Origin of the sequence: Chryseobacterium sp. MA9, from assembly GCF_024399315.1 — a bacterium.
Lineage (GTDB): Bacteria > Bacteroidota > Bacteroidia > Flavobacteriales > Weeksellaceae > Chryseobacterium.
The window spans coordinates 1730147-1960832 of sequence record NZ_CP075170.1 but is presented as its reverse complement, the minus strand read 5'-3'; the positions used below and the strand labels follow the sequence as shown (position 1 = coordinate 1960832).

General features: G+C 36.5%; 200 protein-coding genes and 1 pseudogene (2 of these 201 cut by a window edge). 101 read left to right on the top strand and 100 right to left on the bottom strand.

What is annotated here, in order from left to right:
- Both KIK00_RS08850 and KIK00_RS08845 read left to right on the top strand, forming a co-directional pair.
- Nucleotides 1-704: the 3' portion of a DHA2 family efflux MFS transporter permease subunit gene (locus KIK00_RS08850; RefSeq protein WP_255816199.1), read on the top strand. Its footprint begins 874 nt before the window's first position; the window shows 704 of its 1578 coding nt (coding positions 875-1578); the start codon falls outside the window, past its left edge; its stop codon occupies nt 702-704.
- A 390-nt stretch (nt 705-1094) separates the two neighbouring features.
- Nucleotides 1095-1691 carry a hypothetical protein gene (locus KIK00_RS08845; protein ID WP_255816198.1) on the top strand — a complete coding sequence of 199 codons (597 nt, stop codon included), beginning with the start codon at nt 1095-1097 and terminating at the stop codon, nt 1689-1691.
- A gap of 177 nt (nt 1692-1868) precedes the next feature.
- Here the strand turns inward: KIK00_RS08845 and KIK00_RS08840 are convergent, their stop codons facing one another.
- The 3 genes from KIK00_RS08840 to KIK00_RS08830 are packed head-to-tail and all read right to left on the bottom strand — an operon-like array spanning nt 1869 to nt 4245.
- Nucleotides 1869-2882, bottom strand: a complete 1014-nt coding sequence (locus tag KIK00_RS08840; RefSeq protein ID WP_255816197.1) for a TQO small subunit DoxD — start codon at nt 2880-2882, stop codon at nt 1869-1871.
- A gap of 53 nt (nt 2883-2935) precedes the next feature.
- Nucleotides 2936-3292, bottom strand: coding sequence for a hypothetical protein (locus tag KIK00_RS08835; RefSeq protein WP_255816196.1), 357 nt, complete (start codon nt 3290-3292; stop codon nt 2936-2938).
- Nucleotides 3293-3330: 38 nt separating this feature from the next.
- Entirely contained in the window at nt 3331-4245 is a 915-nt protein-coding gene (locus tag KIK00_RS08830) for an alpha/beta hydrolase (protein WP_255816195.1), read from the bottom strand.
- 167 nt (nt 4246-4412) lie between these two features.
- Here KIK00_RS08830 and KIK00_RS08825 point away from each other — a divergent pair, with 167 nt between their 5' ends.
- Both KIK00_RS08825 and KIK00_RS08820 read left to right on the top strand, forming a co-directional pair.
- Nucleotides 4413-4730: a MazG-like protein gene (locus KIK00_RS08825; RefSeq protein ID WP_255816194.1), complete on the top strand. Its 318-nt coding sequence runs from the start codon at nt 4413-4415 to the stop codon at nt 4728-4730.
- Nucleotides 4730-5290, top strand: coding sequence for a DNA-3-methyladenine glycosylase I (locus tag KIK00_RS08820; protein ID WP_142718662.1), 561 nt, complete (start codon nt 4730-4732; stop codon nt 5288-5290). The genes KIK00_RS08825 and KIK00_RS08820 overlap by 1 nt, the downstream gene beginning before the upstream one ends.
- A 79-nt stretch (nt 5291-5369) precedes the next feature.
- Here KIK00_RS08820 and KIK00_RS08815 read toward each other — a convergent pair whose 3' ends face one another.
- A complete protein-coding gene (locus tag KIK00_RS08815; protein ID WP_255816193.1) occupies nt 5370-5747 on the bottom strand; it encodes a helix-turn-helix domain-containing protein in 378 nt (125 codons plus the stop codon).
- A gap of 91 nt (nt 5748-5838) precedes the next feature.
- On the opposite strand from KIK00_RS08815, the gene KIK00_RS08810 reads away from it, so the two are divergent.
- Nucleotides 5839-6369: an NAD(P)H-dependent oxidoreductase gene (locus KIK00_RS08810; RefSeq protein WP_255816192.1), complete on the top strand. Its 531-nt coding sequence runs from the start codon at nt 5839-5841 to the stop codon at nt 6367-6369.
- Between the two features lie 45 nt (nt 6370-6414).
- On the opposite strand, the gene KIK00_RS08805 is transcribed toward KIK00_RS08810, so the two are convergent.
- From KIK00_RS08805 to KIK00_RS08785, 5 genes are all read right to left on the bottom strand, one after another.
- Nucleotides 6415-6867, bottom strand: a complete 453-nt coding sequence (locus KIK00_RS08805) for a hypothetical protein (protein WP_255816190.1) — start codon at nt 6865-6867, stop codon at nt 6415-6417.
- 17 nt (nt 6868-6884) lie between these two features.
- On the bottom strand, nt 6885-7109 hold the full coding sequence (locus KIK00_RS08800) for a hypothetical protein (protein WP_255816189.1): 225 nt from the start codon (nt 7107-7109) through the stop codon (nt 6885-6887).
- A gap of 3 nt (nt 7110-7112) precedes the next feature.
- The gene (locus KIK00_RS08795) at nt 7113-7613 is read right to left on the bottom strand and encodes a DUF2199 domain-containing protein (protein WP_255816188.1); all 501 of its coding nucleotides are present in this window, start codon (nt 7611-7613) and stop codon (nt 7113-7115) included.
- 43 nt (nt 7614-7656) lie between these two features.
- Entirely contained in the window at nt 7657-9243 is a 1587-nt protein-coding gene (locus KIK00_RS08790; protein ID WP_255816186.1) for a patatin-like phospholipase family protein, read from the bottom strand.
- 162 nt (nt 9244-9405) lie between these two features.
- Nucleotides 9406-10305: a CorA family divalent cation transporter gene (locus KIK00_RS08785; protein WP_255816185.1), complete on the bottom strand. Its 900-nt coding sequence runs from the start codon at nt 10303-10305 to the stop codon at nt 9406-9408.
- Nucleotides 10306-10378: 73 nt separating this feature from the next.
- Here KIK00_RS08785 and KIK00_RS08780 point away from each other — a divergent pair, with 73 nt between their 5' ends.
- Complete coding sequence (locus KIK00_RS08780) at nt 10379-11401, top strand: 3-oxoacyl-ACP synthase III family protein (RefSeq protein WP_255816184.1); 1023 nt, start codon at nt 10379-10381, stop codon at nt 11399-11401.
- Between the two features lie 222 nt (nt 11402-11623).
- Here the strand turns inward: KIK00_RS08780 and KIK00_RS08775 are convergent, their stop codons facing one another.
- On the bottom strand, nt 11624-12784 hold the full coding sequence (locus tag KIK00_RS08775; RefSeq protein WP_255816183.1) for a thioredoxin family protein: 1161 nt from the start codon (nt 12782-12784) through the stop codon (nt 11624-11626).
- Between the two features lie 301 nt (nt 12785-13085).
- Here KIK00_RS08775 and KIK00_RS08770 point away from each other — a divergent pair, with 301 nt between their 5' ends.
- Nucleotides 13086-14714 (top strand): tetratricopeptide repeat protein, encoded by a 1629-nt coding sequence (locus KIK00_RS08770; RefSeq protein WP_255816182.1) that lies wholly within the window; start codon nt 13086-13088, stop codon nt 14712-14714.
- Between the two features lie 398 nt (nt 14715-15112).
- Here the strand turns inward: KIK00_RS08770 and KIK00_RS08765 are convergent, their stop codons facing one another.
- From KIK00_RS08765 to pruA, 3 genes are all read right to left on the bottom strand, one after another.
- Nucleotides 15113-15322, bottom strand: coding sequence for a hypothetical protein (locus KIK00_RS08765; protein ID WP_255816181.1), 210 nt, complete (start codon nt 15320-15322; stop codon nt 15113-15115).
- A gap of 185 nt (nt 15323-15507) precedes the next feature.
- The gene (locus tag KIK00_RS08760) at nt 15508-15729 is read right to left on the bottom strand and encodes a cytochrome C551 (protein WP_255816180.1); all 222 of its coding nucleotides are present in this window, start codon (nt 15727-15729) and stop codon (nt 15508-15510) included.
- Nucleotides 15730-16117: 388 nt separating this feature from the next.
- Nucleotides 16118-17743, bottom strand: a complete 1626-nt coding sequence (gene pruA / locus KIK00_RS08755) for an L-glutamate gamma-semialdehyde dehydrogenase (protein ID WP_149833061.1) — start codon at nt 17741-17743, stop codon at nt 16118-16120.
- A gap of 407 nt (nt 17744-18150) precedes the next feature.
- Between pruA and KIK00_RS08750 the strand changes: the two genes are divergently transcribed.
- The 13 genes from KIK00_RS08750 (at nt 18151) to KIK00_RS08690 (ending at nt 29927) form a co-directional block, all read left to right on the top strand.
- Nucleotides 18151-18516, top strand: a complete 366-nt coding sequence (locus KIK00_RS08750; protein ID WP_255816179.1) for a hypothetical protein — start codon at nt 18151-18153, stop codon at nt 18514-18516.
- A 158-nt stretch (nt 18517-18674) separates the two neighbouring features.
- Entirely contained in the window at nt 18675-18977 is a 303-nt protein-coding gene (gene ureA / locus KIK00_RS08745; protein WP_034697260.1) for an urease subunit gamma, read from the top strand.
- Between the two features lie 11 nt (nt 18978-18988).
- Nucleotides 18989-19357, top strand: a complete 369-nt coding sequence (gene ureB, locus KIK00_RS08740) for an urease subunit beta (RefSeq protein WP_047378418.1) — start codon at nt 18989-18991, stop codon at nt 19355-19357.
- A 1-nt stretch (nt 19358) separates the two neighbouring features.
- Nucleotides 19359-21080 carry an urease subunit alpha gene (gene ureC, locus KIK00_RS08735; RefSeq protein WP_255816178.1) on the top strand — a complete coding sequence of 574 codons (1722 nt, stop codon included), beginning with the start codon at nt 19359-19361 and terminating at the stop codon, nt 21078-21080.
- A 109-nt stretch (nt 21081-21189) separates the two neighbouring features.
- Nucleotides 21190-21837, top strand: coding sequence for a hypothetical protein (locus KIK00_RS08730; protein WP_255816177.1), 648 nt, complete (start codon nt 21190-21192; stop codon nt 21835-21837).
- Nucleotides 21827-22336: an urease accessory protein UreE gene (gene ureE, locus KIK00_RS08725; RefSeq protein ID WP_255816176.1), complete on the top strand. Its 510-nt coding sequence runs from the start codon at nt 21827-21829 to the stop codon at nt 22334-22336. The genes KIK00_RS08730 and ureE overlap by 11 nt, the downstream gene beginning before the upstream one ends.
- A 1-nt stretch (nt 22337) precedes the next feature.
- A complete protein-coding gene (locus KIK00_RS08720; RefSeq protein WP_255816175.1) occupies nt 22338-23027 on the top strand; it encodes an urease accessory protein UreF in 690 nt (229 codons plus the stop codon).
- A 200-nt stretch (nt 23028-23227) separates the two neighbouring features.
- Nucleotides 23228-23866: an urease accessory protein UreG gene (gene ureG / locus KIK00_RS08715; protein WP_047094673.1), complete on the top strand. Its 639-nt coding sequence runs from the start codon at nt 23228-23230 to the stop codon at nt 23864-23866.
- Nucleotides 23867-24655, top strand: coding sequence for an urease accessory protein UreD (locus tag KIK00_RS08710; RefSeq protein WP_255816172.1), 789 nt, complete (start codon nt 23867-23869; stop codon nt 24653-24655).
- A gap of 34 nt (nt 24656-24689) precedes the next feature.
- Entirely contained in the window at nt 24690-25391 is a 702-nt protein-coding gene (locus KIK00_RS08705) for a hypothetical protein (protein ID WP_255816171.1), read from the top strand.
- 153 nt (nt 25392-25544) lie between these two features.
- Nucleotides 25545-26432 carry an urea transporter gene (locus tag KIK00_RS08700; protein WP_255816170.1) on the top strand — a complete coding sequence of 296 codons (888 nt, stop codon included), beginning with the start codon at nt 25545-25547 and terminating at the stop codon, nt 26430-26432.
- A 191-nt stretch (nt 26433-26623) separates the two neighbouring features.
- Complete coding sequence (locus KIK00_RS08695; RefSeq protein ID WP_255816169.1) at nt 26624-28870, top strand: TonB-dependent receptor plug domain-containing protein; 2247 nt, start codon at nt 26624-26626, stop codon at nt 28868-28870.
- A gap of 166 nt (nt 28871-29036) precedes the next feature.
- The gene (locus tag KIK00_RS08690) at nt 29037-29927 is read left to right on the top strand and encodes an AraC family transcriptional regulator (RefSeq protein WP_255816168.1); all 891 of its coding nucleotides are present in this window, start codon (nt 29037-29039) and stop codon (nt 29925-29927) included.
- Between the two features lie 518 nt (nt 29928-30445).
- On the opposite strand, the gene KIK00_RS08685 is transcribed toward KIK00_RS08690, so the two are convergent.
- Both KIK00_RS08685 and KIK00_RS08680 read right to left on the bottom strand, forming a co-directional pair.
- On the bottom strand, nt 30446-31552 hold the full coding sequence (locus KIK00_RS08685; RefSeq protein WP_255816167.1) for a DNA topoisomerase IB: 1107 nt from the start codon (nt 31550-31552) through the stop codon (nt 30446-30448).
- Between the two features lie 198 nt (nt 31553-31750).
- The gene (locus KIK00_RS08680; RefSeq protein WP_255816166.1) at nt 31751-32188 is read right to left on the bottom strand and encodes a DUF6526 family protein; all 438 of its coding nucleotides are present in this window, start codon (nt 32186-32188) and stop codon (nt 31751-31753) included.
- Between the two features lie 323 nt (nt 32189-32511).
- Between KIK00_RS08680 and KIK00_RS08675 the strand changes: the two genes are divergently transcribed.
- The 4 genes from KIK00_RS08675 (at nt 32512) to KIK00_RS08660 (ending at nt 37121) form a co-directional block, all read left to right on the top strand.
- Entirely contained in the window at nt 32512-34281 is a 1770-nt protein-coding gene (locus tag KIK00_RS08675) for an aminopeptidase P family protein (protein ID WP_255816165.1), read from the top strand.
- Nucleotides 34282-34903: 622 nt separating this feature from the next.
- Nucleotides 34904-35470 carry a Crp/Fnr family transcriptional regulator gene (locus KIK00_RS08670; RefSeq protein ID WP_255816658.1) on the top strand — a complete coding sequence of 189 codons (567 nt, stop codon included), beginning with the start codon at nt 34904-34906 and terminating at the stop codon, nt 35468-35470.
- A gap of 53 nt (nt 35471-35523) precedes the next feature.
- Nucleotides 35524-36546, top strand: a complete 1023-nt coding sequence (locus tag KIK00_RS08665; RefSeq protein WP_255816164.1) for a saccharopine dehydrogenase — start codon at nt 35524-35526, stop codon at nt 36544-36546.
- On the top strand, nt 36543-37121 hold the full coding sequence (locus tag KIK00_RS08660; protein ID WP_255816163.1) for an NAD(P)H-dependent oxidoreductase: 579 nt from the start codon (nt 36543-36545) through the stop codon (nt 37119-37121). The genes KIK00_RS08665 and KIK00_RS08660 overlap by 4 nt, the downstream gene beginning before the upstream one ends.
- 76 nt (nt 37122-37197) lie before the next feature.
- Here KIK00_RS08660 and KIK00_RS08655 read toward each other — a convergent pair whose 3' ends face one another.
- The 3 genes from KIK00_RS08655 to KIK00_RS08645 all read right to left on the bottom strand — a co-directional run bounded on the left by KIK00_RS08655 (nt 37198) and on the right by KIK00_RS08645 (nt 39735).
- The gene (locus KIK00_RS08655) at nt 37198-37920 is read right to left on the bottom strand and encodes a siderophore-interacting protein (protein WP_255816162.1); all 723 of its coding nucleotides are present in this window, start codon (nt 37918-37920) and stop codon (nt 37198-37200) included.
- Nucleotides 37921-38001: 81 nt separating this feature from the next.
- Nucleotides 38002-38874 (bottom strand): AraC family transcriptional regulator, encoded by an 873-nt coding sequence (locus KIK00_RS08650; RefSeq protein WP_255816161.1) that lies wholly within the window; start codon nt 38872-38874, stop codon nt 38002-38004.
- A gap of 225 nt (nt 38875-39099) precedes the next feature.
- Nucleotides 39100-39735: a LysE family translocator gene (locus KIK00_RS08645; protein WP_255816160.1), complete on the bottom strand. Its 636-nt coding sequence runs from the start codon at nt 39733-39735 to the stop codon at nt 39100-39102.
- Nucleotides 39736-39940: 205 nt separating this feature from the next.
- Here KIK00_RS08645 and KIK00_RS08640 point away from each other — a divergent pair, with 205 nt between their 5' ends.
- Genes KIK00_RS08640 through KIK00_RS08625 form a run of 4 tightly spaced genes read left to right on the top strand, consistent with a single transcriptional unit; the run spans nt 39941 to nt 42690 of the window.
- Nucleotides 39941-40651 (top strand): hypothetical protein, encoded by a 711-nt coding sequence (locus tag KIK00_RS08640; RefSeq protein WP_255816159.1) that lies wholly within the window; start codon nt 39941-39943, stop codon nt 40649-40651.
- Complete coding sequence (locus tag KIK00_RS08635; RefSeq protein WP_255816158.1) at nt 40638-41282, top strand: hypothetical protein; 645 nt, start codon at nt 40638-40640, stop codon at nt 41280-41282. Before KIK00_RS08640 ends, KIK00_RS08635 begins: the two co-directional genes overlap by 14 nt.
- Nucleotides 41252-42001 (top strand): sensor histidine kinase, encoded by a 750-nt coding sequence (locus tag KIK00_RS08630; RefSeq protein WP_255816157.1) that lies wholly within the window; start codon nt 41252-41254, stop codon nt 41999-42001. The genes KIK00_RS08635 and KIK00_RS08630 overlap by 31 nt, the downstream gene beginning before the upstream one ends.
- A gap of 11 nt (nt 42002-42012) precedes the next feature.
- A complete protein-coding gene (locus KIK00_RS08625) occupies nt 42013-42690 on the top strand; it encodes a response regulator transcription factor (protein ID WP_255816156.1) in 678 nt (225 codons plus the stop codon).
- Nucleotides 42691-42757: 67 nt separating this feature from the next.
- Here the strand turns inward: KIK00_RS08625 and KIK00_RS08620 are convergent, their stop codons facing one another.
- The 11 genes from KIK00_RS08620 to KIK00_RS08570 all read right to left on the bottom strand — a co-directional run bounded on the left by KIK00_RS08620 (nt 42758) and on the right by KIK00_RS08570 (nt 47319).
- Nucleotides 42758-43021 carry a RebB family R body protein gene (locus tag KIK00_RS08620; RefSeq protein WP_047378387.1) on the bottom strand — a complete coding sequence of 88 codons (264 nt, stop codon included), beginning with the start codon at nt 43019-43021 and terminating at the stop codon, nt 42758-42760.
- Nucleotides 43022-43102: 81 nt separating this feature from the next.
- Nucleotides 43103-43360, bottom strand: a complete 258-nt coding sequence (locus KIK00_RS08615; RefSeq protein ID WP_255816155.1) for a RebB family R body protein — start codon at nt 43358-43360, stop codon at nt 43103-43105.
- An 84-nt stretch (nt 43361-43444) separates the two neighbouring features.
- A complete protein-coding gene (locus KIK00_RS08610; protein ID WP_255816154.1) occupies nt 43445-43702 on the bottom strand; it encodes a RebB family R body protein in 258 nt (85 codons plus the stop codon).
- A gap of 82 nt (nt 43703-43784) precedes the next feature.
- Nucleotides 43785-44042 (bottom strand): RebB family R body protein, encoded by a 258-nt coding sequence (locus tag KIK00_RS08605; RefSeq protein WP_255816153.1) that lies wholly within the window; start codon nt 44040-44042, stop codon nt 43785-43787.
- Nucleotides 44043-44121: 79 nt separating this feature from the next.
- Nucleotides 44122-44379 (bottom strand): RebB family R body protein, encoded by a 258-nt coding sequence (locus KIK00_RS08600; RefSeq protein WP_047378383.1) that lies wholly within the window; start codon nt 44377-44379, stop codon nt 44122-44124.
- A 460-nt stretch (nt 44380-44839) separates the two neighbouring features.
- Nucleotides 44840-45067: a RebB family R body protein gene (locus tag KIK00_RS08595; RefSeq protein WP_255816152.1), complete on the bottom strand. Its 228-nt coding sequence runs from the start codon at nt 45065-45067 to the stop codon at nt 44840-44842.
- Nucleotides 45068-45090: 23 nt separating this feature from the next.
- Nucleotides 45091-45474 carry a hypothetical protein gene (locus tag KIK00_RS08590; protein ID WP_255816151.1) on the bottom strand — a complete coding sequence of 128 codons (384 nt, stop codon included), beginning with the start codon at nt 45472-45474 and terminating at the stop codon, nt 45091-45093.
- 42 nt (nt 45475-45516) lie between these two features.
- Entirely contained in the window at nt 45517-46347 is an 831-nt protein-coding gene (locus KIK00_RS08585; protein WP_255816150.1) for a hypothetical protein, read from the bottom strand.
- Entirely contained in the window at nt 46344-46532 is a 189-nt protein-coding gene (locus KIK00_RS08580) for a hypothetical protein (RefSeq protein WP_255816149.1), read from the bottom strand. The genes KIK00_RS08585 and KIK00_RS08580 overlap by 4 nt, the downstream gene beginning before the upstream one ends.
- Before the next feature lie 38 nt (nt 46533-46570).
- A complete protein-coding gene (locus KIK00_RS08575; RefSeq protein WP_255816148.1) occupies nt 46571-47086 on the bottom strand; it encodes a hypothetical protein in 516 nt (171 codons plus the stop codon).
- Nucleotides 47087-47103: 17 nt separating this feature from the next.
- On the bottom strand, nt 47104-47319 hold the full coding sequence (locus KIK00_RS08570) for a RebB family R body protein (protein WP_034697211.1): 216 nt from the start codon (nt 47317-47319) through the stop codon (nt 47104-47106).
- A 424-nt stretch (nt 47320-47743) separates the two neighbouring features.
- Between KIK00_RS08570 and KIK00_RS08565 the strand changes: the two genes are divergently transcribed.
- Nucleotides 47744-49213: a hypothetical protein gene (locus tag KIK00_RS08565; RefSeq protein ID WP_255816147.1), complete on the top strand. Its 1470-nt coding sequence runs from the start codon at nt 47744-47746 to the stop codon at nt 49211-49213.
- 102 nt (nt 49214-49315) lie between these two features.
- On the opposite strand, the gene KIK00_RS08560 is transcribed toward KIK00_RS08565, so the two are convergent.
- Complete coding sequence (locus KIK00_RS08560; RefSeq protein WP_255816146.1) at nt 49316-50209, bottom strand: CPBP family intramembrane glutamic endopeptidase; 894 nt, start codon at nt 50207-50209, stop codon at nt 49316-49318.
- A 188-nt stretch (nt 50210-50397) separates the two neighbouring features.
- Between KIK00_RS08560 and KIK00_RS08555 the strand changes: the two genes are divergently transcribed.
- From KIK00_RS08555 to KIK00_RS08545, 3 genes are all read left to right on the top strand, one after another.
- Nucleotides 50398-50970, top strand: coding sequence for a helix-turn-helix domain-containing protein (locus KIK00_RS08555; RefSeq protein ID WP_255816145.1), 573 nt, complete (start codon nt 50398-50400; stop codon nt 50968-50970).
- A gap of 87 nt (nt 50971-51057) precedes the next feature.
- A complete protein-coding gene (locus KIK00_RS08550; RefSeq protein WP_255816143.1) occupies nt 51058-52545 on the top strand; it encodes a class A beta-lactamase-related serine hydrolase in 1488 nt (495 codons plus the stop codon).
- A gap of 90 nt (nt 52546-52635) precedes the next feature.
- The gene (locus tag KIK00_RS08545) at nt 52636-53064 is read left to right on the top strand and encodes a DUF3592 domain-containing protein (protein WP_255816141.1); all 429 of its coding nucleotides are present in this window, start codon (nt 52636-52638) and stop codon (nt 53062-53064) included.
- A 15-nt stretch (nt 53065-53079) separates the two neighbouring features.
- Here the strand turns inward: KIK00_RS08545 and KIK00_RS08540 are convergent, their stop codons facing one another.
- Nucleotides 53080-53625 carry a hypothetical protein gene (locus tag KIK00_RS08540; RefSeq protein ID WP_255816140.1) on the bottom strand — a complete coding sequence of 182 codons (546 nt, stop codon included), beginning with the start codon at nt 53623-53625 and terminating at the stop codon, nt 53080-53082.
- 227 nt (nt 53626-53852) lie between these two features.
- Between KIK00_RS08540 and KIK00_RS08535 the strand changes: the two genes are divergently transcribed.
- On the top strand, nt 53853-54902 hold the full coding sequence (locus KIK00_RS08535) for an alpha/beta fold hydrolase (RefSeq protein ID WP_255816138.1): 1050 nt from the start codon (nt 53853-53855) through the stop codon (nt 54900-54902).
- A 195-nt stretch (nt 54903-55097) separates the two neighbouring features.
- On the top strand, nt 55098-55376 hold the full coding sequence (locus KIK00_RS08530) for an NTF2 fold immunity protein (RefSeq protein WP_255816137.1): 279 nt from the start codon (nt 55098-55100) through the stop codon (nt 55374-55376).
- Nucleotides 55377-55442: 66 nt separating this feature from the next.
- Here KIK00_RS08530 and KIK00_RS08525 read toward each other — a convergent pair whose 3' ends face one another.
- The 18 genes from KIK00_RS08525 to KIK00_RS08440 form a co-directional block, all read right to left on the bottom strand.
- Nucleotides 55443-56579, bottom strand: a complete 1137-nt coding sequence (locus tag KIK00_RS08525; protein ID WP_255816136.1) for a 1-acyl-sn-glycerol-3-phosphate acyltransferase — start codon at nt 56577-56579, stop codon at nt 55443-55445.
- Between the two features lie 403 nt (nt 56580-56982).
- On the bottom strand, nt 56983-57519 hold the full coding sequence (locus KIK00_RS08520) for a hypothetical protein (RefSeq protein WP_255816135.1): 537 nt from the start codon (nt 57517-57519) through the stop codon (nt 56983-56985).
- Between the two features lie 344 nt (nt 57520-57863).
- Entirely contained in the window at nt 57864-58193 is a 330-nt protein-coding gene (locus KIK00_RS08515) for a hypothetical protein (protein ID WP_255816134.1), read from the bottom strand.
- A 98-nt stretch (nt 58194-58291) separates the two neighbouring features.
- The gene (locus tag KIK00_RS08510; RefSeq protein ID WP_255816133.1) at nt 58292-58642 is read right to left on the bottom strand and encodes a hypothetical protein; all 351 of its coding nucleotides are present in this window, start codon (nt 58640-58642) and stop codon (nt 58292-58294) included.
- A gap of 228 nt (nt 58643-58870) precedes the next feature.
- Nucleotides 58871-59302, bottom strand: a complete 432-nt coding sequence (locus KIK00_RS08505) for a hypothetical protein (RefSeq protein WP_255816132.1) — start codon at nt 59300-59302, stop codon at nt 58871-58873.
- Complete coding sequence (locus KIK00_RS08500) at nt 59215-59535, bottom strand: RHS repeat domain-containing protein (RefSeq protein ID WP_255816131.1); 321 nt, start codon at nt 59533-59535, stop codon at nt 59215-59217. The genes KIK00_RS08505 and KIK00_RS08500 overlap by 88 nt, the downstream gene beginning before the upstream one ends.
- Before the next feature lie 86 nt (nt 59536-59621).
- Nucleotides 59622-60176, bottom strand: coding sequence for a hypothetical protein (locus KIK00_RS08495; RefSeq protein WP_255816130.1), 555 nt, complete (start codon nt 60174-60176; stop codon nt 59622-59624).
- 3 nt (nt 60177-60179) lie between these two features.
- A complete protein-coding gene (locus tag KIK00_RS08490; RefSeq protein ID WP_255816129.1) occupies nt 60180-61190 on the bottom strand; it encodes an RHS repeat domain-containing protein in 1011 nt (336 codons plus the stop codon).
- A gap of 296 nt (nt 61191-61486) precedes the next feature.
- Entirely contained in the window at nt 61487-61972 is a 486-nt protein-coding gene (locus KIK00_RS08485; RefSeq protein ID WP_255816128.1) for an ankyrin repeat domain-containing protein, read from the bottom strand.
- 149 nt (nt 61973-62121) lie between these two features.
- Nucleotides 62122-62538, bottom strand: a complete 417-nt coding sequence (locus tag KIK00_RS08480) for a hypothetical protein (protein WP_255816127.1) — start codon at nt 62536-62538, stop codon at nt 62122-62124.
- 87 nt (nt 62539-62625) lie between these two features.
- Entirely contained in the window at nt 62626-62967 is a 342-nt protein-coding gene (locus KIK00_RS08475; RefSeq protein ID WP_255816126.1) for a hypothetical protein, read from the bottom strand.
- 1 nt (nt 62968) lies between these two features.
- The gene (locus tag KIK00_RS08470) at nt 62969-63439 is read right to left on the bottom strand and encodes a DUF4375 domain-containing protein (protein ID WP_255816125.1); all 471 of its coding nucleotides are present in this window, start codon (nt 63437-63439) and stop codon (nt 62969-62971) included.
- Between the two features lie 85 nt (nt 63440-63524).
- Nucleotides 63525-63851 (bottom strand): hypothetical protein, encoded by a 327-nt coding sequence (locus KIK00_RS08465; RefSeq protein ID WP_255816124.1) that lies wholly within the window; start codon nt 63849-63851, stop codon nt 63525-63527.
- A 19-nt stretch (nt 63852-63870) separates the two neighbouring features.
- Nucleotides 63871-67443, bottom strand: a complete 3573-nt coding sequence (locus KIK00_RS08460; RefSeq protein WP_255816123.1) for a DUF6443 domain-containing protein — start codon at nt 67441-67443, stop codon at nt 63871-63873.
- A gap of 3 nt (nt 67444-67446) precedes the next feature.
- Nucleotides 67447-70239, bottom strand: a complete 2793-nt coding sequence (locus tag KIK00_RS08455) for a hypothetical protein (RefSeq protein WP_255816122.1) — start codon at nt 70237-70239, stop codon at nt 67447-67449.
- A gap of 4 nt (nt 70240-70243) precedes the next feature.
- Nucleotides 70244-71848 carry a T9SS type A sorting domain-containing protein gene (locus KIK00_RS08450; RefSeq protein WP_255816121.1) on the bottom strand — a complete coding sequence of 535 codons (1605 nt, stop codon included), beginning with the start codon at nt 71846-71848 and terminating at the stop codon, nt 70244-70246.
- 864 nt (nt 71849-72712) lie between these two features.
- Nucleotides 72713-73210: a hypothetical protein gene (locus tag KIK00_RS08445; RefSeq protein WP_255816120.1), complete on the bottom strand. Its 498-nt coding sequence runs from the start codon at nt 73208-73210 to the stop codon at nt 72713-72715.
- Between the two features lie 340 nt (nt 73211-73550).
- Entirely contained in the window at nt 73551-74153 is a 603-nt protein-coding gene (locus tag KIK00_RS08440) for a master DNA invertase Mpi family serine-type recombinase (RefSeq protein ID WP_078677164.1), read from the bottom strand.
- A gap of 91 nt (nt 74154-74244) precedes the next feature.
- Between KIK00_RS08440 and KIK00_RS08435 the strand changes: the two genes are divergently transcribed.
- Entirely contained in the window at nt 74245-75147 is a 903-nt protein-coding gene (locus tag KIK00_RS08435; RefSeq protein ID WP_255816119.1) for a TaqI-like C-terminal specificity domain-containing protein, read from the top strand.
- Here the strand turns inward: KIK00_RS08435 and KIK00_RS08430 are convergent.
- The 10 genes from KIK00_RS08430 to glsA form a co-directional block, all read right to left on the bottom strand.
- Nucleotides 75144-78884 carry an Eco57I restriction-modification methylase domain-containing protein gene (locus KIK00_RS08430; RefSeq protein ID WP_255816118.1) on the bottom strand — a complete coding sequence of 1247 codons (3741 nt, stop codon included), beginning with the start codon at nt 78882-78884 and terminating at the stop codon, nt 75144-75146. The two genes, KIK00_RS08435 and KIK00_RS08430, sit on opposite strands and share 4 nt — an antisense overlap.
- 132 nt (nt 78885-79016) lie before the next feature.
- On the bottom strand, nt 79017-79568 hold the full coding sequence (locus KIK00_RS08425) for a hypothetical protein (protein WP_255816117.1): 552 nt from the start codon (nt 79566-79568) through the stop codon (nt 79017-79019).
- Nucleotides 79565-80818 (bottom strand): hypothetical protein, encoded by a 1254-nt coding sequence (locus KIK00_RS08420; protein ID WP_255816116.1) that lies wholly within the window; start codon nt 80816-80818, stop codon nt 79565-79567. Before KIK00_RS08420 ends, KIK00_RS08425 begins: the two co-directional genes overlap by 4 nt.
- Nucleotides 80815-82098: a condensation domain-containing protein gene (locus KIK00_RS08415; protein WP_255816115.1), complete on the bottom strand. Its 1284-nt coding sequence runs from the start codon at nt 82096-82098 to the stop codon at nt 80815-80817. Before KIK00_RS08415 ends, KIK00_RS08420 begins: the two co-directional genes overlap by 4 nt.
- Before the next feature lie 3 nt (nt 82099-82101).
- Complete coding sequence (locus tag KIK00_RS08410) at nt 82102-84504, bottom strand: glycosyltransferase (protein ID WP_255816114.1); 2403 nt, start codon at nt 84502-84504, stop codon at nt 82102-82104.
- On the bottom strand, nt 84497-85279 hold the full coding sequence (locus tag KIK00_RS08405; protein WP_255816113.1) for an alpha/beta fold hydrolase: 783 nt from the start codon (nt 85277-85279) through the stop codon (nt 84497-84499). The genes KIK00_RS08410 and KIK00_RS08405 overlap by 8 nt, the downstream gene beginning before the upstream one ends.
- Complete coding sequence (locus KIK00_RS08400; protein WP_255816112.1) at nt 85270-85569, bottom strand: acyl carrier protein; 300 nt, start codon at nt 85567-85569, stop codon at nt 85270-85272. Before KIK00_RS08400 ends, KIK00_RS08405 begins: the two co-directional genes overlap by 10 nt.
- The gene (locus tag KIK00_RS08395; protein ID WP_255816111.1) at nt 85557-89810 is read right to left on the bottom strand and encodes a type I polyketide synthase; all 4254 of its coding nucleotides are present in this window, start codon (nt 89808-89810) and stop codon (nt 85557-85559) included. Before KIK00_RS08395 ends, KIK00_RS08400 begins: the two co-directional genes overlap by 13 nt.
- 19 nt (nt 89811-89829) lie before the next feature.
- Nucleotides 89830-96858 carry a type I polyketide synthase gene (locus tag KIK00_RS08390; protein ID WP_255816110.1) on the bottom strand — a complete coding sequence of 2343 codons (7029 nt, stop codon included), beginning with the start codon at nt 96856-96858 and terminating at the stop codon, nt 89830-89832.
- Nucleotides 96859-97782: 924 nt separating this feature from the next.
- Nucleotides 97783-98796, bottom strand: coding sequence for a glutaminase A (gene glsA / locus KIK00_RS08385; RefSeq protein WP_255816109.1), 1014 nt, complete (start codon nt 98794-98796; stop codon nt 97783-97785).
- Nucleotides 98797-99294: 498 nt separating this feature from the next.
- On the opposite strand from glsA, the gene KIK00_RS08380 reads away from it, so the two are divergent.
- From KIK00_RS08380 to KIK00_RS08370, 3 genes are all read left to right on the top strand, one after another.
- On the top strand, nt 99295-104184 hold the full coding sequence (locus KIK00_RS08380; RefSeq protein ID WP_255816108.1) for a PKD domain-containing protein: 4890 nt from the start codon (nt 99295-99297) through the stop codon (nt 104182-104184).
- Nucleotides 104185-104255: 71 nt separating this feature from the next.
- On the top strand, nt 104256-106121 hold the full coding sequence (locus tag KIK00_RS08375; RefSeq protein ID WP_255816107.1) for a T9SS type A sorting domain-containing protein: 1866 nt from the start codon (nt 104256-104258) through the stop codon (nt 106119-106121).
- A gap of 161 nt (nt 106122-106282) precedes the next feature.
- On the top strand, nt 106283-106726 hold the full coding sequence (locus KIK00_RS08370) for a DUF4440 domain-containing protein (protein WP_255816106.1): 444 nt from the start codon (nt 106283-106285) through the stop codon (nt 106724-106726).
- A 2-nt stretch (nt 106727-106728) separates the two neighbouring features.
- On the opposite strand, the gene KIK00_RS08365 is transcribed toward KIK00_RS08370, so the two are convergent.
- Nucleotides 106729-107547: a helix-turn-helix transcriptional regulator gene (locus tag KIK00_RS08365; RefSeq protein WP_255816105.1), complete on the bottom strand. Its 819-nt coding sequence runs from the start codon at nt 107545-107547 to the stop codon at nt 106729-106731.
- Nucleotides 107548-107741: 194 nt separating this feature from the next.
- Here KIK00_RS08365 and KIK00_RS08360 point away from each other — a divergent pair, with 194 nt between their 5' ends.
- From KIK00_RS08360 to KIK00_RS08305, 12 genes and pseudogenes are all read left to right on the top strand, one after another.
- Complete coding sequence (locus KIK00_RS08360) at nt 107742-108440, top strand: DUF1826 domain-containing protein (protein ID WP_255816103.1); 699 nt, start codon at nt 107742-107744, stop codon at nt 108438-108440.
- A gap of 457 nt (nt 108441-108897) precedes the next feature.
- Nucleotides 108898-109968, top strand: a complete 1071-nt coding sequence (locus KIK00_RS08355) for an acetoacetate decarboxylase (ADC) (RefSeq protein ID WP_255816102.1) — start codon at nt 108898-108900, stop codon at nt 109966-109968.
- Between the two features lie 29 nt (nt 109969-109997).
- Nucleotides 109998-110942 carry an NAD-dependent epimerase/dehydratase family protein gene (locus KIK00_RS08350; RefSeq protein ID WP_255816100.1) on the top strand — a complete coding sequence of 315 codons (945 nt, stop codon included), beginning with the start codon at nt 109998-110000 and terminating at the stop codon, nt 110940-110942.
- Nucleotides 110943-110973: 31 nt separating this feature from the next.
- Entirely contained in the window at nt 110974-111885 is a 912-nt protein-coding gene (locus KIK00_RS08345; RefSeq protein WP_255816099.1) for an AraC family transcriptional regulator, read from the top strand.
- A 212-nt stretch (nt 111886-112097) separates the two neighbouring features.
- Nucleotides 112098-112829, top strand: a complete 732-nt coding sequence (locus KIK00_RS08340; RefSeq protein WP_255816098.1) for a type 1 glutamine amidotransferase domain-containing protein — start codon at nt 112098-112100, stop codon at nt 112827-112829.
- 13 nt (nt 112830-112842) lie between these two features.
- The gene (locus tag KIK00_RS08335; RefSeq protein WP_255816097.1) at nt 112843-113889 is read left to right on the top strand and encodes an acetoacetate decarboxylase (ADC); all 1047 of its coding nucleotides are present in this window, start codon (nt 112843-112845) and stop codon (nt 113887-113889) included.
- Nucleotides 113890-113915: 26 nt separating this feature from the next.
- Nucleotides 113916-115277, top strand: a complete 1362-nt coding sequence (locus tag KIK00_RS08330) for an aldehyde dehydrogenase family protein (protein ID WP_255816096.1) — start codon at nt 113916-113918, stop codon at nt 115275-115277.
- Nucleotides 115278-115367: 90 nt separating this feature from the next.
- Nucleotides 115368-116309: an NAD-dependent epimerase/dehydratase family protein gene (locus KIK00_RS08325; protein ID WP_045180182.1), complete on the top strand. Its 942-nt coding sequence runs from the start codon at nt 115368-115370 to the stop codon at nt 116307-116309.
- A gap of 46 nt (nt 116310-116355) precedes the next feature.
- On the top strand, nt 116356-117084 hold the full coding sequence (locus tag KIK00_RS08320) for a nitroreductase family protein (protein WP_255816095.1): 729 nt from the start codon (nt 116356-116358) through the stop codon (nt 117082-117084).
- Between the two features lie 124 nt (nt 117085-117208).
- Nucleotides 117209-117892, top strand: coding sequence for a type 1 glutamine amidotransferase domain-containing protein (locus KIK00_RS08315; protein ID WP_255816094.1), 684 nt, complete (start codon nt 117209-117211; stop codon nt 117890-117892).
- Nucleotides 117893-117951: 59 nt separating this feature from the next.
- Entirely contained in the window at nt 117952-118938 is a 987-nt protein-coding gene (locus tag KIK00_RS08310; protein WP_255816093.1) for an alpha/beta hydrolase, read from the top strand.
- A gap of 650 nt (nt 118939-119588) precedes the next feature.
- Nucleotides 119589-120559: pseudogene (locus tag KIK00_RS08305) on the top strand (IS481 family transposase).
- Nucleotides 120560-120583: 24 nt separating this feature from the next.
- Here KIK00_RS08305 and KIK00_RS08300 read toward each other — a convergent pair.
- From KIK00_RS08300 to mnmE, 11 genes are all read right to left on the bottom strand, one after another.
- On the bottom strand, nt 120584-121495 hold the full coding sequence (locus KIK00_RS08300; RefSeq protein ID WP_255816090.1) for a hypothetical protein: 912 nt from the start codon (nt 121493-121495) through the stop codon (nt 120584-120586).
- Nucleotides 121492-124653 (bottom strand): hypothetical protein, encoded by a 3162-nt coding sequence (locus KIK00_RS08295; RefSeq protein ID WP_255816089.1) that lies wholly within the window; start codon nt 124651-124653, stop codon nt 121492-121494. The genes KIK00_RS08300 and KIK00_RS08295 overlap by 4 nt, the downstream gene beginning before the upstream one ends.
- On the bottom strand, nt 124650-125321 hold the full coding sequence (locus KIK00_RS08290; protein ID WP_255816088.1) for a hypothetical protein: 672 nt from the start codon (nt 125319-125321) through the stop codon (nt 124650-124652). The genes KIK00_RS08295 and KIK00_RS08290 overlap by 4 nt, the downstream gene beginning before the upstream one ends.
- Nucleotides 125297-126655 (bottom strand): hypothetical protein, encoded by a 1359-nt coding sequence (locus tag KIK00_RS08285; protein WP_255816087.1) that lies wholly within the window; start codon nt 126653-126655, stop codon nt 125297-125299. The genes KIK00_RS08290 and KIK00_RS08285 overlap by 25 nt, the downstream gene beginning before the upstream one ends.
- A gap of 17 nt (nt 126656-126672) precedes the next feature.
- Nucleotides 126673-128556: a UvrD-helicase domain-containing protein gene (locus tag KIK00_RS08280; protein WP_255816086.1), complete on the bottom strand. Its 1884-nt coding sequence runs from the start codon at nt 128554-128556 to the stop codon at nt 126673-126675.
- A gap of 11 nt (nt 128557-128567) precedes the next feature.
- Nucleotides 128568-130721, bottom strand: a complete 2154-nt coding sequence (locus KIK00_RS08275) for an ATP-dependent endonuclease (RefSeq protein WP_255816085.1) — start codon at nt 130719-130721, stop codon at nt 128568-128570.
- A gap of 534 nt (nt 130722-131255) precedes the next feature.
- Nucleotides 131256-132362 (bottom strand): site-specific integrase, encoded by a 1107-nt coding sequence (locus KIK00_RS08270; RefSeq protein WP_255816084.1) that lies wholly within the window; start codon nt 132360-132362, stop codon nt 131256-131258.
- A gap of 74 nt (nt 132363-132436) precedes the next feature.
- Nucleotides 132437-132817, bottom strand: coding sequence for a helix-turn-helix domain-containing protein (locus KIK00_RS08265; RefSeq protein ID WP_255816083.1), 381 nt, complete (start codon nt 132815-132817; stop codon nt 132437-132439).
- A gap of 117 nt (nt 132818-132934) precedes the next feature.
- Entirely contained in the window at nt 132935-133216 is a 282-nt protein-coding gene (locus KIK00_RS08260; RefSeq protein WP_066694917.1) for a hypothetical protein, read from the bottom strand.
- Nucleotides 133217-133335: 119 nt separating this feature from the next.
- A complete protein-coding gene (locus tag KIK00_RS08255; protein ID WP_255816082.1) occupies nt 133336-133905 on the bottom strand; it encodes an AlpA family transcriptional regulator in 570 nt (189 codons plus the stop codon).
- 559 nt (nt 133906-134464) lie between these two features.
- Entirely contained in the window at nt 134465-135850 is a 1386-nt protein-coding gene (mnmE, locus tag KIK00_RS08250; protein WP_255816081.1) for a tRNA uridine-5-carboxymethylaminomethyl(34) synthesis GTPase MnmE, read from the bottom strand.
- 459 nt (nt 135851-136309) lie between these two features.
- Here mnmE and KIK00_RS08245 point away from each other — a divergent pair, with 459 nt between their 5' ends.
- A complete protein-coding gene (locus KIK00_RS08245) occupies nt 136310-137362 on the top strand; it encodes a hypothetical protein (protein WP_255816080.1) in 1053 nt (350 codons plus the stop codon).
- 16 nt (nt 137363-137378) lie between these two features.
- The gene (locus KIK00_RS08240) at nt 137379-137894 is read left to right on the top strand and encodes a hypothetical protein (protein ID WP_255816079.1); all 516 of its coding nucleotides are present in this window, start codon (nt 137379-137381) and stop codon (nt 137892-137894) included.
- A gap of 82 nt (nt 137895-137976) precedes the next feature.
- On the opposite strand, the gene KIK00_RS08235 is transcribed toward KIK00_RS08240, so the two are convergent.
- Nucleotides 137977-138447: an Lrp/AsnC family transcriptional regulator gene (locus KIK00_RS08235; RefSeq protein WP_255816078.1), complete on the bottom strand. Its 471-nt coding sequence runs from the start codon at nt 138445-138447 to the stop codon at nt 137977-137979.
- Between the two features lie 143 nt (nt 138448-138590).
- Here KIK00_RS08235 and KIK00_RS08230 point away from each other — a divergent pair, with 143 nt between their 5' ends.
- The 8 genes from KIK00_RS08230 to KIK00_RS08195 all read left to right on the top strand — a co-directional run bounded on the left by KIK00_RS08230 (nt 138591) and on the right by KIK00_RS08195 (nt 150950).
- Complete coding sequence (locus KIK00_RS08230) at nt 138591-139979, top strand: MFS transporter (RefSeq protein WP_255816077.1); 1389 nt, start codon at nt 138591-138593, stop codon at nt 139977-139979.
- Nucleotides 139980-140089: 110 nt separating this feature from the next.
- On the top strand, nt 140090-140836 hold the full coding sequence (locus tag KIK00_RS08225) for a metallophosphoesterase (protein ID WP_255816075.1): 747 nt from the start codon (nt 140090-140092) through the stop codon (nt 140834-140836).
- A 76-nt stretch (nt 140837-140912) separates the two neighbouring features.
- On the top strand, nt 140913-141827 hold the full coding sequence (locus KIK00_RS08220) for an AraC family transcriptional regulator (RefSeq protein WP_255816074.1): 915 nt from the start codon (nt 140913-140915) through the stop codon (nt 141825-141827).
- Between the two features lie 218 nt (nt 141828-142045).
- A complete protein-coding gene (locus KIK00_RS08215) occupies nt 142046-143191 on the top strand; it encodes an efflux RND transporter periplasmic adaptor subunit (RefSeq protein ID WP_255816073.1) in 1146 nt (381 codons plus the stop codon).
- Nucleotides 143192-143200: 9 nt separating this feature from the next.
- Complete coding sequence (locus tag KIK00_RS08210; RefSeq protein WP_255816072.1) at nt 143201-146341, top strand: efflux RND transporter permease subunit; 3141 nt, start codon at nt 143201-143203, stop codon at nt 146339-146341.
- 17 nt (nt 146342-146358) lie between these two features.
- Nucleotides 146359-147771 carry an efflux transporter outer membrane subunit gene (locus KIK00_RS08205; RefSeq protein WP_255816071.1) on the top strand — a complete coding sequence of 471 codons (1413 nt, stop codon included), beginning with the start codon at nt 146359-146361 and terminating at the stop codon, nt 147769-147771.
- A gap of 59 nt (nt 147772-147830) precedes the next feature.
- Entirely contained in the window at nt 147831-148382 is a 552-nt protein-coding gene (locus KIK00_RS08200; protein WP_255816070.1) for a DUF2652 domain-containing protein, read from the top strand.
- A 381-nt stretch (nt 148383-148763) separates the two neighbouring features.
- Complete coding sequence (locus tag KIK00_RS08195) at nt 148764-150950, top strand: TonB-dependent receptor domain-containing protein (RefSeq protein ID WP_255816069.1); 2187 nt, start codon at nt 148764-148766, stop codon at nt 150948-150950.
- Between the two features lie 429 nt (nt 150951-151379).
- On the opposite strand, the gene KIK00_RS08190 is transcribed toward KIK00_RS08195, so the two are convergent.
- From KIK00_RS08190 to KIK00_RS08170, 5 genes are all read right to left on the bottom strand, one after another.
- Entirely contained in the window at nt 151380-153590 is a 2211-nt protein-coding gene (locus KIK00_RS08190; RefSeq protein ID WP_370647750.1) for a glycoside hydrolase family 3 C-terminal domain-containing protein, read from the bottom strand.
- 316 nt (nt 153591-153906) lie between these two features.
- Entirely contained in the window at nt 153907-154716 is an 810-nt protein-coding gene (gene metQ, locus KIK00_RS08185) for a methionine ABC transporter substrate-binding lipoprotein MetQ (protein WP_255816066.1), read from the bottom strand.
- 108 nt (nt 154717-154824) lie between these two features.
- Nucleotides 154825-155481 carry a methionine ABC transporter permease MetI gene (gene metI, locus KIK00_RS08180; RefSeq protein WP_255816065.1) on the bottom strand — a complete coding sequence of 219 codons (657 nt, stop codon included), beginning with the start codon at nt 155479-155481 and terminating at the stop codon, nt 154825-154827.
- Nucleotides 155474-156502 carry a methionine ABC transporter ATP-binding protein gene (locus tag KIK00_RS08175; RefSeq protein ID WP_255816064.1) on the bottom strand — a complete coding sequence of 343 codons (1029 nt, stop codon included), beginning with the start codon at nt 156500-156502 and terminating at the stop codon, nt 155474-155476. The genes metI and KIK00_RS08175 overlap by 8 nt, the downstream gene beginning before the upstream one ends.
- Before the next feature lie 17 nt (nt 156503-156519).
- Complete coding sequence (locus tag KIK00_RS08170; RefSeq protein ID WP_255816063.1) at nt 156520-157518, bottom strand: EamA family transporter; 999 nt, start codon at nt 157516-157518, stop codon at nt 156520-156522.
- Between the two features lie 575 nt (nt 157519-158093).
- Here KIK00_RS08170 and KIK00_RS08165 point away from each other — a divergent pair.
- From KIK00_RS08165 to KIK00_RS08120, 10 genes are all read left to right on the top strand, one after another.
- On the top strand, nt 158094-159026 hold the full coding sequence (locus tag KIK00_RS08165; RefSeq protein ID WP_255816062.1) for a ring-cleaving dioxygenase: 933 nt from the start codon (nt 158094-158096) through the stop codon (nt 159024-159026).
- A 58-nt stretch (nt 159027-159084) separates the two neighbouring features.
- On the top strand, nt 159085-159381 hold the full coding sequence (locus KIK00_RS08160; RefSeq protein WP_255816061.1) for a GNAT family N-acetyltransferase: 297 nt from the start codon (nt 159085-159087) through the stop codon (nt 159379-159381).
- Nucleotides 159382-159559: 178 nt separating this feature from the next.
- Complete coding sequence (locus KIK00_RS08155; RefSeq protein WP_255816060.1) at nt 159560-160513, top strand: VOC family protein; 954 nt, start codon at nt 159560-159562, stop codon at nt 160511-160513.
- A gap of 5 nt (nt 160514-160518) precedes the next feature.
- A complete protein-coding gene (locus tag KIK00_RS08150) occupies nt 160519-161139 on the top strand; it encodes an alpha/beta hydrolase (RefSeq protein WP_255816059.1) in 621 nt (206 codons plus the stop codon).
- Nucleotides 161140-161388: 249 nt separating this feature from the next.
- Complete coding sequence (locus tag KIK00_RS08145; protein WP_255816058.1) at nt 161389-162999, top strand: Na+/H+ antiporter; 1611 nt, start codon at nt 161389-161391, stop codon at nt 162997-162999.
- Between the two features lie 152 nt (nt 163000-163151).
- Nucleotides 163152-163463 (top strand): hypothetical protein, encoded by a 312-nt coding sequence (locus KIK00_RS08140; RefSeq protein ID WP_255816057.1) that lies wholly within the window; start codon nt 163152-163154, stop codon nt 163461-163463.
- Nucleotides 163464-163473: 10 nt separating this feature from the next.
- Nucleotides 163474-164061, top strand: coding sequence for a Crp/Fnr family transcriptional regulator (locus KIK00_RS08135; RefSeq protein ID WP_255816056.1), 588 nt, complete (start codon nt 163474-163476; stop codon nt 164059-164061).
- Between the two features lie 430 nt (nt 164062-164491).
- Nucleotides 164492-165367 (top strand): pirin family protein, encoded by an 876-nt coding sequence (locus KIK00_RS08130; protein ID WP_255816055.1) that lies wholly within the window; start codon nt 164492-164494, stop codon nt 165365-165367.
- A gap of 45 nt (nt 165368-165412) precedes the next feature.
- Nucleotides 165413-166117, top strand: coding sequence for a M17 family peptidase N-terminal domain-containing protein (locus KIK00_RS08125; RefSeq protein WP_255816054.1), 705 nt, complete (start codon nt 165413-165415; stop codon nt 166115-166117).
- Between the two features lie 451 nt (nt 166118-166568).
- The gene (locus KIK00_RS08120; protein WP_255816053.1) at nt 166569-168695 is read left to right on the top strand and encodes a type IA DNA topoisomerase; all 2127 of its coding nucleotides are present in this window, start codon (nt 166569-166571) and stop codon (nt 168693-168695) included.
- A 481-nt stretch (nt 168696-169176) separates the two neighbouring features.
- Here the strand turns inward: KIK00_RS08120 and KIK00_RS08115 are convergent, their stop codons facing one another.
- The 3 genes from KIK00_RS08115 to KIK00_RS08105 all read right to left on the bottom strand — a co-directional run bounded on the left by KIK00_RS08115 (nt 169177) and on the right by KIK00_RS08105 (nt 171444).
- Entirely contained in the window at nt 169177-169671 is a 495-nt protein-coding gene (locus KIK00_RS08115) for a hypothetical protein (protein ID WP_255816052.1), read from the bottom strand.
- A 224-nt stretch (nt 169672-169895) separates the two neighbouring features.
- Nucleotides 169896-170750, bottom strand: a complete 855-nt coding sequence (locus KIK00_RS08110; protein ID WP_255816051.1) for an AraC family transcriptional regulator — start codon at nt 170748-170750, stop codon at nt 169896-169898.
- Between the two features lie 253 nt (nt 170751-171003).
- Nucleotides 171004-171444: a hypothetical protein gene (locus KIK00_RS08105; RefSeq protein ID WP_255816050.1), complete on the bottom strand. Its 441-nt coding sequence runs from the start codon at nt 171442-171444 to the stop codon at nt 171004-171006.
- 169 nt (nt 171445-171613) lie between these two features.
- On the opposite strand from KIK00_RS08105, the gene KIK00_RS08100 reads away from it, so the two are divergent.
- Together KIK00_RS08100 and KIK00_RS08095 are read left to right on the top strand one after the other, a co-directional pair.
- Complete coding sequence (locus KIK00_RS08100; RefSeq protein ID WP_047378218.1) at nt 171614-172036, top strand: PaaI family thioesterase; 423 nt, start codon at nt 171614-171616, stop codon at nt 172034-172036.
- A gap of 118 nt (nt 172037-172154) precedes the next feature.
- Nucleotides 172155-172499, top strand: coding sequence for a phage holin family protein (locus KIK00_RS08095; RefSeq protein WP_255816049.1), 345 nt, complete (start codon nt 172155-172157; stop codon nt 172497-172499).
- A gap of 50 nt (nt 172500-172549) precedes the next feature.
- Here the strand turns inward: KIK00_RS08095 and KIK00_RS08090 are convergent, their stop codons facing one another.
- Nucleotides 172550-173416: a chitobiase/beta-hexosaminidase C-terminal domain-containing protein gene (locus KIK00_RS08090; RefSeq protein WP_255816048.1), complete on the bottom strand. Its 867-nt coding sequence runs from the start codon at nt 173414-173416 to the stop codon at nt 172550-172552.
- Nucleotides 173417-173621: 205 nt separating this feature from the next.
- On the opposite strand from KIK00_RS08090, the gene KIK00_RS08085 reads away from it, so the two are divergent.
- The gene (locus tag KIK00_RS08085) at nt 173622-175616 is read left to right on the top strand and encodes a S9 family peptidase (protein WP_255816047.1); all 1995 of its coding nucleotides are present in this window, start codon (nt 173622-173624) and stop codon (nt 175614-175616) included.
- A 266-nt stretch (nt 175617-175882) separates the two neighbouring features.
- Nucleotides 175883-176383, top strand: coding sequence for a DNA-deoxyinosine glycosylase (locus tag KIK00_RS08080; protein WP_255816046.1), 501 nt, complete (start codon nt 175883-175885; stop codon nt 176381-176383).
- Between the two features lie 177 nt (nt 176384-176560).
- On the opposite strand, the gene KIK00_RS08075 is transcribed toward KIK00_RS08080, so the two are convergent.
- From KIK00_RS08075 to KIK00_RS08050, 6 genes are all read right to left on the bottom strand, one after another.
- A complete protein-coding gene (locus KIK00_RS08075) occupies nt 176561-177595 on the bottom strand; it encodes a phosphotransferase enzyme family protein (RefSeq protein WP_255816045.1) in 1035 nt (344 codons plus the stop codon).
- A complete protein-coding gene (locus KIK00_RS08070) occupies nt 177586-178500 on the bottom strand; it encodes a sugar phosphate nucleotidyltransferase (RefSeq protein WP_255816044.1) in 915 nt (304 codons plus the stop codon). The genes KIK00_RS08075 and KIK00_RS08070 overlap by 10 nt, the downstream gene beginning before the upstream one ends.
- Nucleotides 178490-179887: a Gfo/Idh/MocA family protein gene (locus KIK00_RS08065; RefSeq protein WP_255816043.1), complete on the bottom strand. Its 1398-nt coding sequence runs from the start codon at nt 179885-179887 to the stop codon at nt 178490-178492. The genes KIK00_RS08070 and KIK00_RS08065 overlap by 11 nt, the downstream gene beginning before the upstream one ends.
- Nucleotides 179888-180037: 150 nt before the next feature.
- The gene (locus tag KIK00_RS08060) at nt 180038-181573 is read right to left on the bottom strand and encodes a hypothetical protein (RefSeq protein ID WP_255816042.1); all 1536 of its coding nucleotides are present in this window, start codon (nt 181571-181573) and stop codon (nt 180038-180040) included.
- Nucleotides 181574-181629: 56 nt separating this feature from the next.
- On the bottom strand, nt 181630-182322 hold the full coding sequence (locus tag KIK00_RS08055; protein ID WP_047378211.1) for an AIM24 family protein: 693 nt from the start codon (nt 182320-182322) through the stop codon (nt 181630-181632).
- A gap of 27 nt (nt 182323-182349) precedes the next feature.
- Nucleotides 182350-183075: a hypothetical protein gene (locus KIK00_RS08050; protein WP_255816041.1), complete on the bottom strand. Its 726-nt coding sequence runs from the start codon at nt 183073-183075 to the stop codon at nt 182350-182352.
- A gap of 154 nt (nt 183076-183229) precedes the next feature.
- Here KIK00_RS08050 and queA point away from each other — a divergent pair, with 154 nt between their 5' ends.
- From queA to KIK00_RS08025, 5 genes are all read left to right on the top strand, one after another.
- On the top strand, nt 183230-184279 hold the full coding sequence (gene queA, locus KIK00_RS08045; protein WP_047378209.1) for a tRNA preQ1(34) S-adenosylmethionine ribosyltransferase-isomerase QueA: 1050 nt from the start codon (nt 183230-183232) through the stop codon (nt 184277-184279).
- 77 nt (nt 184280-184356) lie between these two features.
- Entirely contained in the window at nt 184357-185391 is a 1035-nt protein-coding gene (gene rlmN / locus KIK00_RS08040; RefSeq protein ID WP_255816657.1) for a 23S rRNA (adenine(2503)-C(2))-methyltransferase RlmN, read from the top strand.
- Nucleotides 185392-185463: 72 nt separating this feature from the next.
- Nucleotides 185464-186414, top strand: a complete 951-nt coding sequence (locus KIK00_RS08035) for a sterol desaturase family protein (RefSeq protein WP_255816040.1) — start codon at nt 185464-185466, stop codon at nt 186412-186414.
- A gap of 198 nt (nt 186415-186612) precedes the next feature.
- Nucleotides 186613-187521, top strand: a complete 909-nt coding sequence (locus KIK00_RS08030; RefSeq protein ID WP_255816039.1) for a hypothetical protein — start codon at nt 186613-186615, stop codon at nt 187519-187521.
- Nucleotides 187522-187592: 71 nt separating this feature from the next.
- Entirely contained in the window at nt 187593-188570 is a 978-nt protein-coding gene (locus KIK00_RS08025; RefSeq protein WP_255816037.1) for a polyprenyl synthetase family protein, read from the top strand.
- A 72-nt stretch (nt 188571-188642) separates the two neighbouring features.
- On the opposite strand, the gene KIK00_RS08020 is transcribed toward KIK00_RS08025, so the two are convergent.
- Complete coding sequence (locus KIK00_RS08020) at nt 188643-189452, bottom strand: hypothetical protein (RefSeq protein WP_255816036.1); 810 nt, start codon at nt 189450-189452, stop codon at nt 188643-188645.
- A gap of 132 nt (nt 189453-189584) precedes the next feature.
- The gene (locus tag KIK00_RS08015) at nt 189585-189878 is read right to left on the bottom strand and encodes a hypothetical protein (protein ID WP_255816034.1); all 294 of its coding nucleotides are present in this window, start codon (nt 189876-189878) and stop codon (nt 189585-189587) included.
- 137 nt (nt 189879-190015) lie between these two features.
- On the opposite strand from KIK00_RS08015, the gene KIK00_RS08010 reads away from it, so the two are divergent.
- Entirely contained in the window at nt 190016-192448 is a 2433-nt protein-coding gene (locus KIK00_RS08010) for a thiamine pyrophosphate-dependent enzyme (RefSeq protein ID WP_255816032.1), read from the top strand.
- A gap of 85 nt (nt 192449-192533) precedes the next feature.
- Nucleotides 192534-192878 (top strand): hypothetical protein, encoded by a 345-nt coding sequence (locus KIK00_RS08005; protein ID WP_255816031.1) that lies wholly within the window; start codon nt 192534-192536, stop codon nt 192876-192878.
- Between the two features lie 31 nt (nt 192879-192909).
- On the opposite strand, the gene KIK00_RS08000 is transcribed toward KIK00_RS08005, so the two are convergent.
- Entirely contained in the window at nt 192910-193326 is a 417-nt protein-coding gene (locus KIK00_RS08000; protein WP_255816030.1) for a carboxymuconolactone decarboxylase family protein, read from the bottom strand.
- 121 nt (nt 193327-193447) lie between these two features.
- Nucleotides 193448-193840 (bottom strand): helix-turn-helix domain-containing protein, encoded by a 393-nt coding sequence (locus tag KIK00_RS07995; RefSeq protein ID WP_255816029.1) that lies wholly within the window; start codon nt 193838-193840, stop codon nt 193448-193450.
- A gap of 166 nt (nt 193841-194006) precedes the next feature.
- On the opposite strand from KIK00_RS07995, the gene KIK00_RS07990 reads away from it, so the two are divergent.
- Entirely contained in the window at nt 194007-195068 is a 1062-nt protein-coding gene (locus KIK00_RS07990; RefSeq protein ID WP_255816028.1) for an NADH:flavin oxidoreductase, read from the top strand.
- A 226-nt stretch (nt 195069-195294) separates the two neighbouring features.
- On the opposite strand, the gene KIK00_RS07985 is transcribed toward KIK00_RS07990, so the two are convergent.
- Together KIK00_RS07985 and KIK00_RS07980 are read right to left on the bottom strand one after the other, a co-directional pair.
- Complete coding sequence (locus KIK00_RS07985) at nt 195295-195459, bottom strand: hypothetical protein (RefSeq protein ID WP_157885757.1); 165 nt, start codon at nt 195457-195459, stop codon at nt 195295-195297.
- 193 nt (nt 195460-195652) lie between these two features.
- Nucleotides 195653-196855: an aminopeptidase C gene (locus tag KIK00_RS07980; RefSeq protein ID WP_255816026.1), complete on the bottom strand. Its 1203-nt coding sequence runs from the start codon at nt 196853-196855 to the stop codon at nt 195653-195655.
- Nucleotides 196856-197052: 197 nt separating this feature from the next.
- On the opposite strand from KIK00_RS07980, the gene KIK00_RS07975 reads away from it, so the two are divergent.
- The 14 genes from KIK00_RS07975 to KIK00_RS07910 all read left to right on the top strand — a co-directional run bounded on the left by KIK00_RS07975 (nt 197053) and on the right by KIK00_RS07910 (nt 218397).
- The gene (locus tag KIK00_RS07975) at nt 197053-197571 is read left to right on the top strand and encodes an RNA polymerase sigma factor (RefSeq protein WP_255816025.1); all 519 of its coding nucleotides are present in this window, start codon (nt 197053-197055) and stop codon (nt 197569-197571) included.
- A gap of 12 nt (nt 197572-197583) precedes the next feature.
- A complete protein-coding gene (locus KIK00_RS07970; RefSeq protein ID WP_255816024.1) occupies nt 197584-199893 on the top strand; it encodes a T9SS type A sorting domain-containing protein in 2310 nt (769 codons plus the stop codon).
- A gap of 97 nt (nt 199894-199990) precedes the next feature.
- Entirely contained in the window at nt 199991-201910 is a 1920-nt protein-coding gene (locus tag KIK00_RS07965; protein ID WP_255816023.1) for a VWA domain-containing protein, read from the top strand.
- Nucleotides 201911-201975: 65 nt separating this feature from the next.
- Complete coding sequence (locus tag KIK00_RS07960; RefSeq protein WP_255816022.1) at nt 201976-204744, top strand: hypothetical protein; 2769 nt, start codon at nt 201976-201978, stop codon at nt 204742-204744.
- Nucleotides 204745-204747: 3 nt separating this feature from the next.
- A complete protein-coding gene (locus KIK00_RS07955; RefSeq protein ID WP_255816021.1) occupies nt 204748-209265 on the top strand; it encodes a TonB-dependent receptor plug domain-containing protein in 4518 nt (1505 codons plus the stop codon).
- A 131-nt stretch (nt 209266-209396) separates the two neighbouring features.
- Complete coding sequence (locus KIK00_RS07950) at nt 209397-209900, top strand: GbsR/MarR family transcriptional regulator (RefSeq protein WP_034696386.1); 504 nt, start codon at nt 209397-209399, stop codon at nt 209898-209900.
- A gap of 153 nt (nt 209901-210053) precedes the next feature.
- Nucleotides 210054-210407: a hypothetical protein gene (locus KIK00_RS07945; protein ID WP_255816020.1), complete on the top strand. Its 354-nt coding sequence runs from the start codon at nt 210054-210056 to the stop codon at nt 210405-210407.
- A gap of 5 nt (nt 210408-210412) precedes the next feature.
- Nucleotides 210413-211225 (top strand): DCC1-like thiol-disulfide oxidoreductase family protein, encoded by an 813-nt coding sequence (locus KIK00_RS07940; RefSeq protein ID WP_255816019.1) that lies wholly within the window; start codon nt 210413-210415, stop codon nt 211223-211225.
- 12 nt (nt 211226-211237) lie between these two features.
- A complete protein-coding gene (locus tag KIK00_RS07935; RefSeq protein WP_255816018.1) occupies nt 211238-212020 on the top strand; it encodes a fatty acid desaturase in 783 nt (260 codons plus the stop codon).
- Nucleotides 212021-212023: 3 nt separating this feature from the next.
- On the top strand, nt 212024-212500 hold the full coding sequence (locus KIK00_RS07930; RefSeq protein ID WP_255816017.1) for an SRPBCC family protein: 477 nt from the start codon (nt 212024-212026) through the stop codon (nt 212498-212500).
- A gap of 19 nt (nt 212501-212519) precedes the next feature.
- Complete coding sequence (locus tag KIK00_RS07925; protein WP_255816016.1) at nt 212520-213224, top strand: YqjF family protein; 705 nt, start codon at nt 212520-212522, stop codon at nt 213222-213224.
- Between the two features lie 114 nt (nt 213225-213338).
- On the top strand, nt 213339-214238 hold the full coding sequence (locus tag KIK00_RS07920; protein WP_255816015.1) for a TIGR01777 family oxidoreductase: 900 nt from the start codon (nt 213339-213341) through the stop codon (nt 214236-214238).
- 50 nt (nt 214239-214288) lie between these two features.
- On the top strand, nt 214289-215734 hold the full coding sequence (locus KIK00_RS07915) for an alpha-L-fucosidase (protein WP_255816014.1): 1446 nt from the start codon (nt 214289-214291) through the stop codon (nt 215732-215734).
- The gene (locus KIK00_RS07910) at nt 215734-218397 is read left to right on the top strand and encodes a beta-glucosidase (RefSeq protein WP_255816013.1); all 2664 of its coding nucleotides are present in this window, start codon (nt 215734-215736) and stop codon (nt 218395-218397) included. The genes KIK00_RS07915 and KIK00_RS07910 overlap by 1 nt, the downstream gene beginning before the upstream one ends.
- Before the next feature lie 65 nt (nt 218398-218462).
- Here the strand turns inward: KIK00_RS07910 and KIK00_RS07905 are convergent, their stop codons facing one another.
- The gene (locus tag KIK00_RS07905; protein ID WP_255816012.1) at nt 218463-219350 is read right to left on the bottom strand and encodes a hypothetical protein; all 888 of its coding nucleotides are present in this window, start codon (nt 219348-219350) and stop codon (nt 218463-218465) included.
- A gap of 122 nt (nt 219351-219472) precedes the next feature.
- On the bottom strand, nt 219473-219811 hold the full coding sequence (locus tag KIK00_RS07900; protein WP_370647749.1) for a hypothetical protein: 339 nt from the start codon (nt 219809-219811) through the stop codon (nt 219473-219475).
- Between the two features lie 245 nt (nt 219812-220056).
- On the opposite strand from KIK00_RS07900, the gene KIK00_RS07895 reads away from it, so the two are divergent.
- The 3 genes from KIK00_RS07895 (at nt 220057) to KIK00_RS07885 (ending at nt 222990) form a co-directional block, all read left to right on the top strand.
- Nucleotides 220057-220320 carry a hypothetical protein gene (locus KIK00_RS07895; protein ID WP_255816010.1) on the top strand — a complete coding sequence of 88 codons (264 nt, stop codon included), beginning with the start codon at nt 220057-220059 and terminating at the stop codon, nt 220318-220320.
- Between the two features lie 227 nt (nt 220321-220547).
- Entirely contained in the window at nt 220548-221936 is a 1389-nt protein-coding gene (gene lpdA, locus KIK00_RS07890) for a dihydrolipoyl dehydrogenase (RefSeq protein WP_219072974.1), read from the top strand.
- Nucleotides 221937-222189: 253 nt separating this feature from the next.
- Nucleotides 222190-222990 carry a patatin-like phospholipase family protein gene (locus tag KIK00_RS07885; RefSeq protein ID WP_255816009.1) on the top strand — a complete coding sequence of 267 codons (801 nt, stop codon included), beginning with the start codon at nt 222190-222192 and terminating at the stop codon, nt 222988-222990.
- A 71-nt stretch (nt 222991-223061) separates the two neighbouring features.
- Here KIK00_RS07885 and KIK00_RS07880 read toward each other — a convergent pair whose 3' ends face one another.
- Nucleotides 223062-223499 (bottom strand): hypothetical protein, encoded by a 438-nt coding sequence (locus tag KIK00_RS07880; RefSeq protein WP_255816008.1) that lies wholly within the window; start codon nt 223497-223499, stop codon nt 223062-223064.
- Between the two features lie 446 nt (nt 223500-223945).
- Here KIK00_RS07880 and KIK00_RS07875 point away from each other — a divergent pair, with 446 nt between their 5' ends.
- Nucleotides 223946-225883 carry an SPFH domain-containing protein gene (locus tag KIK00_RS07875; RefSeq protein ID WP_255816007.1) on the top strand — a complete coding sequence of 646 codons (1938 nt, stop codon included), beginning with the start codon at nt 223946-223948 and terminating at the stop codon, nt 225881-225883.
- A 68-nt stretch (nt 225884-225951) separates the two neighbouring features.
- Here KIK00_RS07875 and KIK00_RS07870 read toward each other — a convergent pair whose 3' ends face one another.
- The 4 genes from KIK00_RS07870 to KIK00_RS07855 form a co-directional block, all read right to left on the bottom strand.
- Nucleotides 225952-226647 carry an ABC transporter ATP-binding protein gene (locus tag KIK00_RS07870; RefSeq protein ID WP_255816006.1) on the bottom strand — a complete coding sequence of 232 codons (696 nt, stop codon included), beginning with the start codon at nt 226645-226647 and terminating at the stop codon, nt 225952-225954.
- 80 nt (nt 226648-226727) lie between these two features.
- Entirely contained in the window at nt 226728-227288 is a 561-nt protein-coding gene (locus KIK00_RS07865) for a hypothetical protein (RefSeq protein ID WP_255816005.1), read from the bottom strand.
- Between the two features lie 382 nt (nt 227289-227670).
- Nucleotides 227671-228366 (bottom strand): LytTR family DNA-binding domain-containing protein, encoded by a 696-nt coding sequence (locus KIK00_RS07860; RefSeq protein ID WP_255816004.1) that lies wholly within the window; start codon nt 228364-228366, stop codon nt 227671-227673.
- The gene (locus KIK00_RS07855) at nt 228359-229423 is read right to left on the bottom strand and encodes a sensor histidine kinase (RefSeq protein WP_255816003.1); all 1065 of its coding nucleotides are present in this window, start codon (nt 229421-229423) and stop codon (nt 228359-228361) included. Before KIK00_RS07855 ends, KIK00_RS07860 begins: the two co-directional genes overlap by 8 nt.
- A 181-nt stretch (nt 229424-229604) precedes the next feature.
- Between KIK00_RS07855 and KIK00_RS07850 the strand changes: the two genes are divergently transcribed.
- On the top strand, nt 229605-230686 hold the 5' portion of the coding sequence (locus tag KIK00_RS07850) for an acyltransferase (RefSeq protein WP_255816002.1). The gene runs 34 nt beyond the window's last position; the window shows 1082 of its 1116 coding nt (coding positions 1-1082); the start codon lies at nt 229605-229607; its stop codon lies beyond the right edge, outside the window.

The following is a 230686-nucleotide window of genomic DNA, read 5'->3' as shown; positions in this document are numbered from 1 at the left end:
TCGTTCCTTTGTATACCCAGAGTATTTTGGGATGGACGGCACTTCAGTCAGGAGCATTGATGATTCCTGCTGCATTGACAACGGCCTTCATGATGCCTATTATTGGTAGATTACTGGCAAAAGGTGCGAAACAGCAGATCCTGGTTTCTTTAGGGTTGTTCATCTTCTTTGTCTATAGTTTCTGGGGATATAAAATTCTGACACCGGATACCAGTAAAGATGCATTTTTCTGGATGCTGATTGTAAGAGGAGCAGGTTTAGGGCTACTGTTTATTCCAATCACCTCTTTGTCTTTAAGTACACTGAAAGGGCAGGAGATTGGTCAGGGAGCAGCCTTTACCGGGATGATGAGACAGCTTGGGGGATCTTTCGGGATTGCAGCGATTACAACTTTTATTGCTAATGCCGGTCAGAAATACAGGAATAATCTGATTTCTCATCTTGACGAAAACAGTTTTGATGTACAGCAAAGACTGGCTGCCCTTAAAGCAAATTTTATTGCCAAAGGAATGACACCTGATGCAGCAATGAATGCAGCTTATAAAATGCTTGATTTGTCAGTAACCAAGCAGGCCACTGTACTCTCTTATATGGATGTATTTCTTTATCTCGGAATCATATTCCTGATATGTATTCCGTTTATCTTACTCGTAAAAGAAAGAAAGAGCAAAGAAAAAATAGATTTGAGTGAAGCCATGCACTAAATTTTAATTAAAAACCTTCGATATTTCCGAAGGTTTTTTTTTGTTCATTTCTACTGTAAAATAATATCAGACAATAACTTTCAGTTTTAATTTTGTTAAACAAAAAATAATATCACTTATTGGAGAGTTTAATTATTTTTTCTAGCTTTACATGAACAAATGAAAAAATATGAATAGATTCCCTCACCCCCCAAACCTTTTTCAAAAAGGAATTTTTTTGATAGAGTACCGGATTTTTATCTGAATATCAATTAATCGAGCGCTATCTTTTACTTTGTTTTTATATCCAATAAAGACAATGTTCTTATTTCCGAAAGCTTTATAAAATACTGTCTTTCGTTTCATTATTTAACTAAACCATGATCTCAACATACTTACAAAATATTAAATATGAATCAAATGAACCTGCCGGAAACCTATCTGGCATTATCAGACTTCAGAAAGCATGATATCTTTCTTCCTGAAATGAATCAGGCTCAGATTATCTCAGATTTTTTTCCCGGAACCTTTACAGAACTTACCCAGCGCCTGTCTGATATTACAGGAGCTTTTTACGGAGGAATGCTCAAGCAGATTGGCAGACTTTACGGAGCTGAAGCTATCGAGCAGCTTTCCAGTACTTTCATGTATGATCTCGGATCCAGAATGACACTGCGAAATCTTGAAACCAAACCTAATCTGCAGCCCGGTATTCCGGCTGTAGCCAAAATATTGATAGGAGCAATTTTTACATCCAGTCCCGAATATAATTTTGAATTTAAAGAATTAAATGAACACAAATGTGAACTGCTGATCAAAGGAGTAGACCGCTACCATAAAATCACACAGAGCCTGCAAATCGCTGGCCTGTTGAAATGGCCTGTCATAAAACCTTTTTTACAGGGAGTTTGCGATACCATGGGGCTGGATGTTTTACTTGAAATAAAAGTGCTGAAACTTGATCCGGACAGTTCATGCAGCTATCATATCGTTGTCTCAGAAAAATAGGATTCTTATAAGTTGTCTTGCTGATTTCACAGATTCTACAGATCTTATTGTAATGAATTTTTATCTCAAAATATTGATAAAAGCGGACTAAAGTCCGCTTTTATCATTATAAATTAAGAATTGGCTTTAGCCAAAACATAAAACCCGCACCCCGAATTCCGGACCTTGAATTTTAATCTATTTAATACTCTCAATCCACTCAATCCCACTTACATCAATCAGTTTCAGTGCATGAATTTCACTTTTCTGAAGAATATCATTAATATTCAAAGTAACATCAGCCTTTGCTCCCAGAGGAATGACCAAGCTGTGCTTTCCGGGTTTTACTTTGGTAACATAATGATTCTGTATATTTTCTTTAGACAATTCGGAAAGTTCTTTATGATCCAGTGCTTTTAAAATATTTCCGTTTTTGTCCAGAATATGGATACCTATCAGGAAAGAGCCATAAACATCGGCTCCTTCCGTTCTGTACACTTCAAATTTTAAATCCGAATTATTATGGGAAATATTAGAGATTTCAAGTTTCGGTTTTACCGATTTATTATGTAGGGTTCCCCATACACCTCCATGAAAATACTGATTGGTAAAAAGAGTCAAACTTAATATGATGAGTGAGCCTGCCAATACAAGAACTTTTGATTGTGAGACAGGAAAACTTCCCGAACCAAGCCACTGGAACCATCTTTTTTGAGAAAAACTTTTGTTACTCTTCATGAAATAATAATCCACTGAATAAGGACCGCTTCCGGTAAGAAACAGTACAAATCCACCTGCAATTCCTAAAACTCCTATCTGCCATTCATCAAGACAAGTTGTTCCCAGCCAGCCGGAACCCAAAAGAATCCCGAGGGCAAGACTGAAGATACCGATACTCATAAGCCGCGTAAATAACCCGAGAATAATGAATAATCCCACAATAGCTTCAATAATTGTGAAAATCATCATGGATCGCTGTAAAGCATCAGGATGGGTAACGAGATACTCAATAATAGGTTTTATGCCAAGTGCATTTGGTAAAAAATGATTGAATTTTTCCCCGATATATCCCTGTTCATCAGGAATAAGTTTATTTTCGAGGATAAGTCTGCGCCAGAAGGCTGAAAAGTACGTCCATCCGATTACCATTCGGAGAGATAAAGTATATAATCCGGCCAGATCCGAAGACTGGCTGTTTAGGGTATGTTTCATTGAAAATTGATATTGTATTATAAAAAACTGATTTTTTAATTGGGTTAAAAAGATTAAACCAGATTAAGCTTCAGCCTTTTAAATAAAATATATCTCGGAGGGCTGTTTCCTGTAGAATGCCCCGAGTATTCATTAAAGAAAATCTTCTTTTCAGCAGAATTTTTTGCAATGGAATAAAAATTGGAAAAAGAATCTTTGTATTGCTCCTGAATTTTAGCTTTTGATACTGAAACTTCTGTGGAGACAGATACCGTATCACAGCTGGAAGAAAGTGACGAGGTTATCTTTACCTTATTCAGCCCGCTGATGTACTGAATGTCAAAAATATCAAGAACATTTCTTTTTACAGAACACGGTGATAATGAAAACACCAGTACAAGCATCATAATGACAGCTTTATAGGTTTTCATATGGAGTCCTGAATGGGGCATAATTACAAAACTACACTTTATTTCAATGTAAGCTTAATAAATTGTAAAAAATCGTCCTGCTGGTCTACAAATAAGTAATGAGAACAGTTGTCAATAAGCTTAAAATTTTTCTTCCCGACAATATTTTTAAGATCATTCAGCTGTTTTTCCGAAAATATTCCATCATTTTTACCATACACAGCAAAAATGGGAATTCCTTTTTTTCGGATATCTTTTAAAACAGGTGTGTTATCAAGATTGTTAAGAGGTTCATTTTTATAGAATTTAAGAGGTGAATCAGAATTTCTGATGTTGTTTTTATAAAATTCACCTGCTTTGTATTCGTTTCTCAGCATTTCACTTTCGGGAGTAGGATTGGGCATATCGAAGAAGTTGAGCTTACCGGCCATTTCATAACATCTTTTTCTATAGGCTGCAGAATTTTTATCCAGATTTTCTATTTCTGAAATCTCTTTGAGCTGGGCAGGATCAGTTTTAAAATGTTCTTTTGCCTGTTTTAAAATATGATCATAGGTTTCCTGCTGCGTAAATAAAGCTCCGACAAGAGTCAGCGAATTTACTTTTTCAGGAAACTGTGAAGTGAAGAGCGTCCCGATAATTCCACCGAAACTGTGAGCAAGAATATTTGCTTTTTTGATATGATAAGTGGTGTAAATTCCTTTTAAATCTTCAAAACTTTCTTTAAAAGTCATGGTGGCATTTTCATCTTTTGAACGGCCTTCACCGCGTCTGTCGTAGACAATTACGTAAAATCCTTTATCAGCAAGTTTTTGAGCTGTAGTTCCTTCAAATAAAGTCGCATTTCCGCTCGGTCCTCCATGAATAAAAATAACAGGAATATTTTTTGGATTTCCATAGGCTCTGGAATATAAACCTTGTGCCTTAAAGACCAGCGAACATAATACAAAAATGAAGGAAAATATTAATTTCATGATGATTATTTTGAGCCTTCTAAACTACGAAATATTCTCTGAGAGGAAGAAAATAAAGATATTTGAGTTAGTTTTAAATTTTAAAAAATAAAAATACTACTGACGGACTGTTGTCACAATCCAGACTTATCTTTATACCCTGAAATTTTTGCATAAAACAGTAAAATATGGAGCTAAACAGTTTTGATAAAATCATAAAACGTTCCCTGGACATCAGAGAAAAATATCATCAGCTGGAAATAAAAGGCAACGGAACCCAATGGACATTGGAAGAGGATGCTCTTGCTTATCTTACGGATGCAGGGCTAATTGGTAGAAATGTGATGTCTCATGAGAAAACATGGCTGAAAAAAGATTCAGCGGAAGAATTGGAACATAAATTAGCAGAAAATATCTGGTGGCTGATCATTCTGGCAGACCGTACAGGAATTGATATTAAAGAGGCCCTAGAAAAATTTTTAACGAAAACAGAAAATATATTCTAATGAGTTATTGTTTAGCAATAGAAGGCATGCAGCCGGAAAGCAGAAAAGAACTGCACAAAAATTACCATGACAACTATTATGGATTTCCCATTCATGATGATAATGAATTGTTTGGAAGGTTGATTCTGGAAATCAATCAGGCAGGCTTAAGCTGGGAAACCGTTCTGAAAAAAGAAGACAGTTTCAGAAAAGCATATGATCATTTTGATATTCAAAAGATAGCAGCTTATACAGAAGAAGACCGCGAAAGACTATTGAATGATCCGGGAATTATCAGAAATAAACTAAAGGTAAATGCTGCGATTGAAAATGCCAAAACGATTATAGAGCTTCAGAAAGAATTCGGATCCTTTGAAAAATGGCTGGAACATCATCATCCTAAAACTCTGCAGGAATGGATGAAGTTGTTTAAAAAAACATTCAAATTCACAGGCGGAGAAATCGTAAATGAATTTCTTATGAGCACAGGATATCTTAAGGGAGCCCATCATGAAACCTGTCCGATACACTCAAAAGTTTTGGCTCAAAAGCCTTTGTGGAAAGAAAATTTGAATAAATAATAAACTTAGATTCTTATGGAATGACACAATGCGTGCTTAATGTCAAACACTTCTTTTTGTCATTCCGTAGTAATCTAAATTAGTCATTCTTTGAAGTTTCTGCCATCAGTTCTTTATGCTCATTTCCCCATTTTTCAAACTCCAGGATAATAGGTTTTAGTTTATACCCGATTTCTGTAAGTTCATATTCTACCCGTGGCGGAACCTCGGCATATACTGTTCTGGTAATAATTTTATCTTCCTCTAATCTTCGGAGTTGTAGGGTGAGCATACGTTCTGTAATGTTATTTAATTTTTTCTTCAGTTCACCAAACCTCATTTTTCCATTAATCAGATAACAGCAGATTGCCAATGACCATTGCCCTCCGATAATGTTGGAGGCATAGATTTCCGGACACTCATCAGCAAGTGCTTTCTTGTTGGCAAAATTCGTTGAAGTTTCCTTTATTTTAGTCATTACTTACATTTTTTATAGTACCATACAATGGGTAGCTAATGTACGAAATGTAAGTTACGTGTAGTAATTTTGTCATAGAAATTTAAACATAATGAAGACCTTAGTGATTGTAACACACCCTGATATTGAAAAATCAGCGATTAATAAAAAATGGATTGATGAATTGAAAAAACACCCGGAGAAATATACGGTCCACCAATTATACGAAGCATATCCCGATGGGAAAATTAATGTGGCACAGGAACAAAAAATGATGGAGTCTTATGATAAGATTGTATTTCAGTTTCCTTTTTACTGGTTCAGCAGTCCGCCGCTTTTAAAACAGTGGTTGGATGAGGTGGTTTTGTATGGATGGGCCTATGGAAGCAACAGTGGATTTAAACTGGCCGGAAAGAAAATGTCATTGGCTGTTACCGCAGGAATTGATGAAGAGGGGTATAGCGCATCCGGAGAGTATAAATATACCATGAAGGAACTTTTCAGACCTTATGAACTGACTTTTGATTATATAAAAGCAGACTACAAAGAGCCTTTTGTTTATTACGGAATTGAAAGAGATTCTTCCGATGAATGGATCAACAGAAGTGTTCCGATGTATCTGGAGTTTTTGGATAATTTATAACAATATAAAAATGAAGTTGGACTCTTGAATTACGTGAGTTCAACTTTATTTCTGAATATATTCAAAGGGTTCTGGATTCCAGTCCTGCACATATTTCTTTATCGTATTACTGTCAATATTAAAAGGAACATCCTGATATTTCCAGCCTTTTGAAGGAACTTTTAAGTCTATAAGATAATTCTCAATAGAGTAGATGTCAAGTATGGCTGAATTATCAGGCTTTATAGAATCAAAAATAATCAGGAATTTATCTCCTTTCTGATAAGAGACATTAGCTGTTTTAGAATAGGTAATACCATTAACATCATATTTATAATCTATTCCTACGCCATTATTATTTTTGTGATGCCAGTCTGATATAGCTTCTCCAATGGTGTATTTTGGGCTCTTGAGAAGGTCATTAATACCCAGATTGGCACTAATTAAACAGAATATGATAAATCCTAAAGTGAGTACCAAAAGAATAATATGAAATTTTTCTGAAATCAATTTTTTCATATTCAGTTAATATATTTTTATTGATTTTTTTTCAGTCTACCAACTATTCCTACTATAGTTAAAAATATTCCAATGATTAAAAAAGGATGCCAGAGGAAAAAGGAAATTTCACCTAAATTTACAATGATTTCAGGATAATCTCCTCTTGCCGTAAATAATCCAACAGACATAAAAAACATTATAATGGATAGAACAAACATTAATAATCCGATAAAAAATAGGTACTTGTAAATTGATTTCATTTTCTATTTATTTAAAACCCGATTGATTCTTTTCTCTGCTTCTTCTTTTGCAATTCCATTATAAAAATCATGTACAAATGGATGATCATAACTTTGGTGAGGATAAACAAAAGGGCGGCCGATAGAATTATTTACCACCACAGTTGTAGGAACACTTTCCTCAAACTCATAATCCGGGAGATCGGTAGAAAGCCATCCGAAATATTCAGCTTCGAAATCTTTATTATCATAATTTTCAACATATTCACAGAAGCTTTTTTCACTCAGTGAAACCCAGATTCCATAATCCAGATCTCTGCAATCATCTGTGACTTCCTGTACAAGAACAGTACGGATAAATTTATAGGTATCTTCTTCCTCTTTTACAACGCAAAGGTCTGAACTGAGTTCAGCATTTTTGAGTTCTTCTTTAGATAGGTTATAATAGAAACAAGGAGCATTATAGGCTATTGCAGGCCAGTCTTCTTTTTCTTCTCCACAGCATTGACAGATGTATCTTGTCATCGTATATTATTTGTAATGTTGATTCTAATTTAAAGCAAAATCCTTATCCCACCGTAGGCGTATCCTCTTCTTTCAGTATTTTTTTCTCCTTCATCGTAAGCATCATTCTTTCATATTTGTACTTTTCCCAGTCGAATCCGTTGAGAAAATCTAGGGCAGCCTGGAAACCTCTGTTGAAAAGTTCTTCCTTTTCTTCTTTTTTCATAAAGAAATTCAGCCAGCTGCTCGTACCGCAGTTGACACTTTGTATACTGTATAAACGGTAAAAAGTATGTTTGGTAAGAAAAGTTTTGTCATTAAAACCTTTCAATGTACTGATGATATTTCCGGCATAGCTGAAAGGTGTTTTAAGGATTTCTGCACTGGTTTTTCCTCTTTCCGAAAGAATAGCAGAATCACTCGTCAGCTGCACTCCAAAAAGAGGCATTCTCGGATAAAAAACTTCATCGGCATGAAAGAGATCAATAGGAAAGTTGGAAATACTGCCTCCATCAATGAAAACCCCGGCAGGGTTGATATCTTCCGGTTTGGTATTCATCCAATATCTCCAGGCATACTTTACGGAGTTGTCGTTTTTATTGATTTGTTTCTGAAAAGGCTCAAAGAAAAAAGGAACAGCCATAGAAGCTCTTACAAACTCAGCTGGACTGATGTGCTTCAGCTCTTCTTCGGACCAGTAGAGGTTCGCCATCGTAGGAAGTTCTACCTTAATTTTAGCATTGATATCGGTGGTAATGACAACATATTCAGATTTGAGAAGGTAAAACGGATTGTTTTTATAATAATCATTATTGAGGGCACTTTCATAGAAAATTCTGTATCGGGTCTGATCAATATGTTCCTTATTTTTTATTTTAATTTTTTCGATACTTTGCAAGGTCATTGTATAATATTCCATACCGTTTCCATACCGATAATTGAGGTTAAGATCCCGCTCTTTCTGAATAAATTTTTCGTTGAGGTGGGCTACCGTTTTTATTCCAAATTGATCCAGGGCATTCTGCATGGTATTCTGAAAAACATTTCCGGGATTGAGCCCGCTGTTTTCTTTTCTGAAATTATTATACAGCTTTTGAATGCAGAAAAAGAGAATGACAGCCGGAATCAGAGGAATCAGAAACATCAGTTTGGCATTCAGTATAGTGGTTGAAGAAGCTAAAAAAGGAATACTGATCAGGATAATGAAGAGGATCACAGCAATAATGGCATTGATCTTAAAAAAATCCTTATTGTTAAGCATCGCATGAAGAGTGGTTTTTACATAGGTTTTCCCATCCATAAAATCGGAAAAATCCCAGCTGAAAAGGATATCTTTGATGAGTTCACTTTTGGATTCTTCTTTGGTTTTACAGGCTGCAATGAGCATGGTATTAATGGCACCGGCACTCGTTCCGGCCACTTTCAGAAAACGGATACCGAATATTTCCAGGCCGTAAAGATAACCTACCAATGCACTTCCCCAGACACCACCGCCTTCCTGTACAAACTCTACATACTGATTCCCAGACTGATCCAGGAGATCAGAGAATTCTTTGGTGGATATATTCTCATGCAAAGCAGCCAGTTTATCTTTGGAGGCCTGCGAAAGAGAAGAATCTTCCAGAAACTTATTAAGGTTTTCAGTAGTCATGGTATTTTGTTTTGATGATGGGTAGTCATTGTGATCTGAGGTGAAGCAATCTCTGATCTAAAATAGTCAACCAGGTTATATTGTATCTGAGATAAAATCTTTGCACCTTAAAACATGTATCATTTTGTATTCTTATGCACCTTTGCGTTCGTAAAAAATGAATTACCACTGTTTTCGTCTTACATAAATAAATGTACTGATCATAACTGTAGCCATAACTCCCAATGTTATAAAATATCCGTATTTATGATGCAGTTCAGGCATATTATCGAAGTTCATCCCATAAACCCCGGCAATAAAGGTGATGGGTAAGAAGTAAATAGAATAGATAGCCAGAACTTTCATGACCTGGTTAGCCTTTTGATCCGAAAGTGCCAGGAACATGGAAATAAGGTTGGTGATCTGAATATTCAAATGATCAAAATCCGCCACTACATCTTTATGTTTATCCTTTAAATCGACAATTTCAGAGTCCTGTAAATTCAATAATTTAAATTTATCAATGGCATCCGTAGAAATTACCAGTACCCGTGAATTTAATCCTGATTTTCGTTTCAGCTTATAAAGACGGCGGATCTGGCTTGTATGATTAGTGTTCTTAAGGAAAATCTCATTCTCTATATTGTCCATAGTCTCGAACAGGCTTAAAGATTCATCATCAAAACTTTTCATGATCAATATAGCAATCATCAACGTGATCTGGTGAGGATTAAAATCTTCCTGAATCAAAGAAACTTTCTTCTTGACCTCAGTGATACTTCTGGTTTTCATCCTGTGGATGGTGATAATGGTATTATCCACCAGAAAAATCCCGATCTTGGTGCTGATATCACTGATGGTATTCAGATTCTTTCTTTCCAGCTCTGTGCTTTCACGAAGAAGAAAGAATTTGACATTTCCGTCTTCTTCATATTTGGGAAGGTGGTTGGGATCCATGGTATCTTCCAGAAGAAGATTATTGATTTCATATCTTTCATGAAGGAATTTCAGGTCTTCTGCAGTAGGAGCCTCTACATCTACCCATTCGCACTGGGAGGTTCTGTATATCGTATCAATTGGCATAAAGTAAAAATACTAATATTTTGAAAAACTATGTGTTAAATAAGTTTTATCTTTGCCAAAATTAAAAAACTATATGATTAAAAGTACAATAAAAGGTGTGGGATTTTATGTTCCAGATAACGTTGTTACAAATGATGATTTAGCCGAACTAATGACTACCAATGATGAATGGATTACGGAAAGAACGGGTATTAAGGAACGAAGACACAGAAAAAATAGGAATGACGCTCAGGAAACTACTGCTTATTTAGCATTTAAGGCCTCAGAAAAAGCCATTCAGAATGCTGGTCTTACCTCAAAAGATATTGATTTTATTGTTTTTGCAACCCTTTCTCCGGATTACTATTTCCCGGGAAGCGGGGTATTGCTTCAGGATATGCTGGGATGTGACACCATTGGAGCATTGGACGTGAGAAATCAATGTTCAGGATTTGTATACTCTATGAGCGTTGCCAATGCATTTATTAAATCAGGTACTTATAAAAACATCCTTGTTGTTGGAGCAGAAGTTCACTCTTTCGGATTAGATTTTTCTGATGAAGGCAGAGGGGTTTCTGTTATTTTCGGAGATGGAGCAGGAGCTGTTGTACTTTCAGCTTCGGAAGATGAAAATTCAGGCGATATTTTAGCGGTGAATATGCATTCTGAAGGAAAATATGCAGACGAACTTTGTACTCAGTTCCCGGGTTCAAAATTTGGATGGAGTGACAGAATGAGAAAAGAACCTGAAAATGTAACCAACAAAGAGGTATATCCGATCATGAATGGTAACTTCGTGTTCAAGCATGCGGTAACAAGATTCCCGGAGACCATGATGGAAGCATTGAACAAAGCAGGAAAGACAGTTGAAGATCTTGATATGTTTATTCCACATCAGGCTAACCTTAGAATTGCTCAGTTTGTACAGGAAAAATTCGGATTACCGAATGAGAAAGTCTTTAACAATATCCAGAAATACGGAAACACAACTGCTGCTTCTATTCCTATTGCTTTAAGTGAAGCGATTGAGCAGGGGAAAATCAAAAGAGGAGATTTGGTACTTCTTTCAGCTTTCGGAAGCGGATTTACATGGGGAAGTGTGCTGTTTGAATACTAAGAGAAGAGAATAATAAATCGTTTATTTTATATTATAAAACAGTAAGAAAGCTTTATTTTCACTTATATCACAACTGAAGACGTGAAAATTCCCATCCTTTGGAGGGGTGGCAAAAATTCAAAGAATTTTTGACGGGGTGGTTTGCGCGATCCCTTCTTACAAAACACCATAAAAAAACCGCAGAACTGGAAGTTCTGCGGTTTTTGCTTTATATATTCCTAATTAAAGGCTTTTCAATAATTTTTCGGTGTCAGAAGAATCCTGTCCTGTGCTTTTTGCAAGTTCAATAGACTTTTCAGCCCAGCTTTTAGCATTTTTCTTATCCCCGATCTTATTGTAAAGATTTGCGAGAGTATCTGTATTGGCAAAGTTCTGATCTTTCTTTACAGATTCCTGTGCCCAAGCAATTGCTTTTTCAAGAGATGCTTTATTGCTTACATTTTCAAAGAAGTTCCACGCAAGAGAATTCAGTTCTTCAGAACCTGCTGCAGAATAATCTTTGTATAAATCAAGGATCAATTTTTCATATTCAGGAATATCTTTATTCTTTAAAGCTCTGTTAGCTTTCATTCTTTTTAAAATCTTGTCAGCCTCTTCTTTGCTTAGAAATTTTTGAGTTTCAGACATGAAGTAGTTGTCGTCCCATTTTTTTGTATCTGCGTTATATGCTTTTTTGGAAACCGTATTCAGCTTGATGTTTTTGTCAAACTTTTCGTACTTATCTTCCGGGAAGAATTTAATGATATCCGCTTTCTTATCCTGGAAAATCTTGTACAAAGGGCTGTCTGTAGTTTGAACTCCAGAAAGAAGCATTTGAATATCTTCCTGATCTAAACTTGGTTTCTGCTGGAAATAACGGTTAAGTACTTTACCGGCAAACTCAGCATCATTATACATCGTAAGCCCTGCAAGGTTCTTTAGAAACTCAGGATCTTTTTCTCCTTTCTCAAACTGCTGTTTTAGAGAAGTCAGTCTTTTGTTTGGATCTTCAGCATCTTTGGCAAACTGGATAAAGTCTTTTTCTTCAACATATCCTAATGTTCTGTGTACTGCTTCACCGTTTCCATCAATAAACAGGTAAGTAGGGAATGCTTTTACATTATATTTTTTAGCCAACTCTATTCCTTCTCCTTTTTCCATGTCAATTTTAGCATTGATGAAGTGAGAATTATAGTAGTCACCTACAGACTGAAGGGGGAAGATATTTTTTACCATCAGTTTACAAGGTCCACACCATGAAGCGTATGCATCTATAAAGACCAGTTTCTTTTCTTTTTTTGCTTTGGCAAGGATAGACGCAAAATTGCTGTCTTCAAATTTAATTCCCTGTGCCCATGCAAGAACTCCTATAAAGATTGAGGAAAGTATTGCTATTTTTTTCATAAAAACTTTTTATTCCCTGCAAATGTAATAAATATGATGACACATGAGCCGTTCATATTGAAAATAATTATAAAGGAACCTTAGTGTTAAAACAGACATCGGTTTATATGAAAGATAATCATGTATTGTTTTGGTCTAATTATTAAAATTAATGTAAATGGTTGTTTTGAGTTAAATAGTTAAATTTCAATATAATGTTTTAATAAAAAATAAAATATCACTAGTTTTGTAAAAAACAAAAAGACACCTAGTGAAAATAATGATGAATTATTATAAAATAAAAATAATAATTTGTTTCTGTATGTCTAAAAATCTCCTGAAATTTTTGTTTTTGCTGGTAACAGCAGTCCCCATATTTGCTCAGAAAAAAAACAGCTTTGACCTTATCTGTGAAAGAACTTCTTCTGTTACGGCGTATAAAGATTTACCCAAAGCAATCAAGACGGCAGATTCTCTTTATATGTTGGCACAGAAACCCTCTGAGAAAATACAGTGTCTTATTCTCTCTTCAGAACTTTATCATCATGCCGGTGAACTTAAAAAAGCCATTTGTTATAGTGAAAACGCCCACTCGGTGATCAATCAGATTAACGACCCGGAACGGATGGCTGTTGTAACCAGATTACTTGCCAGGCAATATAGACAGGTAGGGTTGTATGAACGGTCTAAAAAATATATTGTAAAAGGGCTGGAAGCTTCCGGCAGGATTACTGATTTTCATAAAAGCAATGAGGCGGCAGGGCTCTTGAATCAGGAAATGGCTTTCTATGAAATGGAGCTGGGTAATTACTCAAATGCAATACAATTTATAGAATCTTCCCTGAAATATTTTGAAAGAATCAATAGCCGTAATGAAGATAGGACAGCTGCTGCTTCCTATCAGTTGCTGGGTGATGTCTATTTCAAACTTAATGACTATCCTGTTTCTGAAAATTATTACAGGAAAGCTGAAGGCTTGCTTAAAGTTGGAAGCTGTACGCTCGGATTGGTTTATAATGGCCTGGGAGGAATCCGTCTGAAGCAGAAAAATTGGAAAGATGCCGAACTATACCTTAAAAAAGCAGAAAAAATAGCAGACACTTCCCGAAGCCTTATATTGAAAAAAGCAGTATACTCCAATATAAATGACTACTATGAAGGGATGGGGGATAATTTCAAAGCTTCTTTATATGCTGTGAAATATGTAAGGACATATGACAGTATTGCAGCCCGTAATCAAAGCTTCACAATGAAAGGTACGGAGATTTCAAAAGGGAAGATCAGCAAGAAGAGCGGACATATAAATCTGGTGAAAAATGCCACCATTATTGTCCTGTTTACTTTGTTGGTTGGTTTACTTGTTTTCTTCAGAATGAAGCAGAAAAAGCAACGTTCAAAGTTCAGGAATATCATAAGAACTCAATTGAAAATGATCAGCAGCAGGAGTAGTCATCCTTTAAAACAATCTGATGGTTCTGAGTTTTCCAATATATCTGTAGAAGAAATTGATGAAAAAGATTCTGAAACAGACCGAAGACGAAATGATTCTCTGATGACTTCAGAAACAGAATCAAAGCTGCTTGAACTTCTTGAAGATTTTGAGAAAGGTGAGCTCTATAACAATAAAGGAATGTCTCTGTCTTTTCTTGCAGGTGAATTAAATACCAATACAAAATATCTGTCTTATGTAATTAATCAGCATAAAAGTGCCGATTTTAAATCATATGTCAACCGTCTAAGAATCAAATATATTGTGGATAAACTGATCAACGATGAGAAGTACAGGCAATATAAAATAAGCATCCTTGCTGATGAATGCGGCTTCTCTTCACACAGTAAATTTGCTGCAGTTTTCAAAGCGGTCACAGACTATTCTCCATCATCCTATATCAAATATCTTGATGCTGAAAATCAATCAGATAAAAATATCCATTTTCCCGAAAATGATTAAAAAGAGATAGGTTTTTAAATTCTATCTTACTATTTTCACGAAAATGAACAACCTATTGTTTTACAGAAACCCTTTGCTATCCTATCTTTGCGCCAGTTCCAGGGACATGAACACAATCATACTACAGCTTATCTCCTTTATTTTTTGAAGGAATATCCTTTTTCGGAAATAATATATAGTAAGACAAATCCCTCAGCTTAAAATTAAACCATGAAAATTGATATATAGAACATGTGTATATTTCATCATTGAAATAGCCACGGTTCCCATTTTTATCTTTGAAGGAAATATTCTGTTCAGAATATCAACCATATCTCATAATCGGGGTTGATTGCCCGGTTTTTTTTCAGTCAAGTTTTTTTAAGTGCAAATCCACAGAAGTCTGTGGATTTGTGATTTTATTTAACTTTTGTACTGTCGGGTTTTGTTTTTGAAGTATCGGTAGCTGCCGGAGAGGGTATAGAATTAGCAACAGCAGAATCACCCATTTTGTTTCTTAAAGAATCCTTGTTGTGAGCATCTTTATATTCCTCTCTTTTTTCTTTATTCTGAGCACAACTTCCAAGGAAAAGAAGTCCAAGAACTGCTCCTATCCATAATTTTTTCATAGTGTATATTTTAATGTTTGGTGTTAATCAAATGTAAGAATTTAATTAAAAAGATGAAAGATGTTATTATTAAAATTTAATACGGTTCCAACATCTAATATTTAACCTCCAGCATCTCAAAAATAAAAAAATCTGCAGAGCTTTCATCTGCAGATTTTCCATTTTAAATTGAACGTATATCAATACTATTTGACAGGAGACATTACCGCAGAATCCTTTTTGATCTTGATACTGTCAGGATTCGTCATTTTTGTAGTCATAGTATCAGTGGTTGCAGGCGATACACTTTTTTGTGCATTGTCTACCTTCGCTGAATCACGGCTGCTCGATGACATTGTCGATTCTTTGGTTCCACAGCTCACTGCAAATATTCCTATTCCAATGACTGTTAGCAATAACTTTTTCATACTATTTTATTTTGGGGTGTATAGGTATTAAAAATCAATAATTATTCCTAAGAGGGTAGGGAAAATCGTAAAATATAGGTAAAGTTTGTTAAAAGATGTTAGGTAACGGGTAGCAGGTAACGGATTGTAGGGATTAGAAGTTAGAGTGTGGGAGAGTAGGAGGGTTAGAGTTTAGGGGAGAGTATTGAGTATCGAAGGAGTAAAAGTGTATTTATGGATACCAGTAACTTTAAACTTTAAACCTTAAACCTTAAACCTTGAACTCTGAATCTCCGAATCCCAAACCTCGCACCCCGCTTCTCACCACAAAAAAGCCCCGAAACCGAAATTCCGAGGCTGTATTTAAAGAACGGGCAACAATTACTTATTGCCTATTATTCATTATTTCTTATCCTAGATATGGATATTTGTAGTTTTTTGGAGAAACAAACGTTTCTTTTACGCTTCTTACAGAAACCCATCTTAGAAGATTCATTTTAGAACCTGCTTTATCATTTGTTCCTGAAGCTCTACCACCACCGAAAGGCTGTTGTCCTACTACAGCACCCGTTGGCTTATCATTGATGTAGAAGTTACCTGAAGCATTTTCTAACGCTTTGTAAGCCTCATTGATTGCGTAACGGTCTTGTGAGAATACAGAACCTGTTAATGAATAAGGAGAAGTAGAATCTACAAGCTTAAGAGTTTCTTTCCAGTCCTGATCTTCATATACGTAGATTGATAAGATTGGGCCGAAGATCTCTTCTACCATGCTTTCGTAGTGAGGATTTGTAGTTTCAATAACTGTTGGGTGTACGAACCATCCTTTAGAGTCATCATATTTTCCACCGATTGCAACAGTAGCTTCACCTGAAGCATTAGCTCTGTCAATATATCCTTTACATTTTTCGAAAGAATTTTTGTCAATTACTGCGTTTACAAAGTTTGAAGTATCTTCTGGAGAACCTACTTTGATAGAATTCATCTGAGTTTCCATTACTTTTTTCACGTCAGCCCAAAGAGACTTAGGTACATAAGCTCTTGAAGCAGCAGAACATTTTTGTCCCTGATATTCGAAGGCCCCTCTTACTAATGCAGTAGCTACAGCTTCTACGTTAGCAGATGGGTGAGCAATTACAAAATCTTTACCACCTGTTTCGCCAACGATTCTTGGATATGTTCTGTAGTTGTGGATGTTGTCACCAATCATTTTCCACATTCCCTGGAATACTTTCGTAGAACCTGTGAAGTGAAGACCAGCAAAATCACGGTGTGCCAATACTTTTTCAGCAGTTTCTTTTCCATCTGTAAAGATCATGTTGATAACACCTGCAGGAAGACCTGCTTCTGTTAATACATCCATGATTACTTTTGCAGAATATACCTGCTTGTCAGACGGCTTCCAAACCACTACGTTTCCTAACATTGCCATACAAGTAGGCAGGTTTCCGGAAATTGCTGTAAAGTTGAACGGAGTTACTGCAAAGCAGAATCCTTCTAATGGTCTGTACTCAACACGGTTCCAGATTCCATTGTCAGAAACAGGCTGCTCAGCATACATTTCTGTCATGAATTCTACGTTGAATCTTAAGAAGTCAATGAACTCACAAGCCGCATCAATTTCAGCCTGGTGTACGTTTTTAGACTGCCCGATCATTGTTGCAGCGTTGATCACATCTCTGTAAGGACCAGCCAAAAGATCAGCTGCCTTTAAGAAAATTGCTGCACGCTGTTCCCAGCCTAGTTCATTCCATTCCTGTTTAGCTGCCAATGCCGCGTTGATAGCGTCATCCACATGCTGCATACCACCCTGGTAGTAGAAACCGAAGTCATGAGCATGATCCTGTGGAGACTGAAGCTGTACTTTTGTATCAGTTTTCACTTCTTTTCCATTGATGATCATTGGAACTTCTACCTTTTCAGCCCACATTTTTTTATAAGTGTCGATAAGGCTTTTAACTTCTGGAGATCCTGGTTCATAAGAATTTACCGGCTCATTTACCGCTAATGGTACTTGCGAAATTGCTTTTGACATATTACGTTTTATTATTTTATTAAATTAAATAAGATGTGTATACAAATTTACGATAATTATAAGGAAAGAAAAAAATACCGTCTGTTTTTATGGAATAAAGCTTATTATTAAGTAATCGTTAATGAATAAAGGATTTTTAACATGTCGTATTGAGAATAGTAGATGTATTTATTCGATATTTTAAATAGAAGGAAAAGATAAAGCGAATAATCAGAATTATAGGAATAGGGACAATAAAATATTTGTCATAGTTCATAAGCAATACTTAAGTGTTATGAATAAGGGTTTTATCATCAAATGTTAAAATTATATAAAATTGTATTTGTTGCGATTTTGAACATTTTAAATAATTTTTTTGATAGCCAAGGTTTTAAGATTGTTCTAATTTTACACCATTATTAACAGGTATGAAAAAAAGAGTCCTATTTTTCTCTTTTGTCTTATTTTTCTCAGCATTGTGTGCAGGTCTTTTTGCACATAAAGGGAAAACTCAATCATACTCTGATATTATCTCAAAAATTAATCATCTTCAGCAGAAATCCGATCAGCAGACTCAGCCTGAGATCTACAGTTTTTCAGATGTGCAGGATGTACAGGATTCCAATGACTGGGAGAAAGTAAAATTTGATTATTCAATACTTGCACAGCAGTGGTTGCATTATTTCTTTGCAGGTTATTCTCAAAATACACCGGTTGCGGCCGTTCAAAACCGTACTTATATTACGGCACCAAGATACATTCTGTATCATTGCCTGCAGATAGCGGGCTGCTAATCCCTTTTTTAAATTTTTAGTGATCTGTTATGGTTTGTATTCACGTCAATACAGATCCGTAAGAATCATTTCCCATTTTACACTTTTTTGAACATTTCTATTTGCCTTTGCACAAAGGTGAACAGGATATTGTTTGTCCAATTTTAAATAAAAATACTATGCACTTAACACCGAGAGAAACGGAGAAGCTGATGCTATTTCTGGCAGGCGAACTCGCTCTAAAAAGAAAGGCAAGAGGCCTTAAATTAAACTATCCTGAATCAATAGCTCTGATCAGCCACTTTTTGCTTGAAGGAGCACGAGACGGTAAAAAAGTAGCTGAACTGATGCAGGAAGGCGCTAATCTTCTTACCAAAGAGGATGTAATGCCTGGCGTGTCAGAAATGATCCACGATGTCCAGATTGAAGCAACTTTCCCGGATGGAACTAAGTTGGTAACCGTCCACAACCCAATCCGCTAATACTACTGATTATGATACCAGGAGAAATTTTTGTAAAAGAAGGTACAATTATCTGCAATGAAGGCAGAGAAACTGTAAAAATAAAAGTAACAAACACGGGAGACCGTCCTATTCAGGTAGGTTCGCACTTCCACTTTTTCGAAGTCAATAAAGCCATGAGTTTTGATCGTGAAAAAGCTTTCGGAAAGAGATTGAATATTGTAGCAAGCACTGCCGTACGTTTTGAACCGGGAGAAGAAAAAGAAGTGGAGTTGGTAGAAATAGGAGGAACCAAAAAAGCAATGGGCTTCAACAACCTTGTTGATGGACAGGTAGATTCTGAAGAGCAGAAAAAAGCAAGCCTTGCCAAAGTTGAAGAATTAAACTTTAAAAATCACTAAGATGAGCTTACACGTAGACAGAAAACAATACGCCAATATATTAGGTCCTACAGCCGGAGATAAAATCAGACTGGGAGACACTGAAATTATCATTGAAATTGAAAAAGATTTTACTCACTACGGTGATGAAGCCGTTTTCGGAGGGGGAAAAACCGTACGTGACGGAATGGGGCAGAATGTTACTGCTAAAAGAGACGAAGGTGTTCTGGACCTTTGTATCACTGGTGCTGTAATTATAGACCATTGGGGAATTGTAAAAGGTGATATCGGGATCAAAGACGGAAAGATCGTAGGAATCGGAAAAGCAGGCAATCCTGATACGATGGATGGTGTATCTCCCAATATGATTATTGGGGCTTCAACTGAAGTTCATGGTGGAAAAGGATATATCGTAACAGCCGGAGGTATTGATACCCATATTCATTATATCTGCCCTCAGCAGATTGAAACATCACTTTACAGCGGAATCACTACAATGATCGGTGGTGGTACAGGTCCAAACGATGGAACGAATGCTACAACGGTTACTCCGGGAAGATTCAATATGCAGAAAATGCTTGAAGCCGCAGAAGAATATCCAATGAATCTTGGTTTCTTCGGAAAAGGAAACTGTTCGGCAGAAGAACCTATTGAAGAGCAGGTAGAAGCAGGGGCTTTAGGAGTAAAAATTCATGAAGACTGGGGAGCAACTCCTGCAACGATTGATGCTGCGCTAAAAGTAGCTGATAAATATGACGTTCAGGTTGCCATCCACACCGATACTCTGAATGAAGGAGGATTCCTTGAAGATACCATGAGAGCGATCAACGGAAGAGTAATCCACACCTTCCACACAGAAGGAGCAGGTGGAGGTCACGCACCGGATATCATTAAAGCTGCCATGTATCCAAACGTATTGCCCGCTTCTACAAACCCTACGCGTCCTTACACAGTCAATACGATTGATGAGCACTTAGATATGCTGATGGTTTGTCATCATTTGAGCAAAAATATCCCTGAAGATGTAGCGTTCGCAGATTCACGTATCCGCCCGGAAACCATTGCAGCAGAAGATATTCTTCATGATATGGGAGTTTTCAGCATCATGAGCTCTGATTCTCAGGCGATGGGAAGACCTGGAGAAGTAATCACAAGAACATGGCAGACGGCAAGCAAAATGAAGGAGCAGAGAGGAGCCTTGGAAGAAGATCAGAATACAGATAATGATAACTACCGTGCAAAAAGGTATGTAGCGAAGTATACCATCAATCCAGCTATTGCACACGGTATTTCAGAATATGTAGGATCACTTGAAGAAGGAAAATTAGCGGATTTAGTGATCTGGAAACCTGCATTATTTGGAGTAAAACCTGAAATGGTTGTAAAAGGAGGATTTGTGATTGCTGCAAAAATGGGAGATCCCAATGCATCCATTCCAACACCTCAGCCAATTATTTACAGAAATATGTTCGGAGCACACGGAAAAGCTAAGTTTGGTACTTGTGCCAACTTTGTTTCGCAGATTTCTATTGACAACGGAGCCATTGCTTCTTACAAACTGGAAAAAATGATTCTTCCGGTGAAAAACTGTAGAAATATTGGTAAAAAAGATCTTATTCACAATGATAAAACTCCTTTAATTGAAGTAAATCCTGAAAACTATAAAGTAACGGTAGATGGTGAATACATCACTTGTGAACCAGCGGAAACACTGCCTTTAACACAGCTTTATTACTTGTTCTAAGATAAACTTAAACAATAATGGATACCAACCTTATAGGTTTCAAAAACCTATAAGGTTTAATCAAAGTTTATCCAACACAATGTAAAACAATTATAGAACTAAGCTTAGAATGAAATATTTAAATAAAAGAGTTTTTTCTCTTGCTGTAGCCGGACTGTCCATGCTTTCAACGAATATAAGCGCTCAGTTTTTGGGCGGACACAGGTTGAAAGGCGATGAAGACGGACCAAAAGGACAGTTTATGGTCTATGGTTCCTTAGACTATTCTAAAATTACAACCCCGTCAAGCAGCAGCAGTACTGTTTCCAGCGCACCGCTTGGAGTAGGGTACTTCATCAATAACAATGATCTTATCGGGGTCAATTATGCTTACTCGCAGAATACAGCTGATCATAATGTAATATACAAACAAAATGAAGCTGGTATCTGGTATAGTCCATCACTAATGCTGGGAAAATACTTTGTATTGATTGGTCAGGTAGATGCCCATTATGTTTGGGGGCAACAGCTTTCAACAGCAGCTGATACAATGCAGAATTTTAATGGCTTCCGTCTTCGTGCCTATCCTTTGATTGGGATATTATTAGGAGGAGGCTGGGCACTGAAATTCAAATTTGCAGAGCTATCCATGCTTCAGACCAAAACAAAAGAAGAAGGCTGGACGAAGAGCTATGTAGCAGGAATCAGTGGTTCAACATTCGGAGTGGGGATTTCCAAAAACTTAGACTTCAGAAAAAAATCTAAAAATGATAATTAATCAAATCATAGGCAATCTCTCTGAAAATTCTACGGAGAAAACCATAGACTATCTTGATCTGGAATGGTTTGAAACGACCAAAAGAATCCAGCGTAAAAAAACCAGACAGGGAACTGATGTTGCAATCAAATTTCTCAGAGAAGGACAGCGTTTGCGCGAAGGAGATATTCTTTTTGAGGATGCAGAAAAAATAATCGCGGTAAATGTTCTGGAAACAGAAGCTATCGTGATGTCACCAACCTCACTGCTGGAAATGGGTACCGTGTGTTATGAGATTGGGAATAAACATATTCCTCTTTTCATTCAGAATGATAAGGTACTGCTCCCTTTCGAAATGCCGATGTTCAGATGGCTGGAGGCAAGTGGCTTCAAGCCGGAAAAACAATCTGTGAAACTGCTGAATATTCTTAAATCCAATGTAGAACCTCACGGACATGGAAGCCTGGGATCCACAATTTTTACAAAAATTCTAAAAATGGCTGCCCCAAAAGATGAATAACATGAATATAAACTTCCTGTCAGGGCTGCTTCATCTTGCAGATCCTACACTTCCCATTGGTGGTTATACCCATTCTAACGGGCTTGAAACCTATGTACAGGAAAGAATTGTACATAATCTGGCAACCGCAAAAGAATTTGTGCAGAATATGCTTCAGTACAACCTTAAATTCAATGATGGAGCTTTTGTAAAACTGGCTTATAAAGCAGCAGAAAAAGGAGACTTAGAGGCATTGATACTTCTTGATAATGAATGTAATGCGATAAAATGTCCGAAAGAAATCCGCCAGGCCAGCCAGAAATTGGGGCTCAGACTGATCAAAATCTTCAAAAGGAGAGATCGTTTTCCTTTTATGGAGGCTTTTGAAAAAGCAGTTCAGAATAAAGAAGCGAATTCCCATTACTGTATTGTGTTCGGAGTTTATGCTTATCTGATGAAAATTCCTTTATACGAAGCTCTTTTGGGATTCTATTATACTTCAGTGGCGGGAATGATTACCAATGCTGTAAAATTGGTTCCTCTTGGGCAGCTGGACGGGCAGGATATCCTGTTTTCCCTGTATCCTGTAATGGAAAAAACAGTATGGGAAACCATGGAACTGGACAGGGATATGGTGGGGCTTTGTAATACCGCTTTTGATATCAGGTGTATGCAGCATGAAAGGCTTTATTCAAGACTTTATATGTCGTAAAAAATAAAAATAAAAGACAAAAGGGAGGAAGGGCAAAATGATAAAAGAAGATTGGAAAAGCTAAGGAAGTGAAGAAGCGCAAGACTCAATGAATATGAATGCTTCTTAGCCGAATGAAATGCCTTTGCATCCCTTACATATGATCAATTCATAAAAAACAATGCCCATCGCGTTTAAAAAATCAATTAAAATTAAAAAAAATGGAAAATAGAAAGTATATAAAAGTAGGAGTGGCGGGACCTGTAGGTTCAGGAAAAACTGCATTATTGGAACGCTTAAGCAGAAAACTATTCGGGACTTATGACCTTGGAGTAATCACGAATGATATTTATACCAAAGAAGATGCTGAATTTATGGCGAAAAACAGCCTTCTTCCCCACGACAGAATTATTGGGGTAGAAACTGGAGGATGCCCACACACAGCCATTCGTGAAGATGCAAGTATGAATCTTGAAGCAGTAGATGAGCTTGCAGCCCGTTTTCCGGAGATAGAACTGGTTCTTATCGAAAGTGGAGGTGATAACCTTTCTGCAACATTCAGTCCGGATCTTGCAGATGTTACCATCTTCATCATCGACGTAGCAGAAGGAGAAAAAATCCCCAGAAAAGGAGGTCCAGGTATTACAAGATCAGACTTATTGATCATCAATAAAATTGACCTTGCCCCTTACGTTGGAGCCAGCCTTGAAGTGATGGAAAATGATGCCAGAAGAATGAGAAAAGGAAATCCTTTTGTGTTCACAAATCTTAAAACAGATGAGGGATTGGACAAAGTAATTGGTTGGATTAAAAAATATGCTCTTTTAGAGGAAATTGAAGAACCCAATCTGGTAAGATAAATGGATAGTCATTTAAAAATTATTGCAGGATTCAAGGGAGGAGAATCCTATGTGAAAGACCTTTATGTCTCACTCCCTTTCAGGGTAGTTTCTGTAGGACAGCGGAAAAGTGACAAAAAGCTCTATCAGATGGTGATGAGCTCCTCTCCGGGAATTCTGGATGGAGACCATTACCATTTGGATGTTGCCCTTGAAAAAGGAGCTGCTCTTCAGCTGCAGTCACAATCCTATCAGAGGCTGTTCAATATGAAGGACAAGGCACTTCAGGAGCTCAATGTTTCTATGGAAGATGAGACTTCTTTTGCCTATGTTCCTCATCCTATAGTTCCCCATGAAGATTCCAACTTTAAGAGCAAAGCGAATATTCATATCGGGAAAAACAGTCAGATCATCATCAGTGAGATCATTACCTGTGGGAGAAAACATTATGGTGAAGTTTTTAAACTGAAGCGTTTTCAGAATGTCATGGAAATTTATCATAACAATAAACTGGTGGTGAAAGATAACGTTTTGATCCAGCCTGAGATGATCCCGATCAGCAGCATCGGAAATCTGGAACAGTATACCCATCAGGGAACTCTGATCTTCTACAGCACAAAGGAAAATGTAGATAAAAACGGATTGATTGAAGAGATCGTTGAAGCAGCTGCACAACATCATGAAGAAATGGAAGTAGGAGTTTCCGCAATGGAAGACAACGGTTTTGTAGTAAGAGCTTTGGGACATGGAGGTGAAGTGATGTATAACTTCTTCCTGCATATTCAGGAAATCCTTTGGTCTTTAGAATAGAAAAGGCTCTCAGGTAAAAAAAATAAATTAAAAAATGGATAGTACAGTTTGGGCACTTCTTTTAAGCGCCGTTTCAATAAGTTTTATACATACAGCTTCAGGGCCGGATCATTACCTGCCATTCATTGTAATCTCAAAATCCAAAAAATGGAGCGGAATGAAAACAGCTATATTAACGGTTGTCTGTGGATTTGGACATGTGTTCAGTTCTCTGATCTTAGGCTTTATTGGGGTTTTCCTCGGATGGCAGCTCAATAAGATCTCCTGGTTTCAGGATATCAGAGGGAATTTTTCAGGATGGGCCCTGTTGATCTTTGGAGGAGTTTATCTGGTGTATGGCCTGATTCAGGCAATCAGAAACAAGCCGCATAAGCATTTTGATGTGATGGGTGATGATGTTTATGTATATGAACATAACCACAGCGAAATCGTAATGCCTCAAAAAAGAATAAAAGTAACTCCGCTTGTACTGTTCATGATTTTCGTGATGGGGCCAAGTGAACCTTTGATTCCTTTATTATTTTATTCAGGAGTAAAGCATTCCATGTCTGAAATTGCAGTACTGGTAACTTCTTTCACTATAACTACAGTGCTGACAATGCTCGGAATGGTACTTCTGGGACGTTACGGATATTCAACACTATTCAATACCGAAAAATTGGAAAGATATATGGGCGTGGTAAGCGGAGCGGTGGTAACCGTTTGCGGTGTCGGAATGGTCTTTCTTGGATGGTAAATGAGTTTCGGGGTTCTAGTGGTTGAGTTTGAGGGTAAGAGAGTTTGTAGGTAAAATCTCCTCTTTTCAGTTCTTCTTCCAGCTTCAAGTATCTAGCAACAAAAAACTAGCATCTAAAATCACTCTGAATTATAAATACAATTAAAAAAAACTATGAACGAATTTTTCAAAAAAACACCCTTTTTAGACAATATATTAAAAGGAATCGGGCAGATCATGCTTCAGGAAAACAGATGGACCGGGCTTTTGTTTCTTATAGGAATCTTTATGGGAAGCTGGCAATGTGGAGTTGCGGTATTGCTTTCAACAGCAGCCGGAACTTTTACTGCAATGAAGCTTAATTATGACAAATCTGAAATCAACGCTGGACTTTATGGTTTCAGTGCGGCTCTTGTGGGAGTGGCATTATCCTTCCTTTTTGAGACTACGGTTTTGATCTGGGTTTTAATCATGTTGGGCGGAGCGTTGGCCGCTGTTATTCAGCATTTTTTTATACAGAAGAAAATTCCGGTGTTTACTTTTCCTTTCATCATCATTACATGGGTATTGGTTTTTGCTTTGCATCATTTTACCCACATTCCGCCCTCTGCGATGTTGAGTAGTGAAGTTGTTCCTACAGAATATGATGACTTTCTTGCCTGTACCAACGGATTCGGTGAGGTGATATTTCAGGGTGGAGTTGTTTCAGGAATGATTTTTTTTCTTGCTGTTTTCATCAGTTCTCCGATAGCTGCCTTATACGGATTGGCCGCATCTATTCTTGGGGCGGGATTATCACAGTTGAATGGAGAACCTATTAAAGAAATTCACATGGGATTATTTGGTTTTAACGCAGTTCTTTCAGCAATTGTTTTTTCAGGAGTCAAAAAAACAGACGGTTTATGGGTGTTGATTGCCGTTCTTATCACCATTGCTATCGATGACCTTTTGATCGATAATCATTGTCTGGATATCGTTGGAGGAGTATTTACTTTCCCATTTGTAGCCGGAACGTGGATGACGCTTTTAATTCAGAAAGTATTCCTTAAAGTGAAAAGCTAAGGTTTTTAATAGGTTGGAGAGTCGGAGGATTTGAGAGCGAGAGGGTAAGGAAGTTGAAAGTTTAAGGTTTAAGATTTAAAGTTCTTTCCTGATAATTGACCATTCACTTGTGAAGCAAAATTCACTATTGGCATAGCTCCAGTTTCTACAATCAAAATACATATTAAATTAAAATATAACTAAACAAAAAAATGAAAATAACGAAAATAGCAGCTGTATTTCTGGTCATGGCATTCAGTGGAAGAATGATAGCGCAGGAAGCCGAAAAACAGTTGCTGATAAAAGATGCAGATGACAAATTTCCCATTGCTGATGCTTTGGTAAAATATGACCACGGAAACAGCCATACCCATACAGGAACAGACGGCACATTTGCCATTCCTGTAAAATCCCTTCCTGATACCCTTGTGATCAGTCGTCAGGGATATGATGAGGTAAAATGGGTGGTGACCAATGATGAAGATAAAAATAAAGTTATTTTTTTACAGCATAAGCCTTTTCAGATCTCAGAAGTGGCCATCAATCACAGCTCGTTTTTATCAGCCATTACAAAGGTTGACCTGAACAAATTTCCGGTAAACTCAGCACAGGATCTGTTGAGAAAAGTTCCGGGACTGTTTATTGCACAGCATGCTGGTGGAGGAAAGGCTGAACAGCTTTTTTTAAGAGGATTTGATGCTGATCACGGTACCGATGTAAGCGTGAACGTAGACGGAATGCCTGTGAATATCGTTTCTCATGCCCACGGTCAGGGATATTCTGACCTGCATTTTGTGATTCCTGAAACAGTAAACAATATAGATTTCGGAAAAGGAGCTTATTACATGGATCGTGGAGACTTTAACACTGCAGGATATGTAGATTTTCAGACATATAATGGGTTAAAAAACAGTATGATTAAGCTGGAAGGAGGTTCATTCAATTCAAAAAGAGTCTTAGGAATGTTCAATATTCTGCATGATGATCTGGGACGAAAAAATGCATATATAGCAGCAGAATACAACTATACAGACGGACCTTTTGATGTAAAACAGAATTTTAACAGAGTCAATATTTTTGGAAAATACAATCAATGGCTTACTGATAAAGACTATTTCAACATCCAGTTTTCTACATTCAATTCTTCATGGAATGCTTCCGGACAGATTCCGGAACGTGCCGTAGACGAAGGAATCATTGGCAGATGGGGAAGTATAGACCCTACAGAAGGCGGAAAAACTTCCAGAACAAATCTTCAGATGAACTTCAAGCATATTATTTCTCCTTCCGAGCAGATTGATGCCATGGCTTTCTATTCAAAGTATAATTTCAATCTGTATTCTGACTTCACCTTTAATTTAAAAGATAAAGATCATGGAGATGAAATTCAACAGACTGACGGACGAAATATCTATGGTGCCGAGGTAAAATATACCAAAACTTTTGCCCTGGCCAATAGCTCTTTAAACTGGACTTCTGGAATAGGGTTAAGAAATGATGATATCAACACTCTACAGCTTAACCACGTTTATCACAGAGATATGCTGCTTGACAGATTATCAGATGTGACAGGAACGGAAACCAATCTTCATGCATACTCAGGGTTGGTGTGGAAAACCGGAAAGTGGACTATTAACCCAGCTTTGAGAGTGGATCATTTTATTTTTAATATGCACAATCTGCTGGACGTAGAACAGCTTCCGTCCGGACAGTCAAAAGAAGCAACAAGACTGAGTCCAAAATTGAATTTTTCTTATGCTCAGAACGATAATGTGATGTGGTTCCTGAAAACAGGAATGGGCTTTCACTCCAATGACCTGAGAGTGGTAATTCCCAATAAGAACGAAAATACCCTTCCGTACTCTATTGGAGCAGATTTTGGAGTGAGGTTGCATCCATTCAAATCATTGATTATTACTCCGGCATTATGGTATATGGATCTTCAGCAGGAGTTTGTCTATGTAGGAGATGATGCAGTGGTAGAGCCTTCCGGAAAATCAAGACGCTTCGGGGCAGATCTTGGAGTTCGTTTCCAGCCTTTGGAAAACTTTTATCTGAATGCAGATATCAATTATTCCCATGCAAGATTTACCGAAGAACAGAAAGGACAGGACTATGTTCCACTGGCTCCGGTAGTAACCAGTACAGGATCGGTAAACTGGGATTTTCTGCATGGTTTTTCTTTGGGAGTCCAATATAGATATCTCGGGGCAAGACCGGCTGTAGAAGATAACAGCATCAGAACCAAAGCTTACTTTGTCAATGACCTTATGCTTTCCTATAACCGTCAGAAATGGGGAGCGAATGTTCAGCTGAACAACCTTTTCAATGTGAAATGGAACGAAGCCCAGTTTGCAACAGAAACTCAGCTAAAAGGAGAAGCAGAGCCTATTACAGATCTTACTTATACTCCGGGAAGCCCTTTTGGAGTGAGAGTAGGAGTGTATTATAAGTTCTAAATAGGAGAGTGAGAAGTTGAAAGAGTATAAGGGTTGGAGAGAGTAAATTTTTTTTCGGGTTACATGTTTCGGAGTTTTACTATTTACACTTTAGCTTTTTCACTCTTTCGCTTGCCTCCTTTGCTTTAAAATATTTTGTATAACTTTAAATAATCATAACAAGGATATGGAAGTACTATCCAATTTTCAATATAAAAAGCTTTTTCTTCCGAATATTGCGGACAAGATATTAGCCAATAATGCTGATATACAGCTCTATCGGATAGAAAACTATCTTAAAGGAATTCTGATGCCTGTGATTCCGTACCGTACAACGTTCAACTTTATTATCTTCGTTACCAATGGTCATATCAGACAATACCTTGAAAATAAAGAATATCATGCTGAAAAAGGAGGGGTTATCTTTATCAAACAAGGAACAATCACGGCAACTGTTGAGTTATCGGAGGATATTGAAGGTTTCTTCCTGGCTTACGAGAACAATATCCTGTCCGAACAGGAACTGCCTAAACATAAAAGCAGTATCTTTTTCATGACTCCCTTCCTGAATCTTGACAGTCTGACCTACGGAACTATTACACAGCTTCTTCCCATTATGGAGCAGGAATTGTGGCTAAATAATCTCAATATCAATGATGTAGTAGTAACGATGCTTCATCTTATATTAATCAAGATGCTGAGTACAGATTCTGATACCCATCACAAATCTGCGACACGCCCTATGGAGTTATCCCTTCAGTTCCGGGATCTTTTGTTTAAGTATCATGTGGGGGAAAAAAGAGTAGCATTCTATGCCGATAAACTGTCTGTAACAGAAAGTTATCTGAATAAATGTGTAAAAGGTGTTACCCAGAAATCCCCAAAACAGTGGATCAATGAGATTGATATCAATTACAGCAAAGCATTACTTCACTCGAGCAAAGACATTGCAGAGATTGCTTACGAACTGAATTTTCATACTGCCTCCCATTTTACCCAGCTTTTCAAAAAGATTGCGGGCTTAACACCGAAGGAATATCGAATTCAGTTTTTGAGCAATAACAGGATTTCAGTATAATAGGCTGGAAGCTGGAAGTCGGATGCTGGAAGTATTGTAGTAACTTAATCAAGATAAGTTGAGAATTCAAAAAGTTGTTTTTAGGAATATCAAAACTTCCACTTTTTGATTTTCCTAAAGAGATTGCAGGCTTAACACCGAAGGAATATCGAATTCAGTTTTTGAACAATAACAGGATTTCAGTATAATAGGCTGGAAGCTGGAAGTCGGATGCTGGAAGTATTGTAGTAACTTAATCAAGATAAGTTGAGAATTCAAAAAGTTGTTTTTTAGGAATATCAAAACTTCCACTTTTTGATTTTCCTAAAGAGATTGCAGGCTTAACACCGAAGGAATATCGAATTCAGTTTTTGAACAATAACAGGATTTCAGTATAATAGGCTGGAAGCTGGAAGTCGGATGCTGGAAGTATTGTAGTAACTTAATCAAGATAAGTTGAGAATTCAAAAAGTTGTTTTAGGAATTTGAGAACTTCCATCTCCCAGCTTCCATCTCCCAGCTTCCATTCTCCCATCTCCTTACATTTTCTCGTTTTCCAGAATTTTCAGAACCAGCCTTTCCTCTTTTGTCAGATCGGCCTTTCCGTCATTTTCTTCTATAATTTCCAGCTCGTCAAGATATTTTTTGATTGTATTGTTTTCGTAAAGGTTAATGACTAAAGGATGAACATAATATTTTCTGCAGACAGCTGATGTATTTCCCAGGTTCTCAGCGACAATATCCAAGGCTTCTTTTACTTTCTTTTTATATTGAGTATCATTTTCTGCATACCCGATTTCTTTAAAAGCAATTAGCGCGCTTACTGTTCCGGACCATGTTCTGAAATCCTTGGCCGTAAAATCTTCACCACTGATTTCTTTTATATACTCATTTACCATTCCGGAATCTACAGAATGGCGGTTTCCTTCATCATCAAAATACTGGAAAAGTTCCTTCCCCGGGATATCTTTACATTTCTGAATCAGTCGTGACAGTCTTTTACTTCGAAGATCAACATTGTGCATAATGCCTTTTTTCCCTTTAAAAGAAAAAGTAATCTTTTGTCCTTTTATTTGAACATGCTTACCTTTTAAGGTTGTCAGCCCAAAAGAACCGTATAGTTTTTCATATATATTATTTCCAATGCGGATATTGGTTCTTTGCATTAGGCTTACAATTAAAGCCAGGATTTTCCGTTTCTCAAAATTTCTCAGAGCAAGATCCTGTTCTACCTGAAGCCGGATGTCCGGTAACGCATATCCGAACTGAAGCATCCTGTAAAATTTTGTATGATTTCTTAAAGCGCTCCAAAGAGGATGGTAGCGGTATTGTTTTCTTTTCTTGACATCAAAACCTGTTGCCTGAAGATGCCCGTTTTCCAGTGCACAGATCCACACATTTTCCCAGGCAGGTGGAATCACCAGTTTATTGATCCTTGTAATTTCTTCTTTATCCTTTATCTTTTCACCGTCTTTATAATAGGAATATTTCTTTCCGTTTTTTTTACGGGTAATTCCGGCGGTTTCTGCATCGGTGGTATATATGAGATGTACCGCCTTTGCAGAAGCTTCCGGGTCCTTCATGATTTTAACAATTTTTGAAGGCTTAAGGTGAGAAATGATTTCCAGGTCTGTATTCTTCTCCATAAAGCATGGTTAAGAGTTTTTACCCCTCGAAAAAATCAGTAAAAGAATCCCTACTATCACACAGACTAAGAGAATTCCCCACCACATTCCTGCCTTAAAAATTGTTTCTACTGCTTCACAACTTGTTAGTGTCAACAAACTTAATATTGTAATACTGTAAAAGCTCCACTTTTTCATAAGTATATATTTGTTGAGGTGTTAGATTCTGAGTCGGTCAGCCCTCCATTTTTTTATAGACCTTTTAATTTCGTCTCCTGAGATGTTTTCATGAAGGGCTCTGTATAAAAGCTCCTTGAACTCATCATCATAGGTAAATCTCAGTGCAGCAATCTGGTCAAATCTTAATTTTTCAATAGTTTCATCTGATCTTTTATTGAAGATTTCAAAATACCGCTGCTGAAATTCCAGGATCACCATTCGGTTTTGAAGTCCCAATGCATAATGCTGCCGTGTCATAAATGCCAGATAGAAAAGCAGAAAAATAACGATAGAAAATAGAATCCAGGTCAGTTGATTTCCCGGGTCGTCCCAGATTTTATAAATTCCGAAAATCTCCAATAGAATGAGCAAAGGAAGATAAATAAAATGATGAGGCGGATAAAATTTCCTGTGGTTATTGTAGTTCTGCTGTTTCATGGAGTAGATTACAGCAATAATCTTTCCAAAAATTTATTATTTTGATAATGGGGAGGTTTTTTTTAGATGAAAATGATTTATTTTATCAAATATGTTTAACGTTTTTAAATTATAAATGTATCAGTCATTCCAAAACAGTTCATGTACATTCATTTAAAAGTTTAAGAAATCTTAAGTGTACTATTAAAACATAAAAAATCAAATCGCAGATATCTTCAAAAAGAATTCCTGCTAAAATAACAGCTTATTAAGCAAAATAGCCGGTAGATTTCAGCTTCCGACTTCAAATTTTTCGTAACTTTCGGTGTTTAAAAAAGAAAAGAATGACTTCAAAGGAAAAAGTTGCTGCGCTTCGTGAAGAAATGCAGAAAAATAATGTTGATGCATTTATAGTATATTCTGCAGACCCGCATATGAGCGAATATCTACCTGAAGAATGGCAGGAGAGAGCTTGGTTGTCAGGTTTCTTAGGTTCTGCTGGTTTTGTAGTAGTTACCAAAGACAAAGCCGGACTTTGGACAGACGGAAGATATTTTACACAAGCCGCTATCGAGCTGGACGGTTCAGGAATCGACCTTTTCAAAGATGGTATGGAAGGAACGCCTAATTATATTGACTGGATCATTTCAGAAATTCCTTCAGGCGGTAAAGTGGCCGTAAATGCTTTAGCAGCTTCTAATGCCAACTGGGAACTGCTTTCTCAAAAATTTAATTCAAAAAATATTACACTGGTAGATTTTCCGCTTTTAAAAGAAGTCTGGAAAGAAAGAGGAACTCCATCTGCCAATCCTATTTTTGTACATCCCGTAGAAAGAGCCGGTAAATCTGTTTCCGATAAAATTTCTGCCATCCGCCAGAAAATGGAGGATCAGGAAGCTACCGTACATATCATATCAAGTCTGGATGATGTAGCCTGGACAGCCAACCTGAGAGGAAGTGATGTAGAAAGCAATCCTGTATTTTTAGGATATATTGTGATCACTAAAAATGATGCAGTACTATTCACAGGATTAGAAAAAATGGAAGTAGGGGCAAGAAAACAAATGGATGATTCCTTTGTGAAAATGATGCCTTACGAAGAATTCTACAATTACCTGAAGACATTCAAAAATGAAAAAGTACTGGTTTCTCCAAACAGCAACCAGCAGATTTTCGAAACATTAAAAGCAGATAACCAGTTTATCAAAGCTCCGGTTCCGGGTAATCTGATGAAAGCTCAGAAAAACGAAGCTGAGCTGGAAGGTTTCAGAAAAGTAATGGTAAGAGACGGAGTGGCTATGGTGAAATTCCTTTATTGGTTAACTCACAATGCAGGAAAAGAAGCCATGAACGAATATTCTATCGGACAGAAACTGAGAGGATTCCGCGCAGAAGGTGAAAACTTTGTGGGAGAAAGCTTCGGTTCTATCGTTGGATATAAAGATAATGGTGCGATCATGCACTATTCAGCTAAAAAAGAAGGAAGCAAAGAAGTGACCAACGAGGAAACAATCCTGGTAGACTCAGGAGGCCAGTACCTTGAAGGAACTACAGATATTACAAGAACTTTTGCCTTAGGAACCCCTTCGGAAGAGTTTAAAAGAAACTCAACATTGGTATTACAGGGGCTGATCCGTTTATCAATGGTGAAATTCCCGAAAGGAACAAAAGGAGTACATCTTGATGCTATTGCAAGACTTCCTTTATGGATGGAAGGCAAAGACTTCAACCACGGAACAGGACACGGTGTAGGAAGCTTCATGAATGTACATGAAGGACCGCAAAACATCAGAAAAGACCTGAATCCTCAGGAACTTCTTCCGGGAATGGTATGCTCAAACGAACCTGGATATTATCTTGAAGGACATTATGGAATCCGTCACGAAAACCTGATCGCAGTAAAAGAAGCAGAAAAAACAATTCACGGAACGTTCTATGAATTTGAAACATTAACATTCTGCCCGTTCTTCAAAGATACTGTAGTGAAAGAAATTCTTTCAGAAAGTGAAATCGCATGGTTGAATGGTTACCATAAAACGTGTGAAGAAAAGCTTGCTCCTTATCTGGAAGGAGAAGTTAAAGAATGGTTCCTGCAACTGGTAAGTCCTCTTTAATACAATCAATGGGGTAAAGTAGATGTAAATCATATCTTTAAACCTCAGATTTAAACATTAAACAGAAGAATTGTTAGATAAACCAAAGTCCTGTAAGGTATTTCCTGCAGGGCTTTTCTTTTTATACAACCGTATTTTTACGGATATAATTCTAGGGATTCTACTGATTGATAAAAACCGGAGCTAAGTTATCTTTGTACCAACAAAACATCATTCATATCTTCATAAATAACTCAAGTAAATTCAAAACGGTAAATCATCTCGTCCTGAGATGATTTTTTTTGTAACTAATTGAAAATTGTTAAATATATTTATATCAATCTCAAAATTGAGTTGAGACAAAAGATAGATATTCAAATTTGCCATAATGATATAAAAACGCCAAGAACCTATTAGATTATCTTATTTTTAAGTTGGATAAGAAAGTGACGGAGTCGATGATGAAGCTATATGGCTATACGTCCGCTTAAAAAGGATCAATGAAATTGATCCCATCTTTGCCCTCTTGGGATAAAATTCTATAAAAATGAAAACTTTGCGTTGATAAAGAAGCTTACATTCATTTTTTATCCTGATTTTATCTATTTTCGTGATTCATTAAAACCCCTTATTTTTAAGAATGATAATACAGGATTATTTTCGAAGCTTTAATCTGTTTTCAGAAGATGAAATTGAAGAATTTCTAAAGTTTTCCGAACTCAGACTCATCAATAAAAATGATTATTTCATACAGGAAGGAGAACTTTGTAAGGAAGTTGGATTGGTGAAATCTGGTATTTTCCGTTCCTTTTATACCTCTGATGAAGGAAAAGATATGACCTATTGCTTCCGGTTCCCCAATCATATGATCGCTGCGTATTCATCATTTATTTCAGGGTGCCCGAGTAGAGAAAGCATGCAGGCCATTACCAATGCAGAGTTGATTATTCTTAAAAAAGATGCGGTAGATGAACTGGTGCAGAACAGCCTTAACTGGACAAAATTTTTAAAGATCATTGCAGAACAGGAATATCTTGAACTTGAAACACGTTTTTTTCAGCTTCAAAGAGATAGCGCAGCCCAGCGGTATGAAACATTATTAAAGAATCATCCTGATTATATTCAGAACATTCCATTGCAGTATCTGGCTTCCTATCTTGGAATTACACAACGTCACCTGAGCCGTATAAGAAAGGAAATTTCTTTTTAGACATTTGTCCTGCTTATTGAAACAGGAGCGCTCTACTTTTGTCAAAAAAAGTTATGGAGCAAAATATTCTGATTATTGGTGGAAATGGATTGGTAGGAAAGACAATTTCCCGCATTCTGAAATCAAGAAACCCTCATCTTACTGTTTTTATCGGAGGAAGAAAAGGTGGAAAAACAGACAAAGATCTAAAGATCGATGTCACAGATCCTTCCTCTTTTAAAGTGATCTCTGAGAAAAAAATACATCTCATCATTCTTTCCGTGAATGACAAAGAAGATCACGTACTTCGTTTTGCCATTGCCCATCATATAGATTATCTGGATATTACAAAACCTACTCCGGCTTTGGTTAAGGCCTATGATATTGCCGGAAAATCAGAAGTGAACAGCAGAATAGTCTTCAGTTCAGGCTGGATGGGCGGAATTGTACCGGGATTAGTCAATACCCTTTCCAATTCAGATGATATTAAGGAGGTAAAGGTTTTTGTGTATTACTCTGTGAAAGACCTGGCAGGAGAAAGTTCAGCACATTTTATGGCAGAAAACGTAGCTGTTCCTTTTGTGCATTATAAGAATGACAAACCTGTTTCTATCAGGCATTTTTTAGATACAGAATCTTTTAAATTCTCTTTTGGAATAGGAGAGAGAAAGGCTTATAATTTTGATGTACCAGATCTCTATATTCTTAATAAGGTAGAACGAATTCCCGGAGTAAGTGTAAAAATGACTTATAACTCGAAATTCATTACCTGGCTGCTGGGATCTTTTCAATACCTGAGAATATTCAATATTTTATCATTAAAAGAAAGAAAAATGATTTTTGGATCCAGTGGAAACGGAGATCAGTCTGTGTTTGAAATTGTGGTGAAAGATAAAGCAGGTCAGAAGAAACTAAGCTTACGAAGCATGAAAGGGCAGGCAGAACTTACTGCTTTATCTGCTGTTCTGCATACCGAAGAACTGCTGAGAAATCCCCATGAAAATAATGTGTATTTCAGTCATCAGCTGCATGACCCTTTATCATTAATGAGCCAGCTTCATACCTATGAAACCATCAATATCAATGTCACACAATGAAAAAAATAGCAATTATCAACGGGCATCCTAATAAAGATTCTTTCAACTTTGGGATTACAGAAGCTTATAAGGCTGGGGCCGTAGAAACAGGAGCTGAAGTAAAGGAAATTGTCATCAGAGATTTAAATTTCAATCTTAATCTACAGTTTGGATACCAGAAAAGAATGGAGCTTGAACCGGATTTGCTGAAATCCTGGGAAATAATCCAATGGGCAGATCATCTGGTTTGGGTGCATCCGGTTTGGTGGGGAGGATTTCCAGCCCTGATGAAAGGATTCATAGATCGTCTTTTTTTGCCCGGAATGGCTTATAAATTCAGGGAGAATTCTGTCTGGTGGGATAAATTGTTAAAAGGAAAAACAGCCCATATTCTTACGACATTGGATCAACCGGGCTGGTATTACCGTTTGTTTTTTGGAAGACCCAGCGTCAATCAGCTTAGAAAATCCATATTGGAATATTGTGGTGTAAAACCCGTTAAACTAACTTACATCGGCATCATCCGGAATTCTAAAGATGAGCAGCGGGCTCAGTGGTTAAGAAAAGTGAAAGAATTAGGAAAGAAACAAAAGTAATCTAACAACATATCATGATAACTTTATCTGACAATAATTGATTTCTATTGTCAGATAAAGTTTCAGTTCCCTGTTTTTACAATCCCTTTTTCCCCTCAATCCAGTAGGCTTGTGATTTTATACATTTGGGAGAAACTCCTCTGGCTTTAAGGAATTTTCTGATCAGAGACATTCTTCCTCCGTTTCCGGTGAGGTAGAAAACAGCATCATCATTGTAGATAGCCTCTTTTTCTTCCATCAAAAAGTCATTCAACGCTTCAATTATTCTCATTGTATTATTTTTAGGACTGTGATAGCCATATAAATTCAGTTTTTCAAGAGCAGAACATTCTTCCAGTTCATGGAGACAGACAAATAAAGAACCATTTTCCTCTACGGCCTTTTTGATCGAAAGAGAACTTCCCAGTGAAGTTTCGTCACCCACAGAAAAATGGATTTTTGCATTGGGAGCAAAGAATTGTTTTCCTCTTGGCATTAAAAGCTTTATAGAATCTCCGGCTGAAAGTTGGGTTACAAAATGACTTCCTGCGGCAGATGCATCATGCAGGTGAAATAAAACATCAAAAGTCCCTGCTTCCTGATTGAAGTTGAAGGGAGAATAATTCCGGAAATCGCGGCCGTTAATTCTTATTCCTATTGCATACGCAGGTTCGTAAGAAACATCCTGTAAATCTGTTTGAAAACGTATAAGACGAAGATCATTCGTGATTTTTTCTATATGGATAACCGTACAGTCTTTAAATTTTGAGGACCAGACATTTTCTACAGTGTCATTGATCCATTTTGGTAAGCTCGGCATAAATCATTTTTATTGCAAAGGACGTTGCAAAATCAGAAAATACCGATAGCTGTTTCATGGGAAAAATTGGACTATTCGTGGTTAGTGTTTGTTTTTATGCAGATCCCGGAATTCTGATGGTGATTGGTCTTCCAGTTTAGAAAATAAGCGGCTGAAATAAGTGTGGTCGCTATATCCTAATTCATAAGCGATTTCTTTTACGCTTAGGTTGGTAAAGACTAGCAATCTTTTGGCTTCAATTAAAATTTCCTGATGAATCCAGTGTTGTGCGGGCTTCCCGGTTGCTTCCCGGACTGCCTCCGTTAAATATCCTCTTGTAATATTTAAAACTTCTGCATATTCAAATGGACTTTTCGAGGTTTTAAAATCCTTCCGAACCAAAGTTCTAAATGTTCTTGACAGTTGTAAAGCCCGATTTTCGCTGGAAGCAGGAGATACATTCTTCTGAGAATAAATCATGGCAAACAATCCCAGGAATGCATTAAGCAATGATTGCACAACCAGAAATCCTTCTTTGCTGGAAAGCATCTCGTTCGTATAGGAGGCATGAAGCATGTCGGCTGTTGTATTTATTTTTTTGACAAGGCTTTTATCTATAGGCATTGGTTGTATTTCCCCCAGGGATTCATCAAAAAAAGAACGTACCATATCAGGTACAAGTTCTGCTTTAACAGCTACAAACCATCCGCAAACGTCTTTCATTAATAGGCCCTGATGTACCTGTCCCGGTAATACACAGAAAAGAGTGGAATCTTTTGCTTCAATCGTTTTAAAATCTACCATCATTCTTACATGACCGCTTTCCATGCAGGTGAAAATGTAATGACTATCCCGGTGTATTCCTTTGTCCAAAAGAATATCCTCAGCATTCTGAGTACGCTTATCCATTCTTTTGACATGGAATCTGTGGTGGGAAATACCGTTTAAATCATAAGTAGGAATAGTCTGTTTCATCTGTAAACCTGTTGTGATGAGGATAAATACGCAACCACAAAATTACGTATTTTCACGGTTTTACATCCGGAATATTAATCTCAAATTCGCGGTGAATAATGATGATGTTTTCTTTAGATCAGATTTTATATGAATATACAACGGAATTCGGAACAGAAAGAAACCTGTTCCGGATTTTATAGAATGCTGTTTTATTTTTAATATTGATATTGATCCTGTTGATTGTTATTTTGCTTTTGAAAAAGCCATTTTTATAGCCAGATAGGTCAATACACTGGCCATAAACCATTTCTGAACCTTTATCCAGGCCGGATTATTGGAAAAGAATAGGGCAACTCTTGCCGCTGTTAATACAATGATAAAGTTAATGCTGAAGCTGATCAGAACCTGAATAACTCCAAGTTCAAGACTCTGCGTGAATATGGAACCATACTCAGGTTTGATAAACTGAGGAAAGAAAGACAGGTAAAAGACGGCCACTTTTGGATTTAATACATTCGTTAAAAAACCAATGGTAAAAAGCTTTTTGGGACTGTCATGAGGAACATTTTTATCAACGTCAAAAATATTCCTGCTCTTTGGTTTTATAGCCTGATAGGCAAGATATAAAAGATAGACAGTTCCCATGGCCTTAAGAACGGTATAAGCCAATGGAACGGCCAGCAAAACTGCAGTCAGACCAAAAGATACCATGATGATGTGGAATAAAAAACCACACACCACTCCCGCCAGGGAAATAAACCCGGACTTTTTCCCTTGCGTTATAGATTTTGAAATCAGGTAAATCATATTAGGACCGGGACTGATCACTAAGATGAGTGCAGCCAGGATGAAAAAAATAAGTTCGTGAAATGGAATCATTGGTAGTCGTTATTTAATTGTGAGTATTCCCCGCACAAAGATACAGACTGTACCTAATCCGTCATTATAAAAAATTGAAGAAATATTAATTTTCACTCAATTAGGTTTTATTTTCCACTTGAATGTGATTTAAAATAAATACCAGTCTGTTTTTTTTGTAAATTTCAACACATAAAATAATTATCATTCACAAATAAATATTATCATGACTACTGAAAACATCTTTGAAGCCATCAGAAAATGGAAAAATCTTATTGATTCTTATAAAAATGGAATTAACATAAATGGGGCGGAAATTTTGATATTTTTAAAACAAGGAACTCATTTCAGTGTTTCGGGTGAAGAAATAGAACAATGGAAAAGAAACCTTGGAACAGAAGAACTGAAAAGTATTCATGCGTATGTAGGTATTCATGAGGAGCAGTTGAAATTTTTCCTGATTGATTCTAAAAGTGATAAGGATGCCGATTTTAGTAACATCATTATTAAAGAATTTTCAAGCAAGTTTCCTGAAGAGAAGATGGAGAGCAGTAATGACCAAGAAATGATCCCACCTCCAATTACATCTGAATCAGCCATTAACCGCAATTTCAGATGGAATATGTTTGGCACAGCATGGATACAGGCCCAGCAAACAGAAAATATCTTTCAGTTGATTTCCATTCCGTTTTCAGATTATGATAAAATGGGAATTACAGGAGGACAAACCTGTATCAGTTTCTTTGGACTTACTGATGATCTGGAGAAAAAAGATCCGGATTTTCCTTATCATATCGAAATTATTACAGTGAAAAGCCTTGCAATTAATCATATGAGTGAGACCGCAGAAAATTATTCTACTCCAAGACCTCCTTTTACCGTTGATACTCTTAATGATTATCAACTTTTGAAGCAAAGCACCAGTGTTTTCGTATAACAGTTTATCCCTGTATTTACAAATTATTATTAACCTGGTCTTATGTACCGGGCTGATTGTATTGGTAAAAGATGGGATAAAAACAAAACTTCCTGTGATTGTGCTTCTTTCAGGAGATTTTATGCTGGAACTGACGGACTTAACGGACCGGCTGATGAAATTAAATACACTCAATACGTACAATTATATACTGAGCCAGTTTTTTGGTTTGATGATCCTTACTGTCATCTATAACAATTATTATATCCAGCTTTCCCGTCAGTTAAGATGGATAATCTATGGCTATGCAATATTGACATTGATGACTAATATATTGTATGTGCAAAATGATACACAGGTTACTTTTTATTCCAATATTATCACCAGTATTATTATTTGTAGCTACGCCGTCTCTTATTTTATGAAGATTATCAGGGAAGGTAAGGCAGATAGGGATATGTTTATCGTGAACATCATTGTTTTCCTGTTTTTTTCTATTGAATGTATCATATCCACTACCTTTAATTTTTTAATCAGCAATCATCTGAGCTGGGTAGCTCCTGTCTGGCTTTTTAGAGGCATTTTGCTATTGTCTTTTTATATTGCTTTTATTAATCTGGGATGTGGCGTTGGGAAAATCAGGATCAGATAGTTCTATGGATATGGATCGGTATTGGGCTATTTTTTTTAACGACGTTATTCATTACGTTATTGGTCATTAATTATTTAAAAAGTATAAAAAAAAATAAGCAGAAAGTCTCTCAGCTGGTCCGGAATAACCAAAAAGAATATTGGGAGAATACACTTCTTTTACAGGAGCAGGACAGGGAACGTCTGGCAGAAGAACTTCATGATAATATTATCTCACAGTTGAATCTCATCCGTTTAAATCTTACGGATAAAAATCCGGAAGAGCTTAATCGTGATTTAAAAAAATCTATGCAGTTGATAAGAGAATTATCGCATAATCTTACACCACCGGATCTCGATGAGGTTGATCTGGCGGATTTAATTGCAGATTATCTTGCACAGATTAATAAAAATATAGAGGTCATTTTCCGCCATATTACAATAAAAACTCCGATCAGTAACCCTGTAAAACTAAATCTTTTCAGAATTGTTCAGGAACTGATCACCAATATTTTGAAACATGCTGAAGCAACCAGAGTGGATGTCTCTCTAAGAATCTCACTGAACTACCTGATATTAACAATAGAAGATAACGGTCGTGGTTTTATCGTAGAAACCCACTCCGGAGGTATTGGTCTTAGGAATATTCAGTCAAGAGCACAAAAGATTAAAGCAATCTATAAACTTAAAACACAACCTGAAAAAGGAACAAAATTTATAGCCTGTATGGCATTACAATAAAAAAAATAAACATGGAACACTCAAAAATTAAAATAGGCATTGTAGATGACGACCTGCTGTTTGTACAGCTTTTGAAAAATTATATCGATAATAATGGAGATTATCAGGTTACGCTGACCTCAACAGGCGGTTATCAGTTTCTCACTGAAGATTCTGGATCTTTAGATATTCTGATTCTGGATCTGAGAATGACGAACGGTGATGGCCTTGAAGTAATGTCTGAGTTGGCCAAAAGGGAAACTGAAACAAAAATTATTGTTCTTTCCAGTTTTTATCGCCGTTCGTTCATGGGACAGATGCTGAAAATGGGAGCCCATGCCTTTTTGCCCAAAGAAATTGAATTACAGGAATTATTAGCTGTTATCAAAACCGTTCACCATAGAGGACATTATTTTTCCAATGATCAGATTGATGTCATGAGAACCCAGCTTTCCAATAAGCTCCCGGAGTTTCATGCCTTTTCTAAGAATGAGCTTACCGATAGAGAAGTTGATGTTCTGCGATTGGTTTGCCAGCAGCTGAGCACTAAGGAAATTGCAGATTCTCTGTTTATTTCTCCCAAAACTGTAGAAACCCATAAAACCAACCTGATGATCAAAACAGGAGTGAAAAATATGGCTGGGCTTGTTATTTATGCAGTACAGAATCAGGTTATAGATCCGAATGAGATTGTATTATTTGATAAATAATTATTATCCAGAAAGAATCAGGGAGCACATGATTGTACTCCCTGATAACAAGAAATCTAAAAATACACTATAATTTAGGATTCAATACTTTAGCAATAGAAACCGCATCTGCTACAGTGTCCAGACTATAGATCTGAAGAATACCCTGAGTGGTAGCTGCCTGACCTAAAATGTTCTGTTGATTTTGTGCATTCACTGCATTTTCAAACATGATTCCTGTAGAATGGGCAGCGGATTGGTAGACGTTACTTAAAGCCATTGCAGGAGATTCTGCTACTACTTTTACGTTCGATTGTGTTACTGCGTCTGTGATTTGTTCGTTTACTGGCATAATGATTATTGTTTATTTGGGTTAAAAAACAACCGGCTTTTCCGGTTGCTCGGATGGTATTAAGCTTTTCGCAAAAATGGATTATGGGTTAAGGATTTTAGCCATAGAAACTGCATCTGCGATGGTATCAAGGCTGTAGATCTGTGCGATACCTTGCGTAGTAGCTGCTTGATTTACAATGTTCTGTTGGTTTTGTGTGCTCACTGCATTTTCAAACATGATCCCTGTAGAATGAGCTGCTGTCTGGTATACATTGCTTAAAGCTACTGCAGGAGATTCTGCTACTACCTTTACGTTCGATTGCGTTACTGCGTCTGTGATTTGTTCGTTTACTGGCATAATGATTATTGTTTATTTGGGTTAAAAACAACCGGCTTTTCCGGTTGTTCGGACAATGGTATTTAAGCTTTTCGCAAAAATGAATTACGGATTAAGGATTTTAGCCATAGAAACAGCATCTGCGATGGTATCCAGACTGTAGATCTGAGTTACCCCTTGTGTAGTGGCTGCCTGAGTGACAATATTTTGTTGGTTTTGTGTATTTATTGCATTTTCAAACATGATTCCTGTAGAATGTGCAGCAGATTGATACACGTTGGCTAAAGCCATTGCAGGAGATTCTGCTACTACCTTTACGTTGGATTGTGTTACTGCGTCTGTGATTTTTTCGTTTACTGGCATAATGATTATTGTTTATTTGAGTTAGAATAACCGGGTTTTCCGGTGGTATAAAATTGTTTTATTTGCGGTATGCAAAAATGGATTAAGGTTTAAGAATTTTAGCTATAGAGATGGCATCGGCAATGGTATCTTTACTGTAGATTTGAGTGATACCCTGCGTAGTAGCTGCTTGCGTAACGATGTTATGCTGATTTTGAGCATTTATCGCATTTTCAAACATAATTCCTGTAGAATGGGCTGCAGATTGATACACATTACTCAAAGCCATTGCAGGAGATTCTGCTACTACCTTTACGTTGGATTGTGTTACTGCGTCTGTGATTTGTTCGTTAACTGGCATAATGATTATTGTTTATTTAGGTTAAAAAACGACCGGATTTTCCGGCTGAGAATACTTTTTCTCAAAAAAGTTTAAAAAATTACGGCTTAAGAATCTTAGCAATGGAAACTGCATCCGCTACCGTATCCAGGCTATAGATCTGCAGAATACCCTGAGTGGTGGCTGCCTGACCTAAAATATTCTGTTGGTTTTGTGCATTTACAGCATTTTCAAACATAATTCCTGTAGAATGTGCTGCAGATTGATACACGTTGGCCAAAGCCATTGCAGGAGATTCTCCTACTACTTTCACGTTCGATTGCGTTACTGCGTCTGTGATTTGTTCATTAACTGGCATAATTGTAATTGTTTTTTTGAGATCTGATCTCGGTTAATAATTATTGAGATAAACTAGTTTTCTATTTTATTTTAAACTCACTACAGATCCTGCAGATGAATACATTTCAAAAGCATTGGTATTGACAGGTTATAAGTGATTAGATCTGAAGGGTGGCTCTGAATACAATGGTTGAGACCTTATCTGTAAAATCTGTGTGAGTTTAAAGCATATTTCTTGATAAAAAGGATGCGGTTTTTATTTTTAATATCTGTCTTAAAAATAAATTTCTGCTGTAGATATGCTGGCTATGCTGGATTCCTTTGGGCTTAAGATGGATTCTGAATGACTGCTTCTGTACATAGACAGCATCTGAAAGACGGTGCAAAATAAATGTTGACCTGATTGTATATATTGAGGGCACCGGATTTCATCTTTACATAGAAAATAAACCGCATCCGTGGTTGTGGGGAAACCGGAATTAAAAACGTCCTTTTCTAAATAGTCCTGATTCTTTGTGTTTCAGCTTTCCGGATCCCATTTTTTTTACTCCCATGACATAATTGGTAATTCCCATCATAGAATCCCTTTGCTGGTTTAATGCAGAGTTGATTCGCATTAATCCCGTAGAATGCGCACTTACCTGTGTTGAAATAGCATTAGGTACAGCGGTAGACATTCCCATAATGATAGTGTCAATTTCGTTCATAATATCTATTGGTTTTGATGTTTTTATGGACGGATATTGCCAAACCTGGCATTCAGTTTATTCATTCGGTCCATTATTTTGAGCTCTTTCTCCTTTACCTTCGCAGTTGATGCCTCCTGAAGTCTTTTCAATTGTTCTTCATAGTTCATCATAGGAGGATCATCCTGAGCCGGTGTGGCAGCCTGTGCCTGAGGAGCTTCTTGCTGTTTCACGGCTTCTTCCAGTTTTTCCAGCAGAGGAGCCAGTGATTTCATGGTCTCTTTGATGGCTTTATCCCTGATATAATTAATGATTTCATCTTCATGTCTTAAAACAAAAGGCATGATTTCTTTTTCGATGATTTCAGGTTCCGTTACAGGTACCGGAGGTTTGTGAGCGGGGGCCTTTTTGCGGATTCTTCTGCGCATAAGTATTGTTTTTTATAATGTTGGAAATAGGTGAGCACCTACTTACAGCAAATAATTAATGAATGCTGCCGCAGCCCTCCAGTCCCGGTTGATATCTTTTACTACATTATATCCTGTAATTTCCAAAGCGACACACGCTGAAACAGCACTGGCTGACAACATTTCTTTTAACTGATTAGGAGGAAGGGTAAGGATATAATCATCCGGAATGATAAGCGATTTACTGCCAGCTGGAGGCGTTTCATTCACTATAATACTCAGGATTTCCTGAAAATAATGAGCAATCAGCTTGGATGCCTGAAATTCCAGTTCCCTTTTTAATTCTACTATTTCATCCTGGGCTACCAGATCGGAAATAGCACTTACATCCACATCATGTACGGAATATTGTGCTTCACCTGTGTCTGATGGAGTAATCGTAATATCCGTCTTTAATATCCATTTTGATTTTTCGAGATTGACCGTAAGAAGATTTGAATCATAATCAGGAACGGCAATTTCGCTTAAAGTGGTAAAAGGTAAGATTCTTACATTACAGTAAAAGACTTTTGGGTCATCCAGCTTTACCATGATGATGGCAATTCCCGTTGATTTATCTTTAGGTTCCACCACAAAAGACTGAAAATGATTATATCTTTTACCTCCTCTGCTGATGCAGTTGACCAGTCTTATGGATGGCTGAATATTAATATCAGAAGTTTGAAGATTGAATACAAAACGCTCCGAATTGTGTTCTGTCTTTTTGGGGTCTGCACTTTTGGTGTCCAGATAATTGATTTCACCATTTTTAGTCAGATAAAGTCGTTCGTTTAAATCATTTAAACTTTCCAGGTTTAAAATTTTGGCGGGTTTGGTTGTTGAAGAATAATTCATTTTTTATTTATTTTAATTTTTTCAAGGAGTTGACTTATTATTGTTTTTTTCTTTGGGTGTACTTCAGATTCTTCCGAAGGAATTACTGCTTCCTTAATCTCTGGTTTTACGAGTGGCTGTGTCAGTTTTACTGACTTTAATACTAATTTTCCCCCATGATCAGCCGTGATAAAGCTTTTTCTCATACCTTCCTTTTCTGATGTGACTTCTTCCGGAACCGGATCTACTCGTTTTTTTTTTCAGGATCTTCAGTCTCAGGGATTACTTCCGTATAGGATGGGGGAGAAGGAAGGGCTTCTGAGACAGGAAGCGTGTTGACATTATAAATAGTATTGGAAATTTTAGCTTTTACTTCAGCATATTCACTTACCATTTTAAATAAATCTTTCATCATTTCATTTCCTTTTCCTGCATCCTGACCTTGCAGATGCTCTGCCATCTGAGTGGAGGTTTCTTTACTGCCCGGAGCAGGCCCGAAAGTCGTTCCATATGTCAGTAAATTATTGGCCAGTCTGCTTAATGCAATCAAACCTACCTGCTCAAATCCTTTCAAAAAAGACTGTAAATCCTGAACCATCATTCCTGTAGACTGTTCTATCATTACTTTTGTCACTCCGGTCATTGGGGAACCCTTAGGAGGGGCCAATACCTCACTGTTCACAAATACTACAGCTTTCTCCGCCGGAGTGGTAGCATTGGCTGCCTGGGATTGTTGGGTTTCACTGTTGTGTTCACTCATGATTGTAAGGTTTTATATTATCCTTTTAAAATTTTAATGGCATCTGCAACAATCGCAGGGTTGAGCTGGTTCAAGTTCTGCTGATTGGTTACAGAATTCTGAATGGAAATTCCACTGGCATGGGTGGCCATCTGGTAAAGCATACTCATAGCCTGTGCGGGAGACTCACCAAGTACGGTAACATTGGTCTGCGTTACTGCATCTGTAGTCTGGGTGTTTACTGTTTCTGCCATATTCTGGTTTTAATGGGTTACTATTATTTTTATTTTCAAACATCTTTTTTCAAAGACTTTTCTTCAGCTCAGCCTTACTGTTATTTCTTGGTTAAGCCTTAACTGTGAGATTGTTGATCTCTTTTGTCTGATACAAATTTCATCAATCAAAATAAATCTTCATTAAGGGAAAAAACTGAATTTTAAAAAATAAGGGAATTCTCCTACGAGTGATTTTTTAGATAAAACATTGGATTCATTCAATAACAGAATCCAGAAAAATAAGCCAACATATAAGTGTATTTAATCATCATGAATACATGAATACACAAATACACTGTCTGCCGATACGGGTAAACCCTGAATTTCTAAAAATGGGTGGATCCCCTCTACTCAGTCGGGGGCTTTACCTTGAAATTTGTTCCCTAACGTAATAATAAACAATATGCCAAGAAATAAGACAAAAAAGAAAACAGGTGCTTCCAATACGGATGATGCTAATCGCAGACCAGCACCAGGACCAGAACCTCAACGTACCCCTAAACCTAAAGTTACAGTACTTACCCAGCCCGGTTATGCTACAGGTGATATGTTTGGGATTGCCGCGGCTTTAATTGATGATGAGGAACTGCATGTTGTCATCTCAAAAGGTGACGGTAGTGTTACAGACCATACGGATAAAGCAGATTCTATAAAAAAATTCTATGAAGATTCCGGAATAAGCGAGGACAGGATACATATTGTAAAAGTAAGACGGCTAAGGGGAGCCGGTAATAGAAAATTAGAATATGAAGCACACAAGTATAAGCGAAGAGGATATACTAAAGGGGTGAACTATGGAACAGATTACATTGCGAGAAAATACTCGCCGGCCTTAAGGGATAAGCTAAAAGAAAGATGGAGGGTAAATATCAATAACGATGAGAATCAGGCTATTAAGGAATGGCTGGAACAAAAAGGAATACCTACCAGTGGAAATAACTTACTTATTTTATGGTCCCGCTTCAGTGGGAAAGGAGGAGATATTCATATAGAACACGATACCAGCTATACAGGAATCAGGCAGATTGTTTATAGAGTAGCAGATATGTATGATGCAATTATTATTACCGGTGACAAAGGCTATGTGAAAGAGAGAGGATCTAAGTTTGATGATATTGTCAATGAGGTCAAAAGTACTATTCATCCTTCCAAAGTATTCAATATTACTGAGTTTTGGGATGAAAAAACATCATCTTTATTAGCATGGGGAGGTGATACGCGTTTTGGACAGTTTAAGCTGTATGAGTACTTTGAGAAAAACTTTACCCATGTAAAGCATCTGGGCTTCAGAAGCGGTAACCTGGAAGTGATGGCGATGTTAGGATACACGGTAAGGTATATGGAAGAAGAAGGAAGTGAGAGTGGTAGCAGAATGCTGGCCTGGAAGAAGGGACGTGGAGGCAAGACTCAAAAAGGAGGAGATGCCACCGGCTATGAACGTTTGTTGCTGAGTGAACCTCCAACACGATCAGGTAAATTTCTTCAGGAAATGATAAAAGACATCAATAAAAGAATGAAGGACGAATTAGATGAAGAAATTAAAAAAATAACAAGGATCGAAGGATTCAAAACAAGAGAGGAAATAGAAAAACTGAAATTAGAGCTTAAACCTAAAATTGAAGCAAAATTCAGAGACGAAAAAAGAAATTATACAGGGGCACATTATGCTCCGCGTAAAAAAGATGGAACACTACCAACCCCCATATCAAAAGTAGACAAAAGTAGGTTTTATGAAGGGTTTAATGATAAAGATATGGAGCTTATACTCTCTTTCTTACGACCTGAACGCTGGATTGACAAACAAATTACTTATGATCCTATCATCCCACAGAAAAGAAAAGATTATAAAAAACTGTTGGAAATTGCCAATTAGACAGTAAGCCCGGACTCTGCTGATTAATTAAAATACTGACTTCACTGATATTTCAAAAAAAACAGTCTTCTACACAGAAGGCTGTTTTTTTGATGAATAATGCTATGCGGAAAGAAGGGAATCTTCGGTATCCCTTTCAGGCAATTCCTTTCTCTTCCGCCAAAAGAAATAAGCAACAACAGCGGTTGCAATGGGCAGAGCAATACCAAACTCATCAATATAATAATTGGTATTTCCTGTATCCACAGTAAGCGGTGTGAAAATAGACTGTATAAAAAGGTTATGGCTGGCATGTAAAATAGCTCCGGTCCATAAGCTTCCGGATTTTAACCGTAACCAGGTGAAAATGAAACAAGATGCAAATATCATTATGGTAAAGCATAAAAGAGCCAGCCATTTGGGACCGCCCGTATTATAATTGGAAAAAAGCAGAAGAGGATAATGATAGATAGACCATATAAGACCCATCCAAAGAGAGGTAGCTGTATAAGAATTGATCTTAGCCAACTGCGGAGTAAGAAGACCCCGCCAGCCTATTTCTTCACCCAATGCCGATCCTACAGAGCGTACCATACCAAAGCTGCTCATCAGAATAATATACAGGACGATGGTCTGTCCATCAGAAAGATTCCAGCCCATACCTTTACCAGCCTCTGCTACGAAATCATGATTATAGAAGCCGCCAGCTCCACTGATCCAGATGATGAGGTAAGGAACTAAACTGTAAAGAATAGGAATACAGTAAGCCATAATCTGATATTTTGTAAGGCCCCATTTCCAGCCCAGGGAAGAAACAGGAATTTTCCGGATACGGCAGGTAAGAAGAGCTGCGATAGCCGGACACCACATGACAATAGTGGCGTAAGATATAATTCCGCCACCAAGTTTCCCGGTACGGATGCACATATAATAAACCGGGAGGCAGAAAAGCAGGGTAAGACACAGGTAAGTGGCAATATTCTTCCTGATTTCGGATTTGGATATTGTATTTTCCATAAACTGATCTGGTGTTGAAGTTTATAAATAACTGAAAAATAGAAGATTATTTTCAAATAAAAATACACTTATTTCTTATAAGAATCATAATTTCAGTAATGTTCAATTTAAAAAAGAGGTCTTCTGTTTTTAATAATGGAAAAATGTAAATTAGCCAAAACAATTTTTTTTTCGAATTATCCTAGAACATGTCCAGACTAAAAGCCATAAGAGAACAAAAAAATCTGACTCAGGAGGAACTGTCAGAAAAATCAAAAATTTCTGTAAGAACCATTCAGAGGATAGAATCCGGAACAGAACCTAAAGGACATACTTTAAGAGCCCTGGCGCAGACTTTGGAAATAGAAGAATCTTTATTATTAAAGGAAGAAACCATTATTTCCGGGGAAAATAGTGAAGTGAAAACAGAAACAGCAGAAGAATCTGAAACAGTCAATTATTCTTTGATTAAAATGATCAATCTTTCCTCCTTATTATTTGTGGTAGTACCACCATTAAATATTCTGGCTCCTTTTCTGCTCATGTTTATCATGAAACAGAGAAACAGTCTCACCAAACAGATTATCTCACTGCAGATGTTTTGGACTGCTATGGCACCTATTGTATTTATGCTCGGAATCTTTTTAAAGCTTGGAAAGCAGTTTACCCTTATTCTTATGATCCTTATTGCATTGTCCAATATAGTCATGATCCTCCGAAATGCCGCAGAGATTGATCGTAAAAATAAACTGTATTTTAAACTGAAATTCAGTATGTTATAATTTGTGTCGTGGCTTTGTCGGGTTTTTGTCGGGTTCATTTTTATTTGAAAAACAAAATGAAATTGAATCTTTGTCAAAAAAATAACAATGACAAAGTCTCCACAGTTCATCCTTCCTTTTTTAATTCTGTTCATGAGTATAGTACATGCACAGACAGAAAAAACAGATCCTCTTTACAAAACAATTATATCGAAAGACAGCCTGTTTTTTTCAGCAGGTTACAATACCTGTAACATCAGCCGGATGGAAGGCATGCTAAGCAACGGGTTTGAATTCTATCACGATAAAGGCGGCTTTGAGGACAAAAAGAAATTCATCATTGATTTTAAAAACGGATTATGCAAATCTCCGGAAAACTATCAGTTAAAGAGGGTCTTGGTTGATAAAAGCACTGAGATTTATCCCATGTATAAAGATGGAAAAATATATGCTGCCATTCAGAATGGTGATCATCTGTTTTATGAAAAGATAGGGGATCAGGCCGAGAAATTAGTTGGAGAAGCAAAGTTCACTCATTTGTGGATCTTGGAAAATGCTGAGTGGAAACTTAAGAATTCATTGAGTTTTAATCACCATCCCAAACAGACTACTGATAGTGAAACAATGTTTGGTAACGATCAGTCGATGCAAAGCTGGCTGAAAGAAAATAATATTCCTACCCTGGGATTAGGAATTATAGAAGGTGGAAAACTACAGCAGGTAAAAGTTTTTGGAGATACTAAAACAGGAATTTCAGTTCCTCTTAATGCCTATTTTAATGTAGCCTCTCTCACCAAACCTGTTACAGCAATGGTAGCCTTACGTCTGGTAAGTGTAGGAAAGTGGAAGTTGGATGAACCTTTAGATACATACTGGACAGATCCTGACATCATCAGTGATCCGAGACATAAAAAACTGACAACAAGAATTATCCTGAGCCATCAGACCGGTTTTCCCAACTGGAGATGGATGAATGCTGACAAAAAGCTCAGCTTTCAGTTTGATCCCGGCACAAAATACCAATACTCAGGAGAAGGTTTTGAATACCTTAGGAGAGCGTTGGAAAAGAAGTTTGGCAAATCACTGGATCAGCTTGCAAAAGAACTTATTTTTCAGCCTCTCAAAATGCGTAATACTAACTATATCTGGGATCAGAACACGGACCAGTCAAGATTTGTAACAGGATACAATGAAAAAGGAAATGCCTATCCAGTAGAAAAAATTAAAACGGCTAATGCTGCCGATGATCTGCATACCACGATAGAAGATTACGGAAATTTTATGGTCAGTATTATGAAAGGAAAAAAACTGAACCCGGAAGTCTTTCAGGAAATGATCAGGAAACAGGTAAAGGTTAAAGAAAATAAATATTTCGGGCTAGGTCTTGAAATCTATGATCTTGGAAATGGTGACTATGCATTATCTCACGGAGGAGCTGATCAGGGGACAAGATGTATTGCCATTGTACTGCCCCATTCAGGTAAAGGAATTGTAATATTTACCAATGTTGATGACGGCTATAAGGTTTATGAAAAACTGGTGCTACATTATCTTGGAGAGGAAGGAAAGAAGATTGTAGGGATAGAAACCAGATAACTGCTTATGCAATGAAAATCTTTGTATATTTAGGGTATCAATCTGAAAATAAGTAAAATAGATAAGTATTTGTTTTCAGGATGTAATATTATGAACAGAAATAAAACGAAAACTATGTGGCAGTATTATATTATCCTTGGAGCAGGAATGATTCTGTTTGTTGCAGCATTGCTGAGCCTCAAAAACACTCTTTTATTCTTAAAAAAAGCAGAAAAGGCAACGGCAACCGTTACCTCACTGCGTGTATATGAATCGGATGGAGAAGTATTTAGCCCTCTCTTTACCTTCCGTACCCGGAATAATATTGAATATACCTATGAACTGCCGGAAGGCACCAATCCTTCAGCATGGTCAGTAGGTGAGACGGAGACTGTTATCTATAATCCGGATGATCCTTCTTCTGTAAGCTTATATACCTATTTCAGAATTTTTGCGTGGCCTTTAATACTTGTCTCAATAGCACTGCCATTACTGGTGGTGGGAGGGGGTTATTTTATTGCAGACCAATTTTTAAAATAGCCTGAACCTCTATTTCTATTTTATCTTTTCCAGAAGGTACAACTTAGCTCCGGAAAATGCCAGTTTAGGCATCAAATTTCCTTCAAGCACCATGGTTTTATTATTCACATCAATTACAGAAATATAGTTATTGGAGTTGTATTCTATATAATTCTCCTTTTCTTTTGTTGAAGGATTTTTTCCAAACTCCATAGAATATTTCACCCAGTCTTCATCCTGTGTGCTGCAGTGCACAGGCTTGAATTTAGACTTTTTAGCTTTGAAAATGATCTGGTCAAAACCTTCCGTACATTCTGAGGTAAATGAGCCGTCAGGATTCTGATCTTTTGAAAAATCTTCGAAAGAACCACGATAAACACCTACCACTTTCCAGGTTCCGTCCAGACGGTCTTCATCAATTTTTCCCTTCGCTTTGCTTACCGCCCAGCTGATTCCGTTTACGGTTCCTTTTACTGCTTTATATCCTAAATTTACAGCACCGGACACTACTTTTGTAGCCGTTCTTACCACACAGGAATTGAGAACCAATACAGCCGAAGCCAGAAATATTATTTTTTTCATTTTGTCAAATTTTTCAGATACGAAGATAATGTTTTTAGAAAAACTGCTTGATGATGAATGCTGTTTTGTAGATTTTAATAATAATTTGAGACATTTTATTGTATTTCTCTTGTCCGGTTTAACGTCCGAAAATCAGCTTTCGCCGTTTAATATGACCAGTTCAAAGTATTTGTACTTATTTCTATCTCTGTTATACCATAATTTTACCATCACAAAACATCACTATTATGAATACTACATTGAATTTCAGTAAAAAAATACGATCCGTTTTATCTCTGGTTATTTTTATGGGAATGGGATTATTGTTTCTAAAAGCACAGGCTTACAACACTGGCGAAAAAGACCTGGAAAACGCAGCTGTCAGATCAGCTTTCCAGAATACAAAGAAAATCAGAGCCGGTCTGCTGGATGTAGGATATGCAGAAGTAGGGCCTGAAAATGGAAAACCTGTTATCCTTCTTCATGGGTGGCCTTATGATATCCACAGTTTTGAACAGTCCTCTGCGATACTTGCAGAAAAAGGCTATCGTGTTTTAGTCCCTTATTTAAGAGGGTATGGAACAACTACCTTTGTATCTTCAAATACAAAACGTAATGGTCAGCAGAGTGCTGTCGCATTGGATATCATTGCTTTTATGGATGCCCTGAAAATTGATAAAGCGATCATTGGCGGTTTTGACTGGGGAGCCAGAACGGCAGACATCATGGCGGCACTGTGGCCAGAGCGATGCTCCGGACTGGTGGCGGTAAGCGGATATTTAATTGGAAGTCCAAAGGCGAACGAAAAGCCTCTCCCTCCAAATGCTGAGTTTTTATGGTGGTATCAGTATTATTTTTCAACTGAAAGAGGTTATAAAGGCTATAAAGCCAATACCGCGGCATTTAATAAACTGATATGGAAAACTGCTTCGCCAAAATGGACTTTTGATGATCAAACTTATGAACGTTCTGCTACAGCATTCAATAATCCTGACCACGTTGATATCGTGATCCACAATTACCGCTGGCGTCTTGGATTGGCCAAAGGGGAAAAGCAATATGATGCGCTTGAAGCTAAACTGGCAAAGTCTCCGGCCATTACAATTCCAACAGTTACTTTAGAAGGCGATGCCAACGGAGCTGCGTTTCCTGCCCCGGAAAGTTATGCTTCAAGATATGCAGGTAAATATGTACATCATACGCTGACGGGCGGAATTGGACACAATTTACCACAGGAAGCTCCAAAAGCATTTGCAGATGCAATCATAGAAGTAGACTCTATGTCACAACCCAAATAAATATCTGCCAGATCAAATAGGATGATCTGAATGTTGAAAAGTAAAATCTAAGCACTAAGTCATTTTGCCATTTCCCCGCTAGCGTAATCGTTTCACTTGTATTCTTAAAATAATTATATTTGAGTACCAGAGAAAACCAGAGTAAGTTTTATAAAAAATAACGAAGCTTTAGACATCATCCATAATTTATTTAAAATGAAATATTTTATTTTCACATTATTATTTTCACTTTTAAGTTGTGAAAAGAGTAAAACCGATAAAGAAATTGCCATATCAGTAGCGGAAAAAAAATGGAAAGAAGTGTATGGTAAATCAACAATAAATCAACAAAAACCGTTCGTTGCAGAAAAGAAAAATGACAGTATCTGGATTGTACATGGAAACTCTCCAATGCCTCCTGTAATAGGAGGTGTTGCTTATGCAGAAGTAAATGTGAAAACAAAAAAAGTGATTGAGTATACGCATGGAGAATAAAGCCCTTTAAATAATAAAAACCACTACTCAGCAGCAGTGGTTTTTTTATCTGGTGGTCAATTTTTATTATAAATCTTCTTCCAGCTTCAGTTTATTCACCAAAGGATTGGCATACATAGCCAGGAAATACTCTCTGGAAACAGGATCTGATGGATCAATACGCATTTCAAGTCTGCGGACAAATAACTGTTTTTCCTGTTCCGTGTATTTGGAAGCGTAGGTATTGGTATTGTGAAGAAGATCGTAAGCGATGTATTTGGTCGGCCAAAGCTTATAATTACTGATGATAGAATGGTCAATCAGTTGTGCAATGGCCTGCAGCTGCTTGTTTTTATTGTCAATGGTCGCTGCAATTTCATCCAGTTCAGTATCAAGAACATCACCGGCATGAAGGTGAATGCGTTTCTTTTGTCCCAGAATTCCACTGATGATGTTGGTGAAATCTTCATTTTTCCCCTTAATGTATTCCTCATCCCTGTGTTGAGCCAGCAGTTGGGGCATCTTTAAGGAATCTGTAGGATCGTACTCATAGGAGATAGAGATCGGAACAATTTTCAATGTTTTAAAATAATCAATCAGTGACTGATCTCCGGCTGCCATGGCCAGCATTTTTAAAACGCCCTGTTGGGTAGAATCATTACCGTTTTTGGTGCGGCCCTCACGTTGGGCAATCCATACAGAACGGTTTTCCTGATGCAATTGTTCCTTAATATACTCAGACATTGTCTGTGAACTTGTCAGCTGTTCACGAAGAGACAGGCCTCTTTGTACTAAAAAATTTCGGTTCAGTTTTGCCAGTACGTTTAAGAACTTTTTGCGGACAAGATTATCTCCGATAGCTGAAGCGGTCATAATATAACCACCTTCCAGCAAAACCAGATTAAGCAGTGAAGTATCCAGAACAATATCTCTGTGGTTTGAGATGAAAAGGTAAGGGGTGTTTTTATCCAGCCTATCGAAGCCTGAAGTCGTTAAGCCGTCAGAGCTTTTCGCAAGGATCTGGCGAACGGCATACGCTACAAACTGATGCTGGAAATCACTAATGGAATGAACATTTTTAAACTGTTCCAGCCAAACCTGCTCATCCGTATCAGGAAAAGTAAAATTCATCAGAGCTTTCATCATCGGATCACGGGCTATGCTCTGTAATCTCTCATTCACTTCCTGATCATAGAAATACCGGATTTCATCAAACTTAGACATGCAGTTAGGTAAAAATTAAAACTTTTGCAAAAGAACGAAAATTTATTGGGGGATGGGGTATAATGGGTGTTAAAGTATTATGAAGGGCGTAGGAGTTCGGGGAATATTGCGTTAATTGTAAAAGAAAATCATAATTATATTTCTAATGTTTACATTCAACTCTGCTCCAAAAATAGATTTTTTTCACAACTTTGTTCTTCAGTATTTTATAAATCCGGAATTTCTACCAACACATCTGAAATATCTTGTATGATCTTCAATATTTTAAATAGCCTATTTTCTCTGTTCTTCTGTTCTGGCTATCCCCAATATTATTTCAACTTTACATTTTTACTAGTGCTTTTAAAAATAGAGTATTGAAAATTAATACTCTAATTAATATGTTTAGATAATACTATAAGTTTTATAACTCTTCCTTTACATCTTCTATATAAATGCCATTTTTGTTCTCATATAAATATCTTTCTAAAAATATTTTTCCTTCTTTTTCAGAACCTAATATGACAATATACCTCATGCAGGCTATGGCAATAAATGAAGACATGTCCTCCGTTTTCAATAATAATATTGGATAAGTAACTTCAAAAAAGGTCGTTAAGGTTTCCTCATTTTCAAAAAACAAAGGATCACAATAGAAAATGTCAATAAATGAATATATGACAAATACATCCTCTTTTTTTATAAAATCAGATATATTAAGTAAATAAAAAGAAACTAGTTTTTTACGTATGAAAAATGATATTTCATCCTGATTGTATCCAAATAACTGATAAATCTTGATATAATCTAAAGCTAATAATGGTAATTCCTTTTTTGTTGTATTAGCATAATTTTCATATTCAATTTTAAAAGTTTCAAAATTGGAATTGTAATATTTTCTATATTGCTCACTGATGCTAACTAACTCATCATCAGTTTTTTTTAATAATTCTTTTAACATATTTATTTTTATTATTTGTATCTTATAGGTACAGGAGGTCCCATTAATCTAATATTGAAAATATTAACACTAGACCAGCTGAGGATCTGGAATAGCTTACCCGCGCATTTCCTAAATGCTATGTATATGATAAAATATTCTGTTTTTTACCAACACATCTGAAACATCTTGTATGATCTTCAATATTTTAAATAGCCTATTTTCTCTGTTCTTCTGTTCTGGTTATCAACAATATTATCTCAACTTTATATTTTACTAGTATTTTTAAAATTAGAGTATTGAAAATCAATACTCTAATTTATTAGCAATATGTCTGAAACAAATATGCTTGTGTTCTTTAATTTCTAATTAGATTCTAAATTATTTTCAGTTGGAAATGTAAAATCAAAAAAAACTTTTGAATAATCTTCTGCAAAAACAAACAGCCTACTCGTAATATCATATCTTACAACAACAAATTTTACATATTCAATAGATTCGTTTTGAATTAAAAGAAGATTATTTAAGATCTCAGATGTTAATTCTTTTATACTTTCGCTTTTAGCCAATTTATTTCTTCCTTTATAGGACATAATTACATCATCCAACAATAAAGGGTGATTTGAATATGAGATTTCAAAATCATTTAATTGAGGGTCATATTCTTTTATTTTAGAATAAATTATTTCTTTCATTTCTCTAATAACAATTTATTTTGTTGTCCAGCTATAGGATGGCATATTACACTTAAAGACGCAAGTAGTACGTTCTTCATTAACAAAGGATATTATTTTTATTTATTGATATCCCGCCATAATATTCCTAATATTTCAGTCTCATTGTCATTGATAAAAATGGTGAAATCCTTTTTGTTATAATCAAAGTTGCTAATAATTACTTTTTTACTATTAAATAGATTAAGATTATTTAATAACTCATCATAGCCTTGGATTTTTAAACTTTCATTTACAGTATTATTAATTTCATTTCTTACTGTATATATAGAAATTACCTTATTTTTATCAATAAGAATATATTCAAGTTTATCTATGGACTTTAAATAATTATATATAGTTGCATATAAATAATTATCGCTTTGCTTTTTAAATAAATTTAATATTTTTTGAAAATTGCTTGTTTCCATTTATTTACTTTTTACTATTGTTGGTGTTGCTCCTATTACTATTCCAGGAATTAATACCTCTTGCTCGTTATATTTGTCAGGACTAGGTACAATCTCATGAACATAAAAAGATTTTTTAAAATCACACCACCGCCATTTTTATTTGCGAATTTTGCAGCTACATTTTCGTTTGTTGTCCAAGATGTGAAAATACTCTCCGTATCTCCCCAATTATGTAATTTAGGGTCACTATGCCCACCAAGAGGAACAGCTCTGCCTTGTAAAGTCATCATATCCTATGCATACTCCTCGATACAAAGTAATCATTTCTTCTGGCTCTGATTCATCAGCTGTTGTTGTAACAGGAATATCAATAGCACCCGTAATCGGTTTAGAATTTGCTGAAAAGCCGCTGTCTCCATTAAGCATTAAAGGTAATCCCCATATACCTATTCTTCCATATCCCGCTGCCTCTGCTGTTGCTGCACTCATTTCTATAGAAGGAGCTATGGTTTCAAGTGTAATAACCCCCACAGATAAAACCCCCACAGCAGCATGTTTACTTTTACCAACTAGTCTTCTAAAGAAATTACCTATTGTCTTAAAAATATTAGGCTTAGGACCTTGTGCAATCCTGTTATTTCCATTATCAGTAACGCCTGCACCTTCATTAGTGTGCATACCATCATACGTGCTGAATGACAGTAGAGGTCTATATGAAGAACCATGAAACCCAAAGGTCTGTCCCGTAGTCCTGTGTCATCCATCCATCTTCCATCAGGATCTGTCATTAAAACAGGGTTATTAGCAACATAAGCATATGGACTTGTAGAAAGGTAGCTTTCTGCCAGCTGATCTATCCCGTTCCATCTTCCCAAATCCGGCATATACTCTCTCCAGCCATAATCAAACAATCCTGTTTCCTGAAGTTCTTTGCCATTTTTAAATTAGAGTATTGGGTATCAATACTCTAATTTAGTAACACATTTAGAGGATTATCCTAGTTAATGGGGGGGATTTTTAGTAATATGTAATTTTTTATTAATTTATTATTGCCGACTAATAAATATTTTTTAATATAAACATTGTTCTCATCAAATTTAAAATATAAATCAATTAATCTATAACAAGAAATAATAAACCAACTTGATTCTTCTTTATTTAAATTTGAACATAGAACATTAAAACTTTTTTCAAAGAAAAGTTGTTCGTGTTTTTTTAAAAAAGAATTATTTGTGTATAGAAAGTCTATATAACTATATATATAATATTCTTCCTTATTCTTAATAAGATCGTCAATTATTTCTATATACAATGAAAATATAAGATTTCCAACTTTTTTCACAATATCTAAGCCTTTCTGAGAAATATCAAATATGTTATATAAATCTACAATATATTGTAGCCTATCATATTCTTTTGAATTATCAACAACGAAATCTGATAATTCAACAAAAAAATTATCTGGATTTTTTAATATTATTTTTTTATAATCATCGATTTGGTCATCATAGTCATTCTCAATTGCTGAAATGAATAAATTAAAATTTTGCATGTTTTATTTTTTTATTGAAATAATTTGTGGCAATCCAATAATTGTTGAATTAAAAATTGCCGTGTTTCTACCATAAAAAGAAAAATTATAATCACCATCTTCTCTCTTTTTAATGGGTAGCCCTAGTTGTTCACTTTGTCTCATTGTTGTTCCTCGAGCAGGGAGAGAAATACTTTTAAACATTTCATATGTTCCTTGTGGGACAGTGTATTGAACAATAATGTCATATTGGTCAGCATATCCGAAACTGAAACTTGCTTTTTGTGCATATTCTAGTCTTCTAGTTACATATGGTCCTTCTCCCATATCCATTCCCAAATCATTCAATTGTTGTGTTAAATATCCACCTGCTTTATTGTATTCATTATAAGACATTGCTCTATAAAAATATTCAAATTCTGGCTCTGATTCATCAGCTGTTGTTGTAACAGGAATATCAATAGCACCCGTAATCGGTTTAGAATTTGCAGAAAAGCCGCTGTCTCCATTAAGCATTAAAGGTAATCCCCATATACCTATTCTTCCATATCCCGCTGCCTCTGCTGCTGCACTCATTTCTATAGAAGGAGCTATGGTTTCAAGTGTAATAACCCCCACAGATAAAACCCCCACAGCAGCATGTTTACTTTTACCAACTAGTCTTCTGAAGAAATTACCTATACTCTTAAAAATACCAGGTTTAGGACCTTGAGCAGGTTCGCTACCACCACCTTCACCATCTTTACCCAAGGCTTCGGTTTCTATCATCATTCCACTTTCATCACGGAAAAGCATAGGCATATTCCTTTTATCTGTTAAACCATTTCTGCTAAAAAAATCCATAACTGCACTTCCAGTACTGTACCCTCCCTGCAGGTTATCTACTGTAATTCTTCCATCTGGATCGATAAACCTTATCGGGTTGTTGTTTCCATAATGGTAGGGTGTAAACCTTCTGGATGCTTCAGCCAATGGATCAATAACTCCCCATCTTCCTAAGTCCGGCATGTACATTCTTGCTCCATAATCATACATTCCTGTTTCCTGAAGTTCTTTGCCATTATATTTATAGCTTTAGAAACTTCCGAAACCTGAAGTACTGAACGAATCTGAGATGTGGTTCATCCCAAAAGGGCAGTAGTTGTTGGTATCAATAATTTCAGGAGCACCTGCGCTGTTTTTGATATAACTCTAAATTTCCTCTAATAACATCTCTATTGAGAATCTTTACTAATTCTTCTGCTTTCATACTTTGATCATTCTATTTTGCGATATAATTAAAACGCAGAATTGAAATTCAATGCCTGTTTCATAATTCAGGATCATAAAAATTAAGACTTAAGAATCTCAATTAATTCTTCATCTTCAATTTGTTTTGCAAAATCCAGTGCAGATCTACCACTATTATTTTTAGATGTTGCATCAACCCTATGCTCCATTAGTAATCTAACTACATCATAGTATCCACGTGAATTAAAAACGGCACCCCACATCGGATTATTACCATATTGATCTTTTATACCTTTTTCAATTTTCTTAGAGTCTAACAATAATTTTGTAAACTCAAGATTATTATAGGCTGTACTGTAATGTAATGGAGTTTTACCATCTCTATCCAATTTATTTAAATCTATATCACAATATAAAAGGTAGTTAAATACCTCGGGAGAGTTTCGTGTAATCGCCATATGTAAAAGATTTTGTCCAAACTCATTTATAAAAAGATTAACATTACTCTCATTTACAATCTCCCTTAGGTCTTCTAAATTATTAAGATCGATCATATGAAAAACTTCACTAATACTATTTTTGTCCATATTCTTTTGGTAACTCTATTTGTATTTTATTAAAACAGAGCATTAAATTCAATGCTCTGTTTCATTGTTATGTTAACCTTTTTATATAGAACTTCATATATTTTTTATAAAGAAGGCTTTTATGTTGCATCGATTATAAAAAGCATTTATTATAAATCTTCAATATCAGCTTGATCTATATTGTAATTCTTCAATAATGAATAAGCTCTTTCAGATATTGCCAAGCCATTTTTTTCCGTAATAAAAAAGTCATCTCTATTTGATTCTCCGTTTATTTTAGCCCAAAAGAAATTTGGAAGTTCTCTATCAGGATAAAGTTCTAAAAAAGTTTCAGATTTGGAGATTAAAACTTTATCAAAACTAACGCCTGTCAGTTTTTCAAGTTCAATACCATCTCTAAGCCTCTCTGTTACTATGTAGCATGGAAAGGATTCTAAAATATCATCTCCTAACCAACCTTCAAATTCATAATGAAGATTTTTAATAAGAGGAGGAAAAAAAGAATTATCCATTTGGGTTTGCACACCCAAGCCTCCTGCTACCTCTGGTTCAATAAGTTTATACATTAATTATAATTTTGTATTTGGAAATGAAGCTGATTATATTATGAATGAGGCTGCTTTTACGAAGCAGCCTCAAATATATCGAGGTATTTATTCCTCTTCAATCAATTCTAAAAATAGATCCTGTAAGTCCTCATTAATTTTTCTATTGTCATTTTCTACTGTTAGAATAAAATCCTGTTCTATCCCATCAGCGTAAGTTGTTCCATCCAATATCCCTAAAACATGTGATAACGTGTTAATTTCGATTATTTTCAAAAATTTCAAAAATATTTCTTTTTCTTCTCTTGAAAAATTAATATATATTGGCAAAATACCTTTCCAAACAGGATCTGTTGCTTCATTTGTTGTATCTAGTAAGCTTTGATATAATTCCAAATTCCCTTTAATTACATCTCTATGGAGAATTTTTACTAATTCTTCTGGTTTCATACTAATTTTTAGATTGCTTGCTTAAATATTCACCCAATAAAACAGAAATATCTTCATCTTCCAAACTGTAATATATATCATCTAATTCTTCTAAAGGGTCAAATAAATCATCATCGATAAATAGTTTTTTTAGTGTTTTGTTTACTAATTCTTTTCGGAAGTTTTCATCGCTCATGTCTTTATCTTGTACAATATGTAAAGCCTTCTCCAAAAGGTTTGATTTTTTAAAGGCACCTATTTCAATCAAAGCATCTATCGTTTCTTTCGCAAATTGTCCGTAAGAATTTACAAAGTATTGATGAAATCCTCCGTTTAATACTTGATTTTCTAATATTACGGTTAGATATATTACTTGTAAATGCTTAGGAAGATTGACTACATAACTGTACCAATTAGGGACATCACTATAAAACCATTCTTCTTTTATTCCTTTTACAGCATCAGAATAAGTTTTGTCGCTTATATTTTTCATTCTATTTTGTAAAAGATTTAGATATTACCACTGTTAAAAAGTAGAGTATTGAAACCAACACTCCACTTTATTACAAACTATTATTTTATGCATCATTAATTGCATAATTGAATAGAAGTTTTGTAAGCTCTTCGTTTGATAAAGACCGATTTTGGGCATTTTGAGATTCCTCTATAGCATCTAAAAAATAATAAAAATCAAATAGATTGGAATATTTTATGTCTTTATATTGATATTCAATATTACCCTGTGTTTTTTCTATTTCAAAAAAAGCAAGGTCATTATCAATTTCCAAAGGCTCCCTCATGTAAATTTCAATAACTTCGGACTCAAGATCCAATGATTGTGCTTGGCAGAAATCTTCAAAAGAGCCTCCATCTCTAAAATATTTTACTAGTTCTAATAGTTTCATATAATTATTATATTTAAAATTATTTTTTTCCCCAAATTGAAAACCCTCCTTTTCTTCCAGGATGCATCGTTTCCCAAAATATTCCACCAGGCACATTAGGATGTTGGCTTTTGGGAACCAGCTGCATAAGTCCCTTTTCTATGTCATGATGCCAAACCCAATTTGTTGGTGATTTTCCTATAATTGATCCTGATGCAGATCTAGGTATGACAATTCCTAATTCATTTAATAGCGGGTTTGTTTTCATCGCTGACTCTAATGCAATATTAGCTTCCTTAAAATGCATATATCGGGTTACTCCAGGATAAGATGATTCAGCTAGTTTCATTTCATAAGCGATTGAATAATATGCACCATTTGCCTCTGCTTGTATTATATTTTTAATCCCACTTCCACTAAGAGGAAGATCACCCATCAATGGGGCTACATTGGTTGCTATTCCATCAGAGTTTACCTGATATGATACACCGTCACCCCCGTTCCATATGCGAGGATTTAAAAATGACCATATCTTCCCTAAAGCAGATTCTTTAGCATCCAATACCTGTTCACCGATTCTGGTGCTATAAAAGCTGCCTCTGGAATTCCAAGCATTCATGTATGCATTTACACGATTTCGCATCTGAAGCCCAAAATCTATTGCAAGACTTCCGGTAATAATCACTTCTGGAATATGGATTACCATTTCACCACCGCCACCTTCACCACCATGAGAAAGGCCAACACTCTGCATGAGCATACGGGTATAGTCCATTCCCCAGTTAATTCTATTACCGTCATAGTCCATAGAGCCTCCCTGGTCATTAGTAAAACCTATCCCTGTATTGTACCATGTTGTACCTGAAGGTGCAGACATCATTCCCTTAATAAATGACTCTGTAATTCTTCCATCCGGGTCTATAAACATTATCGGATTATTGTTCCCATAATGGTAGGGTGTAAACCTTCTGGATGCTTCAGCCAATGGATCAATAACTCCCCATCTTCCTAAGTCCGGCATGTACATTCTTGCTCCATAATCATACATCCCGGTCTCCTGTAATTCCTTACCATTATATTTGTAGTTATAGCTTGGGTTTCCTACAGAGGGGTTAGATATTCCATGTTTTAAACCAAATGGATAATAATTACTTTCCTCAAGGATCTCTATTCCGGTTTCATTTTTATAGTAACTTAATCTTATATTTCCCAGATGGTCTGTATAATTGTAAATGTACTTATTATTTTCAAAATTGAAATACCCTTCTGAAGTCTGAACAAATTTTATGCTTCCTTCCGTATATTGAAACCCATCAAGATAATCTGTGTTTGATCCTGCTGGTCCTGATTTCTTAATTTTAACTCCATCTGCCCTGTAATAATAGTTAATAGCTTTAGAGTTTTGCGTAATCTGTTTAGTTAGATTTAAATAATTATATTGAATGGAAGAAATTCCTTTATCCAGCTGGTTAACCATATTTCCATTATTATCATAACCAATCTGATTTCCTCCTGTTGGATAACCATTAAAATTCTGTGTGACATCAGAAGCTGAAATAAGCCTGTTTCCTGAATAGGTATAATAAATGTTGTCTATATATTCTACTGTATTACTACTTCCTTTCATATTTCTCTGAAGGCGGGTAATATTCCCGTTAAGGTCATATGCTATTTCTTCATTATAGAAATTATTAGCAGGAACCGAAGTTGTAGGTTCATGATAATATCCGGCTGTAAGTCTGTTTAAGACATCATAACTATAAATATATCTTTTCAGTACACCATCAACAGAAGTTTTCCAGTCGGTCTCAGAAACATTACCGTTGAATTTTGTATAGGAAATATTATCAGGGTTTTGATATTTCAATTCATAACCAAAAAGTCTTCCGTTCAGGTTTTTAGGATCATTGATCCTGGTAAGCCATCCTTTGATGTTATAAGTATAATCTACTGTCTGAAGGGGAGACGCTGCAGAAGTTCCTCCCACTTTTTTAGATACCAGCTGGGAAAGCTCATTATACTTATTCTGAGTCAGAATTTCGGGCGTGTTGCTGTCTACCTGATGGGTGTGGGTAAGCAGCCTGTTTTGGTTATCATAAGTGAAAACTTCTGTAATCACCCTCTCCGTATCAGTATTTAATCTTTTATGATAAGTTTTTACCTGAAGCGGTACTCCAGCAAAATCAAGTTCAGATTCTGTTCTCGTATAGCCTCCTAAATGATTGATAGAATATCCTCCAACAGGTCTTCCTTTTGTATCATAGTAGCTGTAATCTTTGGTCCAGTTGTCATCCTCTATATTTTTTACCAGGCTCATGACGGGCATTGCTTTCGTATTTACATTTCCGGAAAGATCATCTTTTAAAACTGGTTTTCCGAAAATTGCTGATGGAAATGCAGGATTAAAACTGTATTGCGGATAGGTGTCATAGTAATTAATACTTAAGACCTGGGTAACACCGGTAGAAGTCGAAACGTTAGTATAATATACAGGCATGCCGTTTATGGTCAGTCCCGCTGTAGCAGTTCTGGTTTCATATAAATTAGCATTAGCATTGGCACTGTTTTGCATTGATGCCCTGCTGGAAGCATTATTTGTGATTCCTGTGTACACAACTCTTCCCAATTGGTCATATTTGGTAAAAAGCCATTGCCCTTTTTCTTTAAGGACCGTATCCTGGGTTAGAATAAGCCGATCAGCTTTATTATACACCATATATTCCCATCCTTTTCCGGGAACTTTCTTTTCAGCCAGCCTGCCCCTGTTATCATATTTATACTGATAGCAGAGATCATTCAGAATCTGCTGGGTGATGATATTGTTATTGGAGGTAATCTGAGCGTCTGCTTTTGGAGAAATAACGTAGACAAGATGGCCATAATCGTTGTAAAGATAATAGGTGTCTGCATTTTCAGTAGCACTAATGACTTTTCTTACCAGAATAGTGTGTCCCAATCCATTGGTAAATTCAATAGTTTTGTTACCATCTTCATCAGTTCCGGAAGTTTTAACCAATACTTTTTCATTGTAAAAAGAAACGGTAGGAACAGAAGAAATTGCAATCGTGCTGACCCATGAATTGGTAAACGAAAATTTCTTTACCTTATCTGAGTTTTTGTTAATTTCATAGGTTGCTTTTCGGGTATGTCCGGAGTTCATTGCCCATTCATTTCCGGGACTTGCGGTTTCCAGGACTCTTGCCAAAGGAGAAGCTTCCAGTTTTTGTTCGGAATAGGCGTTGGGTACTCCGTAATAAGTATTGGCTGTGGCTTCAGAAACATTCTGTATTCCAAGGTTAGTGGTAGCCATAGGAACCGGTAAAATACTTTTGGTCTGCCTTCCCAGCTGATCATAGGTAACTGGTAGCACAAGATCCTGTCCCAGTGGGGTAGATTTTACCTGAATGGTTTGCTTGGGTCTCCCCAGACCATCAAAATATTGTATGGTTTCTGATTTTTTACTGCCATCTTCAGAGAGAGAAACTTTGCTGTAGACATAATTCTCTGTCGTTGTCTGTGCAAAAACAGACAGAGAAAGAGCCAAAGCCAGTGCTGAAAAATATTTTTTTATCTTCAGTTTTCCTGTATGGATTATGTTTATATTGTTTTTCATCTTTTAGTTTTTGTTGTTGTACTGGTATTCTTTCACCGTAATTCCTTCATTGTTGATGACTTTCTGAAGCCTGTTGAAAGAATCATACTTATATTTTGCCATCATCCCATTAGGTGAAATCGTAGTGGTCATTCCGATCATCGGGTCATACGTATAGGCAGTAATCACGAAATTTTTAAGAGCAGCATCTTTCCTGAAGGTATTCAACGCATTGATTAATGCTGTTTCTTTTGTTGTTTCATTGGCTGGAACAGCATCTGCGTCTTCGTTAGAGGCATTGACAATGGATGTAATAAGTGCTGCCGGAATATCCGATAGTTTTGCACCTTCTATTTTAGCAATCGGCATGGTTTTGTTATATCCCCAGATGATGGTAGTCGGAATTCCTCCTGTAGAAGCATCTGCAGCATTTGGAAATGCTCTGTACTGAACAAGATTACCTTTGTCATCATAAATATCATTCACCGCATTTTTAAAGGACTGAGTAAGATCATCAGGCAAAAATCCTATGACAGAAGTAGGGTATAGATGAGTGGTATCATCATATCGGGTTTCTGTTTTAGAAAGGGTAGCTCCATTTTTCTTGGATTCAGTAGTAATAACCCTGTCTCTGATTCCTGCACCAAATAAGCGCATAGCAGCTGGCTTAGGATATGTATAATTTTCTTCCAGAATATCTCCTTCAGGAGTAATGGTCTTTTTGCCTGTAATATTAAGATTTATGGGTTCTCTTGTGGATTCTATGGTTGAAGAAATAGTATCCTGCCCTACAAAAGAAGTAGTGGTATTCGTCTGCTTCGTCACAATAGAGTTTTTTACCTGAACGCCTGAATCAGAACTATCATCAAGATAATATGGGAATCCTGTTGAAGTTAATTCGTAGATGTTCTCTTCTTTTGCCACCCTAGTATTGCTGGCATCAAAGACTTCTTTTTTATCTAAAAGACCATTAATCAATATATTATAGTGAGAAAAATTAGTAGAGGCGTTTTGATTATCAGGATGATCCATTAAAGTTTTAAAATAATACCAGGCATACCCTTTATTCTGACCAATGGATTCTTTCACATTTTTATAAACAACGGTATTGTCTTTAAGCCAGACAGCAGCACCACTTGTTTTAGAGTTGTCATCAAACTGCTGGTAAGAATAATAACGGGTTTCAGAATCTATCGGAACTCCATTTTCAAGAAATTCTATTTTTTTAATTCTAAACCCACTTGTCGTTGCATAGTTAGGAAGCGGAATAGATCTGTATCTGATTCTTTTGATGGTTACAGTGCCTCCACCGCCTGTTCCAGATATTTTGAAAGTGTTGGTTCCGGGCATAAATTTTTTATTCCCGTCGCTTCCTATCACTCCAGAGGTCAGTTCAGCAGCTAAACTAGGAATTGTCCCGGGTTCCCATACCGGAGAATCTGTATAATAAGCACCTACATTGATACAGTATACCAAATAGCTTGCTCCCTCAGAATTATCTGGATTAGGAGGAAGATTGAAGGTATAAGTATCTGTAAAATGGGTGTCGAAATTAAAAGTTCCTACGTCTTCCAATACTTGAGCATCATGGTCGATATATTCATAAGGAGGGACATATGTAATGCTAAAATCAGAAAACGGGTCGTTTATATGGGTCTTTTTAACTTCGTACTGATTGGGTTCAAATTCATAGCGAGTCTGTCCTCCGGTAGGATATTTTATAGTATTCAGAAGTCCTACTTTTAAAAATCTAATACCTCCAGATCCATTAAGACAAAGACAGTCAAGACCTAGCCAGTTATTTTCTGAAGAAGGCAGTTCAGTATACTCAAAACTGGTTTTTTCAAATTGGGAAGAAGTTCCATATTTTTGGATAGAAATAAGTTTCCTTTTTTCATTAAAAATCAGTTCTCCCAGATCTAGAGGGCAGGAAGAAGGAGTAGGATCGGTATAGATAAAAACACCTCCTTCATTTTGCAATGTATATTTCTGGATGACTTTTCCTGCTTTGCTTTTCAAGGCTACGGTGTGCAGCTGATACGGGTCTGAAAACTTCTTTCTGAGAGTTTCGTCAAGGTTATAGCTAAATTCTATAGAACCGAAATCAGGTGAGGTTACTTTACTAACCTTTAGACTTTTTATTGCAAGAGTTTCAAGACTAGGGACATAACTGTCCTCTATATATTCGAATAATAATTGTTCGGTCTGATGAACGTCTTTTATTTTAGTAAGGTAATAAGTCGAAGTATAAGGATTGGAGATATGGGTTTTTTTTAAAATATTCTGATCTCTATTATTAAAAAAATACGTATTCCCCGATGGGTCAACAACTTTAAAAGTATCATCAGCTATATAAGTAAAATCCAGATTGGTCTGCGTAATAGGAAAAACGTATTTCCCTAACTGTGGATCATTCTTTAATAAGAATTTTCCGTTAAATCCCATAAAGGAATAGTAATAAGTAGTAGAAGGTTCATTTTCGGTCATGAGACTTTTTGCTCTGTAAATAAGGCAGCTTGTTCCATATAAAGACCAGCCCAGACCTACATCGGAAGCTCTGCTGGTTTTAGCAGAATTGTTGGGATGGTAAGATATTCCTACATTGATTCCTATTCCCGGGTTATGGGTAGCCAGCGCAAAGAAGGGAATATTAATATCCGGAACCCCTGTAGATAATGATATCGGAGCATTAATAAAACTTTGAATTGATGTGGCGGAAGGTGCCGAGGTGAAGCTTTCACTCGATGCACCTTGTGAAAATAACAGTCCTGTACACAATGTAAGCAGGAATACTATGATCTTATGTTTTTTTCTCATGATGTTATTTCTTAATTAATTTGGCATTCGCCGTTTTGTTAGTATCAGATTTTATAGTCACCAGATAAGCTCCCTGAACCAAAGCCTGAGTATTGATCTTGGTCACTCTGTTCTTAGTTTTTATACTCTGAAGCTGTCTTCCACTCATATCATACAAAAGAATATCAGCATCTTTGAAATCAAAGCCGATTTCTACATAAGCATAATCGGAAACAGGATTTGGATAGATTTTGATATCGTATTTTTCAATTAACTGATCAACTTGCTTGTCTCCCAGTTTTACAATCTTCCAGTTCTCTTTGCCCAGTTCTTCTGCACTGGTTCCTGCCAATACAATAGAACCATCTCTGTTCAGTTTTAAATCTGAAAGTCTTTCTTCTCTTTGTCTTGATTCTCCTTTCACATATTTTCTCCACTGCTCGATACCATTCTGATCCAAATAGAGCATCCAGAAGGTTTCATCATCAGTCTGTATTCTTCCTTCAGCCTGAGTATAGCCTCCCAGCAGAATGCCTTTGGACTTCCCGCTTCCATCTTCCTGCTTCCCGCTTATTACACTCATCCCCATCAAAATATCACGATTCTTGAAGTTGTAAGATTTCTGCCACTGCTCATCACCTCTTTCATTTAAAGAAATCAGCCATAGGTCTGTTCCTTCTTCAATTCCAACCGTTTTATTGCCTGATCTTTCGGATCTTGATTCTCCACCAATGACAAAACCATTTGAAGTTAATGCCAGTGTTCTGACATGATCATCACCTTTGCCTCCGAAGTTCTTTTCCCATTCTACTTTTCCGTTTTTGTCAAGCTTTACGATCCAATAATCTCCTTCGCCGAAGTTGCTGCTGTCTTTGGAATAAGAGTCGATCTTCATACTACTTCCAGCCTCCATCTTCCCGCTTCCCGCCTTTACTTCAGAACTTCTTGAGTAAATTCCAAGTAAAGCTCCTCCGTCTTTCGTTGGAATCATTTTCTCCACTTCGTCTAAGCCTTTTCCGCCTAAGATTAATTGGGAGAGCTCTTTTCCGTTTTTATCGATTCTGGTAATTAAGATATCTTTGGAGCCGTAGCCTTTTGAAGAATTCTGTACATTTCCGGCAACAAAGAATCCTAAATCAGTAGTTTGGATCACAGCTCTTGCTTCTTCGTCTGAAGAACTTCCTAAAGTTTTCTGCCACAATTCATCTCCGAATTCGTTGATTCTGATCAGCCAGATATCTGATCCACCTTTAGAGTCCTCTTTTTTATCCAATCCTTTTCCTGAATAAGAGGTTCCGGCTAAAAGAAATCCACCATCCTGCGTGGTAACTGTTGCTGATAAATAATCATGGTTTTGTCCTGAGAAATATTTTTCCCAGACTTCTTCTCCCTGCTGGTTCAGTTTTACCAGATGGAAATCATAGCCGTTGTTTTGCTTACTGCCTGAAGCTTGCTGCTTATCGCTTTGGATAGAGCTTCCCGTGATAAGATATTGCTGGTCGATTGTTGTGGTAACCTGGCTGAGAAAATCCTGAGTAGAGGATTTGATGTCTTTCTGCCAAACCACTTCCTGGGCAGATATGCTCAGGAACATGCATAGAGTAAATGCACTGAGAGAGAGTTTTTTCATTCCCGTGTTTTTTAAGTTAACATTGTTTGTTATGATAGATCATGGTTAAATCCAATTCTCTTTTACATATTATATTTCAGAGAATCAAATGCCTTTATATTGTAAAAAATATTTCAAAACTATTCAAAATAATATTCTTTTGCACCAAAAGAATATTGTATTTCATATGCATAAAAACCGATCTGAATTTGTACATATGAAACTGATTTTAAATATTTAAAAGGTAGCTGAAGAATATTCACCAAATGGATGTAACTGAATAAAAATTTCATAGTTATTGTTTTTTAGCCATGATTTGACTGATTTATAAAACCCGGCAAATTTAACACTTTTTAACATGTGTCCAAATATGACTTTGATTTAATACAAAAATATTTCTTTGAAGCGACAGAACCTGTCGTGTTATTTAAAACTGTATACGTTTTCATATGATTGATCCTTACACATCATTGTCAGATGCAGCAATGATAATAAAGATTTTGATCTTTTGCTTACGGAAAAGCGTAATGTTCTGCAGGCCTGTTCTGACCATATTCCCTAACCACTCAAAAATATTTCCAGCCATTATCACATGTCACTCCAGGCACTTATAAAAGTGTCTGTTGATATCTCGTAAGTATCAATAGCGGGCTTAATAAGCCCCTGAAACACGTGGTTAATATATCGGAAGCCGGTTTTGAAATAGCGATAACAAGTTGATCAAGTGTTTACGGCGAGTTTAGAATAAGTTGGAGACACTTCACCAATAACCTGCAGGCAGTTTTTAAATAGTAATACCCCCTTAGGGAAGGGGGTATTGATACTTATAAAAATAGGTGTTTGAACTTCAGAACCGACTATTAATACTTGCTTAACCGATTGTTATCAGTTCTTTACGTCATCAGAGGGAGTTGCCGGAGGGGTTGAAGACCCTGTTGTCACAAAAAACTGTTTCATATCTTCATAAATAACATTGGTACCCGGAACATTTTCTCCTGAAAGGAACTTCAGATTCCTGTAGAAGGTAATAGCATTATGATAGTTATCATGATCCAGTAAGACTTTTGTATCAGACAGCTGTTCTGTCAATGAGCTTATTCTTTGTAAGCGTTGTTCTACCTGCTCTCTTCCCAGATAATCCTTATCGAATTCTGTTTTATCTAAAAAGTTCGGGACATACTGAGGATACTGCTCCATGTAAATCTTCGCCTTGTTTACAAACAGTTTGTTCTGTTCCGCAATACTTCCGTATTGTTGTCTTTCTTCGGGAGTCAGGTTGATGGTTTTTCCTGATAAAACTGTTTCAATAGTTTGTAATGCCTGATCGAGGTTATTAAGCTCTTCAGCGGTAAAACTTAAACTGATTAAATTGTCTAGTGCCATAATTTTGTGTTTTTTAGTTGTTACTGTTATCAAATATAGGAAGCATAAAGCATAGAAAAATAGGGTGTTGTAAGATTTTCAGGCAGTGTTCATCAGAAAATGAAAACGGGATAATGGGATTTGTTTTTTCTGAATTTTTGAAGAAAAAAAGAACGTATAAAAAAAGAAATGACGAAATAGGAGAGATATCAGTTTCAGGGCATAAGAAAAGATGGAATTTTTTGAAAGAATGCTAAAGGAGAAGGATGAGATGATGGTGAGGACGGAGAGGTTGATTGAGAATAGATAACTTAAGATATAAAAAAGGTTCAGCATGTGCTGAACCTTTTAAGTTATAGTTTTAATTGAGGCTCTCTTGCCTGCTTACAAAGCTACTTACAGTCAGCCTATGTACACCTAAGATTCTTCCAATTGCAGAATATGATACTTTTTTATCAAGTAACTCCTGAATTTTCTTTTCATGTCCTGTAAGTTTAGTTTTTGAAGATTTACTTCCTTTAGGTCTTCCTAAAATAACTCCTTCTGCCCGTTTTCTTGCTAACGCTTCTTTAGTTCGTTGGGAAATTAAATTTCTTTCGATCTCAGCAGAAAGTCCAAAAGCAAAAGCCAATACCTTTGAGCTAATATCACTCCCTAATCGATAATTGTCTTTGATTGTCCATACTTGTATATCCCGATTCATGCATTCATTAAGAATCCCCATAATCATTAATAAATTTCTTCCCAATCTGGAAAGCTCAGAGCAAATCAGTATATCTCCTTTCTTCATCTTTTTTAAGAGCTTACCAAGCTTTCTGTCATCCACATTTTTTGCACCAGAGATGGTTTCTTCAATCCATTTGTCTACTATAGTTTCTTGATGTTGACAAAATTGATTGATCTCAAAACGTTGGTTCTCTACTGTCTGTTTGTCTGTACTTACTCTGATGTATCCGTAAATCATTGTATTTGTTGTTAAAAATTATTATGCTATTTTGATTTAATTTATACCTATACTGTCTAAAATAATTCTATGCAATAATAATAGCAAGGAAATGAGCGATTATTTTAGACAAAATGGAGTAAATACCACTTTTTTAAGTACTGAAAGTTGGGTGATTTTATGTGATATTGAACAAGCTATAAAAACTAAAATTGAAGCAATTGGTACACCACTAAAAGATTGGAATATTAGTATTAACTACGGAGTTAAAACAGGATATAATGAAGCCTATATTATTGATGGAAAAAAGAAGGAAGAATTAATAGTAGAAGATCCAAAATCTGCCGAAATCATACGACCATTATTAAGAGGGCGTGATATTAAACGATATTCTTATGAATTTGCTGATTTATATATAATTACGACATTTCCAAGTCTGAAAATTAACATTGATGATTATCCGGCAGTAAAACAGCATCTTATGAGTTTCGGATATGACAGATTAAAGCAAACAGGCGATAGGGGAGCAAGAAAAAAAACTAATAATCAATGGTTTGAAACCCAAGATAGCATAAATTATTGGGAGGATTTTTATAAACAGAAAATAATATATCCCGGTATAATGCGAATAGCTAAAAGCAATTCATTAAATTTCCCCCGTTTTACTTACGATGAATCTGAAAACTTTTTTTTTGGAAATGATTGTTACTTTATTATTGGTGAACATATTGAATACATTTGGCTTATTTTAAATTCTACGTTATTAGGTTATCTATTTAGATATTATATATATTCATTTGATGAAACCGGGTTTAAAATGTTTACAGATTACTTTAAAAATATTCCAATACCAAAACCAAATCATACTACTTTAAATCAAGCAAATGATTTATTACATGAAATAAATATGGAAAAAATTGATAAATGGGTCTATAGCTTCTATAACTTTAGCGAAGAAGAAGTATATGAAATTGAAAATTTTGTTCAAAAGCTTATCTATGAAGAAGAATCTTAATTATTTTCTATTAATTCAATTTCTTCATCTGAAAATTCAAATAATTCATAAGTCAATGAATTTATTTGTTTAAAAAGAGATGAAGAATCTTTATTATTTTTTGTATTATTAATGATCTGAATCGTTATATCTTCAAACTGCTTTTGTAATGAAGGACAAATCTTTGGTACAAAGAGTTGTTCAATTGTGAATTTTTTCCACCTTACGGTACCAACACCTGTTGTAGTTCCAATTTTTGAGAAAAAGTATTCGGATATTTTTGAATTTAAAAAAGAAATAAGATAAAGTAGGCTTTCGCCTACCATTAAAAATGTAGTAGCCTCATTAATATATTTACCTTCTAACTCAATAGAAAACTTTGGAGAGTCTGAAATTTCTCCCCAAATTATTTTCTGTTTATAAAAATCCTCCATATAAGCACAGTTTCTTAAATTGTATGGACTCACTCCTTTATCGCTTCTTTTGGTTAATTGAGAATAAAATTGATCTAAGTGTTTTTTGATAGCAGGATAATTTTCTATATCTATGGGATTTATATTTTTTTCTTTTATACCATTATGAGTATTAATTAGCCATAAATCTGCAAAGTCATATCCAAATCTTTTGACATCCCTGCCACGTAAAATAGGTCGAATAATTTCAGCAGATTTTGGATCTTCTTTTATAAGTCTAGCTTTCTCTCTTCCATCAATAATATAGGCTTCATTATATCCTGTTAAAACTCCACGATAGATATTAATGTCCCAATCTTTTAGTGGTGTACCAATTGTCTCTATTTTTCTTTTAATTTCTTTTTCAATCGATGATAAAACAACCCAGCTTTCTGAAGAACTAAAATCTGTAAGAACAGCAAACTGTCTAAAATAATCGCTCAAATTTTTTAACTCCTTTTCTTTTACAATACAAGCTAAAGTTTGTTGTCTATTTTTATCCCTTGAAAACATTAAAATATTGGTGTCAACCGTAGCCGTATCGAATATTTGAGTTCCACCAAAGTCTATAAGAATTTCAGGATTTGTTTTATCTGCAAAAAATTTTCTTAGACTTTCTCCATAAGCTGCACGCATCCATTTGTTAGAAGTGATAAATGTTAGAAGTCCTTTTTCTTTTAAGACATTATATCCTAGCTCATAAAACAAGCTGTAAATATCTCCCGTTCTGGCAAAAGTTTCATAACCTAATGTTTGTAATGCATCACTTGCAACTCCCATTTTCTGTAATTGAATGTACGGAGGATTCCCGATAATGACATCAAAACCAGTGAAGTTTCCATCATTATCCAGTACTTCTGGAAATTCAAAACGCCATTCAAAAGCATTGCGATAAATAACATTGTTGAGAATTTCTTCTTTTTGTTTTTTAGCTTGTTCAGCCTTTAGTTTGAGTTTTTTGAGTTTATCTTTCTCTGCTTTTTTAATGGTTTCTCCAAAAGCAATTAAGTTGTTTTGTCTTTGTTCTTCATTTTGGTATTCACCTAATGCTTTAGAAACTTTTTCTTTTTCCTTATTGTCGAGACTGGATTTGAGATTGTTTTTGATGGTACTGATAATATCTTCAATCTCTCTCTTTTTAGTCTTGGAGTTGGTTGTCTTATAGTCTTTTACAGCTTGTTTGTAATCTTCAACGGAGAATGCAATTTCCTTGCTTTTGAAAGCACTCTTTAAACTGTCATTCAATGTAAACTTGCTGATGAGTGAGTTTCCGCATTTAATATTAATGTCAATATTAGGAAGGGTTTGCAGTTCTCCTTCATCTGTATAGTAAGCATTTTTAAGGAGCTCGATCCAGAGTCTCAGTCTGCAGATATTTACTGAATTAGGATTAATATCTACACCAAATAAACAGTTTTCAATAAGGGTTTCCTTTTCATGAAAAATTGCCTTTTGAATTTTTAAGCTTTGTGGATCTTTACGGTTATAGCTGAATAACTCTCCCTCAGCATCAGAAACATAAATTTCATCATTATCAATTTCGATTGTGCATGGTAGTTTTTTTCCATCATCGTCTCCTAAAATTCCTAATTCGCTTTTAATGACAATCATTTCATTAAGAGCAGAAACGAGGAAATGCCCTGAGCCTACCGCAGGATCACAAATCCTGATAGAGTTAACTACTTCATTGAATTTCTTACGATCTTCTTTCTTGAAAAAAGTATTACAATAATCGATAACATCTTCAAATGTTTCAACGGTTTGAATAATCTCTTCTTTAAATTTTTGAACAACAGATTTTCTTAGTGTTTCTCTACACATAAACATGGTAATTGTACCGGGAGTGTAGAAAGATCCATCTTTGTAACCATTAATTTTTTCAAAAATCAATCCCAGAACAGAAGCATTAATTAATGTTTTATTTTGTTGCTTATCATTAATTTCAACAGACGCATCCGCAGAAAAGTCATAAGCATCTAAAAATTTGAACAGATATTCTAGAGTATTAAGTTTTCCTGTTTGTTTTTTGCCACTGGCATTTTTTAAGACTGTAGATGAAAAAACTTCCATTTCCTCATCCATCAATGCTGTTATATCAAAGGTAAGATCTTCTAGCTCACTCTTCTCAAATAAACTACTGTTTAGATAAGGAATATATTTAAATTTTTCTGCATATCGTTGGTGACGTTCTTGTATTGGCTTTGCTAATGCTGAGAAAAACATTTCATTCAGAGCATCAAAACCAGGAATGAATTCTGAATTTAAAAATTTATATTCTGGAGAATCATTATTGTAACTTCTCAATTGAGATTCCAGTAATTTTAAGAAAAGAATTCTGTTAACCCATGTCAGACAAAGTTCTAACCCAACGGTAAACGATTTTTCTTCAGTATTAGGGATATTTTTAACCTTGATAAGATAATCTTTGTCTTCAAGGGTAAAAATTGTATTCTCTAATAATGGGCCATAATCTGCTTCTTTATTCTTTTTTCTTTGGATAATTTTTTTACCACTCTCTTTTACTTCTTCAAGTCCTATGATATGAAGAAGTTCATTATAGAAGGCTTTATTAAGTTGATTACTATCATTACCAAAGCTTTTTCCAAGTAAATGAACATCAGAGAATAACTTGTAAATATTAACAAGCTCTTTATCTTTAAATTTTGAAACTTCTTTATTTCTAAAATCAAGATATACAAATGGAAGAGTATCTTCTACTTGTTCTATATATTTCTTTGCGATTTCATTATAGAATAGTTCATTTTTTATGGTGTCTTTTAAACCATCTCTAAATGCTTTATATTCCTTAATTAATTCACTGTTTTTATAAAATAAGTTGTAGAAATCACTTGCATTGAAAAAGAACCATTCAAAGCCATTGGTTATAATAAGGTGCTTAATATTGTTGTTTTTATAATCAACTCTTTCTCTGAGATAATACAACAGCATTTCCTGAAAAGCCTTTTTATTAAGCTGTTTTTCAGTCGGGAATTCAGCTCTGTTACTTGGCTTTTTTGCTTCTATTAAAACTCCTACATCAGAAGTTGCGTCTTTACCCAAGTATATTGCCAGATCAATTCTTTCCTTTGTATTGATTTCATTTTCAGAATAGAACGTAGATGAAAGAAATTTTGATATTGGAGATTTTAAATGTTCTTCACTCTCATTTCTACTGTCAACTAAATTGATAGCATTGATGCATTCTTGAAGTTTCACTGAAAAATCATCAATATCTGCTCTTAAAGGTTTAAATTTTTTATATGCAGGGTTTAATGCTTTCTGAGGTTCGAGTTTATTAATTTTCATGTGTTATTGTCTAAAATAAGAGGGTATTAATTTAGACAAAATTGTGGGACTAAACAAACGGGAAACCTTTATATATCTATAAGTTATAGTATATTAATAAAACAGGACCCCTTTAATATTAATAAAGGGGTTTTATGGATTTATTTCTACAACAGTTGTAGCTGTCCTCCTACACATCCACCTCCTCAATCTCCACACTGGAAGATACACAAACACCACAGACAAAATCCCAGCCAGCACACCCACGACCACAGCCATTGCCGTAGCATCCAGCTTATAATCTTTTGAGAAATTATATTGTCCTATAAAGAGTAGGGATAATACCAATGATCCTGTAATCAAACCATGTAATATACTTAGCCTGGTCATTAACTTTTTAATATTCAACTGTTCATCTACCGTAAATTCTATGGCTTCCTGGCTGGCGGCATCGGTTACTCTTTTGATGATATCAATGGTAAGGACTACCGGAAGGAAGATAGCCATTGGTAGGGTAAGACGGGCCAGGTTTTGGGTTCCTGAGAAAAAATGCGTGTAGCCTAACTCTTTGAAGCTGGCATACGCGATGATGAAATTAAAAAATACATTCGGGAGGACATAGTAAATTGTACGCTTAATGAGAAAGCGTCTGAGGGTGGTTTTTTTTATAGGTTTTGGCTTTGGCGGCTTTATTTTAAATTTCATAGAGAGGTGGTCAATAGCTCAATGGCTTTATCTTTTATCTTATGGGCTTCCTCTTTGGGAAGGAAATTTTCATTGGACATGAAGGTGAAGTCCATCTGCTGGTTGTACGTACTGGCGACTAAAGTATTCGAGTTCAGCCATGGGAAAGCCACGGTAGGACTGAACACCGTTTCCAGGTTGAAATTGGTGTAATCATTCGGGATATTCACCTTTCCCATATTGGATAAGGTTACATCATGCCCGCCCTCGCTGGATCTCAGCATACGGATCATACGTTCTACGATAGGGTGCATATGTTCTCCCATCCACAGGAGTTCACGGGCTTCCAGCTTATCAATTTTCTCAAGAAGGTCTCTTTTGATCTGCTTGGCATTGCTCAGAACATCCCTGCTGTCTTTTTTCAGGGACAGTTCTACGGTTGGTGCGAAAGCAAATAAATGATCTTCTTTTATTTCCGGGATAAAATGACGTACATCTACAGGACTGATGACCTTCCCTTTGGCACGGTCTCCCTGAATATCACGGAAGGCCTGCATCACGGAAGAACACAGCAAAGCATGAACGGAGATTCCGTTGGCTTTACATTTTTCTGTGATCAGTTTTGTGTCCTCTGGAGTCATTTTCCAGTGAATGGCGTAGTTTTTTCCAAGGTTTCTCTTTTTGCTTTTTCGCTGGATAGAAAAGAATATTCTGGCGAACAGCAGATAAAGGCCGGCCTTGTATTTTTTTATTCCTGTATTAAAATCCGAAGGCAGAAAATCATCTACAGATTCAAAGGCAACATAAGGAATGAGCGGGGAATGGGGATTGTCCAGCAAGCTAAGAAGCTCACGCATTAAAGTTACTCCGGTTGTCCCATCTGAAATGCAGTGAGGCATGATCCAAAGAATTTCGGAAGTATCCTGTCCTTTTACCCAGACCACTTCGGCCAGTGGTTTTTTGGGAGTTTCAAAAAGCTGAAACCATCCTTTTTCGGATTCTTTGATCCAGTCTTCGTCTGTTTTTCTTTCTACAATGCGAAGCGGAATAGGCTCAATATCCTTTTGTCCCATAAAAAAAGGATAACGTCCCCTGTTATGATCAATATTGACTCTCAGTATAGGGTGCTTCTGCTGGATTTTGATTAAGGCAGTTTTAAAACTGCTCTCAGAAACCTGTCCGTTTATTTTTGCCGTATAAATACAGTTTAAAGGCGTTTCCGGATCTACATACATGATCCTTTCCACCATCATTAAAGGTCTTTTGATCATGATACTGCTGTTTGTTTTAATTGTGAATGTATCGTCTGCATCACCTCATCACGGACTGCCATAGCATCAGTGTAAGGTAAATATCCTTCGCTTCCCATGAATGAAAAATCCATCTTGCCACGGTAGGTGGAGACTACCAGGGTAGTGGTATTTCCTAACGGACCAATGACTGACGGGCTGAGGATGGTTTCTACCGTAAACTCTTTATACTCATGAGGGATCTGAATACGTCCCAGATTGGAAAACATACAGTCGTTGGAGGACTTTCCGTTCTTTAGCAGCTTGGTGAAATTCTTAAGCGCATCATGTCCGGATTCCATGACCATCATAGTGAGGTAAGGATTCAGCTTTGAGGTTTTGTGTTCAACAGATTTCTGCATCGCACGGAGGTTATCTGTAAAGCTTAGCTTTTCATCAGCAGACACCACGATCATCAGCCCGAAAGCGAAAATATGATCTTCTGTGATCTGCTTGGCAAAACGTCTGATATCTACCGGACAGGAAACCTTGTTGAAGGATTTTTCGCCTCTCACTTTTTTAAATGCCTGCAATACCGCTGCACTCAAAAATGTATTGACGGTCACTTCCTGGGATTTGCAGTAAGTGATTAATCCTTTGCTTACCGTTTCATCCAGTTTCCAGTTGATCAGATAGTCATTCTGTCTTTCAACAGCTTTTTTACCTACAGGAATCCATTTGATGGCAGTAGCTGCCAGTCTTCCGATAAATTTTGCTTTCAGTTTCTGTCTGCGGCTGTTCAGAATATTTGCCGGAACTACATCCTGGATTCCCAATATTGGATTTTCTATCCCGATATCGGCAGCCGGATTGTCCAGAACGATGAGAAACTCTTTTAAGAAGGCCATTGCAGAGCCACCATCACACAGACAGTGATGGAACGCAAAAAGCATATCAGAAACGTCTTCCCCTTTGATCCAGATAAACCGGATCAGGGGTAATTTTTCGTAATTAAAATTGGTATTCCATTCTCTCCTGGATTCTTCCTGCCATTGATCTTCACTTTGTCTGGTGATGATTCTTACAGGAATAGAAGTGGGTTTTTCAGGAACATTGAACCACGGGATATTTTTTTCATCATGACTGATCAATGCTCTCAGCCATGGGTGTTTATTTTGAATTTTAGCCAGGGCCTGCTGGATATCTTTTAATGTAAAGGTACCTCTCAGTCTGAACGGAATGACCGCGTTAAAAGGTTCTGTTCCGTCCCCTAATAACATACGTTCACCAAATAGCAATCTTCTTTTTATAGGTTGATTCATAGGCTACACTGAAGCTAATGTTGAATGTTCGTGTACAAAATTTTCTAACAGTTCCACCGCTTTGTCATTTCCTCCGGCAAGCGTGAATGTATTACGGACTTCCTGAGCGGCTGTTCTGTATTTGGGATTTTCCAATAATTCAAAAACGGTTTCACGAAGAGCATCTACACGCAGCCTTTTGTATCGGATGCTGATTCCGCAGCCTGCCTGCTCGATCAGTTTCGCAATGTGGAAGTGATCATAAGCGATGGGCGTAATCAACATTGGTAAGCCGTTACGGAAAGTATCATTTACGGTATTGAAACCACCGTGGCAAATCACCATATCCATTTGCTGCATCACCGCTGACTGAGGTACAAAACTGTTCACGATAAAGTTGTCCGGCCATTCTTCAAAGATTTCCGGTGGAGTAGCGGCAATTACCGTTACCGGCTGGTCTTTAAATGCAGCGATGATCTTTTCAAAGAAAGCTTTTCTGATATCGACTAGCAGCGTTCCCAATGATACGAATATTTTTGGAGCTGTAGAAGCATTCAGTTTATCCCAGTCAAATGGAGCATCGTTCGGACGGCCTTTCACCGGACCTACAAATTTCATATGAGACGGAACGGTTTCAAAACCGGCAAAGGCTTGTGACGTAAACACCATATTCAGCTTATGAGAATGGATATAAATTCCTTCCTCATGAATTCCTACTTCTTTTTGCAGGTCTTTGATCAGATTCTGCTGCCATTCCCAGATTTTTGGAGCACTTTTTTCCGTATCTCCCATGACATCGGGTGGAACGGGAGTAGTGGTTACACAGGGAATATTATTTTTATGGGCGAAAAGAGCCCCTCCGAAAGTGATGCAGTCATTCACAATAACATCTGGCATCCAGGTTTCTGTCAGTCTGGTTAATCCCGGCATCATCATTTTAGCAAATGGAACATATGTTTCTTCCAGTGCCAGTTTCATTACTTCAGGCCCGGAACATGCAGGTCCGTCATCCTGTCTTTTTAAAATACGGGCAATTTCCTCCTGATACGGAACAAGATCTTCTTCAGGATAGAAATAAGAACCTCCTTCAGGAATATGTTTGCTGTCTAAAGGCGTAATTCCGAACCATTTTACTTCGTGCCCACGGGCAATCAGACTTGCTCCCACACTTAATGTAGGGCTCACATGTCCGAAAAACGGAGGTACAACGAATAAAAATTTAGATGGCTTTTCAGGCTTTGAAGTCTTTGATATAGCCTGTTCCAATAAGTTAGCTGCTGTAGGTGCACCTCCTGCTTCCACAAAAGACTGTCCTACTTTCTGGGCAGCTTCTTTATAGCTTGGATTATTCAGAATTTGCTGTACAGCTTCTCTAAGGTGATTAGCTTTAAATCGGTTAAAATTAAGACGCTCACCCGCTTCTGTACGGACAACACGCCCTGCAACGTGAGACTGGTCATAGGCAATCGGAATAACTACCAAAGGAATACCGTGTGATAAGGTTTCAGATACGGTATTGTGACCGCCATGGCAAACCACACCATCCAGATGAGGCAGCAGATCAAGTTGAGGAACCTGCTGGTACACCATAAAGTTATCCGGCCATTGCTCGAAAAGCTGCGGATCGGAAACCACTACAACAGTTAAGTCTTCATCTTTAAAGGCATCAATGACCTTTTGGAAAAATGCTTTTTTATGATCATGATCGAAGGTAGTTCCGATACTTACTAAAATCTTTTTATTGGTAACACTTTTTAGTTTATCCCAGTCAAATTCACATGAGATGCGTCTTTCGGTAAGAACCGGACCTGTGAATTGATATTGAGACGGCAGATCATCCATTTCCCCAAAGAAATACTTGGATGTCAGAACAAGCGTTAACAGATCTGAAGTCGCCAGAGAGCGTTCTTCCTGGAAACCCAATTCTTTCTGCAGATCGATGATTTGATTCACTTCCCATTCATGTACTTTTGGAAGCTCATTCATGATTTTAATAGCTGCCGGAGCGGTAACGGAAGTGGCGTAAGGAATTCCAAGTGTTTTGGCTGCAACCGGGGCTGCAAATAACTGATGATCCCCGATAATCAAATCAGGCTGATATGTTTTTAATAAAGCAACAATACCATTATAGCAATGTCTGTTCAGTGGGATAAGAACCTCTTCGTAAAGGAACTTAACGCTGTCTATGCCATACACAACTTTTTTTGAAATAATATCGAGGTACTGTTCACTTTCTTTCTTTTCTTCGTCGGTCTGATCGTATTGGATCAGTAATAATTTTCCTCCTTCGGGAAGTTTAGCCTCTAAAGTAGGGTCAAGGCTGATCCAGGCTACTTCATGCCCTCTTTCCAGCAGCGTAGTACCGATGCTTAGGGTAGGGTTGACATGTCCTGTCAATGGTGGAACTATAAATGCAAATTTAGCCATGGTTTTGTGTTAAAATTTTAGATAAAAATTGAGAGATCGTTTCAGCAATGCGCTGAGGTTCCTGGATAGGAATATTATGATCACCCGGAATTAATTCAAGTTCAGACTGGCTGATTTGAGATTGCAGCCATTCACCTGTTGGTCTGCAGTTGGAATCAGCCCCATAAAGCAATAGAGTGGAAGCCGTCAGTCTGTTGAAGTCGGTTTCACCCAGGAAATGTTTTTCCCTGATCATATCTGCTTTAATGCTGGTCTGGTTAAACAGAAATTCATACATACGATGGTTCTTTTCCATTTGTCTTTTACCCATCTGCACTTTGGTGGTATCTGTAAAGTTGGCTACATAGTGCTCAAGAAACTCTTTGCTGTATTCATCAATGATGTTACGTGCTTTTTCGTCCTGAGGATCCGGAGCTTCCATCACTACGAGCTGATTCACGCGGTCAGGATATTCTAATGCTGTTTTTAATGCAATAAGACCTCCGAAGCTATAGCCGACAAGGTGTACTTTTTCCAGTTGAAGATGATCTATTAAACCCATCAGATCGGATGACATGTTGTCCAGGTCGTACCCATCCAAAAAGCGTTCACTCATACCATGGCTCTTCAGATCGTACATCACCACATGGAAATGCTTGGCCAGCACAGGGGCAATATTAAAATAATAAATGGACAGGTTACTGAACATACCGTGGATGAGTACCACGGTTTGTTCGGCTCCTTTGTTGAGTTCCTGTATATGAACTTGTCTGTTATTGACAGTGATTATTGGCATTCGTAGATATAATTGATGATCATACTAAGGTCAAGATTGATCAGCTGGTCAAGATCCATAGAAGAAAGCCAGCCTGTAAAATCGATCTGCTCGCCAAAATGCGCTTTGATCTTTTCAGAGAAAGAGACAATCTCAATGCTGTCCATTTCAAGATCCTTGGTGAATGAACTTTCAGGAGTAATATCCATCTCTTCTACAAATTCAGCACCTATCACTTCAGTAATAAAACCTTTTAATAAAGTAAAAAGTTCTTCGTGGTTCATTTTTAATGTTGCGTTTACAGTGTCCATCCGATAATATAATTTTTATGTTTAATAGTTTTGATTTCAATGTTGTTGATCCACAGGTGATCATCTTTTATAAGTTCGACTTCGAAGGCTTTAGGATTTCCTTTCAGTCCTGTTCCCAGGAACTTCCCATAAGCTTCCTTGGCTACCCAAAAGCGGGTGGTCCATTCTGCCTGATCTCTGTCTTTTAATAAGGCTAATTCTTTGTCGGTAAATACCATGTCGTAGAATCCTGAACTGCGTTCTTCCATCAGTTCCATATCGATTCCTACAGATTTTCCATATCTCGCGATTCCCACAGCTTCTTTTCCTTTATGAGCTAAAGAAATATGAATGTCTTCTGTAAAATCACTGATGAGGTAAGGTTTGCCCACTTCATCGGAACGGATTTCAAAGGTGATCGGGAAGCATGCATGATTTTTTTCCTTACGAAGAAGGTTTCTTACGGCATCTTTCACTGCTACACGGCTTACCATCCAGTTTTTCTTTTTGTTGGGTAATAGCTGCTGGTGATGCTGTTTTTCCGTCTGGTTGAAGTATCTTTTCAGGATAAAATCCCATGAAGCAACTCTTGTATACGCCTGATGGAAGAAGAAAACTTCAGGAGCAATCTCTTCTGAAAGACGGTTGTGGAGCGGTGACATGGAAACATTCCATAAAGCGGCATCAATTTCCAGTCTTCTGTTTTGCCAGCCGGTAATAGCGCACCATACTTTTCCGTCTCTTTTCAGGATGATATCTGCGATGGCGAATTCATCATTAAGCTCGGTCAGCATACAGGTACATTCAAAAATACCTTCCTGATCATGCATATCTCCGAAGAATTCAATATCTCTGATTTTTACCGGGAATGCAATACGGTCTTTCACCAAAGTAAGCTGAAGCCAAAGCCCGAATAACTGTCCTGCATTATCCAGTAAAGAGCCTTTACCACCGTTTCCTTTTATTTTTCCGATGATTCCTTTGTCTCCAACGGCTGAAACCTCAGTAATTCCCTGGTATTTATCTCCATGGAACATGTGCATGTCATAGATTTCTTCAGGGGTTCTTTCGATAGGTAAAATATTACCGATGGAAATATTGAAATCAGGTGTCGGAACAGGAGCAGATTTTAAAACGACTTCTGCGTTGGCAAAGTTTTCAATATCGAGGTAAGCGTGGTTCGGTGAGCGCCATTCTCCTTTTACGGTTTTTTCGAAAGGTTTGGCTACGTTCATCCATTGGAATACACTTACGTTCATGATTTTATGAACCCGTGTTCCGGGAATTTCTGCTTCTGCAATTTCTGCTAATTGTTCAAAGATCATCGTCATCGGAATGACCGGTTCCATATCTGCTACATGAGCCCATCCTTTTGGCTGTCTCAATAAGCTGTGGTCGATCAGGTAAGGATGACTTTCCAGGGTTACATACAAGTCTTTTGTGAAGGTTGTACTTCTTGGTGCTTTCTGAGCTGCAGGAACTACAGGTGCAGGTCTTTGAATCGTGATTTCCGGACGGTTCTGGAATAAAGTCAAGACTTCTTCCTGCATACGGATCATATCTGCAACGTTTTCCTGGAAGGCCTGTACCAGCGGATGTCCACTTTTTGCAGCAATAGCTGAAGCTGTTGCAGTATATTGTTTTGGCGTATCAAATGATTGAGCCAAAGCTTTCACTTCTTTAAAATTACGGATAATAGGCGACCCTAATTCCAGCTTAATGCCTTTTCCTGAAGGTCTTTTCGAATGATTCTGAATCTCCAGAAAATCAAGAGCGATTGTTTTTCCTTCTACAAATAATGAAGCAACTACTCTTTGTAACTGAGCCAATGCAGAACGGGTAGGAACGCTGGATGCAATCGTACTGAATGCTTTTCCCTTCAAGGTATCATCAATAAATCCGATCAATCCACCTGTACCCACCTGGATGAAAACTCTTGCGCCTTCTTCGTATAATTTATCTGTCAGTTCACGGAAACGGACAGGCTGAACCAAATGCTCGGCACTCAGTTGTCTGATCGCTGCCTGATCTGCAGGATAAGGTTCTAATGTGGTAGCAGACCACAATGGTATTTTCGTCTGCTGGAACTGTGCCTTTTCCATTCCCGCAAGGATTACATCCAGTTTATCAGCGATAAAAGGAGAGTGGAATCCAGACTGGAACGGCAATACCTGATGGAAGATCTGTTTTGCTTTTAACAAAGGAACCAATTCGTCCAACGCAGCATTACTTCCGCAAAGAATCACCTGATTAGGACAGTTGTCATTGGAAACATAAAGGTTGAGAATTTCAGTGATAAAAGGTTGTATGACATCAATTCCGGCACCTATGGCGATGAATTTGGAATCTTTTAATTCAAAAGTTTCAGGATTCAGCACATCAATTAATGCCTTTACAGAGTTGGCTTCTGCTAATTCTGAAGAGTAACCTGCCAGCCATTCTCCTAAACTGTGTCCGGCATTCATATCTGGGATAATTCCCAGTTTTTTCAGTGAATTATCAAGGATACTGCAGTTGTTGAAAATGTTTAAAGCATCGGTTAAAAGACCTTCACCTTCAGTTTCTATAGGTGCTGTCAGTCCGAAATAACGGCTCACCGTTTCTACTTCTCCTTTTGCCAGGCCGTCTAAGCCAGGGAATACAAAGGCTACTTTACCGCCATCTTTTAATAATGGAGCAGAAGTATACCAGATATCCTGTTTATTTTTCCAGGTAAGGTTCTTGGAAACAATTTTAATGGCTTTTTCTACTCTTGCAGGTGTCGGATCGAATATTGCAACTCTGAAATCTCCTTCCCCAATTACTGCTTCATTATTTTGTAATGCAGAAAGCAATTCTTCATGGGTAGGTCTTGCCAATATCAACACATGATCTTTTTTCGGCATATCATAGCCTTCAAGAACAACGTGAGCATTGATCCCTCCGAATCCGAAAGCATTTACTGCGGCTACTTTTGGCAGTCCTGTTTTTGACCAGTTTTTGGCTTCCTGTACAGGCTCAAATCTTGTGTTCTGCATATCCGCAGTTGGATTTTCACAATATAAGGTTGGAGGTAGAGTATCGTGGTGTAATGCCAGACAGGTTTTAATCAATCCTGCAATTCCTGCTGCGGGCATAGCATGTCCAATATTGGACTTTACCGATCCGATACCCGCTGCCGGAGCCGCTTCTTCTTTTCCGAAGAATTGAGCTAAGGTCTGAAGCTCTGTTTTATCTCCAAGTGGAGTTCCTGTGCCGTGCGCCTCAAGATATCCCACTTTATTTTTATCTAAGTCAGCATTGATCCATGCCTGTTCTAAAGCTTTCAACTGGCCTTTTACGGATGGGCTCATTACGCTGGTTCCATTACCATCACTGCTTACGCCCACACCTTTGATCACAGCATAAATTTTGTCCTGATCACGAACGGCATCCTCCAATCGTTTTAAGACTACAAAACCGCAGCCTTCCCCAATCAATAGACCGTCAGCATCCATACTGAACGGTTTGATCTGCTGTTGGTGAGACATTGCTCCCAACTGGGCAAAAATACTCCAGAAAGCGGCATTCTGTCCTGTGTGTACGCCACCTGCGATCATGATATCGGAACGACCTCTCTGAAGTTCCTGTACTGCATGATCTACAGCAATTAAAGCAGAAGCACAGGCGGCATCCACGGTAAATGCAGCGCCTCCTAAATTGAAGCGGTTCGCAACAAGAGAGGCAACAAGATTAGGAATTAACCCCATAGCCGTATCTGCTGCAAAACGTCCTTTACGCTGTTGAAAAGCATGTTTTACTTTTTCAATGTCTGCAGAAGAAACCTGAGGCAGCAATTCCTGTAATAATGAAGAAATCTGTTCTCCGGTTCTTACAATTTCGATGGCACGGGTAGCACCTGGTCCAGTGTAGTTTCCTTTACCGATGATGATTCCCGTTTTTTCAAGGGAAATATTCTTCTGAAATATGCCTGCATCTTCCAGTGCTTTCTGTACCAGATCAAGGGTAAGCAAATGGTCAGGTTCCGTTCCTTCAACAGCTAATGGCAGAATACCAAAAGCTGTAGGATCGAATGTATAATCAGGGATAAACCCTCCACGCTGACAGTAAAAACGATCAACGGGGCTTGTGGCATCACTGAAATGAACCGGATCTATCCGATCAGCCGGAGCCAGCTCGGTAGAATCGACTTTATTGACAATATTCTGCCAAAAAGTGTTGGCATCCTGTGCCCCAGGAAAGACACAGGATAGACCAATTACAGCAACATCTGTTTTTTTCATACTTCGTTTATACAGAGTTTTACCAATTATTTCCTGACATGATCAGCACCTGGCTTTCGGTTCCGTATTTTATCTCGTTAAGGAAGATTTCTTTTCCTTCATCCAATGGAATCATAGAAATACCTCGACGTTCGTATTCTGATTCAAGGGTGGAGGAAACCATTCCGGCACCTTTCCATGGTCCCCAGTTGATAGAGATTACTTTTCCTTTTAATCTTTTGTTTAAAGCATTAGCGTAATCATCCAGTACGCTGTTTGCTGCAGCATAATCTGTCTGACCTTTGTTACCATATACAGAAGCAATACTTGAGAATAATACTACAAACTGACAGTCTGAACGAAGCTGTTCTGCCAATACACGAAGTGGTTTTACTTTAGTATCAAATACACGTCCGAAAGAGCTTGTGGTCTTTTGTTTGAATAGTTTATCTTCTAAAAGACCTGCGCCATGGATCACTCCATCCAGACGGTTGTATTTTTCATAAATACTGCTGATCAGATTACCTAAGCCTTCTTCGTCACAAAGATCCAATGATTGGTAAATAATGGTGTTTCCAAGCGCTTCCATATCACGGATTGTGCGTAGAATCTGATTGTTTTTGAAAATCTTAGTTGTTTCTTTTTCTATTTCTGCAGGGGCAGTGAATTTGCCGGATCTGATAAGGAAACCTCTGATTTCTTCTTTGGTTTTCATGGCTTCAAATTCTTTTAATTCTAACGCTCCCTCTCTTGGATCGGCTGATCTTCCTACCAGAATATAAGTACAAGGATAAGCCTGAGACATATGTTTTGCCAATTCAGCAGTGATTCCCTGTGCTCCTCCCAATACCAATACCACAGATTTTTGATCTAATTGGATATGAGCTTCGTTTAAGCTTGTTGACAATGGAGAAGGGATAATATCTACTTTATGCCTCTGATCGTTTTTATAAATAACTTCAGCGGGTTTATCGTTGGTAAGGATTTCCTTTAAAGTAATTTCAGCAATCTGATCTACTTCCTGAGGCGTGCCAAGGCTGATTAATCTACAAGTTGTATTATCAAATTCTCTTGCCAGACTTTTGAAAAGTCCCGGATATCCCTGATGATGGCGTAATATGCTTGCATCTGTAATTTCCTGTAGGTGTGCCGGAATATCTGAGATCAGATATACCCATTTTGCTTTATCGAAATCCAGTTTTTTGATCAGATCTACATGATCAATAATGCTTGGTTTATCAGCTGCTGAGAATAAATCCAGCATAATTAATCCGTCAATATTAGAAAGATCTTTTTCTGTATCTACTAATTCTACAATAGCTCCGTGTTTTTCCAACGCTTCTTTGATTGCCGAGGTTTGTTTGCTGTCATCTTGAGTAATGGCAAAACGTTTTCCCTGCAATACTTCTGTATTTTGTACTAAAAAATCATCGGTAGGAGTGATATCAAAACGAAGACGTGAAAGTACATTTTGAGTTGGCTCTGCGATGTTGGTTTCTTTCGTTTCCTGATCGGTTTCGTTTGTTTCACCATTCATTTCGCTGATCCAGCTTGCCAAACCACGAAGAGTTTTAATGGCAGCCAGTTTTTCCATGACATCATCCGCCTGTTCAAGGTTTTGACCAAAACCAATCTTGGTCTTAAGATCACCGATGATTTCCATACGTTTGATGGAGTCTATACTTAAATCAGCTTCCAGATCAAGGTCAAGACCCAACATTTCTTTAGGATATCCTGTTTTTTCACTTACGATATTCAGAATTGCATTTTGTAGGTCTTCAAGAGAAAATGTTGGTTGAGCTTTTGATTGTGCAACTGATGATTCAGCTGCTGATCCATTTTTTTCAGGTGTAGCAGTTGTCTCAGCTCCTGAGAATTCAGTAAGCCATGAAACAAGGCCACTTAAAGTTTTTATTCCGGCTAATTGCTCCATAACGGTATCTTCACTGGTATTTCCGTTACCCAGACTTCCCAGTTCGTTACGAAGTGTTCCGATGATCTCAACTCTTTTAATAGAATCAATACTTAAATCCGCTTCAAGGTCCATTTCCATACCCAGCATTTCCTGAGGATATCCTGTTTTGTCACTTACTACCTGTAGTAATAAGGATTTGATATCTCTTGCAGGAGCTTGCTTCACAGCAGCAACGGCTACCGGTCTTTCCTGTTGAACAGGCTGAACCGGAATGGCAGATATTGGCTGGTGCGCAGCAATTGGTGCTGATGAATTGTACACAGGAGCAGGGAATGCCTGAGGATTCTGTCCCATAAAGGAAAGCATCACATCACGCTGTGCCTGTATCATTAATTTCATACTGTTTAAATATTCCTGCAACATACGTTCAGCGGTAGACTGAGCCTCAGTTGCGGGTGCCTGTGGATTATTAGTAAAGTTGTTCATGGGAATAGGGTTTATAAGTGGTAATGCACCATTAGCTGGCAGATTACCAGTAGTTGGGTGGGCAGTTTGCCCGTTAACACGCCAGATGGCTGGGCTTTTCTTGTAAAGCTCTGGTTGGTTAAGGTCAATAACGTTGACACTTCTACCATCAAAAAGCTTGTTGATCGTAAAGCTTCGGCCTGTTCCTAAATATTGAGCTAGCATGCAAAGAAGATGACTAAATTTATTACGGCTGTTGTCTTCAACATATAGGGTCAGCTGATCTTTTTCCAGACAAGACTTGGTTAATCCGGTAAGTACTTTTCCAGGTCCTACTTCGATGAAGATTCTTGCACCATCATTGTACATAGCCTGAAGCTGTTCTACAAATCTTACAGGCTGTACCAGATGGTCAGTAAGCCTTTCTTTTATTTCTGATGGGTTCGACGGATATGCTTCTGCTGTAGTATTGGACCATACAGGGATCTGCATTTCCTGGAAAGGAACGTCTTTTAATACTTCAGCATATAAATTCTTGGATTTTGCCAATAACGGGCTGTGGAATGCACATGCAACTTCCAGTTTTTTAGCAGAAATACCTTCCTGTTTAAGCACTTCCAATAATTTATTGATCGCTTCTGTACTTCCAGCGATAACACATTGAGTTGGAGCATTGAAGTTTACAGGATAACATCCTTCTACTTTTGCAATCATTGGTTGTAAACGTTCCGGAGTAGCACTTGCTGCCAGCATTGACCCCGGATCTCCGCCTTCTACTGAATCTAAGATAGATTGGGCTCTCTTAACACTTAAGTCAACCAGTTTATCTTCTCCAAATACTCCTGCAAAACATAAGGCTGGTATTTCACCATAGCTGTGACCTGCCAGCATATCAGGAATAATGCCCAATGATTCTAAGAATTTAGCCAATGCAAGGTCTACAATTCCTAAAAGTGGTTGTGCTAAACGGGTATCTTTAATGGTTTCTTTCTGTTGCTTTAAATCAGCTTCATTAAAGGTTTTAGATGGGAAAACTACTTTTTCAAGTTCAGGATACTCATCAATGATCTTGCGCATAGCCGGGAAAACCACAAATAAGTCACGAGCCATATTGATTCTCTGACTGCCTTGTCCCGGGAATGTGAACGCTACTTTACCTTCTTTTTTATTAACCGTAAAAGTGTCTTTTGTCTCAATCCCTAGTAATACCAGTTCAAGCTTCATCATCAGGTCTTCAGCGGTGTCTGCAACGATGCTGAACTGAATTGGCTTTTCTGAACTGATGCTTAAACTGTACGCTATATCTTTTAATGGAATACCATCGTTAATTTCTAATAAAGCTTTAATCTGGCTTGACTGTCCTTTCGCTTCTTCATACGTATCTCCACGGAAAACAAACAATTCTGAAGGCCATGACTGCATTGCAATTGAATTATCCTGCTTAGGGTGGTTGGCAATTACCGTATGGAAATTCGTTCCTCCGAATCCGAAAGCACTGATCCCAGCATAACGGTTTTTCTCGCTCCACAATCCACTTTCTGCATGAAATGCAAACGGACTGGTTTCTGCATTATAATAAGCATTAGGCTGCTGAAGGTGTAGGGTAGGTGGTTTTACCCCGTGGTATACAGCAAGAGAAGCTTTGATCAATCCAGCTAATCCTGCCGCACACTTAGTATGCCCGATCTGTGTTTTCACAGAACCTAGATGCGTCTGCCCAGGTAAAGCTCCCGAACGGCTGAATAAATTAGTCAGTGCACTTAATTCAGTTTTGTCACCCACAACAGTTCCGGTACCATGAGCTTCTACAAGACCTACGGAAGCAGGACTTATTCCAGCCTGAGAATAAGCACGTTCTAATGCTCTTACCTGGCCTATTTGTCTTGGAGCAGTCAGTCCAAGAGCTTTACCATCACTGGATCCTCCAACTCCTTTAATCACCGAATAAATACGGTCGCCATCACGTACAGCATCTTCATATCTTTTTAAAACAAGGATGGCGATACCTTCTCCAAGGGCGATACCATCTGCATCACCATCAAAAGTAGCACATCTTCCTTTTCTTGATAGGGCATGCGTGCTGGAGAACATCAAATAATCATTGATTCCATTGTGTAAATCTGCACCTCCGGCAAGAACCATATCAGATTTGCCTAATACCAGTTCCTGACAGGCAAGATCAATAGCGGCTAATGACGAAGCACAAGCTGCATCTACGGTAAAGTTTCTACCGCCAAGATCCAGGCGGTTTGTAATTCTACCAGCGATTACATTCGCCAGAATACCTGGGAAAGAATCTTCCGTTGTATGTGGGAAGGCTTCTTTTACTTCTTCGTGAAGTTCTCCGAAAACCTGTTTATAATATCCTCTGAAACTATAGCTGTTGGCAAGGTCATTACCTCCCTCAGCACCTATAATAACAGAAATGTTTTCTCTGTTGATGTGTTTTTCGCCATATCCTGCATCTTCCATAGCACGCTTAGCGACCAATAAAGTCAATAGTTGTGTAGGTTCAATAGCTGCAAGTGATTGTGGTGGAATACCAAATGCCAGCGGATCGAAATCAATTTTAGGAATAAATCCACCCCATTTGGAATGAGATACATCCGGTCCGTCAGAATCCGGATGGTAATACAATTCTTTATTCCATCTTTCATCCGGTACTTCGGTAACACTGTCTTTTCCTAAAATGATATTTCTCCAGTATTCATCCAGGTTTTTAGCACCCGGGAAAATACATTCCATTCCTACGATAGCAATGTCCAGAGGTTTTTCTGTGGAAATAGGTTCTTCAGGTAATGCAGCGTTCTGAATGTGTTCGTAATTGTCTACAACACTTTGATGTAAAGCAGCTAATGAGATTACACGATTGTGCATCGTAGCTACCTGTCCTATCATGTACATTCCTAAGTCTAGTTGGTCATCTTTAGGAATGTTGACAAGTTTATCACCCTGACGCTCGATACCTTTAGCTGCGATTCGTAAACGGCCTACGTTTAATTTTTCAAGTTGTTCCCACACCTGTTTTTTGTCCATTCCTGCAGCAAGAAGTTTTGCTTTCTCTGTATTGAAATGATGGGCAAATGCAGTATTTAAACAACGGGTTTCATGTCCCGGAGCTGTTTCCAATAGAACGGTATCTTTTGCCTGCATAGCCTGCGCCTGGAACTCTTCCTGAATGGCTCCGGTTTGCACAGCTTCGTGTGTATAGAGATAAGCAGTTCCCATCAATACACCAATTTTTACTCCTCTTGCAGCTAATGGTGCGGCCATGATAGAAACAAACGCGGTTGAAAATGCGTTGTGAATTCCTCCTGCAAAAAAGACACTGATATTTTCGGGGTGTTCTTCTTTTAAGATACGTTCAATTTGTTTTTCCCAGAGAACCATACTTGAAAGAGGACCTACATGCCCTCCGCATTCACGTCCTTCAAAAATGAAATTTTTAGCACCTTCTTTCAGGAAAATATCCAGAAGGGCAGGGGAAGGAACGTGTAAGAATGATTTTATTCCAGCTTTTTCAAATACTTTAGCCTGAGCTGGTCTTCCGCCTGCAATCAAAATCACAGGAGGCTTAGCTTCTAATATATATGAGGTTTGTTCTTCTCTTAATTCCTGTGGCGCGAATCCTAAAATTCCTACTCCCCAAGTTTTATCACCAGCCAGTTTTTTGGTATCCATTACCAGAGATTTTGCAGATTCTCCTTTTAATAAGGATAAAGCAACAAAAGGTAAGGCTCCGGCATCTGCTACTGCATTGGCGAATAATGGAACATCACTTACGCGGGTCATCGGACCTTGAGCAATGGGGTAATGCAGACCCAGCTCCTGAGCCATTGGATTGTCTTTATTGATTACCTTCAGTGCTTTTGCCTGTTTCAGGTGTCCATACATAGCCTCTTTGAATCCGAAAACCAGTTTTTTCAGGGTTTTGAAATCTTCATACAGGTCTGTTGCCAGCGAGATGTCTTGTCCCATAGGAATATAACATGTGCTAAGGTCGAAACCGGTAAAGTACTGTTTCAGATTTTCAGCGGTTACATTTTCAGGTAATACAGGTGAATTGGGTCTTACTAATATACGATGATTAGCAATCACCTTGGTTTCTGTACCATTCAGCTTTGAGCACACTTCTTTCAGATCCTTAGGAACTGAACTTTCAGGAAATAGGGCCAGCTGACTGTCCAATACAACTCCTGTTGCTCCCAATGCTTTTGATGCCGCTGCAGTATGGAGACCTATTCCTCCCTGTACCCACACCGGAATGTTCTGAATTTCTTTGATCACACGCTGAAATAACACAAACGTGGATTCATAGCCTACTAATCCGCCTGCTTCATTTCCTTTAATAATGATTCCTTCTGCTCCCGATTGTTCAGCTTCTATGGCTTCTTCCAAACTGCTTACCTGATAAACAGCAGGCAGATTGAAGGGCTTTGACATTCCGAAAGGAAGGATCGCAAATCTTACTTTTTCAGAAATTTGAAGAGAGGCGAAGTTGTCTTTAGAAAAATAAATACCATACGATGGTACGTCTATCTGGTCAAGTTGATGTAACGCTTCCTGTGCAGCCGTTATCTCATTTCCTAAACTTAAAACGGGAAATGCACCCGCCTGGTGTAGTTTAGAGATAAGGTTAACGTCTGGTTTTTCAAAAGGCGTCAGTCCAATAATGGTTAGGTTTTTCATGGCGTGATAATTATTGAATGATAGCAAGAGATTTATAACAAAATGCAGAGCCTTTCGGTATTAAGGCGATCGCTTTTTGCTACGATATAATAAAATTGGTTTTTGTTAAATCGTTAACTATTTGTGTTTTTTTTATGGTGATTATTCAATAATCTACAGTTTGTTGATAGATTGTATGATATAAGGTTGATGTCCGGCTTTTCAAAAGGCATTAGCCTGATTTTAGTCAAGTTTTTCATAGCATTTACGGTATAGGAATGAATAATGATATCTCATGGCAAAACACTAATACCATCGGCATAAATCGCGATTTGCTGTTATGAGGAAATAAAAATAATAAAATTATAATATATCTTTAGTCATAAATGCAATTTGATAATGATTTTTTAATAGAAAAATATCAATTGTTCAAATGCTATTAAAGTATATTTATTGTTTTCTTATTCTTAGAAATATGGCGGTACAATCTTATTAACTATAAGTATAAATATTTATAGTTAAAAAAATGTTAAGCAAATATAGGAATAAAAAATAAAATATTTCAAAAATGAGAGATTTGTTTTAGGGTATATTACAAAAAGATAATATACTTTGAATGGGGTAAGGAATTGTAAGAATAACCTTTGTGAATCTGATAAAACGGATAAACGAATTTACGTAAAATTAATCAATATATTGTGATTTAATTTAAATTATTTGTGAATTTTGTCTATCTTTTTGATAAATAAACAGATAGGTATTTTAATGAATAATTAAAATATCTTTCCGAAATTCATAAAAAAACAGTAAGTATTTAATATACTTACTGTTTTTAAATAGGTTGATCGTTAAGATTTTTCTGATAAATAAGCCATTTAAAGGCTGTGACGGCCAATGTAATTTTATTATCAGATGAATGGTCTGTAAGTTAACAGACTGTTAAATTTAAAATATACTCAATCCGTACTGTTTTGCCAGATCTAAGATCATGTGATATCCTGCCAGCGAATTGCCATGCTGATCCAAAGATGGGCTGAATACACCAATTCCTATTTTTCCTGGAACACTTACGGTAATTCCGCCTCCGACACCGGATTTACTTGGAAGGCCTACAGTTCTGGAGTATTCACCACTGAATTCATACATTCCGGCGGTCAGCATCTGTGATTCTATCAGTTTGGCCATTTCCGCATTCTTATAGGTAGTATCGCCGTCAAACCTTACACATTGGTTGGCAAAGAAGTAGCCGATTTTTGCAAGATCTTCAGCGGTAAGCTCAATAGAACATTGTTTGAAATAGTTATCCAGCTGGTCTTCATTTCCAGAAATCAGTCCGCTGTTTTTCATTATATAGAACATACCACGATTTCGATGTCCTGTTGACTTTTCAGATTCATAGACGGATTTGTTATAATCAATTGTCTGATTTTTGGTAATATATCTCACCATGTCCAGAATCTTAAGGAAAGGTTTTTCGCCATCTCCCGAAATTAGCGAAGTGGTAAGGATTGCCCCCGCATTCATCATGGGATTGAGCGGTTTGCCTGTAGTTTCAAGGTTTGAAAAATGATTAAAAGGTTTGTCAGAGCCGAAATATCCCATCTTATCAAAAATATGAGCCTCACTTTTTTCGTTTACAGCTACCATTAATGATATGATTTTGGAGATACTCTGCATGGTGAATTTTTTACTTACATCACCTGTGTTGAATATTTTTCCGTTTTTATCTACCACTGAAAAGGCAATTGCTTTGGCATCCATTTTTCCCAGTTCAGGAATATAATCTGCCACTTTGCCTTGTGTATAATAAGCTCTGTTTTTTTCCAGAATGTTGTTGAGTGTTTTTTCTGAAATTGTTGAAATATCTGCGGCTTTTTGAGCGTAAACTATTGTGTTTAAGGAAAGAAAAGCTGCGGTGCAAATTCCTTTTGCAGAAAATAAAAAGCTGTTGTTTTTCATAGAGAAGATCTTCAAATAAAATGTTTATGATGAGCCTTGAAAAACAAAGATAAAGTATTTTGATCTTGTCGGCAATGTTCCTTTAATGCACCCATTGATGGTTGTGTGCCAAATAAGACTGGCTGCTGTGGGAACTGACCACATGAAAATAGTACTGCCAGTGAGAAATTCTATTTAAAAAAACGATTAATTTTAATATAAAATTGATTTATTTAGAAAAAAATAAACAAATTGAAGTTTTGGTGATTGATTTGGTTATTAATTAGTAAAAAAATATGTATTTAATTTAGTTAAAAACCTTATAAATCCTTAAAATATCGAAACCGGCCGGATCTTTTTTGCATAACTAATATATGGGTGAAATAACATATAATCATGTATTTGTTTATATTGTTGGTATTCAATAGTGAAATAATGTTATTTTTTCACTATTAAATGATTATTGTATTATTATTTTTGTTAATTTGACAAAAAATTAATAACACTTTTTTAATAACTATGAAAAACAACACCTATTTTAGTAGGGAGCATATCTTTAGATGGCTGCTACTATGTTGGCTTTTAGTACCTTGGGTACTACAGGCACAAGCTCGAATTACATGGACTGAACAGGTCGGATGCCAGGAATTCCGTGGCGAAAAAGAAGACCAGATCCCGGATAACGGAGTCGCTGTTTCCTACATCAATTCTTCCCAATGTCTCCGTGTGTGTGAGAAATCAATAGACCCTGTCAAATATCTGGTTCAGGGATCAAACGTTTCTAATGTACAATGGACTATTTCAGGAGGAACTTTAACCCCTTCAGGACCAGGAAATACCGCAGCGTATGTTATCTGGGGAGCTGCAGGCAATGGCTCTTTACAGGCTGTTATTACATACAATGACGGAACTGTTGAAACCCAGACCATCTGTATTGAAAAAATCAACAGACCGATTGCTAAATTTGAATTATTATACCTGGATAATACCGTATGTAAAAATACAACGGTCTATTTTGATAACCTTTCCGAGCAAAACGGAGGATCGGATATTGTCAATTATTTCTGGGAGTTTGGAGATGGAATTACTTCTACTTCAACAGCTTTTGAACCCTCTCATGTGTATACTAATCCTGGAAACTTTACTGTTAAGCTGACTGTAACTAATAAGTGCGGCTGCCAGAGTATATACAAAAAGGAAATCACGGTACTGAAATCAGATCCTGTACAGATCAACTGTGCATCCGTAGTATGCGAAGGCAGTGTTGAAAAATACAGCGCACAGGACGGATGTAATAAAGGACAATGGAAAGTCATTGGAGGATCTATTGTGAATAATTACGGCAGCGAAATCGAAGTGAAATGGGATCAGGTAGATCCGCTTGATGGTTTTGGTTATGTAATGTATTTATCTGAATGTGCTTGTCCTGAGTGGACTACCATCAAAATTCCTGTAATTTTAGCCAATGCCAAAGTGAAAGGACAGGCGGTAGTATGTGCGGGTAAGCAATATACGTATTCAATTCCTCAATGGCCTACGACCAGTGTTCAATGGAACGTAACCGGTCCTGCAGGAGGTCAGTTGTATTATACTCAGCAGAGAAACGAAGCTATTTTCTCGGCAACTCAGCCTGGTACTTATCATCTTGAAGCCAACTATCACAATACTTTATTATCATGTGAAGGTCATGCTTCTATTGATATTGTAGTGGAAGCACCAGTAGTGGTAAGTGGTGGTACGGATGAAATCTGTGCAGGAACAAGCCAGGTATTTACGACTAACCCTAACGTACCTGTTACCTGGAAAGTAACCACAGGAGGAACTTCTTTTACGTCGGGAGTAATGACAGGGCCATTTACCTACGCTTTTACAGCAGCAGGTACTTATACTATTACTGCTACTAAACAAGGCGGAGGTTGTGAAAGTAATGCAAGAATCATTAAGGTATTACCAATTCCACAGGCACCTACAGGTACTATTTCCGGAGAGACAAAAGTATGTTCCGGAAGACCTTATGTATATACCATCAATCCTGTTGATGCCGGAATGGTGCCAGTTTGGAGTGTTACCAACGGAACGATCCAGGGAAGTAATGCAGGATCTTCTGTAACAGTTATATTTAACGCTGGTGCTTCATCGTATACCGTGTCTGCACAGAATAAATCAATCAGCAGCGCAGGTTGTCTTTCGGCTCCAACTTCGTTCAATGTAGCACCGTTAGATCTTAACTCTATTACAATTAATCCTAATCCAGGGCCTTTCTGTCCGAGTAGTACTCAGACTTTCAGTGCCAATCTGAATGGAATTGTGCCGGAATTTATGGAATGGACATTTGGAAGTTCTAATTTCGGAAGTGTGATAGGAGGACAGGGTACAGCTAATATTACTGTAAACTTCAATGAGATCTCTTCTACAAGCAGTACCACTCTGAATTTAAGAATTGTAAAATGCGGGGTAACGAAAATTATCAGCATACCGGTATCTTTAATAACGCTTCCGGTGGTAAACTTTACAAGTGTGGGCGGAGTTTGTTTAGGTTCAAACCTTTCTTTCACTGTGAATCAGGGTACAATTACTTCAGCTACAAATGTGACTTTTACATTTGCTAACGGAACAACTTATACTACAGCTTTCAATCCGTCAGGAAATTACAGCTTCCCAAATAATGGGTATATCTCAAATAATTCAGGAAGTAATGTTTCTCAGGTGGTTACTGTAACGTATACAGGAACTAACGGATGTAATTATAAGCCAACGGCAAGCGCGAACTTTACAATATATCCAGAGACTATTATTACAATTTCTCCGGTATATAATATCACTGTTTGTGACCCCACAACAATGACACCGTATACTCTTACGGCTAACAGCTCTACAGGGCTTACGAATATCATTTCATGGCAATGGTATAAAAATAATGGAATCATACCAGGTGCTAATACGAACTCATATACCATATCAGGCGCAGGAGCTTTTGGAACATATAAAGTACAGGCAGTGGATATTAATAACTGTGTGGTTTATTCTCAGAATGTTAATGTAACTCAGTTATGCCCTAGCAGTGGAGGTTGTACAACAGACCCTCAGATTAGTTTTGTTCCGCAGTGGTCAGGTTGTAATACAATTTCTGTTACCGGTTTATCTTACGTTGGAACTCCTGATGAGATTCAGTGGTTATCAGATAGTGTACTTACTTTATCTTCCGGACAGGGAACAGCTACCCCGATTTATCAGACGACTCTTGCTGGTGCACATATTGTTTTTGTGCGTTTAAGATACGGTACATGCTGGTATAGTAAGGGAGTAGAAGTAAGAAAGAATTATGAGCCTAAGTTCAATGTAAGTACAGTGTGTAGCGGAGGTGGTTATAATGTAAATCTTTTCAATACGTCTACCATATTTGAAATCAATCCGTCGGCTATTACTTACACATTCACCAGCCCGGGGCAGCCAACTCAAACAGGGCAGACGGCTACTTATAATAATCTGGCGCCTGGTACTTATACCTTTACAATGACAATGTCTGCACCTGGAAAACCAACGTGTACTACTACGCAGACTATTACATTGGCTCCGGTTCCTAGTACCAGCTTCCTGGTTCCGGCATGGATATGTGTACGTGAGGCGATTACGTTCTCTCCTATATCATATGTTTCTGGAAATACATATACCTGGATCTTTGACGGCACATCTTATGTAACCGGAGGACCGAATGCTACTATAACATACAATACGAGCGGAACAAAAACAATTCAGCTGAGAATTAAAACACCTAATGGATGTGAATATACTTCCGCTGTCATTAATATTAGTGTGAAAGAGGCTATTCTTGATGGTAATATGGCACCTCCGGCTCTTGTTGCTTGTATAGGAAGTGCTCCTAATATCGTATTCACAAGTACTCTTGGAACTCCAAGCCAGTATATCTGGATGAATGGTTCTCAGCCTGTGATTGGAGCACCAAGCTCTCCAGTCTTTACTCCAACTCAATCAGGCAGCTACTGGCCGGTACTGGTATCAGCAGATGGATGTAGAACAAGTATTATGAGTACTAAAGCAATACCTGTAACACTTAAAAATCCTCCGTATGTTAATATATCAGGAAAAGCTAATATCTGTGAAGGATCTTCTACAATCCTTAGCGGTATTGTAACAGATACAACATTGGAGTATCAATGGAAGAAAAATGGAGGATTGGTATCAGCTCCGTGGAGTCCTGGTCCTTATCCGATTATTTTTGATACTGGATCACTACCTGCAGGTACATATGTTTATACGTTGGAAGTAAGAACTCCAGGTACATCAGGATGTACAAGCTCTAAAAACTTTACAGTTACGGTAAGCCCTCCACCATCGCCGGTTACGGTAAGCTACAGTTTGGTAAGCTGCCAGCCTTATAAAATTAAGTTAACAGCATCAGGACCATCTGCAGGAGATTACAACTGGAGTAATGGAATGACAGGTCAGTCTATTACTGTAAATGAAGGTGGTGCTTATCAGGTTATTTATACTGCGCCAAGCGGCTGTAAAGTAGCTGGTAACACAGAAGTGCCTTTAAGCATTGAGAGTCTGATGTGGGTATTCCCTACAGGATGTTATGATGAATGTCTTAGAAAGAATTATATTTTAGGACCAAAAGGAGTTTTCGATCACCATGAGTGGCAGCTGTTTGGAAACAGTATCCAGAGCGGAAACAATGATTTCATCTATCCGTTGTATATCAATGCTGCGGGAACATATCAGCTTCAAATTGATCATTTAGGATGTCAGTTTACTTCCGGAACCATGAATTACTATCCGGGTAAAGAATGTGGATTTGAAACAGACTGTAAGCTGGAAGCAAGTATCAAAGGAATGAAGTGGGTTGGAGATCATTACGCTGTTACCGGTACCATTCACAATATGGGAAGTCAGCCGATAAGTCTTACTGTTTCGAGTCTTAATGGATATGGAAGTTATATTCCGTCTATTATTACTATTCCGGCAGGAGGGGTGTATGATATGAACGCTAATCCATTGGCATTCTATCCAAACTCAAGCTTCCAGGGTACAGATGAGATTTTATTCTCCAATGAAACTTGTAAGTTTACAACCAAAGCAGTAGATCCGGACTGGATGGGTATGAGAAGTGCAGGAAGAAGCGTGATTGCAGCTTCAGCTTCTTCTCTGAAAATGATACCAAATCCTGCGAAGGAAAAAGTGAAAATCTCGTATAATACGGGCAGTGAAAAATTACTGGCAAAACAGATTACAGTTTTTGATGCCATGGGCAATGTCAAATTCCGTAAGGAACTAAAAACGGCTTCCGGTGAGGTAGACGTAGAAGTTACCAGCTGGCTGCAAGGTGTTTACATTGTCATCGTACAAACGGGAGACACATCATTACAAGGAAAACTAATTAAAAATTAGTAACTTATAAAGCAGTGTTCTCCTCGGAGAGCACTGTCTTTTTATAGTATGTGATAACAAAATGAATTTTTATGATACAATTAAAAAACAAACTGTGGGGACTGCTTCTGATACTGCCGGCATTATCTTTTAGCCAGACTTACCAATGGCAATGGGGAAAGCAGGCTGGAGGAATAACAGGCTCTGCTGATCCGGGGTTTCATTATGTATTTGATGAATCAATAAGGGATATTGTAGTGGATAACAACAATAATACCTACTATCTTGCAACCATGCGTGAGCAGGGACAAAACCTGAATGGTACTTCTGTAAACAACTATGGGCTTAGTGATCTTTTTCTGTTCTCTGCCGATTGTGAAGGGAATATAAGATGGTCCAGACCAATAGGGGGATCGGGAGACGGAGAAAATGCATGGCATATTAAACTGGATAATAACGGAGGATTATATGTGATGGCTACCATTTATAATAATTCATATGTAGGAGATCCAAGTGCTGTTCCTGTACATTTCGATGATACTCATACATTACCGTTGTATACCCATTATGACCAAACGATAGATCCTGCACACAAAGCAGCCTTTCTGTTAAAATATAATACTTCTGATGGTACATTGGCGTGGAGCAAACCCTTGCAGGGAGATGTTAATTATTCTTCCCGTATGTGTGACGTTCAGATGATGTACATGGATTCTTCTAAAAACATCCATACTGTTGTAGGATTCAGAGCGGGAACCCATTTGAATGGTTTAATTACAGTGCCTTCAACGTTTACTTCAACCTATCAGTATTATGCAGTTAAATTCAACTATGATAATGGTAATATGACACCTGCAGCTCCTGTACTTCTTCCTATCACCGGAGATGCAATAAGTTCAGTAGGAAGAGAAGGTAAAGTAAATCTGGTATATGATGAAAGCTTGAATCGCTATTATCTTGCGGGAAAGAGAATGGATGCCGGGTTTAGTAGTTTGCTCGATCTTTCCTATAATAATGTACCATTTACGAAAGCTGCTTATTTATTGGCTTTTGATGGTACTACCGGAGCAGAAGTATGGAGAAAAGAACTTAATAATGGTTCTACAAGTACGGATGATGAGATTCATTCCATTATCAAAGATCCGGCTACTTCGGATATTTATATTTCAGGACGTTATTTCAATGGGATAACAGTACCTGCAACTTTTGGGAGTTATACTTTCCCTTTAAGAAGTTATGTTGAAGCTGTTCCGTTTGTTATGAAGCTTAATGCTGCTGGTTTGGTACAGTGGGCAAGAACTCCGGAGGGAATGTCCGGTCTTCAGTTTGGGTATCGCTTTACGAAGGGAACCCTTGCTATTAATGGAAATGAAGTGGCTTTTGCCAAAGGAAGCTGGTCTGATATCTGGGGAAGTTATACAATGACCAGGCCTGATGGAGACAGATCAGATCCTTTATTGGTTAGACTTAACAAAGATACGGGAGCTGTTTTGGGAGCCGGGGAGATCCGCAGTAATTTTAATGTGATAGATGAATTTACAGCAGTAGCAGCAGATAAGGATGGTAATTATATTGTGGGAGGTTTTTTTCATGACCAATTGTTTACAGATTCTAATGATAATGTCAATACAATGGCTGTTAATGTAGCAGGAGGGAAATCCCAATCATTTTTTACAAAATATGCTAAATCGGCATGCAGTCAGATGTCAGTAGAAGAAACAGCTGTTCAGGCAGGAATACAATTATATCCGAATCCTGTTCAGGATGTACTTACGATCAGAAGTAAAGAGCCTTTGACTTCTTATGAAATCTTTGGAGCTGCAGGGCAGTTGGTAAAACAGGGAACTTTGAATTTGATGCAGGAACAGGTAGTATTATCCTCTCTTCAGACAGGAGTATATTACATTAAACTTAAAACCAAATCTTCTACAGTAACAGAAAAAATATTGAAGAAGTAAAAAAATAAAACTGAAAATTAATAACCTTACATATAAAACAGTGTTCCCCAAAAGAGGCACTGTTTTTTTTATAGGACACTTTTGGGTTGAAAAAATAAACTTGTTCGTTATTTTACAATTTTTTGCCTGCCAGAATAATTTGCTTTGTATAAAAAAATAAAATGAAAAAATTACTTATTCTAAGCCTATCATTAATGCTTACTTCCTGGTGTAATGCCCAGACTAAAGATCTTATGAAAACGGTAAGAAAGACTATTGAAGCCAGTAATGCAATCTATGCTGATCTGGCTAACAAAAATGACGGATCTATTTTGACCAGATATACAGATGATGCCTGTCTGTTTCCTCCCAATGCGGAACCGGTTTGCGGAAGAGAACAGATACTTAATTTCTTTAAAAACGGACCTAAGGTTCAAGTTAAGTTTACCATTCAAAACCTATATGGAGATGGTAAAACCTCGGTCACTGAAGAAAGTTATTACGAAATGACAGATTTAGAAGGTAAAAAGCTTGATGACGGAAAAATAATTGTGATCTGGAAGAATACAACAGACGGCTGGAGGATGCACCGTGATATGTTCAGCAGCAACCATCCTGCAAAATAGAATCAGAAACCAATATTGACAGCCTGCTGAAGCTCCATATCATTTTTGATCAGCGAATGTCTGGAAGCAGAAGGGGTGATGCCTGTGAATTTTTTAAACTCTTTGATGAAATGGGCCTGATCATAATACCCGCAGTCATAAGCTATAGCTGTAAGTGATTCCGGGGTGTTGAGAACCATTTGCAGGCTTTTGTTAAATCTGATGACAGCAGCAAAAGCCGAAGGACTTATTCCAATATTTGTAAGATAAAGCTTTTGAATATATCTTTCCGATAATCCTGAACCTCGTGCCAAAGCAAGAAGATTCAATGTGTGATGATTCATGAGAAATTGCTGGCTGAGTGCCTGAACCATTACAGCTTTCTTTAATCTTGTTTCATTCTTTTTCAGCTGTCGAAGAAAGTACGTTTCTAAAACACTGATTTTTGTATGAAGACCATCAGCCTGCATGATCCGGTCATATAAATCTCTGCTTTCACTTTTGGCTACATCATACATGTCAGTAGCGTAATTCGTGAATTCCGACAAAGGATCAGAAAAGAACAAAGCACTGGCATAAGGATAAATCCGTGCTATCAGTACGGAAGTTCCCTGTGCAACTGTAAGTCTGGTAGGGAGAGTGAGGTGTCCCAGGAGCTCTATATCTGGAGTATCTTTTCTTTTTCCATTAATAATAGTCGCTGCAGCACCACCAGAAATATTGATGATCAGGTCTACATATCCGCTAGGATAAAATACTTCATCCCTGAGATTATTGTCAATGGTAACAACTGTATAACTCTTTATGTAAGGCGCTAAGCTGACGGAAGGTGAAATTTGCATAGCTGGTGTTGGGTGTTAATTCATTGAGAGATAGTTTGTTCTAAATTAGGAATAAAAATAATACGAAGAGATAAGAAGATCAAAATAAGGCTTCCTATATCAAAGTGTGTTCAATTTTTTTTGCAGTGGAGATTTTGAAAAACCTATTCCGTATTTTTGCAGACATTAAGCAATTAAACTGTTTGTTTCGAAACATGAGCAATATATTTTCTGACCGCCCACAAATACATATGGTATCTTCTTTCTCAGAACTTGTAAATAGCAATTTTCAAGGAACTATGAATGCAATTTGCTGGCAACGGAATTTAGTTGGAGATTTTACAGAAATTGTTTCTCAGCTTCAGTTAAAAGAGGATATAACGGTGGTTTCCGCTCAAGATCTTTTAGCGTTACAATTATCAGAAGAAGGAGATGTGGCAAGAAAAATGATCTTAAATGATTTACAGCTATTGACAGATTTTGGAGCTTCTCCGGTTCTTAATCTGCTTAAATGTTATGAACGGGATGAAGAACTCGGTTTCATTTCAACAGATGTGTATTCGTATCATGTAGACCGTTCACCCATCGGAACAGATACTTTTTTATGCACCTATCATGGAGCTGCAAGTGATATCATTCCCAATGATCAGGTGGAACAGAAAATTTTGATTCCTGAAATCCGGGAACAGCTCAAAAAATTACACGATGGCCCGGAAGAAGAATTTGAAGACTTCCTCAAAGAATATTTCTTTGATCTTCATTATCAGCCTAAACCCAACGCAGAACCAGTAAATTTAGGAGTAGGTCATCTTTGGCGAATCGCTGTAGATCATCCGGAACAGAAAGCGTTACCATGTGTTCATAGGGCTCCTGTAGAAAATGACGGTGAATATCGGCTTCTGTTGATTTGCTGATATATTACATGCTGAAAATAATAAGCAGGGTGTTCTTTTATCCTTGCCCTATAGCTGTTAGTTGCATGAAATAATTCTTACCTTCAAAATTCCCAATAGTAAGCTCGTGTTCCAGCAGCTTGATCTTTTCTGTCTTTCTATTGAAAACAGATGGATAGAAGTTTAATATAAAACATAGCTTACTTCCCGATACAAAACTTTCTAAGGCTTTATTATCAAGTATTTACCACTATTGAGGGGCAAATAGGAGGTTGACTCTCACAAACCAATAATATACTTTACAAAGTTACGAATATTATACATTCGTTAGTAAATTCATTGATGAATTTCATTAAGCTATATTAAAGATTAACTAATCCAATTTTATTCAACAGAGATTCTGTTACAACTTACCTTAATTCGGATACACTGTTTGTTTCCAGTCTTTAGAACTTTGTCATACTTAAAACAATATAGTATGAACACATTTAAGATGTTAGTTATAACTGCCAGTATGGGTATGTATTCCAATGGTATGGCAGCTATCAATGTAAAAGGCACAATTTCTTTTAACTCGCAGATTGCGGACAAAAATGTTTCAATTTCTGAATGGAATAAAAATAATAGTAAAATGGACACACTCAAATCCAACCAGACAATCATCAATTTAGGGGGGCACCAGGTTCCTGTTTTAAAGGGAGGACTTTATGACAGATTCCGTTCAAACCCACCTTTGTCAGTAGTTGAAAAAGAAGCGCCTGAAATTGATCTGAGCTGGTTTAAAACTATTCAAAAACAGAAAAAGGAGGTCGGCTTTACAACATACTCTCCTAATTTCTATTACAGTAACAGTAGTATAACGGCAATATATACTGCTGATATGAAAATGCTGAAAAAGCTCATCCCAGCAGAAGTTCGTGATATTGTGAAACCTATTTCAATTACACCTGGACGTGGACTGGTTGCAATCACAGCATATGCTTACCATTATTGTGATAATGATTCCTATAATGAGTTATCTATCTCTATTGTAACTACGAAGCCAAACTCCACCAATTGGGGAGTATTTTCTCTTATGAAGGAGCTTAAGAATAAAAATCTTTGGGGGTACATTCTGAAGCTTCCTGTAGACACAGAACTGGCGAGAGTTCGTGGAGTAGTGGGATATAACCTGCCGAAATGGTTGATTCCAATGAAATATAGTGATCAAGGAGAGATGATGAAGTTCGACTTTTATGATGAGTCCGGAAAAATGGATTTTTCAATAGGAGGAAAAAAACTGGCTATTGGAAATGTTCAACCGGATATTGTCCGTTCAAACTTTATTAATAAGGATAGAAATGGCCAACTGACTCAAGGTTATACTGATGTCAGAGCGATTAAGAAAGCAAGCAGCAAAAAGAAGGAAGACGTACAGCTCAATCTTACCAATGGGCCTTTATCCATGTTTATCAAATCATTGGATCTTGGTAAACTAATGCGTTATGATTATCAGCCGGAATTCCAGGCGGCACTGTATACTCCTGAATTAACAGAAAGATCTAAATAAAGATAGTAAAGAATTAAACGTAAAGTAATATGCAAACAATATTGGGAGCTAACGGTCAAATAGGCGAAGAACTGGCAAGAGAGTTGAAGAGAAACTTTACCTCAGATATCCGGATTGTTGGTAGAAATGCACAAAAAGTAAATGATACCGATGAGGTTTTTCTTGCAGACTTATCTATTAGAGAAAATGCGGTTGAAGCTGTAAGAGATAGTGAAATTGCTTATTTCACATTAGGATTGCCTATAAGTACACCTCTTTGGGAGGAGCAGTTCTCTCTCATCACCAGAAATGTAATAGATGCATGCAAGATTAATGGAACTAAGCTCGTGTTCTTTGATAACACGTATATGTATCCACAGGATGGCAGAGTTCTTACCGAGGATACTGAATTTGCCCCTGTGGGCAGAAAGGGAAAGGTAAGAGAAGAAATGACAGCAATGTTGTTGGAGGAAATGAACTCAGGACAGATAGATGCGGTAATTTGCCGTGCTCCTGAGTTTTATGGTCCGGGTAAAACACAGAGTATTACCAATACAATGATCTTTAATAAAATCAAAGAGGGGCAGGCCATTGAAATTCCACTGAGTACAGGTAAGAGAAGGAGTCTGATCTGGACACCGGATGCAAGCCGTGCCACGGCATTGATCGGAAATACGGCTGATGCATATGGGCAGACATGGCATTTACCCGTGGATAATAGTCACCCCACTTATGCCGAGTTTATCAGTCTGGTATCTGAAATTTATGGAAAGGAATTTGAGTTTACAATAGTACCGGAATATATATTCCAAAAGGGAGCACAATCCAGTACAGTATTTGCTGAATTATTGGAATTACTACCAAGGTATGCTTGTGATAATCTGTTTGAGGATGCCAAATTCAGAAGTCGTTTTTCGGAATTTCACACAACAAGTTACAGAGAAGGGATTGAACAAATCAGAAATGAACAAACTTCAATTAAAAAAAAGCAGTAAATTAGTTATGTATAAATCAGAAAATCAAAATATGAAAACTCCAGAAAAGGTTTCGTCAATTAATGCCCTGCATCAGTTTCTAGGATTGAAAAAACCGTCGAATCCACTGATTAGTGTGTTCAATTTTGATGATGTCAATCTGGAACCGGAAACGATCCTAAATGCAATTACTACAGATTTTTATGTTATTGCATTGAAAAAGGAATGTGCAGGAGGTAAGTGCAGATATGGACAACAGTATTATGATTTTGATGAAGGGATCATGTATTTCATTGCCCCTCATCAGGTACTCCAATTTGAAGATGTGCTTCTGAATGGTGTAAAGGGCTTTGTTTTGGTAGTGCATCCTGATTTCTTTCAGGGATATCCTTTAGCATCGCAGGTTAAAGATTATGGTTATTTCTCTTATGCGACCAATGAGGCGTTGCACCTTTCAGAAAAAGAAGAAACCTCTGTTATGGATATCATTCATAACGTTGGAAATGAAATTGAAGGCAATATGGATAATTTTACACAGGATCTGCTGGTTTCCAATATTGAGCTTTTGCTTAAATACTGTGACCGTTTCTATAACCGTCAGTTTTTAACGAGAAAAAAGGCGAATAATGATTTACTTACAAAGTTGGAAAACTTACTGGATGGTTATTTCAAGAATGATAATTTAGTAATCAATGGAATACCTTCTGTTCACTTAATAGCAAGTGAATTGAATCTAAGTGCCAACTATTTAAGCGATATGCTCCGGGTTCAGACGGGAAAGACAACCCAACAGCATATTCAGAACCGATTGATAGAGAAAGCCAAAGAATTATTGTCAACGACGGAATTGTCTGTATCAGAAATCGCTTATCATTTAGGGTTTGAGCATCCACAATCATTTCATCGTCTGTTTAAAAACCGTACTACTTTTTCACCTCTGGAATTCAGAGCCTCATTTAATTAATGAAAAAGGTACTCTAATTTAACGAATGCATTAATATTAATAAATATTGAAAAGATGGGTGGTAATAATTACCACCCATCTTTTTTATTTTTTATTGGGTTTGGAGTTTGAAATAGATCAATAAAACAGAGATTCTGTTACAACTTACCTTATTTAAGTTACAATAACTCATCGGATGTTTTGGACCTTTGTTGTATAAAAATACTTATACAATGAATCTTATTAAAATATTAATTATTGTTACCAATATCAATATGTATGCAAGTGGGAATTATCCTACTGGCCTATGGTTAAGTGAAGTGACCCATATCTATCAGGCAGCAAAAGAAAAAGGCTATGATGTTACCATTGCAAGTCCCAATGGTGGTGATGTTCCTATAGATCCAGAGAGCCTGAAATTTTTTACCCTGGATAAGATATCTAAAAAATATTGTGATGACAATTCCTTCCGTGAATTGTTGAAAAATAGCAGAAGCCTTAAGGAAGTGGAAAATGACAATTTTGATGTGGTTTATCTGGCAGGCGGACATGGAACAATGTATGATTTCCCCGATGATAAAACGCTCCAAAAAATTATTGGTGATCAATATGAAAGTGGAAAAATAGTGGCTGCCATTTGTCACGGAGTTGGTGGCCTACTGAATGTAAAACTATCCAATGGAAATTACCTGATCAAAGAAAAAAAGCTCACCGGCTATAACTGGTTTGAAGAAGGTCTTGCCGGCCGAAAAAAAAAAGTGCCTTTCAATCTTGAAGAGACTTTGAAGAATCAGGGTTCGGATTACAGAAAAGCACTTATCCCGATGACCTCAAAGGTTGTTGTCGATGGAAATTTAATTACTGGACAGAACCCTTTCAGTTCTAAAAAAATGGCAAAAGTCATATTACGCGAACTGGATAAACAAATAGCACAATCTAAAATCATAGATAATAATCAACATTAAAAAACGATTTAAAATGAAAAATTTAAAAATTCTGGCAATTGTAGTAATTATCGCTATAATCCTACTCTTTGCCCCTGGCTTTTTCCTAAGTAAAGCTGTCGTTAATACAGCTTCAAATAAGGAAAGTGTACAACCAAAAACCAATAATCCTACTGATAAGGATACACTCATTGAACTGGCGGGGCAGAAAATGCCCGTCCTGAAAGGTGGTTTGTTTGACAGGTTTCATTCCAATTCGCCTATGGATATCGTTGCAAAGGAAAGACCCGACATTGATCTGAGCTGGTTCAAAACCATTCAAAAACAGAAAAAAGAAGTAGGCTTTACAACCTATTCGCCTAACTTCTACTACAGTAACAGCAGCATTACAGCCATTTACACGGCGGATATGGCAAAAATAAAAGAGTTGATTCCGGAAAAGGTTAAAGGTTTGGTAAAACCAATTTCCTATACGCCCGGCAAGGGATTGATAGCTATTACATCTTACGCTTACCATTACTGCGATAACGATTTTTATAACGAATTATCCATCTCTATTGTAACCACACAACCGGGTAGAAGCAATTGGGGGCTGATTTCGCTGATGGGTGAGCTGAATGATAAGAACCTGTGGGGATACGTGTTGAAACTTCCGGTAGATACGGAGTTGGCAAGAGTGAGAGGTGTTTACGGTTACAATTTGCCCAAATGGCTGATACCTATCAATTACACAAACGAGGGTAATAGTTTGAGGTTTAATTACTACGATGAAAAAGGGAATTTTGACTTTTCAATGGCAGGGGAAAAACTGGATGTTTCCGCATCAACACCGGAAATTACGCGTTCTAATTTCATCAATCTGAATAAACAAGGTCAGCTAACACATGGTTATACTGATGTTCGTGCCATAAAGAAAGCGAGCAGTAAAAGTGCTGAAGATATTCAATTAAATCTTTCTGATGGTCCTTTGTCAACTTTTATCAGATCATTAGGTTTAAATAAACTGGTTAAGTACGATTACCAGCCGGAGTTTCAGGCAGCATTATATACGCCTGAACTGGTACAGGAAGATAAAAAATAATTCAATCAACCTTAAAATTTAAAGCAATGGATTTTGACAAAATATTTCAATTACAAAAAGCATTTTTCAATACACATCATACAAAAGATATAACCTTTCGTAAGGAAACATTGAAAAAGCTGAAAACCATTCTGAAAAAAAATGAAAATCGTATGTACGATGCGATTTATAAAGATTTTCGAAAAGGAAGATTCGATACATTTTTAACGGAACTGAATCTTATTTATAATGAAATCGATTTTTTTCTGAAAAATCTGGATAAGCTTAGTAAGCCTAAAAAAGTAAAAACACCATTGAATTTGCAGCCCGGGAACAGTCATATTTATTACGATGCATTGGGTGTAACGTTGGTCATCGGTGCATGGAATTATCCTTTGCAGCTCACGTTGTTGCCCATGGTTACAGCTATCGCGGCGGGAAATACCTGCGTACTGAAACCCAGCGAGCTACCCGAAAATACAATGAATCTGCTAGAGGAGTTAATTAATCATAATTTTCCATCCAATTATCTGTATGTGGTGGCAGGTGGGATTCCTGAAACAACCGAACTTCTGAAACTCCGCTGGGATAAAATTTTCTTTACTGGAAGCCCGAAAGTAGGAAAAATAGTATATGAGGCGGCTGCAAAAAATCTTATTCCTGTTGTCCTTGAATTAGGCGGTAAATCCCCAGCTATCGTTACTAAAACGGCAGATTTGAAAGTCGCTGCAAAGCGTTTGGTTTGGGGCAAGTTTATAAATGGTGGACAGACCTGCATTGCTCCTGATTATCTTCTGGTAGAAGAATCGGTGAAACCGAAATTATTACAGCTGATAAAAGAAAAGCTGGAGGAATTCAATTATTCAGATGGTGCGGAGCATTTCACCAGCATCATCAATAAAAGGAATTTTGAACGTGTTTCTTCGCTTATCGATAAAGACAAAATTTTCTATGGTGGCAAAACCAATGAAGAAACTCTATATATCGAACCTACGGTTTTGGATAATGTTACTTGGGACGATGCCGTAATGCAGGAGGAGATTTTTGGACCTGTTTTTCCGGTCATTGGCTATACCGATTATGATGAGATTTTGCAGAAGATCATTGAAGGAGAAAAACCTTTAGCAGCCTATCTGTTTACAAAAAATGAAGAAGAAAAAACAAGACTTCTCCATCTGGTTTCTTTCGGCGGTGGTGTCATCAACGATACCTTGATGCATATTACCAACCATTATCTCCCTTTTGGCGGCATTGGGAATTCGGGAATCGGAAGTTATCACGGCGAATACGGTTTCCTTGCATTTTCTCACCAAAAATCAGTTATAGACAAAGCTACCTGGGGTGAGCCGGATCTGAAATATCCGCCCTATACCGATAAAAAAATGCACTGGATAAAAAAGGTGATGTAACAGAGATTATGTTACAACCTCCATGGATTGGGATACTTTTTTGTGGCTGATAAGGCCGAATTTTGTACTATAAATTTAAAAGATAAAAAAATGCAAACAATATTAGGTGCCAATGGACAGATTGGTGAGGAACTGGCAAAAGAGTTAAAAAGAAATTTTACCTCTGAAATTAGGATCGTGAGTCGTGAAGCTACCAAAGTGAATGATACCGACGAGGTTTTTTCAGCTGATCTATCCATAAAAGAGAAGGCCATTGAAGCTGTAAAGGGGAGTGAAATTGCGTATTTTACACTTGGATTGCCGATCAGTTCAGATCTATGGGAGCAACAGTTTCCATTGATTCTCAGAAATGTGATTGATGCCTGTAAAATCAATGGAACTAAACTGGTATTCTTTGATAATACTTATATGTATCCACAGGATGATAGGAACCTTACTGAAAATACTCCTTTTAGTCCGCTTGGAAGAAAAGCAAAGGTAAGAAGAAAGATGGCAGATATGGTGTTGAAAGAAATTGAGTCAGGAGCACTTGAAGCGGTGATCTGTAGGGCACCTGAGTTTTATGGTCCAGGTAAAACTCAGAGTATTACCAATACCTTAGTATTTAATAACATAAAAGAAGGGAAAACCTTAAAAGTTCCTCTAAGTGACAGTAAAAAACGAAGCCTGATCTGGACACCGGATGCTAGTCGTGCCACAGCGCTAATTGGAAATACCCCTGATGCTTACGGTCAGACATGGCACCTGCCGGTTGACAAAAGTCATCCGACATATAAAGAGTTTATAGAAATAGCATCCGGGATCTATGGCAAGAAGCTTAAACATAACGTAGTTCCAAAGTTTCTTTTCAAGATAGGTTCGTGGTTCAATCCTAAGGTTAAAGAACTATTGGAATTGCTTCCGAGATATTCGTATGATAATCTTTTTGATGATACAAAATTCAAAAAACGTTTTCCTGAATTTCAGGTCACTACCTATAGAGAAGGAATAGCACAAATTAAGAAGGAGCAGTTTAGAGACAAGAAACTTTAATTTCTTGTCAGGATATTTTGATCATATTGTAAAAACTATAATTGATATGAATTTATCAGAAGTAATGGACTTTAGACGATCTGTACGTGTCTATGATCGGGAAAAAGCTCTAGAGGATGAAAAAATCAGAGCATGCCTTCAATTGGCAGCTTTAGCTCCAAGTAGTTCCAATATGCAGCTTTGGGAGTTTCATCACATCACAGATACTGATCTGTTATCTAAGGTTTCCAGAGCTTGTCTGGATCAGACTGCCACTTCAACAGCAGCGCAGATCGTGGTTTTTGTCACAAGGCGTGATCTGTTTCGCAAAAGGGCAAAATTTGTACTGAATTTTGAAAAAGGAAACATCAGACGCAATAGTCCTGTTGAGCGGCAGGAAAAACGGATCAAGGACAGAGAATTATATTATGGGAAGATCATGCCCTTATTATATGGACGTTTCTTTGGCTTATTGGGAAGTTTTAGAAAATTATTGACAGGAACTATAGGGGTGTTTAGAACCATTACAAGAGAGGTGTCTGAGAATGATATGCGAGTGGTGGTTCATAAATCCTGTGCTCTGGCAGCTCAGACTTTTATGATCGCCATGGCAAATGAAGGATATGATACCTGTCCATTGGAAGGTTTTGATAGCAAGGTATTAAAAAAAGTATTGGGTCTACCTCGCGGAGCAGAAGTGAATATGGTCGTCTCCTGCGGAATAAGAAAAGGGAATGAAGGAATTTGGGGTGAACGCTGTAGGGTTCCGTTTAACGAAGTATATATAAAGAGATAACTAAGGAATGCGGTTCTACATCCATCATTTTTTCTAACAGAGATTCGGTTACAATCTTCCATGATTTGGTTACTGATGTCCATTCATTTATCAGTAACTTTAAATGACAGAAAAAAAATATAAAATGAAAAAAATCCTTCTGGTTGTAACCAATACCGGACATTATAAAAGTGGTTTAGAAACCGGTCTATGGTTGAGTGAGCTTACCCATATCTACCACACAGCAAAAGAAAAAGGATGGGTGGTCACCATAGCAAGTCCTAAAGGAGGACATGTTCCCATTGACCCCGAGAGCTTAAAACCTCTTGTATTGGACAAGATTTCAAGATCATATTACGAAAACACTGCTTTTATGAACGACCTCAATCAATCAAGGAATTTGCTGGAAGTTCAAAATGAAGATTTTGATTGTGTATATCTCGCAGGTGGTCATGCGACCATGTATGATTTCCCCGATGATATTATTATACAAAATATAATCAGAAAGCAGTACGAAAGTGGAAAAATGGTTGCTGCTATTTGCCACGGAGTGGGAGGATTGATTAATGTAAAGCTTTCAGACGGAACTTATCTGATTACGAGAAAATCAATGACTGGGTTTGATTGGTTCGAGGAGACCATCGCCAGAAGAAAAAGGGAGGTTCCTTTTAATCTTGAAGCTTCAATTGTTGAACGTGGTGCAGATCTGAAAAAAGCATGTATTCCCATGACGTCCAATGTTATAGTGGATGGGAACCTGATTACAGGACAAAACCCCTTCAGTTCAAAAGAAATGGCACAAGTTGTTGCTAAAGAACTTGATAAATAATATACTTTCAGGCTTGTATAAGCCAAATAAATTTATAATTAATCATTAAAATTTTAATTATGGCATCAAACATTAAAGCGGAAAACGATCCGCAAATCCTTTCGGGGATCAGAGAATTTCTAAATGCATTGAATAACAGTGGGGGGAGTCCCTTGGAAACCTTGACACCCCAGCAGGCAAGACAGGTGTTAGTGGATGCCCAAAAATCTGTAGAGGTGGATTACTCAGGGATCATTGAGACAGAAAGAGAAATTACACAGGATGGTATTACGGTAAATATTCATATTGTTAAACCTGCAAACTCAACTTCGGAAAACCTTCCGGTATTTATGTTTACGCATGGTGGAGGTTGGATATTGGGTGATTATCCTACTCATAGAAGGCTGGTTAGAGATCTTGTTGTAAATAGCGGAGCTGCTGCTGTATTTACTGACTATACACCATCTCCGGAAGCTCAATACCCTGTAGCGATCAATCAGATCTATGCTGCCACAAAATGGGTGTCAGAAAATGGCGCTGAAATCGGAGTAGACGGTAAAAATATGGCTGCTGCCGGAAATAGCGTAGGTGGGAATATGACGGCGGTACTTTGTCATATGGCTAAGGATAAAGGTGGCCCGGAGATAAAATTTCAGTTATTATTGTGGCCTGTAGCGGACGCTGATTTTACACGTGAATCCTGGCAAAAATATGGTGAAGGAAGATTCCTGACAGCTCCATTGATGAAATGGATGTGGGATAATTATTTACCCGATCTCGAAACAAGAAAAGAGTATTACGCAACACCTTTCAATGCTTCTTTAGATCAATTAAGAGGATTACCTCCTGCATTGGTTCAACTGGCGGAAAATGATATCCTTTTTGACGAAGGACTAGCGTATGCAAGAAAATTAGATGAAGCAGGTGTACCAACAACTATTCAGACTTATAACGGATTTATCCATGATTATGGATTATTAAACCCGTTGGATCATATAGAAGCAATAAAGTTTTCTTCTGAACAGGGTGCATTAGCACTTAAAAAAGCTTTATTTGGAAAAGCTTAATTAGTCAGCTTTTTTTAATATTATTTTCTAGACTTATATTTCGAAGGCGGATGAGTAATTACATTCGCCTTCTTTATCTTTAAATGAGTGCAATGAATTAGTAAAAGTCAGGGACAGGCTAAATAGCCAAAATCATACTCCTTTTATTCAGGATCATTACAATAAAAAAGATTAGAAATTACATTTTGTTTCTAAAAATATCAATTTTAGAGTGTTATTGAATTTCGTTCAAATAATAACTTTTGCAGCAAAGTTATAACCTTTGCGAAAAATTAGGTTTGCTATAATTTTGTTTGAAATAGATGGCTTATTTTAGTTTTATAATAACTTTTTAACGAAGAATACTGAGATCAAAAGCTTACCTAGAAAGATGTATAGCTTGCTATGTTTTTTAAATGTTTTTTGTAAATTTCCGTAAAACTTTATAGTCGTATGTTTAAATCAACCTTTGAAAAAAACTAGTTTATGCTTAAACTGAGATGATACAAGACAGGTAAAGGAGATAACTTTTTTAAATTATAATAAAAGTTTAGAAAATGAAAATTGCTGATCTTTTATATGTGTGATTCATACAGATCCTTTCAATAACTTTATGTTAAAATGTTGGTAGAACTACCCGTTTTACCACATTCTAACATAAATCAGCAGTAATGAAAAATGAGGTAAAAAGGCGCTTTGAATGGGTAAAGCATTATGAGGCCATTGGTAATGCAGGGGTTGTATGTTTAAGGTGCGGCATAACTAGGCCGACACTGAGAAAATGGGTTAAACGATTTAAAGAATCTGGTATTGATGGTCTAAGTGGCCTCAGTAGAAGACCACATAAAATCCACCAAAGAATAACAAAAGAGGACGAACAGAGAATTCTGGAGTTAAGGACAAACCGCAATTTAGGGCATCGGAGCATTGCTAGTGAGATGAAACGTTTATATGGGGTCTCCATCTCAACTGCAACTGTTCATAAGATTCTTAAAAAGAATAATAAACAGTATTTAAAGCTTAAGCGATACTACCGTAAAAGACAAACTCGCTATAACCGACCAATACCGGGTGATCGCGTACAAATGGACGTCTGTAAAATAGCTCCAGGCATTTATCAATACACAGCGATAGATGATTGTAGCAGATTTAAAGTACTTCAATTATTTCCAAGGCGTACTGCTACCAACACCCTGAAATTTCTTGATACAGTGCTGGAACAAATGCCATTTGCGATACAGCGCATTCAAACTGATAGAGGAAAAGAGTTTTTTGCTTATTCCGTTCAAGATAGATTAATGGAATGGGGTATTAAATTTCGGCCTATTAAACCAGGTTCTCCACATCTCAATGGAAAGGTAGAAAGAACACAGCGAACCGATCTTGATGAATTTTATTCCACAGTTGATATCAAAGATCCCGACCTATCAAACCTACTATCGCAATGGCAATTTTATTATAATTGGCTTAGATCCCACAGTTCTCTAACGGGCCGTACCCCAATTCAAGTAATTAATGCTTTATCAAATAAAACTCCATTATGGGAAGAAGTCGATAATATGTACGACCCAAGCCGAGAGCGAATAAGGGATCAAAATTATTGGATTGACTGTCAGTTAAATAAGTGAAACGATGTGTGTAAATCCCACACATAAAATAAAGCTATTTATTTTCTCATCATATCTATTAAATCATTTGATTCTTCTATTATCCATTGATTGCATCGGATTAAATCATTCATAATGCTCAATTGTTCAGGAGTTAACATAGTGTCTATATTTTTATTTTTGATATTTTCCCATTTACTATTATGTTCTGTTTCTTCAATCCCTCTCGGAGATCCATTGGGAGTAAGTAATTGGATGCTGGGGATTTTCTCTTTCACTAAAGGGTAAATTACATACAAGCCATCATAATCCCAATCACAGGAGTAATAGATGGGTAGTCCTCTTGTATTTGCATAATCCAACTTGGTAACATTTTTACCTCCTGCATACCATAGCTCTATCTGGTTGGCTCTGGCCAATGTAGGACGCTTTAAAAAATCGATATTTTCACAGAGTACTATGCATTGGGGGTCGCTACATTCTAGCACGTATTTGTATTGAAGATCTTTATCATCGGCCAACTCTTCAATTTGCAAAAGTTTCTTTACAGCATTGATTAAAGCTTCTTTTCCTAATAGATATTTTTCATTTTTAAAAAACATAAGTGAGACAATTCTTACAGTTGCCTCTTTTTTAATTATCTGTTCTCTTAGTGGCAATAAATTGCCCGTTTCCATATCTTCTTTTATCCCTATCAATATTTTAATATCCGATTCTTCGAAACGAAGTTGTGGTTTTAACAATTCATTATCTGATAAAAAAGTTTCATAGTGATTGTACTGTTCCAAATAATCTTTTTCGTATATGTCCGTAAAACCATTTAAACAAAAGAGCTTATTGTGTGAGGTATCAAGTACACTAAGAGAATTGATCAGAAAATTGATTTCCCCACTTTTTACCAAAGTATCATTCAGCTTTACCTCACCATTTGCGTATATACTGTTTAAGGCTCTTAACTCAATCCAGTTCATTTCGTAATATTGTTTAGGTATATGTTCAAATCTTCATTACTGTCATTTGTTTTGAAGTAGGAGGCTGAGGGGTAAGAATTGATATTATCCTCCTCTTTTCCTTTGATCAGATGATGTGCATACCATTCGTCCGACAATCCGATATTGAAGGTGTGGGGTGCCATGGTTATAATCTGGTACTTAAATTCTTCTGCAATGGCAGGAAAAGTATTAAAATTAATATTGTCAAGGCTTCCCAATTCTTCCAAAATAATAAATCTTAATCCGTTTCTTTTTTCCTTTTGCACCGCTGAAAGTCTTGCAATACCAAGTAATGCAATGGCTGAGTAGGTCTCTCCTGTACTACCTGGCACCTCTGTTCCGAACTGATCGGTAAGCTTGGCAGATAATTCGAAGTATGTCTTAGGATTGAGCAGTTTATCAATAGGAATCTTGTCTTTGATCTTTGCCAGCTTTTTGAAAAATTCTTCAATAAAATCAACTATAGATTGTCCGAATTGCAATTCTCCCTTCGTAGCCGTATTTCGGACTTCATGGGCGATCTGTTTAATATGGCTTATCTTTATTTCTTTGTTGTCATCAAATTTGAGGTTAAAATAAAATTTGTCACTAATCTTTCGATCGACAAAGAACGCGTTTATTCTCTTTACCTGATCCTCATATTTATCATATCGTTCAGTTGTTTTACTGAATATTTTAACCATATTATCCCGGATACCATTGGCTATGGTGGTTCGGGTCTGGTTGGCTTCATATAAAGCGGTGGTAATGTCGTCGGTGGATTTTATTTTACTACCTAATAAAGCCTCTTCCAAAGCCCTGAATGAAAAATCCCGATCTATAATCGAAAGCTGTACTGCTGGATTTTTTTCATTGCTGGTTTCTTCAAATGAGTTGGAAACGCCAATAAATGTTGTTTTATAATCTTCCCATGATTTATTGGAATCGGCTTCCAATTCATCAAGGTTCTGAAGAGTAGACATAAAGAATGTTAGGTTTTTCTGAAAATTGTTGTAGTAAGAGCTATTGAGCGTGTTAAACTTAGTTTGTGCTCCTTTCAGATCACTGATAATGATTTGCACATCTTGTTTGCTACGTTCCAGCTCTTTTTCCAGAGACTTTTGTTGATTTTGCTTAGCCCCTTTAAGTTCATAAAATTTATCTTTCTTATCGCTCCACACTTTCCGAAGCTTCAATAACTCTTTTCTAACAAATTCAGGTTCATCATATGTTATATTGAATTGGTTTTTAATTTCCTGTAATTCTTGTTCCTCTGTTGTTTTTTGTGACAGGTATTGGGTTGTTTTTTCATGAATTTGTAGAATACAGGCTACTGCATTTTTTAATTTTTCGATATTGCTGTTTTCAACAATAGACAGATCAAAGGAATAATTAAAAAAGGTGGTATCATAAGGCTTTGCATCTGAAATGTTGACCAATGCTTTCAGCTTATTATCAATAACTTCGATTTCTGTAATGAGTTTTTGAATTAATTGTCCTATAGATTTTTCCAGGTTTGTTCTGTTTCCTATTAGTGATGCATCTGGATTAAACTGTATGAATTCGTTTAATGCGCCCATTTTCAGCCAAATACCTTTCTCGGAAGAAGTCGCTTTAAAATCATTAATCAATTCATCTGGATTAATATACCGAGAAGAATCATCCGGGTTAGCAATTTCCGTAATAGGTGTGGTTGCATAATGTAAAACGGTTTGTAACTGTTCATTATTTAATACTGGAAAATTCTTGATATACCAATCTAAAAGCCCATTTTCTTCATTTTTCTGTAATAGCGATAATAGTTTTTCTTTGGTTGCTTTTTCCTTTTTTAAAGATGATCTTAATTCATCTAAAACATCCGATTGTTCTGCTCTAGTTTGAAGAATTTTTTCAAGCGTTTTATACTTATCCAGATAAGGTTTCGCTAATGCAATTTCATTTTTTATATCGTGATTGTTCCTGCTTGAAATATCAATTCTTTGCACATCATTTCTCCAGCTATCAGCTAACTTGGGAAGTATAAACATTTTAAGCTCATCGATGTCTCTACCCAATTTTTCTATGCTGTTGGCTAATTCCTGATAGCGGTTGAACCTATTACAATTTTCATCTGCTTCATTATAACCGTTTATTACAGTTTTTTCTTCCATTGGAAAATTCCGGATAATTTCTGTAAGATCATCAAGTTCGTCTTGCTGAGCTTTTATCAAATTATTTCCCTTTGATTCCGCTTCCTGCAATTGTGTTAGTCCTATATGAGCGTTTTGCAATTCCGCCTCTTTAAACAATTTAAACTTTGCTTTATGCGACTGCTCTAATCCTCGTAAGTGGATTAGTCTTTTTTGTTTATTGGATAAATTTTGTATGTCTGTATTCAGGCTTTCATACTCCCGCAAAATTTTTTCAAGTTCCGCTTGCTCTTTTTGAAAGTTGGAGAGAATATCTTCATCTGATTCCTCAAAAAGAAATTCTTTTAAATTTCTTGACGCCTGATTGCCGCTTAAATTTAATGTTTTGGCTTTGGAAAAAGATTGTATGACTTTTGCAAAAGCTTTTAAATTCTTATCCTGATTAAGGTTGAGCGGTAATATGTTTTTGTCATAAAGAAATTTGTAATAGGTATTGACCGATTCATTGTTACTAAAGAAGTTTAACATAAACTTCTTTTTTTCGTAAATAAATTTTGCTAGATTTTGTATATCTAAAATTTCTTTTTCCCCATCATCTTTTTCTTTTATTAGATCTCTGGAGAATATCAGTTCTTCCTTACCAATAGCCAATTCATTTATCTTCAGACTTATATCAGCTTGTTTCGTAATAACAAAAGGAATAATTCGTTTACCCTTCTGACTGTTTATCTGTATTCCAACAGTGATAAATTTTCCGTCATCAACTTCAATATTCAGGAAGCAGTAGGCACATTTAGTCTTATAGGGAAGTGTATTAATTTGTCGTTCTTCTTTTTTCACACCATCAGTCCCAAATTCAATCAGGCCTTTGTCATACACAAAAATCATTTGTAGTAAGTCTGCAATAATGGATTTTCCGACGCCATTGGAACCCACAAAATCAGTTCTCGTCGGATGAAAAAGGTAATCGTGTATATAGTGCTTAAGAATACCTACCGTAGATAAGGAGTAAATTCTTGGATAATTCATGCTTCATCATTTTTAAGTTGTTGGCTAAACGATTCAAAACCCTGAAGCTCCTTCTCATACAGCTTGGCTAAACGGTGAATAGCGGGTCTTATTTCAAAAACCAGATCTTCATTCTTTCCCGATTGTTTTTCTACCCAACCCAACTTATCAAAATTTTCCATGGTTTTGCTGAACTTTGTATGTACTTCATTCCATTCTTTCTCGTCGTAAGATTCTCTGATATCATTGAATAATATCCGTTTGTACGCATCCTGATGGTCGCTTTCTAATATTTGTGTTTTGATCTCGTTCCAGTAGATGATTTTTTCTTCGTCAAAATACTTTTGGTAATACATATCCAAAAGCGTAAGTCCAATAAGTGTTTGTAACTCGGTTAGCTCTTTGTTCCGGCTCGCATCGCCTAGCTTTCCTTTCCCATTTTCTGTGAAATCGAGATAATAATACCGGCTTCTATCAAAAATATCGGCAACGAGATCAATCCGGTATAGGCTGTTATAAAAATTTTTCCACTGCAATTCATAGCTTTCCAATACAGTATATTCTGCGTAATACTTGTGATCGATATGTTTTCCCGACAACAATAGAATATTGATGTCGGCAAAATGCTTTTCAACACTTTCCTCCATCAGAAAAGAATAGTCGTTTATTTCATAATTCTCGTTTTCCATAGGGATAGATTTTGCTGTGATAAGGTGATGATCTTTTGTTCTACATCGATCAAAATATGGATATTCTCCGAAGCGTAAGCTGTTATGCGGGAAGCGACCTGGTAAGCGATAGAGAGATCTTTTTCTTCCTCTATGATCCGGGTCATCAACTCACTTACTGAAAGGGATTTTTGGCTTTCCAAAATATCTTTTGCTTTATCAACCCATTGATTGATGACCTGCTGGCGGTTAATTTCCTTTGCTATCTTCTCCTTTTCATCTCGTTCGTATATTTCGTCGACCTCAACGTTTATAACAATATTTGGTTTAGGAGGTTCAAATTCGTAATATACTGGATAAAGCATTCGAACAGGCTCATATACCAATTGCTTTAAGGGAAAATTGTTGCTGAACTTAATACCATTGGTTGTATATTCCGAACTTTCCAAAATTGTTCTATGCAGTTTTTTTATTTGTAGCCGAAAAAAGGCTCTGACAGAAAATTGCTCCTGGAGTTCTGTCAGTTTCTCACTGGCGTGGTTAATTTGCCTACGAATAATGTATACCTTACGATCTACTAAATTAAAAAAGTCCCGGATATCTGCATAAATCTCACGTGCCTTTTCCCAATCACTTTTACTTTTTGGTACATTATCTGTATTGAATTTTCCATCGTCTTCCATTTTTCTATAAAACTGATCAACCACATTTTGCAGATCGCCCAGGAATTTATCTTTGGAAATGATAGCTTCTGTGATATCTTCAGCTCTTTCTCCGAACTTTTTAAAGACAATGGTAAATGCTTGTACTAAAGAAGTGGCACTTTGCACATCTTCCCTACGAAGAATATCGTTTAGCTCTTTATATGCCTCTCGTAATTCATCTTCCAAAGCTTCTAAATGGTCATCAATGATTTTCTTCGAGCCCTGGATAAATAATCTGCCAAACTTTCTTGTGAGTTCTTCAATCGTGTTGATCTCATTATGATGTATAGTAAAAGTATCTTGAACGTCTTTTTTGAGTGGGTGGCTCTTATATGAATTTTCTAATTTACCTATTATTAAATCTATTAAATCTTTAGCATACCCTGTCAGGTAGTATTTCCAGGGTTCGTCTGGATGACTTCGCAGGAAGTAATGGAACAGGTTATCTTTAATGTTGTTCCATGGACGGATTGGCTCCCGATTAAATTCATCTTTTATATCTGCCAGGATTTCATTGATTTCTTTTTGCGTAAAGTATTCTTCGATCTCGCGGTTTTTAATTTTCTCATAAAGAGCAATAATCAAATAGCCTCCATTAAATCTTGAAGGAAGTAGGAGATCATATTTGGCATATAATGCTTCTGTGCTCATATTATAAATTGACTCTTTTAGATAATAATTTCTACCTCATCATCGCTAAACCACTCATTACTAATGATATTTTTCTTTAATTCTTCAGGTAAATCTGTGTAACCAACTACTGCTAAGCTTTCTTTAGCTCTACTACAAGCTACATAAAATAATCGCATCGTTCGCTCTATTCCTGTTTCTTTACCTTCATCTATATTTTTTTTGTCTGTGGAAGTTAGTGGTTTTAAACCAAATAATTTATCATAGCTAAACATAAAGCCTTTAGACTCTTCATCATCGATAATAACCATTACGCGTTCAAACTCTAATCCTTTAACACCTTGATGCGTTCCAAATTTCGACTCTTCGTTGATATATTCATTATACTTTATAATCTCGGCAAAATTTGCTTTCAATGCTTCTTCCCAAGCTGTCAAAACCTCATCCTCCTCCGTTGTTTCATCATCTTCAATCTCAACATCTGAATCAACATTAACTCTTTTCAAAACCACTTTTAATACCGGTGGAATTTTAAACAAATTGGTTTCTTGTATTTTTTTGAGTATCTCGAGTAATGTGGGATGATTATCTTCATTCCAGAAAGATAATAATTCGTTGACTTTATTATTTATGGTATGCAATAATTGTAATTTATTATCATCATTTTGTAATGTATGCTTATCTATTAAATGAGAATGCTGTTTTACGATATTAGCAATCTCGAATTTATTCTTCTTAATATGAGCCTTATGTAAAGGCAAAACTATTTTCGTAAATAAATTAACCGAAGATGAAGATCCGTCTAATAAACTTGTTTTTAACTTATCAACACCATAAAGAGGCGCGAAAAAGTTGGAGAATCCCATTCTACTTGCAGCCATATGATGCTCTAATGTTAAAGTCATAACTTCAGAATCATTCCCATTCCATTTATCATCTTTTGTTGCTTCATACATTTTCTGACGAATCTGTTCTTCTGTTTCAAACTTATCTTTTGTACGAGCAACAGCAAAGAATCTAGCAATCCCACCTTTATTTTCAATACGAGGGAATTGTTCCTGACCATCTATATCTTCTCTAATTTTATTTATAAGATCAATTATTCTTGATTTCGAACGATGATTCATTTTTTTTGCAGGCTTAACCCATTTTTCTGGTAATCCTATTCCCAAATTTTCTCTTCCGTCTGCATAAATTCTTTGCATTGTGTCTCCAAACAATCCCAACGAAAGTCTTTCTTCATATTGACTTTGAAGTTCAAATAATGCATCGATTAGTTCCTTTTTGGTATCCTGACTTTCGTCTATAAGGATAACAGGGTATCTGCTTATTAGTATTTTTTTGAACAAGTCTTTTGATTTAATAAAATCAGCAGTAATAGAAATTACTTCAGTATGATTTAAAGAATCTTTCGTTAGATTATCCCCATTTGGATTATAAATGAACTTTTGAATCGCTTCCAATGATGCAAGCCTTCTATTTTTGGATTCTATTTTTTTAGCTCTGCCTATAGATGTCTTGTTACTTGTGTCTCTACTTTTGGATTGTTGTCCTTGCAATTCAGCTATTTCAACAACCAAATTGCTCTTTATCCAGGTTTTGATATCAGGTGTAAAACTCTTTATTAATTCCCAACAAAAACTATGAATCGTACTAATATTAAATATTGAACTATATTCCAACCTATGAGTGATTTCATTGGCAGCTGCATTAGTATATGTTATGATTGCAATTCTTTTATTTCTTAATTTATATTCCTGTCCAAACTCCTCTTTAAAACGAGCCAATACATTTACAAGTGTTCTCGTTTTGCCTGAACCTGCTCCTGCAAAAAGGAAAAAGCTTTGGGGTGATGACGGTTTAATACTTTCATAAATCACATCATCAACTGGAGTATCTATTTCATTAGTATATTCAGCCATTAGATTTATGTTTAGTTTATTAGTCCTTGTTTGTTACTTTTTAATTGTTCTTCAATCCAGTCTAATCCTTCTTTTATATAAGAAGGAGTTTTTACTTTTTTTGGATCTTCAAAATATAAAACGTCTAAAGCAAACTCTGCTTTTTTAGCTTGTTTGTCGTTAATGATTGTATATGTTTCTTTTACTAACTCTTTTAAATCTTCTTTCTTAGAAGCTTCTATCATTTTTTTCAAAAGACCTGTTGCATTAGTAATAGCTTTAAAACTATCCTTATTCTCAATGACCAATGCATCTTCAAATGTGTAGGGATATACAATGATTTTGTTATCTCCATTTTCAAATTTGATCGGTTTTTGATAAGCTATTCTAATTGGCAATTTTTTTTTTATTTTATCCTCTGAGCTTAAATTCAACAATTCGTCTAACAGTTCTTTTTGAGGATGCCAAGTTTTGAGGGTGTCATTATTGGTTTTATAATTCTTTCCCGATTCAGGCTGACATTTCTTTCCATTGTCATTTGGATTAATGGAATCAATATCAGTAATTACCAAACAGATCAAACCTAATTTTTCAATGAGACATTTTAGTCTGTGCGCATGACTTCCTCCTATTTCTAAAATTGTAACGTAACAATGGTCTAATAATGAATTTTCATTCTTTATAAAGTGTGGTACAAGAATTCGTTCGGCTGGGCCTTCTACTAAAATAACGGCATCGGCAAAAAACAAATCGTTATGTGTCGTATTCAGGTATCGAATCACAAATTTTTCCGTCTCTTTATCTTTTTCGCCAAAAACTGATTTTAGACTAATCACTTCTGATGTAGGAAGAGCTAAAGAATTATTTCTTTTAAAATATCTTAAGCTTTCAAATTTTTGGTGAGCGATGTAACTGGAATGAGTACTAATAACTAATTGTGTTGTAAAATCTTTTTCTCCACCTAAATTTTTATTGTTTCGCAGTACTTCATAAGCTTTTTTAATGAAAACCTGTTGGACTTGGGCATGTAAGTGAGCTTCTGGTTCTTCAATTAAGACTAGATGTAATGGTTCTATAACTTCATCATCAGTAATTGCATTTTTGCCAATCCTCATCCATTCATCTCTAAATCTTATTAATTTAAAGATGATTGATATAAGATTTTGATATCCTAAGCCATTATACTTTTCTGGCAATGATAAATCTTTGTCGAGGTAATACTTCACTGCTGAATCATGTTGGAGACCATGAGAAGTTGAAACTTTAGTAGATAATTGAATTTGAGGATTTCCAAAGCCAGGGTAATTTAACCCTTCAAGTTCCGAAAGAGATGTCTTAAAGCTTTCTTTTAGATTCTTATCAAAATCATCCTGAGCTTTATTGATTGACTCTAATGCATCTATATCTTTTTCGGTTGGTTCCAATGTTGGATTAAGATGCTTATCATAATAAGCTCTTAATTGTGAAGATAAATTCCTGTTATTATTACTCTCTACGGTTTCAGAATTTGCATCACTGAATCCTCGTTGAGCATTAATAATGTCTATTTTTATTAGCCCCTTCAAAACATCCCCATCTAATGCTATATTATTATCTAACAATTCTTGTTTTTCATTATACTTATCAGGGTCAAGCAGATAAGTTTTGATTGTGAAATGAGCATTAAGTTTGCGTTCACAAAAATCCCAAAATGTTTTTGGCCATAGTTTGAAGTCTTTTCCTTTTTCTTGTGATAGCTTGTTTGATTTATTATGAAGAGTTATGAATTCTTTTATTAATTCATCCATATCTTTAGGTTCAAATCGTAGCCTTATGCCTAATAAACCTCCTCTCCAATCCAAGGTAGGAATTATATGACTTACATAATGAAGCTCCGAATTTTCAACTTCAATCCATAAATCCAGTACTGGTAGATATTGTTCTAATAGTTTTGTAGACTTATCTCCTTCTTTCAGTTCATTTGCTTTAATCCAGTTTTCTCCAACTTCGTTTAAACTTTTCCAATGGCAGAGTGTAAAATCCTGGGGTTTGAAACTTTTGGTTTTAAGGAAAATCATCAACGCATCCATAGCAGTTGTTTTACCACTATTATTTGCTCCCACAAAAATTGTTTCTTTTTCAGAAAAATCTATTTTACAAGATTGTAGCTTTCTGAAGTTTTGTAAGTGGATACAGTTTATTTTCATTTATTTGTTTTTTACAGCTATACTAAATATATAATAGCCAATCATAGTTATTAGTAATATTTTTTAATAGCCAGTTATTTATATTCCTAACGATTCAACTCACTTATAGAATATAAAATTGATTTTGTACAAAATACTTATTCAAGTACCAGTTATAAAATCAAAAAATAGCTATTTGAACAAATATAAGAAAAACAGTATATCAGTAAATTATGGTAAACCGTAATTTGAATAAGGGGCTATTATTAAGAAAAATTAATTCAGATCTAAGAAGTCAGCATTATTAAATTGTTACAGATCATTGTCATAATAAATATCTAAGCATAGAGTATCCTTAAAAATCTTCAACCAAATACTTATTAAGCAAAAGATCAAAATCAATTGACTTTTTATTACTTGGCCTAATATAATATAAATTAGACTTAAATAGCAGTTTTATAGAGGTGCGGAAATATATATTTTCTGATAATAATACTTTAATCTACCACTATGGTAAAAAAGTGGAAAAAATTACTATATCTTATTATTCAGGATTTAATCAAAATCTAACTTAATTTTTAATGACGCTTCCCTGGCAACGGAATCAATTATTTTAGTATAAATTTCTGTTGTCTTAAGATTTCTATGACCCAAAAGTTTAGAAATTGTATAAATGGATGTGCCTGATGCGAGTTGTAATGTAGCAAATGTATGTCGAAAGCCATGAAATGTAAAGTATTTGTTGATGCTGGCATTCTTTAGCCATGGTTTGAGAAACTTAATGACATCATCATACTTAATTCCTTCAAAAACTTTTTCATTACTCTCTTTCGGAGGTCCCAATATTTCTAATGTTTTATCTGATATAGGGTAGTATTCTGCGTTTCCGGTTTTACTTTGTTTGTATAAAATATAATAACTACCCTTAAAGCCTTGTATTTCGCCCCATACAAGTTTTTTAATATCGGAAAAACGAAAACCGGTTAATGCAGAAAATAAGCCAGCTTTTTTAACTAATTGTGATTCGCATTTTGCGTTGGCCATACTTTGTAGCTCATTTAAGAAAAGGAAACATCTATGGGTTTCTTCCAATTTTATTCCTTTGACTACAGTACTGAAATCTGTGAAAATATATTTATTAATAAAAGCGTTCTTAAGGGTGTTTCTAAATTTATCAAAATAAGATGACGCAGTATTAAGACTGATTTTCCTTTTGTCTTGACCGACTGACGGACTAGACAGCATAAAATTTTTAAACTGCTCACATATAGAACAGTCAAGCTCTTTAAAAGGTAAATTTTTTCCACAAAATTTCTGAAAATACTTTACGGCCATTTGCCAATTGTATGAATCTGGTCGTTTATTTGCTTCAGATTGAAAGAATTCTGTAAAATCAGCTATCCTTTTTTTTATTAAAAAATCATAATTTTTATTTTGAATATCTATTAAACGTTCGGCTTTTCTATATTCTACCAATTTCAAGGTTTCAATATTATGTTGTTTTTCTACATTATTTTTAGGATTCAAATAGGTATGTAGATGTAGATAATGCTTTCTCTTAAAGTCTCCTGTTATTGGATGTGCTATGGGAGGATAGATATCCAAATAGTGAGATTCTTGTCCATTACTTATGGGCTTTTGTCTTAGTTTTACCGTTGTCATCGCTGTTTATTTCCTTCATTAACAATAGTTTAAATAGTCAAAAGGTATTTTATAATTACAGTTTATTTCGACTCCTAATTTTCTTTGACTTTTCGAATACTAATCTTAAAAAGATTGTCAATTTCTAATCTGCTAATTCTGGTGTTTCTTACTGATAGCTTTGTTGATTTTAGACGACCCGAATTAACTAGATTATAGATCATTTGCTTACTGCATTTCAATAAGCAGGCTGATTCTTTAACGGTTAGAAAAGCAGAGCTATTTATAATATCTATAGAGGATTCTTTAAAAAGTTGAGTGTTGATGTTACTTTTTTCTATTTTTTTTGTTTTTAGTTCAGCTTTATATGCTTTTTTATTACAGGTATGGCTGCAATACTTTGTGACTGTTGTTTTTGCGATAAATTCCTTGCCACAATATTGGCATATTCTTATGATCTCAATGTTAGAACTCATATCAATGTTTTTAAAGTGGACTGTTAACCAAATAATTTAATATGGGATTAACCCATAACATTTTTGCAATGTATATCCATAATAGTGGATACTGTAATGTTTGAAAATTCTTGAAGTTTAGTAATTTCCTGATAATATACTCATTCGTAGTTTATTGCTAATCCTATTATTATATACTTCAAGCATCATTTTTACTCTTAAATTTTCTGCTAGGAACAGTGTTTGGTCATTATGTTTTTTTTCAAGTTGCGATTTAGGCATGCGATACAGAAAAAGTTTTAAATAAAATTTTCGCTGCGATTTTCCAGTTAATGGATCATAGATAGGAGGATAAGCATCTAAATAAAGTCTAACAGTATTTTTAGCTGCAGGCTTTTTACGTAATTTAATAAGTGTCATAATATTTTGTTTTAAAGTTGTCTACAAAAATATTATGAACTCTGTTTAGTTTTAAATTATGTCTTTGAAAAGCCTAATTTGTCTTTTATAGGCCTTTCAATAATATAAAATCAACTATATTAATTATTATTTTTGATAACTGTATTGAATAACCTACGTATAATTTCTTTAGATACATAAACAGATTTTCCCTTCTTTATTTTAATTATATTATATATTTTCAATTTATTGTACAGGGCACTGGCAGAGATTTTATATAGGTTAATGATCTCATTTATTGTCCAACAGTTTTTTATTTTTGTATCATCATCTTTAAATATAAAAGGTTCTATTTCTGTTTTATTTTGATTTAATAATTTTCCAATTTCTTCCTTAAAAACTCTGGTTTTTCTTTGACTAAAATTAATAGAAGATAACTTTCCTTTTTTGATCATATCATAGATTGTAGTTCGGGCACATCCTATAATACCGGAAGCTTCTTTTATCGTTATGCAATCAAAGGGAGAATAAGTGTACATTTTAAAATTGCATAAATTCTTATTTTCTATTGTTTGAGATGAATTTTTATTATATCTCTTATACATTTTTGTTCTACATCTTTGACTGCAAAACCTTGTTACAGTGGTTTTGGCTACAAATTCTAATCCACAATATTCGCATGTTTTCAATATGTAGATATGTGTACTCATTGCTTTGTTCTAAGTTCTAACTAGTTGTGCATCTTGAATATATATCTAAAAATAGAATGGTTGTAAATGAATGCAATAAATTGTCCAAAGTCTAAAATAAGAGAGTTAAATTGTCTCAAAAGTGGATTATAAAATGCTTAAAAGAATCTTAGAAATCAACTTTGATAATTGTTAATCAATTTATATAGAAATTAGACTCATTAAGTACAGTAAATTAACCATTAATATTAATGGTTAATTGTTTAAATCTAAATCGTTTTGTATGAAAATGAATTATTATAAAAAAGGCTGTAAAAGTTCTAAAGAATTACCTTTAAATAAACACTAATTAATTCATTTATAGTGTACTAGTATATATTAAGTACAGTGAATTAACCAATAAAATCATACGATTTTTATTTTGGAATTAGGGGACAAAACTGGGGACAAATTTAACTGATTTATAGTGCTAATTTTCTTTTGAAAAACACGTAAAATACTGTAATACAGTGATTTATGGCGTGTTTGAAAGGATTTGCTTGATTGGTGTAAGTTGTTGATTTTAAGCTATTTAAGTGCATTATTTGCCGATACAAAACTTAGAGAAAATATTCCCCAACACCTCATCATTTGTAACCTCTCCGGAAATTTCTCCAAGATGTTCAAGGGCATTTCTAAGTTCATAAGCCAGTAATTCTGTAGAGATCTGGAAAGAAATAGCTTCTTTTACTTTATGAACGGCATCCAGAGACTTACGTAATGCTTCAAAGTGACGCTGGTTGGTAATTACTACGTTGTTTTCTTCGGATTTTAAATGCTCAACATATGATGAAAGTTCATTTTTCAGATCCTGGATATTTTGATTTTCAACAGCTGAGATTTTGATAAAATCAAACTCGTGAGAGATCGCATTTCTAAAGATGTTTTCTACTGTTTCGTATTTAGTAGGAGTCACTTCATCAATTTTTGTTGCGCAGATGATCAGTTTCAGATCTTCTCTCAATAGAGACTGAATCATTTCAATATCCTCTGAAAAATCTTCAGTAGCAGCATCGGCCAGATAAACAAGGATATTGGCGTTTTCTACTTTCTCTTTTGCCTTTTTTACCCCGATAGCTTCAATTTCGTCCACCGTTTCGCGAAGTCCTGCGGTGTCAATCAGTCGAAAGGCGTGCCCTTTAATATGAAGGATTTCCTCAATAGTATCTCTGGTGGTTCCTGCAATATTACTTACAATAGCTCTTTCTTCCTTCAAAAGTGAGTTGAGTAGAGTAGACTTTCCGGCATTCGGCTTTCCAATGATGGCTACGGCTGTCCCGTTTTTAATGGCATTTCCGTATTGGAAACTTTCAATAAGAGAATTTAATTTTATTTCAATTTTATCTAATAATCCGTTCAGAGCGGTTCGGTCAGCAAATTCTACATCTTCTTCAGCAAAATCCAGCTCCAGCTCAATCAGGGAAACGAAATTCAGGAGATCCGTTCTTAATAGAGAGATTTCATTGGTGATTCCTCCTTTCAATTGATTGATAGCTACCTTTCTGGAGGCTTCGTTATCAGAAGCAATCACATCAGCAATCGCTTCTGCCTGGGAAAGGTCAATCCTTCCGTTGATGAAGGCGCGGAGTGTAAATTCTCCTGCTTTTGCCATTCTCGCTCCGTTTTTGATAAGCGTTTCAAGAATACGTTTTCCGATATGTGGGGAGCCGTGAAATGCAATCTCCACAGAGTTTTCAGTGGTGAAACTTTTTGGTGCCAGAAAGATGGAAAGCATTACTTCATCAATTGCTTCCTCCTCATCCATAAAATAACCGTAATGAATGGTATGGGATTTTTGTTTTTCCAGATTTTTTGCCGGAAAACTTTTCTGAACTACAGATAAAGCTTCATTTCCTGAAACCCGGATGATGCCTAAAGCACCTATTCCATTGGCAGTAGCCAGTGCACATATCGTATCGTTATTCATGCTGCAAATTTACGTTTTTTAATATGAATTTTCACTGAGATCTGCTATTCAGATTATCTATTGTTTCATTAAGATAAAAAATAGAGAAGAATATATTATGATAAAATTTGTTGTCGTTTTGATTATTCTGGTAGGGTAAATAAGGTGAAGTATTTAAAAAACACACAATTTTCTTTATTAAACTATAGGCTGAATTAAGTTAAGAAAGAAAAGATTTAGATAAAAAATAGTCTCATGATTCAAAATTGTTTTTAATAGATTCAAGGTGTTGTAATATAATGTTTTATGGAGTCTTTTAATTATTTCAGAAGGCACACGTTTTCGTTGAGTATAGTTTAATGATGAAAAAATTAAACAAGTGTTTGGTATGTTAATTGTTTGTTAGTCCGGCGATGATGTTGAAAATTTAAATATTTTTCAATTAAACAAAAATAATCTGTTAAAATATTATAAATGTACATGGATAAATTATTTTTTTTACATATTAATAAAAAAGTCGTTTTTTTATTAATGCTTGCTTTAAGTGCTGTAGCTTATGCTCAATGTATTCCTTACACAGGGCAGGCGATGACAAGTGGAAATACCTATTGTCTTAACGGTAGCCTTAGTGTAAGTACGAATATAAGTATACCAAATGGAGCAACACTTATCATTCAATCCGGGCAGCTTCAATCTAACAGTATTCAGGTGGATGGAGTTCTGGAAATAGGTGATGGAACAAGTGTTCAGTCTACAGGAACAGTGAAAGTAGGAACTTTCGGATCTCAGAAAAATTCAAAAATTAAATTAGGAACCAAATCATTTTTATCATTGGTAGGATCAGTTATTCAGGAAGATCCTTCTTTTGGTGGATTTTACCCCGGAACAACTTCTGTTATTGAAATGGGAACAAATAGTGTTGTAGAAATATGCGGAACATTTACCCAGCAGTCTAAAACTTATCCTTCTGTTGAATATATTGGACTTCCTGCCGGAAAAGCTTACTGTATTGCAAAAGCAGACGTAAGTGGAGGTGGGGGAGCTTCCATCATTAGTGATGATAGTCAGATTGTAACAATTGCCATGGGATCCGTCACAGGATTAGGGATGGGAAATTCAAGCTTCTGTGGTCCTAATGCAACAAAAGCCATGTGTCCGGGTCTTTGGCCGGAAGGCCTGTCTGAAGATAAAGCAAGCTGTGGTAATGCTCCGGTTATTATTGATGACCTGGACGGGTTCTGTACAAAACCAGCAGCTTCAGGAACACCTGATGGTTTTACTAAATTCGGAATTACTATACAGCAGAAAAATAATTCATGGCCGGAAAGCATACCCAATGGATTCTTAGCGATGGAATCAAAAAATAAAGGTTTTGTCATGACGAGAGTTCAGCATGTAAGCCAGACACCACAACCTGGTGATGCTATTGCTGATCCGAAAGAAGGAATGCTTTTATATGATATCCAGGACAAATGTGTAAAGCTTTATAACGGTGCCGAATGGAAATGTGTACAAAAAAGCTGTAATGATTAATCTAACTGATAAGAGTATGAAAAATATAAGAAATATAAGTATTGCAGCTGCCCTGATTGTTTTTAATTCATTTTTTGCTCAAGTGGCTATTGGAAAACAGACGGTAGATGGAAACAGTACCATACTGGATTTTGATAACGTTCCCGGAAATACAAAAGGCTTGATTCTTCCTGCAACATCCGGACTTCCTAATGGGACTTTGGTGAATGGAACATTGATCTTTGATATCGCAGATAATAAAGTAAAAGTCTATGAAAATGACACCTGGAAATCTTTGTCCGATGCCGGTAATTCAAGTATGGTTGCTGTCAATAATTCTGCTGAATCAGGTAAGGGAGTTATTGTGGGAGACGCGGCAAGTACTGCTGATGGAGTATTGGTCCTTGAATCTCAGGATAAAGCCATGATACTTCCAAAAGTAGCAACACCGCATCTTAGCGTAAAAAGTCCCTATCCGGGTATGATCTGTTACGATACAACCAGCAGGACACTGGCGATATTTGATGGCTTAGTCTGGAACTACTGGAAATAATTTTTGATAAATTAATCCTAAATATTCTGGTTTACAATAAAAAGCAGTTGTATATTTTCATACAGCTGCTTTTTATTTTGGTTTAAACAATCTGAGCACTTTCCTTGATGCTGTTCATCACAAAAATACTCTTGGTCTGGCCAATTCCTTCAATTTCTGATAATTTGTTCACAAAAAACTCATGGAATTCATCCATATTGGGAGCAAGGATCTTCAGCATAAAATCAAAATCACCGCTGATATTATAAAACTCTACAACTTCCTTCAGCTTGCCTACATCCTCAATAAATTTTCCAGCAGTTTTTTTATTGTGAACACTCAATGCGATCATACAGATAACCATCATCCCTTTATTGACTTTTTTACGGTCTACAACAGCAGCATATTCTTTAATGATTCCCTGTTTTTCCATGCGCTTGATACGTTCATGGGTAGGTGTAGAACTTAAATTGATTCTTGCCGAAATATCACGGATACTCATCTTGGCATCTTTCTGAAGAAGACGAAGGATCGATAAGTCTTTTTCATCAGGTATATAATTTTCAGTTGCCATTTTGTTCTGTTTTTATAGGTTGTTGTTTAGTGTATCAGTAGTTTTGTCCTTTTAAATATTTTATATATTTAATATTGTTCCAAATTTAAGGTTAAATTTTTAAATACGTTCTGTTAATTTTAATTTTGCAGGAAATTTGAAACATGGATACAAGGAAGAATTTAATATTAATTTTAGCATCGGTAGGAACATTTGTGGAGGCTTTGGATATTGCCATTATTAATTTAACAATTCCTTCTATTCAGCAGCAGTTTCAGATTGGAGCAGAGACCGTTCAATGGCTGCAGACACTTTATGTACTGTTCTTTGGAGGATTTCTGATCATTGGCGGAAAGCTTTCAGATCAGATTGGAAGAAAGAAAATGTTCTTACTCGGAGCCATGATTTTTATGCTGACTTCATTAGGTGCGGGATTGTCTCAAAACTTTGAGGTACTGGCTATTTTCCGTGCTTTACAGGGATTGGGAGCCGCGTTGGTAATGCCGTCTGCGTTATCCATTGTCACCAATACATTCAGAGGAGAGCAGGAAAGAAATCATGCAATCGGAATTTTCAGTTCATTCGCTGCTATCGGTTCGGGAAGTGGTCTTTCGGTAGGAGGAATTATCAGTACCTACCTGAGTTGGCACTGGGTGTTCCTGATTAATGTGCCTATTCTTTTAATGACAATTGTGCTGTCTTATTACTATCTGCCTGCAGATGAGAAAAATGAAACCGCCCAGAAAACAGATATGGTTTCCGGAATATTAATGGTGCTTGGACTTTTAAATCTTACTTACGGTACACATGAATTAGTCCATATTAAAGAACAGCCATTCCTGGTCATAGGCTCTTTGATTCTGGCAGTATTACTGCTGGTTATGGTATATTACCGATTGAAATCCGTTGCTGAACCTTTGGTTGACTTAAAATTATTCAAGCACAAATCTTTAGTGATTTCAAATGCCGTATTCTTTACATTGGGCGCATTTTTTATCGGGTTTTTATTTTTGATTTCCCTTATGCTGCAGAAAGATATGGGCTATAGTGCTGCTTATGCAGGATTAATGCTTGTTCCTTTCAGTATCATATCTGCCTTGACTGCTAAATTTATTCTGCCTCATGTGTCAAAACGTCTGAGCTCTTCCCAAATGGGAGTATTAGGGTGGTTGTTTATGCTGATGGGAGGGCTGTCACTATTGATCTCCGTTTATACCGGACATCCGCTAGCTGTAGTTTTGTTGGGGGCAGCATGTATTTCAGGAATAGGAATGACTTTTTGTTTTACCGCGCTTTCAGTAATGGGAATCCAGGATGTTGAACCTTCACACTACGGATTGGCATCAAGTTTGAGTTCTACAAGTTACTTTTTGGGAGCCGGTATTGGGCTGTCTTTCATGACTTTAATGAGCCAGATCTTTCCTTCAGAGTTTTCAGTAGGAAGTCTGAATCTGGTTGTTTTAATCAGTTATGCTCTTCTGGCGCTCGGAATGTTGTTTTATTTTATATTGAAAAGCTTAAAAGTGAAACAGGCAAAAGTAGCTGTTTCATAGCAAGCGGCCTAAAAATACACAAACTATATGAGGAAGGATCGGTGCTTAGGTATCGGTTCTTTTTTTGTCTTTCCGCTTTGCTTTATTATCTTTGATTTTTACTATACATCATGAAAATACAGGTTATCAGTGATCTTCATCGGGAATTTGGGAGTACGGAATTATGTTTTGATTATTCTGATATTGTTGTTTTGGCAGGTGATATCAATTTGGGAACCAAAGGAATTGAATGGATTAAAAATGCAATTCCCAATAAACCTGTAATTTATGTTTTGGGCAATCATGAATACTATAAAGGTTCATATCCAAAAACACTCAATAAGATCATAGACGCTTCCTTGAATTCTAATGTTCACGTATTGGAAAATTCATTTGTAGATATTGACGGTATTCGTTTTCATGGTGCCACCTTATGGACGGATTTTTCCATCTTTGGGAATCCGGTTCAATATGGAATGCTTTGCCAGTCCAAAATGAATGATTACAAAATGATCAGGAAAGATCCTTCCTATTCGAAAATGAGAACACTGGATACCTTCAAAATCCATCAGTTTTCAAAAGAATGGTTAAAAGAGAGTCTTGAAAGTTCAAAAGGTCTTAAAAATATAGTCGTTACTCATCATGCACCCAGTATACAATCTGTTCCGGAGCGCTATAAGGAAGATCCGGTAACGTCTGCTTATGCCTCCGATCTGGAATACTTAATTACAGAATATAAACCGCTGTACTGGATTCACGGGCATATTCATACGCCATGCAGATATACAATTGAAGAAACAGAGGTAATCTGTAATCCCCACGGCTATATCGATGAAAAATACAACGGATATGATAAAGAATTGATTATCGTTGTTTAGCAAAGAGGTAATTCACTGATTGGTATTTTCAGTTTTTTGACCTTAATTACTATCTTCGTGCTTAATTTTCTTTCCAATGTCTAAAAAATCCCAGCCAAAATCTGATTTTGTTTCGCAGTTAGCTTTTGATGTAGTGCTGCAGCAGGTTGAGTTTGATCTTAGAATCAAGGAATTTGTTGTGATGGAAATTGATAAGGCCAATTATATCATAAAGCCGAATATTCCTTACCGTTCAGATTATTTCTGTATATTTATGATACAGGAAGGAGGGGTTACATTCAGGTTGGACGATAAGAGCTATGAGGTTTCCAAGGGTGATATTGTTTTTTGTCCAATGTTAGAAACTTTTTGGCTGGATGAAATTACTGAAGATTACAACGCTAAATATATTTTCTTCTCGTTGAATTTTATTGCTGATGCGGGTTTTAATTATAAGTCAAATAATGTTCTGAAGAGCTTATCATCAGATCCTACCCATATCATCAGAAATGAACCGGATGTGTATAGGAAACTGAATTTCCATCTCGATGAACTTAAGGTTTTGAATGATAAGGAAAAAGATAATTATTATTTTAATGAAATGATCTGGCATCATTTCTCACTGGTGATCTATGAAATTGATAATTATTTCAAGAAAACAGAAAAACCTCATCAGGTAACCAATAGAGAAGATGAGTTGACTACCAGTTTCTTTAAGCTGGTTCAGGACCATTTCAAAGAAGAGCATAATGTTCAGTTCTATGCCGACAAACTTTTTATCAGTCGTAAATACCTTACGAAAGTCATTAATAAAACAGTTTTCAAATCCCCCAGAGATATTATACATCAGGTCTTGGCTGTAGAAGCCAGATTACTGCTGAGAAACCCTAACCTGAATATCAGTGAAGTGGCATCACAATTGAAGTTTTCTGATCAGGCGTCTTTCAGTAAGTTTTTCAAAAAACATGTAGGAAGGGCTCCTTTGGAATACAGAAAAGATGATTTGTACTGATAATCAGTGATTTATGATTTTTAGACGTCTTTTTACCAAATTTCAACTATAATTTCGATTAAAAATAATGAATATTGTCATTTATATTGTCTATGAATGATATTTCTCATGTTTTTTAAAATAAGGAGTCTTTTTGACAAAACAAGGAGTTTTTTGAATAATCCTATTGAATTTTTTTCGTTCGATTTTTGTCCGGAAAATTTAAAAGGACTATTGTTATGCAAAGATTTTTTATTCAAAAATCGACTTTACTTTTCCTCTCGCTGATCGTTTTGGCGGGATGTAGGAAAGATAATCAAAACCAAGGTTACCAGCAGCAGGCACCGGAATTACCTGTTGCAAAGGTAACACAGGGAGAGGCTTCTGTTTCCAGAGAATATGCAGCATCTATCGAGGGTGTTTCCAATGTGGAGATCAGACCTCAGGTAACAGGATATTTAAGCAAAATTTTTGTGGATGAAGGAGACTTTGTGAGAGCAGGTCAGCCTCTGTTCAAAATTGAAGATCAGGTTTTCCGTGAGCAGCTGAAAAGTGCTCAGGCAGCTTTGATTACCGCTCAGGCCAACCTTTCAACTTCTAAAATTGATCTGGACAGAAAAAAAGAACTGTTCAGGAACAAAATGGTCTCCGAAATTCAGGTGAAAGAAGCAGAAGCTGCTTACAATGGAGCAAGAGGAGCCGTAAGTCAGTCAACATCTTCTATTGAATCTGCAAAAATCAATCTGAATTTCTCAACGATTAAAGCTCCGGTAAGTGGTTTTATCGGGAGATTCAACTATCGTTTGGGAAGTTTGATGACTCCGGGAAATCAGGAACCGATTACCTTGCTGTCAGACATTCACCAGGTATATACGTATTTCAGTTTGAGTGAAAATGATTTTAATAATTTCCAGAAACAATACTCAGGAGGCAGTATTGGTGAGGTGATCAAAAATACTCCGGCAGTATCATTACTTCTTTCCGGTGGTGAGCAATATGCTGAAAAAGGAAAGATTGATGCTGTGGAGGGACAGTTCAATAAAACAACCGGATCTATTACATTAAGAGCAAAATTCAGCAATCCCAATAATCTTTTGAGAAGTGGAAATACCGGTAAAATTGTACTGGATCAGTTCTACAGCAATGTTGTTTTGCTTCCTATCGCTTCTACCAGAACCATTCAGGATAAAGTGTTTGTGTTTACCATTCAGGGAGGGAAAGCAGCCATGCTTCCCGTTGAAGTGAATGGAAAAGCCGGCGATAATTTCATTGTAGCCAAAGGACTTAAGGCAGGAGACGAATATATCACCAGCGGTTTCGACCGATTACAGCCGGGAACTCCTGTAGTGGCACAAAAGAAAAATGCTCAACAGAAAAAATCGTAAGAAGAAATCATGTTAAAGAAAATTATAAAAAGACCCGTACTGGCAACGGTGATCTCCGTATTGCTTGTTATTCTGGGGATCGTTGGTATGGTGAGTCTACCAATTACCAAATTTCCAGACATTGCACCGCCTACCGTTATGGTAACCGCTGCCTATCCGGGAGCCAATGCTGAAACAATCGCAAGGTCTGTAGCTCCACCGTTGGAAAACGCAATCAATGGAGTAGAAAATATGGACTATATTACTTCTACAGCAAGTAACGATGGTACATTGAGTATTACTGTTATTTTTAAACTGGGAACAGATCCTGACCAGGCGGCTATTAACGTGCAGAACAGGGTAGCTCAGGTGACCAACCAGCTCCCTGCAGAGGTAATTCAGGCAGGAATAACCACGGTGAAAAGACAGAACAGTATGATTGCAATGGTTTCCCTGACCAGTAAAGACGGAAAGATGGACGACCTTTTCCTTGAAAACTATGCGAAAATCAACATCGTTCCGGAACTGAAAAGGGTAAAGGGAGTAGGAGATGCAATGGTGTATGGAAATAAAGATTACTCCATGCGTATCTGGCTGGATCCTAATAAACTGACTTCGTACAATCTTACTCCGTCTGACGTTTCCCGTGCTATTCAGACTCAAAACCTTGAAGCAGCACCCGGGAGATTGGGAGAGAGAAGTAAAGAGGTAATGGAATATGTTCTCCGGTACAAAGGAAAATTTACAGAACCGGAACAATATGAAAATATCACCATCAAAGCATTGAATGACGGCTCAGTTTTAAAATTAAAAGATATTGCTAAAGTAGAATTCGGGGCTTACAGTTATACGGTTTCTTCCAATTATAATAAAAAAGCGTCCGTAACGATGGCGATTTTCCAGATGGCAGGTTCCAATGCCAATGAGGTGCAGATCGCTCTTCAGGAAAGAATGAAAGAACTGGAAAAATCTTTCCCGGCAGGAATGGATTATGAAATTCCATACGCAACAAAAGACGCGTTGGATCAGTCCATAGAACAGGTGATTCATACATTGATAGAAGCATTTATTCTGGTATTCATTGTGGTGTATATATTCCTTCAGGATTTCCGTTCCACCCTGATTCCGGCTATTGCAGTTCCGGTATCTATTGTAGGAACGTTCTTCTTTATGAAGGTTTTCGGATTCTCTATTAATATTCTTACATTGTTCGCTTTGGTACTGGCAATCGGTATTGTAGTGGATGATGCCATTGTAGTTGTAGAAGCCGTTCATGCCAAGATGGAACATAAAAAACTGAATCCGAGAGCCGCTACCATGTCGGCAATGAGTGAGATTACAGGAGCCATTGTTTCTATTACGTTGATCATGTCTGCGGTATTTGTTCCGGTAGCCTTTATGAGTGGTTCTACAGGATTATTTTACCAGCAGTTTGCATTAACACTGGCGATTGCAATTGTAATTTCAGCGATCAATGCATTGACACTGAGCCCAGCATTATGTGCTTTATTCTTAAAACAACACCATCCCGGAACGCATGAAAAAATGAATTTCAAAGACCGTTTCTTTGCAGGTTTCAATGCAAGTTTCAATAAACTGACTTTTCGTTATGGAAAAGCTGTATTGTTCCTTTTAAAAAGAAAGTGGGTGGCCTTGATCATAATTGTAGCCTTCGGAGGTTTATTCGCATGGATGTCTGTGACAACACCTAAAGGATTTATTCCCGATGAAGACCAGAGTTTCATTATTGTAACGGCAAATCTTGCTCCTGGAGCATCAAAGGACAGAACTTCAAAAGTGGTCTCCGATACAGAAGACTTATTGATGAAAAATTCTGCTGTGGACAAGGTGATTTCAGTAGACGGATTAAACCTATTCAGTGGTTCCATGTCTTCTTCAGCAGCTTCTATTTTCGTTAAATTAAAAAAAGGAGGTGAGAGAGGAGCTGTGAATAACATCAATGATATCATAGGACAAACGCAGGGAATGCTTTCTCAGGACAAAAGAGCCAATTTTCTTGTGATCAATACGCCTACGGTAGACGGTTTCGGAAATACGAGTGGTATGGAGCTTGTGCTTCAGGACCGTACCAATGGAGAACTTCAGAATTTAGGTAACATCTCTTATGGAATGATGGGAGCTCTGATGCAGAGACCGGAGGTAGCAGTAGCATTTACCACCTTCGATGTTACATATCCGCAGTTTGAAGTATTGGTAGATGAAGTGAAGTCTGCTCAGCTGGGTGTGAATGTTTCTGATGTACTGGGTGTGATGCAGGGATATTATGGAAGTATTCAGGCTTCGGATTTCAACAGATTCGGAAAGTATTACAGAGTATTGGTGCAATCCACTCCAGAGACAAGACAGGATAAAGAATCCCTGAACGGAATTTTTGTAAAAAATAATCTAGGTCAGATGGTTCCTATCAATACATTGGTAAGCCTGAAACAGGTAACAGGAGCTGAGGTTGTAGACCGTTTCAATCTATTCAATTCATCCAACTTAACGGTAATGGCAGCGCCGGGATACAGTACCGGGCAGGCTATGGCCGCGATTGAAGAGGTGAGCAAGCAGGTACTTCCTCCGGGATATACTTACGATTATAAAGGAATGAGCCGTGAAGAAGCAGGTTCAAGCTCGCAATCTGTTATGATCTTCGGGTTATGTATTGTATTTGTATTCTTTCTTTTATCAGCGCAGTATGAAAGTTATATTCTTCCGTTAGCTGTATTGATCGCTATTCCGGTAGGTTTATCAGGAGTATTTGTAGGAATTACATTCGCGGAATTATCCAATAATATTTATGTACAGATTGCTTTGGTGATGCTGATCGGGCTTTTGGCAAAGAATGGTATTCTGATCGTAGAATTTGCGATTCAAAGGCGTAGAGCAGGAAAAAGCCTTATTGCATCTGCTGTGGAAGGAGCAAAAGCACGTTTACGTCCTATTTTGATGACCTCTCTGGCATTTATTACAGGATTGCTGCCATTGATCTTTGTGGTAGGGCCTTCAGCTATGGGGAACCATTCTATCGGATATGCTGCAATTTCAGGGATGCTTTTCGGAACAGTCTTAGGAATTTTTGTGGTTCCGGTTCTTTTCGTGGTTTTCCAGGCTTTGCACGAGAGAATCAACGGAAAGGTAGTAACAGATGCGGATTGGGAATATTAATTCAAATGATTTTAAAAATGAAAATTAAAAATATTGCATATATCGCATTCATTTCAGGGACGGCAATTTCCTGTAAAGTTCAGGAATATGAACAGCCTGAGGTAAAAATGCCCGAAGCTTTCAGAAGTGATAGTATTGTTTCAGGACAAAATGAAAATATTGCTAAGATCAGCTACAAAGATTTTTTCAAAGATCCGGTTCTGGTAGGCTTGATTGATAAAGCTATGGTGCAGAATAATGACCTTCAGGTGGCTTTAAAACAGATAGAATTTGCATCCCTGGCTTATACTCAAAGTAAATGGGGAAATATTCCGACCGTAAGTGCCTCTGCCAACGCGAATATCAACCGTCCTTCAGATAACAGTATGAACGGGATGATGGCCGGACAGTTCATGGGAAAAAGGTATATGGAAGATTATACAACTTCTCTTAGTTTTTCTTGGGAAGCAGACATCTGGGGCAAGATCAGAGGAAGAAAAGAACAGGCTTTGGCAGAATATCTTAAGACACAGGAAGCAGCAAAGGCGGTAAAAACACAAGTGGTGTCTGCGGTTGTACAAGGATATTATAACTTGTTAATGCTGGATACTCAGCTGGAAATTACAAAATCTAATCTGGCTTATGCTGACACTACCCTGAAGTTTCTGGCTAAACAACAGGAATTGGGATTAACGACAGCTTTGGCAGTACAGCAGCAGGAAATTGTAAAAGATCAGATTCTGAAATCAATTCCCGCTATTGAAAGTTCTGTTATAACTCAGGAAAATGCTTTGAGTCTGCTGACCGGCTCCATGCCAGGAAAGATTGAGAGAAGCGCAAGCCTGAACAATGTACAGTCTCCGGATCAGATTGCTGCAGGGATTCCTTCAGAATTATTAAGTTACAGACCGGATATTAAAACGGCAGAACTTGAAGTCAGAAAAAGTGCAGCAGCAATTCATGTTGCCAAAATGAGCATGTATCCGTCACTGAATATTACAGCGCAGGGTGGTGTAAATGCGTTCCAGATCAGTAAATGGTTCAGTGTTCCGGGATCACTTTTTGGAATGGTAGCAGGAGCTGTAGCCCAGCCTATTCTGAATGGAAAACAGTTGAAAACACAGTATGAACAGTCTAAAGTTTTGGCGGATCAGGCGGAACTCAACTTTAAACAGTCTGTTTTAAAAGCAGTAGGTGAAGTTTCTGATGCATTGGTACAGATTCAGAAACTGGAAGAACAGCAGAAAATTGCAGAAGGACTGGCCGCGAAATCCGGTGAAGCAGTGAAGAAGGCTGATTTATTATTTAAATATAATTCAGCAACTTATGTAGAGGTGATCATTGCTCAATCAAACAAACTTCAGGCAGAATTAGAACTGGCTTCTCTGAAAACCCAGAGACTGAATGCTATTACAGCTCTTTACCGCTCTGTAGGTGGCGGATGGCAATAAAGTAAAATTGAATCTGCTTCGTCTGTAATGATGAAGCAGGTTTTTAATCCATTATCATTATGAAGACAAATATACAGGAGGGGATCATTTTAATCCCGGATTTCAGCGGATTTACCGAATTTGTGTTCAATACAAAATTGTATACAGGCGAGTATATTGTAAGACAGCTATTGTCTACACTGATTGATGTGAACGATCAGTATTTTGAAATTTCTGAGATTGAGGGGGATGCCATTTTATTTTACCGTTATGATGAAAACCCGTCTTACCAGAGTATTTCAAAAATGCTGTGGAAGATGAGAAGCGCTTTCAACAGAAAGATAGAGGAGCTGAGTAAGAGTTTAAGCACTACCATTGATCTGGCTCTCAAGTTTATTGTTCATTATGGATCTTTTTCACAATACAATATTGGAAACTTCAGAAAGTTATATGGGAAAACGATTGTGGAAGCCCATCAGCTTTTGAAAAACGGACTGGCAGAACAGCCTTCTTATGCTCTTTTCAGTAATTCATTTCTGGAAAACAGCAGGAATAAGGAGTCTGATTTTAATAAAGATCCGCTTCGTCTGCCTGAGGTAGGCGTTATCCATTATTTTGAAAATTTAAACTAGCATATATTTTTTAATATTAATCCTTGTAAATTTGCTATTGCTAGCGGCCCGGGTGAGATCCGGGCTTTTTTTTGTTGGTGGGACTTTTGGAATTTAATGAATGAGCAACTTATTTTTATAATAAAAGATTCACGCATCAATGACAAAGTGTAATTTTTTTAATAAAATTTAAATTACAGATAAAATGTCTTTTTAAGAATATTTATTATGGAAGTAATTTATATTATGTTGCTTTATTGAGAATTTTCTATTATTTTTTAACTTATAGCTCGTTTTCAGTAGGTATCTTATTGGGAATTAAGTATTTATTTTATTTTTTTTACTTTTTGATGTAACAAACTTGTGAAGATAATGGTCTTATAGAAAAAACTATAATCTCACATGAAAGTAATTTTATTTCCAATAGCGATAGTAGCAGGTTCATTAGCAATGGCTCAGCAGGCTCAGGCCCCGGCAGCAAAGGATACTGTAAAAGGAAATACAAAAGAAATAGAAGCGGTTACTCTGGTTGCCAGAAAACCAACCGTAGAATCTAAAGTAGATAGAACTGTATTTAATGTAGCTAACAGTGCAATTCTGGCAGGAAATACAACATGGGACGTTCTTAGAATGACTCCTTTGGTAAGTATTAATAATAATGATGATATAAAAGCTGAAGGACAGATGGTTACGGTATACATCAATGACAGGAAATCTGTTTTTACAGGGAAAGAATTAAAAGAATATCTTAAGACAATCCCTGCGGATAACCTGATGAAAATTGAAGTGATTACCAGCCCTTCATCAAGATATGAAACTTCAGGTTCCGTTATCAATATTGTCCTGAAAAAGAGAGATGACGAAGGATTGAAAGGAAGTATCTCTCTGAACAACAGGCAAAGCACCAAGAATTCACAATACACGAATTTTAATCTGAACTACCACAAGAAAAAGTTTACCCAAACTTTTATAGGAAGCTACAGCAACGGAAATTATGTGCGGAAGACCCAGACTTGGGATAACCGATATGAAGGTAACAAGCTTACCCAATTCAATCTGGAAAACATAATGAGAAATGAAAGCCCTTCTATTTCTTCTACATCAGAGTTTGAAATCAATGATAAAAATAATTTCGGATTTGTACTGGAGTATTCACAGAATAGGAATTTAAATTCAGCAGAATCTGATGGGATGACTTCAAAAGATGGAGATCCGGGTGAATCTTTTCACCAGACTCAAAATAACTGGGGATTCAGCCGTAATCTTGGGACTAATGCTTTCTATAAATACTATGATAAAGAAAAGAATAGAATTTTAGATATTAATTTGGGAACCAACTATTCCAGTCAGAATAATGATAATTTGATTGACAAACAAATTGATAAGCAGGGTGTGAAAACAGATCAGCAGCTGGGAGTTATCAGTACAAACCAAATGCGTAATTATTATCTGAAAATTGATTATACACATCCTTTTGGTAAATCAGGAGGTACAATGGAAGTAGGAGGGAAAACCGAATTGAACAATCATGTTATTCCCAATAGTCTCTATGGATTCAGCATCAATAATCCTGCATCGGAATATTATAATCTGTCCAAAAATGACAGATTCCATTATGAAGATAATCTGAGCTCTTTATATGCTAATTACAGCAAAACATTCTTCGAAAAGCTGGAAACAAGAATCGGACTCCGATATGAATATATTGACTATAAAGTAAGACAGGATGTAGCAGGTACAGAGAGACGAGATTCTTACGGAACTTTTCTTCCCAATCTATTGCTGAAATATAGTTTTTCAGAGAAATTTGATTTGAGCCTTACTTATAACCGGAGCATTTGGAGACCATGGTATTCTGAGTTTAATCCTTTTCTGATGCCTGAAATTAACGGTACCTATTCCAGAGGAAATCTTTATCTGAATCCGAATCCTAATGACCGGCTTTATCTGAAGTTTGGAATTCTGAAAAAGTACTTTATTTCTGCAAGATATATGCATACCAATCAGGATTACTGGACTACTTATGTTACTGAAAACGGAAGAACAGTTTCATTACCGGGGAACTTCGATGGAAAAGTTGAAAAGTATTATCTTTTTGCCAATACAAATCAGAATTTCCTGAAAAATAAGCTGAATGTAAATGCCGGATTTGGATGGTATTATATTAATAATAAAGATTTTAACGAAAAAAATAAGTTAGGCGCTAAAGACTATATCAGCTATTGGGGAGCCTCTGCGAATGTTTCTTATACCAATCTGTTCAATAAAAACATTAATCTAAGTGCGTGGGTAGAGCTTGCCAATGAGAATAACGGGAATTCATATGCTAATAATACCAACGTCTTCCACAATATTTCAGTTACCAAAATATTCCCGAAAACTCAGATGGAGCTTAGTATGCAGCTGATGAATATTTTTAAAAGACCTTATGGAGATAATACCACTTATAGCCCGGACGGAACTTTCAGAGAGTATTCAAAATGGGACTGGTATGGAGTTTCTCTTACATTTGTAAAGCGTTTCGGAAACCAGAAAGTAAAAGAGAATACAAAAACCGACGTAGAGAAAAATGGCGGCGGCGGAAAATAATCCAAGACTTGTTAGATAAATGAAAGCAGATTCCCATTTGGAACCTGCTTTTTATTTTAGTAAGAAGCTGGAAGAGGGAAGAAGTGAAATACGTTTTGGGGTTTGTTTAAAAAATATATGTATTCTTTGTGATCTGTGGGAGAAAAAGAATTTAGATTTTAACACAAAGTTTTATTATATAATTTCTTTAAGGGAGCAAAGGTTTAAATCAATGTAATTGATTCTTTCTAAGCGTACACGTTACTATAAAGCTTTTTTCAAAATGTTACTTTTTTATTTAACCTTTGCGTTTAAATTTATTACTCGCAGATTAAGCAGATCTAAAGAATATTTAGTATTAAATAAAAAACAGATCCCAATCTGGAATCTGTTTAATTTTCTATCAAATAATTATAAATAGTAGAGTTTTGTATTCTAAACTCTCAGTTTTTATTTAAGAGTAAACTTCACTTTAGTTTTAATGGCATCGGAAGAATTTCCAATCAATGCTTCAAAGTCTCCCGGTTCTGCAACCCAATCATGTTTAGCTGCATCAAAATAACTTAAAGCCGTTTTATCAATGGTGAAAGTGACTTCTTTCTGTTCTCCGGGATTCAAATAGACTTTCTCAAACCCTTTTAATTCTTTTGCAGGACGTGGAACAGATGATTTTAAATCACTGATGTAAAGCTGAGCTACTTCAGCACCTGCTTTTTTACCTGTATTTTTAACTGTTACTGTAAAGGTAATTTTACCATCCTGTGAAATAGTGGTCTGGTCTGCTTTTGCTTTTCCGAATTCAAAAGTCGTATAGCTTAATCCGTGTCCGAAACTGAACAGAGGTTTTATATTTTTAGTATCATGCCAGCGGTAACCTACAAAAACACTTTCGTTGTAAGTAATATTGATAGGGTTTTTCTGGTCTTTACCTTTTCCTGCTGCCAACTCATCTTTCTGCCCAGGATATTCACCAAGCTGATGTGCTGAGTTGTCCTCAAGTTTTACAGGGAATGTAAACGGAAGTTTGCCTGATGGGTTGGCATCTCCGGCTAAAATTGCGGCAATAGAATTTCCGGCTTCAGAACCAAGGTACCAAGCCTGTAAAACGGTTGGAACTTCTTTGATCCAAGGCATAGCTACAGCATTTCCGGAAACCAAAACAACAGCAAGATTTTTATTCGCTTTTGCAAGAGTGGATATCACGTGATCCTGATTGTAAGGTAATCCGTAGCTTTTTCTGTCGTTTCCTTCACTGTCCTGGAAGTCTGCTTTATTCAGTCCGCCTACAAAAATTACATAATCTGATTTTTTGGCCAATTCCACAGCTTCATTCAGTAATTCAGCTTCAGAACGGGTATCTTTTAAATCCTGTCCGGATTTTACCCCATTATATTCACCTCCGATATCTCCTACATAACCTCTCGCATACTGTACATCTGCCTGCTTTCCAAACCTGGATTTGATTCCGTCTAAAGGAAGAGCTTCATATTTAACTTTTAATGATGAAGAACCTCCACCAACAGTCATTATTTTAATGGCATTCTCTCCGATAACTGCAATTTTTTTAGCTTTATTAAGGTCAATAGGAAGCACATTTCCTTGGTTCTTTAATAAAACGATTCCTTCTTCACCAATTTCTTTTGCAACAGCTTTATGCTCTTCAGAAGCAATATTTCCGAAAGGCTTGTTGCGGTTCATCGTAGTTTTATAAGCAAGGCGAAGTAATCTTGTTACTTTGTCATCAAGTTCTTTGGTTCCTACTTTTCCTGCTTTAATCAGATCAAGATAGGGTTTTGCCAAGTAATAATTATCATAGGCATTTTTAGTTCCGGCAGAAAGTCCGTTGGTCCACGATCCGAATTCCAGATCAAGGCCGTTGTGAATCGCCTGTTCTGTATTGTTTACAGCGCCCCAGTCGGATACTACAACGCCTTTATAGTTCCATTCCTTTTTTAAAATATCATTTAATAAATATTGATTCTGGCTGGCATACTGGCCTTTGTACATATCATAAGCCCCCATGATCGTCCATGAATCACCCTCTGTTACCGCCGCTTTAAAAGGAGGAAGATAAATTTCATAAAGCGCTCTGTCATCTACATTCACATTGCTCGTATGACGGAACATTTCCTGATTGTTCAGTGCAAAATGTTTCACAGAAGTTGCCACGCCATTAGATTGTACACCTTTAATATAAGGAACTACCATTTTTGAGGTCAGATAAGGATCTTCGCCCATATATTCAAAATTTCTTCCGTTTAGCGGAGTTCTGTAAATATTGACTCCAGGTCCCAGAAGAATATCTTTTTTTCTGTATCGGGCTTCTTCACCCAAAGCTTTACCATAGTTCCATGACATCTTTTTGTTCCAGGTAGCGGATAGGGCAGTCAGGGCAGGGTAGGCAATAATGGAGTCATTGGTCCATCCGGCCTGGTCCCATTCGTCCCACATCACTTCAGGACGTACCCCGTGAGGACCATCCGTTGTCCAGAATTCAGGAATTCCCAATCTTGGAACACCCGGTGAACTGAATTTCGACTGTGCATGAAGCATTGCCACTTTTTCTTCCAGTGTCATTCTTGATAATGCATCCTGAATACGCTGTTCTACAGGTTTGGATTCATCTAAATAAACGGGTATGGTAGTATTGGTCTGAGCCATATAAGAAGCAGAAATAAAGGTGAATAAACTTATAATGACGGTTTTCTTTAACATAATGCCTTTCTATTTGATTAAAAGCAAAAATAGAGAAAATTTTTTATTATCTCAAATTGAGAAAATAAATTTTAATGAATAAAAAACTGTCCACGTATTTGCAGACAGCTCTTATTAAATATTTTATTTGTAAAGGTGGAAAAAGTGAAGAGAAGCTAACGAGTGAAAAAACAAAACCTAAAATCTCGAACCTCACTTTTCAAACTCATTCACTCTCAAACCCTCCGACTCACTAACTCGTATATCGAAACCCTCTTATCTATTAATCCCATCCCTTCACAGCTCCGCCTTTGAAAATTTCTTTGGCTTTCTTTTCCACTTCCGGAGACTGATAAGCTTTTACAAAGTTTTTTACTTTCTGGCTGTTTTTATTGTCCTGTCTGGCAACCACCAGATTCACATATGGTGAGTCTTTATCTTCAATTAGGATACCCTGTTTTTCCGAATCTAATCCTGCCTGAGCTGCAAAATTGTTATTGATAATCCCTACAACAACGTCTCTGTCATCTAACACTCTTGGAATCTGTGCTCCTTCAATCTCCATGATTTTAAGCTGCTTTGGATTTTCTGTAATATCTGTTACTTTTGGTAGAAGTCCTACACCTGCTTTTAATTTCAGCAGACCGCTTTTCTGCAGAAGAAGCAGAGAACGTCCCCCATTGGTTGGGTCATTGGGAATAACAACAGTGTTGCCTTCCTGCAGCTGACTGATATTTTTAATCTTTTTTGAATAGGCTATAATAGGGTACACAAATGTATTTCCTACAGGTACGAGGTTGTAACCTCTCTGTTTGGACTGTTCTGTTAAATAAGGAAGATGCTGAAAGGCATTGGCATCAATATCTCCGTTAGTCAGAGCTTCATTGGGAACTACATAATCGTTGAAAGGGATCAATTCCACTTCCAGATTGTATTTTTCCTTCGCTACTTTTTTGGCTACTTCGGCAATTTCCTGTTCCGGACCATAAGTAATTCCTACACGGATAAAGTTCGGATCGTCTTTTCTTCCCGAACAGGCACTGAACAGCAATATTCCAGCAGCTAATAAACCAAAAATCTTTATTTTTTTCATTCTATTTTTTATTTAAATAATATTGAAGCGAAAAAGCAAAAGCGCTCTGTAACTCGAAACCCGCACCCCGAATCTCAAACACTCCAACTCATTCTCTCTCCAAGGCAACTACCTGTGATCAAATCTTTTTGACAATCGGTCTCCCGCGAATTGTATGATAAAGACCAGCAGAACAAGAAGTATCAATACTGTATTCATAATGACAATATCATAGCCGATATAACCGTACTGGTAACCAACCTGTCCAAGTCCACCTGCGCCTACAGCACCACCCATCGCAGAGTATCCTACAAGCGTAATCAAAGTGATAGTGGCATTGTTGATTAAGGAAGGAAGTGCTTCAGGAAGCAATACTTTTCTGATGATCTGTAAAGGTGATGCCCCCAAAGCTCTTGCTGTTTCTATAAGACCATAAGGAACCTCAATAAGACTATTTTCAACAAGTCTCGCAATAAACGGAGCTGCACCCACGCTTAGCGGAACCAAAGCGGCATTTACTCCAATAGACGTTCCAGCCAGAATTCTGGTAAAAGGAATCATCCATACGATCAGAATAATAAAAGGGATGGCACGGAAAATATTAACCAGAATAGATAGCCCTCTATGATAGACTGCATTTTCCAGCAGTTGTCCTTTTCTGGTTAAAAATAACATGATTCCTACCGGAAGTCCAAGCACAAATCCAAAAAATCCGGATAAAAATGTCATATAAACCGTTTCCCAGGTTCCTTTTGCCAAAAGGGCAATTACCGTATCACTAAGCATATCCTTTTACTGTATTTTGAATTTTATTTTGATTGAAATAATAGATCGCCTGTTGGTTTTCCTCTGCTTCACCCTGAAGCTGCAGCAGAAGTTTTCCGAAATTGGAATCTCCAAAATACTCTACGTCTGCCTTTAAAAGTTTATAAGGGATTTTATATTGGTTATATAATGTTGAAAGAATTTGTTCAACACTGATGTTTTCGTTAAGTTCTATTTCGACCAGCGGAAATAAACCATCTTTGGGCTCTTTCTGCAGTCTGCTAATGAATTCCTGTGGCAGGGTCATGATGTCTGAATTTATAAACTGGCGGATGATCGGGTTTTCTTTGTTCGAAATAATCTCGCTTACAGTTCCTTTTGTTAGTAATTTTCCTTGATCAATCACTGCAACGTGGTTGCAGACCGCTTTGATAACTTCCATTTCGTGGGTAATTAAAAGGATGGTAATTCCCAGTCTCTGGTTGATATCTCTTAAAAGCTGCAGGATAGATTGCGTTGTAGCCGGATCCAGTGCGCTGGTTGCTTCATCACAAAGAAGAAGGTGAGGATCATTAGCCAGGGCCCTTGCAATGGCTACCCTTTGTTTCTGTCCTCCGGAAAGACTTCTGGGATAATCATTGGCTTTATCTTCAAGTCCTACAATCTTCAGTAATTCGTTGACTTTTCTGTTGATTTCATCCTTACTGCTATGATCCAGTTCTAAAGGAAGAGCTACATTATCAAAAACAGTTCTTGAAGAAAGAAGATTGAAATGCTGGAAGATCATTCCGATTTTTTTACGCTCCTCAGCCAGTTGCTTAGAATTAAGCCGGGTAAAATCTTTTCCATTAATAATAATCTGTCCTTCATCTGGTCTTTCCAGTAAATTTACTGTACGGATCAGGGTGCTTTTTCCTGCACCCGAAAAACCGATAATTCCAACAATATCTCCCTTCTCTATATTTAAACTCACCTTATCCAATGCCTTAAAGGACTGTTTTTTCTGGTGAAATGTTTTCGATATGTTTCTGATTTCTATCATTCTGATTTGTATTCTGTTTAAATTGGCTGATATGGTCTGCCTGCTCTGTTAAACAATCTTCTTATTCTTCTGATTTTTACCTTTGACCGTTTTGAAAGTCTGAAATACTTGGTGACATTCGTTAGAAGTACTCCCAGCAATATGATGAATAAACCATACAGCTGACCTCCATTGATGCTTTGGCTGGCAACAATCCAACCTGCAATCACTGTTACAATAGGATTGATATAGGTGTGGGTGCTTACCAAAGCAGCGGGTTTAACGGACAGAAGCCAAATGTACGACAAATAAGCGACTATCGATCCAAAGAAGATCAAAAATAGGACCCCAAACCATGCCGATAACGGAACTGCAGAAACTGAAAAACCAGTCCATTCTTTTCTTATAAAAGCGATTAAAAAAGAAGCTAATCCTGCTACTATAAGCTGTTGAGCAATATTCATAAAGGTAGATTGAGAAGCCGGATTTTTCTTTGAATATAAAGATCCCAGTACCCATGCGATGGAACTTAAACCTAATACAACAAACGCCGTAATACGAAGGTTTCCGTCAGCAATTGCATGAGTAGCATTTGAATTTACGCTGCCTTTTAAAAACATAATTAATCCTGCAAATCCAATGGCCAATCCTATCGGTATGAATTTATCTGAGAAATAATATTTCCAGTTTTTTCTGTCGATCGCAATAAACCAGAACGGTCCGGTTGCAATAGATATTGCCGCTTCTGAAGCTGTTACATATTGTTCTCCCCAGGCTACAAGTCCTGTTCCTCCGGTAAGAATAAGAATACCGGTAACTGCATTTTTCTTCCAGTTGATCAGAGAATCTGCTTTTTCTCCTTTAGAAAGAAGATATCCAATCATCAGAATTCCGGCAACCAGAAATCTTAATCCTGAAAGAATGAATGGCGGAAAACCTTTTAAGCCAAATGAAATAGCTAAAAACGTAATTCCCCATATCACATAGATATTTGTAAAAGCCAATGGAATCAACCATTTGTTTTTAGAATTGCTCATTTTTATATTTTTAATGTTGTTGTGTTCAATGAAAAAGGCTCTACCACGTGGTAAAGCCTTTGAAAATATATCTATATAAAAGTAAGGTCAACCACAGTATTCTTGATGTATAGGCATACAGATATCCTGCATCATATTTTTGATGGTATGTTTCTTAATTGAATTATTTTTGAATTCTGCCTTCATTTTGTTTTGTTTCCTGAATACGGTTGCAAATATATAATATAATTTTTATTAGTCCACTAAAAAAGTAGACATTTTGAATATTAATTTATTGTTAATGATTTAATGTGTTTAAAATCAATGTATTTTAAGTTTTATTTTTTAATGAATTTTTTTTAACTTATAACGGTTTTGTGCTTTTTAATTCAAATGAGACTGAAATTGCATCTTAATTGATGTTATGGAAAGATAAAATAAACTGATATTTTTAAGAATTGTGTAAAGGTGTTTTAGTGTTCTTGTTTAAGGGGTATGCTAAAAGATATTGGCCAAAATGATGTAGTTTCATTTATTAAACTAGTTAAATGTGCAGTATGTCTGTTCACTGTAATTTAGCATAAAAATTAAAGACAATGGACAATAGAATATTAGGTCTGCATCATATTACTGCAATAGCAGACAATGCCAAAAGAAATTTAGATTTTTATACTCAGGTTTTAGGAGTAAGACTGGTGAAAAAAACGGTAAACTTTGACGATCCGGGAACTTATCATTTCTATTTTGGGAATGAAAACGGAACGCCTGGAACCATTCTTACTTTCTTTCCATGGGAAGGAATTGGTAAAGGAAACAATGGAAGCGGAATGGCTACCCATATCGGATATTCAGTACCCAGAGGAAGCCTTGAATTCTGGAAAAACCGTTTGAAAAGCTTTAATGTAAACGTAGAAGAAGGAGAAGTGTTTGGAGAAAAAATGATCTCTTTCAAAGATCCGGATGGTCTTCAGTTACAGTTTATAGAACCTGCAGGTGAAGACAGTAGAAAAGTATGGACAACAGATGATATCAAGGATGAGTATGCATTGAAAGGCTTTCATAATGTAACTTTAACCTTAAAAAAAGCAGATCCTACAATCAAAGTTCTGACTGATGTTTTAGGATACAGCCTGCAGAAACAGGAAGGAGAAAGATACAGATTTGCTACTGATGCAATTGATACCGCTAATCTTGTTGATATTATTGAAAACGATACAATTCCAGCCGGAAGAAACGCTGCCGGAACCAATCATCATATTGCATTCAGAGTAAAAGATGACAATGTTTTGATGGAATATCGTGAAAAAGCCTTATCCGCAGGTTTAAGTATCACTCCGAAGATCAACAGAGACTATTTCTATTCACTGTATTTCCGTGAGCCAGGTGGTGTTTTGTTTGAAATTGCAACTGACAACCCGGGATTTACGGTGGATGAACCTTTGAACGAATTGGGAAAAAACCTGAAGCTTCCTGCACAGTATGAAGGAATGCGTGAGAAAATAGAAGGAGTGCTTCCGAACTTATCATAGATCATCGGCCAGCGCTCATAAAGATGCTAATTTTGAATTAAGAATTAAAAACAAAAAAATGGAAAGAACAGAAATAGTTTTAGAAGGAAGAAAAGGTGAAATCCAGCTTTTCTCAGACGATCACAAAGCCGGTAAAATGGATATTTCAGTCATTGGAAAAAAACTGACGGTTTACCACACCGAAGTGAATCCGGAATATGAAGGAAAAGGCTTTGCTAAAATATTATTGGAAAGACTGGTTTCCTACGCAAGAGAAAATGATTTAAAAATTCTACCGCTGTGTCCTTATGTTCACGCACAGTTTAAACGTCATCAGGAAGAATACAATGATGTATGGATGAAGGAAGAACTGTAGTGAGTTTGAGGATCGGATAGTGAGAGGGTTGGAGAATTGGGATAGGGAGCTGTGTTTCGGGATGTGAGATTTCGAGGTACGTGTATTGGAACCAGATTAAACGAAAATTAAAAGCTTATCTGACCTCCGCTTTCTCCATCTTTTCACATTATAATAACAAATTAACAATTTCAGTACAATGAAACTTATCACAGGACTGCATCATGTAACGGCAATTACCGGCAATGCACAGGAAAATATAGATTTTTATACCGGTGTTTTAGGACTTCGTTTAGTCAAAAAAACGGTCAATTTTGATTACTCGGATGTTTATCATTTTTATTTCGGTGACGAATACGGTACACCAGGAACGATTATGACTACTTTTCCTTATGGTAAAGATCTTATCAATGGCAGACATGGGAAAGGAATGCTTAATACCACTGCATTTTCCGTTTCTATAGAAGCTCTGGATTATTGGATGAACCGTCTGGAACAGTTCAACATCCCTTTTAAGCAGCCGCAGCAAAGGTTTTCTGATGAAGTTTTTATTTATCTTGAAGATTTTGATGGGTTAGGATTGGAATTGGTTTTTAATGATAAAGATGAAAGAAAAGGATATTACAATGGTTATATTCCTAAAGATTATGCCATAAAAGGAATCCATCACGTAGAAATCTGGCAGGATGCCTACGAAAGAACGGCAGCTCTTCTGACCACTCAGATGGATCATAAAGTGATTAAGGAAACTCCTGACAGACTGAGATTGGGAACAGAAAATATGCCTGGGAAATATGTAGACCTTTTATCTACTCCCAGTGCTCTGAAAGGATTGGCAGGAAGAGGTACCGTTCACCATGTAGCTTTTGCGACTCCGGATGCAGTATCTCAGCTTGAAATGGTAAAGAGGTTAAATGCATACGGACTGGAACATACTGAAGTGAAGGACAGAAAATATTTTACCTCAGTCTATTTTAAAGAGCCGGGTGGAGTTTTGTTTGAAATTGCAACTTCCGGTCCCGGGTTCGATGTGGATGAAGAAGCCGCATTTTTAGGAGAAGATCTGCAATTGCCGCAACAGTTTGAAAAAAGAAGAGAACGTTTGAAAGCAGTTCTTCCCGCAATTAATTATCCAACAGAAAAATTCAGATAGAAATAATGAGTCATATTTTAAATATAAAAACAGCAGGAATTCCATTAAATCAGGCAGAAAAAGCTTTGATCATGGTTCATGGACGCGGAGGAAGCGCTCAGGATATTCTGAGTTTATCCCAGCATCTGAATGTAAAAGATTATGCACTGCTAGCCCCACAAGCTTTGAATCATACCTGGTATCCCTATTCATTTATAGCTCCGGTAGAACAAAACGAACCATGGTTATCATCAGCCCTTGAAATGGTTGATGAAACAGTGAAAGCTGCTGTAAAAGCCGGAATTAAAACTGAAAACATATACTTTTTCGGATTTTCTCAGGGTGCCTGTCTTACTCTGGAGTTTTTGGCCCGTAATGCTCAGAAGTTTGGTGGAGCAGCAGCCATTATTGGCGGAGTAATAGGAGATAAGATTAATCGTGAAAACTATAAAGGTGACTTTTCCGAAACTCCTGTTTTTCTTGGAACCAGCAATCCAGATTTTCACGTTCCTGTAGAAAGAGTATATGCTACAGCCAACATCTTAAGAGAAATGAATGCAGATGTAACAGAAAAAGTATATGCCAATTTTGGACATTCTATTAACGAGGAAGAAATTGAATTGGCCAACTCAATAATATTTAAGTAAGTGTTTTTAGATTGAAGTTTGTATTTTTTACTATACTTCAGGTATTTAAGTGAAGTGAGATTCTTGCGGAATGACAAAGTATGCATATTATCTATCCATACAAATTGTGATTCCGTAGGAGTCTAACCAAGTACACAAATTAGCATTCAATAGAGATGGGCTTTAGTCCGCCAAACAAAAATAGCCAAAACCTAAATAACCAGAATCTGAAATCTAGCTTCTAACCTCTAATTTCTAACTTCTAAAAGCATGCACGAACAACTACTTTTAATCCTGGGACTTTTATTACTCGTTATGATGCTGGTCATGCTGGCACAGCGGATCAAAATTGCTTATCCTATCTTTCTGGTACTTGCCGGATTGGGGATTAGTTTTATTCCGGGAGTACCTGTTTTAAAGCTTGATCCGGATATTATATTCCTGATTTTCTTACCACCTCTTTTATATGAAGCGGCCTGGTATACCTCATGGAATGATTTCTGGAAATGGAAACGCCCTATTAGTCTTCTCGCTTTTGGTCTGGTATTTCTGACCTCTCTGGTGGTTGCTTATACTTCACAAATGCTGATTCCGGGATTTACACTGGCATTGGGTTTTTTATTGGGCGGAATTGTTTCACCACCAGATGCAGTGGCAGCTACTACGGTTTTAAAAGGATTAAAAGTTCCAAAACGTACTCTTGCTATACTGGAAGGGGAAAGTCTGATCAATGATGCCTCTTCACTGATTGTTTTCAGATTTGCGCTTGCCGCAGTAATGACAGGAGCTTTCTCAATGCATGAAGCAGCAGGACAGTTTTTTCTGGTAGCAGGAATGGGAATTGTAGTAGGAATCGCGGGAGCTCATATTTTTTATGCAATTCACCGTTTTTTACCTACAACACCTGCCATTGATGCTGCCATTACAGTGATTACGCCTTATATTCTGTTTCTTTCTGCAGAACATTTTCATTTTTCGGGAGTAATGGCTGTGGTGAGCGGAGGATTGTTTATGTCTTTCCGTGCTCATGAAATTTTTAAAACAGGAACTACAAGAATTAATATGACAGGAGTCTGGAATACCCTGATCTTTGTAATGAACGCTTTGGTTTTTGTATTAATAGGTCTGGAACTTCCGGATATCATCAATGGATTGGGCGAAATTTCATTAATGGAAGGAATCAAATATGGGTTAATTATAAGTTTGATCGTAATTATAGTACGTCTGTTATGGATTTATCCTGTGGCTCATATTCCAAGATGGCTGAGTGAAAAAGCCCGCCGTGATCCAAGTCCGGGATGGAAAAATCCATTAATTATAGGATGGGCAGGAATGAGAGGAGTCGTTTCTTTGGCTACAGCTCTGTCTATTCCGGTAATGATGAATACCCAGTCCGAATTTCCGATGAGAAACCTGATCATTTTTATCACATTTGTAGTTATTTTTGTGACATTGGTCTTTCAGGGATTGACACTGCCTTTGGTGATCAGACTGACAAAAATAGAAGAAATTGACCCTATTCTTCCTTCTCATGAACAGCAGGCGGGAATTCAAATGAGACTGGATAAACTTGCAGTCCAAAAACTTGATAAAGAGTATAATGAATTGGTGAACAATAATAGTCTGCTTGAGAATTTTAAAAAAGCTTTGGAAACCGATATCAAACTTCACCAGAATCATTTAAACTCTTTGGAAATGTGTACCAACAGACAAAATGATATGGCAGAGTATCATAACGTGATGCTGCATATATTTGCCCTGCAGAGAAAAGAACTGTTTCAAATGAAACGTGAAAAAAGCTTCAGCGAAGACGAGATAAGAAAAGCAGAATCACAACTGGATCTGAATGAATTGAAAATTACTGGAAATAAGCATTTGTAGGAGGGATGCGAAGTTCGGGATACGAGTTTGAGGGTCGGAGGGTTTGAGAGTATCAGAGTTATTTCATCTGTCTTTTACCCTTTACTCCAACAATATAAACATTGAACTTTAAACCTTGAACCTTGAATTTTAAACTTTAAACCTTGAACAATATGAAAACATTACATTTTTTAGTCATTGGAAAGAACCAGGAAATTCTGGATACTTTAAAAAGAATTATAGAAAATAATGAGGGGTGGACGGCAGAAATACAAAGTGATGAAAATTTCTGCAATGAATATATAAAAAATAATACCGTAGATATTGTTCTTCTAAGCTCCGGCTTAGAAGATGATTTTGAGAAAGATATAAAAATATTTTGTGCAGGTTTAGATAAAGATGTTAAAGTAATCGATCATTATGGAGGAGGAAGTGGACTTTTAAAGAATGAAGTTTACAGTCTTTTTCCTAATTTGCAGGGATAAACCTGACATCATGTTCGAAAATATCATCAAAAATATTACACGATTTATTTCAATCACTCCGGAAGAAGAAAAAAAAATCACAGATCTGCTTGTTTGTCAGTCGTTTCCAAAGAAAACAGTTTTACTCAGAGAAGGAGAGATCTGCCAGTTTGAAGGTTATATTCACAAAGGATGTGTAAGAATGTATTGTTTGGATGATGACGGTACAGAAGTCACTCTTCTGTTTGCCATTGAAGACTGGTGGATCAGTGATATTGCATCATTTCAGGAGCAGAAGCCTTCTAAAGTGTATATCGAAACTCTGGAAGATTCAGAAATCTATATGTTGAATCCCACAACGAAAGAAAAATTACTGCAGGTGATTCCTAAATTCGAAAGGGTTTTCAGAATGCTGGTTCAGAGAAATCTGGCAACATTGCAGAGCCGATTGGTAAACACTATTTCCAAAACCGCATCAGACAGATACCTTGAATTTATCAGAGTATACCCTTCAATCCCACAAAGAGTAGCACAGTATTATATCGCTTCCTACCTTGGTGTTTCAAAAGAATTTGTAAGTACCATCAGAAAACGTCTTGCTTCAAAGAAGGAGAAATAAATCTTAATTTTTTATACCCGCAGATTGCAGAGATCTGCATGAATGACTAGGCAAATTTTTGCTCTTGATGACTTTGCGTGTAAGACCACCCTGTCAAAAATTCTTTGAATTTTCGCCACCCCTCCGGAAGAGGGGAATTTTCACGTTTTCATTTGGGGTATTTGTGAACAGTATAAAGATTGTGAAAGTATAGAAAACAAGGCCGGATTCCTGCGGAATGACAAATACAATGTTTAGTTTATCCATACACCTTGTCATTCCATAGGAATCTAAATAAAGTTACAACAATCCAATATAGTCATACTGCCGGATACTTTTTGTATCCGGCATTTTTTTTTGCTGCAAAATCATTTATTAAACTAGTTAAATGTGCAGGGTTATCCATCTCTCTAAATTTGTCCTATCAAACAAGAACAAATAACAATTTGATATGGACAGAAAAGATTTTTTAAAGAAAGGATTATTGGGAACAGGAATGTTTGTAGCATCTGCTTCTTTGGCCAGCGCTATGAAAAATGATATTGACGAGATCGAACCATTAGAACCGATCGGATACAATCATCTACCCAATACAGAATCAAAAATAAAAGAAAACTCTGTCATCCACAGAGCAGACTCAAGAGGAAAAGCAGATCACGGATGGCTGCTAAGCCAGCACACCTTCAGCTTTGCCAATTATTATAATCCTGAAAGAATGCACTTTGGAGTACTGAGAGTCCTGAATGATGATAAAGTGGAAGCAGGAAGAGGCTTTGGAACACATCCTCACGATAATATGGAAATCATCAGTATTCCTTTGGAAGGTGATCTTGAGCACAAAGACAGCATGGGAAATACGGCGGTGATCAGAAGCGGAGATATTCAGGTGATGAGTGCAGGAACCGGAATTATGCACAGCGAATTCAACAAAAACAGTGATAAGCTTGTAAAATTCCTTCAAATCTGGATTTACCCGAAAAAAAGAAATGTTACCCCAAGATATGATCAGATTACTTTAGATAAAACAAAAGGGCATAATCAATTTCAACAGATTCTTTCTCCCAATGCAGATGATGAAGGTGTATGGATCCATCAGGACGCATGGTTTCACCTTGGAACTTTTGATCAGAATACAGAAACTCATTATCAGGTCAGAAAAAAAGGAAACGGAGTGTATGTTTTTATCCTTAAAGGAAGTGCAGAAATAGGCGGAGAGATCATTGAAGAACGTGATGGATTCGGAGTTTGGGATATTCAGGAAATTAACATCAAAGCACTTAAAGAAGGTACAGAAGTTCTTTTGATGGAAGTTCCGATGACCCTATAAGAATCATTCCAAAAAATATAGTAACAACTAATACGATAAAAAGTCATGAAAAAAATAAGCAAATTATACATCATTGCAGGGTTGCTGTTTACAACATTGATTTTCTCACAAAATACAACAGCCATTGGAACCTCTAAAACCTGGGGAACCGTAGACGGAATTTCCATGGTTGGATTGGTACAGGGACCTTCCTCAGCAGATGCCCAACTTCAGGTATCCTGTGTTTTCGAATATACAGAAGGAGACATCTTCAATGCTCAGGCATTACCGGCCAAATTGAACGGATTGGTTCACCTTGATGAGGCTTTAAAAGGAGAACTGACCAACCTTAGAAAAACAGGACAGTTTCAGGGACATTCTTTGGAAACCATTTTAATTACACCGCCTGCAGGATCTATGTCTGCAAAGAAATTATTATTGATTGGTTTAGGTGACCGTAACAAATTCACTCCAGATTTAATGACTTCCGTGGGAGAAGTAGCGGCCCGCGAAGCGATGAGATTAGGCGTTATCAATTTTGCCTTTGCCAGCGACCTGAAAGATGCAGGAATAGATTCTCCAACCGCTTTGATAGCAGGAAATATCGTAAGAGGAATTGTACATGCCAACCGTTCTGAAAATTACCTGAAAGAACACAAACTATCCACCACCAAAAAAATAGGAAAAGTATACCTTCTGGCTGGCCCTGCCTTCTTTGAAACCGCAGGCGGTGGAATTGCCGATGCCATTTCAGAAGCTCAAAAAAAATAATGAACCTAGTTTCATTACATTGTTGATTCGGCCTCCTTTTTTAAGGGGGCTTTTTGTATAAATATGTGATCAAATAATAGACAGCATGAATGTAGGTGCCTCAAAATATCATTCTGAACACAGACTGAAGTCTGCCAATGCAGTTCAGAAATGTAGTGAAGAATCTCATTTAATTATCAATAAGACTCTTCCTTCGTCAGAATGACAGAAGACAATTAATGTACTTTTGGCCTAAATAGGTTATCCTTTCGCTTCTTCAGCGACTTAGTCGCATTTCTTTGCTTCCTCAAATAAATAATAGAATCCAATAACCTTTGCGTTTAAATAAATTGTCTAATATTTTACATATTTAGAATCCACATAATTTCCTCTCTAAGTCCTTAACCTTCACCTGAATTTGCAATGTCAAAAAAAATCCCGATTTTTGCACTCCTTCAATAAACCCGAGTTCATGAAATTATGTATTGCCGAGAAACCCAGTGTTGCCAGAGATATCGCCAAAGTATTGGGCGCTACCACGCCTAAACAAGGCTATATGGAAGGGAACGGCTATTGCGTAACATGGACGTTCGGACACCTTTGTACCCTGAAAGAACCTCACGACTACGGTCCTCAGTTCAAATCCTGGAATCTTTTTTCATTACCAATTATTCCCAGCAGTTTTGGTATCAAGCTGATCCCGAATAAAGGTGTTGAAAACCAGTTTAAAGTGATTGAAAGATTGGTCGAAGAATGTGATGAGGTCATTAACTGCGGGGATGCCGGGCAGGAGGGAGAACTCATTCAGCGTTGGGTATTACAGAAAGCAAAATGTAACAAACCCATCCAGCGTTTATGGATTTCTTCATTGACGGAGGATGCCATTAAAGAAGGTTTTGCCAGTTTAAAACCTGCAGAAGATTATAAAAACCTGTATCTGGCTGGAAATGCCAGAGCCATAGGAGATTGGTTATTGGGAATCAATGCTACCAGACTTTTCACAAAGAAATTTGGTGGAAATAAAGCAGTTCTTTCCATTGGAAGAGTGCAAACTCCGACATTGGCGATGCTGGTTCAGCGTCAGAAAGAAATTGATGCCTTTACCACAGAAGAATATTGGGAACTGAAGACTAAATACCGTGACGTTATTTTCAATGCAGCGATTGATCGTTTAAAAACACTGGAGCGTGCTGAAAAAGGATTGGAATATCTTAAAGTAAATCCATTTGAAATTGTTTCTTTCGAAATTAAAGAAGGAAAAGAAAAAAATCCACGACTTTTCGATTTGACCGGACTTCAGGTAGAAGCCAATAAAAAATACGGATACTCAGCAGAAAATACACTGAATTATATTCAAAGTCTTTACGAAAAGAAACACGTGACTTACCCTCGTGTTGATACTACTTATCTATCCGAGAGTTTATATCCGAAAATAGCTGGTATTCTTCAAAAGATGTATCCTTATCAGGAATTAATTGCCCCATTATTGGAGGCTCCGATTCCAAAATCAAAGGCTGTTTTCGACGATACAAAAGTAACCGACCACCATGCGATCATTCCTACGGAAATTCCGCCTTCTCAAAACCTGAGCAGGGAAGAAAAACTGATTTATGATCTGATTGCAAAACGTTTTATCGCCGTATTCTATCCGGAATGTAAAATTTCCAATACTTTAGTGGAAGGAAAAGTAGGAACTATTCCTTTCAAAACCAGTGGAAGACAGGTTCTTGAAGCAGGATGGAGAGCTGTCTATGCCAAAGAACCAAAAGAAGAAACCACCGATAAGGAAAAAGAAAAAGAAGAAGAACAAACCATCCCTGAGTTTATTGTAGGAGAAACCGGGCCACACGATCCAATGATCCATCAAGGAAAAACAACACCTCCAAAACCCTATACAGAAGCAACGTTGCTGAGAGCCATGGAAACAGCCGGAAAGCAGGTAGAAGATGAGGAACTGCGCGAAATGTTGAAAAATAACGGTATCGGAAGACCATCCACCCGTGCGAACATCATCGAAACACTTTTCAAAAGAAAATACATCGAGAAAAAAAGGAAAAACCTCATCGCAACCCAAACCGGAATTCAGTTGATAGATACCATCGAGGACGAGCTCTTAAAAAGCCCGGAACTTACCGGAGAATGGGAATCCAAACTTCGTAAAATTGAAAAAGGTGAGTATGAAGCCAATCTTTTCAAAGAAGAGCTGATTCAGATGGTTACAGAACTTACGGAAAAAGTGGTGTATGGAAAGGGAAAGGTCATTACTCTTCAGGAAGAAGAAAAAGAGGAAGTAAAAGAGAAGAAAAAAAGAGAACCTGCACAGAAAAAAGAACTTCAGTCCTGGGAAGAAACAAAATGCCCAAAATGTAAAGAACACAACCTGATCAAAGGAAAAACAGCAGTAGGATGTTCCGATTTCAAAAACTGCGGCTTTAAAATAACTTTTGAAATTTTTGGTAAAAAATTATCAGATAAACAGCTTTTAGACCTCGTTTTAAAAGGGAAAACTTCAAAATTAAAAGGTTTTACCACACATCCGGAAACTATTGCAGAGGGTATTTTGACGTTGACTGACGATTTTCAGACACACCTTAGCTAATCAAATATCATTATTAAGTGGAGAATACGGGATTCGAACCCGTGACCTTTTGACTGCCAGTCAAACGCGGCAGCATTTAATGTACGATAAATGAGCATTGTTCTTCAAAGATAATAAAATAACGGCTGGAACTTCATAGATACAGACGATACAATTTTAGACAGTATTATATTTTATCGAAGATAAAATCTTTGCGCCTTAAAAATAGACAACTTGGTAATGACTTGCGCCTTTGCGTTTTCCAACAATCTCCGGTTTTTTATTTATACAGAGATTTCTACGGAATGACAAACTGTATGGATAAACCAAGCATTGTATTTGTCATTCCGTAGGAATCCATTCCTATTTTTCTATACTTTCACAGTCTTTATCATAATACAAATATCTCTAATGAAGACGTAAAAATTCCCCTCCACTGGAGGGGTGGCGGAAATTCAAAGAATTTTTGACGGGGTGGTTTACCGCTTTTCTGAACACACTATCATCCTGAAATTTTCACATTCTCTTTCCTCTGCTTCATAAACTGAAAAATTGAGCCAATCACAAAAAGCAGGAAGATAACAAGAAGAGTCTGACCAATAATCGGATCTTTGATATCCTTAGCTAAAGGATGTCCAATGGGAACCCTTGTAAAAGTCTCATTAATCGTCGGAACAAGGGACAGGAAAAAGCTGAATGACAGCAAAAAATTCTCAAAATATCTGGCTCTCCTGCTTTCCTTTTTACTTGAGAACAGGAAATAGGCAACAGAGATCAAAGCAATGATAAATAATGAGAACACATGCCCCGCATTAAAACCTCCGGCTTTGGAGATGCCCAATGCTGAAAGTGATGTGATGAGTGTAGTGTAAAAGTATACCTTTCCGGATAGATGAGCGAGGCTAATCTTACCGTATTTGATAAATCCGATCATTGCTCCGGCAAGAGCACTTATACCAATGATGGTATGAAAAATTCCTAAAATCGATAGATGCATATTGATATTATTTTAAATGTATACTCATTCAGTTTCTTATTCTTTTTTTGCTTTTTATGGCATCTGAAGAGAAAATTTATTCCCTGAAACTGATGGTACAAATTTGCGATGGATATACAGAAATGATTTTGTGATTTCGTTCAAGAATTTGAGATTTTAGTTCAAAAAAATGCATTTCCTATTGATAAGAAATGCGTGTATAATTTGTAAAAATAGTGTTCCAATTATTTTTCTTTCCGTTCCTGACGATAAGCTGACGGGGAAATATGATATTTGTCGCTGAAATTTTTTGTAAAAGTTGCCAGATCATTAAACCCACAGTCAAAAGCGATATCAGTAATCCGTTCATCGGATATTAAAAGCAGTTCGGCAGCCTTTTCCAGCTTTTTGTTTCTTATATAATTGGCTGGAGTATCCTCATAAAGTTTTGCGAATTCTCTTTTGAAGGATGATATACTCAGGTTACTTTTTTCTGCAAGCTGTTCAATGGTGAGTTGCGAAAACAAGTTGGCTTCAATGATTTGCTTAAAAGAATAAGTGGTTGGAGAGAAAAGTTGAGACAAAATCAATTGAACTGCATTGGCATTCTGTGACTGAGCCAGCAATAACATAATCTCTTTTAGCTTAAGAATTAATATATCTTCATTAATGAGCGAAGGATTTTCAAAGTAAAAAAGCAATCCTTCTACATATTTTTGAATCAGAAAATCGTTATTTATTTTCTCACTGGATTGATTTGAAACCATGTTTGCAGGTTTCTGCAGTAAAGAAGGCAACTCTCTGTCGTAAATTCTTTTCAGGATATCAGGGTAGAAGGTTACAATGACGACCTGGCAGTTACTTTCTAAATTTGAATTTTGAATATGCTTTCCTGAGCTGATACAGTTCAGAAACAGGGAGTAATGGGTAGGAATATCAAATTCCTGCTCATCTGTTTTATATTGAAATTCTCCTTTAATCACATACAGAAAACAGGCTTGCTCCGAAACCGGAAAATCATATCTGAATGGGCCCGTTATATCAATTTTCTGTATCAGAGTCTTTCCAAACAATTCGTATTTTTTATAATCATTCAGCATAATAAAAGGGTTTCGTTTTGAAAAAGAACCACAGGAAAGTTAAATAATTTATTCATTAAAATAGTAAACTGTATTCTATTTTAATGAATAAAAGTATACCGCTCCGAATATCCACACAGCTTGTCATTCCGCAGGAATCCAGCCTTATACTTTTCATACCTTTTATTCCAATAAAATATCTCAACCGAAGACGTGAAAATTCCTATTCTCCAGAGGGGTGGCGAAAAGTCAGAAAAAAAAATGATGTGGTGGTTTACCTGAACAATTTCTCATACCATCCGCCAACATCACCTCTCATCTCCTCATGATGCTTGTATAAGATCACAGCCAGTTCCAGTTCTGATCTTTCAGATTTATAAGGATTCACAGTGAGAAACCCAAAGAAATTTCCATCCTGATCAACAATTGCCGGAGGATAAGCCCCATACTCATTCCATGGAGAGTAGGTGCTGTGAGGACTTCCATAATTTCCATAGGCATTCCAGATAGATTTTGAACTGAAGGCGTTTCCATAATCACTAAACTTGTTCCATATCGAATTCTTATCAAACTTATCACAGTTTAAGCATCCCAGATATTGGTCCTGATCTGCGCCGCCGTACAAATGCAGAGTCTGCGCCTGAAAACTGGAACATGCAACTAAACCTAAAAATTGGAAAAACCTTTTTAAACCCATCATAAAGCTTTCCTGCAAAACTAATCTTTTGAACTGAAAAATTTTAATTATTGCTGGACAAACCACACACCACCAAACCTTACAGGTTTCCAATATCTAAAAGGTTTCTTACGGCTGGAAATTTTTAATCTTTAAATTCTTTAATCTTTAAATCAATTTCTACCTTTACATATAAATTCAAAAAATAATGACACCAGAAAAAAGAAAGCTCATCACAGACAGCTTCAACCGTTCGGAAACTCTACAATTCTATAAAGCAGAACTGCTGGAAGTAGAAACCGATTTTATATCCATGAAGATTCCTAAAATGGAAATGATGACCAGAAAAGCAGGAATGTTCAACGGAGCAATGATCGCCTCTCTGGTAGATGTTTCTTCAGGATATGCAGCAGTGAGCCATTACGCAGAAGACTGTTATGTGGTAACAGTTGAATTGAAAGTGAATTATCTGCGTCCTGCGATGGGTGATGCTTTGGTTTCAAAATCCTATGTCATCAAAGGCGGAGGGAAAATCATTGTGGTGAGAACGGAAATCTATGTACAGACTGAAGGCTCAGACTCAGAAAGTCATGTAGCGACTTCATTAGTCACTATGATGAAAATAAAATAACAGCTTAAGGGAAATAACAGACAAAATATTCCTTAAATAAAGGGTTTAATGGAATTCTTTTTCTCGAAATGGAATGGCTTTTGCTCCATACTCCCCATAAACATTAAAAAATAACTCAATGAACTTAATTATCCGATTATTTGTAACAGCAATTGTAGCTTATCTTTTAACTAAAATCTTACCGGGAGTACATTTTGAAGGATTTTCTTCAGCCATTATCTTTGCTATTGTGCTTGGAGTTCTGAACATATTTGTAAAGCCTATTTTAAGCCTGTTTGGTCTTCCATTGACCATTCTTACCTTAGGATTCTTTGCTTTGGTAATCAATGCCGGAATTGTTCTGATTGCAGACTATTTCATAGACAGCATGGTGGTAGATGGTTTCTGGTGGGCATTTATCTTTAGTATCCTGCTGTCAATCGTGACGTCTCTGGCAAATTCAATGTTCTCAGATGGAGATTAATTAAAATCATAATAGATCAAAATAAAAAATCCGCTCAACAGCGGATTTTTTTATTTTTTAATGAATTTCAGTAAAACCAAACTTCCCTGCTGGTCTTTCAGTTTTAGAAAATAATTTCCTGAAATAAGCTGATGAGTAGAAATTTCTTTTACAAACTGATTCTTTAAAAGAACTCTTCCATTCGCATCTATGATTTCATATTCCTGAAAATTCCGGTCGGTATTTATTTTTAAAATATCTGAAACAGGATTCGGATAAACCTTGATGAAAACATTCTTATTTTGTGGCAGAGTTTCATTGCTCGCTAAAAATAGGCATGAAGGAGGAGTTGTGATAATTCCATCCGTAAAATCATAATACAAAGTACTTCCCATCGGAATCAAATTTGTACTGATGGTTTGGGGAATATTTTCAAAAGGAGAACAATTATTAAAACGTACATTGGCATTTTCAAAATTTCTGGTGATCTTGTACCAGGTTTCGCATCCTGCAGGCTGCATCACTGTTCCGGGCCATAAGGTATCCATTGCAAATCCGTTAATTGAGTTGGGGTTAACCAGATCAATCATGACACAGCTTCCTACAGCCCACGTGGAAGGCGCTTTAAAATAAATGACAGCATCAGCAATACTTCCTGTATAATACTTTTTACTGATTATAGCTGAAGAATTTCCCTGTCCGTCAACAAGAAATGCTTTGATTTCTTTATTCTGGTCGATAGGAATCTGTACATTGTTGAGGGCAGAGCTCGAGCTTAATGTAGGTGTGCTTCCATCAGTTGTATAATAAATTGTTCCATTTCCTGAAATAGCAGCCTGATAAGCAGTATAATAATGAGATGCAAAAGGACTTATCGTTAACTGTGAAAAAAAGAATGATGATAAAAGAAATAACGAAATAAGTAGAAACTTTTTCATGAAAGATGGGTATTAGTTTGTTTTTTATAAAATTAATGAATTTACCAATTGATAAATGATTTACTTTAAACTTTAGAAAACTTAAATGTTAATTCTTTCGTTAATTTTATTTTAATAGTTAACTTTGGCAATCTTTGAGTTTAATAAAAGGAGGGTATGAAATCAGCAGGATTCCGTACTTCCATTAAAAAATGAATATCAACATATGAAACTTAAGTACAGTCTGCTGGCCTTGGCAGCTCCGCTTTTAATGAATGCACAACAAGTAATGACGCCTGAAATTCTTTGGACTTTGAAAAAAGTTGGAGTACAGGCTGTTTCACCGGATCAGGGTTCTCTTATCTATAAAGTAGGGCAGGTTGATCTGAAAACAGAAAAAACAAAAAATGAGAACTATTTTCTGAATGTTCTTAACAATCAGTCTTCCAAAATTGATTTCGGTAAAAAAGCCCTTATTCAATGGGATAAAAATGGGATCTATGCTCAGGAAGGTGATAAAATCTATCTTTCTAAAGATGCAGGGAAAACCTGGGCAGAATTTTATACCATTGGTGAAGTAGACAATATCGTAATTTCTCCTGACGGGAAGAAAATTGCTTTCAGCAAGCAGGTATTGGTAGAAAAAGTAATGGGGAAAGATAAATTCAGCGATACTCCTAAAACTACGGCTCAGGTGTATACAGATCTGAACCACAGACACTGGGATTATTTCAATGAAGGAAAATACAACCATGTATTTGTAGTGAATACTTCTGATAAAGCAGAATCAGCTAAAGACCTGCTGGAAGGAAAAATGTGGGATTCTCCTCAGAGGCCTTTCGGGGGTGCTGAAGACTTTATCTGGAGTTCAGATTCTGCACAGCTTTTATATGTTACAAAACCTAAAAGTGGAAAAGATTATTCTACAAGTACCAATACAGATATCTTTGCTTACGATTTAGCATCAGGAACAACCAAAAATCTTACAGAATCCAACAAAGGATATGATGTAAACCCTAAATTCAGTCCGGATGGAAAATCTTTGATCTGGCAGAGCATGGCCAGAGATGGATATGAAGCAGATAAAAATGATGTGAAAATCATGGATTGGAAGTCAGGAAAGACAACTAATTTGACTTCAGGATGGGACGAAAGTGTTTCAGGAGATGTACTTTGGGGAGCAGATTCAAAAACAATCTACTTCACAGCAGCATTCAGAGGAACAAAACAGCTTTTCGCTCTGGATTCAAAATCAGCAAAAGTACAACAGATTACGAAAGGAGATTTTGACGTAAATGAAATCTTTACAGACAATAAAACCTCACTTTTAGTAGGAAGAACAGATGTGAACCATGCCACAGAACTATTCTCTGTAAACGTTAAAAACGGAGAAATGAAGCAGGTGACTGAAGCCAACAAAGAAACATATGCTAAGCTGGCTCAGGGAAAATCTGAACTTAAGATGGTGAAAACTTCAGACGGTAAAGAAATGGGAGTTTGGTTCCACTATCCACCTAACTTTGACCCGAACAAAAAATATCCTACTTTGGTATACTGCCAGGGTGGTCCGCAATCTGCATTGACACAGTATTTCAGCATCAGATGGAACTTTGCTTTGATGACAGCCAACGATTATATCGTAGTAGCTCCAAACAGAAGAGGTATGCCAGGCTGGGGAACAAAATGGAACGAAGAAATTTCAAGAGACTGGGGTGGACAGCCAATGAGAGATTATCTGGCAGCAACAGACTTTGCGAAAACACTACCATACGTAGATGGTGACAGGGTAGCAGCTGTAGGAGCGAGTTACGGAGGATACAGCGTATTTATGCTGGCAGGAATTCATGAAAACAGATTCAAAACATTCATCGCACATGATGGATTATTTGATATGAAATCATGGTATCTTACTACTGAAGAGCTTTGGTTTGCGAACTGGGATCTTGGTTCACCATGGGAAAAACCACAGCCAAAAGCATACACAGAATTCAATCCAAGCAATTTTGTTGATAAATGGAACAAACCTATCATGATCGTTCAGGGTGGAATTGATTTCCGTGTTCCTTACGAGCAGGGGCAGGAAGCTTTCCAGGCTGCAAAATTAAGAGGATTAAAATCTAAACTGGTTTACTTCCCTAACGAAAACCACTGGGTACTTCATCCACAAAACGGATTGGTATGGCAGAGAGAATTCTTTGACTGGTTAAAGGAAACTTTATAAGACAAATAAGAATACAATATCAATAGGAGCGGGCTTTAGCCCGCTTTTTTTATGAATAAAACCAAGGGCTAATTGGAAGCTGGAAGAGGGAGGCTGGAAGTTACTATTAGCCTCTACTATTTATAAAGGTTATTATAAATTAATGATATCACTGTCTAAAAAGATGAAAGTATGGGAAAGCTGTTTTCATAACCTCAATAACTTCCTTCTTCAAGCTCCCAGCTTCCAGCCTGATGAAAATAAATTAAATCTCTCTATATTTGAATATGCAAAACCGTATTTCTTCATTCCCACCCCTTATTGATGCACAATCTGAAATTTTAATTTTAGGCTCAATTCCGGGCGTGAAATCATTGGAAAAACAGCAATATTATGCCCATCCGCAAAATAAATTCTGGAAAATTATTTTTGAGTTGCTGAACGAAGAATTTACTGAAGATTATAACCAAAGAATCAAAACTATCAAGAAACATCACATTGCTCTTTGGGACGTCATTGATTCCTGCGAGAGAAAAGGAAGCCTGGATTCCGAAATCAGAAATGAAGAGGCCAATCAGATCGCTGAGCTGCTGGAAGAACACCCAAATGTCAAAGCCATTTTCTGCAATGGTGGAAAATCTTACAAAAATTTACAAAAACTGCTGGGAAAAAATTATAAATTGCCCATTTTTCTATTGCCTTCTACAAGTCCGCTTCATACCGTTTCCTTTGAAAAGAAGCTGGAGGAATGGAAAAGAATTCTGGAGTTTGTGGGTTCGGGATGTTGAGTGGAAAAGTTAGAGCGTTTGAGAACGGGAGAGTTTACGAGTTAGAGCGTTGTTTGTAAGAGTGTGGATTTCTACGGAATGACAAACAGAGTACGTTGTCTATCCGTACACTTTGTCATTCCATAGGAATCTAAATATTGTATGTAATCCTTAATAAAGAATTATAATAGCTTAAAATCATTCACTTCCCAAATATTCTCTCAATCCCTTCAACAGCTCCAGCTGATTTTTTGTCCGGTCCAGATTATGCTCAGGATATTTCGTAGAATAATAAACACTTCCATTGAGATAATCCGTTAAAAAACGAAGCTCCTGGATATAAATGGCGACTTGTGCGGCATAATCAAGATTGCCAGATTCTTCCGTAGTAAGTTTTTCCTTTAGATAAAATAAGAATCCTTCTTTTACAACCTTGTACATTTCAGGATTAAAATTGTTTCTGGCCTTTCCATCATCTTCATAAGTTGTGTTGGTATAGGACTGAATCATCGTTCCAAAATCATATAAAATAGTAGAAATCATCATAGTATCCAGATCAATGACAGCTAACGGTTGATGATTCTGATCGAAAAGGATATTGCTGATTTTCACATCTGCATGGATGATTCTTTTAGGAATCTGATTGTTTTTCTCCATTTCGATCCATTGATCAGGCAAGGACAGTAACTGATTGGTGATTTCTATTTCAGCTTTTGCATTTTCTTTTAATTGAGGAGCCGCATCTTTGAGTGCATTTTTATAATCTGCAACCCTTTTCTCAAAATTAAGGAAATCAGGAAGTGTATCTTCAATAGCAGGCAGCTTTTCAGTATTGATGGTGGTAAGGAAATAACTGAAGGTCTTAGCTGCTTCAAAAGCAGTCTGTAATGATGGGGCGGTAAGAAAAGTAATACTGTTTTCTACGAAACTCAGCATGCGCCATGGATCATCATTTACATCTTTTACCAGAAGTTTATCGGTAAGAGAAGGGATAGGCTCAATAATTTGAAAATGATAGTTATTTGACCTGAGAATTTCATTAATCATTAAATGATTATTAACGATCACCTCCGGCTGTTTGAAAACATGATTGTTGATTTTTTGTAAGATAAACTTTTTCCCCTGATCTTTATTTTCCAAAAGGTAGGTGGTATTGATCAGTCCATCAGTAATAGGAGTGAGATTGTAATTATCTGTACCAATAAATTGAATAACAATATCGTTTAGCTCCATAAATTTTCCGGGTATCTGTTGTTTTTAACTTCTGAAATCAGAAAATCTTTAATTTCCTCTTTATCGTCGGCATAAGTGACACCCATCCATTGAGACGGAGACGCTTTTACCTTTACCTGTACTTTGTTTTCATCTATCATTCTCTGTACAGCAGAAGGAATATAAAATTCCTGGGTTGGTAGAGGGTCAGATTCGATGAAGTCATAGAAATAGGCTTCCAGATAACAGAAAATATGAGGATGGAATATAAAAAAGTTCATGGATACCAATGTATCAGGATCTAATTTTACATTTTCTCCATTTTTAATATAAACGATAGAATTATTTATTCTTTGAATGGAAGTTTGTTCTTCAACCTTGATCAGATAATTTTCCGGATCCAGCGTGCATATTCCTCTGGCTACAGCTCCATTACCGCTCAGTGTTGTCCCTACGGGATAAGCAATCATTCCCAATTGTGAATCTGAAATATGATGATGGTTAATTTCATTTGCAGCCAATTGAAAGGCTTCTTTTCCGTAAAAATCATCCGCATTGATCATCACAAAAGGTTCCTGTATTGAATATTTGGCACAAAGAACGGCATGAGCAGTTCCCCATGGTTTTTCACGATCAGGATAATCAAAACCTTCCAGCGAAATAGGAATGCTGTCAATTTCCTGATATACGCAGTGAAGTTCAAAGTTTTTAGCTTTTGATATGTCGTTAAGTCTTTCAATATAACTTTCAGGAATCAGTTTGTTGACAATAATAACTACTTTTTGGAAACCGGCTTCCAGAGCATCAAAGATAGAATACTCCAGAATCGGTGAGCCATTATTGAGTATTCCGTCTATCTGTTTGAGCCCTTTATATCTGCTGCCTAATCCGCCTGCTAATATGAGGAGTGTTTTCTTAGAACTCATCGGTCATTCCAAATACAGGTTTACGGGTTTTCCATTTTCCATTGGTAAAATCAGGGATATCAACTACCTGACCGCCTTTGGCAATAGACTCTTCACTCAACGGTGTAATGGAGTACCATAAAGCAAGGTCATACACATCCATCGGGAACTCTATATTTCGTTTGATACATTCAATAAAAGTATTCATTACAAAGAAATCCATTCCGCCATGTCCTGCTCCTGCAGCAGTATTTTCAAACCTTTTCCACATAGGATGATCGTATTCTGTCATCCATTTTTCAGTATTATCCCAACGGTGGGTATGATTCATTGTTTTTTCAAAATAAATATGGCCCTGGTTGAAATCTCCCCATCCGAAATCCTGCCACAATCCTTCAGTCCCCTGAACTCTGAACCCAAGATCATAAGGTCTCTGTAAACTTGTATCATGGGTCAGAAGGATGGTTTCCCCATTGGCGCAGGCAATCTGTGTGGTTACCACATCTCCCTGATTGAATTTTACTTTGGCACTTGGATGGTTTTCTCCTCCTTTAGGGTGTTCTACAATATATTTATGAAGTCCTAAAGATTTTGATGAAAATGAAGATAATTTTGTTAAACGGTTTCCTCTGTTGATGTCCATCATCATGGCAACCGGACCTAATCCATGTGTAGGATAAAGTTCCCCGTTACGCTTTACATAATGTTCAGTTCTCCATTTTGCCTCACTGAATCCTTTCTCTCCAAACTCTGCACCGGAATTGTAAGGATTGATTCCATCATTAAAAAGCACACCTCTCAGGTCATGCTGATAACCGCCTCTTCCGTGTACCAGTTCTCCAAACATGCCTTTACGAACCATATTCAGAATGGCCATAATGTCTCTGCGGTAGCACACGTTTTCCATCATAAAGATAGGAACTTTTGTTTCCTCATATACTTTTACAAATTCCCAGCAGTCCTGAAGCTTTATTGCTCCGGAAACTTCCATGCCCACAATTTTTTTAGCACGCATAGCTTCCACGCCCTGTGTAAGGTGCCATTCCCATGGAGTTGCAATGACAACAGCATCTATTGTTTTTAATTTTAAAAGATTTCGATAGTCATATTCCCCGTTGGAAAATTCCTGAGCAGCCGGTTTATTATTGTCTTTTAATATTTTTTGAGAAGCAGCAAGCATTCTTTTCTCAGGATCTGCAAACGCTACAATCTCTACATCATTACGTTTTGCCAGTAATTTCACATGTTCCTGCCCACGAAGACCAACGCCGATGAAACCGACACGGACTTTTTTATCTGTTTTAAAATCATTGGAATAGGCAAATAATGAATTGGGTAAAACCAATGCCCCAAAGCTTGCTAAAGCTGCTGTCTTAAGAAAGTTTCTGCGCGAATTGCTATTGTCCATCTATTTTTTTTCCTAAATATATTAAAACTTTTGTAAATCCCGATGAGGTGATGGATAATATCAGGTGAGGGAGAGGAGTTGGTGGGTTTGAGGGTGTGAGTGAGTGTGCGGAAGAATTGTTGATTGATTTTTATCCTTTCGCCTAAATATTTATTGATTAATCCATGCTTTTCTTAAAGCCAGCTGTTTTGAATCGGGGGTGGGTATCGTGGTCACTTTTCCGGTGGTTTCATCATAGTTAAGGCCTGCCTTTTCCAGATACACTTTCAACGGAATGGGCTGGGTACCTTCTACATAGTCTCTGAAAAATGATCGTATTTCCGGATAGGTCATTTTTGTAATTTCATCAAAAAGCTCATCATCATTAAAATATTTGCCCTCTCCATATTTTTTCATAAGCATCTGCATCAGATCCTGAGTTCCTATTTTCCCGTTGGAGAGTTCCCTTAGCCTTATATCCAGACATAGTCCAAGTAATGCTCCTTTCATATAAAAATTCATATACTCATCCTGTCTTTCCATAGAGTTTTTACTCAATTCGGTAAGAGAAAATTTATTATCAAATTCTTTCATACCATGTATCTTTTCTTCCAGGCTTTTTTCAAAATCATCTAAACTGATCATTTTTTGCTTTATAGGCATATGTATGGTCGCATATTCCGTCATGCCTTCATATAACCATAGATGTTTAGACATGACAGGATTAAGAAAATCATAATGTTGAATTTCTCCTGAATGAATGTTGAGAGGGGTAACAATATGGAAAAACTCATGAGAAGCCACTCTGTTTAAAGCATTTGGAAGAAACTTCATACTTCCCGAACGGTACAGGCAGACTGTAGAGTGGGAATGTTCCAGACCATCTCCCAGGAATCCGTTCTCATTTGAAGATTCATAGTAGATCAGAAAAGCATATTTGTTTACCGGTAATGTACCTCCCAGATAAGCCTGCTGGTTTTTCAGAATATTCTCTATTTCATGTGCTATTGTTTTTGAATAATGCCGCTCCTTATTGTTATAGAATGATACAAGCACTTCAGTATGGCCTATTTTCAGCCATGTTGTATCGGGAACACAATATAAAACAGGAGAATCTACCAGTTGCCGGTAATCTTTAGCCCAGACAATATCAGTGTTTTTATTTTTTTGTTTATAATCCAGAGCGGAAGAAGCGTAAAAATCCTTGTTTTTTGTAATATTAATCTGATAAGGATTATCTTTCATTTCTTCAAAATATCCTACTAAAGAATTATAGTTGATTACAGAAATGCTGTCTTTGATAAACATACTGCCTGGAGATTTGGCTTCCTGGATATCGTTTTTTAAAGAATCCCAACCGTCTGCTACCTGATATGATATTTTGTGTACATGTTTAAGATCGTGTACCAGCCAGCTGTTTTTATCCAAGCGTTCAGTCAGTATTTTTTTTCCGTTCTTGTCGGTAGCTGCAAAATTTGAAACATATTGTCCGAAATTCATAGCCTGATAAAATCCGGGAACCAGTTTAGGAATAATAAACTTACCTTGTTTAAGATTGTTCCTTGGGGGAGCAAAAGAAACCCGGACCTCATCGTTGGACATATGAAGAAGATCTATATTGTATTCGTAATTATTCTTTGGTTTTTGAGCTATAATCATATTAGGGATTATAACGATCAGAAAAAATAGCTTTATCAGAGTATTCATTTGCTATTGCTTTAAGTACTACGAAAATACAAAATTACCTCTAAGGTTTGTCTGCTTTATTTTTCCATATAATAAACTTCTTCGTAAGGTTGAATCAATACCCATCCGTGGCCTGAGAACTTCATCTGAAATTCCTCACCACTTCCTCTTCCGATAAGGCTTTTGAAAGAAACATTTGTTTTCAGTTCCGGGCTCAGATTTCCGGACCATGCAACAGTAGCATTAGGATCTGTGAACACAGGTGTATCAGGAGTTACCAGTAAAGTTAATGGATCTCCGTGAGTTGTAATGGCAATATGTCCCGTTCCTGAAAGTTTCACCTGGAAAAGTCCGCCGGACATCATTCCTGCAATACTCTTAAGCATGGTAATATCACTTTTTACACTTTGCTCATGGGCAAGAACATCATTTCCGTTCACACATACTGACTCATTATTCAGATAAAGGATACGTACTTTTTTCCCGGAATCTGCTACATACAATTTTCCGGTTCCTTCCGCTTTCATAAGCTTACTTCCTTCCCCGCTGATTGCTTTTTTAAGAAGATTTCCAATTCCTCCAGCCAGCATGCCCTGTCTTTCAAAATTAACATTTCCCACATAGCTTACCATGCTTCCTTTTTTGGTCCATACCGCCTGATTATTAAGGTTGATTTCCAGAAGATGCTTGGTCTCCAGTTCAAAATAATCTCTTTGCTGTGGATTCTCTTTTGTTTCGTTGATAAATGCTTCAATTGAATATTTACTCATAATGATAATTTTTTTGATTGGTTGTTTTTATGCGGTTATCGATTTGATTTTGTTTAATTTGTATTCTCTCTTATTACTTTTCGGATTCAGATCCACAAATTCATATGCTTCAAAGTTGGCAAGTTTAGCTTTGAACATTTCCGTTGCTTTTTCTACTGACCAGGTTTTAGGATAATGAAAACCTTCGAACTCTACATTGAAGATCTCTGCTTTGAAATCATGTGAAAACTCATCATCACCAGCGTAAGTTAGTGCTATTTTTCCGGTCCAAGTAATATCATATTGACTACTACCTGTTTTTGAAAACTGTATCTGATGACCTGCACAGCTGTCATGTCCCAGCAGATAAATATTGAATGCCAGATCATCATCATCAAAATGTTGTTCAGACGGAAGATCGTTGCTGAAAAGGTCATTTTTAACAATGGCATCGAAGTCAAGTTTTTCATCAAGGTTGTTAATTCTGATTCCTCTTTGCTCACCCCAATAATTTGAAGATAGAGTACAAGCATGGTAGTTTCCCCATACGATTTTGGAGTCCCAATCAGATAAACCTTCGTCTTCTTCGTCGCTGTCATTATCATCATTTGCATAATAATTTTCAGTTTTTAAATGAAAATCAAACCAGATAAACCCATACTCATCAATCCGCCCGCTCCAGTTGAAGGTAACGATTTTATGACCGTCAGGATACGGATTATTAAGGAAATAGATTTTGCTTACTGGCTTCATGCTGAATTTTAATTTTCCCAAAAGTAGAACTTTTTAAGTTTAAAACTCCCCGTAAAATCACGGTTTTATATTTCATTGTAAATAATACTTGACAAAGGGGTATTCAATGTCGTATATTTGCACTCCGAAAATTACACCTTGTAATTTCAATAATTTTTAAACCGTAATTTAAAAAATGAAAACATCAGATTTTAATTTTGATCTTCCTGCGGAATTATTAGCAGAACACCCATCAGAGCACAGAGACGAGGCTAGATTAATGGTACTTGATAGAAAAACACAAACTATTGAGCACAAGTTATTCAAGGATGTAGTGGATTATTTTGATGAGGATGATTTGTTTATCTTCAATAATACTAAAGTTTTCCCTGCTCGTCTTTACGGAAATAAAGAAAAAACAGGTGCGAAAATTGAAGTTTTCTTATTAAGAGAACTTGATAAAGAAACCAGAGTTTGGGATGTTTTGGTAGATCCGGCAAGAAAAATCAGAATTGGTAACAAACTATTCTTTACTGAAGATGAATCTTTGGTAGCGGAAGTTATTGATAACACTACTTCAAGAGGAAGAACGTTAAGATTCTTATTCGACGGTTCTTACGACGAATTCAGAACGAAATTAAAAGAATTGGGAGAAACTCCACTTCCAAAGTATATCAAAAGAGCAGTAGAGCCGGAAGATGCAGAAAGATACCAGACTATCTATGCTAAAATAGAAGGAGCTGTTGCTGCACCTACTGCAGGTCTTCACTTCTCTAAACATTTGATGAAGAGATTGGAGATCAAAGGAATCAATTTTGCTGAAGTAACACTTCACGTAGGATTGGGAACATTCAACCCGATTGAGGTAGAAGATCTTTCTAAGCACAAAATGGAATCTGAAGAGATTATCATTGATGAGAAAAATGCTGACCTTATCAATAGAGCGGTAGAATCTCACAGAAGAGTTTGTGCGGTAGGTACTACAACAATGAGAGCTCTGGAAACATCTGTTTCTTCAAACAAAAAGATTTCTGCTTTCAACGGATGGACAAATAAATTCATTTATCCGCCTCACGATTTCGGAGTAGCTACTTCAATGATCACAAACTTCCACACGCCGAAGTCTACACTGCTTATGATGATTGCTGCGTTTGCTGGAAAAGATTTCGTAATGCAAGCTTATGAAGAAGCCGTAAAAGAAAAGTATAAATTCTATTCTTACGGTGACGCAATGTTAATCCTATAAAAAAGATAATAGGTAATAGGTTGCAGATACTAGCATCTGCAACCTACAGCCTACAATCTGCAACCTATCTACCTGAAATGAAAGATATCCGCATATTATCACTGGACCAGCTTAAAGATTACTTTGAGTCTTTAGGAGAAAAACCGTTTCGTGCGAAACAGGTCTATGACTGGCTATGGAGTAAAAACCTCCATTCGATAGATGAAATGACGAATCTTTCGAAATCGCTTCGTGAAAGAATTGCCGAAGAATATACAATCAACCCTGTTTCCGTAGACCTTCTTCAAAAAAGCACTGACGGAACTATCAAAAACGGAGTGAAACTTCATGACGGACTGATGGTGGAATCTGTTCTTATTCCTACAGAAACAAGAACTACAGCCTGTGTATCTTCGCAGGTAGGATGCTCATTAAACTGCGAATTCTGTGCTACAGCAAAACTGAAAAGGATGAGAAACCTTGAAGTAGCTGAAATTGTAGATCAGGTAGCCCTGATTGACAGCCAGAGTAGAATGTACTTCGAGAGACCGCTTTCCAATATCGTATTTATGGGAATGGGAGAGCCGATGATGAATTACAAAAATGTAGTGGAGGCCATCAGAAAAATTACCCAGCCGGAAGGATTGGGAATGTCTCCAAGAAGAATTACCGTTTCTACATCCGGTATTCCAAAGATGATCAAAATGCTTGCTGATGACGAATTGCGTGTGAAACTGGCTTTATCCCTTCACTCCGCTATAGAATCTAAGCGTAACGAGATCATGCCTTTCTCTGATAAATTCCCGTTGACAGATATTATGGAGTCTCTTCAGTACTGGTATCAAAAGACAGGTTCTGTCATTACTTTTGAATATTGTGTATGGAAAGGAATCAATGACGGAGATGAAGATATTAAAGCTTTAATCAGATACTGCAAACAGGTTCCTTCAAAAGTAAACCTTATTCAATACAACCCGATTGGTGACGGTAAGTATGACCAATGTAACAAACAGGCGGAAGAAAACTACATCCGTCAGCTTGAAAATGCAGGTATTACCGTAATGGTCAGAAGAAGCCGTGGAGGTGATATTGATGCAGCTTGCGGGCAATTGGCCAATAAAGCTACGGATTAAAATTTCCTTAAAAAAAATCAAAACTTCCTTAAAAAAAGGTTAAAATCCTACCTTTGCACAAATTATTTTGTGATGATGGATTTTCTTATGAGCGAGGATGGGCTGGAAAATGTGTATGCATGGGCTATCCCGTTGCATGCAACTGTTATTTTAGCTGAAATGATTTACAGCCACGTTTCAGAGGCTAAGCTATATAGTGGGAAAGATCTTGCTACAAATATTTATCTGGCATTGATGAATTTTGGTCTAGACCTTATCATGAAAGCATTTGCCATGGGGGTTATGTTTTTCTTCTACAATCACAGACTTTTTTCATGGGATCTTAGTGTATGGTATCTGCTGGCTTGTTTTATAATCACAGATTTTGCTTATTATGTACTGCATTATGTAGACCACCGTTCCAGAGCATTTTGGGCGGTTCATATTACACACCACAGTTCAGAATATTTTAACCTTACAACAGGATTCAGAAGTCCCGTATTACAGCCGCTTTACAGATATTTATATTTTTCACCGCTTGCATTTTTAGGATTCAATCCATGGCATATTATGGTGGCTTACGCCATTGGTCAGGTATATGGAACGTGGGTTCATACACAGACTGTGAAGAGTATGGGATTTTTGGAATATATTCTTGTCACTCCTTCTCATCACCGTGTTCATCATGCATGCAATGTAAAATATCTGGATAAGAACATGGGAATGTGTCTGATCATTTGGGACAAAATATTTGGAACTTTTCAAAAGGAAGACCCTAATATTCCCGTAAAGTATGGAATCTATCCTAAAATGCCGGATAACAGACCAGATACGGTTCTTTTTTATGAATGGAGAAAAATCTGGAAAGATCTTAAGCAGCCCGGATTAAAATTTACAGACAGAATCAATTATATTTTCAATTCACCGGGGTGGAGACATGACGGAACCGGAAAAACGGTAAGGCAATACCAAAAAGAATATTTTGCAAAACAGGCAAAAAAGAAAGAACAACAGCAAACTCAGGAAGAGCAGAAAACTGCTTAAAACTGTTTTTAAAATCAATAGAAATCTAAGGGGAAACGGGCTATTTAGTCCGTTTTTCTGTATTAAGAAGATAACAAAAGTAAAAAGAGCAAAGCAATTTGCAATTTGAACTATCTCAAACTCTCAAACTCTCCAACCCGAATCCCGAACCTCACATCTCCAACTCACCAGCTCAGAATAAAACCCTACTTTTGTCTTATGAAAAAATCCCTTCTGATTGTTGCCTTCATCATTACTCAATCTGCATTTTCCCAGCAGACCGACTTTCTGAAAATTAAAAAACATAGAGTTAATTATCTGAATGATAAGATTGAAGAAACCTCAGGACTGGATATTTTAAACGGAAAATTATATACCTTCAATGATAGTGGAAATCCTGCCGAGCTTTTTGAAATTGATAAAAATAATGGTGAAATTATCCGAACACTGAAAACCAATTTGATTAATAATGATTGGGAAGCTTTGGCTAATGACGGCGAAAATTTCTATATCGGAGATTTTGGAAATAATGCAGGAACAAGAAAAAATCTTATGATCTATAAAGTTCCTTTCGGACGTCTTGATACAGCTCTTGTTGATAAGATGCCTGGTTCGGAAAGAGCTTTAGATGGATCGGAAATTCTTTTTTATTATCCCGAACAAACTAAATTTATTTCTAAAAATACAAAGAACGACTTCGATGCAGAAGCCATGATCTATTTGAATGGAAAGCTGCATATCTTTACTAAGGAATGGGCTTCAAAAGCAACTTCTCATTATATTGTAGATCCTGAAATTTCAGAACTGCAAAAAGCAGAAAAGATCGAAGTTTATAAAACAGGCTTTGTAGTTACAGATGCTTCCTATTTTGATAAAAAGCTTTATCTGGTGGGATATACCAAAAAAACGGAAGTCTTTTTAGATATCTTTACCGAAACTGAGCCCGGAATATTTTTCAAGCAAACTCCAAAACACTATTATTTGGGAACAGCTTTTTCATTAGCTCAGATTGAAGGAATAAGTGTAGATGAAAAGGGAATTTATATTTCCGGTGAAAAATTCAATTCTCCATTGGGAACTACAAAACCCTCTTTTTATTTTATCCCTAAAGATCAACTCAAAGATTAATTTGTCTTAAAATTGAGCGAAAAAAATTATCTTTGTGAGAATTAATAATTATTCACCCAGCATCGCAGATTGTGGCAAACATTGTAGAAGAGATTAAACGACCGATCAATGATGAAATGAAACTTTTTGAACAGAAGTTTTATGAATCAATGCAGAGTAAAGTAGCTTTATTAGATAAAGTAACCCGTTTTATTGTTACCACTAAAGGAAAGCAGATGCGCCCGATGTTTGTATTTCTCTGTGCCAAACTGGTGGGTGAAGTGACTGAAAAAACGTACCGAGGTGCGTCTATGATCGAACTGATTCATACTGCAACTCTTGTACATGATGATGTTGTAGATGAAAGTTTTAAACGTCGTAATTTTTTTTCAATCAATGCTTTATGGAAGAATAAAATTGCAGTTTTGGTAGGGGATTATCTTTTGTCAAAATCCGTATTATTATCTACAGACCATAAAGATTATGACCTGCTTGGGGTAATTTCCAGAACGATCCGCGAAATGTCAGAAGGAGAACTTCTTCAGCTGGAAAAAGCGAGAAAACTGGATATTACTGAAGATGTTTATTATGAAATTATTCGCCAGAAAACAGCTACTCTTATTGCTGCCTGCTGTGAAATAGGAGTTCTTTCCAACAATGCAGACGAAGTTCTGGCTAAGAAAATGATGGATTTCGGAACCTTTACAGGAATGGCATTTCAGATTAAAGATGACCTTTTCGATTATTTAAGTTCAAATGTGATCGGAAAACCCGTAGGAATTGATATTAAAGAGCAGAAAATGACTCTGCCTTTAATTCATACCCTGAAAATAGCTGATGAGAAGAATAGAAAGTACTATTTCGATACCATAAAACGTTATAACAATAACCCCAAACGTGTAAAAGAGCTTATAGAATTTGTTAAAAGTTCCGGTGGATTGGAATATGCCATTACGGTAATGAAAGATTTCCAGCAGAAAGCAAAAGATCTTCTGAATGAGTTCCCGGATTCTGAAGCAAGGAAATCGTTACATAGTATGCTGGATTATGTAATTGAAAGAAAGTTTTAAAAAAATATTAATAAATAAAAAGGTTTCGGCGCACCTCAGGTGCGCCGAAACCTTTTATCAATGTTTTCCTGTTTATATTTTCTGTACCGTTACATTGGTTACATTTCCATTTCCTGTAGGTCCCATCTCCGTTGATAAAATAGTGCATGCTTGATTGGGAGCTGCTGTAAAACGAATCTGATAACCAGCCGTAGGCACTACAATTACAGTTGTATAATTCATTAGTTCACCAATTCTTGTTGAAGCTGTTAGGGTAGGAGTTGAAGCTCCTGCATAATGGCTTCCCCTTCCCAGGTAGTTACTGTCCGGAACCGGTCTGATTCCTAAAAGTAATTGCGCTCCTGCAGAAATATTTGTAAAACTTGCCTGTAACGTCACCAGATAATTACCTGCCTGGTTGAATGTCAGAACTCCTGAAGAAGTGTTATAAGAATAAAATGGTGAAGTAGCAACTGGGCTGGCAAACATTAATGTCACAATTGAAGCTGCACTACCGATATTCTGATCAGCAGCCAAACGAGCATGGAATAATGAATAGGCTGTAAAGTCTATAGTTTTCAGAACACCATTGGCATCTGCAACCACTACTCTGTCTGTTCCGCCAACTCCAATATTGGAATTAATATTTCGGACACGTACATTTCCTGAACTTACATCCAGTTTTTCTGTTGGAGTAATAGTTCCTATACCTACTTGAGCTGTATTAGTCACTGCGAAATCATTAGTTTGCTGTACTACTGAAGGAACTCCTGATGTTGGATTGTCTTTGGCTCCATCAATATGAAGGGTCGTTTGAGGATTCGAGGTATTTATTCCTACCTGTGCGAAGTAAAGTGTAGAAAAGGCGAAGACCTTAACTACGGTAAGTAATTTTTTTGTCATCTTCTAGTGTTTTTAAAAATAATTATTAAAATTAATTTCAAATAATATACCAGAATGATGTAAATGATCGTTTATCGATAAATATCTATGCTTTTTGATTGGATAATGATAATTGAGTGTGTGTTTTTGGAATCAGATTATTTTTACTGTTACAATAATAACAGCCAGAACTATACAAAATAAAGCAATTAAAAATAAATAATCCGCAATGCTCTCAAAGGAGTATTCCCGCTTTTCAGCTTTTGTTCTGATAGCCAGAAATGAAAAGAAGCAGCTGCAAGCAAAAAGGATACCTGCAAATCCTGCAAATTCGTCCAAATACGTACTCTGACTGATCTTAGAGATTTTCAGTGAGGTAATAATGATCAATGAAAATCCTAAAAGATTGCTGGATGCATTCAAAATGTGAGGTGACTTTTTTTCCATCTTTTACAAATTTTTTCAAAATAAAGCACAATTTTTTTTATTATCAAATTTTTAAAAAAGATTATTAAAAATTAAAATTAATTTAAAAAGTGTATATTAGCAAAATACTTGAAGATAAAAAACTTTTTTACTTAGCTATGCAAACAACCTATATTGAAACACAGCAAATATCCTTCCAAGATTTTAAAAATCAGATACTTGGAGACTATAAGTTAGGAAGGATCTCTCGTGAAATGTCTTATCTCGGAAGAAGAGAAGTACTCACAGGAAAAGCTAAATTCGGAATTTTTGGGGATGGAAAAGAACTTCCTCAGCTTGCAATGGCGAAAGTTTTCAGAAATGGAGACTTCCGTTCAGGATATTACAGGGATCAGACTTTTGCATTGGCAATAGATGCCTTAACAGTAGAAAGTTTCTTTGCACAGATGTATGCAGATACAAGCGTGGAAAGAGAGCCTGCTTCAGCTGGAAGACAGATGAACGGGCATTTCGCAACAAGAAGTTTAAATGAAGACGGAAGCTGGAAAGATTTGACAGCTCAGAAAAATATCTCTTCTGATATTTCTCCTACTGCCGGCCAGATGCCAAGATTATTGGGATTGGCTCAGGCGTCTACTATTTATAAAAGTGTAAAATTTGAAGGTTCAGAAAAATTCTCAAGAGAAGGAAACGAAATAGCTTTCGGGACAATTGGAGATGCTTCTACAGCAGAAGGTCATTTCTGGGAAACGCTGAATGCGGCATGTGCACTTCAGGTTCCTATGATTGTTTCTATCTGGGATGATGGGTACGGAATTTCAGTTCCTACTAAAAATCAAAGAGCAAAAGCTGACATCAGTGAGATGTTAAGCGGTTTCCAGAGAAAAGAAGGAGAGAACCAGGGATGTGAAATCATTCAGGTAAAAGCTTGGGATTATCCTGCATTATTGGATGCATATGCTAAGGCAGAACATTTTGCAAGAACAGAAAGTGTACCGGTAGTGGTTCATGTAATTGATGTTACTCAGCCTCAGGGACACTCTACATCCGGATCTCATGAAAGATATAAAAATGAAGAACGTCTGGCTTGGGAAGCTGAGTTTGACGGATTAGTGAAATTCAAAGAGTGGATTCTGAACTATTCTATCGAAATTGAAGGAAAAGAAGAAGTAATTGCGACTACTGAAGAGTTGGAAGCAATTGATGATGAAGCAAAAAAGATCGCAAAAGCAGGACAAAAAACCGCTTGGGAAAACTATCAGAAAGCAATTTCTGAACTTATTCAGTCTATTTTACCTTTAGTTGAAAGCCTTAAAGATCAGAATGCTGAAGTTGAAACATACATTTCTCAATTCAATAAACTGGTTTCAAAAGCTAAAAAGGACGTTTTCCATTTAGTAAGAAAAGCTTTGTTGGCAACAAGAGGTACAAACTCTGCAGAAAGAACTCAGCTGATGCAGAAATATAATGAAGTTGCTGCTGTTGAAAAAGACAACTATTCTTCTCACTTATACTCTCAGTCGGAGTGGAAGTCTGAAAACATCCAGGAGATCAAGCCGGTATATTCTGATAACTCTGAAGATGTAGATGGAAGAGTAGTGATCAGAAATAACTTTGACAAAATTTTTGAAAAATATCCTGAAACCTTAATCTTTGGTGAAGATACCGGAAACATCGGGGACGTAAACCAGGGATTGGAAGGAATGCAGGAAAAATATGGTGCTTTACGTATCGCTGATACAGGAATTCGTGAAGCAACCATTCTTGGACAGGGTATTGGTATGGCCATGAGAGGTTTAAGACCAATCGCTGAAATCCAGTACTTAGACTATGTTCTATACTGTTTACAGGGAATGAGTGATGATCTGGCAACAGTACATTACAGAACTAAAGGAGGTCAGAAAGCACCATTGATCATCAGAACAAGAGGTCACAGATTAGAAGGAATCTGGCATTCAGGTTCTCCAATGGCGGGTATTCTTAACCTTTCAAAAGGTATTTTAGTATTGGTGCCTAGAAACCTTACGAAAGCAGCAGGATTCTACAATACAATGCTTCAGGCTGACGAACCTGCGATCATTGTAGAATGTCTGAACGGATACAGATTAAAAGAAAAACAACCGGATAATTTGGGTGAATTCACTGTTCCTGTAGGGAAAATTGAGGTAACTAAAGAAGGAAAAGACGTTACTTTGGTTACTTACGGTTCTACATGGAGAATTGTAACGGAAGCAGCCAATGAATTGGAAAAATTGGGAATTTCTGCAGAAGTAATTGACATTCAGTCATTGATTCCTTTCGATTTATCTCATGAAATTGCTGAAAGTGTTAAGAAAACAAACAGATTAGTAGTGATTGATGAAGACGTGGAAGGTGGAACTACAGGATTTATTTTACAGCAGATTCTTGAAAAACAGAAAGCATTCAGATATCTGGATTCAGATCCGTTGACAATTTCTGCAAATGATCACAGACCTGCCTATGCAAGTGATGGCGACTACTTCAGTAAGCCTTCTACAGACGATATGGTAGAAAAAATCTACGCAATGTTTAATGAAACAAATCCCCAGAAATATCCAGCGATATTCTAATCAGGATTTTAGATAAATTTTGAAACCGCTTCCTTTTGGGAGCGGTTTTTAATTTATATTTGCCTGAATCATTCAATGATAAACCATGAAAATTAGACTCTTATATTTGACATTAATAGTTATAAGTTGTAAAAAAGAGGATAAAAAAGAAGTTTTGCTGGCAGACAGAGAAGCTCCTTTAGGCTGGGTTTATTTGAAAATGTATGATGATAAAAGCTTCGAATTTATTTCTCAGGGAATGATGCGGGATAAAGATGTATATACTGGAAGTTATGATTTAAAGAATGATACCCTTTATTTTAAATACAAAGATTCAATTCCTAAAGCAGGCTCAAAAGCTGTGATAGATAACGGATTTATATATTACCTGAATGGTGATTATCATGAAAGCGCTCGAATAAAACTTAATAAATTATCAATTCACAAATAAAAACAAATACATATTACACCTCTTTTGTTGATTAGTCTCCTTCCGCTAAAGTAATCCTCAATTTATTCAACGTATTCATCAAGGTAATGCTTGCAGTAAGCTCCACAATTTCTCTTTTGGTAAAATGCTTTATTAGTTTTGCTTTAATATTTTTCCAATCATCTTTGCCGTAAACCACAGCTTCAGCCCATTCTAAAACAAGCTTTTGCTGATCATCGAAGACATTGGTGTGTTTCCAGCCCGGAAGCCTGTTAATGGTATCCTGTTCAAAGCCCAAATCGGACAGTTCTTTAGCGTGGTAGCTGCAACAATAAGCACATCCGTTAATTTGAGAAACCCGAAGTTCAGCCAGTGCAATTAATTTTTCATCAATCCCGGATTTTCGGATGCTGGTATGGGCTTTATACAGATTTCCAATAGTTTCTTTTGCAATTTCTTTGTAATTCATAATGAAAATTTTTATGCAAATTTGAATCAGAAACACTTCAGAACCTATATACTTACTTTTTGGTTATACACTTACCTTTTTGAAAGTAACTTTATAATTTATTTTAAAACAAAAAAAGCTATCAAACATTGACAGCCTTTTTATTTTTTACTTCCTCATTCAAAAAAGCACAGTCTTTATCTTCATGCTGTCCTTTCACCTGATATTTCGCTTCCCATTCCTCCAGTAAATATAGAATCGGCAACAGTGCCAATCCTTTTTCTGTAAGAGAATATTCTACCCGAGGAGGAAGTTCCTTAAACTCTTCACGGATAACCAGTCCATCAGCTTCCATTTCCCTCAGCTGATCAGTCAATACCTTTCTGGAAATGACATTAATGCGTACTGCCAGTTCCCCGAAACGTAATTTCCTGTCTTTAATAACAAGAACAATAATAGGCTTCCATTTGCTTCCCAAAGCGGCCATTGCTTTACCCAGAGGACAGCTGTATTGCATTAATTCATTCTTTTTCATAGAGAGATTTTTATTTTAAATATCATATGAGACTGGCGTTTCATACGTTACTTTGATGTTACTAATGTAAGTTACTGCGAAGTTACCACTATTTTTTTAATAAAAGATACAAAAGTGAACTATTATTAGTTACTTTGTGTAACAATTATAAAATATAAATTTAAATATGAGCACATCATCATTATTTAAACCGTTTCAATACAAAAATTTACAGCTTAAAAATAGAATCGTAATGGCTCCTATGACCAGAGCACAGTCTGATAATGGAGTTCCAACTCAGAATATCGCAGACTATTATGGAAGAAGAGCTGCTTCAGAAGTAGGATTAATTCTTTCTGAGGGAACTGTGATCAACAGACCTGGATCAAAAAATATGCAGAATATTCCTGATTTCTATGGTACAGAAGCTTTAAACGGCTGGAAAAATGTCATTGATACTGTACATCATAACGGAGGTAAAATGGGGCCTCAGATCTGGCACGTAGGAGATACAAGGATGTCTGAGGACTATCCTTTAGTTCCAATGGAAAAGGCTTCAACGATGACCATTGAAGATATTCAGGATACCATTGCACAGTTTGCGGCATCTGCAAAATCTGCGAAAGACCTTGGTTTCGACTGTATCGAAATTCATGGAGCTCACGGATACCTTATTGACCAGTTTTTCTGGGAAGTAACGAATACAAGAACTGACGAATACGGTGGTAAAACCCTAAAAGAAAGAAGCAGGTTTGCTGTAGAAGTAGTAAAAGCAATCAGAGCAGCAGTAGGAGAGGACTTTACCATTATCATCCGTCTTTCACAATGGAAACAGCAGGATTATAAAACCAGACTGGCATTCACTCCCAATGAAATGGAAGAATGGTTATTGCCATTAAAAGAAGCCGGCGTAGATATTTTCCACTGTTCACAACGTCGTTTCTGGGAGCCGGAATTTGAAGGTTCTGATTTAAATTTTGCAGGATGGGCTAAAAAAATTACCGGACAGCCAACCATTACCGTAGGTTCTGTAGGCTTAAACGGAGATTTTCTAAATGCTTTTGCAGGACAGGGAACAGAAAAAACAGATCTTACAGAACTGATTAGAAGACTTGACAATGAAGAATTTGATCTTGTTGCTGTAGGAAGAGCTATTTTACAGGATCATCAGTGGGTTCAGAAGATCAAAGACGGAAATATAGAAGCTCTTTTAGATTTTTCAGCAGAAAGTATGGGCGTTTTATTTTAATATTAATCAGGAATAGTGAATTCGCTTTGCGGTCGATTTTTTTAACAGCATAATTTATTCACTTGTGAAGCAGAATTGACAATTCAGCCTGGTATTAAATCAGCATAATTCACTTTATTTTATATTTAATTTTCACCTATTTATTAAAGAACCCGATTTCAGAAATTCTGAAATCGGGTTTTTATTTGCTTTTTATAAACAATTTCTAAAAGCTTTGAATTCCATTTTATAAGAATCTGCATCCGGTTGCAGCGGGTTCGCATGACCAGTAGGCAGGAACACCATTTTCAGCTTTGTGGCGGCAGGCAACAGTATCTCCTTCACACTGTGGTGCATTTCCTCCGATGATGTTCTTTAATGTCGATTTTGTTAATTTCTTTAGATTTTTCATGTTAATTAGTTTGTTGATTCATGCAAATATAATATTTTTTGTAAATCAAACAATACTTTGCACTAAAATGGGAAATATTTTTTTTTCAAAGAAAAATATTTTAAAAACAAACCCGCTTCCGGAATTTCCGGAAGCGGGTTTTAACAGATTTAAATATCTAAAACTGCCTTTAAACTGGCAGAAATGATTTATTCTATAAACCAATATTCTTAGTCGGTTTCAATTGTTTTAAGATGCTTTTCGGAATTGCATTTTTGTGAACAAGGATGGCTGTTGATTTGTATTCAACATAAGGTCTTGTTACATAAAGATATCCGGCAAAATCATTGGTTACTCCCCATGAATTTTTCACCATATAATACTCTTTACCAGTCTGGTCTTTTGCCAAACCTACGATATGCATACCGTGGTCATCCGTTGTAGAAAGATTGTTAAGCGCTTTCTGACGCATGTCTTCAGTGATTGTTTTATCTTTTTTAGGCTCAGTAAACAAAGTCTGCTTGTTCTCTGCAGTGATCTGATCAAGCTCCATGTCCGGCACATAAGCTACACCATTTTTATAAGAGAAATAAGGCTCAGAAACATCAGTTGCCCAACCTACAGAATATCCTTTGGCTACTGCATTGTCGATGATCGCTGTAAGATCTTTCATCGGAACATTCCAGTCAGAATCATGGCTCCAGTTATCAGGAATAGGAACTACAAATTTCTGAAAATAAGGATAATCTTTGTAAGAAGATAATTCTACATAATCTTCAGGATTAATTCCTACTACTTCTTTAGCAAATGTTTTCGGAGTGTAGTTTTTCCCTTCATATGTGAAGTTAGCAGGTACTTTTCCTAAATATTCATCAAGAATAGTATCTACAGAATCCATCCAGTTATCCGTAAGCTTTCCTTTTGAAGAAGCCTGAACAAGGCTGTCAAGAACCGGCTTCAGTTTCCCCTGCATTTCCTTGAAGTTATTCGTAGTTTGTCCTGCTTTTAATCCTGTATACACATCCTGAGGAACTGCTCCATACTTCTTGTACATATTGATTACGTCATGAAGTTCTCCTCCGTCACCCCAGCTGATAGCACCATTATTTAATACATATAATTTCGCTTTATCATGATAAGAGTTTCTCGCTGTAAAAATTTCAGCAAGATCTACAGGTTTTTTGCCCATTCTCTGCATTTCAGATTCAAGGAAAGAATTTCCTGAGTAGCTCCAGCAAGTTCCTGATGAACCCTGATTCTTTACAGAAGTTGCACCAACGTCTTTTAACGTTGTGAACTGAAAATTAGCATTTTGTGATTGGTTGTTTTTTAACTTGTTGATTAAGTCATCTTGGGCAAACATCATACTTCCTGCAGACAAAACAAAAAGTAATGATGCAATTTTGGCATTTTTCATTACTATAAAAAGATTATTTATATTAAAAGTCGTTGATAATAGAGATTTGTTACAGATGGAAAAGTTAAATTTGAAATGAAAAAAAATACTAAAAACTGACTTTTAAATTTATTTTTTCTCCATTTTATCCAAAAAAGTTGATCATGCTTCCAACCCTTTCAAAAGTTTCTGCATCTATAATAGTATAACTCCTGACTATGGAACAAGAATTATTATTGGAATGCCAGCGTAGCGACCGCAATGCCCAGCGGAAAGTTTACGAGAAAATGGCGGGTAGGCTTTATGCAGTCTGCAGACGCTATTTGAAAAACGACGAAGATATAGAAGAAGTATTAGCCGATACGTTCTACAAAATATTTACGAAAATTACCCAGCTTCAGAATGTTGATACTTTTGAAGCATGGGCAAGAAAAATTGCGGTGAACGAATGTTTGCAGAAATTAAGATCCAATAAAGGATTGTTTATTTCTCTAGAAGAGAACTTTATTGATCACTCTGAAGGAACTACAGAAAACCTTTCCTTGGAAAAGGATATTCTGAGTTTACTGAATTTTCTCCCTGAAGGCTGCAGAGCCATCTTTAATCTTTTTGCTATTGAAGGATATCCTCATAAAGAAATAGCAACCATGCTTTCCATTAGTGAGGGAACATCAAAATCCCAGCTCAATTTTGCAAGGAAAAAGCTGCAGGAACTTTTAGTGAATCAAAACATTTAAACTTTTACAACAATGGAAAATAATCATATAGACCAACAATTCAATGAAGCTTCCAAGCTTTCAGAAGAGCCAACTGTTTTTCCTGGTTTTGAGAAAGTGTGGGGTAAGATTGAAGAGAAATTAGATAAAAAAGAAGAAAAAAAGAGAGCCATTCCAATTTGGCTGCCATATGGTATTGCTGCAAGTCTGGTGATTGGTTTGGGAGCTTTTTACTTTATGAATAAAAAAGAGGTTGCAGAACCTTTAAAGCCAGTAATAGCAGAGAATACAACTTTAAGAGGTCCAATTAATAAAACAGATATTGCAAAAATAGACAGTACAATAAAGAATAATATCAGAAAAGAAGAATTGCCTGTACCTCTTCCTTTAGCACATCAATCTCCGCCACTTGTAGTTATAACCCCATATCAACCTCATCCTACTTGTAGTTTACCACCAGTAGAAGCTCCTGATAGAATAGTTTCCTCTTTACCGAAAATATATAATGATACTTTAAAAACACAAAGTATTGATGAAGTTGTAGTTACTGCATTAGGGATTAAAAAGAGTTATAAATCCGTTGCTGCATCTTCAACAGTTATGATTGCTTCCGCAGATAAAGCTCCCCTACATTCTCCGGTTGCAGTATCTTCATTGGAAGGGAGGGTTGCAGGGCTAGAAATAACCACAGGAATTAAAAAACGTGATGAAATATTAATCAGAGGAGCAAAAAGTATAGACGGCCGCTCTACGAACCCTTTATATATTGTTGATGGAGTTGTAATAGGTCGGGAGTCTGAAATTCTGAATACCCTGGATCCTAAAAAAATAAAGGAATTAAAAGTCCTGAAAGGGCTTGAAGCTACTGCCCTGTATGGAAGCAAAGCTAATAACGGAGTTGTTGTAATCACGACAAAAGGGCTATCTAAAGCAGAAATAGAAAAACTCAAAAAGGTTTCCTCAGAAAGTGTGGAGAAAATATTAAAAGAACCTGAAGAACCCAAAAAAGTACTTCCAAAAGCAGGGCAGCTGACAGCTGGAGAAGTAAATGATTTTTCTAAGTGGGATTATTGGAAAGATATTGCAGTTCCTATTTTAGATCAATATAAAAATACATGGAAATTTTTCCCTGATAAAAGAGTTTCAGTTCAGCTGGTCAATAGAGACAGAAGGCCGGTAATAGGTGAAAAAGTAAAACTATTGGATGATAAGAAAAACATTATTTGGGAGGCTGTATCAGATAATTTGGGCAACACAGAACTATGGATTTCACCAATGACAGATGAAAACTCAGATTCAGAGAAATATTATTTATCTGATGGTTCAGGGCAGATAATCAGCAACAATATCAGGACGTTTAAAAATGGACAGAATCTGATTATTCTGGATAAGCCATGTCTGCAAAAACGTGTATTGGATCTTGCTTTTGTAGTGGATGCTACAGGTTCTATGGGGGATGAGATTTCTTATCTTCAGTCTGAACTTTTAGATGTATTGAAAAAGATCGAAGGAAATCTTAAAAATACAACTGTAAGATATGGATCTGTTTTTTACAGAGACCAGGAAGATGAATATGTGACCCGGAAATTTGATTTTTCGGATAAAGCAGAGGATCTTGTTGGATTTATTAAAAAACAAAAGGCCGGTGGTGGCGGAGATACACCAGAAGCTGTTGTAGAAGCACTGAAAGTTTCTGTTGACGAGCTGAAATGGAGCAATGAAAATTCAACCAAAATAATGTTTTTAATTCTGGATGCACCACCACACCATTCAGAACAGAATGTAAAGGAACTTTATGGTAAAATAAAGACTGCAGCAAGGAAAGGGATTACAATTATTCCACTGGCCGCCAGTGATACAGATAAACAAACAGAATATCTGATGCGGACATTTGCTTTACTCACAAACGGAACATATACATTCCTTACGGATGACAGTGGGATAGGAAACAGCCATATCAAACCTACCATAGATTCTTATGAAGTTGAAAAACTGAATGATTTATTATTAAGATTAATCCTTCAAAGAGCAGTTTTACCGGAATGCAGTACAGGTATTTCAAATGATCATATCAATAAAAAAATGGAGAAAGAAATTGACAGTCAGATTGATAGTAAGACTGTAATATTCCCCAACCCAACAAAAGGTTTGATGCAGATAAAAACAAAAAAATCAATTGAAGAACTGTTTGTTTATGATCTCGCCGGAAAAATTATTATGAGAAAAGAAAAATTGCCCGAAGGTAAAAATACAATTGATTTAACTCCTTATCCTCAAGGGATTTATCTGGTGCGTATTCATACCAATGATCTGTGGGAAACGTTTAAGATCATTAAAAATTAAGTGTCTTTTAAAAATGAAATTTAAAGGATCAGTTTTATTTAACAATTATTAACAGAATTGAATTTATTTTAATAATTTCCTGTCGAAATTTTAAAAGATGAGAAAAATTGTAATAACCATGCTAGGGCTTGCTGCATTGACAAGCTGTAAAACTCAAAAAAATACTGAAAAGACCAACGAAACAAAGACTTACAGTATCAGAAAAGATAAAGATCAGGATGGGATTCCTAATAAATTAGATAAATGTCCTGATATTGCGGGTCCGGTAGAAAATGAAGGCTGTCCGTGGGTAGAGTCGGATGGGGATGGTGTCATTGATAAAGATGATGCATGTCCTACCGTAGCAGGACCTCCTGAAAATAATGGCTGCCCATGGCCGGACACAGATGGAGATGGTATTTTGGATAAAGATGATGCCTGCCCTACGGTTCCGGGAATGCCGGAATATAATGGCTGTCCAAAGGCGAAGACACTTGTAGCAATGGAGGTATCAAGCACAAGATCAGCTGTATTCCATGAATCAGGAAGGGTTTATGACCATCAGGTTGGAAACAGAAAAAATGTTAAAAAAACTATAAAAAAAACTGATAAGAATATTGATTATGATAATGAAGAATATACAGCGTTAGTTGAAAATGCATTTGAATTAACCCGTAATCAACCTGTTTCTACATTCTCTATTGATGTAGACAATACTTCCTATTCCAATGTCAGAAGAATGATTAATTATGGAACTACAGTTGATAAAAATTCAGTGAGGGTAGAGGAGATGATTAATTATTTTAAATATGATTATCCCCAACCTGCAAATGATGATCCTTTTTCAATTAATACTGAATACAGTGAATCTCCATGGAATCCCAAACATAAACTGCTTAAAATAGGACTTCAGGGGAAAAACATTCCGATGGATCGTCTGCCTGCATCCAATATTGTTTTTCTTATTGATGTTTCAGGTTCAATGAATGAAGAAAATAAACTGCCATTGCTGAAGTCTTCTCTTAAAGTTTTGCTGAACCAACTCAGACCTAAAGATAGGGTTGGGATTGTAGTATATGCGGGTAATGCAGGAATGGTACTGCCCCCAACATCAGCAGGTGAAAAAGAAAAAATAATTCAGGCATTAGATAAGCTCCAGGCAGGAGGAAGTACAGCAGGAGGGGCAGGAATTGAATTGGCCTATAAACTAGCAAAGGAAAACTTTATAAAAGGTGGAAATAACAGAATAGTTTTGGCAACAGACGGTGATTTTAATGTGGGTGCCTCTTCAACAACAGATATTGAAGCGTTGATCACAGAAAAAAGAAAAACCGGAATTTTCCTTACCTGTCTTGGCTATGGAATGGGCAATTATAAAGATAACAAAATGGAAATCCTTGCAGATAAAGGAAATGGAAATTATGCCTATATTGATAATATGCAGGAAGCTAATAAATTTCTGGGTAGAGAATTTGCTGGAAGTATGTACACCATCGCTAAAGACGTAAAGATCCAGATTGAATTTAATCCTAAATATGTAAAATCATACCGCCTGATTGGTTATGAAAACAGAAAATTGAGAAATGAAGACTTTGTAAACGATAAGATTGATGCAGGAGAATTAGGAAGCGGACATACAGTAACTGCTTTATATGAGATAATTCCGGCAAATGTAGAATCAGAATTTATCCCAAAAGAGACAAAATTAAAATATTCTGCAACTTCAGATACAAAGAAGTTTGGTGATGAAATGGCAACTGTGAAATTCCGATATAAAAAACCTGATGGAGATACCAGCCGTGAGATAAGTAAGATTGTTAAAAACGGTGACAGCAGGATATCTTCAACAAGCTCAGATTTTAAATTTGCCTCTTCAGTAGCATGGTTCGGTTTGGTACTAAGAAATTCCGAACTGATTACAAAAAAAGACCTTACCGATATTGAGAATCTGGCCAAACAAGACAAAAGTAAGGATGAAGAAGGCTATCGTTCAGAATTTATAAGGCTGATAGAGAGCTATAAAACAATTCAAAAGTAATTCATGAAAAAAGAAATTTCCGCGGAAATTTCTTTTTTTATATTTTTAAACATACTAAATAACCGATGAAAAAGAATTATCTGCTGCTATTGCCATTTACCATTACTGTACTACAGGCACAAAATTCACAACTCTATTACTCTGGAAGATTTTTAACGACTAAAAATAAAGAACAAAACTTTTTAAAGGTTTATAATAAAAACAGCGGTATCTATGAACTGACTGATGAGAAAGGATTTGCCATTATTGCTGCCAAACCCTATGATACTCTTGTATGGAATCAGGGCAAAAATACTCATGTTATTTCTACCTATGAGCTTAAGGAATTAAAAACTATTCTGGAAAATCAGACAGACAATAAAAATGTAGAAAATATTTACAGTAAAACATATGACAGCCTGGTTTCTTTTGAAACCAGAGATGATTTCAGTATTGAAAAAACGAAGACCCGTTTAAGTAAAAGATCACATTCCTATTTTGGTGAAATAAGACAGTTAAAACAAAAGAATGACAGTATTTATACCTTAAAAAGACTCAATCAGAAAACATTACTTTTTAATGGAAGCTTTACCACATCATTGGATATTAAAAACAGGAATGCGATTCCGGGAACTCAAAGCCAATATGTACAGGGAAGATCAGAAAATGGACGTCTTGTATGGAAGGGACCGGAAACCAATGAAATGTTCAGTTTTGGACCGGATATTTCTACCCTGGGATTTGATGGACTGGCTTATGAATATGACCAGAACGGAAGACTGATTCCATGGGTTGATGGACTTCAGCGTGCCCGAAAATATAATAACAGCCTTTTTAAAACAACGGTAGGATACAATAACCAGCTGAATGTAAATGCTTTTATAAAAGAAGGTAACAATGAGAAAATCCGGCTGTCAGTGAACCTTGGCCAGCAGAAAAATCAGATGTACTTTACAGATCAGTTTGATATTGCTAACACTTTTAAAGCAAAGCTCAATACAGAACTTAATGGATATTCAATTAATCTTGCCTTTAATTATGAAGAAGAGAAAGCTACCAATACCAATAGAATAGGATTGTTCAGCAGAGCCTATCAGAATTCATTGTTAACACCCGTTTCTTTTTCAAATGAACAAAATATCCTTCTGAATAATGGTTCACAGAGAAGTTACAGTAAAGATGCAGACAATCCTTCATTCCTTTTTGAACAGGATGGTAAATACCGGTATCAGAATCGTGAAAGGCAGTTCAGTGTTAATGCCGGAAAAAACTGGGATAATTTTAAACTGAATATCAGTCAGTCCTATGAAAGTAACAATATCTGGAACCGGGATCAGTATAAACCTTCTGTTTACGGTTTCAGCAATGGAATATTGAATGAAAGGATTCAAAATAACAGCTTATATCATTCCAATATATTGGGCTCGTATGTATTAGGGAACTATGATTTTAAAAATACATTCAGTCTGAATTTTATCTTAAACGATAGAAAGTCTGATGTTTATAATAGTTTGACCCATCAGAAATACCTCTATCAGAGAACTTCACAGGATCATATTTTTAATTATAATATGGATATCCGTGATTATGATTTTGAAGCTGGTTTTAATCTCGGAAATTCATTTTATATATCTGATACATCCCTTAATAATAACTATTGGCTTCCCAAAGCTAATTTTTATGTAAAATTCAATAACATTTTCAATTGGTATAATTACAATTTTAAGTTATTGGGAAGTTACACACAGTTGAGCTCCGAGCCGGAAATTACAAGATCATACGCTTCTTATGCCATAACTTTATTGAATGCACAAAACTATAATCAATATTTCCCTGTACAGGAAGTGGAAAGCTTCAGAGGTTTATCCAATATCAATACAAAAGAATGGAAAGCTGGAGCTAGGCTTAACCTTGGTTATAATGTAAGTTTGGAAGGAGAATATTTTAACAGAAAAAATACAGATGATATATTTCCTGTTTTTGAAAATAGCCAGCTGAAATTAAAGAATATAGCAGATCATACATACAGTGGATATGAACTCAATTTTGCCTATGATCGTTTGCGCCTTGGGTATGACTTTTACAGTATCCAGAAAGTATCATTTTTCAAATATAAAGATATTGTAGACAGGATAGCTCCCGGCTATCAGAATATAGCTGTATCAGGATTTAAAGACATTTATAAAACCCTTACTGAAGGACAGGTTTTGGGAGCTGTTATGGGGAGCTATTTTGAAAGAAATGCTGACGGTCAGTTGATCATTGATGAGTTTGGATTCCCCAAAAAAGCAGAAGGAATGAAAATTATCGCAGACCCTACACCAGATTTCGTGATGAAGTTTACTCATAGTTTTGCTTATAAAAACTTTTCCTTAGATATCAATTGGGAATGGAAAAAAGGCGGACAGCTCTGGAACGGAACACAGGCAGTTCTTGATTATTACGGCCGTTCTTCAGACTCAGGAGAAGACAGAAATATCAAAAACTATATTTTCCAGGGCGTGCAGGCAAATGGAACAGTAAACCAGATTCCTGTAGATTTCTATGATGCCAACATGAATGTTCTGGAAAACCGATGGACAAGATATGGCTATCTGGGAGTGGCGGAAAACTATATTCAAAAGGCAGATTATATAAGAATCAGCAATATTTCACTGTCTTCCAATTTTCCAATCAACTATGGAAAGCAGAATCTTAAGCTTACTTTTTATGTGAATAATCTAATGCTTTGGCAGGCCAGTAAAGGAGCAGATCCCAATCAGAATTTTTATGATATGGATAACGGAAGAGGACTTGATTTTTTCAACCTTCCATCTTTTAAAACATTTGGATGTATTGTTTCATTTAAATTTTAACCCATGAATTTCAAGTTTATATCACCTTATATCATCTTGCTGAGCTTAATATTGTCAACGGTTTTCCTAAAAGCACAGCAGCCATTTCAGGACTTTGAAAAAGAAAAGACCTACGTTCAGACCAATCATGTTTTTTATAAACCTGGTGAGGGAATGTATTTTAAAATATATGTTGTAAAAGGAAAAAATAACCTTCCGGCAGAAGGCAGCAGAATCGTTAATTTTGAAATTATTGATCCTGCAGGAAGCGTTTTGAAAAAACTGAAATATGAAATTACCAATGGATACGCCCAGGGTTATTTCTATTTTGATGAAGATATGAAAGGCGGAATTTATAAGATCAGAGCCTTTACCAACTGGATGCAGAATGAAGCAGGGAAAAATACCTTTGAGAAAGAGATTACCCTCCAGAAAATAGTCTCCCCAAGAATTTTAATGAAGCTGGATTTTCCTAAAAAAGGATACGGCCCGGGAGATGAGGTGACAGCCGACTTTTCAATGAGAAGTCTGAGTAACCTTCCGATTCCCTTTTATGAAGCAGATTATACGGTAATGGCCAACGGAGAAACTGTTTCAGAAGGGAAAATTATTACTGATAAAGAAGGTAAAAATCAATTGACATTTAAGCTCCCGGAAGTGTTGAAATCCTCTGATGGACTTTTGAATATTAAAGTGAATTTTGATGGATTTACAGAATCTATTTCAAGAAATATCCCAATTGTTCTGAATAATCTGGATGTGAAATTTTTGCCTGAAGGAGGCTCTTTTATCAATGGAGTAGAACAAAATATTGCCTTTAAAATTCTCGATGAATTTGAAAGACCTGTAGACGCTGTTCTTGCTGTTTACAATCAGAATCATAAAAAATTAAAAGAAATTTCAGCCTACAATTTCGGGATGGGAAGCTTCCGTTTTATCCCGGAAAAAGGACAAACCTATTATGCAAAAGTGGTAAAGCCGGAAAATAGTACCCAGACTTTTAATTTCCCTGTTGCAAAAGATGAAGGATTGGTTTTTAATATCCGGAATGAAAACAAAATAATAATTTTCACCATCGTTTCAACTCAGGAAAAAAAGATTACCCTGAAGGGAAATTTCCGCGGGAAAGAATTGTTTACCAAAGATCTTCTGTTAAAAAAAGGAAATAACTCATTGGAAATTGATGAAAAAGACTTCCCGATAGGAATCTGCAGATTTACCGCTCTGGAAAACAATATTCCTCTTGCAGAACGTGTTGTTTTTACCAATAAAGAAAACAAGTTGAAGATAAAGGTTAAACCTGTAAAACAACATTACCTGCCGCGGGAAAAAGTAATTTTAGATATTGAAACTGCTGATGAAAATAACAGACCTATTCCTGCTAACCTTGGATTGAGTGTAGTGGATGATAAACTATGGACATACGCTGATGACAAGCAGAATCACATCATTTCCTGGCTTCTGATGGACTCCGAGTTGAAAGGGAAAATTGAAAAGCCACAGTTTTATTTCGATAAAAAAGAAGAAAAAGCCGATAAAAGCTTAGATCTTGTTATGCTGACGAACGGTTACAGGTATTTTGAGCTTATCCCGGAAATCATTCAAACCAATAAGTACAAGTATCTTCCCGAAAAGAAAAATACAATTTACGGAGTGGTGGAAGATGAAAACAAAAAACCGGTGAAAGCAGATGTTTTCCTTTTAGATACAGATAATAAAAAAATTCTTAAACAAACCGCTGCGGAAAATGGACGTTTTTATTTTTCAGATCTGAATGCAGATAATTCATATAAAATTATAGCCAGATCTTCTCAGCCTAAACATACATTGAAAATTAGGATATTGTCTTATAGTTTGGACATCAACCCTTTAGTGGAGCAGAAGCTCTCCAATATTGATGTAGAAGAAATTGTAAAAGAAGCGGAAAGAAAAGAAACTATAAAGATAGAAAACAGAAATAATATCCAAACATTGAGTAAACCCGGTTTTTCAAAATCTGATACTATTCGGGATAAAAAGATCGAAGAAGTTATTGTTTTAGGATACAATTCGAAAAGAGATAAAACCGCGATTACTTCTGCAACGATAATGTCTTCGATGGAAATTCAGAATCCCAATGTAACTTCATTACTAAGCGGAAAAGTTGCCGGATTAGTAATTACACCGGCAGGACAGTCTGCAGCCAGTGCAGAGATAAGAATAAGGGGAACGGCATCCATTACCAATAAAAATCCATTATTCATCGTTGATGGTACTCCGGTAGAAAACTTCAATACCACTATAAACCCCAATGATATCAATAGTATCACTGTTCTCCAAGATGCTGCCGCTACCGCTATGTATGGAAGCAGGGCTGCAAACGGAGTTGTGATTATTAATTCATATAAGAATAGCAGCTCAAAAATCAGTTTTGATATTACCCCGAAATCTTATATTGCTGTTGAAGCACTACCACAAGGAAGACTTGTATCTTACGCTGCATCAAGAGAATTTGCCTATCCGGAATATAAAACTACCAATACATCCTACCGTTTCGATTACAGAGAAGCACTTTTCTGGAATCCTGTAGTAGAAACTGATAAAAACGGGAAAGCAAAAGTGGAGTTTTATAATTCTGATGCCAATTCCACTTTTAGAATTATAACAGAAGGTATTGCTGCATCAGGACTTTTAGGAAATGATGAAACTACCTATGCTGCACAGAGCCTTATCTCAATAGATGCTAAAATTCCACAATATCTGACAAGAACGGACCAGATGATGATTCCTGTGGTGATTAAAAATAATTCACCTGAAACCCGTAAAATGATCATGGATGTTATTGTTCCCAATCATGTAAAACTGATCCATTCTGACAGCTTGATTACCCTGAAGCCATTGGAATCCGGAAGATTATTTGTCAAAATACAAACAGATGAGATTGTAGATTCCAACATTCAGTTTACAATAAGATCCGGAGATTTCAGGGAAACCATGCTTCTTCCGTTTAAAGTAGAAGAAAAAGGTTTCCCGCATAAGTTTTCCATCATTAATAATAAAACAGAGGATATCAAAATCACTATTCCGGAATACATTAATGGAAGTCTGTATTCATCATATCATGTATTTGAAAATACAGCTTTGAAGCTTTTTGAAGATCTGGAGCAGTTGAAAAGAGAGCCTTACGGATGTTTTGAACAGCTTTCCTCAACGGTGTATCCGAACATTTTTATTCTGGATTATTTAAAGTCAGGTAAAAAAATAGATACAACAACTGAGAAGCTGGTGGTTAAGAACCTGAAAAAAGGATTTCAGAAAATGTTGAGCTATAAAAATAGAGACGGAGGTTTCGGATATTTCAGCAGCGAAGAATCAGATGTGGCACTTTCTGCATTTGCGTTATTGGAATTTACGGATTTAAAAAAGTATGTAAACCCAGATGCTAAGATTATTCAGGGACTTTCCTCATTCATTTTGTCTAAGAAAAATGCAAACGGATTATTTGAAGTAAGAAGACCCTATGAATCAAAAAAGGATTTCTCCGAATATTCCTGGTCAAGAAATATGTATGTAGTATATGCTTTATCTCAGCTAGGTTTTAAAAATGAAATAGAAGATTCTTTTACAGTAATGATGAAAAGAGCTTTAGCTACAAAAGACTCTTATCAGCTGGCTTTGCTTGCCAATGCTGCGGCTCAATTAGGAAAACAAAAGGAATATGATGATCTGATGAAAATATTGGACAAGCAGTATGAAACGAAAAATATAAAATCCAACATCACTTTTACAGGATCGTGGGGAACGTCTGCAGATGCAGAAACTCTTTCGTTGTATATTATGGCACTTCAGAAAGATGAGAAACTGAATCAGTTGAAAATCACGGAAGCTGCTGATCAGCTTATTAGTCTCAGTGGATATTATGGTTTTGGCTCTACACAGGCCACAACACTGGCAGTACAGGCATTGTCTGCTTTTTTCTCTAAAAATGAAAAATTGTATGGAACCGAAAGACCGGTTATCACAATCAACAAAGCAAATACTTATCCTAATATCAGTCTTTCATCAGCGTATAAAGCTGGAGAAAATAAGATCAATATTCATTATCCAACCAAAAATGGACTGCCTTATAAATTAGAATATCAGTACTATACACTTCTGGCACCGGAAAGCAAGGATATTCCTGTTACTATGGAAACAAAACTGAAATCCGGAATATCAAAAGTAGGAGAGACCAACAGAATGACCGTTACCATTAAAAACAAAATAAACGGCCAGCTGCCAATGACTATAGCAAAAATAGGCATTCCGGCAGGGCTTACCCTTCAAAATACATTATTGAAAGATCTTATTGATAAAAAACAAGTCTCTTACTATGAAATTTTTGACAACTATTTGGTTTTGTACTGGGAACATTTCGATGCTGAGGAAACGAAAACCATTAATCTTGATCTTAAAGTAGAATTTGCAGGAACTTATACCGGAAAATCGAGCAATGTATATCTGTATTACATGCCGGAAGCTAAGCATTGGAACCAGGGAATAACTACGGAAATAGAACCTTAATTTTAAATTTATAAACCCCAAACAGGCATTCTCAGGGATGTCTGTTTTATTTTAAAAATTAATTTTCAAAAATTATTGAAAATTCAAAAAATATAATTACATTTGTTACAGAAATTAAAAACGGAAACAAAATGCAACTTTCAGAAGCAAAAGAAAAATACATTCAGACCTGGGGAACCTTTGCTACCAATTGGGGAATCAACCGTACGATGGCACAGGTGCATGCACTGCTTCTGGCAAGTGGGAAACCTCTTTCTACCGATGAGGTAATGGAGCAGCTGGAGATTTCAAGAGGAAATGCCAATATGAATCTTCGTGCTCTGATAGATTGGGGAATCGTGAAAAAAGAATTTGTGAAAGGCGACCGTAAAGAATATTTCGTGGCAGAAAAAGATGTCTGGTATCTATTCAAACAAATTACCAAAGAACGCAGAAAAAGAGAAATTGAACCTGTAATTTCCTTTCTTGAAGAATTAAAAAATATTGAAGATAAAGATTCAGAAGAAGCTCAGGAATTTATCAAGCTGATGAATGACTTCAGTTCTGTCACCGGAAAGATTAATAATATTATGGATCTTGCGATAAAAAGCGATGACCACTGGCTGGTAGGGAAGATTACCAATCTGCTGAAATAAAACAAAAGAGGATGAAAATCCTTTTTTATTTCAAATTAATTTTCAAAAATTACTGAAAGTTTTAAATTAATAATAATTATGAAAAATTTAATCATTCATTTATTCCTGATTATTTATTTCAGAAGAAAAGGATCACTTTAAATAATAATGACCATGAAAACATTCGTAAAATATGATTACTACATTCAGTTGTTCTTTATCATAATAGGACCTCAGGCTTTTTTATTCGGTGGTTTGTCAGGATTTGTTCTGTTTTATTTTATAGTAGGGATTCCACAATTGATAAGTTTCCTGGTCAAGCTATTTCTTGGAACAAAAAAATCAGTGCTATATATCGCCTATGGAATTGTAATAGTGCCGGTTTGGATTATTGTAACAGTGCTGTTTACAGAGAAAAACATCAATGACTTTTTTGGATATGTTTTAATGTCATCCCTTCTATATAGCCCAGTAATGGCAGCGGCATATGTGTACGATTGTTACAACACTTATGAACCTTATAAATAATTATTATGAAAACGCTCAAAAACCACACACTGATCTACGACAATGAATGCCCAATGTGCAATCTGTATTCCAAAGGTTTTACAAAATGCGGAATGTTGGATGAAGATGGAAGAGAAGCATTTACAGAAATATCATTAAAAAATAAAGACCTGATAGATTTCAACCGGGCGAAAAATGAAATTGCACTGGTAGATCACAGTAAAAGTGAAGTTGTATATGGATTAGACAGTTTGCTTCTCATCATTGGAAACTCTTTTCCATTGTTGGCGAAAGTTGCAAGAATAAAACCTTTGTATTGGTTTTTCAAAAAGCTGTATTCCTTCGTTTCTTATAACCGGAAACAAATTATTCCTTCAAAAAAAGACTATACAGAACAATCCTGTATACCGGATTTTAACCTGAAATACAGAATAGCATACATCAGCTTTGTGGTTATTTTTTCAGCATATACTTTAAGTGAATTTTCTGGAAAACTGAACTTGAATTTGGGGGAAAATTTCCTGAGAGAATTTGCAGTTTGTCTCGGCCAGATCCTTTGGCAGACCATCTTTTTAAAAACTTATGTCAAAGACAAGATCTGGGATTATTTAGGAAACATGATGACCGTTTCTTTGATCGGAACTTTGCTTTTAATTCCTGTTTTGATGACCAATTTTACGCCTGTTTTTTATATGGTATACTTCGGAATTGTAGTTTTGATTATGTTTCTGGAACATATAAGAAGATGCAGAATACTAAAACTGAATTTTCTTCCCACCATTTCATGGATATTATTTAGAATAACAGCGCTGGCTATTATCATTCTGACAACCATTTAAAAAATTAAAAACATGAATCATCTTGAAATTATCAGAGCCATAGAGTGGAAAGACCTAAAAAAACTTTCTCTAAAGGAAATACTGATTGAAAATAACATCAGTCTGCCATGGCTTTTTATTTCTCTGTTTTTAGCGTATAAAGGATATTATGGATTAGCATTGCCGTTCTCAGGTTTTTATTTCCTCACTGCATTGAGACAGGTACATAATGGCTTTCACAATTCATTAGGAACCGGAAAAAGGTTGACATGGTTGTCTTTATATCTTAATAGTCTTACCATGATGGCCTCTATTCACGCCGTAAAATTCAATCACCTGAGACATCATAAATTTTGCCTCTCAGAAGAAGATTATGAAGGTAAATCAGCTTCTATGAAATGGTATCAAGCCATTCTGTATGGGCCCAAACATATGTTTCTGATTCATTGGATCACTTTTAAAAAAGCAAATGAAACCTATCGGAGGAATATGATGTTAGAGCTGGCGTCTATGACCATTCTTATAGCAGTAGTGTTTTATTTTCACATTTATTTCCTGATGTATCACATACTGATAATGGTTTTAGGCGAATTTCTAATGGCATTTTTTGCAGTGTGGACTGTTCATCACGATACCCACGAGCATCCTGATATCGCAAGAACACAGCGCGGATTCTGGAAAAATAAATTGAGTTTCAGTATGTTTTATCATATGGAACACCATCTTTTTCCTGCGGTGCCTACCATAAAGCTTCCAGAGCTTGCAGAAAGAATAGACAAAAAGCTGCCAGAATTAAACAAAAAGCAAACCTTTTAGAAAATGTCAACAATCTATTTAAACACAGTCATCAAAGCAGACATTCACTATGTTTTTGATCTGGCAAGAAATATTGACTTACATCAGCAGTCAACCTCAACATCTCATGAAAAAGCAATTGCAGGACGTGCCTCAGGACTGATTGAAGAAAACGAAACCGTAACCTGGCGGGCAAAACACCTGGGAGTGTATCAAAATCTCACAACAAAAACTATCAGTATGCAAAAACCCGTTCAGTTCATTGATGTGATGCAGAAAGGAGCCTTCAAATCTATGAAACACCGTCATATTTTTAAAACTGTAAACGGGAAAACGCTGATGACAGATATTTTTGAATTTGAATCTCCGCTCGGCATCATTGGAAAATTATTTAATGCTGTTTTTCTTACAGGATATCTCAAAAAATTTCTGCTCAAAAGAAACGAAATGATCAAAACCATCGCAGAATCTTCTACCCATAACGGAATAGCCATTTTTTAACCCTAAAAAACAAATTATTATGAACTTTTTAAAAGCAGAATGGCGAAAGCTGGCCATCATCAATTACGAAATTGATACTGATGTGTTATTACCCTATTTGCCCAAAGGTACAGAACTCGATTTTTACAAAGGCAGATGCTATGTAAGCTTGGTAGGATTTATGTTTTTAAATACAAAACTGTTGGGATTCTCTATTCCTTTTCACCGGAATTTTGAAGAAGTAAACCTAAGGTTTTATGTGAAAAAACAAGAAAAAGGAGCTTGGAAAAGAGGAGTGGTATTTATCAAAGAAATTGTTCCCAAACCTGCATTAAGTCTGGTCGCAAATTCTATATATAAAGAAAATTATCACACCATGCCGATGAAAAATCAGATCCATGAGAATGGAGATGAACTGCTGATCCGGTATTCATGGAAAGATAAAAGCTGGCATTCCATTCAGATTATGGCTGAAAGTACAGCAAAGCCCATGGAAGAAAATTCGGAATTTGAATTTATCACAGAACATTATTTTGGCTTTACAAAAAAAGAGAATACAACCTCCGAATATGAAGTTTGTCATCCAAAATGGGATTGTTATACAGTAAAAGACCACCATTTGGAAATTGATTTTCAAAAAATCTACGGAAGTGATTTTACATTCCTGAATCATCAGAAACCTGTTTCTGTGATGTTAGCAGAAGGTTCAGAAGTTCAGGTCAAAACTAAGAAATTTATTCACTAAAAATGTTAACATTAAAAACATCTTCCTCGATCAATAATCATCTGTAAAGATTTGTGAAATTTGCGGGAAAACCATAAACCTTGAACCCAAACTTTAAACATTAAATCTCAAACAATGAAAATAATCATAGCCGGAGGCACCGGATTTCTTGGTGAAAACCTTGAAAAATACTTTACAGAAAAAGGAAATAAGGTTTACATCCTTACGCGTAATCCTAAACGTAAAAATGATATCTATTGGAATGCCCAAACAGTAGGCGAATGGAAAAGCAGCCTCGAAAAAGCTGATGTTCTGATCAATTTGACAGGAAAATCTGTTGACTGCCGGTATCATGAGAAAAATAAAAAGGAAATCTATTCCTCAAGAATTGATAGTACAAGAATATTACAGAGAGCAGTAGATCAGTGTTCTGAGAAACCAAAAATCTGGCTGAATGCCAGTTCTGCAACCATTTACGTTCATTCTGAAAAACATCTCAATACAGAAGAAAACGGAATTATCGGAGATGATTTTTCCATGAATATATGTAAAAGCTGGGAGAAAGAATTCTTTGCGGTTCAAAATGAAGGAATACGAAAAGCCGCCCTCCGCACATCAATTGTTCTTGGAAATAATGGAGGTGCCTTTCCAAAACTGAAAATGGTTACAAAATTGGGCTTAGGAGGAAAACAGGGACGTGGGAATCAAATGGTAAGCTGGATTCATATCCATGATTTTTGTAAAGCAGTGGATTGGGTTATTCAACATGAGAATATGTCAGGACCAATCAATATAACCGCTCCGGCGCCGATTTCCAATGAAAATGTGATGAAAAAATTAAGAAAAGAATTGAAAATACCTTTTGGACTCAATGCTCCTGTCTGGCAGTTGGAAATTGCGTCTATGTTTCTGAATACAGAAACCGAATTACTCTTAAAAAGCCGGAATGTTTATCCTGAAAGGCTCATAAAAGAAGGATTTCAGTTTTCATATCCCGGATTTGATGAAGCTATTCTTAATCTCTTGGAATCCTAATGTTTGCGGATTTCCCAAAGGATAATTAAATTAGCGGAAAACTATTCCATATGCTGGTTATACCCAAAATAAAACCCTTTTTCCTTTCATCTTTTTTAATTAGTTCATTAGTATTTTCACAGGCTCATAATGTATCTGACGGATATCAGAAACCCACAGACCCTCTTATTGTTCAGAATCTGGACCAATGGCAGGATATGAAATTCGGGCTGTTTATGCATTGGGGAACCTACAGCCAGTGGGGAATTGTTGAAAGCTGGAGCTTATGCCCCGAAGATGAATCTTGGACACAGAGAAAGCCTGAACACGGAAAATCTTATGGCGAATATGTGAAAAATTATGAAAATCTTCAGACAACTTTCAATCCAACACAGTTTAATCCTCAAAAATGGGCAGATGCAGTAAAAAAAGCCGGAATGAAATATGTGGTTTTTACCACTAAGCATCATGATGGCTTTGCGATGTTTGATACCCAGCAGACAGACTATAAAATCACTTCTTCTAAGACACCCTTCTCAAAACATCCAAAATCAGATGTAACGAAAGAAATTTTCAACACTTTCAGAAAAGAAGGATTTAAAATTGGAGCTTACTTTTCAAAACCAGACTGGCATTCTGATGATTACTGGTGGTCTTACTTTCCGCCGAAAGACAGAAATGTAAATTATGATCCGAAGAAATATCCGGAAAGATGGGAGAATTTTAAAAAATTCACCTTCAATCAGCTGAACGAGATCACTTCCAATTATGGAAAAATTGATATTCTTTGGTTAGATGGAGGATGGGTACGTCCTTTTCACACCATAGATCAGAAAGTAGAATGGCAGCGCACCATCAAAGTAGAGCAGGACATTGATATGGATAAAATAGGAATGATGGCCAGAAAAAATCAGCCGGGAATTATCATTGTAGACCGCACTGTTCCCGGCAAATGGGAAAACTATGTTACCCCAGAACAGGCAGTTCCGGAACATGCTCTTTCCATCCCTTGGGAAAGCTGTATCACAATGGGAGACTCCTTTTCCTATGTTCCAAATGACAATTATAAAACCTCCCAGAAGATCATTGAAACCTTGGTCAAAATCATTTCAAGAGGCGGAAATTACCTCATGAATATTGCCCCGGGACCGAATGGTGATTATGATCCAATAGTCTATGAAAGATTACAGCAGATTTCCGGGTGGATGGAGAAAAATAAGTCTGCGGTTTTTGCAACCAGAAGTATTGCACCCTATCACGAAGGAAACTACTATTATACCCAAAGTAAGGACCATCATACAGTAAATGTATTTCATCTTGATGAGCAGTCAGAATATAAGGCTCCGGCAGCACTTACCTTTTCCATCCCGGAAAATTTTGAGCCAAAATCTTTAAAAATATTAGGTCTTTCTTCCAAAATTCAATGGAAAAAAACTGCAGGAAATACACTTGAAATCAAATTACCTGAAGAAAGAAAAAATCTGAAATATGCAACCGTAATTCAAATCGTACAATAATGAGACTATTTCGTTTTAAACTTACAGGAGTAGCATTATTGTTGAATGTGGTGATTATTTCTGCCCAAAAATCTTTGTATAAAGACCCAAAACAACCCATTGAAGCAAGAGTTCAGGATCTGTTGAAGAGAATGACACCTGAAGAAAAATTCTGGCAGTGTTTTATGATTCCCGGAGATTTAGATAACGTCCCGAAGGAACAATATTCTCATGGGATTTTTGGGTTTCAGGTGAGCGCAGGAAACCAAGGAGGTGGAGCAGCAGGGCAATTATTGAAATATAACGCCAATGAAGATGCAGAAAAATTGGTGAAAAAAATCAATGCTATTCAGAAATATTTCGTGGAAGAATCAAGATTAGGAATTCCGATTATTCCCTTTGATGAAGCCTTACACGGACTGGTGAGAGAAGGAGCAACTGCTTTTCCCCAGGCAATCGGTTTGGCAGCCACTTTCAACCCGGAGTTGATGACCAAAGTCTCAACAGCGATTGCAAAAGAATCCAAATTGAGAGGAATCCGTCAGATTCTGACACCTGTGGTGAACCTGGCGAGTGATGTGAGATGGGGTAGGACAGAGGAAACTTACGGTGAAGATCCCTTTCTGACCTCAGTAATGGGAGTCAGTTTCGTTAGTTCATTTGAAAATATGGGAATTATAACTACTCCAAAACACTTTCTGGCTAATGTAGGAGAAGGCGGAAGAGATTCATACCCAATTCATTGGAGTAAAAGATATCTTGAGGAAACCCATTTAATACCTTTTAACAATGCTTTTACAAAAGGAAAAAGCCGGTCAGTAATGACCTCTTATAATTTGCTTGATGGAAGGCCTTCAACCGCAAATCGTTGGCTGTTAACAGAAAAGTTAAAAAAGGACTGGGATTTCAAAGGCTTTGTCATCAGTGATGCAAGTGCGGTAGGAGGTGCAAATGTCTTGCATTTTACAGCAAAAGATTATGATGATGCTTCTGCGCAGGCGATCAGTGCGGGGCTGGATGTAATTTTTCAGACAGAATACAAACATTATGAGCTCTTTATTCCTCCGTTTTTGGATGGAAGAATCTCAAAAGAAAGAATTGACGATGCTGTTTCAAGAGTGTTGAGAGCGAAGTTTGAGCTTGGATTATTTGAAAACCCTTACGTTTCACTCAGAGAAATTAAAGAATTAAAAAATCTTAATCACAAGCCTTTGGCAGAAAAAACAGCTGCAGAATCTTTTGTTTTGCTTCAGAACAATAACCAGACCCTTCCTGTTCCCGGAAATGTAAAAAAAATTCTGGTGGTAGGAACAGATGCTGTTGATGCCAGATTAGGCGGTTATTCCGGGCCGGGAAACAAAAAAGTAAATATTGTAGATGGGATTAAAAATTATATCAGAGATAAAAACATTGAAGTCATTTATTCAAAAGGAATTGATTGGAATGTAAAGGATTTTAACACAATATCCAATGAATATTTATCTTCCGAAAACAAAAAAGGGTTAAAAGGGATCTATTTCCCTAATACCGATTTAAAAGGAAATCCTGCGTTTGAAAAACAGGATGGACAGTTAAATTTTAAATGGACTCTATATTCACCGGATCCTGAAAAACTTCAACCGGATCATTACAGCATCCGCTGGACAGGAAAACTGGAAGCACCGGATTCAGGAAAATATCAATTAGGATTGCGGGGAAATGATGGATTCAGATTATACCTTGATGGAAAATTAGCTATTGACCAATGGGAAAAACTAAGCTATTCTACCAAAATGGTTGATGTAGATTTTGTAAAAGGGAAAAAATACGACATTACAATTGAGTTTCATGAAAACAGGGGTGAAGCAAACCTTGAACTGATCTGGAACTATGGACTTCATAAGTACCAGAAAGAGTATCAGGAAGCTGTAAACCTTGCTCAGAATGCAGACTATATTATAGTTGCTGCCGGGATTCATGAAGGCGAATTTCAGGATCGCTCCTCATTGAGTTTGCCCGGAAATCAGGAATTATTTATTCAGGAAATTTCAAAATTGAAAAAACCGGTAACAGTAGTTTTAGTAGGAGGGTCTGCTATAAAAACAACTGAATGGAAAGATAAAGTAGGAGCAATCCTGGACATTTGGTATCCTGGTGAAGAAGGCGGAAATGCTGTAGCAAAAACACTCTTTGGTGTTGAAAACCCATCAGGGAAACTGCCCATCACTTTTCCTGTTGAGGAAGGCCAGCTGCCTTTGACTTATAATCATCATCCAACGGGAAGAGGAAATGATTATCATGACCTGAGTGGTGAGCCATTGTATCCGTTTGGATTTGGTTTAAGTTATACCACCTTTGAAATCTCCGGCTTACAGTTGAACAAAACCAGATATTCAGAAAATGAAACTATTATTGCCAAAGTCAACATAAAAAATACAGGATCAAAAGCAGGAAGCGAAGTGGTTCAGCTGTATGTGAAAGACTTGCTGGCTACTGTTTCCAGACCGGTGATTGAGCTCAAAGGATTTCAGAAAGTAGAATTGCAGCCGGGAGAATCAAAATCTGTCACCATTGAAGTTCCCATAAAGCAATTACAGTTCCTGAATGAAAAAATGGAATGGGTTGTAGAAAAGGGTATCTACAGAATTATGGTTGGAAATTCATCCAAGAACTTACCATTAAAACAGAATATTGAAGTTTTGTAGATTAAATTAAAAAACAAAAAGAGCAGAAATTTCTGCTCTTTTTTATTATATTTTTTTGAAGATATCTAGTATTTTCTGGCTAGTAAAACGTTCAATAAGAATGTTCCTGCCCAGTTACTGTTATTGGTACTGACGCCATTTGTACCGATAAAGTCTACACGGGCTACAGATACAGTAAGTCGCGTTCTTCCTGCGGTACCATTATTAGCAAGGCTTACAAAAGATGCTGTAAATACATCCGGGAAACTTGAGTTATTTCCTGCAGTAAGAATAGGATACATATTGGTGACATTGAAAGGAGTACCCTGATATTCATAAACAAGTGTCATTCTGCTTGTATTAGAGTAGGCAGCAGTATGAGCCCTATCCACAGATGTTTTACTCACGATCCACCATCTGTCAGTCGCAGAACCTGAATCATAACCTGCATTACCGTGATTGGTCCAGTCGGCAACAGCTGCTGTTCCAAGTGCATGAGGAGGAATAAAAAACTGTGTACCATAAATCTCCACATTGCTCGGCTTAGGAAGAACTGTAAAAGACAAATCCCATGTTCCACCAGTTGTATTACTGTTGTTCACCACTTCAGCATATGCTCCGATAGGAATCACAAAAGAAGCAACAGGAGCGTTATCAATTCTTAATGTGTTACCACTGGAAGCCTGGAGTGTGATATTATTCGGTGAAATGTTTTTGATCTTATAAATTCTTCCCGTAAAACTTGTTGTTCCGGTTCCGATGACAGGGAGAGTAAATGTGGCATCGGCTGTTCCATTATAAGTGATGTAATGATCGGTTGCCAGAATATTATAAGCAGTAGATGTGACTTCGCTGTAGCCAGCCCTTAAGGAACCATTTACGGCAAGCGTGCTGTTAGGGGTTGTTGTATTAATACCTACTTGTGCAGTTAAGGGTATAGTTCCTAATAAAAGAATCAAAATGTATTTTTTCATGTTTTAGATATTTGGTTTCTATCAAATATAGAAAGAAAATAGCTAAAAATTAATTAAAACTTAATAAATTATATATTTTTAATTAAATCAGTATATAACAATGTGGTAGCTTTTGAAAATTATTAAACCCATTTGCATGGAACTACCAGATCTTCGGTAAGATAATAGCTGCAGCAAAGGCGGTGGTAGCCATCTGCAATGATCAGCTCATTTTCACCTCTTACCAGAAGTATAGGCGAAAGCTTTTTATTTTTTTCTACCTTTTTCAGATTTTCTTTTACATGAATATTAGTCTCAGGAAGCAGGGTAAGCTTGCTTGCTCTTAAAATATCTTTTGATTTTTTTGTTATAGTAGGGGCAGCTCTTAATTTTTCAACCATTTTTCTAGCTTTATCCGGTTCAAAAAGGAGTTCCAGATAATCCTGTGCTGCAGGAAAATCATGGGATTCAGGTTCTTTCATCCAGATACTGTCTTTGGTCAGATTACCCTTTTTACAGACGTTTTCATAAGTGTTTATTAAAAGATAAATGTATGAAAAATAGATCGTTATTACAGCCATTATTTCAAATGAACCAATGGTTTTACAATATGGATTTTATTTTCTATAAAAAATATTGGTATGATATATGCAAGATTTATCACGAACCGGAATGACTTTAATTAAAACTATTGAATTAATTGAAATCATTCAAAAATATGAACATTATGAAAAAGTTTTTAATTTCAACACTATTAGTATTAGGTTTATCTACGTATGTTTCTGCTCAGAAACGTCCGCCAGCTCCTCCACATCCATCAAAAACAGAATTGGTTAATATTAAAATGCAGGAGCTTACCAAAAAATACAATACCGAGAAAAAGCTTATCCTTAATCATCCGCTTGCTACCAAACAGATGAAGAGAGATCAAATGAAAGCTTTGAATGAAAGATATGCAGTTGAAAAACGATTACTTAAACAGGCGAAATAATACAGTATTTTTGCAGTTATTAAAATTGGAAAAACAGATTTTTATGCTGTAAGTTTTAATAAATTTTCAAAGTAAAATAAAATTTATTGAAAGAGAGTGCGTTTTGTGCTCTCTTTCTTTATTTAAAATTAAATAAAATAGCCTTGTTGATGCATTTTAAGATCAGTCAGCGGAAACATTAAACATCCAATATTTTTCCTTAAATTCGCATAAAAATTTTTAAAGTAATGAATTACGATATTATTGTCATTGGAAGTGGTCCTGGTGGATATGTTACTGCGATCAGAGCAGCGCAATTAGGTTTCAAAACCGCAATTATCGAGAAAGAAAACTTAGGAGGAATTTGCCTTAACTGGGGATGTATTCCAACTAAAGCTTTATTGAAATCTGCTCAGGTTTTTCATTATATCAACCATGCTGAAGATTATGGTTTGAATAAAGTGGAGGCAAGCTTTGAATTCCCGAATGTAATTCAGAGAAGCCGTGGTGTTGCCAGCAAAATGAGCAAAGGAATCGAATTCTTGATGAAAAAGAATAAGATTGACGTAATTCTTGGTACTGCAAAAGTACAGAAAGGTAAAAAAGTTTCTGTGACAGATAAAGAGGGTAAAGTAACCGAATATTCAGCTAACCACATTATCATCGCTACAGGAGCACGTTCAAGAGAATTACCAAACTTGCCACAGGATGGTAAAAAAGTAATCGGATACAGACAGGCATTATCTCTTCCTGAGCAGCCAAAATCTATGATTGTTGTAGGTTCTGGGGCTATCGGAGTAGAATTTGCTGATTTCTATAACACAATGGGAACAAAAGTAACTGTTGTTGAATTTATGCCAAACATCGTACCTGTAGAAGACGAAGAAATCTCTAAACACTTAGAGAAATCTCTGAAAAAGACAGGAATCGAGATCATGACAAACGCTTCTGTAGAAAGTGTTGATACAAGCGGTGAAGGTGTAAAAGCTACTGTGAAAACAGCTAATGGAAACATTACGCTTGAAGCTGATATCTTATTATCTGCTGTAGGTATTGCGGCTAATATCGAGAACATCGGATTAGAAGAAGTAGGAATCCAGACAGATAAAGGAAGAGTATTGGTAAACGAATGGTACGAAACTTCAGTACCAGGATACTATGCAATTGGAGATATCATCCCAACTCAGGCATTGGCTCACGTTGCTTCTGCAGAAGGAATTACTTGTGTTGAGAAAATCAAAGGAATGCACGTTGAAAAAATCGACTATGGCAATATCCCTGGATGTACTTACTGCCACCCTGAAGTAGCTTCTGTAGGTCTTACTGAAAAGCAGGCTAAAGAAAAAGGATACGAAATAAAAGTAGGTAAATTCCCTCTTTCTGCAAGTGGTAAAGCTACTGCAAACGGAAATACAGACGGATTTATCAAAGTGATCTTTGATGCAAAATATGGTGAGTGGTTAGGATGCCACATGATTGGTGAAGGAGTAACGGATATGGTTGCTGAAGCCGTTGTAGCTAGAAAATTAGAAACTACAGGTCACGAGATCATCAAATCCATTCACCCGCATCCAACAGTTTCTGAAGCCATTATGGAAGCTGCTGCTGCTGCTTATGGTGAAGTGATTCACATTTAATCTGAAATATACAGAAATCTATATTATAAAAAGCCCGGATTTATCTGGGCTTTTTCGTTGTTTATACTGATCATAAAAATAAAGATATCATACAATTTCCAGACCTCACAGGTTTCAAAAACCTGTGAGGTCTATTCTTAAATAAATCGAATTTTTCACGGGTTTACAGTTTATTTTCTTAAAATAATTTTAAAATCAACATATTTATAAAAATTAACTTAATTATTTCAGGCTGTTTTCATACATTTATTCAATGAATTTTGAGAGAGTAGGACTTGTTTTATCAGGAGGCGGTACCAAAGGAATCGCTCATGCGGGAGTATTAAAATTCTTACAGGAAAAAGGTATTGAAATTGATATCCTTTCCTGTTGCAGCGCTGGATCTATTGTAGGCTGCCTTCATGCCATAGGAAAAACTCCGGAAGAAATCCTGGAATTTTTCAATTCTGTGTATTTTTTCAACTGGAAACATTTTACATTTAACCAGCCGGGGCTTGTTTCTTCAGTAATTTTCAGGAACTATCTGAAACCTATTTTTCATGAAATGAAATTAGGAGATCTTGATATCGAAGTGAAGATTGTAGCCACAGAGCTTGTTGCCGGAACCCAGAAGATTTTTGATAAAGATTTTGAAATTGTGGATGCAATCATTGCTTCATGCTCCATTCCGGGAATAACCACTCCGTACATTATTGGTGATGAAATGTATTGTGATGGAGGAGTATTGAATAACTTTCCGGCAGATATCATCAGAGAGGATTGTGATAAGCTGATCGGTGTATTTGTATCCCCACCCAACGAAGCTAAGATTAAAGATCTGAACTCCATTAAAGCAATCGTTTCCCGTTCTTATGATTTACTTTCCTATAGAATTGAAAAAATAAAATTTGATTATTGTGACTGGTTTATTTCTTCCCAAAAACTGTCATCGTATGGAACTTTTGAACGAAGAAAAGACAGATTGGAAGAAATTTTCAATATTGGTTACAAAGCAGCAAAAGAAAGCTATGAAGAAAGTACCTTTTTCACAGAATTAAAACAATCCGGAACATAAAAAAATCCCGCATCAATATGCAGGATTTTTATTTTATAAGAAAGGCAGTTTCTTCCAGCCTTTATATTATTCTAATTTTTTACAACATATGCGTCCTGACGAACGATTTCACGGTCATTAGCATCATTTACAACCAATGTATAAGGGGCTTTTTTCGGGGAATCTGTAAGGTAATTTCTCCAGATCTGGTAGCTGTGTCCCTCATTATTGAAGTTGATGTAATAGTTTCCTCCTGTACCATCAGGAATCAGTTCACCATCACTGATGATCATGCTTGGTTTTGCCGTAATTTTTGTGTTGGCATTCCACGACTGGTAAAGGTATTTGCCATTCGGCTGTTTGTCGATTCTGATCTTGAATTTTTTGGTTTTGATAATAACAGTCTTCGGTACCTGTTGAAAGGCAGAAGAGGTTATAAAACCACCTGTTTTAGGGGGAGGAACTTCTTTGGCATCAACGAAAGAAAACTGAGCTAAGCAGAAAGTCCCTAATAAAATATGCTTTATCATATTAAATGGTTATTGGTTAACATTTTAGATTCTATCAAATATAAAGCCATTTTTCAATTTAGAATATAAATATACAGTACAAAAAATAAAATTTTCTAAACGGCTAAACATTTGCTTTTTGAAAATAATAATATTGATTTTCAATTGATTATTGTTTTGTTTGTAAAATATTGCTGGTCTCTGAAACAACTGAATACTTTTCTTCTGTACATTTGTACCATCAAAGGATCTCGTTCCTTTATTATCAAAATGAAACTAATTAACTTTAAGTTTTCTCTATTAAAAGTATCAGAAATCATCTTCACGATTTTTAATACATCTCCCCCTGTAATTTCTTAATTTTTTCGAAAGAATTATCACATAATTCATACTCTGTTTTTTCAAATGCCGAAGAAATAGAGCGCAATCCCTGTTTTAAAATATAATCAAAAACAAAAAACAAAACTATGGAATTAGCTTTTCATGGCTGGATGGTTCCGGCCGTAATTGCACTTTTGTGTGTACTTTTTTATAAATTCATTTTAAGAATTTTCTTTGGATTAATCATTGTTCCTCAGGACAAAATAGGTTTAGTTACTAAAAAATTTGTATTGGTTGGTAAGCAGGAACTTCCGGAAGGAAGAATTATTGCAACCAACGGAGAAGCAGGTTTTCAGGCTCAGACATTAGCTCCGGGTGTATATTTCAGAAAATGGATATGGCAATATTCTATCGATTTTCAGTCTTTTACAGTGATTCCGACCGGAAAAATAGGATTATTACTGGCAAAAGATGGAGTAGAATTAGAAACCGGAAGGATCTTAGGCAGAAAAGTTGACTGTGATTCTTTTCAGGATGCTGAAGCTTTTTTGAAAAATGGAGGAAGGAAAGGCCGTCAGACCGCCATTATTGCGCCGGGATCCTATAGAATCAATACATTGTTATTTGAAATAGAATTAACGGATATGACTCAAATTCCTGATAATGCAGTGGGAATTATCACAACCATGGAAGGAGATCCTCTAGCAGAAGGTCAGATTGCGGGTAAGATTATCAATGAACATAATAAATTTCAGGATGTAGATACTTTTTTAAATAACGGTGGATTTAAAGGCCTTCAGGAGCAGGTAATCCTGGCGGGTTCTTATTTTCTGAATCCCTGGTTTACAAAAGTTGAAATGGTGAAAATGACGGAAATTCCGATCGGCCATGTGGGAGTCATTATCAGCTATGTAGGAGAAGAAGGACGAGATTTGAGCGGGATTGATTTTAAACATGGAAATATAGTTGAGAAAAGCCATAAAGGAGTTTGGGCAGAACCTATTGGTCCCGGAAAATATCCCATCAATCCTTACATTATGAAGGTTGAACTTGTTCCTACCACCAATTTGGTACTGAACTGGGCTTATGAAAGAAGCGAATCTCACCAACTGGATAAAAATCTTTCAACAATTACAGTACGAAGTAAAGACGGTTTCCCTTTCAATCTTGATGTTTCGCAAATTATCCATATTCCTACGTATGAAGCTCCAAAAGTAATAGCTCGTTTTGGAAATATGATCAACCTTGTAAGTCAGGTTTTAGAACCAACCATTGGGAATTATTTCAGAAACTCAGCGCAGGATAGTGATGTGATTGCGTTTTTGGGAACCCGAAAAGAAAGACAACAGTCGGCAAAAGATCACATCAGCAGTGTTTTGGAACAATATAATGTAAATGCTGTAGATACTTTGATAGGAGCGATTGTTCCTCCGGAAAGTTTAATGAAAACTCTTACCGATAGAAAATTGGCGGAAGAACAGAAAATCACTTATGAAACTGAAATGCTGGCCCAGGAAACGCGTCAGGCTCTGGAAAAAGAAACGGCTGTTGCTGATATGCAGAAAGAAATTGTAAAAGCAGATCAGGGGGTGGTGATTGCGGAAAGAATAGCTGATGCATCGGTGAAAAAAGCAACCGGAGATGCCAATTCCGTAAGATTACAGGCAAATGCGGAAGGAGACAGACTGAAACTGTTAGCAACAGGTGAAGCAGAAAAAACAAGACTTCTTGCAAAAGCCGAAGCCGAAAAAATAGAATTGCTGGCAAAAGCAAATGCAGAACAAATTTCATTAACCGGTAATGCAGAAGCAGAAAAAATTCTGGCAATTGGTAAATCTAATGCAGAATCCTACAAACTATCTGTAGAAGCAATGGGTGGAAATAACTTTACTCAACTGAAAATCATGGAAAATATAGCAAGCCAGAATGTAAGAATAATGCCGGAGGTATTAATTGGTGGAAACGGAGATTCAGCGAATGGCGGAATCAGTGGGCTTTTAGGACTGCAGCTTTTGGAGCAGATTCAGAAGAAAAATGTGGAGACAGTTTCTACAATGGAAGAAAAAACGGATAACAATTCCTGATTTTAGCTTCAGGAATAATTAAAAACTAAAAAATCGCCCGGAAATTTTTCCGGGCGATTTTTTAGTTTTTATACGGTATAACTTGCAAACGCTTCTTCCAGGCTTTCAAATTTACCTTTAAACTCATTAATAGGGCAGTCCTGAAGGATGTTCCCTTTATGAATAAGAATCACTCTTGAACAAAGCGCTTCCACTTCCTGCATGATGTGGGTAGAAAGTAAAACGGTCTTCTGCTGTCCTATTTGTTTTACCACATTACGGATTTCAATGATTTGATTGGGATCCAGACCATTGGTAGGTTCATCCAGAATCAGTAAATCCGGCTGATGAATAATAGCCTGTGCAAGCCCTACACGCTGTTTGTATCCTTTAGAAAGCTGTCCTATTTTTTTAGATTTTTCAGGCGTGATTCCTACCAGTTCTATCACCTCATCTACTCTGAATTCAGAGATTTTATGAATATTGGCTACAAACTGAAGGTATTCTTTTACGTACATCTCCAGATAAAGCGGATTGTTTTCAGGAAGAAATCCTATTTTTTTTTTGCTTTCAATCTCATGGTTTGAGATATTCATACCATTGAAAATGATTTCACCCTGGTCAATTTTCAGTGCTCCGACAATAGATTTCATCAGGGTAGATTTTCCGGCACCGTTCGGGCCAAGAAGACCGATGATTTCATTTTTATCAATAGAAATGTTGATATTGTCAAGGGCAGTCTGCTCACCAAATTTTTTGGTTAAATTGATTATCTGAAGCGGCATAAGTTTTAATGTCTTTCTGCAAAAATAAAATAAAAAAACTCATCCGATAGAATGAGTTTCGCAATATTTATAAAATATAATTATTTTCTTGATTTTTTCTTGGCTCCTCCTGTTGCAGGAACAGCATTAGATGCTGTATTTCCGTTTCCTTTATTCGCTGAAGGATTTATAGAAGCAGGTTTGTCATACATGGCATATTTTCCATTGGTTCTTCCGAAAACTTTCTCCACCTGCTTTTGGGTTAAAAACTGTGATTTTCCAATATATTTCCGGTTTTTGTTGATCACCTGGATAAACTGCATGGTTTGTTGGCCATAATTCTTTTCATAATGAAGTTCGATGATATCATTAGGTAATTCCAACACAACATTCTCTTCCGGAGTGGAGATAAAACCATCCATAATAAGTTTGTATAGTCCGGCAACATCACCATTAAGATTCTGAAATGAAAAAGATCGGATTGTATTCAGGTTGCTGGTGTTCAGATCCTGGTAGTTGACTGTAAATTTATCTTCCTTTTTATAGAGACCAACGGAATTATCTTTACCAATTTCCACCAAACTTTCATTCTTCAACACTTTAATCTGTGAGAAAACTGAAATACCGAACATACATGTAATAAGTAGAATTATTTTTCTCATAAAATGAATTTTAATGTTTTATTACTTGGTGTACATAAATTTACTAATAAAAAAGCAAAAAAGCAACTTTATTAATTCAAGCAAAAGTAACATTTTTTTTTAATATCAATACGTGATGATCTGCTGATACCATGGGTTTTATTGTTTGTGTAATGTGTTGATAATTATTTAATTAGTTATTTTAGGCGTGTAGGTATTAATTTTAACTGAAGGCAGATTTACAATAGCTAATACAATGTAATGTGCTGAGAAACAGATTGGATATTACTCAAACTAGCTTGAATTTAAAATTAATTTAAAATAAATGTTAAAAATGAGGTTTATAGATTAAGTTCTAAAAAAATAAGCATAAAACCCAGTGCCGAAATTATTATAAACAGTTTTATAACAGCTTATTTCTGGAAACTGAAAGTATGAAGGCATCAAATTCCTTTTTATAACTTCTTCCAACGGGAATCTGATGGCTGCAGATTAGAACGTAATTACTGCTGAAAGCCGTCACAAAATCAGAATTGATGATAAAAGACCTGTGAATTCTTACAAAACCTTTACCGGATAAAGTTTTTTCCAGATCTGTAATCTTACTTTTTGAAATAAAGCTTTCATTGGTAACGAGTACCACTTTAATATCATTTCCCTGGCTTTCAAAATAGGTGATCTCCGAAAGCATAAGTTTCCGGTGCATTCCTTCAGTTTTAATGAGGATGAAATTTTCTTTATGGTCAGCTGCAGTTCTCAGAATACGTTCCACAGATTTAAAAAAACGTTCAAAAGTAATAGGTTTCAGGAGATAATCTACGGCTTCCAGTTCAAAACCTTCAATAGCAAAATCCCGGTAAGCTGTAGTGAAAATAGTCTTGGGCTTTTGGGGTAGTGACTTCAGGAAATCAATTCCACTAAGGTGAGGCATCTGAATATCAAGAAACATAAGATCTACAGTTTGATTTTGCAGTATTTTATAAGCCTGCATTGCATTTTGAGCTTTTCCCACCAGTTTTAAATCATCGATCTTAGAAATATGGTTTTCCAGTAATGACATCGCCAGAGGTTCGTCATCTACAATAATACAGTTAATCATAATGTGAAGGAGTGGTTATTTCAACTTTAAAAATATTGTTTTCCTGTGAGATCCGGAAGGTAAAATGTTTCTGATAGTGATACTGCAGCTGTCTTTGTATATTCTGCAGCCCGATCCCTTTTTCATTAGCTGTTTGGTGGTCTGAGAAGGTATTTTCAATTTTAAAAATAGAATACTGGCTATTCGTTTCTATATCAATCTTTATTTCTGTGGTTTCTGAACTTTTTCCCACTCCATGTTTAAAGGCATTTTCTACCAAAGTAAGATACAGCAGGGGTGGAATGGTATTCCGGGAGTTTAACCTGATGTGTTTCCGGATTTTTAATCTTTCATCATGGTATCGTAGGCTTTCCAGCGCAATATAATGTTCAATAACAGCCAGTTCATCAGAAACCGAAACCCATTTTTTCTGTCCTTTGTATAAAATATAATCCAGAATATCCGATAGCTGGCTGATGGATTGGGAAGTCTTATCAGAATGACTGACCGACAGAGAATAAATATTATTCAGGGTATTAAAGAGAAAATGAGGATTGAGCTGAGATTTGAGCGATTGCAGTTCAAGCTCGGTCTTTTCCTTCTGCAGTTTGATCGTATGTTCTTTTTCATCCCTGTACCGTATGAAAAACATGATGGAAATAAAGATAAATGCCCCACTGATAATTGTGAATGTATAATGAATCAAAAGATAGGGGATATCAGTAAAAATATCGGATATGCTGTCTTTGACTTCATGGGTGAAGAGTGGTTCCGCAATATAAACAAGAAAAAATCTGTTGATGATCGAAATAAGATAAAGACTGATAATGAGATACAATGAAAATGTTACATACTTTTTTCGGTCAAAAAAACGGCGGATTAGCACGAAATAGATAAAATTGGCTCCTGCAATCTGAAAAATCCAATGCCAAAAATTATAGATGATCAATTCTTTAAAGTCTCCACTTTCATATTCTCCATACATTCTTGCCGTTCCGAATAAAAATAAAGCAGTCCAGAAGAACAGCTGGAAGTATAGAGTTTGTCTGATCTGAGTTCCTGATGGCGTTTTCATCATCTTCAAAAATATAAAAACTTAAGCTACGCCAGAGAAATGTATGCAAAAGACTTTAAAATAATGTCAGATAACATCATTTATGCTACAAACTGCTTATTTTGCTGTTGACAGTGAATAAACTGTTGTTCAAATCTTCTGTAAGAAAGCAGGTTGAAATTGGTCAATATTTGCAAAAAAAATAATGACGGAACGTTCTGAAAGGCTTTACGGATTAGATCATCTGAGGGCTGCTGCTATTTTACTCGTATTAATATATCACTACCGTGCATTTAAACATCCCGGCTGGATAGACAGTATTGGGCGATTTGGCTGGACAGGAGTTGATCTTTTCTTTGTTTTAAGCGGTTTTCTCATCTCAGGGCAGCTGTTCAAAGAAATAGACAACAAGGGAGCCGTCAATCTGAAAACATTTTATATAAAACGATTTTTCAGGATTATTCCGGCTTACTTTTTTACCCTTTTTCTCTATTTTACATTTCCTTTTTTCAGAGAAAGGGAGGCTTTATCTCCTTTATGGAAATTTGTTACCTTCACTCAAAACTATGGGTTAGATGTCATCAGCCGGGGAACATTTTCCCATGCATGGTCATTGTGTATCGAAGAACAATTTTATCTCGTTTTACCTTTGTTCCTTTTCATCTTAATGCCGACAAAACTGTTTAGATATATGGCTGTTCTGATGATTGTTGTCATTGGATTTTCTATGGCAGCAAGGCTTATGGCGTGGAATGAATTTATTGCAGCAGCAGATACTTCTTCCACCGATTTCTGGAAATTATGGTATATGAAAATATATTATCCTACCCACACAAGATTAGATGGCCTGGGAATGGGTGTTTTGATTGGGTATCTCATGCAGTATTCTTCAATGTTTAGAAGAATAGTCGCTGGCAATGGAAATAAGCTTTTCTTTCTTGGAGTAGTACTGCTGGGAATTTCATTTTGGATATGTAATGAACAGGCTTCAAAAACTGCTTCTGTATTTGGTTTTACATTGGTAGCGATAAGCTATGGAATTATTCTGATGGCTGCTATTTCCCAATCGTCTTTCCTGTATCGTTTTAAGTCGTATATTACTGCTCAGCTGGCTGCCCTGTCGTATGCTGTCTATCTTTCACACAAAGGAATTATCCATATGGTGCAGGAATTCCTTGGTTATTTAAAATTTGAAAACTCAGATAATATCACTATTCTTATTTGTCTGCTGGCTTGTATTTTGGGTGGTTTGTTCTACCGATTTGTTATTGAGAAACCTTTTTCAAT

Excerpts from the sequence above, each read along its gene's own strand:
- KIK00_RS08845 (WP_255816198.1), top strand. The coding sequence starts at position 1,095 with ATGAATCAAATGAACCTGCCGGAAACCTATCTGGCATTATCAGACTTC.
- KIK00_RS08840 (WP_255816197.1), bottom strand. The coding sequence starts at position 2,882 with ATGAAACATACCCTAAACAGCCAGTCTTCGGATCTGGCCGGATTATAT.
- KIK00_RS08835 (WP_255816196.1), bottom strand. The coding sequence starts at position 3,292 with ATGAAAACCTATAAAGCTGTCATTATGATGCTTGTACTGGTGTTTTCA.
- KIK00_RS08830 (WP_255816195.1), bottom strand. The coding sequence starts at position 4,245 with ATGAAATTAATATTTTCCTTCATTTTTGTATTATGTTCGCTGGTCTTT.
- KIK00_RS08825 (WP_255816194.1), top strand. The coding sequence starts at position 4,413 with ATGGAGCTAAACAGTTTTGATAAAATCATAAAACGTTCCCTGGACATC.
- KIK00_RS08820 (WP_142718662.1), top strand. The coding sequence starts at position 4,730 with ATGAGTTATTGTTTAGCAATAGAAGGCATGCAGCCGGAAAGCAGAAAA.
- KIK00_RS08815 (WP_255816193.1), bottom strand. The coding sequence starts at position 5,747 with ATGACTAAAATAAAGGAAACTTCAACGAATTTTGCCAACAAGAAAGCA.
- KIK00_RS08810 (WP_255816192.1), top strand. The coding sequence starts at position 5,839 with ATGAAGACCTTAGTGATTGTAACACACCCTGATATTGAAAAATCAGCG.
- KIK00_RS08805 (WP_255816190.1), bottom strand. The coding sequence starts at position 6,867 with ATGAAAAAATTGATTTCAGAAAAATTTCATATTATTCTTTTGGTACTC.
- KIK00_RS08800 (WP_255816189.1), bottom strand. The coding sequence starts at position 7,109 with ATGAAATCAATTTACAAGTACCTATTTTTTATCGGATTATTAATGTTT.
- KIK00_RS08795 (WP_255816188.1), bottom strand. The coding sequence starts at position 7,613 with ATGACAAGATACATCTGTCAATGCTGTGGAGAAGAAAAAGAAGACTGG.
- KIK00_RS08790 (WP_255816186.1), bottom strand. The coding sequence starts at position 9,243 with ATGACTACTGAAAACCTTAATAAGTTTCTGGAAGATTCTTCTCTTTCG.
- KIK00_RS08785 (WP_255816185.1), bottom strand. The coding sequence starts at position 10,305 with ATGCCAATTGATACGATATACAGAACCTCCCAGTGCGAATGGGTAGAT.
- KIK00_RS08780 (WP_255816184.1), top strand. The coding sequence starts at position 10,379 with ATGATTAAAAGTACAATAAAAGGTGTGGGATTTTATGTTCCAGATAAC.
- KIK00_RS08775 (WP_255816183.1), bottom strand. The coding sequence starts at position 12,784 with ATGAAAAAAATAGCAATACTTTCCTCAATCTTTATAGGAGTTCTTGCA.
- KIK00_RS08770 (WP_255816182.1), top strand. The coding sequence starts at position 13,086 with ATGTCTAAAAATCTCCTGAAATTTTTGTTTTTGCTGGTAACAGCAGTC.
- KIK00_RS08765 (WP_255816181.1), bottom strand. The coding sequence starts at position 15,322 with ATGAAAAAATTATGGATAGGAGCAGTTCTTGGACTTCTTTTCCTTGGA.
- KIK00_RS08760 (WP_255816180.1), bottom strand. The coding sequence starts at position 15,729 with ATGAAAAAGTTATTGCTAACAGTCATTGGAATAGGAATATTTGCAGTG.
- pruA (WP_149833061.1), bottom strand. The coding sequence starts at position 17,743 with ATGTCAAAAGCAATTTCGCAAGTACCATTAGCGGTAAATGAGCCGGTA.
- KIK00_RS08750 (WP_255816179.1), top strand. The coding sequence starts at position 18,151 with ATGAAAAAAAGAGTCCTATTTTTCTCTTTTGTCTTATTTTTCTCAGCA.
- ureA (WP_034697260.1), top strand. The coding sequence starts at position 18,675 with ATGCACTTAACACCGAGAGAAACGGAGAAGCTGATGCTATTTCTGGCA.
- ureB (WP_047378418.1), top strand. The coding sequence starts at position 18,989 with ATGATACCAGGAGAAATTTTTGTAAAAGAAGGTACAATTATCTGCAAT.
- ureC (WP_255816178.1), top strand. The coding sequence starts at position 19,359 with ATGAGCTTACACGTAGACAGAAAACAATACGCCAATATATTAGGTCCT.
- KIK00_RS08730 (WP_255816177.1), top strand. The coding sequence starts at position 21,190 with ATGAAATATTTAAATAAAAGAGTTTTTTCTCTTGCTGTAGCCGGACTG.
- ureE (WP_255816176.1), top strand. The coding sequence starts at position 21,827 with ATGATAATTAATCAAATCATAGGCAATCTCTCTGAAAATTCTACGGAG.
- KIK00_RS08720 (WP_255816175.1), top strand. The coding sequence starts at position 22,338 with ATGAATATAAACTTCCTGTCAGGGCTGCTTCATCTTGCAGATCCTACA.
- ureG (WP_047094673.1), top strand. The coding sequence starts at position 23,228 with ATGGAAAATAGAAAGTATATAAAAGTAGGAGTGGCGGGACCTGTAGGT.
- KIK00_RS08710 (WP_255816172.1), top strand. The coding sequence starts at position 23,867 with ATGGATAGTCATTTAAAAATTATTGCAGGATTCAAGGGAGGAGAATCC.
- KIK00_RS08705 (WP_255816171.1), top strand. The coding sequence starts at position 24,690 with ATGGATAGTACAGTTTGGGCACTTCTTTTAAGCGCCGTTTCAATAAGT.
- KIK00_RS08700 (WP_255816170.1), top strand. The coding sequence starts at position 25,545 with ATGAACGAATTTTTCAAAAAAACACCCTTTTTAGACAATATATTAAAA.
- KIK00_RS08695 (WP_255816169.1), top strand. The coding sequence starts at position 26,624 with ATGAAAATAACGAAAATAGCAGCTGTATTTCTGGTCATGGCATTCAGT.
- KIK00_RS08690 (WP_255816168.1), top strand. The coding sequence starts at position 29,037 with ATGGAAGTACTATCCAATTTTCAATATAAAAAGCTTTTTCTTCCGAAT.
- KIK00_RS08685 (WP_255816167.1), bottom strand. The coding sequence starts at position 31,552 with ATGGAGAAGAATACAGACCTGGAAATCATTTCTCACCTTAAGCCTTCA.
- KIK00_RS08680 (WP_255816166.1), bottom strand. The coding sequence starts at position 32,188 with ATGAAACAGCAGAACTACAATAACCACAGGAAATTTTATCCGCCTCAT.
- KIK00_RS08675 (WP_255816165.1), top strand. The coding sequence starts at position 32,512 with ATGACTTCAAAGGAAAAAGTTGCTGCGCTTCGTGAAGAAATGCAGAAA.
- KIK00_RS08665 (WP_255816164.1), top strand. The coding sequence starts at position 35,524 with ATGGAGCAAAATATTCTGATTATTGGTGGAAATGGATTGGTAGGAAAG.
- KIK00_RS08660 (WP_255816163.1), top strand. The coding sequence starts at position 36,543 with ATGAAAAAAATAGCAATTATCAACGGGCATCCTAATAAAGATTCTTTC.
- KIK00_RS08655 (WP_255816162.1), bottom strand. The coding sequence starts at position 37,920 with ATGCCGAGCTTACCAAAATGGATCAATGACACTGTAGAAAATGTCTGG.
- KIK00_RS08650 (WP_255816161.1), bottom strand. The coding sequence starts at position 38,874 with ATGAAACAGACTATTCCTACTTATGATTTAAACGGTATTTCCCACCAC.
- KIK00_RS08645 (WP_255816160.1), bottom strand. The coding sequence starts at position 39,735 with ATGATTCCATTTCACGAACTTATTTTTTTCATCCTGGCTGCACTCATC.
- KIK00_RS08640 (WP_255816159.1), top strand. The coding sequence starts at position 39,941 with ATGACTACTGAAAACATCTTTGAAGCCATCAGAAAATGGAAAAATCTT.
- KIK00_RS08630 (WP_255816157.1), top strand. The coding sequence starts at position 41,252 with ATGTGGCGTTGGGAAAATCAGGATCAGATAGTTCTATGGATATGGATC.
- KIK00_RS08625 (WP_255816156.1), top strand. The coding sequence starts at position 42,013 with ATGGAACACTCAAAAATTAAAATAGGCATTGTAGATGACGACCTGCTG.
- KIK00_RS08620 (WP_047378387.1), bottom strand. The coding sequence starts at position 43,021 with ATGCCAGTAAACGAACAAATCACAGACGCAGTAACACAATCGAACGTA.
- KIK00_RS08615 (WP_255816155.1), bottom strand. The coding sequence starts at position 43,360 with ATGCCAGTAAACGAACAAATCACAGACGCAGTAACGCAATCGAACGTA.
- KIK00_RS08610 (WP_255816154.1), bottom strand. The coding sequence starts at position 43,702 with ATGCCAGTAAACGAAAAAATCACAGACGCAGTAACACAATCCAACGTA.
- KIK00_RS08605 (WP_255816153.1), bottom strand. The coding sequence starts at position 44,042 with ATGCCAGTTAACGAACAAATCACAGACGCAGTAACACAATCCAACGTA.
- KIK00_RS08600 (WP_047378383.1), bottom strand. The coding sequence starts at position 44,379 with ATGCCAGTTAATGAACAAATCACAGACGCAGTAACGCAATCGAACGTG.
- KIK00_RS08595 (WP_255816152.1), bottom strand. The coding sequence starts at position 45,067 with ATGAACGAAATTGACACTATCATTATGGGAATGTCTACCGCTGTACCT.
- KIK00_RS08590 (WP_255816151.1), bottom strand. The coding sequence starts at position 45,474 with ATGCGCAGAAGAATCCGCAAAAAGGCCCCCGCTCACAAACCTCCGGTA.
- KIK00_RS08585 (WP_255816150.1), bottom strand. The coding sequence starts at position 46,347 with ATGAATTATTCTTCAACAACCAAACCCGCCAAAATTTTAAACCTGGAA.
- KIK00_RS08580 (WP_255816149.1), bottom strand. The coding sequence starts at position 46,532 with ATGAGAAAAAGCTTTATCACGGCTGATCATGGGGGAAAATTAGTATTA.
- KIK00_RS08575 (WP_255816148.1), bottom strand. The coding sequence starts at position 47,086 with ATGAGTGAACACAACAGTGAAACCCAACAATCCCAGGCAGCCAATGCT.
- KIK00_RS08570 (WP_034697211.1), bottom strand. The coding sequence starts at position 47,319 with ATGGCAGAAACAGTAAACACCCAGACTACAGATGCAGTAACGCAGACC.
- KIK00_RS08565 (WP_255816147.1), top strand. The coding sequence starts at position 47,744 with ATGCCAAGAAATAAGACAAAAAAGAAAACAGGTGCTTCCAATACGGAT.
- KIK00_RS08560 (WP_255816146.1), bottom strand. The coding sequence starts at position 50,209 with ATGGAAAATACAATATCCAAATCCGAAATCAGGAAGAATATTGCCACT.
- KIK00_RS08555 (WP_255816145.1), top strand. The coding sequence starts at position 50,398 with ATGTCCAGACTAAAAGCCATAAGAGAACAAAAAAATCTGACTCAGGAG.
- KIK00_RS08550 (WP_255816143.1), top strand. The coding sequence starts at position 51,058 with ATGACAAAGTCTCCACAGTTCATCCTTCCTTTTTTAATTCTGTTCATG.
- KIK00_RS08545 (WP_255816141.1), top strand. The coding sequence starts at position 52,636 with ATGAACAGAAATAAAACGAAAACTATGTGGCAGTATTATATTATCCTT.
- KIK00_RS08540 (WP_255816140.1), bottom strand. The coding sequence starts at position 53,625 with ATGAAAAAAATAATATTTCTGGCTTCGGCTGTATTGGTTCTCAATTCC.
- KIK00_RS08535 (WP_255816138.1), top strand. The coding sequence starts at position 53,853 with ATGAATACTACATTGAATTTCAGTAAAAAAATACGATCCGTTTTATCT.
- KIK00_RS08530 (WP_255816137.1), top strand. The coding sequence starts at position 55,098 with ATGAAATATTTTATTTTCACATTATTATTTTCACTTTTAAGTTGTGAA.
- KIK00_RS08525 (WP_255816136.1), bottom strand. The coding sequence starts at position 56,579 with ATGTCTAAGTTTGATGAAATCCGGTATTTCTATGATCAGGAAGTGAAT.
- KIK00_RS08520 (WP_255816135.1), bottom strand. The coding sequence starts at position 57,519 with ATGTTAAAAGAATTATTAAAAAAAACTGATGATGAGTTAGTTAGCATC.
- KIK00_RS08515 (WP_255816134.1), bottom strand. The coding sequence starts at position 58,193 with ATGAAAGAAATAATTTATTCTAAAATAAAAGAATATGACCCTCAATTA.
- KIK00_RS08510 (WP_255816133.1), bottom strand. The coding sequence starts at position 58,642 with ATGGAAACAAGCAATTTTCAAAAAATATTAAATTTATTTAAAAAGCAA.
- KIK00_RS08505 (WP_255816132.1), bottom strand. The coding sequence starts at position 59,302 with ATGCACACTAATGAAGGTGCAGGCGTTACTGATAATGGAAATAACAGG.
- KIK00_RS08495 (WP_255816130.1), bottom strand. The coding sequence starts at position 60,176 with ATGCAAAATTTTAATTTATTCATTTCAGCAATTGAGAATGACTATGAT.
- KIK00_RS08490 (WP_255816129.1), bottom strand. The coding sequence starts at position 61,190 with ATGTATGATTATGGAGCAAGAATGTACATGCCGGACTTAGGAAGATGG.
- KIK00_RS08485 (WP_255816128.1), bottom strand. The coding sequence starts at position 61,972 with ATGGACAAAAATAGTATTAGTGAAGTTTTTCATATGATCGATCTTAAT.
- KIK00_RS08480 (WP_255816127.1), bottom strand. The coding sequence starts at position 62,538 with ATGTATAAACTTATTGAACCAGAGGTAGCAGGAGGCTTGGGTGTGCAA.
- KIK00_RS08475 (WP_255816126.1), bottom strand. The coding sequence starts at position 62,967 with ATGAAACCAGAAGAATTAGTAAAAATTCTCCATAGAGATGTAATTAAA.
- KIK00_RS08470 (WP_255816125.1), bottom strand. The coding sequence starts at position 63,439 with ATGAAAAATATAAGCGACAAAACTTATTCTGATGCTGTAAAAGGAATA.
- KIK00_RS08465 (WP_255816124.1), bottom strand. The coding sequence starts at position 63,851 with ATGAAACTATTAGAACTAGTAAAATATTTTAGAGATGGAGGCTCTTTT.
- KIK00_RS08460 (WP_255816123.1), bottom strand. The coding sequence starts at position 67,443 with ATGAAAAACAATATAAACATAATCCATACAGGAAAACTGAAGATAAAA.
- KIK00_RS08455 (WP_255816122.1), bottom strand. The coding sequence starts at position 70,239 with ATGAGAAAAAAACATAAGATCATAGTATTCCTGCTTACATTGTGTACA.
- KIK00_RS08450 (WP_255816121.1), bottom strand. The coding sequence starts at position 71,848 with ATGAAAAAACTCTCTCTCAGTGCATTTACTCTATGCATGTTCCTGAGC.
- KIK00_RS08445 (WP_255816120.1), bottom strand. The coding sequence starts at position 73,210 with ATGGCACTAGACAATTTAATCAGTTTAAGTTTTACCGCTGAAGAGCTT.
- KIK00_RS08440 (WP_078677164.1), bottom strand. The coding sequence starts at position 74,153 with ATGATTTACGGATACATCAGAGTAAGTACAGACAAACAGACAGTAGAG.
- KIK00_RS08435 (WP_255816119.1), top strand. The coding sequence starts at position 74,245 with ATGAGCGATTATTTTAGACAAAATGGAGTAAATACCACTTTTTTAAGT.
- KIK00_RS08430 (WP_255816118.1), bottom strand. The coding sequence starts at position 78,884 with ATGAAAATTAATAAACTCGAACCTCAGAAAGCATTAAACCCTGCATAT.
- KIK00_RS08425 (WP_255816117.1), bottom strand. The coding sequence starts at position 79,568 with ATGAAATTTAAAATAAAGCCGCCAAAGCCAAAACCTATAAAAAAAACC.
- KIK00_RS08420 (WP_255816116.1), bottom strand. The coding sequence starts at position 80,818 with ATGATCAAAAGACCTTTAATGATGGTGGAAAGGATCATGTATGTAGAT.
- KIK00_RS08415 (WP_255816115.1), bottom strand. The coding sequence starts at position 82,098 with ATGAATCAACCTATAAAAAGAAGATTGCTATTTGGTGAACGTATGTTA.
- KIK00_RS08410 (WP_255816114.1), bottom strand. The coding sequence starts at position 84,504 with ATGGCTAAATTTGCATTTATAGTTCCACCATTGACAGGACATGTCAAC.
- KIK00_RS08405 (WP_255816113.1), bottom strand. The coding sequence starts at position 85,279 with ATGCCAATAATCACTGTCAATAACAGACAAGTTCATATACAGGAACTC.
- KIK00_RS08400 (WP_255816112.1), bottom strand. The coding sequence starts at position 85,569 with ATGGACACTGTAAACGCAACATTAAAAATGAACCACGAAGAACTTTTT.
- KIK00_RS08395 (WP_255816111.1), bottom strand. The coding sequence starts at position 89,810 with ATGAAAAAAACAGATGTTGCTGTAATTGGTCTATCCTGTGTCTTTCCT.
- KIK00_RS08390 (WP_255816110.1), bottom strand. The coding sequence starts at position 96,858 with ATGAAAAACCTAACCATTATTGGACTGACGCCTTTTGAAAAACCAGAC.
- glsA (WP_255816109.1), bottom strand. The coding sequence starts at position 98,796 with ATGAAAAACAACAGCTTTTTATTTTCTGCAAAAGGAATTTGCACCGCA.
- KIK00_RS08380 (WP_255816108.1), top strand. The coding sequence starts at position 99,295 with ATGAAAAACAACACCTATTTTAGTAGGGAGCATATCTTTAGATGGCTG.
- KIK00_RS08375 (WP_255816107.1), top strand. The coding sequence starts at position 104,256 with ATGATACAATTAAAAAACAAACTGTGGGGACTGCTTCTGATACTGCCG.
- KIK00_RS08370 (WP_255816106.1), top strand. The coding sequence starts at position 106,283 with ATGAAAAAATTACTTATTCTAAGCCTATCATTAATGCTTACTTCCTGG.
- KIK00_RS08365 (WP_255816105.1), bottom strand. The coding sequence starts at position 107,547 with ATGCAAATTTCACCTTCCGTCAGCTTAGCGCCTTACATAAAGAGTTAT.
- KIK00_RS08360 (WP_255816103.1), top strand. The coding sequence starts at position 107,742 with ATGAGCAATATATTTTCTGACCGCCCACAAATACATATGGTATCTTCT.
- KIK00_RS08355 (WP_255816102.1), top strand. The coding sequence starts at position 108,898 with ATGAACACATTTAAGATGTTAGTTATAACTGCCAGTATGGGTATGTAT.
- KIK00_RS08350 (WP_255816100.1), top strand. The coding sequence starts at position 109,998 with ATGCAAACAATATTGGGAGCTAACGGTCAAATAGGCGAAGAACTGGCA.
- KIK00_RS08345 (WP_255816099.1), top strand. The coding sequence starts at position 110,974 with ATGAAAACTCCAGAAAAGGTTTCGTCAATTAATGCCCTGCATCAGTTT.
- KIK00_RS08340 (WP_255816098.1), top strand. The coding sequence starts at position 112,098 with ATGAATCTTATTAAAATATTAATTATTGTTACCAATATCAATATGTAT.
- KIK00_RS08335 (WP_255816097.1), top strand. The coding sequence starts at position 112,843 with ATGAAAAATTTAAAAATTCTGGCAATTGTAGTAATTATCGCTATAATC.
- KIK00_RS08330 (WP_255816096.1), top strand. The coding sequence starts at position 113,916 with ATGGATTTTGACAAAATATTTCAATTACAAAAAGCATTTTTCAATACA.
- KIK00_RS08325 (WP_045180182.1), top strand. The coding sequence starts at position 115,368 with ATGCAAACAATATTAGGTGCCAATGGACAGATTGGTGAGGAACTGGCA.
- KIK00_RS08320 (WP_255816095.1), top strand. The coding sequence starts at position 116,356 with ATGAATTTATCAGAAGTAATGGACTTTAGACGATCTGTACGTGTCTAT.
- KIK00_RS08315 (WP_255816094.1), top strand. The coding sequence starts at position 117,209 with ATGAAAAAAATCCTTCTGGTTGTAACCAATACCGGACATTATAAAAGT.
- KIK00_RS08310 (WP_255816093.1), top strand. The coding sequence starts at position 117,952 with ATGGCATCAAACATTAAAGCGGAAAACGATCCGCAAATCCTTTCGGGG.
- KIK00_RS08300 (WP_255816090.1), bottom strand. The coding sequence starts at position 121,495 with ATGAACTGGATTGAGTTAAGAGCCTTAAACAGTATATACGCAAATGGT.
- KIK00_RS08295 (WP_255816089.1), bottom strand. The coding sequence starts at position 124,653 with ATGAATTATCCAAGAATTTACTCCTTATCTACGGTAGGTATTCTTAAG.
- KIK00_RS08290 (WP_255816088.1), bottom strand. The coding sequence starts at position 125,321 with ATGGAAAACGAGAATTATGAAATAAACGACTATTCTTTTCTGATGGAG.
- KIK00_RS08285 (WP_255816087.1), bottom strand. The coding sequence starts at position 126,655 with ATGAGCACAGAAGCATTATATGCCAAATATGATCTCCTACTTCCTTCA.
- KIK00_RS08280 (WP_255816086.1), bottom strand. The coding sequence starts at position 128,556 with ATGGCTGAATATACTAATGAAATAGATACTCCAGTTGATGATGTGATT.
- KIK00_RS08275 (WP_255816085.1), bottom strand. The coding sequence starts at position 130,721 with ATGAAAATAAACTGTATCCACTTACAAAACTTCAGAAAGCTACAATCT.
- KIK00_RS08270 (WP_255816084.1), bottom strand. The coding sequence starts at position 132,362 with ATGACAACGGTAAAACTAAGACAAAAGCCCATAAGTAATGGACAAGAA.
- KIK00_RS08265 (WP_255816083.1), bottom strand. The coding sequence starts at position 132,817 with ATGAGTTCTAACATTGAGATCATAAGAATATGCCAATATTGTGGCAAG.
- KIK00_RS08260 (WP_066694917.1), bottom strand. The coding sequence starts at position 133,216 with ATGACACTTATTAAATTACGTAAAAAGCCTGCAGCTAAAAATACTGTT.
- KIK00_RS08255 (WP_255816082.1), bottom strand. The coding sequence starts at position 133,905 with ATGAGTACACATATCTACATATTGAAAACATGCGAATATTGTGGATTA.
- mnmE (WP_255816081.1), bottom strand. The coding sequence starts at position 135,850 with ATGAATAACGATACGATATGTGCACTGGCTACTGCCAATGGAATAGGT.
- KIK00_RS08245 (WP_255816080.1), top strand. The coding sequence starts at position 136,310 with ATGGATAAATTATTTTTTTTACATATTAATAAAAAAGTCGTTTTTTTA.
- KIK00_RS08240 (WP_255816079.1), top strand. The coding sequence starts at position 137,379 with ATGAAAAATATAAGAAATATAAGTATTGCAGCTGCCCTGATTGTTTTT.
- KIK00_RS08235 (WP_255816078.1), bottom strand. The coding sequence starts at position 138,447 with ATGGCAACTGAAAATTATATACCTGATGAAAAAGACTTATCGATCCTT.
- KIK00_RS08230 (WP_255816077.1), top strand. The coding sequence starts at position 138,591 with ATGGATACAAGGAAGAATTTAATATTAATTTTAGCATCGGTAGGAACA.
- KIK00_RS08225 (WP_255816075.1), top strand. The coding sequence starts at position 140,090 with ATGAAAATACAGGTTATCAGTGATCTTCATCGGGAATTTGGGAGTACG.
- KIK00_RS08220 (WP_255816074.1), top strand. The coding sequence starts at position 140,913 with ATGTCTAAAAAATCCCAGCCAAAATCTGATTTTGTTTCGCAGTTAGCT.
- KIK00_RS08215 (WP_255816073.1), top strand. The coding sequence starts at position 142,046 with ATGCAAAGATTTTTTATTCAAAAATCGACTTTACTTTTCCTCTCGCTG.
- KIK00_RS08210 (WP_255816072.1), top strand. The coding sequence starts at position 143,201 with ATGTTAAAGAAAATTATAAAAAGACCCGTACTGGCAACGGTGATCTCC.
- KIK00_RS08205 (WP_255816071.1), top strand. The coding sequence starts at position 146,359 with ATGAAAATTAAAAATATTGCATATATCGCATTCATTTCAGGGACGGCA.
- KIK00_RS08200 (WP_255816070.1), top strand. The coding sequence starts at position 147,831 with ATGAAGACAAATATACAGGAGGGGATCATTTTAATCCCGGATTTCAGC.
- KIK00_RS08195 (WP_255816069.1), top strand. The coding sequence starts at position 148,764 with ATGAAAGTAATTTTATTTCCAATAGCGATAGTAGCAGGTTCATTAGCA.
- KIK00_RS08190 (WP_370647750.1), bottom strand. The coding sequence starts at position 153,590 with ATGGCTCAGACCAATACTACCATACCCGTTTATTTAGATGAATCCAAA.
- metQ (WP_255816066.1), bottom strand. The coding sequence starts at position 154,716 with ATGAAAAAAATAAAGATTTTTGGTTTATTAGCTGCTGGAATATTGCTG.
- metI (WP_255816065.1), bottom strand. The coding sequence starts at position 155,481 with ATGCTTAGTGATACGGTAATTGCCCTTTTGGCAAAAGGAACCTGGGAA.
- KIK00_RS08175 (WP_255816064.1), bottom strand. The coding sequence starts at position 156,502 with ATGATAGAAATCAGAAACATATCGAAAACATTTCACCAGAAAAAACAG.
- KIK00_RS08170 (WP_255816063.1), bottom strand. The coding sequence starts at position 157,518 with ATGAGCAATTCTAAAAACAAATGGTTGATTCCATTGGCTTTTACAAAT.
- KIK00_RS08165 (WP_255816062.1), top strand. The coding sequence starts at position 158,094 with ATGGACAATAGAATATTAGGTCTGCATCATATTACTGCAATAGCAGAC.
- KIK00_RS08160 (WP_255816061.1), top strand. The coding sequence starts at position 159,085 with ATGGAAAGAACAGAAATAGTTTTAGAAGGAAGAAAAGGTGAAATCCAG.
- KIK00_RS08155 (WP_255816060.1), top strand. The coding sequence starts at position 159,560 with ATGAAACTTATCACAGGACTGCATCATGTAACGGCAATTACCGGCAAT.
- KIK00_RS08150 (WP_255816059.1), top strand. The coding sequence starts at position 160,519 with ATGAGTCATATTTTAAATATAAAAACAGCAGGAATTCCATTAAATCAG.
- KIK00_RS08145 (WP_255816058.1), top strand. The coding sequence starts at position 161,389 with ATGCACGAACAACTACTTTTAATCCTGGGACTTTTATTACTCGTTATG.
- KIK00_RS08140 (WP_255816057.1), top strand. The coding sequence starts at position 163,152 with ATGAAAACATTACATTTTTTAGTCATTGGAAAGAACCAGGAAATTCTG.
- KIK00_RS08135 (WP_255816056.1), top strand. The coding sequence starts at position 163,474 with ATGTTCGAAAATATCATCAAAAATATTACACGATTTATTTCAATCACT.
- KIK00_RS08130 (WP_255816055.1), top strand. The coding sequence starts at position 164,492 with ATGGACAGAAAAGATTTTTTAAAGAAAGGATTATTGGGAACAGGAATG.
- KIK00_RS08125 (WP_255816054.1), top strand. The coding sequence starts at position 165,413 with ATGAAAAAAATAAGCAAATTATACATCATTGCAGGGTTGCTGTTTACA.
- KIK00_RS08120 (WP_255816053.1), top strand. The coding sequence starts at position 166,569 with ATGAAATTATGTATTGCCGAGAAACCCAGTGTTGCCAGAGATATCGCC.
- KIK00_RS08115 (WP_255816052.1), bottom strand. The coding sequence starts at position 169,671 with ATGCATCTATCGATTTTAGGAATTTTTCATACCATCATTGGTATAAGT.
- KIK00_RS08110 (WP_255816051.1), bottom strand. The coding sequence starts at position 170,750 with ATGCTGAATGATTATAAAAAATACGAATTGTTTGGAAAGACTCTGATA.
- KIK00_RS08100 (WP_047378218.1), top strand. The coding sequence starts at position 171,614 with ATGACACCAGAAAAAAGAAAGCTCATCACAGACAGCTTCAACCGTTCG.
- KIK00_RS08095 (WP_255816049.1), top strand. The coding sequence starts at position 172,155 with ATGAACTTAATTATCCGATTATTTGTAACAGCAATTGTAGCTTATCTT.
- KIK00_RS08090 (WP_255816048.1), bottom strand. The coding sequence starts at position 173,416 with ATGAAAAAGTTTCTACTTATTTCGTTATTTCTTTTATCATCATTCTTT.
- KIK00_RS08085 (WP_255816047.1), top strand. The coding sequence starts at position 173,622 with ATGAAACTTAAGTACAGTCTGCTGGCCTTGGCAGCTCCGCTTTTAATG.
- KIK00_RS08080 (WP_255816046.1), top strand. The coding sequence starts at position 175,883 with ATGCAAAACCGTATTTCTTCATTCCCACCCCTTATTGATGCACAATCT.
- KIK00_RS08075 (WP_255816045.1), bottom strand. The coding sequence starts at position 177,595 with ATGGAGCTAAACGATATTGTTATTCAATTTATTGGTACAGATAATTAC.
- KIK00_RS08070 (WP_255816044.1), bottom strand. The coding sequence starts at position 178,500 with ATGAGTTCTAAGAAAACACTCCTCATATTAGCAGGCGGATTAGGCAGC.
- KIK00_RS08065 (WP_255816043.1), bottom strand. The coding sequence starts at position 179,887 with ATGGACAATAGCAATTCGCGCAGAAACTTTCTTAAGACAGCAGCTTTA.
- KIK00_RS08060 (WP_255816042.1), bottom strand. The coding sequence starts at position 181,573 with ATGAATACTCTGATAAAGCTATTTTTTCTGATCGTTATAATCCCTAAT.
- KIK00_RS08055 (WP_047378211.1), bottom strand. The coding sequence starts at position 182,322 with ATGAGTAAATATTCAATTGAAGCATTTATCAACGAAACAAAAGAGAAT.
- queA (WP_047378209.1), top strand. The coding sequence starts at position 183,230 with ATGAAAACATCAGATTTTAATTTTGATCTTCCTGCGGAATTATTAGCA.
- rlmN (WP_255816657.1), top strand. The coding sequence starts at position 184,357 with ATGAAAGATATCCGCATATTATCACTGGACCAGCTTAAAGATTACTTT.
- KIK00_RS08035 (WP_255816040.1), top strand. The coding sequence starts at position 185,464 with ATGATGGATTTTCTTATGAGCGAGGATGGGCTGGAAAATGTGTATGCA.
- KIK00_RS08030 (WP_255816039.1), top strand. The coding sequence starts at position 186,613 with ATGAAAAAATCCCTTCTGATTGTTGCCTTCATCATTACTCAATCTGCA.
- KIK00_RS08020 (WP_255816036.1), bottom strand. The coding sequence starts at position 189,452 with ATGACAAAAAAATTACTTACCGTAGTTAAGGTCTTCGCCTTTTCTACA.
- KIK00_RS08015 (WP_255816034.1), bottom strand. The coding sequence starts at position 189,878 with ATGGAAAAAAAGTCACCTCACATTTTGAATGCATCCAGCAATCTTTTA.
- KIK00_RS08010 (WP_255816032.1), top strand. The coding sequence starts at position 190,016 with ATGCAAACAACCTATATTGAAACACAGCAAATATCCTTCCAAGATTTT.
- KIK00_RS08005 (WP_255816031.1), top strand. The coding sequence starts at position 192,534 with ATGAAAATTAGACTCTTATATTTGACATTAATAGTTATAAGTTGTAAA.
- KIK00_RS08000 (WP_255816030.1), bottom strand. The coding sequence starts at position 193,326 with ATGAATTACAAAGAAATTGCAAAAGAAACTATTGGAAATCTGTATAAA.
- KIK00_RS07995 (WP_255816029.1), bottom strand. The coding sequence starts at position 193,840 with ATGAAAAAGAATGAATTAATGCAATACAGCTGTCCTCTGGGTAAAGCA.
- KIK00_RS07990 (WP_255816028.1), top strand. The coding sequence starts at position 194,007 with ATGAGCACATCATCATTATTTAAACCGTTTCAATACAAAAATTTACAG.
- KIK00_RS07985 (WP_157885757.1), bottom strand. The coding sequence starts at position 195,459 with ATGAAAAATCTAAAGAAATTAACAAAATCGACATTAAAGAACATCATC.
- KIK00_RS07980 (WP_255816026.1), bottom strand. The coding sequence starts at position 196,855 with ATGAAAAATGCCAAAATTGCATCATTACTTTTTGTTTTGTCTGCAGGA.
- KIK00_RS07975 (WP_255816025.1), top strand. The coding sequence starts at position 197,053 with ATGGAACAAGAATTATTATTGGAATGCCAGCGTAGCGACCGCAATGCC.
- KIK00_RS07970 (WP_255816024.1), top strand. The coding sequence starts at position 197,584 with ATGGAAAATAATCATATAGACCAACAATTCAATGAAGCTTCCAAGCTT.
- KIK00_RS07965 (WP_255816023.1), top strand. The coding sequence starts at position 199,991 with ATGAGAAAAATTGTAATAACCATGCTAGGGCTTGCTGCATTGACAAGC.
- KIK00_RS07960 (WP_255816022.1), top strand. The coding sequence starts at position 201,976 with ATGAAAAAGAATTATCTGCTGCTATTGCCATTTACCATTACTGTACTA.
- KIK00_RS07955 (WP_255816021.1), top strand. The coding sequence starts at position 204,748 with ATGAATTTCAAGTTTATATCACCTTATATCATCTTGCTGAGCTTAATA.
- KIK00_RS07950 (WP_034696386.1), top strand. The coding sequence starts at position 209,397 with ATGCAACTTTCAGAAGCAAAAGAAAAATACATTCAGACCTGGGGAACC.
- KIK00_RS07945 (WP_255816020.1), top strand. The coding sequence starts at position 210,054 with ATGAAAACATTCGTAAAATATGATTACTACATTCAGTTGTTCTTTATC.
- KIK00_RS07940 (WP_255816019.1), top strand. The coding sequence starts at position 210,413 with ATGAAAACGCTCAAAAACCACACACTGATCTACGACAATGAATGCCCA.
- KIK00_RS07935 (WP_255816018.1), top strand. The coding sequence starts at position 211,238 with ATGAATCATCTTGAAATTATCAGAGCCATAGAGTGGAAAGACCTAAAA.
- KIK00_RS07930 (WP_255816017.1), top strand. The coding sequence starts at position 212,024 with ATGTCAACAATCTATTTAAACACAGTCATCAAAGCAGACATTCACTAT.
- KIK00_RS07925 (WP_255816016.1), top strand. The coding sequence starts at position 212,520 with ATGAACTTTTTAAAAGCAGAATGGCGAAAGCTGGCCATCATCAATTAC.
- KIK00_RS07920 (WP_255816015.1), top strand. The coding sequence starts at position 213,339 with ATGAAAATAATCATAGCCGGAGGCACCGGATTTCTTGGTGAAAACCTT.
- KIK00_RS07915 (WP_255816014.1), top strand. The coding sequence starts at position 214,289 with ATGCTGGTTATACCCAAAATAAAACCCTTTTTCCTTTCATCTTTTTTA.
- KIK00_RS07910 (WP_255816013.1), top strand. The coding sequence starts at position 215,734 with ATGAGACTATTTCGTTTTAAACTTACAGGAGTAGCATTATTGTTGAAT.
- KIK00_RS07905 (WP_255816012.1), bottom strand. The coding sequence starts at position 219,350 with ATGAAAAAATACATTTTGATTCTTTTATTAGGAACTATACCCTTAACT.
- KIK00_RS07900 (WP_370647749.1), bottom strand. The coding sequence starts at position 219,811 with ATGAAAGAACCTGAATCCCATGATTTTCCTGCAGCACAGGATTATCTG.
- KIK00_RS07895 (WP_255816010.1), top strand. The coding sequence starts at position 220,057 with ATGAAAAAGTTTTTAATTTCAACACTATTAGTATTAGGTTTATCTACG.
- lpdA (WP_219072974.1), top strand. The coding sequence starts at position 220,548 with ATGAATTACGATATTATTGTCATTGGAAGTGGTCCTGGTGGATATGTT.
- KIK00_RS07885 (WP_255816009.1), top strand. The coding sequence starts at position 222,190 with ATGAATTTTGAGAGAGTAGGACTTGTTTTATCAGGAGGCGGTACCAAA.
- KIK00_RS07880 (WP_255816008.1), bottom strand. The coding sequence starts at position 223,499 with ATGATAAAGCATATTTTATTAGGGACTTTCTGCTTAGCTCAGTTTTCT.
- KIK00_RS07875 (WP_255816007.1), top strand. The coding sequence starts at position 223,946 with ATGGAATTAGCTTTTCATGGCTGGATGGTTCCGGCCGTAATTGCACTT.
- KIK00_RS07870 (WP_255816006.1), bottom strand. The coding sequence starts at position 226,647 with ATGCCGCTTCAGATAATCAATTTAACCAAAAAATTTGGTGAGCAGACT.
- KIK00_RS07865 (WP_255816005.1), bottom strand. The coding sequence starts at position 227,288 with ATGAGAAAAATAATTCTACTTATTACATGTATGTTCGGTATTTCAGTT.
- KIK00_RS07860 (WP_255816004.1), bottom strand. The coding sequence starts at position 228,366 with ATGATTAACTGTATTATTGTAGATGACGAACCTCTGGCGATGTCATTA.
- KIK00_RS07855 (WP_255816003.1), bottom strand. The coding sequence starts at position 229,423 with ATGATGAAAACGCCATCAGGAACTCAGATCAGACAAACTCTATACTTC.